The organism is Bhargavaea ullalensis (assembly GCF_042432615.1).
Classification (GTDB): Bacteria; Bacillota; Bacilli; order Bacillales_A; family Planococcaceae; genus Bhargavaea; species Bhargavaea ullalensis.
The window spans coordinates 1-183,249 of the sequence record NZ_JBHLWY010000018.1; the positions used below are offsets into that span (position 1 = coordinate 1).

Annotated in this window: 165 protein-coding genes, 1 pseudogene and 1 riboswitch; of the genes and pseudogenes, 71 read left to right on the top strand and 95 right to left on the bottom strand. The window is 57.2% G+C overall.

Annotation, left to right across the window (positions count from 1 at the left end):
• Positions 1 to 103: 103 nt before the first annotated feature.
• Positions 104 to 1,030: a DMT family transporter gene (locus ACFFIY_RS04415; protein ID WP_354195920.1), complete on the bottom strand. Its 927-nt coding sequence runs from the start codon at positions 1,028 to 1,030 to the stop codon at positions 104 to 106.
• A 245-nt stretch (positions 1,031 to 1,275) separates the two neighbouring features.
• Here ACFFIY_RS04415 and ACFFIY_RS04420 point away from each other — a divergent pair, with 245 nt between their 5' ends.
• Positions 1,276 to 2,979 (top strand): putative bifunctional diguanylate cyclase/phosphodiesterase, encoded by a 1,704-nt coding sequence (locus ACFFIY_RS04420; protein WP_354195918.1) that lies wholly within the window; start codon positions 1,276 to 1,278, stop codon positions 2,977 to 2,979.
• A gap of 48 nt (positions 2,980 to 3,027) precedes the next feature.
• Here ACFFIY_RS04420 and ACFFIY_RS04425 read toward each other — a convergent pair whose 3' ends face one another.
• The 3 genes from ACFFIY_RS04425 to ACFFIY_RS04435 form a co-directional block, all read right to left on the bottom strand.
• Positions 3,028 to 3,474, bottom strand: a complete 447-nt coding sequence (locus ACFFIY_RS04425) for a threonine/serine exporter family protein (RefSeq protein ID WP_354195916.1) — start codon at positions 3,472 to 3,474, stop codon at positions 3,028 to 3,030.
• Positions 3,474 to 4,235, bottom strand: a complete 762-nt coding sequence (locus tag ACFFIY_RS04430; RefSeq protein WP_354195914.1) for a threonine/serine exporter family protein — start codon at positions 4,233 to 4,235, stop codon at positions 3,474 to 3,476. The genes ACFFIY_RS04425 and ACFFIY_RS04430 overlap by 1 nt, the downstream gene beginning before the upstream one ends.
• Before the next feature lie 247 nt (positions 4,236 to 4,482).
• Positions 4,483 to 6,636, bottom strand: a complete 2,154-nt coding sequence (locus tag ACFFIY_RS04435) for a beta-propeller domain-containing protein (protein WP_354195912.1) — start codon at positions 6,634 to 6,636, stop codon at positions 4,483 to 4,485.
• A gap of 165 nt (positions 6,637 to 6,801) precedes the next feature.
• Between ACFFIY_RS04435 and ACFFIY_RS04440 the strand changes: the two genes are divergently transcribed.
• On the top strand, positions 6,802 to 8,115 hold the full coding sequence (locus tag ACFFIY_RS04440) for a short-chain fatty acid transporter (RefSeq protein ID WP_354195910.1): 1,314 nt from the start codon (positions 6,802 to 6,804) through the stop codon (positions 8,113 to 8,115).
• A 161-nt stretch (positions 8,116 to 8,276) separates the two neighbouring features.
• Here the strand turns inward: ACFFIY_RS04440 and ACFFIY_RS04445 are convergent, their stop codons facing one another.
• The 4 genes from ACFFIY_RS04445 to ACFFIY_RS04460 all read right to left on the bottom strand — a co-directional run bounded on the left by ACFFIY_RS04445 (position 8,277) and on the right by ACFFIY_RS04460 (position 13,883).
• Entirely contained in the window at positions 8,277 to 9,470 is a 1,194-nt protein-coding gene (locus tag ACFFIY_RS04445; protein ID WP_354195908.1) for an acyl-CoA dehydrogenase family protein, read from the bottom strand.
• Between the two features lie 31 nt (positions 9,471 to 9,501).
• Positions 9,502 to 10,668 carry a saccharopine dehydrogenase family protein gene (locus ACFFIY_RS04450; RefSeq protein WP_354195906.1) on the bottom strand — a complete coding sequence of 389 codons (1,167 nt, stop codon included), beginning with the start codon at positions 10,666 to 10,668 and terminating at the stop codon, positions 9,502 to 9,504.
• A 47-nt stretch (positions 10,669 to 10,715) separates the two neighbouring features.
• The gene (locus ACFFIY_RS04455; RefSeq protein ID WP_354195903.1) at positions 10,716 to 12,191 is read right to left on the bottom strand and encodes an aldehyde dehydrogenase family protein; all 1,476 of its coding nucleotides are present in this window, start codon (positions 12,189 to 12,191) and stop codon (positions 10,716 to 10,718) included.
• Between the two features lie 192 nt (positions 12,192 to 12,383).
• Entirely contained in the window at positions 12,384 to 13,883 is a 1,500-nt protein-coding gene (locus ACFFIY_RS04460) for a DHA2 family efflux MFS transporter permease subunit (RefSeq protein WP_354195944.1), read from the bottom strand.
• Between the two features lie 261 nt (positions 13,884 to 14,144).
• On the opposite strand from ACFFIY_RS04460, the gene ACFFIY_RS04465 reads away from it, so the two are divergent.
• Together ACFFIY_RS04465 and ACFFIY_RS04470 are read left to right on the top strand one after the other, a co-directional pair.
• Positions 14,145 to 15,044: a TetR/AcrR family transcriptional regulator gene (locus ACFFIY_RS04465; RefSeq protein WP_376837191.1), complete on the top strand. Its 900-nt coding sequence runs from the start codon at positions 14,145 to 14,147 to the stop codon at positions 15,042 to 15,044.
• Positions 15,045 to 15,203: 159 nt separating this feature from the next.
• Complete coding sequence (locus ACFFIY_RS04470; RefSeq protein ID WP_354195897.1) at positions 15,204 to 16,712, top strand: DASS family sodium-coupled anion symporter; 1,509 nt, start codon at positions 15,204 to 15,206, stop codon at positions 16,710 to 16,712.
• 225 nt (positions 16,713 to 16,937) lie between these two features.
• Here the strand turns inward: ACFFIY_RS04470 and ACFFIY_RS04475 are convergent, their stop codons facing one another.
• Positions 16,938 to 18,056 (bottom strand): YecA family protein, encoded by a 1,119-nt coding sequence (locus ACFFIY_RS04475; protein ID WP_354195895.1) that lies wholly within the window; start codon positions 18,054 to 18,056, stop codon positions 16,938 to 16,940.
• 136 nt (positions 18,057 to 18,192) lie between these two features.
• On the opposite strand from ACFFIY_RS04475, the gene ACFFIY_RS04480 reads away from it, so the two are divergent.
• The 3 genes from ACFFIY_RS04480 to ACFFIY_RS04490 all read left to right on the top strand — a co-directional run bounded on the left by ACFFIY_RS04480 (position 18,193) and on the right by ACFFIY_RS04490 (position 20,997).
• Positions 18,193 to 18,579 (top strand): hypothetical protein, encoded by a 387-nt coding sequence (locus ACFFIY_RS04480; RefSeq protein ID WP_354195893.1) that lies wholly within the window; start codon positions 18,193 to 18,195, stop codon positions 18,577 to 18,579.
• A 31-nt stretch (positions 18,580 to 18,610) separates the two neighbouring features.
• Entirely contained in the window at positions 18,611 to 19,510 is a 900-nt protein-coding gene (locus ACFFIY_RS04485; RefSeq protein ID WP_354195891.1) for an SDR family oxidoreductase, read from the top strand.
• Between the two features lie 356 nt (positions 19,511 to 19,866).
• Entirely contained in the window at positions 19,867 to 20,997 is a 1,131-nt protein-coding gene (locus ACFFIY_RS04490; RefSeq protein ID WP_376837198.1) for a M20 metallopeptidase family protein, read from the top strand.
• Between the two features lie 381 nt (positions 20,998 to 21,378).
• Here the strand turns inward: ACFFIY_RS04490 and ACFFIY_RS04495 are convergent, their stop codons facing one another.
• Positions 21,379 to 22,497 carry a mandelate racemase/muconate lactonizing enzyme family protein gene (locus ACFFIY_RS04495; RefSeq protein WP_354195887.1) on the bottom strand — a complete coding sequence of 373 codons (1,119 nt, stop codon included), beginning with the start codon at positions 22,495 to 22,497 and terminating at the stop codon, positions 21,379 to 21,381.
• A 186-nt stretch (positions 22,498 to 22,683) separates the two neighbouring features.
• Between ACFFIY_RS04495 and ACFFIY_RS04500 the strand changes: the two genes are divergently transcribed.
• The 4 genes from ACFFIY_RS04500 to ACFFIY_RS04515 all read left to right on the top strand — a co-directional run bounded on the left by ACFFIY_RS04500 (position 22,684) and on the right by ACFFIY_RS04515 (position 26,091).
• Positions 22,684 to 23,622 (top strand): collagen-like protein, encoded by a 939-nt coding sequence (locus tag ACFFIY_RS04500; RefSeq protein WP_354195885.1) that lies wholly within the window; start codon positions 22,684 to 22,686, stop codon positions 23,620 to 23,622.
• A gap of 116 nt (positions 23,623 to 23,738) precedes the next feature.
• Positions 23,739 to 24,953: a DUF819 family protein gene (locus ACFFIY_RS04505; protein ID WP_354195883.1), complete on the top strand. Its 1,215-nt coding sequence runs from the start codon at positions 23,739 to 23,741 to the stop codon at positions 24,951 to 24,953.
• A gap of 85 nt (positions 24,954 to 25,038) precedes the next feature.
• Positions 25,039 to 25,401, top strand: coding sequence for an SCP2 sterol-binding domain-containing protein (locus ACFFIY_RS04510; RefSeq protein WP_354195881.1), 363 nt, complete (start codon positions 25,039 to 25,041; stop codon positions 25,399 to 25,401).
• 30 nt (positions 25,402 to 25,431) lie between these two features.
• On the top strand, positions 25,432 to 26,091 hold the full coding sequence (locus ACFFIY_RS04515) for an HAD family hydrolase (protein WP_354195879.1): 660 nt from the start codon (positions 25,432 to 25,434) through the stop codon (positions 26,089 to 26,091).
• Between the two features lie 47 nt (positions 26,092 to 26,138).
• Here ACFFIY_RS04515 and ACFFIY_RS04520 read toward each other — a convergent pair whose 3' ends face one another.
• The gene (locus ACFFIY_RS04520) at positions 26,139 to 26,858 is read right to left on the bottom strand and encodes a hypothetical protein (protein ID WP_354195878.1); all 720 of its coding nucleotides are present in this window, start codon (positions 26,856 to 26,858) and stop codon (positions 26,139 to 26,141) included.
• A gap of 47 nt (positions 26,859 to 26,905) precedes the next feature.
• The gene (locus tag ACFFIY_RS04525; protein ID WP_354195876.1) at positions 26,906 to 27,382 is read right to left on the bottom strand and encodes a hypothetical protein; all 477 of its coding nucleotides are present in this window, start codon (positions 27,380 to 27,382) and stop codon (positions 26,906 to 26,908) included.
• 450 nt (positions 27,383 to 27,832) lie between these two features.
• On the opposite strand from ACFFIY_RS04525, the gene ACFFIY_RS04530 reads away from it, so the two are divergent.
• The 4 genes from ACFFIY_RS04530 to ACFFIY_RS04545 all read left to right on the top strand — a co-directional run bounded on the left by ACFFIY_RS04530 (position 27,833) and on the right by ACFFIY_RS04545 (position 34,808).
• On the top strand, positions 27,833 to 30,370 hold the full coding sequence (locus tag ACFFIY_RS04530; RefSeq protein WP_354195874.1) for a bifunctional 2',3'-cyclic-nucleotide 2'-phosphodiesterase/3'-nucleotidase: 2,538 nt from the start codon (positions 27,833 to 27,835) through the stop codon (positions 30,368 to 30,370).
• A gap of 288 nt (positions 30,371 to 30,658) precedes the next feature.
• The gene (locus ACFFIY_RS04535; RefSeq protein ID WP_354195872.1) at positions 30,659 to 32,116 is read left to right on the top strand and encodes an alanine/glycine:cation symporter family protein; all 1,458 of its coding nucleotides are present in this window, start codon (positions 30,659 to 30,661) and stop codon (positions 32,114 to 32,116) included.
• Positions 32,117 to 32,185: 69 nt separating this feature from the next.
• The gene (locus tag ACFFIY_RS04540; protein WP_354195870.1) at positions 32,186 to 32,602 is read left to right on the top strand and encodes a pyridoxamine 5'-phosphate oxidase family protein; all 417 of its coding nucleotides are present in this window, start codon (positions 32,186 to 32,188) and stop codon (positions 32,600 to 32,602) included.
• A 913-nt stretch (positions 32,603 to 33,515) separates the two neighbouring features.
• Positions 33,516 to 34,808 carry a GTPase family protein gene (locus ACFFIY_RS04545; RefSeq protein ID WP_354195868.1) on the top strand — a complete coding sequence of 431 codons (1,293 nt, stop codon included), beginning with the start codon at positions 33,516 to 33,518 and terminating at the stop codon, positions 34,806 to 34,808.
• Positions 34,809 to 34,868: 60 nt separating this feature from the next.
• Here ACFFIY_RS04545 and ACFFIY_RS04550 read toward each other — a convergent pair whose 3' ends face one another.
• Both ACFFIY_RS04550 and ACFFIY_RS04555 read right to left on the bottom strand, forming a co-directional pair.
• Positions 34,869 to 35,552: a hypothetical protein gene (locus tag ACFFIY_RS04550; protein ID WP_354195866.1), complete on the bottom strand. Its 684-nt coding sequence runs from the start codon at positions 35,550 to 35,552 to the stop codon at positions 34,869 to 34,871.
• A gap of 362 nt (positions 35,553 to 35,914) precedes the next feature.
• A complete protein-coding gene (locus tag ACFFIY_RS04555) occupies positions 35,915 to 36,433 on the bottom strand; it encodes a cupin domain-containing protein (RefSeq protein WP_354195942.1) in 519 nt (172 codons plus the stop codon).
• Between the two features lie 311 nt (positions 36,434 to 36,744).
• On the opposite strand from ACFFIY_RS04555, the gene ACFFIY_RS04560 reads away from it, so the two are divergent.
• The 5 genes from ACFFIY_RS04560 to ACFFIY_RS04580 all read left to right on the top strand — a co-directional run bounded on the left by ACFFIY_RS04560 (position 36,745) and on the right by ACFFIY_RS04580 (position 41,078).
• Positions 36,745 to 37,257: a sigma-70 family RNA polymerase sigma factor gene (locus ACFFIY_RS04560; RefSeq protein WP_354195864.1), complete on the top strand. Its 513-nt coding sequence runs from the start codon at positions 36,745 to 36,747 to the stop codon at positions 37,255 to 37,257.
• 66 nt (positions 37,258 to 37,323) lie between these two features.
• On the top strand, positions 37,324 to 37,650 hold the full coding sequence (locus ACFFIY_RS04565; RefSeq protein ID WP_354195863.1) for a YflT domain-containing protein: 327 nt from the start codon (positions 37,324 to 37,326) through the stop codon (positions 37,648 to 37,650).
• 71 nt (positions 37,651 to 37,721) lie between these two features.
• Complete coding sequence (locus ACFFIY_RS04570; protein ID WP_354195861.1) at positions 37,722 to 38,366, top strand: YfbR-like 5'-deoxynucleotidase; 645 nt, start codon at positions 37,722 to 37,724, stop codon at positions 38,364 to 38,366.
• Positions 38,367 to 38,564: 198 nt separating this feature from the next.
• Positions 38,565 to 39,947: an NADP-specific glutamate dehydrogenase gene (gene gdhA / locus ACFFIY_RS04575; protein ID WP_354195859.1), complete on the top strand. Its 1,383-nt coding sequence runs from the start codon at positions 38,565 to 38,567 to the stop codon at positions 39,945 to 39,947.
• A 162-nt stretch (positions 39,948 to 40,109) separates the two neighbouring features.
• The gene (locus ACFFIY_RS04580; RefSeq protein WP_354195857.1) at positions 40,110 to 41,078 is read left to right on the top strand and encodes a proline dehydrogenase family protein; all 969 of its coding nucleotides are present in this window, start codon (positions 40,110 to 40,112) and stop codon (positions 41,076 to 41,078) included.
• Between the two features lie 160 nt (positions 41,079 to 41,238).
• Here the strand turns inward: ACFFIY_RS04580 and ACFFIY_RS04585 are convergent, their stop codons facing one another.
• Positions 41,239 to 42,372, bottom strand: coding sequence for a M20 family metallopeptidase (locus ACFFIY_RS04585; protein WP_354195855.1), 1,134 nt, complete (start codon positions 42,370 to 42,372; stop codon positions 41,239 to 41,241).
• Between the two features lie 341 nt (positions 42,373 to 42,713).
• On the opposite strand from ACFFIY_RS04585, the gene sda reads away from it, so the two are divergent.
• The gene (sda, locus tag ACFFIY_RS04590) at positions 42,714 to 42,842 is read left to right on the top strand and encodes a sporulation histidine kinase inhibitor Sda (protein WP_354195940.1); all 129 of its coding nucleotides are present in this window, start codon (positions 42,714 to 42,716) and stop codon (positions 42,840 to 42,842) included.
• A gap of 75 nt (positions 42,843 to 42,917) precedes the next feature.
• Here sda and hutI read toward each other — a convergent pair whose 3' ends face one another.
• Positions 42,918 to 44,213: an imidazolonepropionase gene (hutI, locus tag ACFFIY_RS04595; RefSeq protein WP_354195853.1), complete on the bottom strand. Its 1,296-nt coding sequence runs from the start codon at positions 44,211 to 44,213 to the stop codon at positions 42,918 to 42,920.
• Positions 44,210 to 45,859, bottom strand: a complete 1,650-nt coding sequence (hutU, locus tag ACFFIY_RS04600; protein ID WP_354195938.1) for a urocanate hydratase — start codon at positions 45,857 to 45,859, stop codon at positions 44,210 to 44,212. The genes hutI and hutU overlap by 4 nt, the downstream gene beginning before the upstream one ends.
• A 221-nt stretch (positions 45,860 to 46,080) precedes the next feature.
• Between hutU and ACFFIY_RS04605 the strand changes: the two genes are divergently transcribed.
• The 3 genes from ACFFIY_RS04605 to ACFFIY_RS04615 all read left to right on the top strand — a co-directional run bounded on the left by ACFFIY_RS04605 (position 46,081) and on the right by ACFFIY_RS04615 (position 48,828).
• The gene (locus ACFFIY_RS04605; RefSeq protein WP_354195851.1) at positions 46,081 to 46,242 is read left to right on the top strand and encodes a hypothetical protein; all 162 of its coding nucleotides are present in this window, start codon (positions 46,081 to 46,083) and stop codon (positions 46,240 to 46,242) included.
• A 79-nt stretch (positions 46,243 to 46,321) separates the two neighbouring features.
• Positions 46,322 to 47,032 carry a hypothetical protein gene (locus tag ACFFIY_RS04610; protein ID WP_354195849.1) on the top strand — a complete coding sequence of 237 codons (711 nt, stop codon included), beginning with the start codon at positions 46,322 to 46,324 and terminating at the stop codon, positions 47,030 to 47,032.
• A gap of 101 nt (positions 47,033 to 47,133) precedes the next feature.
• Positions 47,134 to 48,828 carry a DUF2207 domain-containing protein gene (locus ACFFIY_RS04615; RefSeq protein ID WP_354195847.1) on the top strand — a complete coding sequence of 565 codons (1,695 nt, stop codon included), beginning with the start codon at positions 47,134 to 47,136 and terminating at the stop codon, positions 48,826 to 48,828.
• 342 nt (positions 48,829 to 49,170) lie between these two features.
• Here the strand turns inward: ACFFIY_RS04615 and ACFFIY_RS04620 are convergent, their stop codons facing one another.
• The 5 genes from ACFFIY_RS04620 to ACFFIY_RS04640 all read right to left on the bottom strand — a co-directional run bounded on the left by ACFFIY_RS04620 (position 49,171) and on the right by ACFFIY_RS04640 (position 53,959).
• A complete protein-coding gene (locus ACFFIY_RS04620) occupies positions 49,171 to 50,865 on the bottom strand; it encodes an acyl-CoA dehydrogenase family protein (protein WP_354195845.1) in 1,695 nt (564 codons plus the stop codon).
• A gap of 5 nt (positions 50,866 to 50,870) precedes the next feature.
• A complete protein-coding gene (locus tag ACFFIY_RS04625; RefSeq protein ID WP_354195843.1) occupies positions 50,871 to 52,379 on the bottom strand; it encodes a class I adenylate-forming enzyme family protein in 1,509 nt (502 codons plus the stop codon).
• A complete protein-coding gene (locus tag ACFFIY_RS04630) occupies positions 52,379 to 52,762 on the bottom strand; it encodes a MerR family transcriptional regulator (protein ID WP_354195841.1) in 384 nt (127 codons plus the stop codon). The genes ACFFIY_RS04625 and ACFFIY_RS04630 overlap by 1 nt, the downstream gene beginning before the upstream one ends.
• Before the next feature lie 157 nt (positions 52,763 to 52,919).
• On the bottom strand, positions 52,920 to 53,600 hold the full coding sequence (locus ACFFIY_RS04635; RefSeq protein WP_354195839.1) for an LrgB family protein: 681 nt from the start codon (positions 53,598 to 53,600) through the stop codon (positions 52,920 to 52,922).
• Positions 53,597 to 53,959 carry a CidA/LrgA family protein gene (locus ACFFIY_RS04640; RefSeq protein WP_354195837.1) on the bottom strand — a complete coding sequence of 121 codons (363 nt, stop codon included), beginning with the start codon at positions 53,957 to 53,959 and terminating at the stop codon, positions 53,597 to 53,599. The genes ACFFIY_RS04635 and ACFFIY_RS04640 overlap by 4 nt, the downstream gene beginning before the upstream one ends.
• A 477-nt stretch (positions 53,960 to 54,436) precedes the next feature.
• Between ACFFIY_RS04640 and ACFFIY_RS04645 the strand changes: the two genes are divergently transcribed.
• Positions 54,437 to 55,228: an SDR family oxidoreductase gene (locus ACFFIY_RS04645; RefSeq protein ID WP_354195834.1), complete on the top strand. Its 792-nt coding sequence runs from the start codon at positions 54,437 to 54,439 to the stop codon at positions 55,226 to 55,228.
• Between the two features lie 390 nt (positions 55,229 to 55,618).
• Entirely contained in the window at positions 55,619 to 57,031 is a 1,413-nt protein-coding gene (locus ACFFIY_RS04650) for a purine-cytosine permease family protein (protein ID WP_354195832.1), read from the top strand.
• Positions 57,032 to 57,141: 110 nt separating this feature from the next.
• Here ACFFIY_RS04650 and ACFFIY_RS04655 read toward each other — a convergent pair.
• The 3 genes and pseudogenes from ACFFIY_RS04655 to ACFFIY_RS04665 form a co-directional block, all read right to left on the bottom strand.
• A pseudogene (locus ACFFIY_RS04655) lies at positions 57,142 to 57,903 on the bottom strand (solute symporter family protein); the annotation flags it as partial.
• A 209-nt stretch (positions 57,904 to 58,112) separates the two neighbouring features.
• Positions 58,113 to 59,429 (bottom strand): branched-chain amino acid transport system II carrier protein, encoded by a 1,317-nt coding sequence (gene brnQ / locus ACFFIY_RS04660; protein WP_354195830.1) that lies wholly within the window; start codon positions 59,427 to 59,429, stop codon positions 58,113 to 58,115.
• A gap of 147 nt (positions 59,430 to 59,576) precedes the next feature.
• Complete coding sequence (locus tag ACFFIY_RS04665; protein ID WP_354195828.1) at positions 59,577 to 60,941, bottom strand: sigma-54 interaction domain-containing protein; 1,365 nt, start codon at positions 60,939 to 60,941, stop codon at positions 59,577 to 59,579.
• Positions 60,942 to 61,097: 156 nt separating this feature from the next.
• On the opposite strand from ACFFIY_RS04665, the gene ACFFIY_RS04670 reads away from it, so the two are divergent.
• The 4 genes from ACFFIY_RS04670 to ACFFIY_RS04685 all read left to right on the top strand — a co-directional run bounded on the left by ACFFIY_RS04670 (position 61,098) and on the right by ACFFIY_RS04685 (position 66,109).
• Complete coding sequence (locus ACFFIY_RS04670; RefSeq protein ID WP_354195826.1) at positions 61,098 to 61,406, top strand: DUF3243 domain-containing protein; 309 nt, start codon at positions 61,098 to 61,100, stop codon at positions 61,404 to 61,406.
• A gap of 152 nt (positions 61,407 to 61,558) precedes the next feature.
• Complete coding sequence (locus ACFFIY_RS04675) at positions 61,559 to 62,995, top strand: M20 family metallopeptidase (RefSeq protein ID WP_354195824.1); 1,437 nt, start codon at positions 61,559 to 61,561, stop codon at positions 62,993 to 62,995.
• Positions 62,996 to 63,052: 57 nt separating this feature from the next.
• A complete protein-coding gene (locus ACFFIY_RS04680) occupies positions 63,053 to 64,567 on the top strand; it encodes an AbgT family transporter (protein ID WP_354195822.1) in 1,515 nt (504 codons plus the stop codon).
• Between the two features lie 249 nt (positions 64,568 to 64,816).
• On the top strand, positions 64,817 to 66,109 hold the full coding sequence (locus ACFFIY_RS04685; RefSeq protein ID WP_354195820.1) for an amidohydrolase: 1,293 nt from the start codon (positions 64,817 to 64,819) through the stop codon (positions 66,107 to 66,109).
• A gap of 193 nt (positions 66,110 to 66,302) precedes the next feature.
• Here the strand turns inward: ACFFIY_RS04685 and pcp are convergent, their stop codons facing one another.
• Both pcp and ACFFIY_RS04695 read right to left on the bottom strand, forming a co-directional pair.
• Positions 66,303 to 66,908 carry a pyroglutamyl-peptidase I gene (gene pcp / locus ACFFIY_RS04690; protein WP_354195818.1) on the bottom strand — a complete coding sequence of 202 codons (606 nt, stop codon included), beginning with the start codon at positions 66,906 to 66,908 and terminating at the stop codon, positions 66,303 to 66,305.
• A gap of 15 nt (positions 66,909 to 66,923) precedes the next feature.
• Entirely contained in the window at positions 66,924 to 67,331 is a 408-nt protein-coding gene (locus tag ACFFIY_RS04695) for a PaaI family thioesterase (protein WP_354195816.1), read from the bottom strand.
• Between the two features lie 149 nt (positions 67,332 to 67,480).
• On the opposite strand from ACFFIY_RS04695, the gene ACFFIY_RS04700 reads away from it, so the two are divergent.
• Positions 67,481 to 68,335, top strand: a complete 855-nt coding sequence (locus tag ACFFIY_RS04700) for an MBL fold metallo-hydrolase (RefSeq protein WP_354195814.1) — start codon at positions 67,481 to 67,483, stop codon at positions 68,333 to 68,335.
• 198 nt (positions 68,336 to 68,533) lie between these two features.
• Positions 68,534 to 69,313, top strand: coding sequence for a 2-keto-4-pentenoate hydratase (locus ACFFIY_RS04705; protein ID WP_376837193.1), 780 nt, complete (start codon positions 68,534 to 68,536; stop codon positions 69,311 to 69,313).
• A gap of 44 nt (positions 69,314 to 69,357) precedes the next feature.
• Here ACFFIY_RS04705 and ACFFIY_RS04710 read toward each other — a convergent pair whose 3' ends face one another.
• Positions 69,358 to 69,978, bottom strand: coding sequence for a hypothetical protein (locus ACFFIY_RS04710; RefSeq protein ID WP_354195812.1), 621 nt, complete (start codon positions 69,976 to 69,978; stop codon positions 69,358 to 69,360).
• 89 nt (positions 69,979 to 70,067) lie between these two features.
• Positions 70,068 to 70,547 (bottom strand): hypothetical protein, encoded by a 480-nt coding sequence (locus tag ACFFIY_RS04715; RefSeq protein WP_354195810.1) that lies wholly within the window; start codon positions 70,545 to 70,547, stop codon positions 70,068 to 70,070.
• Positions 70,548 to 70,663: 116 nt separating this feature from the next.
• Here ACFFIY_RS04715 and hisC point away from each other — a divergent pair, with 116 nt between their 5' ends.
• Positions 70,664 to 71,722 carry a histidinol-phosphate transaminase gene (hisC, locus tag ACFFIY_RS04720; RefSeq protein ID WP_354195808.1) on the top strand — a complete coding sequence of 353 codons (1,059 nt, stop codon included), beginning with the start codon at positions 70,664 to 70,666 and terminating at the stop codon, positions 71,720 to 71,722.
• 39 nt (positions 71,723 to 71,761) lie between these two features.
• Here the strand turns inward: hisC and hisJ are convergent, their stop codons facing one another.
• On the bottom strand, positions 71,762 to 72,544 hold the full coding sequence (hisJ, locus tag ACFFIY_RS04725; protein ID WP_354195806.1) for a histidinol-phosphatase HisJ: 783 nt from the start codon (positions 72,542 to 72,544) through the stop codon (positions 71,762 to 71,764).
• A 104-nt stretch (positions 72,545 to 72,648) separates the two neighbouring features.
• On the opposite strand from hisJ, the gene ACFFIY_RS04730 reads away from it, so the two are divergent.
• The 8 genes from ACFFIY_RS04730 (at position 72,649) to hisIE (ending at position 78,795) form a co-directional block, all read left to right on the top strand.
• Entirely contained in the window at positions 72,649 to 73,473 is an 825-nt protein-coding gene (locus ACFFIY_RS04730) for an ATP phosphoribosyltransferase regulatory subunit (protein WP_354195804.1), read from the top strand.
• A gap of 18 nt (positions 73,474 to 73,491) precedes the next feature.
• The gene (hisG, locus tag ACFFIY_RS04735) at positions 73,492 to 74,094 is read left to right on the top strand and encodes an ATP phosphoribosyltransferase (RefSeq protein ID WP_354195802.1); all 603 of its coding nucleotides are present in this window, start codon (positions 73,492 to 73,494) and stop codon (positions 74,092 to 74,094) included.
• A gap of 1 nt (position 74,095) precedes the next feature.
• The gene (hisD, locus tag ACFFIY_RS04740) at positions 74,096 to 75,343 is read left to right on the top strand and encodes a histidinol dehydrogenase (RefSeq protein WP_354195800.1); all 1,248 of its coding nucleotides are present in this window, start codon (positions 74,096 to 74,098) and stop codon (positions 75,341 to 75,343) included.
• Positions 75,343 to 75,915, top strand: a complete 573-nt coding sequence (gene hisB / locus ACFFIY_RS04745) for an imidazoleglycerol-phosphate dehydratase HisB (protein WP_376837194.1) — start codon at positions 75,343 to 75,345, stop codon at positions 75,913 to 75,915. The genes hisD and hisB overlap by 1 nt, the downstream gene beginning before the upstream one ends.
• The gene (gene hisH, locus ACFFIY_RS04750) at positions 75,912 to 76,565 is read left to right on the top strand and encodes an imidazole glycerol phosphate synthase subunit HisH (RefSeq protein WP_354195798.1); all 654 of its coding nucleotides are present in this window, start codon (positions 75,912 to 75,914) and stop codon (positions 76,563 to 76,565) included. The genes hisB and hisH overlap by 4 nt, the downstream gene beginning before the upstream one ends.
• Positions 76,562 to 77,263: a HisA/HisF-related TIM barrel protein gene (locus tag ACFFIY_RS04755; protein WP_354195796.1), complete on the top strand. Its 702-nt coding sequence runs from the start codon at positions 76,562 to 76,564 to the stop codon at positions 77,261 to 77,263. Before hisH ends, ACFFIY_RS04755 begins: the two co-directional genes overlap by 4 nt.
• A gap of 130 nt (positions 77,264 to 77,393) precedes the next feature.
• A complete protein-coding gene (gene hisF, locus ACFFIY_RS04760; protein WP_354195794.1) occupies positions 77,394 to 78,182 on the top strand; it encodes an imidazole glycerol phosphate synthase subunit HisF in 789 nt (262 codons plus the stop codon).
• Positions 78,172 to 78,795, top strand: coding sequence for a bifunctional phosphoribosyl-AMP cyclohydrolase/phosphoribosyl-ATP diphosphatase HisIE (gene hisIE, locus ACFFIY_RS04765; RefSeq protein WP_354195792.1), 624 nt, complete (start codon positions 78,172 to 78,174; stop codon positions 78,793 to 78,795). The genes hisF and hisIE overlap by 11 nt, the downstream gene beginning before the upstream one ends.
• A gap of 191 nt (positions 78,796 to 78,986) precedes the next feature.
• Here the strand turns inward: hisIE and ACFFIY_RS04770 are convergent, their stop codons facing one another.
• Positions 78,987 to 80,483, bottom strand: coding sequence for a class I adenylate-forming enzyme family protein (locus ACFFIY_RS04770; RefSeq protein WP_354195790.1), 1,497 nt, complete (start codon positions 80,481 to 80,483; stop codon positions 78,987 to 78,989).
• Between the two features lie 231 nt (positions 80,484 to 80,714).
• Here ACFFIY_RS04770 and ACFFIY_RS04775 point away from each other — a divergent pair, with 231 nt between their 5' ends.
• Together ACFFIY_RS04775 and ACFFIY_RS04780 are read left to right on the top strand one after the other, a co-directional pair.
• Positions 80,715 to 82,778 (top strand): catalase, encoded by a 2,064-nt coding sequence (locus ACFFIY_RS04775; RefSeq protein WP_376837196.1) that lies wholly within the window; start codon positions 80,715 to 80,717, stop codon positions 82,776 to 82,778.
• A 123-nt stretch (positions 82,779 to 82,901) separates the two neighbouring features.
• The gene (locus ACFFIY_RS04780) at positions 82,902 to 83,804 is read left to right on the top strand and encodes a glycerophosphodiester phosphodiesterase family protein (RefSeq protein ID WP_354195786.1); all 903 of its coding nucleotides are present in this window, start codon (positions 82,902 to 82,904) and stop codon (positions 83,802 to 83,804) included.
• A gap of 73 nt (positions 83,805 to 83,877) precedes the next feature.
• Here ACFFIY_RS04780 and ACFFIY_RS04785 read toward each other — a convergent pair whose 3' ends face one another.
• From ACFFIY_RS04785 to ACFFIY_RS04800, 4 genes are all read right to left on the bottom strand, one after another.
• The gene (locus ACFFIY_RS04785) at positions 83,878 to 85,218 is read right to left on the bottom strand and encodes an ABC transporter substrate-binding protein (protein WP_354195932.1); all 1,341 of its coding nucleotides are present in this window, start codon (positions 85,216 to 85,218) and stop codon (positions 83,878 to 83,880) included.
• A 73-nt stretch (positions 85,219 to 85,291) separates the two neighbouring features.
• Positions 85,292 to 86,104 carry a carbohydrate ABC transporter permease gene (locus ACFFIY_RS04790; protein ID WP_354195930.1) on the bottom strand — a complete coding sequence of 271 codons (813 nt, stop codon included), beginning with the start codon at positions 86,102 to 86,104 and terminating at the stop codon, positions 85,292 to 85,294.
• A 2-nt stretch (positions 86,105 to 86,106) separates the two neighbouring features.
• On the bottom strand, positions 86,107 to 87,045 hold the full coding sequence (locus tag ACFFIY_RS04795; RefSeq protein ID WP_354195784.1) for a carbohydrate ABC transporter permease: 939 nt from the start codon (positions 87,043 to 87,045) through the stop codon (positions 86,107 to 86,109).
• Complete coding sequence (locus ACFFIY_RS04800) at positions 87,042 to 88,169, bottom strand: ABC transporter ATP-binding protein (RefSeq protein ID WP_354195782.1); 1,128 nt, start codon at positions 88,167 to 88,169, stop codon at positions 87,042 to 87,044. Before ACFFIY_RS04800 ends, ACFFIY_RS04795 begins: the two co-directional genes overlap by 4 nt.
• A gap of 177 nt (positions 88,170 to 88,346) precedes the next feature.
• Here ACFFIY_RS04800 and ACFFIY_RS04805 point away from each other — a divergent pair, with 177 nt between their 5' ends.
• From ACFFIY_RS04805 to efeO, 5 genes are all read left to right on the top strand, one after another.
• Positions 88,347 to 89,231 carry a glycerophosphodiester phosphodiesterase family protein gene (locus tag ACFFIY_RS04805; protein WP_354195780.1) on the top strand — a complete coding sequence of 295 codons (885 nt, stop codon included), beginning with the start codon at positions 88,347 to 88,349 and terminating at the stop codon, positions 89,229 to 89,231.
• Between the two features lie 281 nt (positions 89,232 to 89,512).
• Positions 89,513 to 91,255, top strand: a complete 1,743-nt coding sequence (gene ggt / locus ACFFIY_RS04810; protein WP_354195928.1) for a gamma-glutamyltransferase — start codon at positions 89,513 to 89,515, stop codon at positions 91,253 to 91,255.
• A gap of 177 nt (positions 91,256 to 91,432) precedes the next feature.
• Entirely contained in the window at positions 91,433 to 92,698 is a 1,266-nt protein-coding gene (gene efeB, locus ACFFIY_RS04815) for an iron uptake transporter deferrochelatase/peroxidase subunit (protein WP_354195778.1), read from the top strand.
• Positions 92,673 to 94,421, top strand: a complete 1,749-nt coding sequence (locus tag ACFFIY_RS04820) for an FTR1 family iron permease (protein WP_354195776.1) — start codon at positions 92,673 to 92,675, stop codon at positions 94,419 to 94,421. The genes efeB and ACFFIY_RS04820 overlap by 26 nt, the downstream gene beginning before the upstream one ends.
• 26 nt (positions 94,422 to 94,447) lie before the next feature.
• On the top strand, positions 94,448 to 95,305 hold the full coding sequence (gene efeO / locus ACFFIY_RS04825; protein WP_354195774.1) for an iron uptake system protein EfeO: 858 nt from the start codon (positions 94,448 to 94,450) through the stop codon (positions 95,303 to 95,305).
• A 25-nt stretch (positions 95,306 to 95,330) separates the two neighbouring features.
• On the opposite strand, the gene ACFFIY_RS04830 is transcribed toward efeO, so the two are convergent.
• Together ACFFIY_RS04830 and ACFFIY_RS04835 are read right to left on the bottom strand one after the other, a co-directional pair.
• Entirely contained in the window at positions 95,331 to 96,284 is a 954-nt protein-coding gene (locus ACFFIY_RS04830) for a patatin-like phospholipase family protein (protein WP_354195772.1), read from the bottom strand.
• 216 nt (positions 96,285 to 96,500) lie between these two features.
• A complete protein-coding gene (locus tag ACFFIY_RS04835; protein WP_354195770.1) occupies positions 96,501 to 96,794 on the bottom strand; it encodes a hypothetical protein in 294 nt (97 codons plus the stop codon).
• A 171-nt stretch (positions 96,795 to 96,965) separates the two neighbouring features.
• Between ACFFIY_RS04835 and ACFFIY_RS04840 the strand changes: the two genes are divergently transcribed.
• Positions 96,966 to 97,445, top strand: coding sequence for a GNAT family N-acetyltransferase (locus ACFFIY_RS04840; RefSeq protein ID WP_354195768.1), 480 nt, complete (start codon positions 96,966 to 96,968; stop codon positions 97,443 to 97,445).
• A 55-nt stretch (positions 97,446 to 97,500) separates the two neighbouring features.
• Here the strand turns inward: ACFFIY_RS04840 and ACFFIY_RS04845 are convergent, their stop codons facing one another.
• Entirely contained in the window at positions 97,501 to 97,884 is a 384-nt protein-coding gene (locus tag ACFFIY_RS04845; RefSeq protein WP_354195766.1) for a SpoIIAA family protein, read from the bottom strand.
• Positions 97,885 to 98,052: 168 nt separating this feature from the next.
• On the opposite strand from ACFFIY_RS04845, the gene ACFFIY_RS04850 reads away from it, so the two are divergent.
• A complete protein-coding gene (locus ACFFIY_RS04850) occupies positions 98,053 to 99,090 on the top strand; it encodes a PTS sugar transporter subunit IIC (RefSeq protein ID WP_354195926.1) in 1,038 nt (345 codons plus the stop codon).
• 146 nt (positions 99,091 to 99,236) lie between these two features.
• Here ACFFIY_RS04850 and ACFFIY_RS04855 read toward each other — a convergent pair whose 3' ends face one another.
• The 4 genes from ACFFIY_RS04855 to ACFFIY_RS04870 all read right to left on the bottom strand — a co-directional run bounded on the left by ACFFIY_RS04855 (position 99,237) and on the right by ACFFIY_RS04870 (position 102,533).
• Entirely contained in the window at positions 99,237 to 99,548 is a 312-nt protein-coding gene (locus ACFFIY_RS04855; RefSeq protein WP_354195764.1) for a hypothetical protein, read from the bottom strand.
• 249 nt (positions 99,549 to 99,797) lie between these two features.
• Positions 99,798 to 101,420 (bottom strand): gamma-glutamyltransferase family protein, encoded by a 1,623-nt coding sequence (locus ACFFIY_RS04860; RefSeq protein WP_354195762.1) that lies wholly within the window; start codon positions 101,418 to 101,420, stop codon positions 99,798 to 99,800.
• 26 nt (positions 101,421 to 101,446) lie between these two features.
• Entirely contained in the window at positions 101,447 to 101,983 is a 537-nt protein-coding gene (locus ACFFIY_RS04865) for a chromate transporter (protein ID WP_354195924.1), read from the bottom strand.
• Positions 101,984 to 101,987: 4 nt separating this feature from the next.
• Positions 101,988 to 102,533 carry a chromate transporter gene (locus tag ACFFIY_RS04870; protein ID WP_354195760.1) on the bottom strand — a complete coding sequence of 182 codons (546 nt, stop codon included), beginning with the start codon at positions 102,531 to 102,533 and terminating at the stop codon, positions 101,988 to 101,990.
• Between the two features lie 157 nt (positions 102,534 to 102,690).
• Between ACFFIY_RS04870 and ACFFIY_RS04875 the strand changes: the two genes are divergently transcribed.
• On the top strand, positions 102,691 to 103,704 hold the full coding sequence (locus ACFFIY_RS04875; protein WP_354195758.1) for a DUF1646 family protein: 1,014 nt from the start codon (positions 102,691 to 102,693) through the stop codon (positions 103,702 to 103,704).
• Between the two features lie 392 nt (positions 103,705 to 104,096).
• On the opposite strand, the gene ACFFIY_RS04880 is transcribed toward ACFFIY_RS04875, so the two are convergent.
• The 14 genes from ACFFIY_RS04880 to ACFFIY_RS04945 all read right to left on the bottom strand — a co-directional run bounded on the left by ACFFIY_RS04880 (position 104,097) and on the right by ACFFIY_RS04945 (position 118,020).
• Positions 104,097 to 104,798: a hypothetical protein gene (locus tag ACFFIY_RS04880; RefSeq protein WP_354195756.1), complete on the bottom strand. Its 702-nt coding sequence runs from the start codon at positions 104,796 to 104,798 to the stop codon at positions 104,097 to 104,099.
• A gap of 58 nt (positions 104,799 to 104,856) precedes the next feature.
• Complete coding sequence (locus tag ACFFIY_RS04885; RefSeq protein WP_354195754.1) at positions 104,857 to 105,627, bottom strand: hypothetical protein; 771 nt, start codon at positions 105,625 to 105,627, stop codon at positions 104,857 to 104,859.
• Between the two features lie 46 nt (positions 105,628 to 105,673).
• The gene (locus ACFFIY_RS04890; protein WP_354195752.1) at positions 105,674 to 106,096 is read right to left on the bottom strand and encodes a hypothetical protein; all 423 of its coding nucleotides are present in this window, start codon (positions 106,094 to 106,096) and stop codon (positions 105,674 to 105,676) included.
• Positions 106,097 to 106,291: 195 nt separating this feature from the next.
• Positions 106,292 to 107,497, bottom strand: coding sequence for an NRAMP family divalent metal transporter (locus tag ACFFIY_RS04895; RefSeq protein ID WP_354195750.1), 1,206 nt, complete (start codon positions 107,495 to 107,497; stop codon positions 106,292 to 106,294).
• Positions 107,498 to 107,695: 198 nt separating this feature from the next.
• A complete protein-coding gene (locus ACFFIY_RS04900) occupies positions 107,696 to 108,457 on the bottom strand; it encodes a LamB/YcsF family protein (RefSeq protein WP_354195748.1) in 762 nt (253 codons plus the stop codon).
• A complete protein-coding gene (locus ACFFIY_RS04905; RefSeq protein WP_354195746.1) occupies positions 108,457 to 109,470 on the bottom strand; it encodes a 5-oxoprolinase subunit C family protein in 1,014 nt (337 codons plus the stop codon). Before ACFFIY_RS04905 ends, ACFFIY_RS04900 begins: the two co-directional genes overlap by 1 nt.
• Positions 109,457 to 110,155 (bottom strand): 5-oxoprolinase subunit PxpB, encoded by a 699-nt coding sequence (gene pxpB / locus ACFFIY_RS04910; protein ID WP_354195744.1) that lies wholly within the window; start codon positions 110,153 to 110,155, stop codon positions 109,457 to 109,459. The genes ACFFIY_RS04905 and pxpB overlap by 14 nt, the downstream gene beginning before the upstream one ends.
• A gap of 299 nt (positions 110,156 to 110,454) precedes the next feature.
• Positions 110,455 to 111,678, bottom strand: a complete 1,224-nt coding sequence (locus tag ACFFIY_RS04915) for an NAD(P)/FAD-dependent oxidoreductase (protein WP_354195742.1) — start codon at positions 111,676 to 111,678, stop codon at positions 110,455 to 110,457.
• Positions 111,679 to 111,943: 265 nt separating this feature from the next.
• Entirely contained in the window at positions 111,944 to 114,592 is a 2,649-nt protein-coding gene (locus tag ACFFIY_RS04920) for an MMPL family transporter (RefSeq protein WP_354195740.1), read from the bottom strand.
• A gap of 3 nt (positions 114,593 to 114,595) precedes the next feature.
• Positions 114,596 to 115,042, bottom strand: coding sequence for a MarR family winged helix-turn-helix transcriptional regulator (locus ACFFIY_RS04925; protein WP_354195738.1), 447 nt, complete (start codon positions 115,040 to 115,042; stop codon positions 114,596 to 114,598).
• A gap of 136 nt (positions 115,043 to 115,178) precedes the next feature.
• Positions 115,179 to 115,691 carry a DUF3231 family protein gene (locus ACFFIY_RS04930; protein WP_354195736.1) on the bottom strand — a complete coding sequence of 171 codons (513 nt, stop codon included), beginning with the start codon at positions 115,689 to 115,691 and terminating at the stop codon, positions 115,179 to 115,181.
• 76 nt (positions 115,692 to 115,767) lie between these two features.
• Entirely contained in the window at positions 115,768 to 116,214 is a 447-nt protein-coding gene (locus tag ACFFIY_RS04935) for a DUF4385 domain-containing protein (RefSeq protein WP_354195734.1), read from the bottom strand.
• Positions 116,204 to 116,953, bottom strand: coding sequence for an ABC transporter ATP-binding protein (locus tag ACFFIY_RS04940; protein ID WP_354195732.1), 750 nt, complete (start codon positions 116,951 to 116,953; stop codon positions 116,204 to 116,206). Before ACFFIY_RS04940 ends, ACFFIY_RS04935 begins: the two co-directional genes overlap by 11 nt.
• Positions 116,950 to 118,020, bottom strand: a complete 1,071-nt coding sequence (locus ACFFIY_RS04945; RefSeq protein ID WP_354195730.1) for an ABC transporter permease — start codon at positions 118,018 to 118,020, stop codon at positions 116,950 to 116,952. Before ACFFIY_RS04945 ends, ACFFIY_RS04940 begins: the two co-directional genes overlap by 4 nt.
• A 144-nt stretch (positions 118,021 to 118,164) precedes the next feature.
• On the opposite strand from ACFFIY_RS04945, the gene ACFFIY_RS04950 reads away from it, so the two are divergent.
• The 5 genes from ACFFIY_RS04950 to ACFFIY_RS04970 all read left to right on the top strand — a co-directional run bounded on the left by ACFFIY_RS04950 (position 118,165) and on the right by ACFFIY_RS04970 (position 121,813).
• The gene (locus ACFFIY_RS04950) at positions 118,165 to 118,530 is read left to right on the top strand and encodes a PH domain-containing protein (protein WP_354195728.1); all 366 of its coding nucleotides are present in this window, start codon (positions 118,165 to 118,167) and stop codon (positions 118,528 to 118,530) included.
• A gap of 17 nt (positions 118,531 to 118,547) precedes the next feature.
• The gene (locus ACFFIY_RS04955; RefSeq protein ID WP_354195726.1) at positions 118,548 to 119,411 is read left to right on the top strand and encodes a putative RNA methyltransferase; all 864 of its coding nucleotides are present in this window, start codon (positions 118,548 to 118,550) and stop codon (positions 119,409 to 119,411) included.
• 142 nt (positions 119,412 to 119,553) lie between these two features.
• A complete protein-coding gene (locus tag ACFFIY_RS04960) occupies positions 119,554 to 120,345 on the top strand; it encodes an ABC transporter substrate-binding protein (protein ID WP_354195724.1) in 792 nt (263 codons plus the stop codon).
• Positions 120,346 to 120,438: 93 nt separating this feature from the next.
• Positions 120,439 to 121,104, top strand: coding sequence for an amino acid ABC transporter permease (locus ACFFIY_RS04965; RefSeq protein ID WP_354195722.1), 666 nt, complete (start codon positions 120,439 to 120,441; stop codon positions 121,102 to 121,104).
• Positions 121,091 to 121,813, top strand: a complete 723-nt coding sequence (locus tag ACFFIY_RS04970; protein ID WP_354195720.1) for an amino acid ABC transporter ATP-binding protein — start codon at positions 121,091 to 121,093, stop codon at positions 121,811 to 121,813. Before ACFFIY_RS04965 ends, ACFFIY_RS04970 begins: the two co-directional genes overlap by 14 nt.
• Positions 121,814 to 122,142: 329 nt before the next feature.
• On the opposite strand, the gene ACFFIY_RS04975 is transcribed toward ACFFIY_RS04970, so the two are convergent.
• From ACFFIY_RS04975 to ACFFIY_RS04985, 3 genes are all read right to left on the bottom strand, one after another.
• Positions 122,143 to 123,072 carry an NADP-dependent oxidoreductase gene (locus ACFFIY_RS04975; RefSeq protein WP_354195718.1) on the bottom strand — a complete coding sequence of 310 codons (930 nt, stop codon included), beginning with the start codon at positions 123,070 to 123,072 and terminating at the stop codon, positions 122,143 to 122,145.
• Between the two features lie 181 nt (positions 123,073 to 123,253).
• Positions 123,254 to 124,249: an ornithine cyclodeaminase family protein gene (locus tag ACFFIY_RS04980; protein ID WP_354195716.1), complete on the bottom strand. Its 996-nt coding sequence runs from the start codon at positions 124,247 to 124,249 to the stop codon at positions 123,254 to 123,256.
• A 24-nt stretch (positions 124,250 to 124,273) separates the two neighbouring features.
• Positions 124,274 to 125,602, bottom strand: coding sequence for an MFS transporter (locus tag ACFFIY_RS04985; RefSeq protein ID WP_354195712.1), 1,329 nt, complete (start codon positions 125,600 to 125,602; stop codon positions 124,274 to 124,276).
• Positions 125,603 to 125,711: 109 nt separating this feature from the next.
• On the opposite strand from ACFFIY_RS04985, the gene ACFFIY_RS04990 reads away from it, so the two are divergent.
• Positions 125,712 to 126,248, top strand: coding sequence for a helix-turn-helix domain-containing protein (locus tag ACFFIY_RS04990; protein ID WP_354195710.1), 537 nt, complete (start codon positions 125,712 to 125,714; stop codon positions 126,246 to 126,248).
• A gap of 89 nt (positions 126,249 to 126,337) precedes the next feature.
• On the opposite strand, the gene ACFFIY_RS04995 is transcribed toward ACFFIY_RS04990, so the two are convergent.
• The 5 genes from ACFFIY_RS04995 to hemG form a co-directional block, all read right to left on the bottom strand.
• Complete coding sequence (locus tag ACFFIY_RS04995; protein ID WP_354195708.1) at positions 126,338 to 127,663, bottom strand: acetamidase/formamidase family protein; 1,326 nt, start codon at positions 127,661 to 127,663, stop codon at positions 126,338 to 126,340.
• A 186-nt stretch (positions 127,664 to 127,849) separates the two neighbouring features.
• A complete protein-coding gene (locus tag ACFFIY_RS05000; protein WP_354195706.1) occupies positions 127,850 to 129,490 on the bottom strand; it encodes a plasmid pRiA4b ORF-3 family protein in 1,641 nt (546 codons plus the stop codon).
• Between the two features lie 78 nt (positions 129,491 to 129,568).
• Positions 129,569 to 131,155: a DUF7309 domain-containing protein gene (locus tag ACFFIY_RS05005; RefSeq protein WP_354195704.1), complete on the bottom strand. Its 1,587-nt coding sequence runs from the start codon at positions 131,153 to 131,155 to the stop codon at positions 129,569 to 129,571.
• 221 nt (positions 131,156 to 131,376) lie between these two features.
• Complete coding sequence (locus ACFFIY_RS05010) at positions 131,377 to 132,330, bottom strand: carbohydrate kinase family protein (RefSeq protein ID WP_354195702.1); 954 nt, start codon at positions 132,328 to 132,330, stop codon at positions 131,377 to 131,379.
• Between the two features lie 12 nt (positions 132,331 to 132,342).
• Complete coding sequence (gene hemG / locus ACFFIY_RS05015) at positions 132,343 to 133,740, bottom strand: protoporphyrinogen oxidase (RefSeq protein WP_354195700.1); 1,398 nt, start codon at positions 133,738 to 133,740, stop codon at positions 132,343 to 132,345.
• Between the two features lie 281 nt (positions 133,741 to 134,021).
• A riboswitch (purine riboswitch) is annotated at positions 134,022 to 134,122 on the top strand.
• Between the two features lie 72 nt (positions 134,123 to 134,194).
• Here hemG and ACFFIY_RS05020 point away from each other — a divergent pair.
• Positions 134,195 to 135,271 carry an NCS2 family permease gene (locus ACFFIY_RS05020; RefSeq protein WP_354195698.1) on the top strand — a complete coding sequence of 359 codons (1,077 nt, stop codon included), beginning with the start codon at positions 134,195 to 134,197 and terminating at the stop codon, positions 135,269 to 135,271.
• 38 nt (positions 135,272 to 135,309) lie between these two features.
• Positions 135,310 to 135,858: a phosphoribosyltransferase family protein gene (locus ACFFIY_RS05025; RefSeq protein ID WP_354195696.1), complete on the top strand. Its 549-nt coding sequence runs from the start codon at positions 135,310 to 135,312 to the stop codon at positions 135,856 to 135,858.
• A 57-nt stretch (positions 135,859 to 135,915) separates the two neighbouring features.
• Here the strand turns inward: ACFFIY_RS05025 and ACFFIY_RS05030 are convergent, their stop codons facing one another.
• The 13 genes from ACFFIY_RS05030 to ACFFIY_RS05090 form a co-directional block, all read right to left on the bottom strand.
• Positions 135,916 to 136,812, bottom strand: coding sequence for a DNA-3-methyladenine glycosylase family protein (locus tag ACFFIY_RS05030; protein ID WP_354195694.1), 897 nt, complete (start codon positions 136,810 to 136,812; stop codon positions 135,916 to 135,918).
• 223 nt (positions 136,813 to 137,035) lie between these two features.
• Positions 137,036 to 138,214, bottom strand: coding sequence for an N-acetylglucosamine-6-phosphate deacetylase (gene nagA / locus ACFFIY_RS05035; protein WP_354195692.1), 1,179 nt, complete (start codon positions 138,212 to 138,214; stop codon positions 137,036 to 137,038).
• A 27-nt stretch (positions 138,215 to 138,241) separates the two neighbouring features.
• Positions 138,242 to 139,081, bottom strand: a complete 840-nt coding sequence (locus ACFFIY_RS05040; protein ID WP_354195690.1) for a MurR/RpiR family transcriptional regulator — start codon at positions 139,079 to 139,081, stop codon at positions 138,242 to 138,244.
• A 47-nt stretch (positions 139,082 to 139,128) separates the two neighbouring features.
• On the bottom strand, positions 139,129 to 140,079 hold the full coding sequence (locus ACFFIY_RS05045) for an ROK family protein (RefSeq protein WP_354195688.1): 951 nt from the start codon (positions 140,077 to 140,079) through the stop codon (positions 139,129 to 139,131).
• A gap of 89 nt (positions 140,080 to 140,168) precedes the next feature.
• On the bottom strand, positions 140,169 to 141,860 hold the full coding sequence (locus tag ACFFIY_RS05050; RefSeq protein ID WP_354195686.1) for an FAD-binding protein: 1,692 nt from the start codon (positions 141,858 to 141,860) through the stop codon (positions 140,169 to 140,171).
• A gap of 18 nt (positions 141,861 to 141,878) precedes the next feature.
• Positions 141,879 to 143,372 carry a sodium:solute symporter family protein gene (locus tag ACFFIY_RS05055; protein ID WP_354195684.1) on the bottom strand — a complete coding sequence of 498 codons (1,494 nt, stop codon included), beginning with the start codon at positions 143,370 to 143,372 and terminating at the stop codon, positions 141,879 to 141,881.
• Positions 143,373 to 143,587: 215 nt separating this feature from the next.
• Positions 143,588 to 144,454, bottom strand: a complete 867-nt coding sequence (locus ACFFIY_RS05060; RefSeq protein ID WP_354195683.1) for an N-acetylneuraminate lyase — start codon at positions 144,452 to 144,454, stop codon at positions 143,588 to 143,590.
• A gap of 39 nt (positions 144,455 to 144,493) precedes the next feature.
• Positions 144,494 to 145,174, bottom strand: a complete 681-nt coding sequence (locus tag ACFFIY_RS05065) for an N-acetylmannosamine-6-phosphate 2-epimerase (protein WP_354195681.1) — start codon at positions 145,172 to 145,174, stop codon at positions 144,494 to 144,496.
• A 248-nt stretch (positions 145,175 to 145,422) separates the two neighbouring features.
• The gene (locus tag ACFFIY_RS05070) at positions 145,423 to 146,502 is read right to left on the bottom strand and encodes a YkvI family membrane protein (protein WP_354195679.1); all 1,080 of its coding nucleotides are present in this window, start codon (positions 146,500 to 146,502) and stop codon (positions 145,423 to 145,425) included.
• Between the two features lie 85 nt (positions 146,503 to 146,587).
• On the bottom strand, positions 146,588 to 147,721 hold the full coding sequence (gene menC, locus ACFFIY_RS05075; RefSeq protein WP_354195677.1) for an o-succinylbenzoate synthase: 1,134 nt from the start codon (positions 147,719 to 147,721) through the stop codon (positions 146,588 to 146,590).
• Between the two features lie 40 nt (positions 147,722 to 147,761).
• Positions 147,762 to 148,586, bottom strand: coding sequence for a GNAT family N-acetyltransferase (locus tag ACFFIY_RS05080; RefSeq protein WP_354195675.1), 825 nt, complete (start codon positions 148,584 to 148,586; stop codon positions 147,762 to 147,764).
• 36 nt (positions 148,587 to 148,622) lie between these two features.
• A complete protein-coding gene (locus ACFFIY_RS05085; protein ID WP_354195673.1) occupies positions 148,623 to 149,465 on the bottom strand; it encodes a MurR/RpiR family transcriptional regulator in 843 nt (280 codons plus the stop codon).
• A 382-nt stretch (positions 149,466 to 149,847) separates the two neighbouring features.
• Entirely contained in the window at positions 149,848 to 150,903 is a 1,056-nt protein-coding gene (locus ACFFIY_RS05090; RefSeq protein WP_354195669.1) for an NAD(P)/FAD-dependent oxidoreductase, read from the bottom strand.
• Between the two features lie 140 nt (positions 150,904 to 151,043).
• On the opposite strand from ACFFIY_RS05090, the gene ACFFIY_RS05095 reads away from it, so the two are divergent.
• The 4 genes from ACFFIY_RS05095 to ACFFIY_RS05110 all read left to right on the top strand — a co-directional run bounded on the left by ACFFIY_RS05095 (position 151,044) and on the right by ACFFIY_RS05110 (position 154,868).
• Positions 151,044 to 151,841, top strand: a complete 798-nt coding sequence (locus ACFFIY_RS05095) for an ABC transporter ATP-binding protein (protein ID WP_354195667.1) — start codon at positions 151,044 to 151,046, stop codon at positions 151,839 to 151,841.
• Positions 151,838 to 152,776 (top strand): iron-hydroxamate ABC transporter substrate-binding protein, encoded by a 939-nt coding sequence (locus ACFFIY_RS05100; protein ID WP_354195665.1) that lies wholly within the window; start codon positions 151,838 to 151,840, stop codon positions 152,774 to 152,776. Before ACFFIY_RS05095 ends, ACFFIY_RS05100 begins: the two co-directional genes overlap by 4 nt.
• Before the next feature lie 96 nt (positions 152,777 to 152,872).
• Positions 152,873 to 153,871 (top strand): FecCD family ABC transporter permease, encoded by a 999-nt coding sequence (locus ACFFIY_RS05105; protein ID WP_354195663.1) that lies wholly within the window; start codon positions 152,873 to 152,875, stop codon positions 153,869 to 153,871.
• Positions 153,864 to 154,868, top strand: a complete 1,005-nt coding sequence (locus ACFFIY_RS05110; protein WP_354195661.1) for a FecCD family ABC transporter permease — start codon at positions 153,864 to 153,866, stop codon at positions 154,866 to 154,868. The genes ACFFIY_RS05105 and ACFFIY_RS05110 overlap by 8 nt, the downstream gene beginning before the upstream one ends.
• A 165-nt stretch (positions 154,869 to 155,033) precedes the next feature.
• Here ACFFIY_RS05110 and ACFFIY_RS05115 read toward each other — a convergent pair whose 3' ends face one another.
• From ACFFIY_RS05115 to rbsK, 5 genes are all read right to left on the bottom strand, one after another.
• A complete protein-coding gene (locus ACFFIY_RS05115; protein ID WP_354195659.1) occupies positions 155,034 to 155,300 on the bottom strand; it encodes a YciI family protein in 267 nt (88 codons plus the stop codon).
• A gap of 67 nt (positions 155,301 to 155,367) precedes the next feature.
• Complete coding sequence (locus ACFFIY_RS05120; RefSeq protein WP_354195657.1) at positions 155,368 to 156,561, bottom strand: NAD(P)-dependent malic enzyme; 1,194 nt, start codon at positions 156,559 to 156,561, stop codon at positions 155,368 to 155,370.
• A 265-nt stretch (positions 156,562 to 156,826) separates the two neighbouring features.
• Positions 156,827 to 157,741 carry a nucleoside hydrolase gene (locus tag ACFFIY_RS05125; RefSeq protein WP_354195655.1) on the bottom strand — a complete coding sequence of 305 codons (915 nt, stop codon included), beginning with the start codon at positions 157,739 to 157,741 and terminating at the stop codon, positions 156,827 to 156,829.
• 31 nt (positions 157,742 to 157,772) lie between these two features.
• Entirely contained in the window at positions 157,773 to 158,297 is a 525-nt protein-coding gene (locus ACFFIY_RS05130; RefSeq protein ID WP_354195653.1) for a dihydrofolate reductase family protein, read from the bottom strand.
• Positions 158,297 to 159,205 carry a ribokinase gene (gene rbsK / locus ACFFIY_RS05135; protein WP_354195651.1) on the bottom strand — a complete coding sequence of 303 codons (909 nt, stop codon included), beginning with the start codon at positions 159,203 to 159,205 and terminating at the stop codon, positions 158,297 to 158,299. Before rbsK ends, ACFFIY_RS05130 begins: the two co-directional genes overlap by 1 nt.
• Before the next feature lie 165 nt (positions 159,206 to 159,370).
• On the opposite strand from rbsK, the gene ACFFIY_RS05140 reads away from it, so the two are divergent.
• Positions 159,371 to 159,847: an immunity protein YezG family protein gene (locus ACFFIY_RS05140; protein ID WP_354195649.1), complete on the top strand. Its 477-nt coding sequence runs from the start codon at positions 159,371 to 159,373 to the stop codon at positions 159,845 to 159,847.
• Between the two features lie 64 nt (positions 159,848 to 159,911).
• On the opposite strand, the gene ACFFIY_RS05145 is transcribed toward ACFFIY_RS05140, so the two are convergent.
• Positions 159,912 to 160,607 carry an endonuclease V gene (locus ACFFIY_RS05145; RefSeq protein WP_354195647.1) on the bottom strand — a complete coding sequence of 232 codons (696 nt, stop codon included), beginning with the start codon at positions 160,605 to 160,607 and terminating at the stop codon, positions 159,912 to 159,914.
• Between the two features lie 349 nt (positions 160,608 to 160,956).
• Between ACFFIY_RS05145 and ACFFIY_RS05150 the strand changes: the two genes are divergently transcribed.
• Positions 160,957 to 162,999 carry a prolyl oligopeptidase family serine peptidase gene (locus tag ACFFIY_RS05150; RefSeq protein WP_354195645.1) on the top strand — a complete coding sequence of 681 codons (2,043 nt, stop codon included), beginning with the start codon at positions 160,957 to 160,959 and terminating at the stop codon, positions 162,997 to 162,999.
• Positions 163,000 to 163,047: 48 nt separating this feature from the next.
• Here the strand turns inward: ACFFIY_RS05150 and opp4C are convergent, their stop codons facing one another.
• The 5 genes from opp4C to ACFFIY_RS05175 all read right to left on the bottom strand — a co-directional run bounded on the left by opp4C (position 163,048) and on the right by ACFFIY_RS05175 (position 168,746).
• Positions 163,048 to 163,965, bottom strand: a complete 918-nt coding sequence (gene opp4C, locus ACFFIY_RS05155; RefSeq protein WP_354195643.1) for an oligopeptide ABC transporter permease — start codon at positions 163,963 to 163,965, stop codon at positions 163,048 to 163,050.
• Between the two features lie 21 nt (positions 163,966 to 163,986).
• On the bottom strand, positions 163,987 to 164,937 hold the full coding sequence (locus ACFFIY_RS05160; RefSeq protein ID WP_354195641.1) for an ABC transporter permease: 951 nt from the start codon (positions 164,935 to 164,937) through the stop codon (positions 163,987 to 163,989).
• A gap of 116 nt (positions 164,938 to 165,053) precedes the next feature.
• Complete coding sequence (locus ACFFIY_RS05165) at positions 165,054 to 166,673, bottom strand: peptide-binding protein (RefSeq protein WP_354195639.1); 1,620 nt, start codon at positions 166,671 to 166,673, stop codon at positions 165,054 to 165,056.
• A 46-nt stretch (positions 166,674 to 166,719) separates the two neighbouring features.
• On the bottom strand, positions 166,720 to 167,766 hold the full coding sequence (locus ACFFIY_RS05170; RefSeq protein WP_354195637.1) for an ABC transporter ATP-binding protein: 1,047 nt from the start codon (positions 167,764 to 167,766) through the stop codon (positions 166,720 to 166,722).
• The gene (locus ACFFIY_RS05175; protein ID WP_354195635.1) at positions 167,763 to 168,746 is read right to left on the bottom strand and encodes an ABC transporter ATP-binding protein; all 984 of its coding nucleotides are present in this window, start codon (positions 168,744 to 168,746) and stop codon (positions 167,763 to 167,765) included. The genes ACFFIY_RS05170 and ACFFIY_RS05175 overlap by 4 nt, the downstream gene beginning before the upstream one ends.
• A 238-nt stretch (positions 168,747 to 168,984) precedes the next feature.
• Between ACFFIY_RS05175 and ACFFIY_RS05180 the strand changes: the two genes are divergently transcribed.
• Complete coding sequence (locus ACFFIY_RS05180; protein WP_354195633.1) at positions 168,985 to 170,100, top strand: M24 family metallopeptidase; 1,116 nt, start codon at positions 168,985 to 168,987, stop codon at positions 170,098 to 170,100.
• A 135-nt stretch (positions 170,101 to 170,235) separates the two neighbouring features.
• On the top strand, positions 170,236 to 171,528 hold the full coding sequence (rpoN, locus tag ACFFIY_RS05185) for an RNA polymerase factor sigma-54 (protein WP_354195631.1): 1,293 nt from the start codon (positions 170,236 to 170,238) through the stop codon (positions 171,526 to 171,528).
• 68 nt (positions 171,529 to 171,596) lie between these two features.
• On the opposite strand, the gene ACFFIY_RS05190 is transcribed toward rpoN, so the two are convergent.
• From ACFFIY_RS05190 to ACFFIY_RS05220, 7 genes are all read right to left on the bottom strand, one after another.
• Positions 171,597 to 171,875: a hypothetical protein gene (locus tag ACFFIY_RS05190; protein ID WP_354195629.1), complete on the bottom strand. Its 279-nt coding sequence runs from the start codon at positions 171,873 to 171,875 to the stop codon at positions 171,597 to 171,599.
• Positions 171,876 to 171,973: 98 nt separating this feature from the next.
• On the bottom strand, positions 171,974 to 173,467 hold the full coding sequence (locus ACFFIY_RS05195; protein ID WP_354195627.1) for an aldehyde dehydrogenase family protein: 1,494 nt from the start codon (positions 173,465 to 173,467) through the stop codon (positions 171,974 to 171,976).
• Between the two features lie 18 nt (positions 173,468 to 173,485).
• The gene (dapA, locus tag ACFFIY_RS05200; RefSeq protein ID WP_354195625.1) at positions 173,486 to 174,379 is read right to left on the bottom strand and encodes a 4-hydroxy-tetrahydrodipicolinate synthase; all 894 of its coding nucleotides are present in this window, start codon (positions 174,377 to 174,379) and stop codon (positions 173,486 to 173,488) included.
• A 34-nt stretch (positions 174,380 to 174,413) separates the two neighbouring features.
• A complete protein-coding gene (gene nhaC, locus ACFFIY_RS05205; protein WP_354195624.1) occupies positions 174,414 to 175,844 on the bottom strand; it encodes a Na+/H+ antiporter NhaC in 1,431 nt (476 codons plus the stop codon).
• Between the two features lie 75 nt (positions 175,845 to 175,919).
• Positions 175,920 to 176,828, bottom strand: coding sequence for a proline racemase family protein (locus ACFFIY_RS05210; RefSeq protein ID WP_354195623.1), 909 nt, complete (start codon positions 176,826 to 176,828; stop codon positions 175,920 to 175,922).
• Positions 176,829 to 177,884 (bottom strand): proline racemase family protein, encoded by a 1,056-nt coding sequence (locus ACFFIY_RS05215; RefSeq protein WP_354195622.1) that lies wholly within the window; start codon positions 177,882 to 177,884, stop codon positions 176,829 to 176,831.
• Positions 177,885 to 179,066, bottom strand: coding sequence for an NAD(P)/FAD-dependent oxidoreductase (locus ACFFIY_RS05220; RefSeq protein ID WP_354195621.1), 1,182 nt, complete (start codon positions 179,064 to 179,066; stop codon positions 177,885 to 177,887).
• 162 nt (positions 179,067 to 179,228) lie between these two features.
• Here ACFFIY_RS05220 and ACFFIY_RS05225 point away from each other — a divergent pair, with 162 nt between their 5' ends.
• From ACFFIY_RS05225 to ACFFIY_RS05240, 4 genes are all read left to right on the top strand, one after another.
• Positions 179,229 to 180,836, top strand: a complete 1,608-nt coding sequence (locus ACFFIY_RS05225; RefSeq protein ID WP_354195619.1) for a sigma-54 interaction domain-containing protein — start codon at positions 179,229 to 179,231, stop codon at positions 180,834 to 180,836.
• Between the two features lie 66 nt (positions 180,837 to 180,902).
• Positions 180,903 to 181,175: a (2Fe-2S)-binding protein gene (locus ACFFIY_RS05230; RefSeq protein WP_354195617.1), complete on the top strand. Its 273-nt coding sequence runs from the start codon at positions 180,903 to 180,905 to the stop codon at positions 181,173 to 181,175.
• The gene (locus tag ACFFIY_RS05235) at positions 181,168 to 181,506 is read left to right on the top strand and encodes a (2Fe-2S)-binding protein (protein ID WP_354195615.1); all 339 of its coding nucleotides are present in this window, start codon (positions 181,168 to 181,170) and stop codon (positions 181,504 to 181,506) included. Before ACFFIY_RS05230 ends, ACFFIY_RS05235 begins: the two co-directional genes overlap by 8 nt.
• Complete coding sequence (locus tag ACFFIY_RS05240; protein ID WP_354195613.1) at positions 181,499 to 182,761, top strand: NAD(P)/FAD-dependent oxidoreductase; 1,263 nt, start codon at positions 181,499 to 181,501, stop codon at positions 182,759 to 182,761. The genes ACFFIY_RS05235 and ACFFIY_RS05240 overlap by 8 nt, the downstream gene beginning before the upstream one ends.
• The last annotated feature ends 488 nt before the right edge of the window (positions 182,762 to 183,249 follow it).

A 183,249-nucleotide genomic window follows, 5' to 3' on the forward strand; every position in this document is an offset into this window, starting at 1 on the left:
TTTCAAGCACGCAAAAACCCCGAAACCGGACTTTTTTTAAAGTGTCCGTATTTCGGGGTTCAGTTCATTGATTCCCAGGCCGGCTTTGTTTGATTTATTTCGGTCAAGCCACTTTCGGCGGTTCCGCCTCCACTTTTGACGCCTTGCTGCCGGCGACCGACAGCCAGATGACGCCGACGAGCATGATGAGCGCGCCGCCGAGCTGCCACTTCGCGAGGATCTGGCCGAACCAGAACATCGAGACGATCATCGCAGTGAGCGGTTCGAAGCTGGACAGGACGCTCGTTTCCACCGGCGAGATGAACTTCGTGCTGCCGAGCAGCAGGATGAACCCCGCCGTCGCGAATACGATGATGAGCATCATCATGATGAGCACCGTCGGATCCAGCAGCTTCGGGAATGTCCTGACCACGGCGAGCGGCTGAGCGACGAGCAGGACTGTCCCGCCGATGACCATTGCCCAGGCGACCGTCTGGATGACGCCGAACTCATGCATGAGGCGCGCCGGAAACAGCGTATAAAACGCGAAAGTGAAGCCGAGCGTCACACCCCAGGCAAGGGCCGCATTGCTCACCTGGAGTGATGCAAGGGAACCATTCGTCAGCAGCAGCACGAGTCCGCCGAGCGTAACGAGGATGCCGAGCATCTGATAGACCGGGGGCCATTTGCGCTGGCTATAGGTGACAAAGGCGATGACGAAGATCGGCGCGAGAAACTGAAGGAGTGTCGCAATGACCGCGTTGCTCGCCTCGATCGTCTTAAGAAACGTGAACTGCACGCCGAGCATGCCGACAACCCCGAAAATGACGAGTTGCCGCGCCCACGCTTTCTGGCGCCAGACGAGCGTGACCCGTTTCCCCTGCCGGTTCAGCATGAACAGCAATGCCGCTCCCGCGATGAGCAGTCGGATTACGATGAACGGCGCCACCTCGATGGGCTTTTCCGCGAGCAGCCATTCCATCATCGGCCCCGTCGCCCCCCAGAGCATCGCCCCCGAGACGATCATCCCGATTCCTTTCATGCGGTTCATCCGACCGCCTCCTCTCCTTGGCCTTTTTTCAAAGTCTCTGTCCCTTCGTCGGCAGCGGACAAAATCTTTCTTTATTCTACACAAAGCGGCCGCAATCCGCTGACTGAATTCGGCAAAAGAGCAGACTTTCTGGCGGATTCTGGCCGAATGGGGTACTTTGACCCTTACGGCCGTCTTCCCCTTTGCCGTATACTAGAATTTATATGACGATCCATCGATCCAACTTGTACGGGAGGTTTGTGAGATTGGACAATAACAGACGGCTTGAAACGGAAGTGGCCGCCGACCGGGACCAAAGTGCATTCGGCAGCCTTCTGGACGGCCTTGACAAGAAATTCATGATTTATAAAATCGATTCTGAAGGATTGATCCTTGATACAAACACACGATTTCTGGACAAAAGCGGCTGGACTCCGAAACGGGTGCTCGGCAAGCCGTTCAAGATCATGTTTCCGGACACGAAGGACGGCAAAGCCGATCTGATGAAAGTGTGGCGGCGCCTGCGCTCCCTCCGCCCATGGCAGGGAGACGTTCTGCAGGTCACCAAAACAGGAGAGCCGTACTGGGTTTCGCTCACCGCCATCCCCGTCATGTCGGGGACTCAGCATCTGTATACCCTCATGATCGAGGCGGACCGGACAGAAGAGCGGAAACTGCGGGAAAAGCTTGAGTCGATCGCCTACACCGACCCGGACACCGGTCTCATGAACCGCCATAAACTGACGGAGGAAGCTGAGCAGCTCATCCAAACCGACCGGCACTTCACGTTCGTTTACCTGGCGATCGAGAACTTCCACTCGCTGTTCGACCCGGGCGACAAGGAAGCGGAAAACCGGATCCTCAGCGAATTTGTCCACAGCATGAAAGTGTATTTCCGCAACAGCCGGTTCGCCCGGATCGGGATGAATGAGTTTGCCGTCCTGACACCCCTCGGCAGCTGGTTCGCGGAAGGCTTTCTGCAGTTTCTCGACGAACATCCGATCCAGTCCGACATGACCGGAATCCCCGTCCGGGTGAGCGGCGGCATCGCGAAATTCCCGGATGACCAGCAATCGTTCAAGCATTTGCTGAGCGCCTCCTCGATCGCCCGCCACCGTGCGATGCGGGACGGCGGCGGCCTGATCACCTCGCTGTCCAAGCCTGAGCAGCGGGCCGTCGCTCGCCGGCTCCGGATTGAACAGAAACTGCCCGGCGCTCTGGAAGAAGGCGCCATCCAGGCATTCTACCAGCCTCAGGTGGACATGACGACCGGGCGGATCATCGCAGCGGAGGCGCTCGTTCGCTGGGAGGACCGCGATCTCGGCAATGTGCGCCCGGCTGAGCTCATCCCGGTCGCGGAAGATGCCGGGCTGATTTCCGCGCTCGGTGCCCATGTCATCGAAGCGGCCGCCCGGCAGGCCGCGAACTGGAAACAGGAAGGCATCGGCGTCCCGGTCAGCTGCAACACGTCGGTCCGGGAATTCCGCGCCGGCGACATGGTCACGAAAATCAGGGACATCCTCACACGCACCGCGTGCCCGCCTTCCCTTCTGGAACTGGAAATCACGGAGAAGTTCGCATTCGAAGCGGAAGCGGAAGGCGAGCTTATGCACCAGCTGAAGCTTTTGCACGATGACGGCATCACATTTGCGCTTGATGACTTCGGCACCGGCTATGCTTCGTTCCGCTACATGCAGACCGTGCCTATCCAGAAGATCAAGATCGGCGAAGAGTTCATCGCCTCTTTCTCGACGAACGAGAAAGTCGGCCGCATCGTGGACGGACTTGTCCGGTTCGGCCACTCGCTCGGCCTGTTCGTCGTGGCGGAAGGCGTGGAAGATGAAGCCGTCTACCAGGCACTCTCGATCAGCGGATGCGATGCGGTCCAAGGCTACCATACCGGCCGGCCGATGCCCGCAGATCAATTCACCCGGCTGTTGCGAGAACAGGCTTTAAGTGAAAAGAATTGAAAAACGCCGTTGCAGGAGTTGATTTGCCTGCAGCGGCGTTTTCTCGTTTTAAGCGGTCCGGCGTTTGTTCTTGAACACGAGCTGGATGATGACTTCGGCGAATACGAGCCCCATGGCGATCGAACCGGAAATCATGAACGCCTCCATCGCATGGACGGTCGCCACGTCATAGTGCGTTTCCATGACATTGCGCATTGCATTATACGCCGTGCCGCCCGGAACGAGCGGAATGATGCCCGCGACGCTGAAGATGATCATCGGCGTCCGGTACCGCTTCGCGAACAGATGGGCAACGACCGCGACCGCAAAGGCGCCGATGAACGAAGCCTTGACCGCGTCGCCGCCGAGGAACAGGTCCCGGGCGGCGAGAAAGGCGAGCCAGCCGACAAGCCCGACAAACCCGCAGTGGAGCAGCCGGTTCCGAGGCGAGTTGAAAATGATTCCGAACATGGCGGATGCGATGAAGCTGCAGATTCCGTTGATGACCCAGATCATCACGCCACCCCCCGGAAACTCAGGACGAGCGCAATGCCCGCCCCGATGGCGAATGCCGTCAGAAAGGCTTCCGCCCCTTTTGCCGTGCCGGCCATGAAGTGGCCCGCCATCAGGTCCCGGACGGCATTCGTGATGAGCAGCCCCGGCACAAGCGGCATGACCGCCGCGATGATGATGAGGTCAAGCTGTCCGCCCAGCCCCGTCCGGACCGCCGCAAGCGAAAGGAGTCCGACAACCGCGGACGCCGTGAACTCGGAGAAAAACTTCACCCGTGTTTTTTCATGGAACGTCTCCGAAACGAAAAAGCCGAGCCCTCCGGCAACGAAGGCAGCGGGAATGTCGAGCCAGTGGCCGCCGAACAGAATAAGGAAACTTCCGCTCGCCACAGCCGCGGCCAGGAGCTGAAGCCAGAACGGAAACATGAAGTCCCCCCGCTCGATGCGCTTCAGTTCCTGATAAGCGGCTTCAAGCGTCATTTCCCCTGCCGACAGTCCTCTCGACACCGCGTTCACCCGGGCGATCTTCTCGAGGTCGGTCGCCCGCTTCCGGATGCTTGCCAGCTTTACATGCCGGTTGCCGCCAGGCGAGAAAATGATGCCGGTCGACGTCGTGAATGAGTCGGCGCCGGCAAGCCCCTGGCAGGCCGCCATCCGGGCCATCGTGTCGTCCACTCGGTATGTTTCCGCCCCGGCCTCCATCATGAGACGCCCGGCCAGCAGGCAGCAGTCGACCGCCAGCTCTTCAGTTGAATCAATAATCATGAACCCATCGCCGTCCGTCCCGTCTGCTTTTTTCTCATCGTATCCGAAAGCCCGCCAAAACTCAACGCCGCGGCAAAGGTTCAGGCGATTCGAAACTTACCAGGCTCCATTTCCGGCGGCCGGACCAACCTGCAAACGCTGCGCGATCACTCGGAAGTCCTATGACGCCACTCACCCGCCATATGCGCTCACTCGCCCGCTCTATGATTCCACTCGCCGCCTCCATGATTCCACTCGCTGCGCCCCTTTATTTCCCCGCCGTCGTCCCGAGCTCCCGGAAGTCGTCAAGCGAGTATGATTTCACCTCTTTTGGCGTCACGGCGAACACAGCGTCGCCGCTCCAGACGATGCGCTGGATGACCGAATCGTAGTCTTCATACCCCATTCTGTTCTGCGACTTCTCCGTCAGGTCGCCTTTTTTCACGATGCCGCCTTCCGGTGTGATCTCGTAGATGAGCGCGCCGCCGCCTTCATAGGAAAGCTCGCCGGTCTTCCCTTTCTCTTCGTAGATCATGACCGGGAATCCGTACAGATTGCGTGCTTTGTGCTCAAACAACACTTTGTGGTCATACTCGATGTCCGAGTGGGTGCCCGCTCCGCCGATGATCTCACTCGCCTGTTCTTTTGGATTCGTCATGTCGGTGACGTCAAACAGTGAGATCTTCATACCGGCGGTGCGGACGACCGGCTCTTTCCCGTTCCCGCCGCCGGTGACGATCGTGTGCTGGCCGAACCCGATGAGGTGATTCTCCCCGAGCGGATGAAGATAGTTGCTGAAGCCCGGAATCTTGAGTTCGCCGAGCACTTTCGGTGCGGCCGGGTTGCTCAGGTCCAGCGCAAACAGCGGGTCTGTTTCCCGGAAGGTGACAACATATCCCCGGTCGCCCATGAAGCGGGCGGAATAAATCCGCTCCCCGCGCGCCAGGCCGCTGACCGATCCCGTTTCCTTCATCCCGGCGTCGAACACATGGATGGCCGATTCGGAAGGTTGCCGGTCATCCCACATGTTTCCGTCCGTCACGGCGACCCGGAAATGCCCTTTGTACTCATCCATCGAGAATTGGTTGAGCGGCATGCCCGGCACTTCTCCGGATGCCAGGAACCGGATGTCCGTGCCGTCCAGCCCGAACTTGAAAATACCGGTCGTGGATGATTCAGGCCCTGTGCCGTCCCTCGCCATGAGAACCGGTCCAAAGGTGGAAGACGTGATATACAGATTCTCCTTTGACATATAAAGACCGCTGCCGCTGCCGAGATATGCCTTCGTTTCAACCTTCCCCGTCTTGCCGCCTTTCAGGTCGACCGCCGTGATGACGCTGTACGAGTCGCCGTCCGTGCCCGGCAGGATCGTGATGTCTTTCGTGTCCATCGGGGCCACTTTCTCTTTCTTGCCGTCCATTCCGTATGTGAACGGGCGCACATCCCGCTCCTCCTGCGCCCACCACGTCTGCTGGACGTTCGTGACGATATACAGAATGCCACCGCTTAGGCGGGAGCTGAGATACCAGCCTTCCGAACCGGCTTCGCGCAGCAACACCGGTTTGGCCGGGTTGGTCACATCATACAATTTAACCGTCACCGCCGACTCTCCGGCCGGCATGATCCGGTCCTCCGACTTCGCACTGTCTCCCGACGGCCGGACCGGGACATCGAAATACCGGTTCCCGATCACGGCAAGCTTCCCGCCGTGCAGGTAAAGCTCCATCGGCATGAAGTCCTGCCCGCCCGGTATCTCGGCAACCCGCACCGGTTTCGCCGGATTCCGGATGTCCACAATCCGGACGCTTTCCCCGCCTGTCGTTGCGTACAAGTGTTCACCGTCCGTCTTGACGATATCCCCTTCGTCGACACCTTCCACCTGAGCGTTCGTCTCCGAGTGACCGCCGTCCGTCCCGCCGCCGGCCGAATCCGCCGCTTTGTCCTCCGAAGAAGCCATTTCAGCTTGCTCCCGGAAAAACCCCTGCCTTTCCCGGCTTGCGGTGACCCGGCGGAAGTGGGCTTCCAGCTCCTCAAGCGAGGCGACCGGCTTGATGCCGTCCTGCACGTTGAACTTGACCTCCTTGACGGCGGGTTTGGCTCCGAACAAGCCGGCGAACGCCGAGCGCTTCACATGGAGTTCATACGCTCCGGGTTCAAGACCGGCAACGGAAAGCCGGTTGCCCTCGACCGCCAAATCCGCCTCCACCGGCTTTCCGCTCTCCGTGATCGTCAAATCCCCGTTTTTTCCTGCCTGCCGGTCCAGCCGCTCGCTGAACACGGCACTCCACGAATCCCCGCTCAGCGCGACCGGAGAAGCACTCACGCCTACAACGTTCTCAAGCCGGACGGCAATCGCCAGTACGGCCACAACAACAAGGGCCGATACCCCGGCAATCCATGCAATTTTTCTTCGTTTCTCCATCCCAGGACCCCTCCCTTTTCCATTAGTCCGTTCTCCGGCCAAAAGAGTTTCATTCATGAGAAGCTGATCTTATGAATAAATCTGAAAAAGGGATGGCGCCCGTCCCGTTGTTCCGATACATTGGTGAAGGGGATGTTTTTAATAAATAAAGGGGGTAACTAAAAAATGAAAACGCTGACCAGATTCTCCAACGCACTCATGGAACGGTTTCTGCCCGATCCGTATATTTTTGTCGCCATCCTGACGCTCGTCGTGTACTTGCTCGGGCTCGGCCTCACCGACTCGGGGCCGCTCGACATGGTCGTCCACTGGGGAGACGGCTTCTGGGGATTGCTGTCCTTCACGATGCAGATGGTGATCGTGCTCGTCGCGGGCCATGTGCTCGCGAACAGCCCGGTGTTCAAGCGGCTCCTGAGCTCGCTTGCCGGTATCGCCAAGTCACCCGGCTCCGCCATCATCCTCGTGACGGTCGTCTCGATCATTGCGAGCTGGATCAACTGGGGCTTCGGCCTCGTCATCGGCGCACTTTTTGCGAAAGAGATCGCCAAGAAAGTAACGAACGTCGACTACCGGCTGCTCGTGGCAAGCGCCTATGCAGGGTTCGTCGTCTGGCACGGCGGGCTCGGCGGCTCGATCCCGCTGTCCATTGCGACGGCAGACCATCCGTTTGAATCGATCATGGGCATCGTGCCGACCTCCCAGACGATCTTCTCCGGCTATAACCTGTTCATCATCGCGGTGCTGTTCATCACGATCCCGCTCCTGAACCGCTGGATGATGCCGAAGCCGGAAGACACGGTGACCGTCGATCCCGCGAAGCTCGAAGACCCGATCGACGTCGAAACTCCGGAAGAAAAGACGCCGGCCTCGCGCATGGAAGACAGCGTCCTCCTGTCGATGCTCATCGGCGCGCTCGGTGTCATCTACCTCGTCAACCACTTTGTGCGCAACGGGTTTGACCTGAACCTGAACGTCGTCAACCTGATCTTCCTCATTCTCGGCATCATCTTCCACGGAACGCCGCGCCGGTTCCTTGCAGCCGTCGCCAATGCGGTGAAAACCGCCGGAGGCATCATCATCCAGTTTCCGTTTTATGCGGGAATCATGGGGATGATGACAGCTTCCGGACTCGCCGCCGTCATTTCGGACGCATTTGTGTCGATCTCGAATGAGCATACGTTCCACCTGTTCACGTTCTACGCGGCGGGCATCGTCAACTTCTTCGTGCCGAGCGGCGGCGGCCAGTGGGCCGTCCAGGCACCGATCATGCTCGACGCCGCCCAGTCGATGGGCGCCGATTACGCCAAGACCGCGATGAGCATCGCGTGGGGCGACGCCTGGACGAACATGATCCAGCCGTTCTGGGCACTGCCTGCCCTCGCGATCGCCGGGCTGAAGGCGAAGGACATCATGGGGTACTGCGTGTTCGTCCTCATCCTGAGCGGCATCGTCATCTCGATCGGGCTTTATTTCTTCTGATCAAAAGCGGATTTCCGGGAAGCGTTATCTTTTTCCGGCGGAACGTTATCTTTATTTGACGGAGCGTTATCTTTATCTGATGAAGCGTTATCTTTTTCCGAAACAGTCGCAGCATCACCATAAAGAAAAAAACGGGGCCTCCAGCCGGAGAGCCCCGTTTCTCATGCTTCCGGTTCCCATGCCGGCAGCATCTTGTTCAGTTTCTTGTCTTCACGGTAGCCGAGCACATATTCCGCCTGCATGACCGTGTGGATCTCGCGGGTGCCTTCGTAGATGACCGGTGCCTTCGAGTTCCGCAGGAAGCGGGCGACCGGATAGTCATCGGAATAGCCGTAGGCGCCGTGGATCTGGAAGGCATCATCCGCGGCTTTGTTTGCAAAATCACACGCCTGCCATTTGGCGAGGGATGTCTCGCGGGTGTTGCGGACTCCCTTGTTTTTCAATTCACCGGCACGGTAAACGAGCAGTCGGCTCATCTGGTACCCCGCCTCCATGTTGGCGATCATCTGCTGCACAAGCTGGTGCTTGCCGATCGGCTTGCCGAATGTTTCCCGCTCGTGGCAGTATTTCACGCTCGCTTCGAGGCACGCCTGGATGAGTCCGACGGCGCCGGCCGCCACCGTGAACCGGCCGTTGTCGAGAGAGGCCATCGCGATCTTGAACCCTTCCCCTTCTTCTCCGAGCCGATTTTCCGCCGGTACGCGCACGTCTTCAAAGAACAGCTCTCCGGTATTGCCCGCGCGGATGCCGTACTTCCCTTTGATCGCCTTGGAAGAAAAGCCGGGCATCGTGCGTTCGACGATGAATGCGGTGATGCCGTGGTGTTTCTTCGTTTTGTCCGTGTAGGCAAACACGAGGAAATGATCGGCCACATCACAAAGCGAGATCCACGTTTTCTGGCCGTTCAGCACATAGTGGTCCCCGTCGCGCACGGCCGTCGTCGACATCGCCGCGACGTCGGATCCGGCACCCGGCTCGGTGAGACCGAATGCGCCGATCTTTTCCCCCTTCGCCTGCGGCACGAGGTACTTCTGCTTTTGCTCTTCATTGCCCCACTGGAGCAACGACATCGAGTTGAGTCCGATATGGACGGACACGGCCGTCCGGAATGCAGTGTCGCCCCGCTCCAGTTCCTCGCACAGGATTGCCAGCGAATTGTAGTCCATCCCGCTGCCTCCGTACTTTTCAGGGATGCAGACGCCCATGAAGCCCATGTCCGCCAGACGCTTCCACAGGTTTGGATCGAATCCGCCTTCTGCGTCCCATTTTGCAATATGAGGGATGATCTCGTCATCCGTGAACTGCCGGGCGGTTTTGCGCAGCAGTTCCTGTTCTTCAGAAAATCCGAAGTCCAACTTCAGTTCCCCCTTTCACAATGACCGCTGCTCACACCGTCGCGGCTTCCTCGGAAGAAATCTCGGCGATGTTCACGCCGCGTTTTTTCATTTCCGCAATATACGGCCCGCCCGGCACGATAAGTTCCGGCGGATACACGCCGCGCTTCGTGATCGTCCCGTCCCCGATCATCTGGGCAACGACGGAGATCGTGTTGGCCGTTGCGCGTGCCATCGCCGTCACGTTCGTCTGCGGATCCTTCTCGGTGATCAAGTCGTACTCATAGCAGGCATCATGGCCGTCCTTCTTGCCTCGGACGATGACGCGGAGCAGGACGGCGTCTTTTTTGTCGCCGAGCCGCAGCTGAGGCGAAAGATGCTCTCTCATGACGTCGCGGACTTTCACGGTCTGGCCGCCGACCGTCACTTCCGCATCGCGACCGAGCAGGCCGAGATCGACGAGCAGGCCGAACTTTTCCGCATGACCTTTGTAGCGGATCGTCTTGTATTCCAATGTATCCAGCTCCGGGAATGACTTCGACAAGGTCGACGTGCCGCCCGATGTGTGGAATGCTTCCATTTCGCCGTATCCGTCGAACGTGATCGATTCCAGCTCGCTCAGCGACGGCACTTCCTGCCACTTGCCGTCCCGGATCACGTGGGACGGGTCCGTATAGTGGTCGAACACGCCTTCCAGGGAAAATACGATGTTGTAGTTGAGCGGCGGCTCCGGATCGACCGGGATTCCCCCGACATAAAGCTTCACGGACTCGGCCTTATCGAGCTTGCCGGCGCCGTAGCCCGTCAGGATGTTGATCATGCCCGGTGCCACGCCCAGGTCCGGAATGAGCGTGACGCCTTTCTTTTGGGCTTCTTCCGACAACTCCAGAACCGCATCCGTCGCCCCGCCGATGTGGCCGCCGAGATCGACCGAATGGACGCCGGCTTCAATCGCGGTGCGGGCAACTTTCTCGTTGAACGTGTAAAAGAGCGCGTTGATGACGACATCGCCAAGCGACATCACTTCCTTGAGCTGGACATCATCCGAGGCATCGAGCCGGAGGATCTCCAGCTTGTCCGACATGAGCTTCTCGGCGAATTCTTCCGCCTGCCGGACATTCAGGTCCGCAAGCCAGACCTTCTCGACTTTCTCGCTTTTCACCAGGTCGCGCGCCGCTTCTTTCCCCATCAGTCCTGCTCCGAGTACAACTACTTTCATCTGTATCTCCCCTTTCAGATTCGGTTCGTTCGGGTTGGTTCGTTATATTACTCCGTATCGATCTGCGCACGCTGCAGCTTGCCGCTGTAGTCGACGTAGATGCTCTTCCACTCGGTGAACACATCGAGCGCCGCCACGCCCGAATCCCGGTGGCCGTTGCCCGTTCCTTTCGTGCCGCCAAACGGCAGATGGATCTCCGCGCCGGTCGTGCCCGCGTTCACGTAGACGATCCCGGTGTCGAGATCGCGCTGCGCACGGAACACCTTGTTCACATCCTGCGTGAATATCGAGCTTGACAGGCCGTATACAACGCTGTTGTTCACTTCGATCGCCTCATCCAGGCTGCCGACTTCAATGAGGGAAATGACCGGCCCGAAAATTTCTTCCTGGGCGATGCGGCTGTCCCACTTTACGTCCGTGAAGAGCGTCGGCTCGTAGTAACAGCCGTCCGAGTACCCGGCTCCGTCAAGGATGTTGCCCCCTGCCAGCAGCCGTGCGCCTTCTTCCTTGCCGATCTTGACGTAGCCGTCGATCTTCTCAAGCGCCTTTTTGTTGACGACCGGTCCGACTTTCACCGATTCATCAAGCCCATCGCCGATCGTCAGACCCTTCATCGCTTCAAGCAGACGCTGCTCAAGTTCCGATTTCACATCTTTATGCACAATCACCCGGCTGCATGCCGTACAGCGTTGCCCCGCGGTCCCGAATGCACTCCAGAGAATGCCTTCGACCGCCAGATTGAGGTCTGCGTCATCCATGACGATGACCGCGTTTTTCCCGCCCATCTCAAGCGACACTTTCTTCAGATGGCGTCCGCCGAGCTCGGCCACATGGCGACCCGTTTCCGTTGATCCGGTGAATGAAATCACCCGGACATCCGGATGCTCGATCATCGCCGTCCCGACATCCGAACCGCTGCCGAACACGATGTTCGCCACGCCGGCGGGCAGGCCCGCCTCCTCGAAGATCTTCGCCATTTCATACGCCATCATCGGCGTCTCGGTCGCCGGCTTCCAGATGAACGTGTTGCCCGCGACAATCGCCGGGAACGACTTCCAAGTGGCGATTGCGACCGGGAAGTTCCACGGCGTGATGAGCCCGACAACCCCGATCGGCGCACGGACGCTCATCGCGAACTTGTCCTGAAGCTCGCTCGGCACCGTCTCGCCGAACAGCCGCCGGCCCTCGCCCGCCATGTAGTACGCCATGTCGATTCCTTCCTGGACCTCGCCTCGTGCTTCTTCGATCACCTTGCCCATCTCTTTTGTCAGTACTTGCGACAGATGCTCCTTGCGCTCTTTCATCAGACGCCCGATTTCATATAAATAGTCCGCACGCTTTGGAGCGGGGACGAGTGCCCACTGTTTCTGTGCTTTTTTCGCCGATTCGACTGCCCGGTCGACGTCTTCCCTGCCCGACAGCCGGACTTCGCACAGCGTTTCTCCGTTTGCCGGGTTGAGGACGGCCGTGTATTCTCCGCCGCTCTCCTGCCAAGCTCCATTGATATAGTTATCGAGTTTCATATCGCATTTCCCCTTTCTGTTGAAACCGCTTTCAATTTGACTATTTCGACAAGCTTAAGTGAAGTCCTTCAAAAAATTTAAGAACTTTCTGTGAAGGGTCTTCCGGCCGGCCGGTCTCCGCTTCGCCGCGTGCCTGCTTCATTTCTGCCAAACAAAAAAGCCCGCAAGCGGTTGGGCTTGCGGACTTTGGGATTATTCGGTTGCGGTTTTGCCGTTGCGGGCGGAAGCGGCGGTGTCTTTGCGTCCGACTTCCTGTGTCTGGCTTGTCGGCGGCATGACCCGCTTGACGAAGAAGGTCATGACGAGCGCAATCACGACGATGATCGTGCAGACGAAATAGGAGAAGTTGATCCCGTGGAGCAGCGCATGCTGGCCGATATCCGCCTTCATCGCGGCGATGTCGGCAGGCGACATGTCCGGAGAGGCATTTTTCATGGCATCTCCGGCAAGCGAGGCGGCCTCGGATTCAGTCCGCTTGTTCATGATGGTGATCAGGAAAGCGGATCCGATGGCGCCCGACACTTGCTGGAGCGTGTTGTTCATCGCAGTGCCGTGCGGGTTCTGCAGCTGCGGCAGCTGGTTCAGGCCGTTCGTCATGATCGGCATGTTGACCATTGACATCCCGAGCATCCGGACCGTATAGACGGCCATGATGTAAGAGTAGGTCGAGTCGATCTCAAGACGGCTGAGCAGGAAAGTCGTGACCGTTGTGATGAACAGGCCGCTGATGGCCAGCACTCTTGGTCCGTATTTGTCGAACAGCTTGCCGGTGACCGGTGACATGATCCCCATGACGATGGCACCCGGGAGCATGAGAAGTCCCGAGTGGAACGGAGAGATGCCTCGGACATTCTGGACGTAAAGCGGCGTCAGGAGCATTCCCGAGAACATCGAGATTGAAACGACGACCATGATTGCAGATGAGAGTGCAAACATCGGGTACTTGTAGATTCTGAAGTTGAGCAGCGGTGCCTGCATGCTGAGCTGGCGGAAGATGAAAGCTGCCAGGGCGAGGCCGCCGACCAGGATGGTGATGTACACATGCGGGCTCCCCCAGCCTTTGTCGCCCGCCATGCTGAAGCCGTAAAGCAGGCCGCCGAACCCGATGCTCGACAAGACGAGCGAGAACAAGTCAAGACGAACCTCACGGGTTTCCATGATATTGCGCAGTTTAAGCGCTGCTGCAATAATGACGATGATGGCGAATGGAAGCACCATCCAGAACAGCACGCGCCATGTATAGTGTTCGACGATGTAACCGGAGAGCGTCGGGCCGAGTGCCGGTGCGGTGATCATGACAAGGCCGAAGAACCCCATCGCCGTGCCGCGCTTTTCAATCGGGAAGAGCGTCAGCATGATGTTCATGAGGAGCGGCATCATCATTGCCGAACCGGATGCCTGAATCATCCGCGCTGCGACGAGAACTCCGAATGTAGGTGCAAGGGCAGCGGTGAGCGTACCGATTGTGAATAGCGTCATCGCCGTCAGGAACAGGTTCCGGTTGGTGAATCGCTGGATGAAGAAGGCGCTCGCCGGGATCAGGATTCCGTTCACGAGCATATAGCCGGTCGTCAGCCACTGAACCTGCGCCGGGTTCACCTTGAATTCTGTCATGATGACCGGAAGCGCCACGTTCAGGAGCGTGTTGTTCAGAAAAGCGACAAAAGCCCCGAAGAACAGAATGGCAACCATTCCGTATGGGATTTTATTGGATTTTACCTGGTCATTCAATTTCACGTTCCTCCGTTTCCAAGATTGATCCGATTGTTAGGGTTCCGAATCAAACAATGAAATTTATTTTATACCGGTAGTCCAATCAATGCAACAAAAAAAGAATGAATTCGGCATAAAAATTGAGAAAGTCTATAATAACCGTTAAAATGGGCTTATACTATCGGTATAAAAACGGTTTCAAAACGGGACTTTTCCATTACCGATTGAAAGGTGATTGTATTGAACGAACGGAAACAGCATGTTCTCGCTGCCGCCAGGCGGCTTTTTCTGGAGAATGGTTTTCTGCACACGTCGATCCAGAATATTTTGGATGAAGCCGGCATATCAAAAGGAACCTTTTATAATTATTTTTCTTCAAAGAACGAATGCCTGATTGAAATCATCCGGCAGTCGTGGGAGGAATCCGCCATTTTGCGCAATGAGATTGCTGCTGGCAGGCCGGACGGACCGGAAGTCATGGGCGAACAGATCCTGATCCGGCTGCGGCTCAACCGGGAGCAGAATCTCCTCCCCCTTTTTGACGCCATCCTGAGCTCCGGTGACGAGGAACTGCGCGAATTCATGAAAAAGATCCACCTGTCAGAGCTGGCCTGGTCGGAAAGCCGGATTGTCGAAGTGTACGGAGAATGGACACGGCCTTTTGCCGCGGACGCGGCCGTTCTTCAGTTCGGCATGCTCAGCCAGTTTCTGCGTTTCAGCGCCATTCTCAACATAAAGGAAGATTTTCCCGTCATCATCAGCTTTATCCTGCGGCGGCTCGAAGTTCTCTTGAGAGACATGGCCGACCACAATGAATGGTTGATTCCGCCGGGCCGCTTCGCCGCGCCAGGTGCTTCCCCGCCTCCCCCTCCCGTCTCAGAGACGGCGGAACGGCTCTGCCGGCTGGCGGGTTCCTTGAATGGTGAGAAACGGAAAACCGGTGAGGAATATGCCGAGTTCCTTTCCGGCGAACTCCGCTCCGGCCTGCCCCGCCTCATGATTATCCGGACCATCGCAGGGCCGTTCCGGAAGCTTTTTGAAGGGACGCCTCTTGAATCTGAAGCACGCAGCATCATGCGTGACGTTTGGCAGACCGTGCGGCAAAAAACCGAACAACCCAAGGAAGACGCCGCGGAATAAAATCGCCGGACGCTTCCCTTCATTTCCCGCACCCGGTTTCAGGCAAACCGGGTGCGGGTTTTTACAATCAGCGATTTGCCTCCGACCGGTTAATCCGGCTGGGCGGCCGGGTAACCTTATGACAGAGCGTCTTTATTTTCCGTCAAAGAGGTGACTTTCATGGAAGAAAAACTGACCAGGGGACCGGCTGAGGCCGGACCGGAAAAGAAACAGCCGAACCGGAAACCGTATTATCTGGCACTGTCCTTTTTGGCATTGATCATTGTTCTCATGCTCCCGTCCCCGGAAGGCCTGCCGGTGATGGGACACAGGGCGCTGGCCATTCTCGCCTTCGCCGTCATTGTATGGATGACCGAGGCGGTCACTTATCCGGTGAGCGCCGCGATGATCATCGGGCTGATCACATTGCTTCTCGGGCTCGCCCCTGATATGGACAATCCCGGAGAAATGCTCGGGACGAAGGGGGCACTGAAACTTGCGCTCGGCGGTTTCTCAAACAGCGCCGTGGCACTTGTGGCAGGAGCCCTGTTCATCGCAGCCGCCATGCAGGCAACCAACCTACACAAGCGGCTGGCACTTTGGATCTTGTCCAAGGTCGGCACGAAAACGAGCGCAATCGTCATCGGCGCCATCATCGTTTCGATCATCCTGGCGTTTTTCGTCCCGAGCGCGACAGCACGTGCCGGTGCGGTCGTCCCGATTCTCCTAGGAATGGTCGCGGCATTCGGCCTCCCGAACAACAGCCGGCTCGCTGCCCTGCTCGTTATTACAGCCGTTCAGGCCGTATCAATCTGGAACATCGGTCTGAAAACGGGTGCCGCCCAGAACATGGTAGCCATCGGATTCATCGAGGAGGAGCTCGGCCAGACAGTCGCCTGGAGTTCTTGGTTCCTTTATGCCGCCCCTTTCTCAATCATCATGTCGGTCGTGCTTTACTTCGTCATGATCCGGCTCATCAAACCGGAAACCGACAACATCGAAGGCGGCCGCGAAGTGATCAACCGCCAACTACACGAACTCGGTCGGCTGAAACCGGTCGAAATCCGGCTGATCGTCCTTTCTGTGGTACTGCTCCTGTTGTGGGCAACGGAAGAAAAGCTGCACCCGTTCGACACGACGACCGTCACGCTCGTAGCGGTCGCCATCATGCTAACGCCGAAAATCGGCATCTTTGATTCTTGGAAAACCGCCGAGAAAATGATTCCTTGGGGCACGATCATCGTGTTCGCCGTCGGCATTGCGCTCGGCACGATCCTGCTGAATACAGGCGGTGCCCAGTGGCTATCCAATGAAGCATTCGGCGCGATCGGCCTGGATTCGATGCCGCTGCTCGCGACGATTGCCATCGTTTCTCTTTTCAACATCATCATCCACCTCGGATTTGCCAGCGCGACGAGCCTGTCATCGGCGCTCATCCCGATCTTCATCGCGCTCACCTCGACGCTGGCGCTCGGCGAACAAAGCGTCGGCTTCGTACTCGTCCAGCAATTCGTCATATCATTCGGTTTCCTGCTTCCGGTAAGTGCCCCGCAAAACATGCTCGCTTACGGAACCGGCGCCTTCACGGTGAAGGACTTCCTAAAATCGGGCGTTCCCCTCACTCTGATCGGCTACGTCCTAATCCTTCTATTCAGCGCCACCTACTGGAAATGGATTGGGTTACTCTAAAGCGGAGGGCGACGTTTAGGGGCGTCAGGCCATAAGGCGGGACGCAGAGCGGATCCCGATCCGCGGCGCGTCATGACTTATGACCCCGACCCCCTTCCGCCCGCAGCTGGATACCATAAAAGCGTAGGGCGCCCTCTTCCAGCGGCCCCACAGGCAAAAGACAATCCGCAATACAAAACGACCCCGCCGGCATCATCCGGACAGGGTCGTTCTTTGTGTAAAGTTTTATTGAGCCAAGCGACCGGAAAGGGCGGCGGCGTATTTCTGCGCGGTGCCGGACGATACGCCGAAGCGTTCTGCGGCTTCCTTGGCGGTGAACGCCTCGCCCTTCAGAAGATTCGCTTCCTGTGCGGCCAAATAAGCGCCGGCGACGAATCCGCCCGGCTTGCGGACAATCGGGTTTTCTTCAATGAAGTAGCGGACGAGCAGGTCGCTGATCTTTGTGAATGTTTCAAGCGGCTCTTTGTCCGCCCGGAGGCTTTCGGACAAAATCGACACAGCGTTCGCCTGTCCGGCGGTGAGTCCGTCGGTCGGCATGGTTCCTTCTCCCGCTTTTCTGTCGGCCGCTTCGGTTGCGGCGGTTTCCAGGACCGCCTCATCCGCAGCCTCCGGTACCGCATCTTGCTCTTCATGGGCAGCCGGTTCGCTGTCGGGCTTTTGCGGGCTGAACAGGAGCCGGAAGACGTCCAGCAGGCGGCGTGCCAGGAAGGCGGCATCCGGTGCCGCGCCCTCCGCCTCCGCCATTTTGCGGATCCGGCCGGTGACCCAGGCGGACTCCGGCGGGATCGAGTAGAGCGTGGTGACCGGCTGGACGCCGTCTTCCCGCTCGCGCGGATCCTGCAGGACGATGCCGAAGAAGACCGTTCCCGCCGGTGCGTCCTTGCCGGAGTCGGCGCGCATCGAACGCGCCGTCCCGCCGAACACATCGGTCATGAGGAAGTGTCCGGATTCCTTGCCATCAAGTGCGGCCATGAGAACGAACGGTTCGCGCCAGGCCTTGAGGACCGTTTTCACTTCTTCGCGGTCTGTTTTGGCAAGCGCCGCATCCAGATGGCTTTCCCACATTTTTCGGTTGACGACGAACAGGAAATGCTCGAAGCCGGCCCCTTCGATGACTTCTGTTTCCATGAGGCCGCCAAGATGTGTCATCCAGGTCTTGATGTGGAGGGAGAGTTCGGTCCGGTCCAGCCGGGACGGCGCATTCTGGATATAAGCCGCCATGATGCGTTTCAGTTCCGAGTCGGCGAGTGCCTGGGCTCCGCCCTCCGTCCTGCCGTGGCATTTTTTATATTTTTTCCCGCTTCCGCACGGGCACGGGTCGTTGCGTCCGATCACTGCCATCATTCCTTTACTTTAAAAGCTGCCCATCTATTTTAACACTGCCGGTCAAGTCGGGGTACCTCGTTTGTCCCGTCTGTTTATTCCACGCCTCTTCCGGGGTATATGAAGGGGAGAATTATGAAAGGAAGGGATCCGGCGGATGGAGCACACTCGAATCGCCTACCGAGATCTATTTGATGCCGCGCAGTTTGAAAAACCTTCCTGGTATGACCGGGAATCCGGCCTTGTGATCCAGCATGAGGCACATCACGACGATGACCGTTATATCGAGCTTCCCCGGTTTGACGAGGTGTCGGAGCAGCAGATGAGGGTGGAGTTCGCCCATACGCTGCAAGACCAGCCTGAACTGCAGGACCGGATCGGCGAGATTTTCGCCTACAACCGGCCCATCGATGAATTCGAAGAGCTTCTGCAGAAGGAGGGCCTCTTGCACGACTGGAAAAATTACCGTGAACTCGCCCGGCAGCGGCAGCTCAACGAATGGTGCAGCCGGCACGGCATCCGCTATGACATGGACGGCATTTGAACCATCGCGATCAAGACAGGAGGTTTTATTCATGACAAAACAAAACGGACAGGAAGAGACCAACTACGAAAAAATTGACGAAGAAGTCGTACCCCAGGAACAGGAAACCCAGCCCGGCGTGGAATCCGAGATGAAGCCTGAGCCGATTTATGATGATCCGGAATACAAGGGCTCCGGCAAACTGAAGGGCAAGAAGGCGCTCGTCACCGGAGGGGATTCCGGTATCGGGCGCGCGGTGGCCGTCGCGTTTGCCAAGGAAGGTGCAGATGTTGCCATCGCCTATCTGGCCGATGAGGAAGACGGCGACGCCGAGCAGACCGTGCGCGACATTGAAAAGTACGGCGGCAAGGCGATGAAGGTCAAGACCGACCTGCGCGACGAGGAAAACTGCCGCAACTTGCTGAAACAAGTTGCCGACGAGCTCGGCGGACTGAACATCCTCGTCAACAATGCAGGCGTCCAGTTCCCGAAAAAAGACATCGAGGCGATTACGTCCGCCCAGCTGAAAAACACCTTCGAATCGAACTTCTTCAGCATGTTCTACCTGACACGGGAATCGATGGCTTACCTGAAAGACGGCGACTGCATCATCAACACATCGTCCGTCACGGCCTACAACGGGTCGCCCGGCCTGCTCGACTATTCGGCCACGAAAGGCGCCATCACGGCGTTCACCCGCTCATTTGCCCAGAACATCGCCTCAAAAGGCATCCGCGTGAATGCTGTCGCACCGGGTCCGATCTGGACACCGCTCATCCCGGCGACGTTCGACGCAAAGAAAGTCGAACAGCACGGCAGCGACACGACCCTGAAGCGCCGCGGCCAGCCGGCCGAACTTGCCCCGTCCTACGTGTTGCTCGCCTCAAAGGACGGCAGCTACATGACGGGCCAGACAATCCATGTCGACGGCGGCGACTTCCTCACCAGCTGAATCAATGACGGCAAAACCGGCATCCGCAAAAGCGGGTGCCGATTTTTTGTTTGAGGCTTCGCCTGATCGTGTCCATAGTATTGTGGAAACTCCAACAGTCGAAGAGTGGAATTTACACAGGGGCCGGACATTATCCTGCGCCTCACTGTAAGAGTCCGATTCTGCCTGCTATGAGTCCGATTCGCGGTGCTAAGAGTCCAATTCTGTGCGTTAAGAGTCCAATTCCCGCCGCTAAGAGTCCGATTCCCCTTCGCCGCTTTCGTTTCTGTGTAAATGTTATACTTATTTTCGGAAAGGGGAGAATCGTTTTGGACAAACAAGTGATCTACAAACAGATCGGCGGCTCCATCGATGAGATGATCCACATCCGCCGCCATCTGCATATGCATCCGGAACTTAGCTTTGAAGAGGAAGAAACACCCGCATTCATTGCGGATTATCTGGAGAATCTCGGGATCGAAGTGCGCCGGAATGTGGGCGGCCGCGGAGTCGTCGGAACCATCCGCGGAGGCAAGCCGGGCAAGACGATCGCGTTCCGCGCGGATTTCGACGCGCTGCCGATCCAGGATGCGAAAGACGTTCCCTACAAGTCGACCGTCCCCGGCGTGATGCATGCATGCGGCCATGATGGCCACACGGCTTCTCTTCTTTTATTCGCCAAGGCGATGAATGAAGTGAAGGACGAGCTGGAAGGGAACATCGTCCTCATCCACCAGCACGCCGAGGAGATGAATCCGGGCGGCGCGATTGCGATGATCGAGGACGGCTGCCTGGACGGTGTCGACATGGTGTTCGGTGCGCATCTGCAGTCGCAAATGCCATTTGGCAAAATCTACAGCCGGGACGGATATTTGCAGGCCGCGGAAAGCACGATCAGCATCCGGGTGAACGGTTCGGGATCGCACGGCGCCGAACCGCATACCGGACGCGACCCGATCCTTGCGGCAAGCCAGATCATGGTCGCCCTCCAGTCGATCGTCAGCCGGAACGCGCCCCCGCTTGAGCAGCTCGTCATCTCAATCGGCAGCTTCCACTCCGGCCAGGCCGCAAATGTCATACCGGAAACTGCGGAGATGGAAGGCACGATGCGGGTTTACGACGAAGAACTTCGGGACATGGCGTCGGAGCGCATCCGCGAAGTCGCCGAATACACCGCAAAAGCGCTCGGCTGCACGGCCGACGCGGACGTTGTCAAAGGCTACGATGCGGTGAAAAACCACACCGAAGGCATCGAAATCCTGGAAACTGCAGTCGCCGACGCCTACGGGCCAAACGTCTACCAAGAGATCGACCCGGTCATGCCGGCCGAGGACTTCTCCTACTACTTGCAACATAGGCCGGGCGCCTATTTCTTCGTCGGAGCCATGGCCCCCGGTGCAGACAAGGCCTACCCGCACCATCACGAGCGGTTCGATTTTCACGAACCCGCACTCGCCATGGCTGCCACCACTTTCGCTGCCATCTTCTTTGAGGCACAGGGGAAATAAAAGAAGTTGAAGCTGTCCAGACACGGGCAGCTTCACTTTTTGTGTGAGGCGGGAGCGTGGCCGGATGGACGGGGCCTCGTAGGGATCCGAGACCGCGGATTCCTATTCCTTACTCCGAATTTGTGTCACTTGCTCCGAATTTGTGGCCCTTACTCCGATTTTCCGTCCCTTACTCCGATTTTCCCGCCCTTACTCCGATTTTCCAGCCCTTACTCCGATTTTCCAGCCCTTACTCCGATTTTCCAGCCCTTACTCCGATTTTCCAGCCCTTACTCCGATTTTCCGCTCCTTACTCCGATTTTCTGCTTCTGCTCCCATTTCCCGCAATTCAAACAGCCGTGCCGGTCGCTGCGTTCGACCGGCACGGCTTGATTGATTGTCTTAGTTGGATGAAACGGTGTCTTTTTTCACTGTGAGCTTCTCCAGCCGGGCTTCGTCAACGTCGATGCCAAGGCCCGGTTTGTCCGTCAATAGCACTTCCGGAAGTTGGTATTCAAGATTTCCAATTTCTTCGCTGAAGAGAAGAGGCCCGGACAGTTCGGAGCTTTTAATGTTCGACCGGCTCATGACGACATGATAGCCTGCGGCGGACGCGACCGATGATTCGACCATCGAACCGACCTGGCACTGGAGCCCCGCCGCCTCTGCCGCCTTGGCGACATGGATTGCCGGGAAGATTCCGCCCGTTTTCATGAGCTTGATGTTCAGCACATCCGCCGCTTCAAGCCGTACAATTTCATGCAGTTCTTCCATGCCGTGGAGTGTTTCGTCCGCCATGACCGGCACGGCCACTTTTCTGCGGACATCGGCGAGACCGCGGATGTCCCCCATCCGGATCGGCTGCTCGATCCAGTTCAGGTTCTCCCCTTCAAGCTCGCGGATGGCCGCTGCCGCGATGCCCGGCGTTTTCCAGCCCTGGTTCACATCAACGCGGATCGGGAACTCCGGACCGACCGCCTTGCGGACCGCTTTGATCCGGGCGACGTCTTCCATCGGCTCCCCTTTTCCGACTTTCAGCTTGAGCGATGAGTAACCGTCTTTCACGGCCTTGACCGCTTTTTCCGCCATGATTTCAGGTGACTCGATGCTGAGGACGCGCGGATATTCAAGTTTCTCATGAGCCCGGCCGCCGAGAAGATTGTAAACCGGCTGCCCCGTCGCCTTGCCCATCAGGTCATAGCAGGCAATGTCGATGGCTGCTTTGGCGGCGGGGTTCCCCCAGATCGCCTCGTCCATCTTCCCGTGGATTTTTTCGATGTTGAAGGGATTTTCGCCGAGCACGGCCGGAATCAGGATCTCCTTCAGCACTTCAAACGCCGAGAGGAAATACTCTCCGGTCACGTGCTCGTCGGGAACGGCTTCCCCGTAACCGGTGAGCCCCGTGTCGGTTTCAAGCTTCACGATGACCGCCGGCATATCTGGATAGGTTGCATATGAGATGATGAACGGCTCCCTGAGCGGGAAACGGACTGCATGGATGGTTGCACGGATGATATTCATTTTGCCCCTTCTTTCCGAAACGTTTTCTTAATTCAGTCTATCCGGTAGCTGTTATTAAATCAATGCAATAAACACAAGGTAAAATAAATGATTTAATTCTCGAATTGAGTTCTACATCCTGGCACGAGGCCTCCGCCCTCTCCTCTGCGAAACCGAAACATAGACTGACCATTAGGGGGTGTAAATTTGAACAGAAAAAATTGTGGTTGCTCAGGATATGGAAAGAAAGATCCGGAATGCAACTGTAAAAAATGTTGCCGCGGACCCCGTGGACCAAGGGGGATTCAGGGACCGCCAGGCCCTCCAGGAGAACCCGGGGATGATGGCGCACAGGGACCGCGGGGACCGCGGGGATACACCGGGACCCAGGGACCGAAGGGCGACAAAGGCGACACCGGTGACCAGGGGCCTCCGGGACCCAAAGGCGACAAAGGCGACAAGGGCGACACCGGTGATCAGGGGCCTCCGGGACTCAAAGGCGACAAGGGCGACAAAGGCGACACCGGTGACCAGGGGCCTCCGGGACCCAAAGGCGACAAAGGCGACAAAGGCGACACCGGTGATCAGGGGCCTCCGGGACTCAAAGGCGACAAAGGCGACAAGGGCGACACCGGTGATCAGGGGCCTCCGGGACTCAAAGGCGACAAAGGCGACAAGGGCGACACCGGTGATCAGGGGCCTCCGGGACCTTCCGGCGGGATTGCCGAATATGCGTATATCTATAATGTTGGTGCCCAAAGAATTCCTCAGGAAGAAAAAGTTAGTTTCAGCAACAATGGACCAATGTCTTCAGGGTTCACCCACACATCCGGGAGCACAGACATCATTGTTAAAAGCGGCGGCATCTACGAGATTATCTACACGGTTACCGGCGGGAATCCGCAACAGTGGACCCTTTTTGTAAATGACTCGGCCGTCCCTGAGTCCAGGTACGGCATCCAGTCCGGCAATGCCGAAACAGTGGGGTTGCTGATCCTTGCTTTGCAAAACAACGATGTGGTGACACTGCGCAACAACACTTCAGAGTCAAACCAAGTCGATCTGGTCGTTCAGTCCGGCGGTAAGCTGAATGTCGTGAATGCTTCCATCACATTCAAAAAACTTGCCTCTCTTCCAGCTGTCTGATCTAAAAAGGGCTGTCGTCCATGCGGTAGCCCTTTTTGAATTAATTGGCCCCATTCCCCCTTATACCGCCCAAGAGGTCCAAAACTCTTATATACTATTCAAAAAGGAGGGTTCCCATGGATTCCACACTCATCAAACCGGAGGATACGTGGCTGCTCTGGGCGTTTCTCGCCGGGTGGGCCGCCGTCAGCATTTGGCTCGAACAGAAATACGCATGGGCGTCGAAAGTTTCTGGCGCCATCATCGCGTTGGTCGGGGCGCTCATCCTCTCCAACCTGAAAATCATCCCGGTGGAGGCGCCCGCCTACGATGTGGTCTGGGGCTATGTCATCCCCCTTGCCATCCCGCTTCTCCTCTATCAGGCAAACTTAAAAAGAGTCTGGAATGAAAGCGGCCGTCTGCTTATGCTCTTCCTCATTTCTTCCATCGGGACGGTTGTCGGAGTGTTTGCGGCGTTCTTTGCCCTTCACCGCTTCATCCCGGAACTGGACCGGATCGGGGCGATGATGACCGGTTCATACATAGGCGGCGGGGTCAACTTCGCCGCGCTGTCCGCCAAATTCGAGACGAGCGAAGGCATGATCTCGTCGACAATCGTCGCAGACAACCTCATGATGGCGATTTACTTTTTCGTCCTCATCGCCATTCCCGGCATCGGGTTTTTCAGAAAAAAATTCCCGACCCCACATATCGATGAAGTCGAATCGTCCGCAGACAAAGACGCCGAGACGCTCGCCGCTTCTTATTGGCAGCGAAAAGATATTTCACTCAAGGACATCGCGCTATCCGTCGGGAGCGCATTCCTGATCGTCGCGGTCTCCTTTAAAATCGCGGAACTGTTCGGCTCCGTCATTCCGGACGAAGGCGCCGGCTGGCTGCTGCTCGGCGGTCTGCTCGGGGACAAGTACCTCATGCTGACAACAATAACGGTCACGGTCGTGACGCTCCTGCCGAAGTTCTTCGACAGCCTGCACGGCGCGCAGGAGATCGGGACGTATCTAATTTATATTTTCTTCGTCGTGATCGGCGTGCCGGCATCGCTCCCGCTTCTGATCCAAAATGCGCCCCTGCTGCTCATCTTCGTCTTCATCATCGTGCTGCTCAACATGATCGTCACGTTCACGGCCGGCAAGGCGATGAAGTTCAGCCTCGAAGAAATCATCGTTGCGAGCAACGCCAACATCGGCGGACCAACGACGGCAGCCGCGATGGCAATCGCCAAAGGCTGGAAAAATCTGATTGTCCCGGTCATGCTCGTCGGGACGATGGGCTATATTATCGGCAACTACATCGGCACGATTGTCGGCAACATTTTCGCGGGTCTCGGCTGACTCGCTTGCCGAGTATTGCCAAAACCCCCAGTTCCCCATAGAATGAATAATGATTCATTTTTATTTGACTTTAGGGGGTTGCACTATGGGGAATCCGCTTGACGGACTTACGCTCGAAGAAATCTGGTCGCTCATCAAAAAGAAACTGGATGCCCATCCGGAGCCGTACAAGGATCAGGACATCCGTTACGAGTTTGTCGTGGACGGCAAGAACGAGCGCGGCCGTTGGCAGCTTCATCTAGACCACGGTCAGGCAGAAATCGTACAAGGAAGCCCGGAAGAGGCGGCCTGCACGCTCGAACTCGGCGGCAAGCACTTCCGGAAACTGCTCACCGGTGACTTGAACAGCATGGCCGCCTTCATGACCGGCAAGCTGAAAGTGAAGGGCAACGTCGGCTTTGCGCTGAAACTTGAACAACTCCTCAAAGAATACGACTTCTCGGGCTGACTGACGGATCTGGAAAGGAGCGTGACCGACATGCGCGTGGCCATTTTTGACTTTGACGGCACTCTATACAAGGGTGAAACATTCGGCTTCATGATGAAACACCTGAAGCACCATCCCGCATATGGCCGGCTTTACGGCAAGTTCTTCCGCCGAATCCTGCCCGTCTACACCGGATACAAGCTGAAACTCGTCCCCTCCCCGGTCATGCGCGAGAAATCCATGCAGCATTACCTGTCGCCGTTCAACGGCTTTCCCGCAGAAGAGCTCGATGATTATTTCCGCGGCATGGCAGCCGACATGCGCAGCGGATTCAATCCGGAGATCGAGCGTCGTGTCCGTGAACACGCGGATGCAGGCGACCGCGTCATGCTTGTTTCCGGCGCCTTCACCCCGCTATTGAAGGAAATCGTGAAGGACCTGCCCGTGGACGACGTGATCGGCACCGAGATTCCGTACAAGGACGGCCGGTTCGGCAATGAGCCGATCCGCCACATCCGGGCCGAACGGAAAAACGAACGGATCCTGGAAACACTGGGCGTTGCAGAGGTCGACTGGTCCGAAAGCTCGGCTTACGGCGATACCCTGTCCGATCTTTCCGTGCTGGAACTCACCGGCCATCCGGTTGCCGTCCGGCCGGAGGAGGCGCTCCGGCAGACCGCGTCCGGGCGCGGCTGGGAAATTATCGAATGAACGGCAACGAGGCACCCTGCAGGATGCAGGAGTGCCTCGTTTTTTTGTTATGTCAAATGAAATTCGGAGAACCGGAACTTGCAATAAAAGATGACCAATTGCTCCGGCAGGACAAACATCATCGCATAAAACAGCCCGAAGCCAATCACAAGGAAGCCGAGACTGCCAAGATCCGTCCATCCATTTTGTCTGATCACGTATTGAAGGATGAAAAAGATCCCCAATCCTGCTGCGGTTGCGGCAGGAACATAGCTTTTGTACTCGAACGTCTCCCGCCACATATCTTGACGGCCTCCTTCGCGGTAATCCCCCCGCCGGATTTTCAGGATCAGTCTCAATAAAACCAGGAAAAACACAAGCAAACCCGTCAACAGGCTGGTCAACGTGAAGGCCACCATCGAATGATCAGGAACGCCTGCCCCTTCAGCAGCAACGAAAAGCGCACAAAGATAAAACGTGATGCCGAACAGGTTCTGAGAAACCAGAATGCTGACAAGGTATTGCACTTTCTCGCTTTTCCTGTACACGGCAGGAATTGAATAGAGCAGCGAGAGGGAAATCAAAATGGAAGTGAACCAGAAATGAAGCGTCAAAATCTGCTCCTTCCAAGGATGATTGGACGTATATCCCAATATGAAATATTCTCCAGCAAACATACCTGCCTGAAGAAATGCTGCCATCACCATGTTTCCGGCGAGATTCTGCGGACTTTGCCTGCCGGATTCAAGCGGTTTTCTAAAGACGTAAACATCTTTCTCTTGTAGCAAAAGCTATTGCCTCCTTCCCGTACACCGAGCCGAATCTGTCAACGCGCTCAGTTAATCTCCTTTAATCGATTCAGACTGCCGGATTCATTAAAGTTGAAGCTGTTAAAGCGATACTTGCAGTAAAGGATAAACAGTTGTTCCGGCAGTACAAACATCATCGCAAAGAAAACACCGATGCCGATCACAATTAAAATCATGTCTTCCAAGCTTGCCCAACCCGACATTCTGATCATGTATTGCAAAACAAAGAATAGACCAAGTCCGGCAACTGTGGCTATTGGTGCAAAAGATCTATACTCCAAAGCTTTCCTCTGTCTGTCCGCCTTTGTGCCTTCCCTATAGTCACCTCTAGCAAGCTTTTTCCAAAAGCGAATGGCCGTCAACGCAAAAATAAGCGAACCCGCAAAAAGCACCACCCATGTGGCAGTCAAAGTGGAAGAAGCCGTGGCATTTGAACGTTCATTTCCCATGATGAAGAGCGCACTGATCGGAAGGATGGCGCCTGCTGTGTTCTGACTGATCAAGATTAAATACTGAAGGCGCTCTGCTTTCTTATAAACGGGCGGCAAGGAAAACACCAATGCCGATACAGAAAGGAAAACCGTAATCCAAAAATGCGTTATCAGAATCTGCTCTTTATGGGATGGATCGTTCGATCCGCCGCCACGTAATATTCTAATGCAAACAGGCCTGCATGGAAAAATGCAAAAAGGAAAAGGATCCCCCCAATGCTTTTGGACTCTGCCGCCCCGATTCAAACGGTTTCCTTAAAACAATGACATCTTTTTCTTGAAGCAAAAAAGGTCCCCTCCTTCATTGAATCACCCAAATCTTTGTCCATCAACGATCCTTCCTGAGCGAATTAATTCTAATATAGTTGAGCGCCTTCCACAAAACTGAAACCTGCTATAGAACCGTTGAAAGCAGCATGATAAACTATTATTGATAGGAATATTTTGACGGGAGGAAATACATTGAAACATAAGAAAAAAGTTGTTCCGGCCGCCGGTTCGCTTCTCCTTTCCGCGGGCATGCTCCTCGGAACGGTTGCCCCTGCATCCGCTGCCGCTCCTCAGCAAGACAGCACGATCAAACTGCGCATTCTCGAGACTTCAGACACCCACTCGAATGTGTTCAGCTATGATTATTACAAGGGGACGGTCAACGAAAAAATCGGTCTGTTGAAAGTGGCTTCTGCCGTTGAAAAGGCGCGCGGCGAAGTGAAGAACTCCGTCCTCGTTGACGGAGGCGACACGATTCAGGGAACCCCGCTCGGCACCTATTTCGCAACGGTCGATCCGGTTGACGAAGACGGCGTGCACCCGGTGATCCGGGCATTCAACGCCATGAAGTATGACGCTGTCACGCTCGGCAATCACGAGTTTAACTACGGCCTCGACTTCCAGGCGAAGACGTACGGCAAGGCGGACTTCCCGTACTTGAGCGCGAACGTTTACAAGGACGACGGGGACGACAATCCTGACAATGATGAGCTCATGTTCAGGCCATACGACATCCAGGACAAAGTCGTGACCGATGAATCCGGCAAAGAACAGACGATCAAAATCGGCTATATCGGCTTTGTGCCGCCGCAGATCACGATGTGGGACAAGGGCCACCTCGATGGCAAAGTCGTCACAAAAGGCATCATTGAATCCGCCGAAAAATATGTTCCTGAGATGAAGGAAAAAGGCGCGGACATCGTCATCGCACTCACCCATTCCGGCTTTGACGCCGATGCAGGGTCCGATAACCCGCTTGAAGAAAACGCGGTACTGCCGCTCAGCCTGGTGGACGGCATTGATGCCATCGCCTTCGGTCACGGGCATGATGTATTCCCGGCCGAGGAGGGTGCTGCACTGGCCTCCAAGTTCATGGACGGCGACAAGCCGGTCGTTTCCATTGATGCAGAGAAGGGAACGATCAACGGTGTGCCTGCCGTGGAAGCAGGATACGGCGGTGCGTTTCTCGGCGTAATTGACCTGACCATCAAACCGGACACCGACGGCTGGAAAGTGGCCGACGGACAGTCCAAAGTCCAGCCGGTCACCGACTTTGAGGAAGACGCTGAACTCAAGAAAGCTTTGCAGGCTGAACATGAAAAAGTTGTGGAATACACAAACCGGAAGCTCGGCACGACGACTGCGCCGATCCACAGCTACTTCTCACTCGTCCAGGACGATCCGTCCATCCAAATCGTGACGGAAGCCCAGAAAGCCTATGCGAAAAAGTTCATCGAGCTCAACAAGCCCGAGTACAAAAACACACCGATCCTCTCTGTCGGTGCTCCGTTCAAAGCGGGCGGCCGCAACGGCGTGACCGAATACACCGATATCCCGGCAGGCGATCTGACGATCCGGAGTGCAGGCGACCTTTATCTCCACGACAATACGCTGAAGGCGATCCTCCTTACCGGCAGCCAGCTGCGTGATTACATCGACCGTTCTGCCGCGAACTTCAATACAATCGATCCGTCATCTGACAAAGAGCAGCCGCTGCTCAATCCGGACTTCCGTTCCTACAACTTTGATGTCGTGGACGGCGTCACCTATCAGATCGATGTAACGAAACCCGCAAAATATGACACCGGCGGAAAAACCACCAATCCGGATTCATCACGCGTAGTGGACCTGAAGTTTGAAGGCAAGCCGGTCGCGGATGATCAGGAATTCGTCGTGGTCATGAACAACTATCGTCAGAGCGGCGGCGGATACTTCCCGCATATCGACGGTGCCCCGCTCATCGTTGATTCTGCAGACGAGAATCGCCAGGCACTGATGGACTATATCAAAGACCAAGGCGAGATCAATCCTTCCGCCGACAGCAACTGGTCAATCGCACCGCTCGAAGGCAATCCGAACGTGACGTTCATCTCCAGCCCGGTTGCGGAAAAGTTCGCGAAAGAATCGGGCAACATCACTTACACGGGCGAGAAAGACAAAGACGGATTCGGCATTTTCAAGATCGACCTGAGCGGCAAGAAAATCCCCGCTCCAGAACCGGTCAAGTCGTTCACCGATGTCAGCACCAAGCATTGGGCGAAAGAATACATCGACCATCTATCTTCGATGAAAGTCATCACCGGCTATCCGGACGGCACGTTCAAGCCCGAAAAACAGATCACACGCGGACAGTTCATGTCGATGACGGTCCGCTCGCTCGGCCTGAGTGACGGCACGAAACCGTTCAACGAGGAACTCGCCATTGCCATCGAAAAAGGCATCACCGTCAAGACACCGGAAACCTTCGGCTCTGCCGTTCCGATCAGCCGCGAACAGATGGCGGCCATGATCGTCCGGGCTTATAACGTCAAGACCGGCAAGGAACACGAAGCCACGAAAACGCCGGATTATCCGGACTTCGACAAAGTTGCGCCTTGGTTCAAAGAAGAAGTGAGCATCGCCTATGAACTCGGTTTTATGACCGGCGAACCAAGCAGCCACTTCAATCCGAAAGGGCAGGCCAAGCGCGCCCACGCCGCCAAAGTCATTTCGCTTTATATGACGAAGTAAAGAAACAGTTTCCGCCGGGGGCTTTTCAATTCTCCGCCATCCCGGCAGTCCCCCCATATGTACCACTCTTGCACCCCTCGCCCAGGCGACCGGGGTGCTTTTTGGGGCGCGAACCCATGACTTAATACCTATTTGTTTTGATAATTCAATTAACGTTACCTTTCTTGTCGAAAGAACGCTATTATATTGTCTAATCCCGAAAACAATTATGCGGGAGAATCATTCGCCATAGAATGCAGGCACCCAAGACAAAGCGGATAACTGAAGGAGACAAAGGGGGAAGGCAGAATGGAGCAGATTTTGGAAAAGATCGTCGGGTGGCTCTGGGGGTTGCCGCTCATCTTTACGGTATTGTTCGTGGCACTTTATTTTACGGTCGGCAGTAAGGTGTTCCAGATCACACACTTGCCACATATCTTTAAGGCTACATTCGGCAAAGTATTTTCCAAGAAGGACCGCAAGGAATCAGAATCGGAGAAAGGCATTCTCACACCGTTCCAGGCTGTAGCAACTGCCATCGGCGGCAGCGTCGGCGTCGGAAACATCGGCGGCGTGGCGACGGCGATCGCGGTCGGCGGACCGGGAGCGGTTTTCTGGATGTGGCTCACTGCCCTGTTTTCAATGATGACCAAAATGGTTGAAGTCACGCTTGCCGTGCATTACCGGAACTCTGACGAAAAAGGGGACCCGTACGGCGGTCCGACGTACTACATGCAAAAAGGACTCGGCGAGGAGCACAACATCAAATGGTGGAAAATCCCCGCCATCCTGTTCGGCTTCGGCATTTTCGCAACCTTCTTCATCACGCTTCAAAACTATACGGTCGCCGAGGCGATTGATTCGACATTCGGTTTCGGACTTATCCCGTCCGCCCTCATTTATGTGATTGGCATTTACATCATCATTCTCGGCGGGATCAAGCGGATCGGCGAAACCGCTTCGAAGATTATTCCATTCATGTGCGCGTTTTACCTGCTGGCGGGGCTGTTCATCATTTTCTCAAACGCCTCTGAAATCATTCCGGTTTTCAAGATGATTTTTAACAGTGCCTTCACCGGCATGGCCGCTGTCGGCGGATTTACGGGAGCTGCGATTGCACAAGTCATCCAGATGGGCGTTGCCCGCGCGGTCTACAGCAACGAGGCCGGATGGGGAACTTCCCCGATGATCCATTCCACCGCGAAAACCAGCCACCCGGTCAAACAAGGGCTGTGGGGCGCTGCCGAGGTATTCATCGACACAATCATCATCTGTTCGATTACGGCACTGACCATCATTGTGACCGGCGTCTGGTCAACCGGGCTCGACGGCGCCACCCTGACGCTCGCGGCATTCGAGGAAGGCGTGGGGTCTGCCGGCCGCTACATCATCACGGTGTCTGTCTTCCTGTTCGGGCTCACCACCACAACCGGCTGGTATACGTATTATGAAGTTCTTCTGCGCCACATCTTCTCGACCGACCGCAGCATCCAGGCAAAAAACCGGATTTTGTTCCTGTTCAAATGGATCTATCCGCTTCCCGGCCTGCTGCTCGTCATCTATGCGGTGTTTTATCAGCTGCCGGGCAAATATGTCTGGTATTTCGCGGACATCACGACGGCCATCCCGACGTTCATCAACCTGGTCGTGCTCCTGTTCCTGAGCAAGAAGTTCTTTGCCCTGCTGCGGGATTACAAAGCCCGCTACCTGAACATCGGAACCGTCGACCCGGACTTCAAGGTGTTCTACGAAGACCGGGACAAGTGACCGCCCCGTTTAATCATGCTCTCCGGAGGGAAGATTACTGGAGAATGGAATCAGACAGGAGGCGCTAGCATGTCCGCAAAAGAAACAGCGAAGAAGATCCTCGATGAAAGCATGATCGGAACGATGGCGACGGTCCAGGACGGCAAGCCGTTCAGCCGCTACATGACATTCTTCAACGACGGCTTCACGATGTATACGGCCACCTCGAAGAAGACCGACAAAGTCGACGAACTCGAAGCCAACCCGCATACTCATATTTTGATCGGGTATGACGGAGAAGGATTTGGAGATGAATTCCTGGAGATATCCGGATCCGCTTCAGTGACGGACGACAAGGGACTCATCGACAAAGTATGGAACGATGCGATGAAGGGCTGGTTCGACGGTCCAAACGACCCGGACCTCGTCATCCTGAAGATCGAACCCGACTCAATGCGCGTCATGAATAAAAAAGGCCAGCCGCCGCAGGACGTGAACTTCTCCTGACGGCCCAGCCGCCCCGGTGCTTCCGCGCCGGGGCGGTTTTTTCGGGTTGCCCGTTCATCTTGCTTCCCGCAAAACGGCAGCGTGCATTGAAGACCCACGGATGCGATGAACACTTCTACGTCCAGGGTCAACACGCTGGGAAATCGCCCTTCCAGCGACTGTTTCGCACTTAGCGCGAGGAGTTCGCACTTACAGGGATCGGTTCGCACTTAGCGCGGGGAGTTCGCACTTACAGGGATCGGTTCGCACTTAGAGTGAGGAAATCGCACTTACAGTAACCATTTCGCACTTAGAGCAGGAAGTTCGCACTTACAGCGACCGGTTCGCACTTAGAGCAGGGATTTCGCACTTACAGCAACCATTTCGCACTTAGCGCGGGGAGTTCGCACTTACAGGGATCGGTTCGCACTTAGAGTGAGGAAATCGCACTTACAGTAACCATTTCGCACTTAGAGCAGGGAGTTCGCACTTACAGTAACCATTTCGCACTTAGAGCAGGGTTTTCGCACTTACAGCAACCGGTTCGCACTTAGCGCGGGGAGTTCGCACTTACAGCAACCGGTTCGCACTTAGAGTGAGGAAATCGCACTTACAGTAACCATTTCGCACTTAGAGCAGGGTTTTCGCACTTACAGTAACCATTTCGCACTTAGAGCAGGAAGTTCGCACTTACAGCGACCGGTTCGCACTTAGAGCAGGGTTTTCGCACTTACAGCAACCATTTCGCACTTAGCGCGGGGAGTTCGCACTTACAGCAACCGTCGCACTTAGCACAACAGCGTCCGCCACACAGGTTTTAATTCAAAAAACAACCGTTCCCGTGTCAGTTCTGCGTCGCGGCATGTCTTGTTGGCGCGTTTGCCGGGTATAGGGACATAATGGAGTAAATGAATGGACGGGAGGATGGGCGGAAATGAATCCGAAATTTGAAGAAATGCAGAAGCGCCTCACCCACATCGGGAATCTGAACAATTACATAGAGGATCTGCTGCAGAAGGTCCCGGGAAATCTGGTGTCGGACAAGCAACGCAAGAAGCTGATCGAGGCCATCACGGATGATGAGGACCTCGGCGATCTGCTGGAAGGGTTGAAAAATCCGCGTCCGCCGCGGTTTGTCCTCGTCGGACGGACCGGCGTCGGAAAAAGCAGCCTCGTCAACGCGATGAGCGGCAAGTATCTTGCGGAAGTGAGCGACGTGGAGATCGGGACGAAGGAAGCCCGAAAATTCACATATGAAGCCGACGGACAGGTGTATTTCGAAGTGATCGACACACGCGGGATCGGCGAGTCGGAAACATTCAACACGAAAGCGGAAGATGAACTCACCGAAGTCGTCCGGGAATTCCGGCCGGATGCCCTGCTGTTTTTGCAGAAAGCGACAGAGCGCGGCCATATCGACAAAGACGTCATCGCGACGAAAAAACTGATGGACAAGACAGGCGGAGATCTGCCGCTCGTCGCGATCCTCACCCATATCGATGAGCTGAATCCGTCGAGAATCAAAGAACCGGATGGCTATCCGGTTGAAAAATTGAACCTGATCAGCGAGAAAAAGGCACAGCTCGCACGGATCTTCGATGAGCACGGGCTGGAAGCGACGGCCATCCTGCCGGTGTCTTCCTATATTGAATGGGAGCGTCCAGAAGAAGACGGCGGCGGACCGAGGATCGCGTTTGACGGCCGGCGCGGAATCGAGGAACTGCTGGATTTTTTGGAAGAGAATCTGGACGTGCGGGCGGCGATCCACCTTGGGCTCACCGTCCGCCTGAACCGGGTCGCCATGCGGATCTCTGAGCGGTTCATCAAGATCTTCTCTGCACTCAGCGCGACGGTCGCCCTCAGTCCGATCATTGCAACGGACATCGCCGTCCTCCTGACCCTGCAATCGATCCTTCTGATGATCATCGCCTATCTGTCTGGAAGGGAACTGGAATTCCGAACGGCCCGGGAGCTGCTCGTGTCGCTCGGCGGCATCGGGGCAACCGGCTTCACGCTCCGAATGATCGCCCAGCAGGGAAGCAAATTCGCCAATCTCCTCTTCCCCGGCGCCGGTTCTGCGATCAGCGCCGGAATTGCGAGCGGCGGTACTTACGCGATCGGCAAAGCCGCCGTCGCCTACTACTTGCGCGGTGTTCCGGAAGACCAGCTTCGGCAGGTCGTGGAAGATGCCCGGCGCGAATATGACGAACAGCAGGAAAATGAATGAATCCAAGAAGACCCCCCGTCTGCACAGAGCGGACGGGGGGTCATTTTATTTCAGTGCCGGTCAGTGCCTCTTTCCGTTGCTCCCCTTGCCGATTTGCTTGAGCGGGTAAAGCAGCAGGTCTCCGGCAAGTTCCGCGGCCCGCGCCCACAGATCCCCTTTGCCGGCGGCGAGACGCTTCACCGTCGCTTCGGCCTGGTTCTGCTGTTCCTGAAGTTTCAGCAGAGTGTCGAACCCGCTCCGGACGAGCCCTTTCAGCCGGTCCTGCATTGCGTCGGCCACTTCCGGGAAGAAGCCGCTGAAATGATCTTCACCGATCCACTTCTGGGCGTTCGCCGCCTTGTCGACTTCCCGCTTGAAATACGCCGATTGTGCCTCCATCAAATAATACAGGTCGAGCGCCTCCTGGATCTTTTGGAGCTTTCCCCAGCCGATGCCCTTGGCCCGGTAGAGCCGGACCGCGTGCCGCACATCTTCCTTGCGCGCATGGTATGCCGGCTTGTCCCTGTAGAGCTGAATGAAATCCGGGTCGGGGAGCGACGGGTACCATTTCCGGAAACGCTCCTCGAATTCTGCGAGCACCGTCTTCATCTCACGCCGGGCCTCCTTCTCGAACTGGCCCTTCGGATAATAATAATCGAGCAATTCCTCACGGCGCTTCCGGCGGGCCAGCCATCCCCCGGCCTCCGGCCAGTCCGGATACGGTCCGGCAGCCAGTCCCGTTGCCCGGTTTTCCCGTTCGTCCATGTCGCTCCCCCCTTTCTTTCTTCAATTATACGGGATTGGCTCCCCTCTTTCACGCCCGCAACGCCAACTTGCGCCACTCGGGTTGAAACTTGCGCCACTCGCGCTCAAACTTGCGCCACTCGGAGCCCAACTTGCGCCACTCAGGTCCAAACTTGCGCCACTCGCGCCACTTTTGATAGAGTTCCCGGACACAAACCGTGGTGCTTGCGCAGCGTGGGGATTCATCGGGCAATGGAGTGAGTGCGTTGGCGGAGTGAGTGGATTCATGAAGCTTCCGGTTCGAGCCGGAGTCATCTTCCCCCTCCTGTCACCACAATCAAAGCCCGCAACGGCCGTTGGATCCGGCGCTGCGGGCTTCTTTGTCATTTGATCCACTTATGGAACATCGGGCTTTGTTCGTCGTCGCCGAACACCGGATCCTGTTCAGGGACCGGCACGTTGGAGATCGTGTTTTTCGCCGCCGCCTTTTCAGCGGGGTCGCGCTCTTTCAGGTCCGGCTCCATGCCGTCCGGATAAGCGCCGACCACTTGAAAATCGTCCGATGACTCCAGTTTCTTGTGGGCCGTGCCCGCCGGCAGCAGCACCACGTCCCCCGGCTTCAATTCAAGCCGCTCGCCCGCATCTCCGCCGAGGAGGATCTCGGCCGTCCCTCTCACGACGCCGAGCACTTCGTGTGTGTTCGTGTGGTAATGATGATAGTCAAAAACGTCCCCTTCCCAACTGTTCGTCCAGCCGTGGCCGGAGAAGGAGCCGCGGATCGAGTCCGGCCCCGGCCCCGGATCCCCGTCATACGCATTCTGATAGAAAATGACCGGCAAGTCCGGATTGTTCGGCACCCGCCCGTCGTCCTTCAGGAAAAACGATCGCACCTGCACGTCCATGTTTGCCTTCATCCCTTTCCAGCGGAATTTTTCATTCACTTTATCCTCTACCCGCCTCACAAAGAGATAACCGCCGGAACCGCATGCACGTCTGCCGGTCCGCGTCTTTTCTTGCAAATCGATGGCTTTCGTCACTTTCGCCTCGGAACGGACCGGTTCCGCACATCCATTCGGCCGGAACACAGTATGCGAACCGATGATTTGAAGGGTCAGTGCGCCGAAACGGCCGTTCGCCCCTCCCACCGCCGCGGGTTACGATCAAGTCACCCGGGAATTCAAAGGAACCGTGCACGGCCGGAAAGGCCCTCACTATGAAAACGGAAGAAACGCTTCTACAATACGAACCGATGATTTCGTCGATGCTGCGTCTGCTTCATATCCGCCGCGACCACGAGAATTTCCGACAGGCGGCACGACTTGCGCTGTGGACGGCACTTGGAAAATATGATCCGTCCCGCGGCCACTTTGCGCCGTTCGCCCATCGGACCATCCGCGGGGCGATGCTGGACGAATTAAAAAAAGAATCGCGCTACGGTGAGTCGTTCACGGCGGTCGAAGGAGAAACGCTCGAGCGCCTGGCGGGATGGGCCGATGCGCCGGGCGCAGAGCACGGCGACCCGCGGATGGATGCGCTCCGCCTGGCCGTTTCCGGGCTGGATGAAGCTGAACGCCTTTTCCTGCACCGGCTGTTTGAACTGCGGCTGTCCCAGGCAGAAATTGCCCGCCTCGAGGGGATTTCCGTGTCGGGCGTCAAAAAAAGGCGCGAACGGCTACTCCGGAAACTCCGAAACCGGATGACGGGGTGTGAAGACCACTGGGCTTGAAACGGCGTTTATCCCTCTGACGGCCGGGTAAAGATAAGCATGAACTCAAACAGGAGGGATTCTTGAATGGTTAAAATTCTATCAGTCGAAAACGGTGTGCAGGCACGTGATGAAATCGAGAAGCTTGTGAATCAGGGCTATGACAAAGATGACATTTATCTGTTTGCGCACTACGAAGAGCGCGAAGATGACCTTGCGAAGGCGCTGGACGTCGAAACGCCGGGCATCGGCGAAACCGGCTTCTTCCAGACGATGAAAAACTTCGTCGCCAAGCGCGGCGATGAGCTTCGTTCCGAATTCGAAGGCGTCGGCCTTTCCACACAGGAAGCCGACCAATACGAAAAAGTATTGGATGAAGGCAAACTCGTTCTGGTCGCACAGGACAATGCGTAATGTTAAAGCGCCGCCCGCAGCTGGCGGCGCTTTTTACTATTCAAAAACAAACAATGGAAAGGGGACTGCCAATGGGCATCCACACTTTTTTCGCCAGCATGAACGACTTGGAACGGATCATCCGTGCACCGGGTAAATTCAAATTTGAAGAACATAATGTCGCAGCCCACTCTTGGAAAGTTTCCCAGTATGCGATGTTTTTCGCCACACTCGAGGAAATGAACGGGGCCTCCATCAACTGGAAATCACTTTATGAAAAGACGATCAACCATGACTTCGCGGAAGTATTCATCGGAGACATCAAAACACCGGTCAAGCACTCTTCCCCCGAGCTCAAACAGATGCTTGCGACCGTCGAGGAAAAGATGATGGAGAAGTTCATCCACCGCGAAATCCCCGGGGAATTCCAGGACATCTTTTTCCACCGGATGAAGGAAGGAAAAGACGGCACACTGGAAGGCCGACTGTTGGAGCTCGCCGACAAGCTTGACCAGTTTTACGAAGCCTACGCCGAGCTCAAACGCGGCAACACCGAGCCGGATTTTGTGCAGATGTATGAAATTGCGCTGAAAAAGATCCTTGCCATGCCGCTCAGGACAAGTGTCGACTACTTCCGCGATGTAATCGTCCAGGACGTCATCAAGGAAAAGACCGCAGTCGACGTGAAAAGCCTGACGCTCCGGATTCTTGAAAACCCTGAAAACCCTGCCGGCTGAGCGGCCTTTGTGGCGAAAGATTGACTGTATGTGTATCTCCTTTTCAACTATTCGAATATTCTATATTGTGCCTCCTTGCGAATTGATGTATAATTATGAAATCCGATTCGTATTCTGCGATAACGAGATCACAATGGAAACAGGAAGGATCCCCTGGTGGTTCCTTTTTTATTTCCTAAAGGGAAAGGAAGATGCACCATGCAAATCACACGAGACGCCATGGAAGACACCCGCCGGACGGCCAATGACTATGTCCACCACGTTTACGAGCTTGTGAAGCGCCGGAATCCCGGACAGAAAGAATTCCTTCAGGCCGTCCGTGAAATCTTCGACTCCCTCCGCCCCGTCTTCGCACAGCATCCGGAATATATCCGTGATGGCATTCTGGAACGGATCGTCGAGCCTGAACGGGTCATTTCCTTCCGGGTGACGTGGGAAGACGATAGCGGGAAAGTGCACGTGAACCGCGGCTACCGGGTGCAGTACAACAGCACGCTCGGGCCTTACAAAGGCGGGATCCGTTTCCATCCATCAGTCAACGACAGCATCATCAAATTCCTCGGCTTCGAACAGATCTTTAAAAATGCCCTCACCGGCCTGCCGATCGGCGGAGGAAAAGGCGGAGCCGACTTTGACCCGAAAGGAAAATCCGACCGGGAAATCATGCGCTTCTGCCAGAGCTTCATCAATGAACTCTGGAAGCACATCGGTCCGGATACCGACGTCCCCGCCGGCGACATCGGTGTCGGCAAGCGGGAAATCGGCTATATGTTCGGACAGTATAAGCGGCTACGAAACGCCTATGAGGCGGGTGTCTTCACCGGCAAGGATCCGGCAAACGGCGGCAGCCTCGGCCGCAAGGAGGCGACCGGCTACGGACTCGTCTATTTCACGGCGGAAATGCTGGCGAACAACGGCCACAGCCTTGAAGGCAAGCAGACCATCGTGTCCGGATCCGGGAATGTGTCGATCTACGCGATGGAAAAAGCGATCGAGTTTGGGGCGGACGTCATCGCGTGCAGCGATTCCAACGGTTTCATCCACGACCCATCAGGCATCAACCTCGACACTGTGAAGCAGCTGAAGGAGGTCGAGCGCCGGCGGATCAAGGACTATCTTGATTTCCATCCGGAAGCCACTTACATGGAAGGTTGCGAAGGAATCTGGACGCTTCCGTGCGATCTGGCCCTTCCGTGCGCAACTCAGAACGAACTGAGCGAAGAGGCAGCCGCACGGCTCATCGAGAACGGCGTGATTGCCGTCGCGGAAGGCGCCAACATGCCGTGCGACCAGGAAGCGATCGACCGGTTCATCGAAAACGGCATCCTGTTCGGTCCGGCCAAAGCCGCCAATGCCGGCGGCGTCGCCGTTTCCGCAATGGAGATGTCCCAAAACAGCATGCGCTATTCCTGGACTGAAGAGGAAGTTGACGAGAAGCTACACCTTGTGATGCAGGAAATCCACCGAAACTGTGTGGAAACCGCCGAACAGTACGGCTTTGCCGGCAACCTGATGGCCGGCGCCAACATCGCCGGCTTCCGGAAAGTCGCGGACGGAATGGTGTCCCACGGGTTGAATTGAATGGATGACTTCTCCAAAACGCCGGCCGTCATCAAGGGGCCGGCGTTCTTCGACGACCCCAAAAAGCACCAATAGTCAGCCGATTTCAGAAACTCTCCTATGCCTGAATGGTGTGATATACTTTACACATAAAATCAAATCCACCAGCAAGGAGATCTTGAAATGCTCAAAGAACTTTTCATCGGTCTTTCCCAGAATCAGTTGCTGAACACGGCCGCAAAGAAATATGGCCTAAAGCTCGGCGCGCAAACCGTCGTCGCCGGGACGAACCTTCCTGAGACGATCCAGACGATTCGTGAACTCAACGCACACGGTATCTCTGCAACCGTCGATAATCTCGGCGAATTCGTTTATGAACGCGATGAAGCCGTCATGGCGAAGGAACAGATTCTTGACGTGATCCGCGCCATCCACGAAAACGGCGTCGACGCACACATTTCGCTGAAGCCATCCCAGCTCGGCCTCGACATCGACCGGGAATTCTGCTTTGAAAACCTGGAGGAAATTGTTGCCGCTGCCGCAGAGCATGACATCTTCATCAACATCGACATGGAAGACCATGCACGCCTCCAGCCTTCATTCGACCTGCTGGATGAGCTGCACAAAAACTATGATAATGTCGGCACTGTCATCCAGGCGTACTTCTACCGCGCCGAAGAAGACGTCCGCAAATACAAAGACTTCCGTCTCCGCCTCGTCAAAGGCGCCTACAAGGAACCTGCCGAGTATGCGTACACCGACAAAGCGGACATCGACCGCAACTACATCGAGCTGATCGAATACCACCTTCTCAACGGGAAGTTTACATCGATCGCAACGCATGACGACAAAATCATCGACCATGTGAAGAAGTTCGTCGTGGAGCACGACGTTCCGCGCGACAAGTTCGAATTCCAGATGCTGTACGGCTTCCGCAAAGACCTGCAGCTCAAGCTCGCATCCGAAGGCTACAACTTCACGACTTACGTGCCGTTCGGCAATGACTGGTTCGGCTACTTCATGCGCCGTCTCGCCGAGCGCCCGCAGAACCTGAACCTGGTCGCGAAGCAAGTGTTCACGCCGAAGACGAATGCCGTCATCGGACTTGCCGCCTGTGCATTCCTGCTCGGCCGCCTGACGAAACGTAAATAATTCTGTTCAAAAACCGCCGCCCGGTGTTTCCGGTGCGACGGTTTTTTTGTGGTTTTGAGCGAATGTTAAGCAAAGCGGCCTGAATGTTAAGAAATACGCGCTGAATGTTAAGCATACACCCGCGAATGTTAAGAAAGGCGAAACACAGCCTCCCTCCGCCTCACTCCGACAGCTTGGCGATCGTTTCGGCAAGCAGACGGCAGCGCGGGACGAATGTGGCGACTTCCATATATTCGTCATCGCGGTGGGCGTTGCCGCCGACCGGGCCGAGTCCGTCGATGGTCGGGACACCGGCCGCGGATGTATAGGAAGCATCTCCGCCTCCGCCCGTTTTTGTGTCGGTCACATCGATGCCGATGTCCTTGCCGATGCCTTTGATGAGTTCAACGAGCCGTGCCGTTCCCTCGGTGCGTTCCATCGGCGGGCGGTCGATAGAGCCTTCGACGGTGATCGTCGTGCCTTCCACGTCCGGCACGGCACAGATTTCCCGGATTTTGCGGTCAAGCAGATCTGCCTGTGAAAGTTTGGTCGTCCGGATGTCCACCCAGGCGACCGCTTCCGGCGTGACGACATTCGTGGCGTCCCCGCCTTCAATGATGCCGACGTTGACCGTGATGCCTTCTTCAGGATCTGTCAGCGCGTGGAGCTTGATGATTTTATGGGCAAGCTCTTCGACCGCGCTTCTCCCCTTTTCCGGTTCGATGCCGGAATGTGCCGCGACGCCGTGCACCCGGATGGCGTAGTCGCCTCCGCCCTTGCGTCCGCTGACGAGAGAGCCGTCTTTTCGGGCCGGCTCCATGATCAGTGCGGCTTTTTTCCCTTCGGTGTGCGCTTCGATGAGCGGACGTGCGGTGATCGAGCCGATTTCCTCGTCGCTCGTCAGCAGGATTTCAATATTCTCGATTCCCGGCCGGCCGGAATCCGAAAGGGCCTTCACCGCGAATAACAGAGAGACGAGGCTCGCCTTCATGTCCACCACGCCGGGGCCGTGCGCAACGCCGTCGACGATAGAAAAAGGACGTACCGCCGCCGTACCATCGCGGAACACGGTGTCCATATGGGCAACAATCAGGATTTCCGGCTCTTTTGCATCCGGATGACGGATGACGAGGTGATTCCCCTGGATCTCCTCTTCGATCGTCTGCACATCAAAACCGAGTGCTATGTACTCTTCCTTCAGAATCTCCCCAATCTGGTCGATCCCCTGTTTGTTGCGGGATCCGGAGTCGATGTTGACAAGCTGCTCCAGCAGCCCGAGCATCTCTTCCTCTCTTGCCTGCAGAAATTCGTTCATCCCATTCCCTCCCGTTTTCTTGAGTTGGTTCCCTGTTCATTTTAACACTCGGCGTTGCTTCCACGGCGTGCAACCCTCATTTTATGTGGACAAACGGGCCGGGACCACTTGCCGGTCAGGAAAATCTTTCGACAAAATTCGACTTATCCAGACTCTGTGGATAACTTCACCCACACTGTCCACACCGTTAATCAATAGCATCGGAGCGGTTTACACAAACCATCCACAGGTTATCCACTGATTTTTGTGGATAACGGAACGATTGTTCCCTTCCACATTGTCTGATAAAGTAGAACTTGCAAGAAGGCAAGAATCCTTTCGCGGAGGTGAGAGCTGTGAACATGCTGACGGACGATCAACTGTTTGAAACTTATATCACCGCTATCGCTCATGGAATGAATCAATGCTTTATCAACCTGCTGGAAAAAGAGATGATGCGGCGCTCCCTCACCGGAGAGGCAGCATTTTAACCGGAAGCGCCTCCCTGGCGCTCTTTTTTATTTTTCTTGATTAAAGCGGACCGGCATAACAGCCGGCCCGCTTCTTCACGCCCGCACGAATTGGGTCCGGATTTCCCCTTCTTTGCTGACGACGGTTTCGCCTTTCTTCCATACCTTATCCACATGATTGGCGCCGAACAGGTATTGCAGTTCCTGGTAGTTCCGGACATCCCACATGACAAGGTCGGCCTGTTTGCCCTCCTCGATTGAGCCGACCCGCCTTTCCATGCCGATCGCACAGGCGGCGTTCAGTGTAGCGGCGACGAGCGCCTCTGCCGGCGTCATCCGCATCGAAATGCAGGCGAGGTTCATAACAAGCGTCATCGAAGTCGTCGGCGACGAACCCGGATTGCAGTCGGTCGAAATCGCGACCGGCACGCCCGCGTCGACCATGTCCCGGCCCCTCGCCGCTTCTTCGCGGAGGAACAGCGCAGTCGCGGGAAGCAGGCAGGCGATCGTTCCCGCCTCCGCCATTTTGCGAATTCCTTCATCCGATGCCTTCAGCAGGTGTTCCGCGGAAATTGCCCCGACTTCGACCGCAAGTTCCGCACCGCCATACGGCTCGATTTCATCTGCATGGATTTTGGGAATGAGGCCGTGAGCCTTGCCCGCTTCAAGAATCTTCCTTGTCTGATCGGGCGTATAGACGCCGACCTCGCAGAAGACGTCATTGAACTGCGCCAACTTTTCCTCCGCCACTTTCGGCAGCATTTCCCGGATAAGCAGGTCAACGAATTCGTCTTCTCGCCCCTTCCAGTCCAGCGGCACGGCATGCGCGCCCATGAATGTCGGGACGAGGTCGACCGGGTGCCGCTCGTTCAGTTCCCTCATGACGCGGAGCTGCTTGAGCTCGGTTTCAAGGTCCATCCCGTAGCCGCTTTTGCCTTCCACAGTCGTCACGCCGTGCGAAAGGAAGGAATCCAACCGCTTCCACGACTGTTCGAACAGTTCCTCTTCGGTCGCTTCGCGCGTCATGCGGGCCGTGGCATGAATCCCGCCGCCCGCATTCATGATTTCCATGTAAGTCGCGCCCTCCAGGCGCATTTCAAACTCCTTTTCCCGGCTGCCGCCGTAAACGACGTGCGTGTGCGGATCGATGAGCCCCGGCGTCACAAGCCGGCCGGACGCATCCACGATCTCTGCGTCTCCCGCCCGGCTGCCGTACCGCTCCTCCAGTTCAGCGGTTGTCCCGACTGCCCGGATTTCTCCGTCTTCGATCCAGACGCTTCCATCTTCAATGATGCCAAGATCGGACATGCCTTCCTTGATCCTCGGCGCCGTCCCGCCCGCGATGGTCGCGAGCTGGGCGGCGTGCTTGATCCAGACCGGCCGTTTGTTCATGACTTTTCTTCCCCTTTCAGCATCGGGATCCGGACGCCTTTTTCGTTTGCCGTCCGGATGGCGAGTTCGTATCCAGCGTCGGCGTGGCGGGCGATGCCCATGCCCGGGTCGGATGTGAGCACGCGTTCCAGGCGGGCCTCTGCCTCTTTCGTTCCGTCCGCCACGATGACCATGCCGGCATGCTGGGAATAGCCCATCCCGACGCCGCCCCCGTGATGGACCGACACCCAGGTCGCACCGCCGACCGCATTGACGAGCGCATTGAGGATCGGCCAGTCGGACACGACATCCGAACCGTCTTTCATTGATTCCGTCTCGCGGTTCGGGGAAGCGACCGAACCGGAGTCCAGATGGTCGCGTCCGATGACGACCGGCGCTTTCAGTTCACCGGATGCCACCATGTCGTTGATGATCTTGCCGAACCGCGCCCGCTCCCCGTATCCGAGCCAGCAAATCCTGGACGGCAGCCCCTGAAACGCAATCTTGTCCTGCGCCATCCGGATCCAGTTGCACAAATGTTCGTTGTCGCTGAATTCGCTCAGGATCACTTCATCCGTTTTCCGGATGTCCTCCGGATCTCCCGAAAGCGCAACCCAGCGGAATGGCCCTTTCCCTTCGCAGAACTGCGGCCGGATATAGGCGGGGACAAATCCCGGGAAGTCGAACGCTCGCACGACGCCCTCATCTTTTGCCACCTGGCGGATGTTGTTCCCGTAGTCGAATGTCACGGCGCCCTTGTCCATCATGGCGATCATCGCCCTCACATGGTCCGCCATCGATTCCCTGGCGCGGCGGATCACTTCTTCCGGTTCTTCTTCCCGCAGGAGCACCGCTTCCCCGAGGCCCATACCGGCAGGGACGTAACCGTTCAGCGGGTCATGCGCCGACGTCTGGTCGGTCAAGACGTCAGGTATGAACCCGCGCTCGAGCAGCTCCGGCAGGATTTCAGCCGCATTGCCGATCAGCCCGACCGACAGCGGCCTGCCGTCCCGCTTCGCTTCTTCCGCCCATTGAACGGCCTCGTCCACCGAGTCCGTCTTCAAGTCGAGGTAACGCGTGTCAATCCGCCGGTCAATCCGGCTTTCGTCCACTTCGATGCCGATGCAGACGCCTCCGGCCATCGTGACCGCGAGCGGCTGGGCGCCCCCCATGCCGCCGAGGCCCGCCGTCAGCGTGATCGTGCCTTTGAGCGAACCGCCGAAATGCTGCTTCGCGAGTTCCGCGAACGTTTCATACGTCCCCTGCACGATGCCCTGCGATCCGATGTAGATCCAGCTGCCCGCCGTCATCTGCCCGTACATCATGAGCCCCCGCTTATCGAGCTCATGGAACGTGTCCCAGTTGGCATACGCCGGCACGATATTCGAATTCGCAATGAGCACGCGCGGCGCATCCCCGTGTGTCTTGAACACCGCCACCGGCTTCCCGGACTGGATGAGCAGCGTTTCATCGTTCTCCAGCTTTTTCAGCGATTCGACGATGGCATCGAATGCCTCCCAGTTGCGCGCCGCCTTGCCGATCCCACCGTAGACGACGAGACGGTCGGGATGCTCCGCCACGTCAGGATGCAGGTTGTTCATGAGCATCCGGAGCGCCGCCTCCTGCAGCCACCCCTTCGTATGCAGTTCCGTGCCCGTATGGGCCATGACCTTTTCGGCCGCCGGCGACTTTGTTGTATCCGCTTTCAATTTGCCATCCCCCTCCCTTTCTTCCATTGTACATTGAATTCTGACAGGCTTCAGCCGTTTGCGGGAAATGATCAGTGGGCTGATGATTTAGCGGGATGAAATCAAAACCGCTTCCATGCATCCCAGCCGGCCACCTTGTATAATGAAGTCACCACGGTTTCACTAAAGGGAGGATTGGCATGGACGACAAAAAGCCGGAAATGATCTGCGACCTGGAGACCGGAGTCTGCAAGCCGGCGGCCGGTGCGGAGACGGTCCAATCGGGTTTGATTGACCTGACGGCCGGAGCGGCGCATGGTCAGAAAAATGAACAGAAGAATGAGGAGAACGGAGAGGCGTGACAGGCGCTTCTCCGTTTTTTGTGGCTGGAACATGCAGTGCCCGGCTTCCGTTCCATTCACCGATACGGGAGGTGGATGAATGGGCAGTTGGATATGTTTGGTTCTGGTTTTATTCACCGTGGCGCTTTTTTGGCAGGTGGCCCGTTCGGACAGGCCGGCCGGGGTTCCGGTCGCCGTTTTGTTGAGCGGCGCGGCGGTCTTGGTGTGGGCGAAATTCGGGGTCGGTGATTCGATTGTGTCCTGGCTGCTTCACCTGCCGGCCGCTGTACTTCTGCTGACGGGGGCAGTTGCGATGATCATTCAGTTGTTCCGAAAGAAAGCTGCCTTCCCCGTTGGAGCGCTGTCCCTGACGATCGTGCTGCTGGCCATTCTCCTTCCCGGCGCCACCGAGGCCGGAAAGTTTGTGAGCCAGGAGTCGAATTTCAATGTGGTCGCCGCCGCGGCATTCGATGGACTGGATACCGGCAGAATCTCGGTCGGTGATGAATTCGACATTTCCTCAAACGGGACCTATGATCTCGAACGGCTGGAAAGGGCATTTGCGCCCGCCACCCTCCGGAAAATGAAGGAACTGCACAAGCGGGCCGGTATTTACCGGGTCATCCTCGCCGACGGGGATGTCATTTATTTCAGCCGCGGGGCCGTGTTCCAGTCCATCAGCGGCATCGCGATTGTCCGAAACGGCAAGGACCCTGCCGCCGATGCCGAACTCCATGCCCGGTATTTTGACGGGGTGATCCGCTATGAGCCCATCGGCGATGGGGCCTATGAATTTTTTGACGGTCTTTGAAAAGCGGACCCGCGGCCAAGTGTTGAAACTTTTCTGAAGGGTATGCCGTAATAAGGATATCCGGGGAACGTCGCTGTCCCCTTTGATCGGAGGTGCTGCAGATGAAGCGACTGATGCCTGTTTTAATCGCCGTCTTGACGGTTTGCGCCGTGCTTTTGCTGCCGGGCCGGGTACTGGCGGTCGACTATGACATCGAAGAAAGCACGATCGATGCGCAGGCTGATGAAAATGGCCGGGTGTTTGTCACCGAACACCATACTTACTCATTCAGCGGCAAATTCAACGGTATCACCCGGCTGCTCGTTCCGAAGACCGGCACGGATATCATTGACTTCAGCGCAAACGAAGGAGGCCGGGAACTGAGGACCGAAAAGGACGGGGATCTGTACAAGGTGCACCGCAACGGAAAGAGTGAAACCGTCACCGTGGAAATGCGGTATACGATTATGGATGCGATCGTCATGCACGAAGACGGAGCCGAGTTTCACTGGCCGTTCTTTGACGACCGCAACGAGTCCGACTACGACAAGATGACGATCACGATTCGCCCGCCCGCTGCTTCTTCCGGCACAGAGGCGCTCGGCTATGACGCTCTGAGCAAAACGGAAAGAGTGGAGCCGGACGGCGCGGTCGCTTTTGGTCCCGTCCGAGTGCCGTCCGGCAGCAACGGTGACATCCGGGTTGTTTTTGACTCGAAACTGTTCCCGGCACTGACCTCATCCGGCGGTACAATCCGCGACAAACTCGCCGCCGAACGGAAACGGATCGCCGACGAAGCGGCCGCGGCGCAAAAACGGCACGAGCAGGCGGTGACCGCAGGGAATGTTGCGCTTCCGGCGGCGGGGGCCGTCCTTCTGTTCATCCTGGTGAAAGAATGGATGATCGCGAGAAGGAAGAAGGATGAAGCACGCCGGGAGACGGACGCCGGGCGGCTCACCGTCCCTGACGGACCGCTCAGCATGCCGGCTGTCCTCCAGTTCGTGGAGCCGGCCGGTGCGGCAAGCCCTGAATGGCTATCCGCCGCCCTTCTTGATCTGATCCGAAAAGGGCTGGTCACGCAGGTGTCCGATGAAATGTTCGAGCGGACAGACAACGTGCCCGCTCACCGCCACGAACAGATCCTCCTCAACCTCCTGTTCGGGGAACTTGCCGATGCAGAGGGCCGGTTCGATCTCGGTGAACTCCCCGAAATGACCAAGTCCGAAAAAATGGCCGACCGGTATGAAGAGGGGCTGGCCAAGTGGTTCGGTGCCGTAAATGATGAATCGAAGGAAACAGGCTTCCGGGAAAAAAGAACCGGCGCGGCAACGCTTCTGTCCGCCATCGGCATCTTCCTGATCGGCCTGTCCGTCTACTTCGGGATTGCCGGAGCCTTTGTCCATTTGGCCGTCGCGATCGTATTGACCATCGCCTTGTTTGCAACGGCGCTCTTCCTGAAGCCGCTGACGCGGGAAGGCCACCGTATCCGCACGGGCTGGAAGGCATTCTCGGAGCAGTTTGATCAGCTCGATCCCGGTGATTGGCAGGCGCTTCCAAAAGACGACCGGCTCCGCGGCTATATTTATGCGGTCGGATCTAAAAACAAGCATCTCGGCAGCCAGTTTGAACAGTTCGGAGCGGCCAGGCGGCAGAGGTTCGCCGGGCCGGGCCTCTACGCCGACCCGTTCATCATGAGCCACTCCTTCTCACTTGCCAGCGCCAATGCCTCCACCTATTCCTCCAGCACTGCTGCCGGAAGTGTCGGCGGCGGAGGAGGCGGGACCGGAGGCGGTGGCGGCGGATCCGGCGCCTTTTGATCGCTTGAAGCGTTATCTTCATCCGGCAAAGTGTTATCTTTCTTTCCATCTTCATTTCTCAGACGATGAAAAACGATAGTGTTCAGACCTCTGTGTAAACTCCACTCAGAAGGAGAAGAAATCCGCGAGACACCTGCGGGAACAGCGTTAGTCGAAGACCCCGCGATGCCGCTCAACGCTTCGCTTTTGAGCGCAGACGCCAATCTGCGTATTGGCGTCGGCTGAGGCAACGCCCGCCGTAAGCGAGCGGATTTGTTCGACTGATGGAGTTTACTCAATACGATGGACACGATCTGAAAACCCCCTGCGCACTTTGCGCAGGGGGTTTTCATTGACCGACCATCAGCCCATCAGTTCCTCAAATTTCACGACCGTCTCCATCGGGCCGCCGAATTCCCGGGTGCCCCAAGCATCCTCAACGAACACGGCGGCAAGCGTCCGGAACCGCCCCTCTTTCTTGTCCGCCCATTCCAGCGCGACGACGCCCTCGTAAAGCAAAGCCATGCGCTTGGCGAGCGCTTTCGCTTCGTAGGTTTGCATCGCATCGTCCATCCCGGCAAACGCGCGCAGATCCCGGATGAGCGAATTCAGCACCCGGCACGCGGTCTCCTTGTCCCCACCCGATTTAAGCGCGACAATCCGGTTTTCCATCTCCTCGATGAACAGCTCATGCGCATCATACTTTTTCACGAGCCGCTGCAGCTCGAGACCGAGAATATTGGCCGTCCCTTCCCACACCGTGAGCACCTGCGCATCGCGGAGCAGCCTCGGCGTGACGAAATCCTCGATATACCCGTTCCCCCCGTGCATCTCGATCGCCTCATGCGAAAACCGGATCGCCTCTTCGGCAGTTTCTTTTTTAAGAAGGGCGATAAACAAGCGGTGCAACACTTCCTCCCGCTCCGACGCCCCGCCGGCCGCCACTTTCTCATAGAGGGCTGCCAGATCGAATACCGCCAGCAGCTCCGCATTCAGCTTCGCCGACATTTTCCCTAACGTGTCCCGCACCATCGGATAATCGGTGAGCCTGCGTCCGAATGCATCCCGGCGCGACGCATAGCCGTGCGCTTCGTTCAAGGCGCGCCTCATGATGCCGAGTGAAGCGATTGCATTGCAGATCCTTGACAGGTTCAGCGCTTCCATCATGTAATAAAACCCTTTCTTTGCATCGCCGACGAGGAACGCCTCTGCTCCGTCAAATTCCACCTCGCCCGACGGCACGGCGCGGACACCCAGCTTGTCCTTGAGCCGGCGGATTCGAAGACCGTTCAGGCTGCCGTCATCCTTCCGCCAAGGTACGGCAAACAGGGACAGGCCCCGGGGCCCGGGTGCGGCCCCTTCCATCCGGGCGAGCACCATGGCCACGCCCGCCATTCCCGCATTCGAGGCAAAGTATTTTTCCCCGTAAAGCCGGTAGCGTCCGCCGTCTTCCTCGGCTCGCACCCGGTTGGCCCCGACATCCGATCCTCCCTGCCGCTCGGTCAGGAAAGTGGCCCCTTCATACAGTTCCGTCTCTCCGGTTGAAAGGACATGCGGAAGGAAACGGGCCTTCAGTTCGTCATCCGCGTAGCGGTCGAGCAGATAGGCAGTCGCAAGCGTCAGCGCCACCGGGCAATGGAAGCCTGGTTCCGACTGGGCCAGCAAATAACCTTGCGCAAAGCTGTACGTGTAATTGCCTTTTCGGCCGAGTTCCGGGATTTCCTTGTGGACGTAGCCGACGATTCCGGTTCCATACGTTTCTTTCACCGTCCTGCGGTAGCCCTCATTCACCCAAACTTCGGAAATTTCATCGCCGTAGCGGTCGTAGGAAACGAGCTTCGGCTGCCCGTCCCGGTCGGTGTGCCGGGCACGTTCATCCATCTCGTTCATCACGCGGTCGCCAAAGTGCTCGAGTTCCCGGTTTGCATAGGCGAAGAATTCCGGATCGAGCCGTGTTTGGAGAATTGCTTTCATCGTTGAATCGCCGCGCCAGGCGTTCGGCCTGTCCGACGGCGCTTTTCCGGCGAGCACCTGCGGCTTCCGGTCCGTTTCCCTCATCAGGCTCATACGGTTTCCACCCTCTCCTTCAGCACTTGCTTGAGTATTTTCCCGGAGGCATTCCGGGGCAGTTCCTCCAGCTGTTCATAGAGCCGGGGGATTTTATATTTCGCCAGGAGCCCGCCGAGATGGGCTTTCAGTTCCTCGACAGCGACAGGCGAATCCGATGCATAGACGGCCTTTACGGTCTCTCCCCATTCCGGATGCGGCACGCCGATGACCGCCGTTTCCCTCATGCCCGGATAAGACAGGATCGCCTCTTCGATCTCCTTTGGATAAATATTCACGCCGCCAGAGATGATCAAGTCTTTCTTCCGGTCGACCACCCAGATGTAGCCGTCCTCGTCGAACTTCGCCAGGTCCCCCGTCTTCAGCCATCCGTCTTCCAGGAACGTTGCGGCGGTCGCTTCCTCATTGTTGTGGTAACCGATCATCGTCCCTTCCCCGCGCAGCACAATTTCCCCGACTTCCCCGGGAGCCGCATCCCGCCCTTCATCGTCCACGATCCGCACTTCTGCATAAAGTGCAGCCCGTCTGCCGATGCTTCCGGCCTTATCGGCGTGCTCCGGCCCGAACATGAGCGTCCCGCTCGGACCCGCTTCGGTCAGTCCGTACACGCAGACGAGATTGTCCGTCCGGAACGTCTGCTGGACTTTCCGGACTTCCGGTGCCGAAAGCGGTGCGGAACCGTAGACCCACCACTTCATCGAAGACAGATCAGCCTCTCCGATGCCCGGGTGCCCCGCCGTCAGCAGATAAGCGACCGGCGCGCCGAAGAAATGGGTGGTACGCTCTTCTTCGACTGTCGAAAGCAGCAGATCCGGTGTGAATGTCGGCGTCAGCACAAGTGCCGCACCGACCGTGACTCCGGCCATGAGGAACAAATGAAGCGGGGCTGAATGACTGAGCGGCATCATGATGAGCAACCGGCTATCCGGCTTCATTTCAAACTCGGTGCACATCATGCGTGAGACCGTCAGGATGTTGCGGCAGCTGAACAGAACCCCCTTCGGCTTTCCGGTCGTGCCGGACGTGTAAAGGATCGTCGACTCCGCTTCTTCCGGCAAGCTGCACCGGACCGGATCGTCCCCGGCTGCCCGGAGCACTTCCGAATATCCCTCCCATCCGGCTTCCGGTGCACCGGTCTTGATCTTGACGTCGGGTCCGGTGACGCCGCGGACTGCTTCAAACACGAGTTCATGTGCGATAATCCCGGACGCCCCCGCATCCCTCAGGATATATTCCAATTCCGCCCCCGCCAGTTTGACATTCAGCGGCACGACAACCGCCCCGATTCGCTGAACCGCAAAGTAAGCGGTTACAAATTCCGGCACATTCGGCATGAACAACGCAATCTTGTCTCCACCGCCGAGCCCGCGCGATTTCAGAGCATTGGCGAGTTGGTCCGTTTCCCGGTCCAGCTCTTTCCATGTGATCCTGCGCCCCATCCCGATGACCGCTTCCCGCTCCGGATACTTCCTTCCGTTGAATGCCAGCATTTCAGAACTGTTCATCAACCGTTTCCCCCTTCAGTTTGATTCAGCTTTTTGGCGAATTTCGCCCGCAGTGCCGTCAGTTCTTCCCGCATGTCTTCCAGTTCCCGGATCCGCTCGTCGATTTCCTCCAGCTTCTCGTCCCCGTAGCGGATCGTCCGTTCAAGCTGCACACGGCCGCTCCGGTCCTTGTCGAACAGCAAAATCATTTCCTTAATCTCCTCGAGCGAAAATCCGTACCGCTTGCCCCGCTCGATCAGTTTCATCCGAGCAATGTCCGCCGGCGGGTATTGCCGGCTGCCGCCCTCCGTCCGTACCGGGCTGAGCAGGCCCAGTTCCTCGTAGTAGCGCAGCGTCCTCGCCGTCACCCCGAATTCACTCGTCATTTCCCCGATCCGCTTCACCTCGGCCTCCTCCCTTTTCTCTTCTACTTTCATTGTATACTTGACGTTCACGTAAACTTCAAGTTTTATTTCAGAAAATTTAAATCTTATTGCTGCCTTCCATTAGATGCACGAAGCCCCCCGGCACCTGAATGCCGGAGGGCTCCCTTCTCTTTATTCAGCTGAAAAAGACCGTGCATACAATCGTCAGCAAAATGGCCGTGAGGATGTAGGCAACGGTGGAGATGGAGCCTTCTTTGTCGTTTTCCTCAAACAGGCGGGCGGTGCCGAAGCCATGCGAAGCAATGCCGACGGAAAGTCCGCGGGCGACCGGGTGGGTGATGTTGAGGCGGTTGAGGAGCGGCACACCGAGCGTGGAGCCGCCGATTCCGGCGATCATCACGAATACCACCGTGAGCGAAGGAATGCCGCCGACCATGTCTGACAGTTCGATTGCAATCGGCGTTGTGGCATTTTTAGGAATGACAGAACGAACGATGTCCGGATCTGCGCCGAGCGCACGCGTCAGCCAGTAGCCGCTGAACAGGCCGAACAGCGCCCCTCCGAGAACGCCGGACAGGATCGGCACAAAATACTTCTTCACCATCGGCAAATTGAAATACAGCGGATAAGCCAGGGAAACGACGGCCGGGCCGAGCAGCCAGTTCCACACATTTGCTCCCTTCATATAGGCATCGTACGGAATCCCCGTGATGAGCAGGAATGCGCAGATGATCACGGCCGCCACAATCAGCGGCTGGAAATAAATCTTTTTGTAGCGGCCGTACAAGTAAACGCCGAGTGCGTATGCCGCTGCCGTGAAAAGGAAGCCGAACAGCCAGAGCAGCAATCCGTTCACCGGGCATCCCTCCTGTCCGTGTAGCGTTGGAGCAGCCAGCCGGTGAGCCCGATTGTTGCGAGCGTGCTCAGAAGAACCGCCGGCACCGAGACGACATTCCACGTGACGAACAGGCCGAGATACAAAATGATCGCCACGGTCGTCGGGATGAAGAACAGAGTGAAGTTGCGGATCAGCAGCTGGGCCCCTTCCACGTGCCGGTTGACCGGCAAGTTCTTAAATAAAATGATGAAGGCAAGCAGCAGGAGCAGGCCGACGATGCTGCCGGGGATCGGCAGGCCGAGCCATTCCTTCACCTTCATCCCCAAAAAGTAAAACAAGAAAATCAAAGCGAGCTGAAGCAGTTTCTTCATATGCATCGGTCATCTCCCGGTGTTGCGTTTGAATCACTTCTTTTCATCTTACGCCACCTGCCTGTACAGTCAAGACACCGCTGACGAAAAGGCCGTTCCGGGATGGCGTCCGGTTCTCTGTGTGAACTTTATTTAGAAGGAGAAGAACTCTGCGGAACGGGCGGACGGATTTCTTCGACTGATGGAGTTCTTCGATCCATGTTGCTGTCCGGGCTGAGTGGAATCATGGATGCCGTGAGTGAGCGCGTTGCCGGGGTGAGTGGAATCATAGATGCCGTGAGTGAGCGCGTTGCCGGGGTGAGTGGAATCATAGGGCGATCTGTCCGGTTCTCTGTGTATGTTTCACTCAGAAGGAAAAGGAATCAGCGGCACAGGCCGCGCAGAGCGCAGTTCGAGGAGATGGATGGACATAACCCGTTCCGGTGCATGGACGACCTCCCTTCCGGTACAATCAGGTCAACACCGAACTGGGAGGAATGCAAAATGGATCTGAAACTGAACAACAAGCGCGTCCTTGTCATGGCGTCAAGCAAGGGACTCGGCAAGGCGATTGCCACTGAGTTTGCCCGGGAAGGGGCCGACGTCTTCCTGACGAGCCGCAGCGAAAAGTCGCTTTCGGCAGCAGCGGATGAAATCAGGCACGAAACCGGAAACGACCGCATCCGCTTCTCCCCGTGCGACATGTCGTCCGCCGACGAACTGAGGGACCTTTTTTCGGAAGTCCGCCAGACGATGGGCGATCCCGACATTCTGATCAACAACACCGGCGGGCCGAAAGCCGGCGGGTTTGACGGGGTGACGGACGGGGACTGGATGCACGCGTTCGAACAAAATCTTCTCAGCTACGCGCGGACCGTCCGGGAAGTGTTGCCGGCGATGAAGAAAAACGGCTGGGGCCGCATCGTCAACATTTCCTCCTCATCGACGAAGGAAGTGATCGACAACCTCATCCTGTCGAACACGATGCGGGCCGGCATGGTCGGGCTGTCCAAATCACTCGCCCGCGAATTTGCCGGCGACCACATCCTGGTGAACACCGTCGGCCCCGGGCGCATCGAAACCGACCGGATCCTGGAACTGGACTCCGTCACGGCAGACCGGCTCGGAGTCGGGATCAACGAGATCACCAAAGAGCAGCAGTCCCGGATTCCGATGGGCCGATACGGCCGCCCGGATGAATTCGCCCGCGCCGTCGTCTTTCTCGCATCCGGCGCCAACACCTACCTCACCGGCCAGTCGCTCGTCATCGACGGCGGGATGCTCAAAGCCCTTTGATCCGGATTTACGGACGGCTTCCCTCATTGCGGAAGCCGTTTTAATTTTGCCCCGATTCCGAAGCCATGAAATTATTATCTGCCCGGATACAATACGAAAACCGCCGCTCCCTCCTCTCTCCCTCTTATGCAAAAATAACAATCGGGCAACCCAACGGAACGGCGGCGATACGAGCTTGTCCGGCAGGATTCATGGACTCAGGCACAAGAAAAGTGCGCAGTCCACCCAAATCCTAACACTGTACCGAAATTGCCTGTCAGCCCGGCGTTTCCAGTTCCTCCCTTTGCCGATCGTCTGATGGTTTGTTAAACTATAAAAGTTGCGGATTGTGAAGTGACTCACAAAGATAAAAAGGAGCGTGGACGATCACCTTTAAAAGGAGATGATACCATGACATCTGTATCTGCCAAAGAACGGAATCGGCCAGTACAGGAAAAAGCTGCAGAAACAGACGAGTATTCATTGGACCGCGTCCCGCGTTCCGAACGGAAAATGGGATGGCTGAGCATTACGAACATCACTTTTGGAATCGCCACTGCAATTTTCTACTTTCAGATGGGTAGCGTGATGGCTCTTAAATTCGGTGCCATCAACGCCTTGATCTCCTCTGCATACGCCATCGTCGTCGCCGGCATCCTTGGCTCATTCATCGCCTACTTCTCCGCGAAGTCGGGCATGAATGTCAACCTGATGTCCCGCGGCGGCGGATTCGGCTACATCGGCGCCTCTCTCACGTCCTTCATCTATGCCACCAACTTCATCATGTATTGTGCATTTGAAGGACTCATTCTCGTGGCTGCCGTCCACACGTTTTTTCCCTCCATCCCCGAATGGGCGTTCATCGTCATATTCGGCTCTCTCGTGATTCCACTGAACTGGTTCGGCATCTCGCAGCTGGATAAGCTGCAGAAATGGTCTCTGCCGATTTTCTTCCTGTTCCTGGTTGCCGCCATCGCCTTTTCCTTCTTTACTCCGTCCCTTAACAGCGGACATTTCTGGGCTTACATGCCAAGCGGCACGGAAGTCGGCGGCACGGCACTCCTCATGTGCATCGGCATGCACCACGGCATGATGGGGCTGACCGCCCTGCTCGCTTCGGATTACACCCGCTTCATGAAGCCGAAAGATACAAAGATCGGGGCGATTGCCGTCGGCTTCATCCCGCAATTTTTCTGTTTCGGGGTGATGGGCGTTCTCGGCATCTGGTTCGGCGTGCGCCTGGACGAAGCCAATCCGGGTGTTTACATCGTGACCCTGCTCGGCATTGGAGGTGCGCTGTTCACGATGCTGACCCAGCTGCGCATCAACGTCACGAACATCTACAGTGCCTCGCTTTCGCTGTCCAGCTTTTTTGAGAACATCTTCCGGTTCACTCCGGGCCGGAGGTTCTGGGTCGTCGTTGCCGGCGTTTCTGCCATCGTGCTCATGCTCGGCGGGATCGTCGACCACCTCGACAAGGCGATGACCTTCCAGGGCGTTTTCCTTCTCGCCTGGGCAGCCGTGCTCGTCACCGATGCGCTCGTCGTCAAACGGGTGCTCAAGATCGGGCCCCGTTTCTATGAAGCGCGGCAACAATATCTGTATAAGTGGAACCCGGTCGGGACCATTTCGCTCATCATTGCAAGCCTTCTCGGCACGATTGCGGCACTCGGCTACATGGGCGTATTCCTTGAGAGCACGGCAGCGTTCTTTGCGGCGCTGCTCGCAGCCATCCTGACCATCGTCACAGCCATTGCAACGAAAGGACGATACTACTTGAAAAAAGAACCGAAGGACATTCCGGCAGATGATTACATTGCCTGACCCGGACCCTGTTCTGCGCCGGCCCTGCCACGCTCAGGCCGGCGGACACTCACACCGCACAGGAAAACCGCTCCCCGGGAAACCGATAAGGGAGCGGTTTTTGATTTGGTTTATTCTCCGCGATAGCCGGTGTTCGCACGGACGGCCACTTCCGCAAAGCGGCGGGCATCCTTTTCCTTCGACAACACGGTTCCGAGCCAGCCGCCGAGGAATCCGAGCGGAACCGAAACGAGTGCCGGGTTCGTGAGAGGGAACAGCGGCTCTCCGACGAAGATGGCCGCACCCGCCTCGGGAGACAGGACGTTCGGGCTCACGGCCACGAGCACGAGCGCGGAGATGAGACCGAAGAGCATCGCCGTCAGGGCACCGGACGTATTGAACCGTTTCCAGTAGATCGTGTACAGGATAACAGGCAAGTTCGCGCTCGCCGCCACACAAAATGCGAGTGATACGAGGAACGCGACGTTCATCGTCTGGGCGAACAGGGCAAGCGCGATCGAGAAGACCGACACCCAGAGGGATGCCTGGCGGGCAGCCTTCATCTGCTGCTTTTCGGTCGCCTGTCCTTTTTTGATGATCTGTCCGTAAATGTCGTGCGCAAAAGCAGAAGCACCCGTTAAAACAAGTCCGGCCACGACGGCCAGGATCGTCGCGAACGCAACCGCCGACACGAACGACATGAGGAAGTCGCCGCCGAGCGCCTCGGCAAGCAGAGGCGCAGCCATGTTTCCGGCCGGGTTCGCCGCCATGATCGCGTCATGTCCGACAAATGCCGCAGCGCCGAATCCGAGGAAGATGGTCAGGATGTAGAAAATCCCGACGATCCAGGTGGCCGTCACGACCGAGCTGCGCGCCGTCTTGGCGTCCTTCAGATTCACTTTTGCCGCCACTTCTGCCGGCACTTCCTTTTCAGATCCGACCCAGATGATCTTCCCGTCCTCCACCAGGAGCGCTTCCGCAAACAAACGTTCAGGATCTGCAGTGAAAATATGTCCGTTCGTATAAAGTGTTGTTTTCTGTGCTGTCATGATGTTCTCACCTTTCTATCGTTGAAGAGTCGGCAAAACTGAATTTCATTTCCTCAAGCTTTCTTTAACTCATCCAGGCCTGCCACCCGGCTTCCGGGCAGGTACCGATGGACGGCATAGCCGGCAGCCGCCCCCACGATTGCCGGGACGAGCCAGGCAAAGCCATCATCGCCAAACGGCAGGACAGCGAGAATCGGATCGATGACCGGCAGGCCGACGCCAAACCCCTTCAGGGTCTCCATGAAACTGACGGCGACGGTCAGGATGATCGCTCCCTGATAGACGCCCCCGTTCGGGATGAACCGATCCAACACTCCGAGCAGGACGAGGACGATGGCGACCGGATAAAGGAGGGTGAAGATCCACATCGTATAGTCGACGATCCGCCCGACTCCGAGCGTGGCGACCGAAGCGGAGACCACGCAGATCAAAAGCACCCATGTCCGGTAGCTCAGCCGATCTTTGGCCAGCTTTGCCAGAAAGTCCGCGATGACGGCGATTACGCCGATCGTTGAGGTCAGGCAGGCAAGCGCAATGGCAATCGCAAGCGCCACCGCACCGCCGCCTCCGAGCAGCCGGTCGACAATCGCCTTGACGAGTGCCGTGTCGGAAAGGCCCGCTTCGATCGTTCCGCCGGCCCCCGCACTGATGACGAGCAGTCCGCCGTATATGATGAGCAGTCCCGCTCCTGCAATCAGAACTCCGCTGACCGCCATTTTTCGTGCTTTTCTTCCTGTATAGCCGTATCCGGCAATGGCGGCGATGAAAATCGGCGCGCAGAGGATGCCGGTAACCACGTCACCGGTCTGATAAGCGCTCAGAAAGGCCATGGAAAACGGATTGTCCACATGAGCCCCCGCCGGAGAGCCGATCGGCGACAGGAATCCCTTTCCGACGATGATGAGCAAGATGACCACGAGCACGGGCGTCAAGTATTTGCCGATCCGGTCGATTACGTTGGACTTGTCCATTGCAAAGAAAAACGTGACGGCAAAAAACAGAAGGATCGTGACAACCGGCGGCAAGGAGGGCAAAAGCACGCCGGTCCCCAGCTCATGGGTGGTCGCCGCCATCCGGGGAATGGTCACAAACACCCCGATCCCGACCATCAGCAGCAGATTGAACACGACATGGAACCACGGAGCAATCGGCCGTGTCAGGTTCTCAAACTTTCCGCCGGCATTCAAAACGGCCAGAACCGCAAGCAGCGGCAGGACAATGCCGGTGACCGAAAAGCCGACCATGGCCGGTACCCAGCCGGTCCCGCTGGCGAGCCCGATTGTCGGCGGGAAAATCAGATTGCCGGCTCCAAAATACAACGCAAATAAAGCAAATCCTAAGATGAGACTGTGCTGAATCGATTTCCCCACTCTTTTCACTTCTTTCTGTAAACATTTGGTGTAATCGCTTTCATTTCGATGTCTGATGTCCTTCATCAATCGTTTCTAACTTTCACTATAGTCTCTGAAAACACAGAAAAGGAAGAGGGGAAATTTTTCACCTCTTCCGTCAAAATATTATTCCCGGAGACCATATTTATCGAGCTTGTACTTGAGCGACTGTTTGGAAATGCCCAGGCGGCGTGCAGTTTCTGCCAGCACACGCTCCGCTTTGTTGTATTCCGTTTCAATGAGCAGCCGTTCGTAGCCGTCAATGGCATCTCGGAGGTTCCCCTGTTCGAGCACCGGTTCTTTTTCTTCTGCCCGGCTGATTCCCTTCAAAATCCGCGGAGGCAGGTCGGCCAGGGTGATTTCCGGGCCGTCGGTATGGTTGAACGCCGCCTCGATGGCATTGCGGAGCTCCCGTACATTCCCCGGCCAGTCATAGCGGACAAAAGCATCGGCCGAAGATTCATCCAGCCCGTGTATCTCCATATCCATGCGCCGATTATAGTATTGTACGAAATGCTGCACATAAGCCGGGATGTCTTCCCTTCTTTGCCGGAGCGGAGGGAGATCAATCTGCATGACCGCCAGCCGGTAATAAAGGTCATCCAGAAGCCGGCCGGATTCGAGAAGGGCTTCCGGGTCTTCGTCAATCGCGGCAATCAGGCGGAAGTCGAGCGGTATATCGGCTTGTCCGCCGATTCTGCGGACGCGTTTCTCTTCAATCGCCTTGAGCAGTCTCGGCTGGAGTTCACTCGCCAGGGCATTGACCTCATCCAGGAAAAGCGTGCCGCCCTGTGCCTGCTCAAACAGTCCGGGAACCGGATCGGTACCGGCAGCCGAGTCTTCTTCTTTTCCGAACAGCAGCAGTTCCATGGTGTCCGGGGTGATGGAGCCGCAGTCCACCGACCGGAACGGCCCGGCAAACCGGGTGCTTTGATTGTGGATGGCCTGCGCGGTGACTTCTTTTCCGGTTCCTGTCAGTCCGCACAACAGGACGGTCGTCTCTCCCCTGGCCACCCGCCGAACTTGTTCTTTCACAATCCTCATCTCAGGACTTTCTCCGATCATACCGTCGATCGTGTAAACCGTCCCGTTTTTCCTGTAGATCCGGTGGCCCGCAAAACCTTGGAGCGCTCCGATCTGTTCTTTTCCGAAGAAATGAGTGGAAAATTCAATTGCGCCGACCACCCGCCCGTCTTCAATGATCGGATAGGTGGAGCTGATTGAAGTGTATTCGCTGCCCGTTTTCGTCACGAGACGCTGTTCAACGTCAGGAAGCGCTTCACCGGACTTCAGAACCCGGTAGATGGTACTCTCCTCTTTTGAAAGGTTTGTATAGAAACCGGTCACTTCGCGGCCAAGAAAATCTTCGGGGCGGTGGCCGAGTTTCACAAGAATATTCAGATCCGCCAGGTCATAATAAAGTGTCCGTCCCAGGTGATCCACAACAAGCACGTTGTCATATTCGCCGAACCGGACATTGTGAAGTTCCATAACAATTCCTCCGTGTTTGCACAACCACATTTTTTATTTTAATCGACCCGGCATGACTTTTCATCCCGGGGACGTTTCCTTTCTGAAAAATCGGTTTGTAAGTGCTTCCCATTGGGCATATAACCAGTAGCTTAAACCGAAGGGAGTGTTCGATGAATGGATAACTTCAAGGACAAGATTGAAGGTCAGATGGATCAGTATGACTCCGAAGAAAAGGATCAGATTCTCGAGAACTTCAACCGTTTCAAGCAAGTTCTCGGCGATAAAGTCGAGAAGGGCGAGAAGCTGGGGCTCAGCGAGGAACAGCTTGCCAAAGGCGCTGAACTGGTGGCCAATCACCTGGCCAAACACGAAGAACCCCGCAACCGTGAGCAGTACCTCCTTCAGCAGCTTTGGGAAGTCGGCGACAAGGATGAACAGCATCACCTCGCCCACATGCTCGTCAAACTCGTCCAGAAAGACTGAACGCCGGCCGTTGGACCGGGGAGCCATGCGCTCCCCGGTATCTTTGTGTTCTTTTCTTCCTGCCGCTGCCATTGACGAACGGTGTCACAATCTGTATGCTTGTTTAGAAAATTTTCATTTAATGCTATTTTGCAGAGGGGGAATCAGGGGAAATGACCGAGCTGAAGCCATTCATCGATCAGTATCTGTCCGATCACAAAAGTCGTTTTGAACAAGTAAGCGAATACATTTTCAATCACCCGGAAACCCGGTTCGAGGAGTATGAGTCATCCAAGTTCCTTGCGGACGAGTGCGAAAAGGCCGGCTTCTCGGTTGAGCGCGGCGTCGGCGGCATTGAAACCGCATTCATCGGGACGTACGGCGAAGGGGCGCCGGTTGTCGGTTTCCTCGGCGAATTCGATGCACTTTCAGGCCTCAGCCAGGAGCCGAATCTTGCAGAACCCAAACCGTGGGACCGCCATGTCGGACACGGCTGCGGGCACAACCTGCTCGGCACCGGCGCTTTCGCGGCAGCATGCGCGGCGAAAGCCTTTCTTGAAGAGAACCACCTGCCAGGCACCGTGAAGTTCTTCGGATGCCCGGGCGAAGAAGGCGGCTCCGGCAAAACATTCATGGTGCGTGATGGCGTCTTTGACGGCGTCGACCTTGCCCTTTCCTGGCACCCGTCTCCGGGCAACGCCATCATGTCGCTTTCATCGCTTGCAAACTACCAGGTCTTCTTCCGTTTCAAGGGAATCCCGTCGCACGCAGCGAACTCGCCCCACCTCGGCCGAAGCGCCCTAGATGCGGTCGAACTCATGAATGTCGGCGTCCAGTACCTCCGTGAGCATATTATCGACGCCGCCCGCATCCATTATGCCATCACGAACACCGGCGGCATCTCGCCGAACGTCGTCCAGGCCGAAGCGGAAGTGCTTTACCTCATCCGTGCGCCGAAAATCGCCCAAGTCGACGAAATCTACAAGCGGGTCATCAAAATCGCGGAAGGCGCGGCTCTCATGACGGAGACCGAGCTTGAGATCGACTTCAACAAAGCCTGCTCGAACTACGTTCCAAACCGCGCCGCCGAACGGATCCTCCATGCAAGTCTGCAGGAAGTCGGCCCCGGCGAGCCGACCGAGGAAGAAAAAGAGTTCGCCAAAGCCATCTACGAGTCGCTCACCGAAAGCGAACAGCAAGATGCCTTCAACGGCATGCGAGGATTCGGCTACTTCGGTGACGGCAGTGAATACGAAGGCAAGTATATCGCCGACACGGTCGGCCCGTATGTCGAAACAGACGAAGTGCTCGCCGGATCCACCGACGTGGGAGATGTCAGCTGGGTCGTTCCCACCGCACAGCTCACAACCTCCACTTCCGCCATCGGCACACCGCTCCACACATGGCAAATGACCAGTCAGGGACTATCGACGAATGCCCACAAAGCGATGCTCCGCGCAGCTGCTTCGATGGGGCTCACCGGCATGAAAGTGTTTCAAAATCCCGAACTGCTGGAACCGGCCAAGAAAGAATTTGCCGAGTTCCAGGAAAAGCATCCGTACACGAATCCGATCCCTGCCCATGTGAAGCCGTCGAAATTGAACGTCTGACGGCGCTCGCGGTTCCGGATACCAAACCCACACACACGAACGAATTGAGGGGAATAGATGGAAACAGCTAAAAAGGGGTTCTTCAACAAGTTTCTGAACGGCGTTGAAAAGGTCGGCAACAAATTGCCTGATCCGTTCATCCTGTTTGTCTACATGGCGCTCGGCGTCATTGTTCTGTCCTGGATCTTCAGCCTGTTCAATGCCCAGGTCACCCACCCGGGAACCGGCGAGACGCTCGACATCAAAAACCTGGCGTCCGGCGAGGGGCTGCGGTACATCGTCACTTCGATGATCGAAAACTTCACCGGATTCGCCCCGCTCGGCATCGTGCTTGCCATGATGCTCGGGATCGGGCTCACCGAGAAAGTCGGCATGCTCGACTACGCAATCCGCAAGACGATCATGAAATCGCCGCCATGGCTGCTCACTTATTCCGTCGCTTTCGTCGGGGTCATGGGCAACCTTGCATCCGATGCAGCCATGCTGCTCATCCCGCCGCTCGCGGCAATGGTGTTCTATAAAGTCGGACGCCACCCGCTTGCCGGGCTGGCGGTCGGCTACGCGTCGTCCGGCGCCGGCTTCACCGCCAACCTGCTCATCGTCGGCACCGACGCCCTGCTCGCGGGGATCTCAACGGAAGCCGCGAAAATCATCGACGACACGATGCTCGTGACACCTGCGGACAACTGGTACTTCAATATTGTGTCCGTGTTCGTCATCACTTTCCTGGCCGGCTTCATCACGTCGAAATTCATCGAGCCGCGCCTCGGCAAATATTCGGGTGAAGCGGTGGAAGTGGACGTGGAGGAAGATCCCCCGAATGCCGGAAAGGGCTTCCGCAATGCGATGATCGCCGCGCTCGTCTTCCTCCTCCTCGTCTTTCTGTCGGTCGGCTTCCAGTGGAGCCCGCTCCGCAGCGAGGAAGGAAAAGTCATCCCATCCCCGTTCCTCACAGGAATCGTGCCAATCCTGCTGTTCCTGTTCCTCACTGTGGGGATCACGTACGGGGTGACCGTCGGCAAGATCAAAAGCGGAAAAGACATCGCCGGATATATGGCAGAAGCGATGAAAGACATGAGCGGCTATATCGTCCTCATCTTCGCGATTTCCCAGTTCATCGCCTATTTCAACTGGTCAAACATCGGGATCTGGGTCGCCGTCAACGGAGCCGAATTCCTGGAAAGCGTCAATTTCACGGGAATCGGACTCATCATCGGCTACATCATCTTCACGGCCCTGATGAACTTCCTGATCACATCGGGATCCGCGAAGTGGGCGCTCGAGGCGCCGATCTTCGTGCCGATGTTCATGCAGCTCGGCTACCACCCGGCATTCACGCAAGCCGCCTACCGGATTGCCGACTCCTCCACGAACATCGTGACGCCGCTCATGCCCTACATGGTCGTCGTGCTCACATTCATGCAGAAATACGATAAAAAGGCCGGCATCGGGACGCTTATCTCCCTCATGCTCCCTTACTCGATGGCTTTCCTGATCGCCTGGATCATCCTGATCCTCATCTTCTTCTATGCGGGGATTCCGTTCGGGCCGGGCATCACGCCTTACATTTGACAACACGGGGCTGTCCAAAAAGTCGATTAGTCGATTACCCAACCAAACATGCAAAAAGCAAGGACTCTGGTTGCTTTCCGCGGGCCAACCGCCAAGCCTCCTCCGGCTTAAAGCCGTGCGGGGTCTTGGCCGGTCGGCTTTCCCGCAGGAGTCGCCCGCCGTCCTTGCTTTTTGCTTTCCCACGGTGAAATTTACCGCTTATCCGAATGCCTTTTATTCTACATTGCCAACAAGAAAGGAAGGATCGTCATGTTGAATGAACAACTGAAAGCCGAATTGATCGATCGCCGGCGCGACCTGCACCGCCATCCGGAACAGGGATTTCTTGAAATGAGGACGGCCTCGATCGTCGCGTCGGAACTTATCCGGCTCGGCTTTGAAATCCGGACCGGTACAGACGTCATGAAACCGGATGCCGTCATGGGCAAGCCGTCCGACGAAGAAACGGCCGCCCATTTCGAGTGGGCGAAAGCGAACGGCGCCGATCCGCGGACCGTGGACCGATTCAAGGAAGGCTATACCGGCATCGTCGCGGACTTGAAAACCGGCCGTCCCGGTTCCCTCACCGTGTTCCGCGTGGACATGGACGCCCTGCCGATCACCGAGTCCGATTCCGATGACCACGTCCCCCGCCGGGAAAACTTCCGGTCGCTGAATGAAGGCTCGATGCATGCGTGCGGCCATGATGCCCACACGACAATCGGCCTGGGGCTCGCCCGCCTCCTGTCGGAAAACGCCGGGCTGCTTTCCGGCACAGTCCGCCTCATTTTCCAGCCGGCCGAAGAAGGAACCCGCGGTGCGCGGTCGATGGCGGAAGCCGGAGTCGTGGACGGTGCCGATTTCTTCATCGCCACCCATGTCGGCACCGGCGTGCCCCACGGAACTTTCCTCGCCGCCTCAAACGGCTTTCTGGCAACCTCGAAAATCGACGTGACGTTCCGCGGCATCGCTTCCCATGCAGGCGCCAAGCCGGAAGAGGGCTGCAATGCCCTGCTTGCCGCGGCGACCGCGGCGGTTCATCTGCATGCCATCCCGCGGCATTCCGGCGGTTCCTCCCGCGTGAACGTCGGCGAGCTGCATGCCGGCAGCGGCCGAAACGTCATCGCCGACCGGGCGGAAATGAAGATCGAAACACGCGGCCAGAACGCAGATGTGAATGCCTTCATGAAAGCACAGGCCGAACGCATCATCCGCGGCGCCGCAGACATGTACGGGGTAGATGTTGAATTCAGGACGGTCGGCGAGGCGGTTGACTGCCAATGTTCGGAAGGCCTTGCCCGCACATTGGCTGAAGTCGCTGCGGATTCGGCATTTGTCGAGACGGTCGTCCTTGAGGACAACGCATCTGCCGGCTCCGAAGATGCCACCTACTTCATGGAACGCGTGATCCAAAACGGCGGGGAGGCCACTTACTGCATCGCCGGCACCGACCTCGCCGCAGGACATCACAACGAACGGTTCGACATCAATGAAGAAACGATGTTCGCTGCAGTCGATGTCCTGTTCCGGGCGGCGCTTCGGCTAAACGGAGACGCCGGCTGAGGGCATGTCCCCTTGCGCGAGCTGAATCGTTCGACTCGGGAGCTGAATCGTTCGACTCGGAGAGAGAATCGTTCGACTCGGGAGCTGAATCGTTCGACTCGGAGAGAGAATCGTTCGACTCGGGCACACAATCATTCGATTCACAAAAAAGGATGTGCGGAAGGCCTGTTGACGGCCTTCACGCACATCCTTTTTATCTCGAAATGACTTCCAGACACAATTTCACGCCGCGCGCAAGATCCTCATGGCTCCAGCTCGGAATGCGGCCGTGCCGGATTCCGAGTTCATGGGAAGCCGGAATGTGGATGAATCCCGATCGCATGCCCGGACGTTCGGTCGCCGCATAATGAAGTCCGCCGAACATGACATTATTGCAGAGATAGGTACCTGCCGTGTTCGACACTTCTGCGGGCAGGCCTGCCTCGGTCAGCGCATTGACCATATCACGGACCGGCAGTGTGGAAAAGTACGCATCCGGCGCATCTTCGTTGATCGGCCTATCAACCGGATGATTGCCGTCATTGTCCGGGGCGCCGTCCTGGACGTTGATCGCCACCCGCTCCGGCGTCATTTTGTAACGCCCCGCTGCCAGACCGAGCGAAACGGTCACAGCCGGATCGACTTCCCGGATGAGGCCCATCAGCCGTGCCTCCGCCCGGTTGAAGTCGACCGGCAAAATACGGCTGGTGACTTTATAATCCCCGATTTCCGCACCGTCCAGCTCCTCCGCAATCCGCATTGTCGGATTCACCGGATAGTCCAGAAATGGTTCGAACCCCGTCAGCAAAATCGTCTTCATCCAAAATCTTCCCCCTCAGTCGAATTTCATTACTTTGAATGTACCCGTTGAATAACCGATCAACTCATCCGCCTCATTGTACAGGCGCCCTTCCAGCAAGACCGTGCTTTTCGTCCGGTTGATCACTTCGGCGCGCGCAGTCATCGCCCCACCGACGAGCGGGCGCAAGAACTGAGTTTGCATCTGGATGGTCATCGTGTCATCATAGCCGATCGACCGAATATGCAGGCCCATGACCGTATCGAGCACGCTCATGAACACTCCCCCGTGCACGGTGCTCCGGACATTGTCCAGTTCCGGCTTGTACGGCAGGCGCAGCTCGACGTCCCCTTCCTCCAGCTTGGTGATCTCCAGTCCCAGGAACCGGAAATACTCGCTGTCTTCAAAATCCGCGCGGACGCGGTCAAGTTCGGACGCAACCATGATGCAGGACTCCTTCTTGTTGGGTTATCACGAACTAGTATAACAAAAACTGGCTGAATTCGCAGAAAGCCCGTAAATTTATCTGTTACTTATGAATGATCAGTCATTCATGTGATAGAGTAGAGGAAACAATCTGTGAGGTGGATCTGATGTTATTCAAAGGAACCGGCGTTCTCGGCGAACAGGCCGGCGTGCAATACTGCCAGGCCCTGAATAAAGGGCTCGGAGTCACCTTGTCCTGTTATGCCTTCGAGACGGACGGCGTCCTGATCGACACCGGCGCCCATTCCCTGCGTCGGTTCTTCCGGCCGTTCATCGATCACGCCCAACCTGATTTTGCCGCAATCACCCACTATCATGAAGACCACACCGGAAATGCGGCTTATTGTGCGGACAGGGGGATTCCGATTTACATGAGTCCGCTATACGCGGAGGATTGCTCAAGAAGAGCCGGATACCCCTTTTACAGGCAGATGTTCTGGGGCAGGCGTCCGGCCTTCCAATCGGAAGAAATGCCCGAAACCTTCTCTTCGCGGCACTTTAACTGGCGGTCAATCGAGACGCCCGGACACGCAGCGGACCATGTGTCTTTGCTGAATGAATCTACGGGACAACTGTTCTCGGGAGACTTGTTTGTCAGTGTGAAGCAGAAAGTTGCCCTGCGGGAGGAAAACATCCCGGAGACAATCCGCTCGCTTGAGAAAATCCTTAGTTACGACTTCGGGGAAATGTTCTGCTGCCATGCAGGGTACGTTGAAAACGGCCGTAAAAAGCTGGAGGACAAACTCGAATTCCTTTCCAATTTACGGGATGAGGTCCTCCGATTGCACGGAGAAGGACGGCCGGTGAAGGAAATCCAGTGCACCCTTTACCCGAAGACCTACCCGATCACCCGCTTCTCGCGCGGCGAATGGGATTCCGAGCATCTTATCACCTCGATACTCGCTGAGCCGGATGGCCACAAAAAGAGGCCCCTTCCTGGCCGGGAAGGGGCTGCACGATAGAACGTTCCGACTCCATGTCGATGAAACCGGCATCCCCGGCGGGTCATAATCGTCCGGGGAGCGGCTTCGATCTTTAGAATACAACATATCGGCGAACAACCTTTGCCGATTTACGGAACGGTTCGGATTCTTTTTCTGACAGGAAGTAACTAAGAGTTTACGGGACAGCAAATATCCAACGGAAGGATGATTGAGGCAATGCCAATGATGACAGAAATCGTGGACAAGCTGCTCACTGCCCATCAAACAAAGAAACCCATCGAGTTTATCCGCCATGAATACACCCTCAGCGAAGAAGAGGCCTACGCCGTTCAGGAACAGCTAATCGAAAAAAAATGTGAAATTGGAAAGGATAGGATCGCCGGTTACAAGATCAGCATGACCAGCTCCGAAACGCAGGCAATTGCCAAAACCGATGAGCCAGCCTACGGTACGCTTCTTCAGTCCAATGCCGTCAAAAGCGGTGAGCGGGTTGTACTCTCCGCTCTGTTCGCCCCGCTGATCGAACCGGAAATCATCTTCATTTTGACCGATGATCTTTCACCGGGGGCATGTGCGGAAGAGATTCTCGGCAAAAGCAAAATCGCCGCAGGAATCGAAATTCCAGATGCCCGGTATAAAGACTGGTTTCCAAACTTCTCTCTTGCCGACCTCATCTGCGACAACACGGCAACCGGATTGGTTGTCAGGTCAGATTTCGTCGACCCTCCAAAAACTGCGGAAAAATTCGCCGATATCAGGCTGGTGCTTTACAAAGACGGACAGCAAATCGATGAAGGCTGCTCGTCTGCCGTGCTTGGAAACCCGTTGAACTCAGTTGTCTGGCTGTCCAAGAAACTTGCCGAGCACGGCCGTCGACTGAAAAAAGGCATGATCATCTCATCGGGAACTTTCCTTGCGCCGATCCCGGCAGCTGCCGGAGCATACAGGGCTCAGTACCCGGGTGTAGGAGAAGTTGCGGTCACTATTTCTGAATAGCCGAAAAGACCGTCGTAATTTTGACGGTCTTTCTTTTTCCTGTGTTATTTGAGGTCAATTTTAACGGAGTGCTCATGGTATTCGTCGTTGTCATAATTTCCGGCAGGGTCTTCATAACTTGAATTCCAGTTTAACTTGATCCAAGAAATTTCACTGGCTGCGCCGCGTTCCAGATAAAAATACACACCCCCGTCCTTGATGACTCCTTCATGGATTTCGCCGCCCAGACTGTCTGAGAACAACATGTCTGCATCCACCTGCTCCCCCGTCGATGTGACGAGCGTGGCCTGATCCGGATAGGTGGAATAAACCTTATCCGCTGATGTGTTTTCAATAATGAATTTCACGCCCACCGCAGACTTGATCACTTCATTTCCTTCATCATCCATGCCGGGCATCTCATCGCTGACGGCCACTTTTTCGATCTTAAACTTGAGGTCGTTCCACGTCTCCTCGTGCTTCGCCTCTTCATAGTAAGTCCAGGGGTCTTCCTGTTCTTCGGGATCCGCTTCCCCACTTTCAACTTCCGAAGCAGCCTGGTTCTCTCCGGTCTTTGGCTCCACTTTCTCTTCATCGCTCTGTTTCATTTTATGATCGCTGCCGCAGGCGGCCAATCCCGCCGCCAGCAACAGGACCACCAATGCCATGCTCCATTTTTTCATCATTTATTGCTCCCTCCGTGATGGGTGTTTTGATTACTTCTCCATTGTAAGTCCCCACGGCAAAAAACCTTTCCCGATTTCGGGAAAGGTTTTTAAAAAGAGTATGTTTCTTTTTTAAGATTAACCTGCTCCAGCAGCCCCTCATCCGTCGAGATGATTTTCAGCAGGTCCTGATGCTTCACATAAACGGTCTTGTAAGCGGGTTTTTCCCCGTCCATGAACAGGAGCACGCGGTTGCCGGGATTGTCGCTGGCCACGCGGACTTCATAGTCGTCCGGATTGAAGTAGTCTTTGACATGCGCCAGTTCTTCGTAGGCATCCGTGCTTTCCGCAGGTTCTGCGTTTTCCGCTTCCCCTTCGTGGATGGTGTCCTCATCGGTGCTTTCGGCGGCCGGGTCATCCTTGTTTTCCTCTTCACCCGTGACGACGCCTTTGTCGGTCTGATCCCCGATCGCATCGCCCGTCTGTTCGTTGTCCGGATCCACAGGGGCCTGTTCCGGATTTTCCTGCTTGTCGCCGCAGGCACCGAGCAGCAGTGCCGTCGCTGCCATGATCATCAGTTGTTTTTTCATTTCGGCTCTCCCCCTTTCACAAACACTACTATACCCGTTCCTTTCGTTGACAACACCTGTTTGATCCGATAACTTTAGTGTATTAAATCGTTGAAGTGAAAGGATGCGATCATCTCATGAACAGACTTTGGAGTGAAATGACGCGGCGGACGGAGCCGTACATTCCGGGCGAACAGCTCAACCGGCCGGAGATCATCAAGCTGAACACGAACGAGAACCCGTATCCGCCGAGTCCTCGGACGGGCGAAGCCATTCAGCGGGAAATCGGCCGTCTGCAACTGTACCCGTCTCCCACCGCAGACGGACTTTGCCAAGCGATTGCCGAAAGGGAAAACCTGCCGGCCGACCATGTTTTCGTCGCAAACGGCTCCGACGAAGTGCTCGCATTTTCGTTCATGGCGTTCTTTGATCCTGGCCAGACCATCCGCTTTCCGGACATTTCCTACAGTTTCTACCCCGTCTATTCGAAGCTGTTCAACATTCCGTACGAAGAAGTCCCGCTCCGGGAGAGCTTCACGCTGAATCTCGACGGTTTCGCCCAGGCGGAAGGCGGCATCATTTTGCCGAATCCGAACGCGCCGACCGGCATCTACGAATCGCTGGACGGAATCCGGGAGATCCTTGAAGCCAATCCGGACCGGCCGGTCATCATCGACGAAGCGTACATCGACTTCGCCGGGCCGTCCGCGGCCGTCCTCATCGGGGAATACGACAACCTGCTCGTCACCCGGACCACTTCAAAATCCCGCTCGCTCGCCGGGCTTCGCGTGGGCTATGCGCTCGGACATCCCGGACTGATCGAAGCCCTCGTGCGGATCAAGGATTCCTTCAACTCCTACACGCTCGACCGGCTTGCCCAGGCCGGTGCGGAAGCGGCGTTCCGTGACGAAACCTACTTCAGGGAAACGACAAAACGCATCGTCCAAACACGGAATCGCGCAGTGGAACAGCTCGGGGCACTCGGGTTCCGCGTCCTTCCCTCTTCCGCAAACTTCCTGTTTTGCACCCACCCCGAGGCGGATGCCGAAAAGCTGTGCGAAAAGCTGAAAGGCCGCGGCATTCTCGTCCGCCACTTCAGCAAGCCCCGCATCCAGGACTATCTGCGGATCACGGTCGGCACGGACGAACAGATGGACCGGCTGTCCAAAGTGCTTTCCGAAATCCTTTGCAAATGAAATGAGTGGACCTCCGCACGAAGCGGAAGGTCCACTTTTTCATTCCTTCTCAAATCCCCTGCCGACGTCTTCCGGCGAGTGGGCGTCCGAGCCGGTCTGCAGGGTCAGGCCGAGCTTCCGGGCTTCCCCGATCATCCATTCCTCCGGATACGTCTTGCCGTAATCGGGTTTTCGGAGGCCCGCATGGTTGAAGTCGAGGCGAAGGCCGCTTGCCGACGCGGTTTTCAAGATGTTCATCCAGTCAACCGGATCCTCCTTTGGCGCAATCCGCTCGCGGAATTTATGGATCAGGTTGATGTGGCCGAGAACCGGCGGATTCAGCTCGCCGAACGGTCTTCCCGCCGCTTTCAGGATGGCATCGCCGTATGCGCGGTAGATCGTCTCCAGTCCTGCTTCTTCCGCTTTCCTCTCCAGTTCATCCGCGCTGTAGTCCACGCAGAACCAGCCGCCGGGAAGCCGGACGAAATGCACGCTCAAGATCGAGTTGCGGGCGGCTTCCGGATGTTGTTGCAGGAATTCAAGGGTCTCTTTCTCGAATCCTTCTATATAGTCGACTTCAAACCCGCACCGGACATCGACCCGGCCGGCATACTGTTCGCGCAGTCGGGCGCATTCGGCCACATACGGTCCGACGTCTTCCGGCCGCATCGCGCTGTCCTGACCGGGCACGGGATCAGAAAACCCGGCCGGTAGGGGTGCGTGTTCGGTGAAGACCAGCACATCGATTCCCTTTCGCTCCGCAGCCTTTACGTAGTCCTCCATCGGCGCATCGGTGCCGTGCGGGCAAAACGGCGAGTGCACGTGACCGTCAATCGTGTTCATGTTCTTCAGCCCCCTCCTGTTGCAATTGTTAAATGGCTATGTTAATATTTCATCCATCTACTACTTTATCATGATAAAGCATTGAAGTGAAGAGGTGCATTTCATTGACGTCATTCATCTATAACCCGGCACTGATCCGGCAGAAACAAATGGAGATTGAATTTCTTTCATTTTTCCACGGCCACGGCTTTGACATCATCGACCTGCCCGTTGTCGAGTCGTTTGACTGGCACGGCATGACGGAAGATGACCTCCGCCTCATGCCGCAGCGGGAAACATGGATTCAAGACGGCACTGTCCACGCACTGCGCCACGACTGGACGAACTCGATCGTGCGCTATCTGAATAAATACAAGATCGACGCGGAACGCGCGGTATATTCCGGCCCGGTGTTCCACTCGGGCAACGAGACCAAGCAGCTCGGGATGGAAGTGTTCTCCGACCGGACCCCGGAGCAGCAGGAATCGCTCGGACTTCTGATCGGCTTCATGGATGACCGGTTCGGCGGTCTTCCGAAAACGGCGGTCATCAGCCATTACGCCCTCCTGCCGACCATTCTCGGAGAGCGCATTTTGGAACCGGCCATCCGGCGGGCACTTTCCCAGCGGAGCGAGTCCGCGCTGAAGCAGCTGCTCGGCGACCACCCGCTCCCCGCCCTGCTCGGCGACCGGCCGGAAGCGCAGGTCCATAAGCTGCGATCGGAATTTCCGGAAATCGGACCTGTGCTCGAGGAACTGACGGGCTGGGAAGAGACCCTGCGCCAGTCGGGCATCGAAGCGGTTTACCCGGACATTACCGCGCTGCCTTCCCAGTCTTACTACGACGGCGTCTTCATCCGTCTCTACGGGGAAGGGCGCACGGCGCCGGTCGCATCCGGCGGCCAGTACACCGCCCGCAAAAAAGCGTTCGGCATGGGCATATTTTACTGAAAGAACAGGAGGAGTCCGATGATCACGATTGCACTGTCAAAGGGACGGCTCCTGAAGAGCTTCCTTGATTATCTTGAACAGAACGGCCACCCGCGATGGCACGGGGCACTGAAGGCGGCGCAGCGCGAACTGCTCGTCGAGGCGGAAGGGATCCGGTTTCTTCTCGTGAAAGGTGATGACGTTCCGACATACGTCGAAGAAGGAATCGCCGAGCTCGGCATCACGGGCAGCGACATTCTCGCCGAGTACGGTGCCGATGTGAATGAGCTGCTCGAGCTGCCGTTCGGCCACTGCCACTTCGCGCTTGCTTCAAAGGAAGAGCTGCCGGACTACCGGACGATTGCCACGAAGTACGTGAACTACTCCAGATCGGTGTTTGACCGCTCGGAAAAGCCGGTGAAGATCATCAAGCTGAACGGTTCGGTGGAACTGGCAGCGGTGATCGGCATGGCGGACGCGATCGTCGACATCGTCCAGTCGGGTGATACGCTCCGGATGAACGGGCTGGAGGAGCGTGTCCGACTGGATCCCATCAACGCCCGGCTCATCGCGAACAAGCATGCGTTCTTCACGAAATCCGCGGAGATCCGCGCATTCATCAATGAATTGAGGGTGGGCTGATATGCTGAGTGCCAGTGAATTTAAACGCATCTACAAGCCGGCGGGTACCGACAACTGGGACCGGGCGGCAACTGTGATCGACATCATCCAGGACGTGCGGAAAAACGGCGATGAAGCACTCGACCGCTATACAAAGCAGTTTGACGGCTCCGGGGCCGCCGTGCGGGAAGTGTCCCGCGCAGAACAGAAAGCGGCATTTGACGATCTGCCGGCCGACCTGCGCAACGCACTTTTCTCGGCAAAAGCGAACATCGAATCCTACCAGCAGAAGATCAAGTGGCGGCCGGCGGAGCCTGACGGGTTTTATCCCGTGTTCCACCCGGTCCGCCGCGCGGGCATCTACGTGCCGGGCGGCAAGGCGAACTATCCGTCGACCGTGCTCATGACGGCCATCCCGGCAAAAGTCGCCGGCGTCGGATCAATCACCGTCGTCACCCCGCCGCCGGGCAGCCCGGTGACACTCGCCGCCTGTTATTTGTGCGGCGTCGACCGGGTGTTCACCGTGGGCGGCGTCCAGGCGATTGCAGCACTCGCCTACGGGACGGAAACCATTCCGGCGGTCGACAAGATTGTGGGGCCCGGCAATGCCTATGTGGCCCTCGCGAAAAAGCTTGTGTACGGCGATGTCGGGATTGATTCCGTCGCGGGGCCGAGCGAACTGGCAATCGTCGTCGACAAAAATTCCGACGCGGAGTGGGCCGCGCTCGATCTGCTCGCACAGGCGGAGCACGACGAAAGAGCCCGGACATATCTGATTTCGCTGGATGAGGACAAGCTGGCCGAAGTGGAACAGCTCGCCGGCCGGTACGCCGAGGAAGCGCCGAGAAGTGCGATCATCATGGAAAGCCTCCGGAACAATCACTGGGCGATCTTGGCGGAAGACCGGCAGGAAGCGGCGGATCTGCTGAACTGGATTGCGCCGGAACATGCGGCCGTCCAGACGGCGGATGCCGAATCGTATGCAGAAATCGTCACGAATGCCGGTGCGCTGTTTGTCGGCGGGTACTCTCCTGAAGCAATCGGCGACTATTCGGCGGGGCCGAGCCACGTGCTGCCGACCGGCGGGAATGCCCGGTTCCAATCGGGTCTGTCTGTGAACGACTTCCTCACGGCAAACGCGGTGATCCGCGTTGAACCGAATGATTACCGCCGATTCGCAGAGGCCGGCATTCCGATCGCAAAAGCGGAAGAACTGTATGCGCATGCCGCTTCGATGCAGGCGCGTCTGGACAAAGGACGGGATGACTGATGGCGAAATATGAACGCAAGACAAAGGAAACCGAAATCCGGATGGAGCTCAGGAAAGGAACCGGCGAGTCGTCGATTTCAACCGGGGCCGGGTTCCTCGATCACATGCTGACGCTGCTGTCGTTCCATGCGGGGCTCGAGCTGGACGTTGAAGTGAAGGGCGACACATGGGTCGACGATCACCATACGACCGAAGACACCGGCATCGTGCTCGGCATGCTGCTGAAAGAAGTGCTCGGAGACAAAGGCGACATCCGCCGCTACGGGACGGCCTATGTGCCGATGGACGAGACGCTCACCCGCACCGTCGTGGACGTGAGCGGCCGGCCGTATCTTTCATTCAACGCGGAAATCTGCCGGGAGAAAGTCGGGACGTTTGATACGGAACTGGCAGAGGAGTTTTTCCGGGCGGTCGTCATGAACGCGGGGCTCACCGTCCATATGGACCTGATCCGCGGCGGCAATGCCCACCATGAGATTGAATCGCTGTTCAAGTCGTTCGCACGGGCTTTGAGGGAAGCGATGCAGCCCGGCGACGGACGTCTCGCTTCGACGAAGGGGCTCCTCGCATGAGCGCGGCGGAGAACGGCATCGGATCCGGAGAACTGACGGAAGGTCGCCGGATCGCCATCGTCGACTATGGGCTCGGCAACGTGGCCAATGTCCGGCGGGCGCTTGAGTTTCTCGGCCACCGGGTGGAACTGACGAAAAGTCCTGAGCAACTGCGGGCCGCGGATGTCCTCATCCTCCCCGGCGTCGGCCACTTCGGCGATGCGATGCGGCGTCTGGAAGCGGACGGCCTCATCCCCGTCCTGGAGGAAATGAAAAACGAAAAACCGCTCGTCGGCATCTGCCTCGGCATGCAGCTCCTGTTCGAACGCAGCGAGGAAGGCGATGCGGACGGACTCGGGTTCATCCCGGGCGAGGTGACGCGGATCAGGACTTCCCTACCCGTCCCCCACCTCGGGTGGAACCGGCTGATCAGTGTGGACTCCGCACTGGACGGGACAGACATGTATTTCATTCATTCCTATAAAGCGGTGCCGGGGCCCGATACAGTCGCGACTGCAGAGTACGGCGGCGAAGAAGTGACGGCGATCGTGCAGCGCGGCAACTTGGTCGGCATCCAGTTCCATCCTGAGAAAAGCGGTGATGCGGGACTGCTCATTTTGCAGCGTGCCGTGACGGAAGGATTTCTGACGGAAAAGGAGGCGGACCAATGATTGATATCTGGCCGGCGATCGACATTATTGACTCACAGAACGTGCGCCTGACGGAAGGCGATTACGGGACGAAAACGGCGATGGGCCGCACGCCCCTTGAGGCGGTGGCATTTTACAGCCGGCAGCCCCAAGTGACCCGGATCCACCTTGTCGACCTGATCGGAGCAAAGGAAAAGCGGCCTGCCGAAATGGATCTGTTCCAGCAGCTGATTGATGCTGCCGGCCGCCCCGTCGAAATCGGCGGCGGCATCCGCAGCGAGGAAACGATCCGCCGGTACCTGGACATGGGCGCCGGTTACCTCATCATCGGGACCAAGGGCCTGACCGAGCCGGAGTGGCTCATTGAGATGAGCCGGAACTATCCCGGGAAGCTCATGCTCGGACTTGATGCGCGGGGAGATAAAGTGGCACTGAACGGCTGGCTGGAAACCGCGGAGACGACCGTGTTTGAAATGCTGGACCGGCTGGACGGCGCTGAGCTCGCCGGCGTGATTTACACCGATATTGCGCGCGATGGCCGGATGGAAGGACCAAACGTCGCCATGACAGGGAAGCTCGCAGCGGCTTCAAAGTGGCCCGTCACCGCATCCGGCGGCGTCCGGAGCGGAGAAGATCTGCGGGCACTGGAAGCGGAAGGCGTTTCGGCGGCCATCGTCGGTAAGGCAGCGAACACGGAGGCGTTCTGGGAGAGCCTTTGAGGCCGAGTGGAATCATAGGCGGCGCGAGTGAGCGCGAAGAAGGACCGAGTGGAATCATAGGCATCGCGAGTGAGCGCGTAGAGATGCCGAGTGGATTCATTCCCCAATCCAATCAATTGAGGTGACCATGATGATCAAAAAACGCATCATCCCCTGCCTGGACGTGAAGGACGGCCGGGTCGTGAAAGGAATCAACTTCAAGGGGCTCCGCGACATCGGCGATCCGGTGGAACTGGCCGCCCGCTACAACGCGGAAGGAGCGGATGAGCTCGTGTTCCTCGACGTGTCGGCGACCGACGAGGGGCACGGCCTCATGCTGGACGTGATCCGGCAGACCGCGGAGACGCTGTTCATCCCGCTTGCGGTCGGCGGCGGAATCCGTACCGCTGATGACATCGGGCGCCTGCTCGGGGCGGGTGCCGACAAAGTGAGCATCAACTCCGCGGCGCTCAGCCGGCCGGACCTCATCCGCGAGGCGGCGGAGCGGTTCGGCAGCCAGTGCGTGTGCCTTTCGGTCGATGCCGGCTGGGACGAAGAGGCCGGCGACTGGTTCTGCTTCACCCACGGCGGCAAGAAAAAGACCGATGTCCGGGTGCTCGACTGGGTCCGGGAAGGCGAAAAGCTCGGCGCGGGTGAAGTGCTGCTCACGAGCATGGCGGCGGACGGCACGAAAGACGGGTTCGACCTGCCCCTGCTGAGGGCCGTGGAAGCGGCGGTCTCCATTCCGGTGATCGCATCAGGCGGCGCCGGCAATGCGGAAGACTTCGTGGAACTCTTCAAGAAAACCGGCGTGTCGGCGGGGCTCGCCGCCTCGATCTTCCATAACCGGGAGACGTCCGTCGGTGAAGTGAAATCCCTTCTGAAAGAAGCCGGGATTCCCGTCCGTGAACCGGCCGGAGGTGTGCCGCATGAAGCCTGACTTTTCAAAAGGCCTGCTCCCCGCCGTCCTTCAGCACTGGACCGACCGTACTGTCCTCATGCTCGGCTATATGAATGAAGAGGCGTACGAGCGCACGGTCTCGGAGGGCGTCGTCTGGTTTTATTCCCGCAGCAAGGAGCGGCTCTGGAAAAAAGGAGAGTCAAGCGGCAACGTCCAGCGCGTGAAGGACATGGCCCTCGACTGTGATCAGGACACGCTGCTCATCCAGGTGGATCCGGCGGGCCCTACCTGCCACACCGGAGCGAACAGCTGCTTCGGCGACGAGTCCGTCTCCCCGCTCCAGTCGCTCGAAGGCATGATCCGCGACCGCGCCGCCGACCGGGCCAGCGGTTCCTACACGAACTACCTGCTCGGTGAAGGCATCGATAAGATCGCGAAGAAATTCGGCGAAGAAAGCTTTGAAGTCGTGATCGCCGCGATGAAGCGCGACCGGGAAGAACTGAAAAACGAGACCGCCGATCTGCTTTACCACTTGTTCGTCCTGCTGCACGAGCAGGGCGTCGGCATCGGGGAAATCGAGCGGATCCTCGACGAGCGCCACGCCAAGAAAAACAATTTCAAGGGCGAGCGGAAAGATATCCGGGAATGGTGAACAGCAGGCGGTCCGGTAATTACTGAAAGGCCCTGTGAAACAGCAAAAAGCAAGGACGGCGGTTGACTCCTGCGGGAAAGCCGACCGGCCGAGACCCCGCACGGCTGTAAGCCGGAGGAGGCTTGGCGGTTGGCCCGCGGAAAGCAACCAAAGTCCTTGCTTTTTGCATTTTTCTGTTCCCTATTTTGGGATCATGACTGATGAACCGGCCGCAGCGTGTGCTTGAGCACTTTTCCGGATGCGTTGCGAGGCAGTTCATCGAGGAATTCCACTTCCGCCGGGATTTTGAACTTGGCCAGATGTTCGACGCAATAGTCGAGGATTGCTTGCTCCGTCAGGCTCTTTCCTTCCTTCACGACCACGAACGCCTTCGGGACTTCCCCGTACACCGGGTGCGGGACGCCGACGATTGCGGCTTCGAGAATTTCGGGAATCTGGAACAGCACTTCTTCGACTTCAAGCGGATAGACGTTTTCGCCGCCGCGGATGATCATGTCTTTTTTCCGGTCCACGATATAAAGCAGGCCGTCTTCGTCGGTCCTGCCGAGATCGCCCGAATACATCCAGCCGTCTCGGATCGTGCGTGCGGTTTCCTCCTCGTTCTTCAAATATCCCTTCATCACCTGCGGTCCCCGGACGACGATTTCGCCGACCTGTCCCGGCGGTATCTCGCGTCCTTCTTCGTCGACGACCCGCACGTCCGTCCGCGGCAGCGCCTCTCCGACGGAACCGATTTTATCGAGCGCATAGTGGTCCTTCAAAGTGGTTGCGGCCGGCGTGTTTTCCGTCTGGCCGTACAGGTTCTGCACTTTCACTTCCGGGAAGGTTTCCTTCAGCTTCTTCACGAGCTCATACGGCATCGGCGCGGCGCCGTAGCAGAACAGCCGGAGCTTTGGCACGTTCAGCTCTTTGATGTCCGGACGATTGAGCAGGATCGCGAACATCGCCGGCACCCCAAAGAACATCGTGGCATCCGTCTTTTCCAGCGTCTCCAGTGTCTTGTCCGGCGAAAATGCCTGTTCGATCACGAGCGATCCGCCCTTCAGCGTGACCGGGTTCATGAACACATGACTCGCCGCACAGTGGAACAGCGGCGTCGTGATCTGCATCCGGTCTTCTCCTGTAATGTCCATCGCTTCCGCCCAGATTTCCGCCGTCGCGAGAATATTCCCGTGCGACAGCATGACTCCCTTCGGCTTGCCCGTCGTGCCGGACGTATACATGATCACGGCCGTGTCATCTTCGGCAAGTTTTGCCGGCCTGCACGCGAGATCTCCATCTCCCAGAATGGCGTCAAATTCTCCCGCGCCTCCGATTTCCAGCACTTCTTTGAACGGATGTCCGGTCTTGTCCGCCGTCTCCCGCAGTCCGGCGTCCGTGATGAGCGCCTTCGCTTCCGAATGGCCGAATATGTACCCGATCTCACTCGCCGTCAGCTTCGTATTCACCGGTGCACAAATGAACCCGCCGAGCTGAATCCCGAAATACGCGGCAACGAACGCATCCGAATTGCCGGCGTACAGCGCAATCACATCTCCGGGCGCATAGCCCTGCTTCTGCAGATAAGCGGCGATCCGCTCGGCCTTCTCCTTGAATTCCCCGAATGTCCACTTTCTGTCCTCAAAAACTGTATAGACTTTATCCGGCTGCGACTTTCCATATTCAACGACAATCTCAGGCATAAACATGGCGAAAGCTCCTCCTCTTAAATTAATGTTGCTCCTTTTCTACTAGTTAAATATTCTCATTCAATATTCCTTCTTTTCAGAAATAACTTTTCCCGTCATTGCGCTTTTTAAATGGACGGCCGGCAATCCGTACAGTCTTGGTGAGGCCGGCAACCGGGCGGATGCACAATTTTGCTGGCTTGGCATATGTATATAAAGGTTTAGCAAAATCGGGAATGGATGGTGACTGAAGTGAGCAATGGCTCATCATCAAACCGCGTTAACTCTTCCGGCGGCAACAAAAAGCAGCAGCAGCTCGATCAATACCGGATTTCCAATATCGGAAAGCCGATGACGACCAATCAGGGGCGGAAGATCTCCAATGACTCGGAAACGCTGAAAGCCGGCGTCCGTGGGCCTTCCCTGCATGAGGATTACCATTTCCTTGAGAAAATGACCCACTTCAACCGCGAGGAAATCCCTGAACGGGTCGTGCATGCCCGCGGTTACAGCGCCTACGGGGATTTCGAATGCTATGAGTCGCTGAAGGACGTCACCAAAGCTTGCTTCCTTCAGGAGGCGGGGATGAAGACGCCGGTCACCGTGCGGTTTTCCACAGTCCAGGGGCCAAAAGGATCGATGGATACGGCACGCGATCTGCGCTGCTGGGGGACGAAGTTCTATACCGAAGAAGGCAACTACGACCTCACGATGATCGACATGCCGGTGCTGATCAACCAGGATCCGATGAAGTTTCCGGATGTGATGCATGCCTATCAGCAAAAGCAAGACGACGGCATCCCGACCGCAACCGGCGCACATGACCGGTTCTGGGACTATGTGGCGAACAACCCGGAGTCCATCCACATGGTGATGTGGATCATGTCCGACCGCGGAATTCTAAAAAATTACCGGGTCATGGAAGCCTGGTCGATCAACACCTACCTGTTCATCAATGAAGAAGGCATCGCGACATTCGTCCGGTTCGTCTGGAAGCCGGTGCTCGGCGTTCATTCCCTCCTTCAGGATGAAGCACAGAAAATCGGCGGCATCGATCCGGATTACCACCGGCGTGACCTGCGGGAAGCGATCGACCTCGGCGCATTCCCGGAGTACGAGCTCGGTGTCCAGCTGATCCCGATGGAGGATGAGTTCAAGTATGACTTCGATGTGCTGGATCCGGCCAAGTTCTGGCCAGAAGAAGTTGTCCCCGTCCGGCTTGTCGGCAAGCTGACGCTCAACCGCAACATCGACAACTACTTCACGGAATCCGAACAAGTCGCGTTCAACCCGGCGAACGTCGTCCCGGGCATCGGGTTCTCCAATGACCCCGTCCTCCAGGGACGTCTGCTCGCCTACCGGGACACACAGCACCACCGTCTCGGCAGCGCCAACTACGATGAACTGCCGATCAACCGTTCGCTCTGTCCGTTCCACAACAACCAGCGCCGCGGTTACATGAGAATGCGGATCGACGTGGATCAGGTGAACTACCACCACAACTCGCTTGCGGGCAATACGCCGCATACCACCCCTCCCGAAGAAGGCGGGTACGTCCATTACCCGCAAAAAGTCGAAGGCCATGTGATCAGGGGACGCAGCCCTTCCTTCAACGACATTTATTCGCAGCCGCGGATTTTTTGGAACAGCCTTACGCCGGTCGAGAAGCAGCATACGATCGAGGCTTTCAGTTACCAACTTGGACGCGTGAAAAGCGAATCTGTCCGACAGCAGAACGCCGATCTTCTTGTGAACATCGACAGGGGCCTGGCCCGCACCGTTGCCAAAAACATCGGCGTGGAGCCGCCGTCGGGCATGCATGTCGATGTGTCGACGAGCTATCCTTCCCAGAGCCAGTTCAATACGCCGAAATATGCTGCCACACAAAAAGTGGGCATCCTGATCGGCAACGGCTTCAACGGACAGGAAGTCGCAGACGTGGTGAACACGCTGAAAATGAACGGTGCGTTCATTCAGGTCATCGGCGAAACACTCAGCCCGGTAACGGCGGCAGACGGCTCTCGGCTGAAAGTCGATCAGACATTCCTCACCAGCAGCCCTTATCTGGTCGATGCGCTGTATGTGGTCGGCGGGACCTTTAATAATCCGGAAAAAGCCCAATTTGACCTCTCCGAGTACATCCAGGTCGCCTATCGGCACTACAAGCCGATCGGCATCGGCATGGACGGCGGAGGATTCCTGCAGTCAGGTGAGAAAAACAACCTGGAGGGTGTGGTGTTCGCTGAAGGCAACCCGGACTTCGCGGAAGAATTCTTGGGAGCCGTGGCGCAGCACCGATTCTGGAACAGGAAATAAAACAAAGGGTGCAGGCCGGCTCAACCGGACTGCATCCTTTTTGAAGGGCCTGAGGCCGGCATGACGCCACACAGCCAAAAACGGGTATAGTACCCCTGATTAGATAGATAGGGGGCAACCTGGATGAAACGATTGATCCGACTGATGGCCGCATGCGGCTTTTTAATCATCGGAACGGCAGCGTGCTCGGGAAAGGAAGCCGGACCGGCCGAACTTCCCGATGACCGCTTCCTCGCCATTGCACACCGCGGCGCATCCGAATACCGGCCGGAAAATTCCCTGCCCGCTTTCCGGCTTGCGGAGGAAATGGACGCCGATTACATCGAGCTTGACATCCAGATGACCAAAGATGGCCAGCTTGTCGTCATCCACGACGATGATCTCGGCCGGCTGGCGGATGAGCCGGAAAAGGTGGAAGACCTGACGCTGGATGAAATGGAGGAAATCCCGTACGGCGAATATTTCAATGAGAAACACCCGGCGAGCGCCGATCCGGCCTATGAAAAAGTCACCTTTTCCGCCCTGGATGATGTACTGTCGGAGATCGGAACGTCGATCAATTACTACATCGAACTGAAAACGCCGGATGAATCCGGCGATATGGAACAGGCCATCCTCGATGAACTCATGGCCCACGACATCATCGGCAAAGACTCCGTCAAGACCGACAAGGAGGGTCTGCCGCGCGTCATCTTCCAGTCATTCAGCGAAGACGGCCTCATCCGGCTCCATGAAATGAGGCCGGACCTTCCGCTGTTCCGGCTCTTCACCTTCGCCGACGGGGACGACGCCGAACTGACTCCGGGGCAGGCCGAGCGGATTTCCCGCTACGCCTCCGGCATCAACATCCCGGAAGAGGCCGCCAACAAGGACTTCATCGAAGCGATGCACGTCCACGGCCTGAAGGTCCACGTCTATACCGTAAACAAGGAAAAGGACGTGCAAAAACTCATCGACATGGGGGCGGACGGAGTCTTCACGAACCGCCCGGACCTGGCGGTGCAATATGCCGTGGAGGCCGACTGACCGGGCACATGTACAAATAAATCTTCATCTCCGCAAATCAAAAGCCGGCCCTCCGAGGAGAGCCGGCTTTTGATCATTGTTTCGTCTTGTTCGCAATCTCGATTGCCCGGTTCGTGCCTTCCGCGGCTTCGTCGAGCACTTTCTGAGGATCGCCGCCCTGGTACAGGTTCTCAAGTGCGGTGACGATCTGCTGTCTGGATTCAGGGAAGACGGAGATGAGTGCACCCTGTGTGGCAACGGACGGCTTCGTGTCCTGGAGCTGCTCCACCGTCACCTGGAACTGCGGGTACTCCTCCCACTTCTCCTTGACGATGTCCTCCTCATAGGCATCCGGATTGATCGCAAAGTAGCCGGTATCCAGGTGCCACTGCGCCTGGACTTCAGGAGTCGCCAGGTACTTCATGAATTCCCATGCCGCTTTTTGCTCTTCATCGGCAATTCCCTTGGACATCCAGAGAGAAGCACCGCCGATGACAACACCGTTCCGCTCCACTTCGTCTGCATGCGGAATATAGGCAACGCCGACGTCAAACGGGGAATTGTTGATCGCATTGGCGACACCCGCGGATGAGTCCATGTACATGGCGACTTTCTCGGAGGAGAAGGCAGCCCGGATGTCGTCCCAGTTTGTTCCGAAGTTGCCGAACGTTCCGGCCTGGTTCATTTCGTTGAGGAAGTTGAAGACATTGAGCCCTTCCGCCCCGTTGAACACGGCTTCGGTCGCATCGCCGGACCGGCCGTTTTCTTCATTCACATAAAGTCCGCCCTGCGTAGCGACGAGTTCTTCAAAGAACCAGCCGTACGTGAGCATCGAGAAGCCGTACATGCTGTCCGTCTTGAGCTTGGCCGCCGCATCGATGACATCCCCGAACGTCTCCGGCGCCTTCTCAGGATCCAGCCCGGCTTCCTTGAAAGCGTCTTTGTTGTAGATCATGACCGGCGTCGAGGAGTTGAACGGCATCGAATACAGCTCACCGTCGACCCGGTAGTAATTCAGGATGTTTTCCTCCAGCTGATCAAGGTCATAACCGTCATCATCGATGAATTTCTGCATCGGCTCGATATAGCCGCTGTCGATCATATATTTCGTCCCGATTTCAAACACCTGCATGATGGCCGGGGCGTCTTTCGTGCCGCCGATGCTGCGCAGCTTCGTCAGCAGTTCTTCATAGCTTCCCTGGAACTCGGCCTTCACATTGTAATCATCCTGGGAATCATTGAACCCGGCCACGATGTTATCAAGCGATTCCTGACCGGACCCGGACATCGCGTGCCAGAACTCGATCTCCACTTTCCCGTCTTTGTTGACCGTCGCTTCCGATTTCTTTTCGCCGTCATCGGTTCCGGATCCGGCTTTGTCGGGCGCCGCATCCGGGTCACTGTTCGAACAGGCCGCCAAGACAAGTGCCAGCATTGCCACAATCAAAAAACCGATCCGCCATTTTTTCTTCAATCTGTATTCCTCCCCTTTTCTCAAATTGAGCGCCCTATTTCAGAGCCCCCTGTGTCAGGCCTTTCTGCAGCTGCTTTTGTCCGAGGAACAACAGCAGCAGCGTCGGAATGATGACGACGATGACGCCGGCCATCACCACCCCCCAATCGGTTGCAACTTCCTGCGACTGCAGCTGCTTGAGTCCGATCTGCACCGTCCTGACGGAATCGTTCGTCGTAACGAGGAGCGGCCACAAATACATGTTCCATGTTGTGAGGAATCCGTAGGCGCCGAGCGTCACCAGGCTCGTCTTCGAAACGGGCAGCACGACTTTCAAAAAGAAGCGGAACGGTCCGAGGCCCGCAACCTGTGCCGCTTCATGCAGCTCTTTCGGGATGGTCAAGAAATGCTGCCGGAGCAAGAACGTTCCGAATGCCAGGGCAAAGAACGGCAGCGTCAGGCCCTGGTAGGTATTCAGCCAGTTCAGGTTCTGGATGATGAAGAAGTTCGGGATCATCGTCGCTTCCCACGGGATCATCATCGTGGAGATGAACAGGAAAAACACGAAATTGCTGCCGCGGAACGGAATGAACACAAACGCATAGGCCGCCAGTGAACAGACGACGAGCTGGCCGAGCATGACGCCCGCCGAGACGATGAAGCTGTTCAGCAGGTAATTCAGGAGCGGCAGCCGGTCGAACACCCGGATGTAGTTGTCCAGGTGGAATGACTCCGGGAAGAACTTCCCCTGCAGGATTTCGGGACCGGTCATGAAGCTGATCATGAATGCGTAGACGATCGGGAAGAACAGCACGACCGCCGATGCCGTCAGCAGGGTGTAAAACGTGATTTTCTTCGGCAGGCTCATCGTCATTGGTAATGCACCCGCCTTTCTCCGAGCCGGAACTGGAGGATTGTCGCCACCAGGATGCAGAGGAACAGGAACACTGCCTGCGCACTCGCGGTACCGAACTGGTAGTTGACGAAGGCCTCCCGGTAAATCGAATACACGATGAGGTTCGTCGACTGGGCCGGGCCGCCCTTCGTGAGGATATCAATCTGGCCGAACGTCTGGAACGCATTGATCAGCGAAATCGTGATGATGAAAAACAGGGTCGGCGACAGCATCGGAATCGTGATCCGGCGCAGCCTGTAAAAATAACCCGCCCCGTCAATCCTGGCGCTTTCATACAGATGTTCGTCGATGTTCTGCAGGCCGCCGAGCAGGATCAGAAAGCTGAAACCGGTGTTCATCCAGATCGTTGAAATCGCCACAGAAATGAGTGCCCACTGCGGATCGAGAAGCCACTGGATCTGCGGGAAGTCAAAAATCGCGAGGAACCGGTTGAACATCCCGATGCTCGGGTGGAACATGAACAGCCAGACGACCGAAGACGCGGCGACCGACACGCCCATCGTCGAGGAGTAGATCGTCCTGAAAAAGCCGATGCCCCTCAGCTTTTCATTCGCCAGGAGGGCGAGGAACAGGGAAATCAGGATTCCTGCCGGCACGGTGTAGAGGACAAACAAGAGCGTCGCCTTCGCGCTGTTGAGGAATGCCGAGGACTCGAGCAAATACTTGTAGTTGTCCAGCCCGACGAAGACAGCCGCTTCCCCTGCCTGGTTCGTGAGGAAGAAGCTGAGGTAAATCGTGCGGAACATGGGATAGAAAATGAACACAGAAAATAAAATGATGGACGGCAGCAAATACAGGATCGCGGTCCGGGCACGGCGCGAACGTTCCCAGACGCCGGGCTTGTGCTCGGATGCGAACAAGCCATCCGAAGTGCGGCCATGCACGGTGCTCATGGGGTCGCCTCCTCTGGAACGAAGCGCTGGCGGTCGGCCGGCTTCTTGATGAGCGCCCCGCTTTCTCCGTCAAACAGGCAGATGGATTCTTCGTCGATGGCGATCGGAATCCGGTCACCCGGCCGGATTTGCCATTGGCCGTTCCACTTGGCGGTCCATTCTTCGGTGCCGGCAAGGAAGGAAAAGACGGTTTCGTGTCCGAGCACCTCGACGTTCGTCACTTCCGCGCGGAAAACGGGATGGCCCTCCGCTTCCTCGGCCGGCATGAGGAATTCCGGCCGTATGCCGAGTGTGACACGGCCTTTCTGAAGGCCCGACAGTGTTCCTTCGGGCAGGCGGATCGGTTCTCCGCCCGGCAAGATGAGCGACGACTTTTCCGGTGCCACATCCGCCGGTGCCAGATTCATCGGCGGTGAACCGATGAATGTCGCCACGAACGGATTTGCGGGATGGTTGTAGATTTCAATCGGGCTCCCGATCTGCTGGATCTTCCCTTCATGGAGGATCATGATGCGGTCCCCCATCGTCATCGCTTCAACCTGGTCGTGGGTCACATAGATCATCGTGATGCCGAGCCGGCGCTGGATCCGCCGGATTTCAGAGCGCATATGGCCCCGCAGCTTCGCATCCAGGTTCGACAAGGGCTCGTCCATCAGGCAGATCGGCGCCTCGCTCACGATTGCCCGGGCGAGTGCGACGCGCTGACGCTGGCCGCCCGACAGTTCGCGGGGCTTCCTCTTCAGGTAATCGGTCAGGCCGAGCATTTCTGCCGTTTCCAGCGCACGTTTTTTGCGCTCCTCTTTCGGAATCTTCTTTACGTCAAGACCGAACGTGATATTGTCTTCGACGCTCAGATGCGGATAAAGCGCATAGTTCTGGAACACCATCGACAGGTCGCGGCGGCTCGGCGGAAGCCGGTTCGCCACTTGATCCCCGATCCTGAGCGTCCCTCCCGTAATCTCCTCGAGCCCGGCAATCATCCGGAGCATCGTGCTTTTCCCGCAGCCCGACGGACCGACAAGGACAAAAAATTCCCCCGGTTCGATCGTCACGTCGATGTTGGAAATGACGTCTTTCTGACGGTCGTATGATTTGGACACACCGACCAATTCCACTTTCTTCAAATCAAGCACTCCTTCCCCCGTCCAGGCTTCACTTTCTGCTTTGTATCCCTATTTTAAAATAGTCTGATATTAATATCGTACCGAACACCGGGTGGAAACACAACCGCTTACGAAGCAATTATTGGATTTTTGAAATCCGTGCAGTAGAATGCTAATAGATGAAGGGAGGCTGACCGGTTGATCCGTAATATGTTTGGATGGCTCGCCATCCTTTCGATTTTTTCGGGATGTTCGGCGGATGCGGGCGATCCGGTACTGTTGCCCGATGACCGGTTTCTCACCATTGCCCATCGAGGAGCTTCCGCCTACCGTCCGGAGCACTCCATCCCCGCCTACTTGCTGGCCGACGAAATGGGTGCCGATTATATAGAACTTGATCTGCAGATGACACGGGACGGACAGCTGGCCGTCATCCACGACAACCGCCTCGACCGGCTTGCGGGCATGCCGGAGCGCGTCCGCGACCTGACGCTGGATGAGATGAGGCGCATCCCCTACGGAAATCATTTCAATGAAGAAAATCCGGGCATTGCCGATCCCGACTTTGCCGGCGTCACCTTTTCCGGCCTGTCCGATGTGTTGTCTCGTTTCGGCAACACGGCGAATTATTACATCGAATTGAAGGACCCCGGTAAATGGGGCGAGATGGAAGAAGCAGTCTTGCGGGACCTCACCGCCTACGGAATCATCGGAGAGAGAGACGTTGAATCTGATCCGGAGGGCCTGCCGCGCGTCATCCTCCAGTCATTCAGCGAACAAAGCCTGATCCGGCTGCATGAACTTCGGCCCGACATCCCGCTCATCCGGCTGTATTCATTCAAGGGAGAAGCGCATCTTTCCTCATCCACCGTCCGCAAACTCGCCGGCTATGCTTCCGGCGTCGGCATCCCGGCCGCCTCCGCCCATTCGGATTTCATCGAAAAGATGCACGATGCGGGCCTTGCTGTCCACATTTTCACAGTCAATGACGAAGACGAAATCCAAAAATTCATCGACATGGGGGCCGACGGCATTTTCACCGACCGGCCGGATGCCGCTGTCCGTCTGTCGCAGCGACATTGAGCATATGTATCCGGCGCTAATATCAGAATATCTCCTTTTTGTTGAGAGAGTGTGAAGGAGATGTTAGTGATTGTTAAGACAGTGCCCTTGTCCTATGTTTCAATTGGGCCGAACTGCCTCTACATGTGCAGACCTCCCGTGACCGGAGATTCAATTTTCTGAACACCGAGCAAGACCGCTTGCATATGTTGCAGGCGGTTTCTTATGTTTAGGAGGAACTCTATTACACGAAGGAGGAATGGACGTTGATCAAAAAGAAATGGGCTGCGGCAGCGCTCAGCATGTCCCTCGTCCTCGGGTCTGCCCCGCTTGCGGCCGACGCCAAAAAGTTTGACAGGATCGACTATGACAGCTTTCCGGAGGTTGCCGAGGCGAACGGCGGCATGGTTGCGACTGCTCATCCGCTCGCCACGCAGATCGGGGCGGATATCCTGAAACAGGGCGGCAATGCCATCGATGCCTCTGTCGCGATCCAGTTTGCGCTGAATGTCACCGAGCCGATGATGTCCGGCATCGGAGGCGGCGGATTCATGATGGTGCATGACGGGGAGACCGGGGAGACGACCATTGTGAACAGCCGGGAGCGAGCGCCGGGCGGAGCGGCGCCGGACATGTTCCTCGATGAGAACGGGAAGCCGGTGCCGTTTGACGAGCGGGTCATGCACGGAACATCCGTCGGTGTCCCGGGCACGTTGAAGGGGCTTGAAGAGGCGCTTGACACTTGGGGGAGCCGGCCGTTGGAAAAACTGATCGGGCCCGCCATCCAGCTGGCAGATAAAGGCTTTGCCATCGACCCGGTTTTGGCGGCAGCGATTTCGGACAATGAAGAAAAACTGAAGCGCTCGTACGGCCGACATATTTTCTTTGACCGGAACGGAAAGCCGCTGAAGGAAGGCGACCTGCTCGTCCAGAAAGACCTGGCCAAGACGATGAAGCTGATCCGGGCAAAAGGTCCGGACGTGTTCTATGAAGGTCCGGTCGCAGACGCGATCGCAAAGACTGTCCAGGCAGCGGGCGGTTCGATGACAGCGGATGACCTTGACCGCTATGACGTGACGATCGATGAGCCGATCTGGGGCAAGTACAAAGGCTATGACATCGCCAGCATGCCGCCCCCAAGTTCCGGCGGCGTATTTCTCCTTCAGATGCTTGGCATCCTGGACGGGTTCGACTTGTCCCAATATGACGTAAAGTCGTGGGAGAAGTACCACCTGCTCGCTGAAACGATGCACCTCGCCTACGCAGACCGGGCTGCCTATGCGGGCGATCCGGAATTCGTCGATGTACCGGTCAGCGGCCTGCTTGACCCGCGCTACATTGATGAGCGGCGTGAATTGATTTCCCTGGACAGGGTGAATCCGAATCCGGCCGCAGGCGACCCGTGGAAGTATGAAACAGACGGTGATCCGGTTGCCGCGGTCGCCCAGCCGGAAAACACCCAATACGGAGAAACGACCCACTTTACAGTCGCCGACAAGTACGGCAATGTCGTTTCTTATACGACCACAATCGAGCAGCTCTTCGGCTCTGGAATCGTCGTACCTGGCTACGGCATTGTGCTGAACAACGAACTCACCGACTTTGACGCCGTTCCGGGCGGTGCGAATGAAGTGCAGCCTTACAAGCGTCCGCTCAGCTCCATGACGCCGACAATCGTTTACGAAGACGGCAAGCCGGTGCTTACCGTCGGATCGCCGGGCGGCCCGACGATCATCACGTCGGTCCTCCAGACGATTCTTTATGCGATCGAGTATGACATGGACTTGAAAGACGCCGTTGAAGAGCCTCGCATCTACACGAACAGCCTCACATCGTATCGATACGAAGACGGCGTTCCAGCGGATGTCCTTTCGCATCTGAACGCGATGGGCCACCGGTTCGGCCCTGCCCCGACGACGATCGGTAACGTCCAGAGCATCCGGATTGATCATGACACCGGCATGTTCCTCGGCGTGGCGGACTCCAGCAGAAGCGGATCGGCCGTCGGAGTGGAACTGAAAGGGAAAAAACGCGGAACTAAATGAGTTGCGAACATAAGGCCAAGCCGCCCGGTCAGGGGCAGCTTGGCTTTTTCATTGTCTTCTTCACATTCAGCGATTTCCGGTTACCATAAAAATCAATTTGACACCTAACTGAAAATGATTATCATTGATAATGACCTGTTTTATTGAATCCATGTCTTGATATGCGGAGTGAGAAGCATGAAAAGCAAAACAAATGATCTATGGAAAAAAGAAATCTCCCGCCGGGATATGCTGAAGATATCAGGCGTGGGCATTCTCGGTGCCACGGCGGCTCTTTCCGGTGTTGGGAGCGCCGCCCGTGCGATCGGGTTCGACTTTTTTGACGATGACGATACAGCTGACAACAAAATCGATTTTTATGGAAAGCATCAGCCCGGAATTGCGACCCCTCCCCCTTCACATGTATATTTCGCCTCGCTTTCAGTGTTGATTCATTCTGAAAGTGAACTTCGTGACCTGTTCAAGGATTGGACGCCGATTGCCGACCGTCTCATGAACGGCGAGATGCTTGAGGGACCCGTCGGCAATGCCAGACCGCCGGCTGATACCGGTGAATCGTCCGGATTGGACGCTTCTAATTTGACCTTGACGTTCGGCGCCGGCCCCTCTCTTTTTGAAAAGCTTGGAATCAAACACAAAAAACCCGATGAACTTGCCGATCTCCCGCATTTCCCGGGGGATCAGATCGATCCCGCTTACTCCGGCGGGGACTTATGCATTCAGGCCTGTGCGGATGATCCTCAAGTTGCCTTCCATGCCGTCCGCAATCTTGTTCGTGCAGCTTCCGGCAAAGTTCGTCTGAAGTGGACCCAAGCCGGATTCCTGCCCGCCCGCAAAAGCGGAAAACCCGGCGAGACGCCACGGAATCTGTTTGCCTTCAAAGATGGATCGGTGAACACGGACCCGTCAAACGACAAGGAAATGAACAAAGTCGTCTGGGTTCGGCCCGGTGACTCGGCAGGATGGTTGACGAACGGGACATTCCTGGCAGTCCGGCGCATCCAGATGCACCTGGAGACCTGGGATAGGACCGCACTGAAAGATCAGGAAAAAACATTTGGCCGCCACCGGGACAGCGGAGCACCGCTCGGCAAGAAAAAAGAGTTTGACTCCGTTGATCTGGAGGAGAAAGACATCAGCGGCAATCCTGTCATCCCGGCAGACTCACATATGGCACTGGCCCGTCAGGCAAAAGAGTCGATTTTCCGGCGCGGCTATTCCTATTCGGACGGCCTCGTTGCCGAAACAGGCGCCTACGATGCCGGATTGCTTTTCATCTCGTTCCAGAAGCATCCGAAGCAATTCATCGCCATCCAGAATGCTCTGGGGCGTGCCGACAAGCTGAACGAATACATCACCCATCGAGGAAGCGCACTGTTCGCCTGCTTCCCGGGAATCCGGAAAGGGGGCTACATCGGTGAAAGCTTATTTGCATCCATTTAAATTATTGCTTCCTGCCCTTGCGCTTCTGCTGTTCATGGCACCGCTCGTCCACGCAGCGCCAAACGTCGGACCGCTTTATATTTCCATCACCGATGCCATCCTGAGCACAAAGAAAGGCGAGCCTGCGAAAGCGGCGGAAGCGCTCGAAAAGTTCGCACACGACTGGTCTGCCCTCGGCCTTGAATCGGGAAAAGAGACTGATCATATTGAGCAGGCGCTCGACCGCGCGCTCAATTCAAAAAACGATGAGGACCGGCTGGCTTCACTGAGTGAATTGTCCAAGTCTCTCACCGCCTACGAACAGGCGGGAAAGCCCGATGAAGAGGAAAGCGAACGCCAGGCATTCTTTGAAGCCGTCTCCCCTGCCGTCAAAGAGATTGGACAGGCAATCGATCAAAACGACCCGGCGGCCGTCCGGCAGGCATATGACCGGTTCTCCTCGAAATGGACGCGCAATGAGCGGACGGTCCGCGAATATGACGTGGCGGCCTACGGCCAGATCGAGACCCGGATGGCCTTCATCCGTGTCGCCCTTGCCGAAGATGAGCCGGATCTGAACACACTGCAGTCGGAATATGCTGGCCTCGAGCAGTCCATCCGGAATTTCAGCGATGGGACGGCGGCTGCTCCCGCCCGTGCAAATGTCGCATCCATCGACACGCTGCTGGCTCTTCTTGAAAAAAGCGAACAGCAGATCAAGGAAGGGAATCCGTCAGGCGCAAGTGATGCACTGAAAGAATTCATCGTCGTCTGGCCTTCTGTCGAAGGAGAAATCCGGACGAAAAACGCCGGACTCTACTCAAAGATCGAAACAGACATCCCCCGCCTCGCCGGTGCATTGACCCGGCCTTCCGCAGACACGGACGCCGTCCTGCATGACGTGGATCAATTGCATCAGCAGATCGGCTACTTGCAAGAGAAAACGAATTACACGGCATGGGATGCTGCCACCATCCTGCTCAGGGAGGGCCTGGAAGCTCTGCTCATCATCTCGGCGCTCATCGCCTTTCTGAAAAAAGCCGGACAAACCAGGTTCAACAAATATATTTATGCCGGGGCGGGTGCTGGCATCCTCGCAAGTATCGGGGCGGCAGTCCTCATGTCAACACTTCTTTATTCGTCAACGATTGGAACGAGCCGCGAGTTGATGGAAGGATGGGTAGGGCTGATTGCGGCCGCCATGATGCTCGGCGTTGGTGTCTGGCTGCACGGCAAGTCATCGGCAGATGCTTGGAACCGCTATATCTCCAAGCAGATGGATCATGCTCTTTCAAGCCAGAGCATATGGGTGATGGCCTCCATCAGTTTTCTCACCGTTTTCCGGGAAGGTGCCGAGACGATGGTCTTTTACGCAGGACTCGCTCCGAACATGCCGGCGTCACGGTTCTTGTTCGGGATCGGCATTGCACTTGCCATCCTTGTTGCCGTCGCCGTTCTGTTCATGAAGGCGAGCCATAAGCTGCCGATGCATCTGTTCTTCGGCGCTGCAAGCCTTTTGATTTATCTGCTCGCCTTTAAGATTGTCGGCGCGAGCATCCATACCCTTCAGTTGACGAATGTACTTCCGAGCCATTTCATCGCCGGCATGCCGGCAAGCAGCCTGATCGGCCTGTACCCGTCCATTGAACCGGTCGCCGCGCAAGTCTTGCTGATCGGCCTGATTGCAGCCGCCTCCCTGTACAAGAAGCGCACAACTGCACGGACCGCCGCGTCCGAAGCTTAAAATTTTTTCTTAAAAGGAGCCCTCTCATGAAAAAGCAAGTGCTGTACACATCTGTTCTGCTCACCGGACTTCTGCTGTCAGCCTGCGGGCAAGACGACAGCGTCTCTGTCGCGGCCGAACCTGCACCCGCAGACGCCCCCGCGGTTGATCTGAGCGCGGAAGTCGAACAATACAAGGAGTTCGCCGTCGATCAGCTGGATCAGTTCGTCATCGAAACCGAAAAATTCGTCAATGCCGTCAAGGAAGGTGACATTGAGAAAGCCAAAGCCATTTATCCGGAAGCCCGCATGTTTTTCGAGCGGTCCGAACCGATTGCCGAAAGCTTCGGAGATCTGGACCCGCAGATCGACGCACGGCTTGCTGACGTCCAGGACGCCGGAGAAGGCGAAGAGGAATGGACCGGCTATCACCGCATTGAATATGGCCTCTGGGAAGAAAACAAAACAGCCGGCTACGAAGAGTTCGCCGATCAACTGATCGCGGACGCCAAGGAACTGCGGGCACGCGTGGAGACCGTAGAGGTAACGCCCGACCTCATGACTGCAGGCGCCGTCGACCTGCTCAACGAAGTGTCCACTTCGAAAATCACAGGCGAGGAAGAGATCTATTCCCACACCGATCTCTACGACTTCAAGGCAAACATTGAAGGAGCGGAAGAAATTTTCCGCATTTTCGAGTCGAAGATCAAAGAGCGGGACGAATCACTCGCCCAGAACATTGAAGACAAATTCGACAAAGTGAACACCCTTCTCGCCAAGTATGAAACAGCGGACGGCGGCTATGTGTCCTATGAAGAACTGACGCCGGAAGACACCCAGGAACTCGCATCCGCCGTTAACCAGCTCGGCGAACCGCTTTCCCAGATGGGCATCGTAATAGAATAAGCAAAATCGCGAAGGGCCGCCCCGATTACGGGACGGCCTTTTTGTAGGTGGATGCGGAATTTATCTTCTGCACCGGCCGCCATATCGGAGGTGCCGTGAAACGCCATGTCTCAAGGAACAGCCGGGTCCGGTCGCGTCCCCGCTGCATGAGCAACTCCATCTGTTCGTCCCCCATGTCAAAGTCGGTCGCCTTGACGTCGTCCATCGGGATGAAGACGATATCCTTGGCATGGTCTTTCTGGATATAGCGTTCGTCATGTGCGTTCTTCATCGTCGAAAACAGCGCTTCGAACAGGTCGAGCGCGTTGTGGATCTTGCGCGGGGTCTTGTCTTCTTCGCTGCGGCTCAGCTTCAGGCCGATCACCGGCCGCTCCCGCTTGCCGTTCGGATCGTCGAAAATCCAGAGCGGAAAGTTGCTCAGCACGCCGCCGTCAACGATAATCGCGTCCCCCTCTTTCGTGAACAGACGGACCGGCTCGAAGAAATACGGAATGCCGCAGCTCATCCGGAGAGCCCGGCCGACCGGGAACGTATCAGGCGGGATGCCGTACTTCTTCAGGTCATCCGGCAACACGATCATCTGCCCGTTCGTCAAATCCGACGCAACCAACTTGAGCCGGCCAGGCGCGAGGTCGCCGAACGTGTACACATCCTTTTCCAACAGCTTTTCCGTGAACCAGTCCTCCAGCGCATCTCCTTTATAAAGCCCCATCCGCCAATACAGATTCACCCACTTCATGAAAGGCAGCGGAATGAATGCATGGCGCCGGTCGAGCAGCTCGCCGAAATCCTGCTCGGACAGCATTTCCCCGATTTCATCCGCGGTATAGCCCGCCGCGATGAAGGCAGCCAATATCGACCCCGCGCTCGTCCCCGCCACCCGGGCAAACTCCATCCCCTGCCGCTCCAGCTCCTCAAACGCCCCGACCAGCGCCAGCCCCTTGAGCCCGCCCCCCGAAAACACCCCGTCAATCCGCACGGCCCCGCCCCTTTCAAAAAGGATTCCTTCCTATACAGTAGGCGACCCGCAGGAAATTTAGAACTTGGGGCAGAACATTGACAGTTTTCGGAGGGGCGTTGACTGTATCCGCAAGAACGTTGATGGTGTCCGTCGAAACGTTGATTGTATTCGTGAAAACGTTGATGGTATCGGCCGGAACGTTGATTGTATCCGCGTAAACGTTGACTGTATTCGCTAGAACGTTGATGGTTTCAATCTTTTCTTCAAAAACAGACCGATATCAAACAAAGCGAGTCCCCAGACGGCTATCGCCAAGTAAAACGACACTTCATCACCTGCCAGGTTCAGCTCATCCGCGATGATCCCGGTCTGCCACAAACAAATGGCCGCCGTGACAGAGGCCAAGGCGACAACGCTCCACAGCGTCAGTCCGTTCACCGCACGGACCCCTGACAGAATCAGAACCCCCAGCACAATCAAAGCCGCGAGCAGAACGATATAAACCGGTCTCAGAAAAATGAATTCCAATCAAACTCCCTCCTTTACTGCCTTCATCTAAAAGAACGCCAACCGGCGAGGAAAGTTCTTCCTCCAAACACACCGGTCCTCCGAACTCTCCCGTAACTATTGTCTTTCCCGGCCATCCGCGCTACATTGAAATCATTACAGCCCACTACCTACAGAATGGAGAATCAAACGATGAACATCCGGGAAATCAACGAACAAGACAACCGGGCGCTGGAACAGATCATCAAACACTCGCTGGAATCTGTCGGACTGGATATCCCCGGCACGGCGTATTTTGATCCCCAGCTCGGCAGCCTGTCGCACTTCTACGAGGAACAGCCGAACGCCCGGTATTGGACGCTCACCAATGATGAAGGAGAAGTGCTCGGCGGCGTCGGGATCGCTCCCTTCTCCCCGAAGCATCCGGGCGTCGGCGAACTGCAGAAACTTTACATCAAGCCGGAAGCCCAGGGCCAAGGCCTGTCCAAACATCTGATGGAAACTGCGCTCGGCTTTGCGAGGCAGCACTACTCGGCCTGCTACCTGGAAACGATGGAAAAGCTCCAAGTGGCGAACCGGCTGTACGAACGGCTCGGCTTCCGCAGGCTCGAACACCCGCTTGAAGGATCCGAACACGGTACGATGGACCGGTGGTATTTGATGGAGTTTTGATTCAACCAAAAGGACGGCACAGATTGTCTGTGCCGTCCTCTTCTATTCCCAAAAATCACGATTCCCCCAGCCACGCCCACGCTTCCTCATATTCACCCGGCCGGAAATACCGCGCGCGCTCGCGGGCGATTTCGTCCATGCCGAAACCGGCGGCGAAGTCGAGCCAGTTCTGCTCGCTCATGAGAGCAACTTTGTCGAACGCCATCCAGTGCGCCATCTCGACCTGCACATCGCGGAGAGCTTCGGGAATCGAGGCGAAGTCGATCGTTCCGATTTCGGCGAACAGGTTGAATGTGCCCCCTTCCTCGTATTTCTGCTGCAGGACTTCCTCCATTTTCAACACGTCTTCTTTCGTCAGGCGCCCGTCGAACTCGAATGCAACTGTCTGGGCATTTTGGCTTGGCTTGAATGTCAGCATGACACCGCTCCCTTTCCGCATAAGATCTGATAATTCCTTTCTTCCCCTCCGGCCATCAAGCTAACCAAAAACATCTGTACGGCCATCCGAAGAAAACGTTTACATTGAATATTTTGAAAATACCCATTGACCCGACATTTCTGTGCTTCTATAATGAAGAACATCATCCCGGATAGGAGCCTGGCCACCATGAAAGATTTCTTCTCGAAACTGCTGAACGGCATGAGCATCGGGATTGTCGTCGCCTTGATTCCCAATGCATTGCTCGGGGAAATTCTGAAACTGCTCATCCCCCATTTCCCTTCTCTTCAGAACCTGCTCGACATCACCGTCTACGTCATGAGCCTGCTGCCGGTCATCATCGGCGTCATGGTCGGCGTGTCATTTAAACTGTCCCCGATCCAGACCGCCAGCATCGGCATTGCCGCGATGATCGGAAGCGGCGCCATCATAAAAACCGCGGACGGCCTGTTCACACTAAACGGAATCGGCACGACGCTGAATATCGGCATCACCTCGGCGCTCGCCGTGATCTTCGTGAAGATTCTCGGTGACAAGATGCGCGAATACGCCATCCTGGTCATTCCGACTGCGACCATTCTCGTCCCCGGCATGATCGGCTATGCCATCCTGCCGCTCGTCCGCGGGGGTTCGGGACTCGTCGGCAATGGTGTTGCATTCCTCATGCAACTGCAACCCGTTTTTATGGGTGCCGCCATCGCAGTCGTCTTCTGCGTCCTGATTCTTTCGCCGTTTTCGACGGTCGGCGTCGCCACAGTCATTATGCTTTCGGGCATCGGAGCGGGTGCAGCGAACCTTGGAATCGTTGCGGCCGGCGTCGGACTCGCCATCGCAAGCTACAAGGCGAATTCGCTCGGCACCGCACTCGCACACGTCCTCGGCTCGCCGAAAATCCAGATGCGCAACTTCCTGATGAAACCGAAAATCGCCTTCCCCATGATGATCACCGCAGCCGTGCTCGGCGGCCTCGCCGGCGTCCTGAACATCCAGGGCACCCCGTACAGCGCAGGTTTCGGCTTATCCGGACTCGTCGGCCCGCTCAACTATATTAAACTCGCCGACGGCGGATGGTCCATCGAAAACATTGCCATCATGCTCGGCACATTCCTTATCCTGCCGATCGCCCTCAACATCGGCCTCATCTACGTCTTCTCCCGCCGGCTCAAACTGCTCAAGGCCGACGACTACAAACTGAACTTCGATTAAGAAAAGAAGCATCCGCGCCCGTCTGACGGGCCGGATGCTTCTTTGTCTGGATGGCGGAAAGTGAGTGAGACGCTTTTCCCCTTGAGTGTGTCGCATTTGAGCGTGAGTGAGACGCAATCGGGTGCGAGTGAGTCGCATAACCCCATTTAAAGATTAAACCCCTGCTCTCTCAGCCGCTTGATTCCGAGCTCTTTCCCCGCCTGGTTGAGGAATTCCTGCCAGTTTTCAAAACAGGAATGCGCGCGGATGAAAGGATCCATCTCCTTTTTCTTCACTTTCTTCGGCGTGGCCGCTCTCTGAAATGTCTCCGGTGCCTGGCGTGCGAATTCCACATACGACGCAAAACTCGTGTGCGTCCGGATCCACTCATCTTGAAAGATATCCTCCAGCGGCACATCATCCACAATCCCGCCTCTCGCCCCCTGAACTGTCCTGGCGATCCGCTCATTGAGGTTCACCTCATCACCTCCCTTGAAGTGGACGTTCTCCACTATATGAGAAAAAGCCTTCTTTTAGTGGAAGAAGAAAAGAAGCATCCGGGCCCGTCGGACGGGCCGGATGCTTCTTTGTCGGGATGGCGGAAAGTGGGAGACGCTTTTCCCCTTGAGTGTGTCGCAATCGAGCACGAGTGAGACGCTTTTACTCCCGAGTGTGTCACTATCCCCTGCGAGTGTGTCGCTTTCACTTCCTGCCGGATCAATCCGCTCTTACCAAACCGCAATTGCGCCGTCCGTGCGAGATTCCGTGCCGGACTGGAGGACGCCGGTTTCGGGGTCGCGCCAGATGACTTGGCCGCGGCCGAAGCTTCCCGAATCCGTCATGATGCGGATGTCGTGGCCTTTTCGCTGAAGAGCCTGGGCAAGATGATTCGGAAAGTCCGGTTCAACATGGACAGTTTTACCGCCTGTCCACTGCCAGCGCGGCTGGTCGAGCGCTGCCTGCGGATTCAGGTCAAAATCGACAGTGTTTGAGACGACCTGGAAGTGGCCCTGCGGCTGCATGAATCCGCCCATGACACCGAACGGGCCGACCGCTTCCCCGTCTTTCGTGACAAAGCCCGGGATGATCGTATGGAAGCACAGCTTACCCGGCTTCAGGTAGTTCGGATGCTCCGGATCAAGCGAGAAGTCGGCGCCGCGGTTTTGGAGCGCGATGCCCGTTCCCGGCACGACGACGCCGGAACCGAAGCCCATGTAGTTTGATTGAATGAAGGAAACCATATTCCCTTCATTGTCTGCAGTGGCCAAATATACGGTGCCTGCTTTCACGGGATCGTACGGCTCCGGAAGCATCGCATGCTCGCCGATGTGCCGCGCACGTTCTTCCGCATACTCTTTCGAAAGCAGTTCTTTCACCGTGACCGGCATTTCGCTTTCTTCCGTGATGTACGCCTTGCCATCCGTGAAGGCAAGTTTCATGGCCTCGATCTGGCGGTGCAGCGTTTCAACGTCACCGTAAACCGGCTTGACACCGTCGGCCTGATGGATGTTCATCGCCATGAGGGCGACCATTCCCTGGCCGTTCGGCGGGATTTCCCATACATCGTAGCCGCGATAATTCGTCGATACCGGATCCACCCATTTCACTTCATACCCGGCCAGATCTTCCTCGGTCAGGAAGCCGCCGTGTTCCTGGACGGTCGCCGCGATTTTACTGGCGAGCGGCCCTTCATAAAACGCCCGCCCGTCGGTTTCTGCGATTTGGCGCAGAGTATCTGCATGGCCCGGCGCGCTCCACATTTCACCGATTTCCGGCGGCCGTCCGTCCGGTGCGAATGTTTCAAACCACGCGGCGAACATCTTTTCTTCCTCCGGGCTGTTGTCGGACATCGCCTTGAACTTATCGTAGGCGATTCTCCAGTATTTACCTAATATTGGTGTGAGCGGGAAGCCGTCCTCTGCAAGCCGGATCGCCGGCTCGAGTGTTTCGCGCAGGCTCAGCTTTCCGAATTTCCGGGACACTTCAGCCCAGGAAGCCGGCGTGCCCGGCACGGTGACCGGAACCGCCCCGTAGACCGGCATATTGTCATGACCGAGAGCTTTCACTTTCCCTGCGGTGATCGACTTAGGCGACGGGCCCGATGCATTCAGTCCGTGCAGTTTCCCCTTCGTCCAGATGAGCGCGAACGAGTCGCCCCCGATGCCGTTCCCCGTCGGCTCGACGACCGTCAATGCCGCAGCGGTCGCGATGGCTGCGTCGATCGCATTCCCCCCGTTTCGCATGATTTCCACGCCGACCTGCGCTGCGAGCGGTTGGCTGGTGGCGACAATGCCGTTTTTGGCGAACACTGTGTGCCGCCTGGATGTGAATGGATGATACAAGTAATCCATGATTAATTCCCCCTATGTTTGATCGGTCAGCCGCCGAGGAAGATCGCCCCGTACAGGAGCGCCCCGATGACGACGTATGTAGGACTCACTTTTCGTACTTCAAGCAGGATATAACCGGCGACAATCAGGATGACCGTGTGGATCCATCCCGCCGCCGTGAACGAATCAAAAAAGAAATCGTACGTCATGACGCCGAGCAGCACTGCAATCGTCGGCCGGACGACTTTCGTCAGCCGCTTCACCTGCGGGGATTCCTTGTATTTCATGAGGATTCCGAGCAGTGCAAGCATCATGATGAGCGACGGGGCGACCGATGCAAATGTGGCGATGATAGCACCCGGTATGCCGGCGACGTCATAGCCGATATATGCAGACATCTTCGTCGCGATCGGCCCGGGCAGCCCGTTGCCGAGTGCGACGATCTCACTGAACTCGCCGTTCGTCATCCAGCCGTGCCGGTCGACCACTTCGTGCTGGAGAAGCGGGATCGTCGCGGGACCACCGCCATATCCCAGGAGGTTCGCAGTCAGGTGGGAGACGAACAACTGCCAATATAAAGTCAGCACATCACTTCGCCCCCTTCCATTTGTTCCAAGGAAGGAACGCCGACCCGATGAGCACCGCAATGACGATCGCCGGATGGATTCCGAGCAATTCGATGAGAATGACGCTCGCCGCCGCCAGGCCAATCGTCAGCTTCCAGCCGAGACCGAGGCCGGATTTTTTCAGGAAGTCGAGCGCCATGACGCCGATCATGACCCCTGCGATCGGAATGACGCCTTTCGCCATCCCCTGCACAAATGGCTTGTCCTTGAACGCATTGAGCAGCGTCAGAAGGAGAATCATGAGCACCGCCGTCGGCAGCACAGTCGCGAGCAGGCACATGAGCATCCCCGACCAGCCGTTCACCCGCCAGCCGATATATCCGGACAGCTTCGTGTTGATCGGCCCAGGCAGCGCATTCGACAGCGCCAGCACGTCCGAAAATTCGTCGTCGTCCATCCACTTGTACCGGTTCACCACCTCCCGCTGCATAAGCGGAATGGCGGACAACCCACCGCCGTACCCGAGCATCCCCGCCCGGAAAAACGCGATGAACAAATCTTTATTCATACCATCAACTCTTTCATAGCAGTCATCTATTTAGTATAACGAACATTTCGATTTGCTGGAATAGGCGGGCATAAATTTGTCTGCTTTCGTGGCGAATGCATGTCCGCCGTGCGGCGCGCGTATGATAGCAGGAGTCTACTGAAAAGGAGCGCGCCCGATGACCACCGGACTGCTGATCATCCTATTCCTCGTCCTGATCCTGCCTTTTGCAATCAAAGCCGTGGAACGGCGGCTCGAATGGTTCCTTCTCGTCATGGGGGCGGCGGCCGCGCTGGTGAGCGGTGTTTGGGGGCGGGAGCTGCTCGGCCGCGCGCTGTCCGACCCGCTGCTCATCACCGCGGCCGTGCTGATCGCGGGGCTGCTGTTCCGCATGTTCACGCGCCAGATCGACGGAAGCGTCCGGTGGCTTCAGCGGATCATGCCCGAGCGGCTGTTGTATGCCCTCATCGTCATGGTGCTCGGGCTCGTCTCCAGCATGATCACGGCCATCATCGCCGCGCTCGTCCTGGTCACCGTCGTCGCGGCCCTCCGGCTTGGACGCCGGTCCGAAATCCGGCTCGTCATTCTTGCCTGCTATTCAATCGGCCTTGGGGCCGCCCTGACCCCGATCGGCGAGCCCCTGTCGACGATCACCGTGAAAAAACTCAGCGCGGACTTTTCGTTTTTATTTCACCTGATCGGACTGGATGTGCTGACGGCGATTTTGCTGTTCGGGATGCTCGCCGCGGTCTGGGTGGATCCGCCATTGGAGCGGGTGGCGGTGTCCGGCGGCGAAAAGGCGCGCGAGACGGTGTTCTCCGTGCTCGGCCGTGCGTTCAACGTGTATGTGTTCGTCATGGCCCTCACCCTGCTCGGCGCCGGATTCGAACCCCTCATCCGGGAACACCTCACCGACGTCGCACCGGGCACTCTCTACTGGATCAACATGCTCTCCGCCGTCCTCGACAACGCCACACTCGCCGCCGCGGAAATCAGCCCGCTCATGCAATACGACGCGATCCGCGCGATTCTCCTCGGTCTGCTGATCAGCGGCGGCATGCTCATCCCGGGGAACATTCCGAACATCATCGCCGCGGGGAAACTGCGGATCACGAGCGTGGAATGGGCGAAGTTCGGCGTGCCGGTCGGACTGGTGGCGCTGGTGGTGTATTACTTTATCGGGATTCGGTGAGTGAGTGAGTGGGATAATATGGCGGGCGAGTGAGCGCGTTGAGGCGGCGAGTGGAACCATACTGGCCTCGAGTGAGCGCATAGAGGTGGCGAGTGGAATCATACCTCCCCAAGTGAGCGCATACGTGGTGTGGGTGAAGTTCGGCGTGTCGGTTGGGCCGGGGAGCTTGTGGTGTAGTGCTTTATGGGGATCGGGTGAATGAGTGGATTCATATCGCTGGCGAGTGAGCGCGTTGGGGCGGCGAGTGGAATCATACTGGCCTCGAGTGAGCGCATAAGTGGTGTGAGTGAATTCATATGGCTAAAAACGCCTCCCGTTAGCCGGGAGGCGTTTGTGTTGGTTATTCTCTGATCAGTTGCATTCATTTGACCATTTTCTTGAAATTCAAACCATCATTGCGCTGCGCCCGTTTCGGCTTCGTCGGGCTCTGCAGCGGTCGGATCCTCAGAGGTTTCCGGTTCAGCCGGTGTTTCTGCTGCCGGCGTCCCGGGAGGTGACTGCGTTGCAGGCGTTTCCGCAGGGGGCGCAGATTGGGCCGGTGTGGCCGGCTTTTCGGCAGGTTTCAGATCTGCAGGCTTCTGATCGGCAGGGGACTCCTGCTTCACCGGCTCCGTGACGGCTGCCGGCACCTGTTCCTTGCCTTTATTCTTTTCGGCATTTTTCTTGGCTTTTTCGGCCGCTTTGTCGATTTCCTGAATCGCCTTGTCCACGGCTTTTTGAACATCTGCAAGGTAGGAGTCCTTGCCCCAATCGGCGTTCCCTTGGCCGATGCCCGCCATGAGGGACGCCGCGTAATCGTTGAGCGCCTTGACGCGGCGTTGCTTCTCGGCGGCCGTGAAGGCATCCAGTTCATTGGCTGCCGATCCGATCGATTCATTGAGCTTCAGCCGGAGCTCCCCCATCAGCCGCTCTTTCTCCGCTGTAATGGCCCCGTCGATCTCATTCACGGACTGCGACCGCTTCCCGTTGAACCAATTCTCGAGCATCGTCCCCGCGTCCTGCCCCGCGAGCGCCGTCCCCACGCCGCTCCCGAACATGACGCACAAGCAGAACCCGATCACGAGCACGAGGCGTTTATGAAGTTTCGTGTACATATAGTCCCTCCATTAAAAGAGAGGACCTCTTTGAGGAGGTCCTGGGATTTGACTAGGATTAAATGCCGTCTACAAGGTCTTGCATCTTTTTCTTAGCATCTGCTTCCAGTCCGGCGGCGGCATTTTGGATTGCTGTTTTCTGGGCGGTCACAAGGCGGTCTTTCTCAGTAGTGACCAAAGTCCGAAGCTCGTTTACTTTATTGTCGATTGCGGTATTCAACTCCGCTTCTGTTGCATCTTTGTTTTTGGCGATTTCATCAATCAAACCTTGCTTGGTGTTTCGAATTGTTTCTGCCAATTCTTCCGCTTTCGAATTTGTCGTCGTCTCTAAAAGTGTAGTTAAGTCGGCAATCGCCTTTTTGCCCTTTTCACTCGTATACCCGTTTAAATCGTTAAATGCTTGTCTTTTCGCTTCGTCACCTGCAGCTTTAATTGCCAACTTAGTAAGTTGTTCAATCCCGTCAAATTGGCCCTCCACTTTTCCAAATAACTTGCCATACTCGATTTTCAATGAATCAATGTGTTCGTCCGCGTTGGCTTCAATGTTAGCATTCGCAGCATTTCCAGTGGCAGTACCCTGTGCAAGAATATCGCTTCCCGCTCCATCCTTGAGTGTGCTGTATTCATCCCAGGCATCTTCTGCCGCTTTCTTTCCATGAGCAGCCACACCCGACGCAAGCTCGGTTGAAGCAGTGTTAAATTGTTTGTCGTACCATTGACGAAGTTTCCCTCCAGCATCCGACGCTCCAAACACCACGCCTCCTGCGCTGGATACGAGTGCGACTGTGATGGCGCCTGCTACGAGTTTGCCTTTGACTGTTTTCATCATTTGATCATTTCCCCTATCTTTTCGTGTAATGGTTTTTGTGGATGTCTTAGTGTTCGTTCAGGACTTCTTCCAGAATGCGGGTGACATCCGCTTCAATTTCCGCTTCCAGTTGTTTCGAGTCGGTGGTGCTTTCCTTCAGTTCGGCTTCAAGCCGGGAGGCCGTTTGTTCAAGCTGGCTCTGGATCTCAGCCGTGCGGGCGTTGAGTTCCCGTTCGGCGCGTTGTTCTTCCGTCTCGGTCAACGAAACGACTTGTTCTTCTGCCCATTCTCCGGCTTCCAGGACTTTTGCCCCGATGCCGGCCAGCAGCCTGGCCATTTCTTCCCCCGCCGCTCCGGCGAGTTTTTCACTCTCCTTTTGGAAGGCACCTTCGTACCAGCCGGAAAGGGAGCTTGCGGGCATGCTTGCCGCATGCACGACTCCTGCGCCGACGACCAGGGCGATTGCCGTTGCAGCCAGTCTCTTTTTCATAGCCTGTCCCCCTTCCGGCCCCTATTTGCCCTGCCCTAATATGTATATGCGGCTCTATCACCCTCTATGACTAAATATCTATCAAAAATCTTAATTTAACCAAAACTGATAGTTCTCTTCTTATGTAAATAGACCTAAAATAAAAATTAAAAGCGGACCTCCCGAAGGAAGTCCGCTTGACGGTTTTGATTTTCTTTATTTGAACAGCTGAGGAATTCCGTTCATGAGCGAATAAACGCCCATGATGGCCATTGCCACGACGGTGATCGCCCCGATGACGGTCAGCCACATCGGATGCCGGTAGTCGCCGACGATTTTTGATTTGTAAGCCGCAACGAGCATGACACCGAGCGCGAGCGGCAGGATGAGGCCGTTGAGCGAGCCGACGAGTACGAGGATTTTGACCGGCTGTCCGACAATGACGAAGACGAGCGTCGAGACGAGAATGAAGCCGATGATGAACTTCTTGTGATGGCGGTCGATCCACTCGCTGAATGTCCGGATGAATGAAACCGACGTGTAGGCACAGCCGACGACCGAGGTGACGGCCGCGGACCACATGACGACGCCGAAGATCTTGTAGCCGACATTCCCTGCAGCCAACTGGAACACGGACGCCGGCGGGTTGTCGGGGTTGAGCTTGAGGCCCTGCGAGACGACGCCGAGAACGGCGAGGAACAGGAGGATCCGCATGAGTGAGGCGATGCCGATTGCAGAAACGGCGCCGCGTGACACTTCAGGCAGTGCCTCTTTTCCTTTGATGCCCGCATCGATCAGCCGGTGCCCGCCGGCGAATGTGATGTAGCCGCCGACCGTTCCGCCGACGAGTGTGACGATGGCGAGCACGTCGAGTTCAAGCGGTGCCACTGTCCGGATCACGGCTTCGCCATAAGGCGGTGATGCCGTGAACATGACGTAGAGCGTCAGGGCGATCATGATGAATCCAAGGATCTGGGTGAACCGGTCCATCACCCGGCCCGCTTCTTTGACGATGAAGATGCCGACCGCAAGCAGGCAGCTGATGACGGCGCCGACTTTCGGATCGATGCCGAACAAGACATTCGTCCCGAGTCCGGCGCCGCCGATGTTCCCAATATTGAAGGCCAGTCCGCCCATCACGACGAGGAGGGCAAGAAAGTATCCGAGCCCCGGCAGCACGTCATTGGCAATGTCCTGTGCACGTTTCCCCGACACCGCGATGATCCGCCAGATGTTCAGCTGCGCCGCGATGTCAATCAGGATGGAGATGAGGATGACGAATGCAAAGCTCGCCATCAATTGCTCGGTAAAAACGGTCGTCTGCGTCAGGAACCCCGGCCCGATCGCAGATGTCGCCATGAGAAACGCCGCCCCAAGCAGGATGCTGCGATTCTGTTTCTTTTGATCCAATGTGCTGTTCATGGATTTCCCCCTGTGAATGTTCGTGTATACGTGGAAGTGAGAGGCGAGTGAGACGCTACGCCCTCCGAGTGAGACGCTATCGGCCGTGAGTGAGTCGCAGTCTGACGCGAGTGAGTCGCAGTCTGACGCGAGTGAGTCGCTTTCTCCTCAGAGTGAGACGCTTTCAATAATTCACCTTAAGACCAACCGCTCCCCCCGTCATTTGAAGGCGCTGATTTCGATTCCTTCCCCGGGCAGCGCTGCCGAGATCCGCCGGGCAAAGTCGAGTGCGGCGGTGCCGTCGCCGTGGATGCAGATCGTGTCGGCTTTTAATTCCACATCGGTGTTGTCGGTCGCGCGGACCTTGCCTTCTTTCACCATCCGGATGACCTGCGCGATGGCTTCCTCCGGGTCGGTGATCAGGGCGTTCGGCTGCCGGCGGTCGGTGAGCGATCCGTCCGGGCCGTATGTCCGGTCGGAGAACACTTCGCTTGCGGTCCGGAGTCCCGCCTTCTCGCCCGCTTTAACAAGTTCGCTGCCCGACAGGCCAAATAAAACGAGTTCCGGGTTCACCCTGTACACCGCCTCGGCGATTGCCTCCGACAGACCGGCATCTTTCGCGGCCATATTATAAAGCGCGCCGTGCGGCTTCACGTGCTGCATCGATCCTCCCTCGGACCGGACGAATGCATCGAGCGCGCCGATCTGATACACGACCAGGTCATAGGCTTCCTCCGCCGACAGCGCCATCGCCCGGCGCCCGAAACCGGCGAGGTCCGGCGTGCCGGGGTGCGCTCCGATGCCGACGCCCTTTTCCAGCGCCATCCGGACGGTCTTCCGCATCGTCGACGGATCGCCCGCATGGAAACCGCACGCGATGTTCGCGCTCGTCACGAACTCCAGGATCTCCGAGTCATTGCCCATCCGGTAAGCCCCGAACGACTCCCCCATGTCGCAGTTCAAATCCACTTTAAATGCCATCATGATGTAACCCCTTTCATTTTCAACTCAACCGCCGCCCGCAGTTCCGCCAGTTCCCTTGCCTGCCGGACGAGCGCCGCCTGGGCCTCCGCCACGCTCACTTCCTGAAAACGCAGCCGCGCCCCGGGCGGAAGCTGGGCGATCGCCGGCAGGTCAACCGTCGCCGCCTGTCCGATCTTCGGATATCCGCCGGTCGTCTGCCGGTCCGCCATCAATAAGATCGGACTGCCGCCGGACGGCACCTGCACTGAGCCCGGCACGACCGCTTCCGACAGCAGCTCCCGCGGCTCGGACAACTGCAGCGACGGACCCTTCAGCCGGTAGCCCATCCGGTCCGACTCCGAGGAAACGGTGAACACTTCTCCGAAAAACCGCTCCCGGCTCGCTTCGTCAAACCAGTCCCACTGCGGCCCGCGCATCATCCGCACAACCGCTTCCCTTTTTAAAGAAGTGCAGCATTCCTCCGCAACCGACCAGTCTGTTGCCGAAAACGGATTGCCCGCCCCTTCTGCCAATAGCCTCACCGTGATTGAGGCGGCCGCTCCGGAAGGCGTTCCCGCCGGCAACCGGTCCCCTTTCTGCAGCAGGCGTCCCCTGTAACCGCCGATCCCCGCTTTCATATAGGTCGACCGGCTGCCCATCACTTTGGGAACGTCAATGCCGCCGGCGACGGCGATGTACACCCGGCATCCGGACACCGGCCGCCCGAACCGGAGCACAGACCCTTTTCTCACTGCGACCGGCCGGCACATCGGCACCCGCATACCGCCGATTTCAGCCGAGAGGTCCGCTCCGGCCATCGCGATCAGCCGGTCTTCTTCAAACAAAAGCGCCGGCCCCGAGATTGCGGCTTCGATCGCCGCGCAATCGGGGGCGTTCCCGGCGAGCATGTTTGCAATCCGGAGGGACACCGTGTCCATCGCTCCGCCCGCGACGACGCCGTACTGCTGGAAGCCCGGGCGGCCGAGGTCCTGGACGGATGTCTGGAGGCCGGGCTGTTCAACTTTGATCATGGCGTGCATCCTCCTTCCGGTCGAATTCTTCCTGTGTGATCGGCCGGAATGTCACCCGGTCACCCGGTCGCAGCAGGCTCGGGATTTCTTCTCCGGGGAGAAACAGGTCGACCGGCGTGCGGCCGATAAGTTGCCAGCCGCCGGGCGTTCCGATCGGATACACGCCCGTCTGGCTCCCGGCGATTCCGACGGTCCGCGCCGGGATCTCGAGCCGCGGCGACGGCCGACGCGGTGCGGCGATCCGCTCATCAAGCCCGCCGAGAAACGGGAATCCGGGAGCGAAACCAATCATTTTCACGTCGTAGGATCCGGCCGAATGGATCTTGATGACTTCCTCTTCGGTGAGGCCGTTGTGCTCCGCCACAAACGGGAGGTCCGGACCGAACTCCCCACCGTAGCAGACCGGAATTTCCACCGTTCGCCCGGTTTCCGGAGAAGCGGGCTGCACGTCTTTCAGGATGTCACAGAGCCGTTCCTTCATCTCCTCAAGAGTCACGCCTCCCGACGCATCGTAGCAGACCGTCACATTCACGTACGCCTGGATGACGTCCGTCACTTCCGGCAGCGCCGCCCGACCGACCGCTTCCGCAATCGCCCGGACAGCCGCCGTCGTTTCCTCACCGGCCTGCTCCCCAGCCGTCACCGCCACTGCGCTGTCCCCGAGCGCATGCATCCCGTACTTCATCACAACCCCTCTCTTTCTATGACAAACGTATAAGTAGAATTCTCTCACAATTCAAGCCGCCGTGTCGAATCCGGTCGGAATCGGTCTGCGCAGAGAGGGAATCGGTTTACTCGGAAGGGGAATCGGTCTCTTACGGGAGGGAATTGAACTCTTACGTGCGGGAATCGGACTCTTAAACGAGAGAATCGGACTCTTACAAGCAGGAATCGGTCTCTTGCGCAAAAGGACGACTTAACCCGCCCTTTCCTCGATTCACATCGCCTCCCGACTCCTCATCTCCTCGCGATCACTCCGCACCCTCACATCCTCCAGAACCGTGCACGCCCCGCCGGGTCCACAATCTCGCTCAAAAGGCTTTTCTTCCCCTTCATCAATCCGGCGATCACCTCCGCGCCCATCATGCTGTAGACGGTGCCGTTGCCGCCGAGGCCCAGCAGGTAGTACACGTTCTCCTCTTCCGGGTGCCTGCCGATCACAGGAAGGTTATCGTCGGATTCGCCGAAGACGGCGGCCCAGGCGTGCGAGACCTCCACGTGAAGACTTGGAAACAGGCCGCACAGGGCGGATCTGAGCCGGTCCCCTTTCTCTTCGGTCCGCGCCCGGTCATGCGGCAGCGAGGCGGTTTCCTGGTCGAGCCCGCCGATGATGATCCGGTTGTCGACCGTTGTCCGCGCGTACAGATAAGGGCGTTTCGTTTCCCAGATCATCATGCGGTCCGTCCAAGAACCCAGATCCACCACCGGTTCGGTCGCAATGGCGAATGTCCGGTTCAGGTCCTTGACCGAATGATCGGCGAGGAAAGTGCGGCCATAGCCGGTCGCCATGACGACCCGCTCCGCCAAAATCGGACCGCGGCCGGTAGACACTTCAATCAGTCCGTCGTCGCGCACGAGCCCGCTCACCTTCGTTTCCTCAAACACATCCGCTCCGCGGCTCTCGGCGAGGCGGGCCGCTCCCCGGCAATAGGCGAGCGGATTCACCTCCGCGTCTCCGTGCGTCACGATGGCGCATGGCTTTTGGAAGGGGAAACGGCGCCCGATTTCCGCGCTGTCCCAGTAATCCGCGCGGAAGCCGTACTTCCGGAGTGCTTCATATTCGCGCCGAACTTTTTCCCGGTCGCCTTCATCGGTTGCATAATACAAACTCGCCCGGCTTATGTATGAGGAATCCGCATCCATCTTTTCCGCCAGCCTTCCGAGTCCGTCCATCGCTTCGGTGCAGCCGCGGTAAAACCGGATCGCGTTGTCCCAGCCGATTTCTTCGGCCAGTTCATGAAGCATGATGTCATTTGAGTATTGGAGCAGCCCGGTGTTCGCCGACGTGCTGCCGGCACCGATCTGCCCCGCATCGATCAAGGCAACATCAAGCCCTTCCCCGCTCAGCACCGCGGCGGTGATTGCACCGGACATACCGCCTCCGATGACGGCCGCCCCGTACACGCGCCCGCCCGGTTCCTTTTTTTTAAACGGACGGGCACCCTCCACCGTCCCTGGCCAAAACAGTCTTCCTTCATGCAGCTCCATATCCGATCCCTCCCTGAATATTCTTCTCTTCCCCTTTTCGTCTTGCGAACCACCCCTGCAAATCAAAAATCGCAGAACGTGATCTTTATCGCGGGAAGCGTTGTCTTTATCCCGCAGAACGTTATCTTTATCGTCCGGAGCGTTATTTTTAACTTGTTGCGGAACAGGATCTTTACCGCCGAGAGCATCTTCCTTTTCCCGGACACAAAAAAAAGCCGGGCCGTCCCGATTCGGACAGCCCGGCTGCAGCTATTCTTTTCTTGAATCAGCCCCTGAACGGCCACCAGACGCCGCGTCCGAACGATACGGTGATCGCCGGGATGAGGAGCGGCAGGATGATGAGGCCGTAGAGCAGGAGGCCGGTGATGACAATCGTCGCAATCTGCACGAGGCTGAGCACGCCGGACGGCATCATGGCGCCGAATGTGCCGGCGAGGATGATGGCGGCCGTGATGATGACGGTGCCCATCTTCGCCATTGACTTCACCAGTGCGTCCCTCGTGTTCAGGCGGTTGATGCTTTCTTCGCGGAAGCGGTCGAGCAGGAAGATCGAGTAGTCGACGCCGAGCGCGATGAGCATGATGAAGCCGAAGAACGGAACCGCCCAGCTGATGCCGTCGTAGCCGAGGCCGTTCACGAAGATGAGCTCTGTGACGGACACCGACGTGTAGTAGGTCAGCAGGAGCGAGCCGATCATGTAAAGCGGCATGATCGCCGAGCGGAACAGGATGAACAGCACGACGAACAGGCCGACGAGCATGATCGTGACGGTCCGGGTGAAGTCTGACGACGAGATGTCGCTCAGATCGGAGTTCATGACCGAGATGCCGTCAAAGTAGACGTCCGCCTTCTCAAACGGCGTGCCGATCACCGACTTCTTCACGGAGTCCTTGATCTCATCCACGGTGCCGATCGCTTCGCGCGAATACGGGTCCTCATCCAAAATGACTTCCATGAGGATGCCGGATTCGTTGTCGATCGTGTAGCGGTCGAGCACCTGTGCGAACTCTTCATTGTCCAGCGTCCCTTTCGGAATGAACACACCGGTCTCGCGGACTTGCTGCGAGTCGCCCATGTCGTGCATCATGGCCGCCAGATCGTCCAGGCCGCCCGAGATTTCCCCGAGGCCGCCCTGCGCCGAGCCGATGCCTTCGGACAACTGGCCGAGACCGCCGGCAAGCTGTCCCATCGTTCCGCCTGCCGACTGCAGTTCACCGGCGGCTCCGTTCAGTGCGGACTGGATTTTCCCGAGTTCGCCGCCGAGCGCGTCAAGTGCACCGGCTGCCTGCGCGGCGGGCATGCCCTGCTTGAGCCCTCCGCTGATCTGGCCGAGCTGCGCATTGATCTGGCCGATGCCGGATGCTGCCTGGCCGAGGCCCGAATCGGCATCCGTGCCGCCCGACGGAATCTGTGAGGCCATGTCATCGAGTCCGGATTTCGCCTGGCCGAGCCCGTCCCGGACCTGGGCGATCCCGTCGATGGCCCCATCCAGACCGTCTGCCATGAGGCCGATCTGGCGGTCCACATACAGGTCCTCAATCGGTTCTCCCGTCGGCCGGGTGATCGTCCGGACGTCTTTCACACCCTTCACTTTCTCGAGATCTTCACTGATCCGTTCCAGATACGGAACAGCGTCCTCATCGGTGATCTTGCCGTCTTTCTTGAGGATGACGCCGACCGGAAGGGAATCCCCTTCGCCGAACGCGTCGGAAATCCGGTTCAGCCCCATCACCGACTCCCGGCTGCTGTCGACTTCATCGATCGTATTGAACGAAAGGTCATTGTCATACGTCAGCAAGATCGGCACGGTGATGATCGCCACGACCGCCATCGACAAGAGCGGCCTCATGACCGACAGCCCGCTCATGCGGATCCAGAACTTGCTGTCTTTGTGCGATGCGCTGCCTTTCGCAGGCCAGAACAGTTTGTCCTTGAGCAGCATCATGAACAGTGGCACAACCGTCGTCAGGATGAGCAGCAGCGTCGCAATACCGACCGCCACCGCGACGGCCGACTTGAAGATCGGGAACTGGGCGAAGCCGATCGCCGCAAAGCCGATGAACACGGCGATTGCGGAAATGAACAGCGTCCGTCCCGCCGTCTTGTACGTATTGACGATCGCCTCTTCCACTTCATGCCCTTCCAGCAGCTCCTCTTTGTACCGGCTGAGCAGGAGGATGCAATAATCCGTCCCGAGCCCGAACAAAATCGCCACGAGGAAAATTTGCGTGTAATTGGATACCGGGAATCCGAACCAGTCGACGAAAAACGCAACGAGCGACTGGCTGAGCAAATAGGTCATCCCGACCGCAATCAGCGGGATGAGCGGAGTGATCGGCGACCGGAACACGATGAGCAGCAGCCCGAAGATGAGCCCGACCGTAATGAGCTCGGTCTTCTTCAAGCCTTCTTGTGCGCTCAGGTTCACGTCGTTGTTGATGATCGCCTCGCCGGTCATGTACACTTTCCGGTCTTTTGGCACCATGTCCGCCTTGACCTTCTCGGCGAGTTCGACAACCTCCTCATCAGAGCCGTCGACTGTAATCGGCAGAAGCACCGTCTTGCCGTCTTCTGAGACGAGCTGCTTCTCAAGTTCTTCGTTTTCAAACGGGTCGAGCACATCCGTCACCGGCTTGCCGAGCGCTTTGATGTCGGCCGCCGTTTTGGAGATCTCTTCCTTCGTTGCGTCATCCGCTTTTTCATCAAGAGGATAAACGAGCGAAATCGTCTCGTCCGCCGCACCGGCTTTTTCGAGCAGGTCGGCCGCCTTCTGGGAATCCGCATCGCCCGGTAGCTGGAACGATCCTGCCTCTTCCGCCTGTTCCGCCAGGTTTGGCGAAAGGACGAACAGAACCGCTGTCAGCACGGACAGCACGATGAAGATCGGCCAGCGGAATTTAATGATATTCTTCAATGCTTACAACTCCTTGAATCTCAAGATATCCTTCAGTTTTCGGAACGTGTGGATAAAGGCATCCAGTTCTTCCTCCGTTATTTCATCGGCGAACAAGCCTTCCACACTTTCATAGATGGCCGCATCGGATCTCCGGAGAAGCTCAATGCCCGCATCGGTGACGGCGATCAGTTTCGCCCGCTGATCCCCAGGGTCTTTCACCGAACTGACGAGCCCCTTCTCCTCCAGCTTTTTCAAACGGGAAGACACTGCACTTTTATGTACGCCCTGTACAGTTGCCAATTGTCCATTCGACATCGGCCCGGATGCTGACAAAATCTTCAACGCCTGGATCTGCTCGGGTGAATATTCCTGCCAAATCTCCACATCCACAGAACGAAGAACGTGCTCGGCACCGAAGATCATCACTTCCTCAAACAGGCCGATGGCTTCTTTTAGCTTTTCCAACAACTTAGTCCACCCCCTCAACTATTAAACTAGTTTAGGGGGTGGACTATTAGTTGTCAACGTTTTGGACCGGGAGGGGAAGCCTTTGCTGCATTAACCCAAAAATCGGCACCCCGCATGAGTGCGGAGCGCCGATTGTTCAATTTTCCTGCTTGTTATGATGGTGAAGCGGAGGAGTGATCAGCCATCCTTTTTCTTTTGCCAGACGCATCAAGCGACCGCCTGCAGTTGCACGGTCATGATGGAACTTCATGAAGTGCATGGCGACGTCTTCCCGAGTGCATTGGCCCAAAACCTGGCTGCAGGAGACAAGGCCCTGGCCGGCATTGACGCCAAGCACCGCAGCAATTTCCGGATCCATAAAGCGGGCACCCGCCGGAATTTCCTCTGCTGATGCTTTTCCGCGCGAAGGAAGCGACGGAGGGAGGGTGATCCCATTTTCCTTGAGTATTTTCTCGACTGTCGTGTTTTCCGATTTCATCATCTTGATCTGGTCTTCAATAATGGCGATCAGCTCTTTGTCGCCTGCATGGTTGGCAAAAGCCTCGTACATACTGATCAGGCCATTGTTTGCCGCCACATATCCCCAGATCCCGACAACCTCACCGTAATGCAGCGGCTCATTTTTCGGGTTTCCATTCATAACGCCCATCTTTGTTTCCTCCATTCCTGACTTCTTGGTCAGAAACAGTATGCGGAGACATTGCGGGCTTTATACCAAAAATCTGTCAGCCATATTTCTTCTGGTGCTCGCGCTTCCTTTGCAGGTAGTCGTCGTCCTTTCGGATCCTGTCCCAGTACTCCTTGAAAACCGTCGCCGATTCCGATTTTTCCGGGTCTTCGATTCGTTCGTATTCGCTGCCGTCTTCCCGGTATTTCCGTCCGCCTTGATGATTGGCATATCGGCGGGCGCGCGTGTACCCCATCTGGATGAATTTTCGTGCCATATCCATGCCGACGAAATCATCCGCCTGCCGGTAATTCTCAAACTGACCGTAAATCGTTTCCGCTGATTCCCGCGCAATGTCGGGCGTCCGGAACCGCCAGTTCGGCAAAATCTCGCTTTTATACGGCTCCACGAGCAGGACGCCCTGCTCGCCCCGTCCGACCCGGTACAAATCGGGACGCTCACGGAAATCGATCGAATCAAAGTCAAGCCCATAGTCAAACGCCATTCCGGTCTCCTTCCGGCTCCAGAAAATCCGTCCGCTCGTCCGGCAAGCGCTCTGCCTTCCGTTTTTCCTGGAGCCGGAGTTCTCCGTCGACCATTTTATACACTTTATCCACGTAATCGGTCAGCCGTGTGTCATGTGTGACGACGATCGTGGCGGCATCTTTCTTCACCGCGGCACTTTTCAGCAAACCCATCACTTCAAACGCCCGGTCGGAATCAAGCGACGCGGTTGGCTCATCGGCCAACAGGAGCGACGGGTTGCTGTACAGCGACTTTGCAATGGCGACCCGCTGTCTTTCGCCGCCGGACAAATCGCCCGGATATTTTTTCACGAGTTCCTCAATCCCGAGTTCCTCCAGCAGGCCGTCCCGTTCGTCCGGTGACATATTGCCTTTCTTGACTTTATCCAGCAGACGCAGCTGTTCGGAAACCGTCAGGAACGGAACAAGGTTCGACGCCTGGAGGATGAACCCGACATGCTCAAGACGCACGCGTGACCGCTTTTTTTCATTCAGATCCGTAATGCGTTCTCCCGCGATCCGGACGTCCCCGGCGGTCGGCGTCTGCAGTCCCCCAGCGATTGTCAGCAATGTGGACTTTCCGGAGCCCGACGGTCCGATGATCGCGATCACTTCCCCCCGCGCGACTTCAAGCGTTGTTTCCTTCAAGGCTTGCACTTCCGTCCGGCCGGAGCCGAACGTCTTTGTCACTTCATTCAACTGCAATACATGCTCCGTCATCCCGAAATCGCCTCCAGCGGATCAATTTTCACAATCGTCCAGACCGACACGAGCGCCCCGAGCACGGCGACCGCCACGAGCACCGCTCCGTAGATCGCCATCATGCCGTAATCAAATGTCACCGGAACGGCATTCGGCAAAAACTGCCCGGTGCCGACCGTGAGGACAAAGCCGATCAGGACGCCGATCACGGCCAGGATGAACGTCTGGGCGATGACGGACCAGGCGAGATAACCGCTTGAAATGCCCTGCGCCTTCATGACGCCGAACATGCCGATTTTCTGCACGGTGAGCACATACAGGAAAATCGCGACAACCGCAGCCGAAATGACGAACAGGAAGTAGATCATGAGCGTCAGCGTCAGGCTCTGCTCCGTGTAGCCGGGCAGGTTTTCGATGAATGTTTCGGAGTCGATCCGTTCCAGCTCATCCGGAACCGTTTCACCGGAACCGCCTTTCACGACGATCGCATTGACGGCTTCCTCTCCCTCCCCCATCTGATCGGCGGCCGGGCCGAACCGGACTTTCTGAAAGTCCCCCAAATCCATGTAAAGCACCGGAGCGGCATTGAATCTTGCTGAGTCTGTAAAGCCGGTGATGGTCAATTTTTCGTCTGTGGAAGAGAGGGACAGTTCGTCCCCGACAGAAAACCCTTCATCTTTCAGGTAATCGGAAGCCACCACTTCAAACTCGTCCTGGAACGGCTTTCCTTCCGTCACCTTCGGCATGATGAACTCATCCGGCCGGATTCCAAACAAGGCCACTCCGTTCTTTGCCTCGCCGTTGTCTGCGATCAAATTCAACTCCGCAAGAACGGCCGTTTTATCCCCTTTCACCTCATCCGCCTTTTCGGCCGTCATCATGGACTGGATCAGGCTCTTGTCCGATTCCTCGGTCAGATAAATACTGTCTGCATCCCACTTGTCCACCGCTTCCCGGTTGAGCCCTGCAAGGCCGCTCGCCAAACCCGAAAGGAAAAACACGAGAAATGACACGAGCATCAACACTGCCGTTATGAGGGCGAACCTCAACTTGTTCTGCTTGATCTCCCGCCACGCGAGAAACATGGCCCCACTCTCCTCTTCAATGAACCTCTTTTCTTCATACCCCAATCGAGTCCCGGTTGAATCCGGGATGTTGCAGAAATGTTTCAAGACAGAACTTGCCTGATATGAAATAATGAAACCAACCAAACGAGAGGGGAGATTGACATGGCAGATCTTCAAGGAATGCTTGCCTGGACGTTTTCGCAGGAAGTGCCCGTACCGGATGACATCAGGGAATTGCTCATCGAGGGCGAGGAAGCGCAAGTTGCCTACAAAACCGTCCGGGATGTGGCCGTCGTGACAAACAAGCGGTTCATCATCGCGGACAAGCAAGGCATCACCGGCAAAAAAGTCGAAGTCTACACCATCCCGTTCAATTCAATCAACATGTATTCCACGGAAAATGCCGGCCGCCTCGACCTCAATTCGGAGATTGAACTGTGGACGCGGGCCGGACAGATGAAGATCAATTTCGGCCGCGGCGTGGACGTCCGCAAACTGGACAAGATCATCGCCAATGCCATCCTCTGATCAAAAGGAGTGTTCCGATGAACAAGCAAACCCGCGGGGCCCTGCGCCTCTCGGAAATCGCAGACTCACTCCGCTGTCCCATCTGCGGGAGTCCGGTTTCGGTCGACGGCCGGCCGGCACTCATCTGCACCGAACATCATTCATTCGACATCGCCAAACAGGGGTATGTCAATATGCTGTCCCGCTCTCCGGCTGCCGTCTATTCAAAAGAACTGTTTGAGGCCCGGCGGCGGATCATCACCGGATCCGGCATGTACGCCCCCCTCCACCGGGTCCTCGCCGAAGAGTTGCCGGCCCCATCCGGAGAAGGGGATTGCGTGATCGCCGATCTGGGATCCGGCGAGGGTTCCCACCTGGACCAGGTGCTCCGTCTGGCCGGGACCGGTCTGAAAGGCGTCGGATTGGACATTGCAAAGGAAGGTGTCCGGCTGGCGGCCCGGGACTATGAAGACATAGCCTGGGTGGTCGGGGATCTTGCCGCGTCCCCGTTTGCAGGCGGAAAGACCGATGTGATCCTCAACATCCTCTCGCCCTCCAATTATTCCGAGTTCAAGCGGATGCTCAGGCCGGGAGGCAAACTCATCAAAGTGATCCCCGCAACCGGCTATCTGAAGGAAATCCGCGAAGCGGTCCACGGAGATGATGAGCGGTCCGAGTATTCAAACGAGCAGACAGTTTCTTTGTTCGGCCGTAACTTTCACTGCGTGAAAAAGATCCCGATCCGCCATGAAGCGAAGTTGGAGAGGGCAATGCTGAATGACCTCATTCAAATGACTCCGCTCGGCTGGACAAATGACCGGAACAAGGTGGAACTCTTTCTCGGCCGTGAACTGCCGGCCATCACCGTCGAACTTGATATATTGATCGGCACGGCGAAATAAAACTGAACAAGGGCATCCGGATTCCAAAACAAAGGAAACCGGATGCTTTTTTAATTTCTCAAAAAATAGCTTTACTTCATCAAAAGAGCGGATTATAATAAATTAACTCGAATAAATATACATAAAATCGGAGGGTTTATACATGATCAAAAAATCAAAGCTGTTGGTTTTTGCGTCTCTCGCTTCATTGGCCTTGCTGCTCGCCGCCTGCGGATCAGGCGGAGGTGCAGAAGGCGGTTCTCCGTCTTCGGGCGATTCAAAAGTACTGAAAATGGGCACCTCCGCAGACTTTCCCCCGTTTGAATCCCGCAATGAGAAAGGGGAAGAAATCGGGTTTGACATCGACCTTGCCAAGCATGTCGCCGAGGAACTCGGCTACAAGCTGGAGATCAGTGATATGAAGTTTGACGGACTGATCGGCGCCCTTCAGACCGGCCGTGTGGACATGGTGCTCTCCGGCATGAGTGCGACAGATGAACGGAAAAAGAGTGTGGACTTTTCAACTGAATACAACCGATCCGGCGAGTTTTTCGTCACTGAAAAGGATTCGGACATCCAATCCATCGAGGACCTGAACGGGAAAACGGTCGGTGTCCAGCTCGGCACCATTCAGGAAGACGGTGCCAAGCGGCTGAAAGAAAACGAAGGCCTGGACTTTGAAGTGAAATCGCTCGACAACTCCGTCATGCTCATCCAGGAACTGAAAACCGGCCGGATCGATGCTGCCTACATGGACAAGTCCGTAGCCGTGGGGCATGTGAAAGAACAGGATCTCGGCGGTTTTGACGATCCGACCACAAGCTCCCCCGGCATGGCGATCGCTTTCCCGAAAGGCGGCGATCTCGTGGAGGACGTGAACAAAGTACTCGCCGAAATGGAAAAAGACGGGACACTACAGGAATTGAAGGACAAATGGCTTTCCGACCAGGAGTAACCGATTCGGAAGGGGGTTGCCCGTCATCCGGCAACCCCTTTTGCGTTGATCAAGTTCCGTTGACCGGAACGAAGGAAATGAGTGAAGCCACCCATGAATCTTGATTTTTCTCAAATGACTCCTTATATCCCCTACATGCTTCAAGGCATTTGGGTGACACTGAAATTCGTGTTTGTCGCGCTTCTTGTCGGTGCGCTCCTCGGCACGCTGCTCGCCCTGTTCAAAATCAGCGGACCCGCACCACTGCGAATATTCGCCGTCACGTATACGTCGATCTTCAGGGGAACGCCGCTGATCCTGCAGCTCATGCTGATTTACTTTGCCGTTCCGCAGCTGACCGGATATGACATCACGCCATTTCTGTCGGCGATCACGGCGTTTGGCCTGAACTCGGCCGCCTATATTTCAGAGATTATCCGGGCCGGCATCCAGGCGGTCGACAAAGGACAGGTGGAGGCCGCCCAGGCACTCGGCATTCCGTACCGCTCCATGATGAAAGACATCATTCTCCCGCAGGCATTCAAAAACATCCTGCCCGCCCTTATGAATGAAGTGATCACCCTGACAAAAGAATCGGCCCTCGTCTCAACGATCGGCTACCTGGACCTCATGCGCAGGGCGCAGGTGGTCGGTGCCAGCATGTACCGCCAGTTTGAACCGCTCCTGTTCGTCGGATTGATCTACTGGATCCTCGTCATGATCCTCACGCTCATCGGACGCCAGATTGAAAGGAGGATGAACGCCAGTGATACACGTTGAAGGACTCAGAAAATCTTTTGGTGAACTTGAGGTGCTGAAGGGAATTGCAACGGATGTGGCGTCCGGCGAAGTGGTCGCCGTCATCGGCCCTTCCGGTTCCGGCAAATCGACTTTTCTCCGCTGCCTCAATCTGCTGGAAACGCCGACCGGCGGAACCGTTCAAATCAACGGCACCGAGCTGACGTCCCCAAAGGCCGATGTCCGCGCCGCCAGGCAGGAAATCGGCATGGTGTTCCAGCACTTTCACTTGTTCCCCCACCTCACCGTGCTCGGTAACCTGACGTACGCTCCGGTGAAAGTGAAAAGACTGTCCAAAGCGGCTGCCGAAGAAAAGGCGCTCGGATTGCTGAGTCGCGTCGGCCTCAGCGACAAGGCCGGCGCTTATCCGTCAAGTCTGTCCGGCGGCCAGAAACAGCGTGTCGCAATTGCACGGGCACTTGCCATGGAGCCGAGGCTGATGCTGTTTGATGAGCCGACATCGGCGCTTGATCCCGAGATGGTCAAGGAAGTGCTCGACGTCATGAAAGATCTTGCCAAAAGCGGCATGACGATGATTGTCGTCACCCATGAAATGGGATTCGCACGGGAGGTCGCCGACCGGGTGCTTTTCCTGGATCAGGGTGCACTGATTGAAGAAGGTCCGCCGGAAACGTTTTTCTCTCATCCGAAAACCGGAAGGGCCAAGGATTTTCTGCAGAAAGTATTATGAACGAAAAGGGCTGTCCAAGAGGTGCTGAACGGCCCCGTAAGACAGCAAAAAGCAAGGACGCCGGGAAACTCCTGCAGGATAGCCGGTTGTCCGAGACTCCAGAAGAGCGCAATGCGCCTGCTTAGCCCCGACAGGCATAAGACAGGGCGCAAAACGGAGCCTGCTCCGCGGCGCGCAATGGCTTATGACCCGAGGGGCTGGCGCATGGAGCTTGCCCCGCACGGCTATAAGCCGGAGGAGGCTCGGCGACTGGCCTGCGGAAAGCGACCAGAGTCCTTGCTTTTTGCTTTTTCTGCTGTGGAACTGGCTTTTCGGACAGCCCTTTTCCATCACGGTTCCATGGTCAACACAAGTTTCCCTCGCGCATGCCGGGTCTGTGTTTTCCTGAGTGCCTCCAAGCCCTCTGCGAACGGGTAGATCTGTTCAATCTCCAAATGCAGACGGCCTTCGGCAATGTCGTCCATCATGTCCGACAGTCGGCTGCGGACATCTGCCTGATACGGAAACGGGACCACTCTGACCCCGCCGGCGGACGGAACCTGATCACCCGACACCGGAACGATCCGTCCTCCGTCCCTCACGACCGGCAGACAGTCGTTTGCGGTCCCCGGCTGGATCGCCAGCGCCGCATCCGCTCCGCCTGCACTCCATCCGATGATCTGCCGTTGCCATCCGGGATCCCGGTAATCCACCGTGAAGTCCGCTCCCAGCGATTTCATGTAGGCATGATTTTTTGCAGAAGCGGAACCGGCCACCCGGCAGCCTTCCTTCTTGGCGAGCTGGATGGCCAACGTCCCGATTGCGCCTGATGCACCTGCGATGAACAGTGCCAGACCTGCTCTCAGTTGCAGGGGGCCGAGCGCTTTGAGCACGGTATTGCCGGCGACCGGAACTGCCGCCGCCTCTTCAAACGACATCCGTTCCGGGATCCTCAAAATGAGCGAGTCCTCCGAAACCACCGCATACTCCGCCCACGTTCCGCCTTTTGGCTGCATCATGCTCACAAAGGCGATCCGCTCTCCGGCACGGAAGGCACTCACCCCGTCGCCCGCCCGTTCAACGACGCCCGCCGCTTCAATCCCGATCGGGTACGGATAGTGCATGTCCCGAGGAAGGAAGTAGCCATCGTGGATCCCGACGCCGACCGCCTTCACCCGGACGAGCAATTCATGCTCCCCCGGTTCCGGAATCGGCATTTCCGCAAACCGGAGATCGTCCGGCCGGTCGCTTTCCTTTACGAACGCTTTCATGTTTCTCATGTAAAGCTCTCCTTTATTGAATGCATGTGCAGTGAATGATCGGGCTGCGAGTGAGTCGCGTTCCGATCCCGGATGCGGCAAATTGCTTTCTGTGTCCGTCTTTTTCCCCTGCGGGCGGATCGCTCTCCGGATGTCCAAAAAAGGGAATGCCGCGTGACCGCATACATCCCCTTCTCTTCCATCATACGTCTGCTCTCATGCCCCGATGTTCTTTTTCCGCCTTCCGGTACACACCTTTTGCGACGGCGAGGTCATAGTAGGCGGCACCGACACACTTGAAGAACGTGATTTCCTCTTTGCGTTCCCGGCCCGGAACTTTCCCGGTCACCAGATGGACGAGTTCTCCGTGAAGGTCGTCGAACGACCAGCCGGTTTCGCGGTCCGCGTGGATGAGCTCGCCGGCCTCCTCCATGACGCCGTGCCGGTCGTCTGCCACGATCTTCGAACAGCGGGAGATAAACTCAACATCCACTTCGCGCATATGCGGAAGATAGGAGCCGACCCCGTTCACATGAGTGCCCGGTTGGACGGCCGCCCCGTCAAACACCGGTGTTTCCGAGCGGGTGGCGCAGTTGATGATATCGGCCCGCTTCACTGCTTCATCGACATCCCGGATGATCTCCATCTTCACTTCTTCTCCAATCCGGCCTTCATTCCGCAGCCGCTCGCCGAACGCCTGCGCCTTCGATTCGGTCGGATTGACGAGGAGGATTTCCCGGATCTCCCGCACGGCCAGCACGCCGAGCACCTGCTCATACGCCATGCCCCCGGTGCCGATCACGCAAAGGACGGACGCATCTTTTCCCGCCAGCCGGTCCGTCGCGAGTCCGCTCATCGCGCCTGTCCGCAGACGCGTCAGATAAGAGGCGTTCAGCATGGCCAGGTGCCGCCCGTCGGTCGCGTCGGTCACGAGCACAACGCCCTGTGTTGTCGGGAGGCCATTCGACTGCGGATTTTCCGGGAAGATCGTGACGGTTTTATTCGTCGCAATCCCGTCCGCGAGATCGGCGCACGGCATGTAAAGGACCGAGGCGCTCCGGTCCGGAAACTCGATTACCGTCCGGACCGGGTTTTCCACCTTTCCCGCTGCAAGCGAATCAAGCACCCCCGCCACGTCGCGGATGGCATCGTCCATGCCGTACAGGTCCATAATCTGTTCCTCATTCATCGTAATCAATCCAAAAACCACCTTTTTCTGAGTTTACACGAACTCCTTCTGACGGACCGGTGCTGGGGTGTTTTCTTCCATTGCCGGCTCGTCCAGGTGCTGATCGCGGCGGTCGCGCACCGCCCAGATGGCGATCAGCGACACGACGGCCGTGAAGATGATGTAAAGCGCGACCGGTACATAGGAATTATTGAACTTCAGCAGCAGCGAGGCCGCGATGAGCGGAGCGGTTCCGCCGGCAAGCGCCGCACCGATCTGATAGCCGAGCGAAATGCCCGTGTAGCGGACTTCCGCCGAGAAGATCTCCGAGAACATCGTCCCGAGGACCGCCGTAATCGGCGCCCAGATGATGCCGAGCCCGATGATCGTCGCGACGAACATCATGAGATTGGACCCCTGGTGGAGCATCCAGAAATACGGGAACGCATACAGCGCCATCGCGATCGCCCCGTACACATACAGCGGCTTGCGGCCGACTTTGTCCGACAGCCGGCCCATGATCGGGATCAGGATCGTCGTGATGATCGTGGCAATCATGACCGCCATGAGCACTTCATTGCTTGAATGGCCGACGTTCGTCGTAGCGTATGAAACGACGAACGTTCCGAAAATGTAGAATGGCGCCGTCTCGACGACTTTTGCCCCGACAGCGATGAGCACTTCGCGCCAGTGATACTTGAACGTGTCGACGACCGGCACTTTCGGGATGGTGCCTTTTGCCTGCACTTCCTTGAACGAAGGCGTTTCTTCGATCCCTTTTCGGATCCAGAGGCCGAACAGGACGAGCAGCGCACTCAGCAGGAACGGCACGCGCCAGCCCCAGCTCATGAAAGCGGCTTCAGGAAGGAGCGTCATGATGGACAGTGCGAGCGTTCCGAGCACCATTCCGATGGTGACCCCCATCTGGGGAACGGAACCGAAGAAACCGCGCTTTTCAGGCGGTGCGTATTCCACGGCGAGCAGCATTGCACCGCCCCATTCTCCGCCGATCCCGAGTCCCTGGATGAGCCGTAGGGTGATGAGCAGGATCGGCGCCCAGATGCCGATTGCGTAATAAGTCGGCAGGAGCCCCATGCCGAATGTGGCGATCCCCATCAAACTGAGCGTCAGGACAAGCGTCTTCTTCCGGCCGATCCGGTCGCCGATATGGCTGAAGATCACTCCGCCGAGCGGCCGGATGAAGAACGACAGCGCAAACGACGCATAAGCCAGGATGAGCCCGATCGACGGGTCATCCGCCACAAAGAACATCGTATTGAACACAAGTGCCGCGACGGTTCCGTACAGGAAATAGTCGAACCACTCGATCGAACTGCCGACGAGGCTGGCGATGAGCACGCGCCTCATATCTTTCTTTTCCATTTGGATTTCCCCCAATCCCCAACATGAATTGAAGTGACACTTCAATTATGCTATCATCTTAATACTAGGATCAATATTCTGTCAACTGAATTCAAAGGAAGAATGTAAAATGACGCAAAAACTTGGAGAACAGATCAAGGCCATCCGGAAACAACGGAAGATGACGCTGAAAGAAGTGGCCGGAGCCACCGGCTTCTCCATCAGCTTCCTTTCCCAGCTGGAGCGCGGCGTCTCTTCCGCCACGCTCGAATCACTAAAGAAGATCGCCGTCGCCCTGCGCGTCAGTCCCGGTCACTTTTTCGATGAAGAGCAGACCCCGGGGGAAAACGGCTCTTTTATGTATGAGCGGATCGAATCGTACGGGATTTATTATCAAAACCTGGCGCGCGGACGTGCTGCCCCCGACTTCATGCCGATGCGAGTCAAGCTGAAGCCGGGTGAAAACGGCGGTCAGCCGATCACCCATGCGGGCCAGGAGTTCGTGTATGTACTGGAAGGATGTCTCACTTTGGAAGCGGAAGGCGGGCTGCATGAGCTGAAGCCGGGCGAGTCCCTGTTCTACGATGCCGGAACGCCTCATTACTGGTACAACCGGGGAGAATCCGATGTGACGTTCCTCTGCGTGAGCTCGGACACGGGGACTTGAAAACGGGGCGGATCGCTTGTGCATCCGCCCCGCTCTTATGTTCACAGAATGACCCGAGCCGGAAGCCCATTGCTTTAGCGGTGGGCTTGTCAGTCTTTCCGGTACTGCTTTGCCGCAGGCTCATCCAGCCCGGCCTTCTTCAAATACTCCACCGGTGCCAGGAAGGTGACCGTGACCACGCCCGGATGGCGGCCGATTTCAATCGCCCCGGTGATCGTGGCGCGGTTCATGATCTCCTCGACCGTCACGCCGAATGCGTCCGCCGCACGCTGCATGCCGTTGCCGGTCGCGTCGTTCAGCGTCGGGCCGGTGCCGACAAATGAGACCGGCAGCGACTCTTCCAGCCGCGGGACCTTCCAGCGGGCAGCGACTTTCTCCGCGACAATCCGTTCCGCAGCGGTGATCGGCTTCGCGGTGTAAGGCAGGTCCTCGGCGTTCGGGAACAGCACCGGCCCGGCCAGGCCCGCTTTTTTCAGGACATGGACCCGGAGATGGACGATTCCCGCAACATCCGTTGTGTGCCCGGCTATCTCGCCGTCCCCCTGCATGGCATGCATGTCTCCGAGATAAACGCCGCCGCCCGGCACTTTCACCGGGCAGACGAGCACCGCCCCGGCGCGCACCCGGTTGATGTCCATATGGCCGTCTGTCCGGTGTGTTTCCAGTTCCTCGTCCGTGCAGGCGTATTCGTGCGGCGCCCCGACGAGGAATGAACCGAAATCGCCCGCATTGTGGGAATCCGGCGTCGGTCTGGACGGCGTCGTCCCAAGCTGCCCGAGGAACGGCCTCGTTCTTGCAATGACGCCGACCAGATCATGCGGAGCGAATGTGACGACCGGGTTCTGGACCGAGTTTTCCGGCGTATTCATATACTCGCGGCCGCTCCTTGCCACTTCCTCTGCAGATTCCTTTGTCAGGGTCACACCAACTTCTCCGCCTTCGTCAAAGACCATCGTATAACCGTTGGTGAACTCGAACGGCGTCACATTTTCCCTGCACTCGGCGCACCGGATCGCTTCCTGGCCGATCCCTTCAATGACCGTCTGCGGATAAAGCGTCCCGCAGCCCGGGCATTTCACGGCGACGAACGGATCTCCGAGGAACCGGCCCTCGACCGGCCGATCGTTTCCGGACGCGGTTGCGCGGGAGGTCACTTCGATCGATTTGATCTCGATGACGAGGGCATCTCCGACTTCCGCCCCCTCCACCCATACCGGCTTCGTCACTTCATGTCCGCCTTTTATGCACGGAGTGATCATGGGCCCCCAGCAGCCCGGCGCGGTATGCGCGACAATATGGCCCCCGTCTTTCAGCGGACCGAGCATCGGCTTTTCGGGATCGAGCACCCCGTCGATGAACTCATTGACCAAGAGCAGTTCCTTCGCTTCGCTGACTTTCCTAGCTTCCTGGACCAATCTCCTTCTCCCCTTTCAAATTGTCAGACTACTCCTTCCATCATATCATGTTCCTCCTCCTTTCTCTTAAAAACTCACTTTACACAACGGTTTTTCTCTCCTTTTCTCAGAACCACGGTGATCCCGGTTGACACGAATAACGAAAGCGGAGCGGGTGCCAGTGCACGCCGCTCCGCTTTTTCAAATTCATGGTCTCATCATCCTGAGCATTTCCCGCTTCAGTTGTTCCATCTTCTCCAGCCGGTCCGCCACGACCACTTTCAAGGGCAGCTGATCGGTGAGCGCCTTCAGATAAGAAGCAACCGGCTCTGTCAGGAGAATCTCCCGCGGAAGGACGCCCATCTTGCTGATGGTTTTGGCAAACGCAGGCTGTGCAAGCATTTCCATCTGCGGGGAAGGAATCATGTCATACCCCAGCGCGATTCCCATGCCCGTATCCCCCAAAAGAGAAACAAGCGGGAAAAACGGCCGTTCATCGGGCTTGTCCTGAATGGCCCCCGGCATTCGGAACAGATCGTATTCAACGCTTTGGATTCCGGTCGGCAGTTTCTTCAGGCGCTGCAGGTCGACATCATTGAGCACCAGCGGGATTTCAGGCTGTTCCGGCATTCCGGGAACGTCGATGTACTCCGGCGCCATCTCCCCGTCGTCCGTCTCCATGAAGGCCAGCATCTGTCCGCCTTCCCCGAATTCCGGAACCAGATTGCCGGCTTCCTGGATCTGAACCACCGCGTCGACGGCCAAGAGGATGTTGGCAAGCAGGCCCGCTTCGTCCGGCTCCGGCTTCCAGGGCACATACCCCGGCTCGAAATTGCGGAAGACGGGCCATTGTTTTTTTCCGCGGAACGAGAAGCCGTGGTCTTTGATGAGCTTGTAGTCCCCTTGCTCAAGGTCTCCCCTGTCTTCGAAATACACCGCCACGCCGGTCATGCCGTACATTGTTTCATCATCGGTCAGTTCACCGTTGAACATCTTGCACAAATACGCATAGCCTTCCCAGCCGTAGTAAACGACGACGCCAAACTCCTGTCCGCCGGAACCGAGCACCGACACGAAGACCGGCTCCTCAAGCATCGGATCTTCCACCGCAAACAACTGGTTGCTGTGAAGATGCTCCCACGGCTTGTCCGCCAACGTCTCCTTCGTCCGGGTCAGAAGATCGGTCCATACCCCGCGCACGTATTCCGGCTCCCAGTCCCCGCCAAGCCGGTCCGCCGGATCTTCCGGAAGCGCCGCCAGCCGGTCAATGTCTGCTTTGGACAGTTCCTCTTCTCCGAGAAAGCGGTCAAGTAAAAGGTCGAAATCCGGATCGTCCGTCTCATCTTCTTCTGCACCGAGCCGTTCATTCACCTCTGAGACGAGAATTCCCGGCGGGGGGCTGCCGCTCCCGTCATAAAGCGGCGGAAAGCTGTCCTCATCCGCCGCAATCCCTTCGGCATGTAGGCAGCGCGGGTACAGCTTGCCTTCCTCGGCTTTTTTGATCGCCTTCAGTTCAATCCGGTGCTCCCAGCCGGCTCCGAAATCGTATACGTACAGCGCCTCGTCGCCGGGCTGTTTCAGCCAGCGGACAAGTCCTTCCTTTGCCTCGTCATTTTCCGGGACCGGCAGATCTTCGTATCCTTTTGGCGGGACCGGTCCGATTTGAGCGGAGGAATTCCGGCCGCCCGTCTTTTTCACAAAAAATCCGTGCAGGTGCGAGTTTTCCCACTCATACGCCGCCTGCAACAGATTGTGTAGCCCTTCAAAAGTCGTTTTCTCCGGCTCGATTTCCAGCACTCTGACCACCGGCGGCTCAACGTCCAGCTTCACTTCCAGTTCATAGATCATTCCGTCGCCCCCAAATCTTCTCTCGTGTTGGTTTCATTGTACCGGCCGGGCGGATCCGGCACAACCGGAGGGGCCGGATCAGGGACGCGCAGGGTGCGGCAGACTTTCTTTGTAAGCTTCTTTGGCAGCCTGCACGGCCGGCAGGTCTTCGGTGATCGTCAACCGGATACCGAGTTCCTTCGCCAGCGGACGGATACGACGTGCGGTCGCTTCATTCACGCGCACTTCCGCAGGAATTTCCATCTTGCCGCAGATGAGAAGTTCGTTGAACAGCGGCTGGGCGAGCACATCGGGTGCCGGCCGGGAAAGCAGATTCGCTGCAATCACTTCACCCGTCTGTGCGTCCGCCGCGAACACGGCCAGCGGATGATACATCCGGGGCCAGCTTTTTTCCCGGACCGGAGACGGCCAGTAACTGACGTCAAACTCTACGATCCGGCCGCTCTTCGGCAACTCCTTCACATGCCGGAGTTCGTAATCGTGGACTCTCAGCCCCGGTTCACGGGCCGGCGGTACCGCCGGTTCCGACATCAGCTCCCCTTCCATCTGCCCCGCCTGTACTGCACGGAAGATGATCATGCCTTCGTCTTCCCCGAGACGCGGGAAACTGAACCGGGCGGCCTCCGGCTTGATCAGTGCGAGCAGTGCTTTCAGGGCCTGCTGGAGCCAGTCGAGTTCAATCGGCATCGGCGGATTTTCCACGTAGCCCGGTTCGACGGAACGCAGAACCGGCCAGCCGCCTTCCTTGAATGTGAAGCCGAGGCCCCGCAACATCTGCCGTTCGGGCGCAAACACCTCTTTCCGGTTTTTGAAGTCGGCATAGACACCCGTCATTCCGTACAGTTCTTCTTCTTTCGTCAGGGTGCCGGCCTGCTTTCTTCTCAGGAACCGGTATCCGTCCCAGCCGTTGTAGACGACAAGCCCGAAGTCATCGCCCTCGGAACCGAGCACCTGCACGAACAGCGGCTCCCGCTTTCCTTCAAGCTCTATTCCAAAAATCTGGTTATCGTCGAGAAGCTCCCACGGCCGTTTGTCGTACACTTCCTTCATCAGCCTGATCGCCCTGGATGTCTCCCGCCGGATCCATTTCCTCAGCCTGGTGAATTCCCGTTCAAACACGGCTTCTTCTTCGCTGTCCATCGGCCGGTCTTCCCGGTAGGAACCGGCCCAGAAGCCCGGCCCTTCAAGTTCCGGTATGCCGATGAACTTAATGAGCGACTGATTGATGTCGAGCGATAACTCATCAGGGGCCCGCACGCCGGTCTCGACGAATGCGGGCGGCACAGTCAGCACTTCCGGCAGCTCCCCCTCCGCGCTGCAGCAACTCGGATACACACGATTCAGTTCGAAATCCCAGACTCCCGCCACTTCAATCCTGTGTTCCCAGCCCGTCCCGGTCTTCACCCGGTAAACCGCCGCGTCCCCTTCCCCCCAGAGCCAATCCCGGACCTTCCACCGGGCGGCATCTTCCGGACGGATGACCAGACTTTCCGTTTCCCCGTCGTCCTTCAAGATGCCGAATTCGTACGGATGCCCGCTTTCCCACTCAAATGCCAACTGAAGCACTTCATGCAGCTCCTCAAACGTCCTCTCCCGCTCCAGCCGGATCACCCGGCTTGTTTGCGGCCAATACTCCAGCACCTCCACCTTCAGCTCGACGATCATCCTTTCTCCCCCTGTCCGTCATTTTCCCCATTATATCGACAGGCGCCCGAATAGGACAATCGACCTAAAGAACGAAGGCTGGAAACCCTGTTTCTTTCGGACTAAATGAGGAGAAAGTGATGCCAAAATTGAAAAATGACATCCCGGCGAACGGACTTATCGGCATTGCCTCCCTAATTATGGATAACAAAAAGCCGATCCCCCGCAGGAGACCGACCCATTTATTTCACAAGCTTCTCAATCTCTTCCCTTGCCGGCAAAGCCGGGATGCCGCCCCGCTTCGTTACGGCGAGCGCGCCTGCTGCGTTGGCGAACCGGAGCAGTCCGGTGAGTTGTCCGGGTCCAAAAACACTTTCGGCCGAGCCCGACTCTGCAACCTGATGAAGGAACGCACCCCAAAACGCATCCCCCGCACCGGTCGTGTCCACGGCCTTCACTTGGAAACCGGGCACTTCCGCCAGCCTCCCGTCCGAATAAAACGCACTGCCCCGGGCGCCCCTCGTGAGGACGATCACCGGGACCCCGTATTCTTCCTTCAGCCTGGCGCAGGCCGCTTCCTCATCTTCTTCATCCATGAGCCACGCCAGTTCCTCTTCCGCCACTTTCAGGTATGTGACGGAAGGGAGGATGCCCCTGATGTCGCGCAGCAGCTTTTCCCCGTCTTCAATCAGGCTTTCCCGGAGGTTCGGGTCAAATGAAACAACCTTTCCCGCTTTTGAAGCCCGCCGCAGGGCAGAAAGCGTCGCACCGCACGCCGGCTCCTTCGTCATCGACACGGAGCCGGCATGCACGATGTCTGCCGACGCGATCATCGCATCAGAAATATCCGGTTCTTCAAGCAGGGCGTCCGCGCCGGGCTTGCGGTAAAAACTGAACGACCGGTCCCCGTCTCCTGCAAGATGAACGAAGGCGAGCGTCGTATTGGCCTCCTCCGTCACCCGGATGCCCGACGCATCCACTCCGGCTTTTTGCAGCGTCCGGATAAGCGAATGGCCGAATGCATCCGCCCCCACTTTTGCGGCCAGCGCGGCATTCCCGCCGAGCTTCGCGATCATCGCCGCCACATTCGCCGGCGCGCCGCCCGCATTTTGCTCAAACAACGGGTCCCCTTTGTCCGAAATCCCGTAAGGCGTAAAGTCGATCAGCACTTCTCCGACCGAAAGAACGTTGCCCATCTCCTGCCTCCTTTACCTGTCTTGCATCAGCCGGTCAAATATGTGTTTTGCCTGTTTGCGGCCGTCCTCGATGCAAAGCCCGATACCGACTCCGTGGAAAGAGGCACCCGCAGCCCGTACGGCCGGCCAGTTCTCCGAGAGCATTTCTTCCAGCTCTTCGACGGCCGACCTATGTCCCAGGCCGTATTTCGGCATCAGGCCGAACCACGGCGTCACTTCGACGGCGGCCGGCTCCGCATGGATGCGGAGACTTTCTTCAAGATCCGCCCGGGCGAGCGAGACGAGCGCTTCCCGGTCCATTTCCTTGATCTTCCCGAACGCCGGGTTCGAATTTTTGTAGAACAGCCGTACGAGCAGACGGCCCTCCGGCGAAGTGTGTGCCCATTTGCGGCTCGTCCATGTGCAGGCATCACAGACCACGCCGCTGTTTCCGGTTGTGATGAAGCCCGTCCCGTCCGCCGGCAGATCGGAGTCCGGCAGGTCATAGCCGAGATACATCGTCAGGATCGACGCGTTCTGGAACTTGCCGAACAAGTCATCCGGCGCCTTCTCCCCGAGCAGCGCCCGGATCGCGCCGTCCGGGATCGCCAGAATGACGGCGTCCGCGCGCAGCGTGCCCCGGCCGGCGACGTCGAGTTCATATCCGCCGCCGGTTTTGCGGAGCCGTTGCGCAGCGGTCCCCTTCATCACTTCCACATCCGGCATCGCCTCTTCAAGCGCGTCCACGAGCACCGAAAGCCCCCCGTCGAATGAGAGAAACTTCTTGTTCGCCTGAGATTCGAATTTCGCCCGGTTGGCACCGAGTCCTTTGATGATACTCCCGTATTCGTTTTTATATTCGAGCAGGTAAGGAAGCGTCGAGCCGAGCGTCAGCGAATCGATCGAACCGGAGTAAACGCCCGACAGCACCGGAGCAATCTGGCGCTCGACGAGTTCATCGCCGAGGAACGCCCGGAGGAACGCACCGACCGGGCTGTCCAGGGTGAAGTCATGTGAAGCAGGCTCAAAATCCTTCAGGGCGGCCCGCTTTCCTTCTTCTGAAACGAGTGTCGTGTTCATGAGCGATTCCTCGCTCATCGGGATGCCGAACACGGCGTCCGCCGGGATGGCATGCAGTTCGCCGTCCCAGTAAAGATAGGAGATGCCGGTCGCGTTGTGGACGACCCGTTCCCCAAGGCCGAGCTCCCCGATGAGCGTCCGGATCCCCTCGTGGCGGGCGACGATCGAGTCTGCCCCCGTTTCCATGATGAATCCGTCTTCGTGAAGGGTGCGCAGCTTGCCTCCAAGCCGATCTTCCGACTCGATCAGCGTCACGCCTATTTGTTCTCCCGATTCCTCCGCGAGGCACTGCAGCCGGTGTGCCGCCGACAGTCCCGTGATGCCTCCGCCGATCACCAAAATCTTTTTCATACAAATCCGCTCCTTTGACCGCTTGCTTCTGATGCCAGTGTACACCGTTTTTCGCCCGGTGCGCGAGAAAGAACCTGAACGTTTGGCAAACGTTTGGGCCTCGATCCACAATGTCTTTCCAGCAGCGCCGATTCACGCTGCCTGATGAGGAACCTTCCGCCGCCCGATGTTTAAACGTATGTTTTTAATCGAAATATAAATTCCGTTCGCCTCTTCCCCTAACCAAAGCCCTTACTACCCATTTATTTCATTGCACCGTTCGGTTTTTGCGTGATAAACTGAACACATCATCAATAACTTCCCATATAGGCCCGATAATCCGGTTCGGGTGTTTCTACGGCGAAGCCTTAACTTTGCCACTATGGGTGCATGCATGCGGCTGCGAGGCCGCTGTTTCTGATGCGCCCTCCCCGCCGGAGCGGTGCTTTTTTCTTTTGGGTAAAAGGAGTGCATAATGGATATTTGGAAAGACCTGCTTGCCGCCCTCAGCGGTGTGCTGAATGCCCTGCCCCAGGGACTGCTCGCCATGACGTTCGGCTTCGCTTCGATTCCGACCGCGCTCGCCTTCATCGTCGGCGCGGCCGGCAATGCGGCGACGAGCAACGTGGCGGTCATTTCGTACCAGGCGGAGACGATTACGCTCGCCGGGACGATGGGCCGCAATATGCGCGAACGCCTGTCGATGATCTTTTTCGGTGCCGCCATACTCGCCGTCATCGGGCTGTTCGGCGTCCTGGAAGGAATCATCGACTGGATCGGCCCGGTCGTCACAAGCGGCATGATGGCCGGCGTCGGCATCATGCTGTCGAAGGTCGCCTGGAACATGGCACGCGCCGACCGGCTCATCGGCATCGTATCGATGGCGAGTGCATTCATCACCTACATCGCGACTTCCGATCTCGTGTATACCATCACCGTTTCGGTCATTCTCTCCAGCATCGCCTATGCGTTCGCCAAAAAAGGCGGCACGAAATCACAGCCGGTTCCTTCGCTCAAAGAAGGCTTCATCCGGCAAAAACTCATCATCAATCCGTCCGTGGTGCGTGGCGCCCTCGCCCTCGTCTGCCTGAACATCGGTGCGAACATTGCCTTCGGGAAGATCAACGGGGAAATCGCAGGCGCCCATGTGAACGTCGACACCATCACCGTCATCTCCTCGCTTGCCGACATGGCTTCTTCCTTCTTTGGCGGCGCGCCGGTTGAGATCGTCATCTCGGCGACGGCGAGCGCCCCTCACGCGGTGCTGTCCGGCATCCTCATGATGGTGCTCATGGCGATCATCCTCGTCACCGGCCTGCTTCCGAAAATCGGAAAGTTCGTCCCGAGTGCATCGATCGCCGGCTTCCTGTTCGTGCTCGGCGCATTTGTCACGCTGCCCGGAAATGCCATCGCTTCTCTGACGGGAGAAGGAGCCGGATCAGGAGTGACCGGCGCGGTCACGATGATGGTCACCGCGCTCACCGATCCGTTCTTCGGCATGCTGGCGGGCGTCATCACCGATTTCCTGCTTGGCCTGTTCGGTGCAGCCTGATCCCATCGCTGCCTGATAGATAGAAAGGAATGAGTCCAATGAGAGAAACGTATCTGCTCAAAATCGGGAATGTCATCCGCGAACTTCCCCTTATCCAAGTGTCCGATAACCTGAAAATTGCCAGTTTCGTCATTCTCGGCGACACGGAAATCGTGACAGACGCCGCGTCGATCATCGCCGGCAAACTGCCCGAAGCCGACTTCCTCGTCACGGCGGAGGCGAAAGGCATCCCATTCGTCCATGAAGTAGCGAAAAACCTCGGCATGCCGCGTTATATCGTGGCACGCAAAAGCGTCAAAGCCTATATGGAACGGCCGCTGGAGAAGACGGTCCGCTCCATCACCACACAGGCGGAACAGACCCTCATCCTCGATGGACCCGACGCGGAAGCCCTCAAAGGAAAACGGGTTGTCCTGATCGATGATGTCGTCAGCACCGGAGAATCCCTCCGGGCACTCGAAGAACTCGTCAACGATGCGGGTGCAGAAGTCGTCGGCCGTGCCGCCATCCTCGCAGAAGGCGAAGCCGGCGACCGAAATGACCTCATCTTTCTTGGAAAGCTCCCCCTGTTCCCGATTGATCGTTGAGTTGAAGTAATGCGAAAGCGGCTCCGGCAAAAACTTGCCGGAACCGCTTTTTTCTTTTCAATGAAGCAGCCGCCAAAGGTAAAACGTCGCATACGCCCGCCAGCCTGTCCACGGCTCCGCGAATGTCTCGACTTCCGGAAGTGTCGGCTTCCGGTCCATCCCGGCGGCGAGCTTCAGCGCATTGTGCAGCCCGACGTCCGCCGCCGGATAGGCATCCGGCGACCGGAGGCAGCGCATCAGCAAATAGTTCGCCGTCCATGGACCGATTCCCCGGATGTCGGTCAGCTCTTTTTGGATCAGCTTGTCGTCCCTCAATTCGAGAAGCCCTTCTTTCGTCAGCTCCCCGTCCGCAATCAACCGGGCGGTGCCGATGATGTATTCGCTCTTGCGACCGGTGATTTTTAGTTCCCTCAGGACTCCGGGCTCGAGACCCGCGACTTTCGATGCTTCCGGAAAAATCCAGTACGTGCGTCCGCCGGCTTCCACGGCAGTCCCGAATGTCTCGACAAACCGCTTTTTCAGCACATATGCAAATGCGACGGTGATCTGCTGGCCGAGGATCGCCCAGACGAACGTCTCAAACAGATCCGGAATTCCGACAACCCGGAGGCCCCGGTGTTCTCGGACCGCTTCGCGCAGGATCGGATCCCCCTCCCCCAGTTCATAAAACGGCCGGAGATCGCGGTCAAGATCCAGCCAGTCGCGGACGTATCCGGCCACCTTATCCATTCCCGTCTGTCCGGCGGGCCGATAACCGTCCAGAAACCGGACCGCCACCCCGTCAGGATGATCGCTCATGCCGAAAATGACCGGCTCCCCCTCAACTTCCAACGCACGCGTGACCACCCCGTCTTCAACCCGGAACATGCACTCGTCGGCGGAGCGCATGAGGTAAGCCAGGCATTCCGGGAAACTGAAGTCGCCGGGTGCCGGAATCACTAATTGTTCTGCCATGCTCCATCACCTCAATTACCATATTACCGCATACTGTACCAGCTCCATAAGCCCTCCGAATGTGGATATTGCTGAAAATTGGAACGAGGCTCTTGTTGGAAATCTTCTTGAAGACGCACATCTATCTTTCCTGACAATGATGAATGGCTTACTTGAGCTAAAAAAAGAACAGCCCAGAAATACTGAACTGTCCATTGGTAAATCCTTTTTGAAGCTGGACCGCTTAATCTGTCGCTTTTTCAAGCCCCTCGTACGCGACTTCCCCGCGGCAGATCGTCCACTTCACGTTCAGGTCGTCGTCGACGATCGTGATGTCGGCGTCTTTGCCGGGACGGATGCTGCCTTTTCGGTGGAACAGGCCGAGCTGGCGGGCGGGATTGGCGGAGGCCATGTTGATGATGTCGCGCATCGTGATGCCATTCAAGCCGAGCAGGCGGCGGGCGCCTTCGTTCATTTTCAGGATGCTGCCGGCGAGCGTTCCGTCGGCGAGGACGGCCCGGTCATCCGTGACGTGGACAGGCTGGCCGCCGAGTTCGTATTCGCCGGGTGAGAGTCCTTTTGCCCGCATCGAGTCGGTGATGAGCAGGAGACGATCGGGGCCGATGTTGTCGGCGATAAGCTGCAGCATTTCCGCCGACACATGGATGCCGTCGGCGATCAGTTCCGCCTTCAGTTCGCCAAGCAGGAAGGCCCCGCCGACAACACCGACGTCCCGGTGATGGATGCCGGACATGGCGTTGCACAGATGGGTGACCTGGGAAACGCCTTGGCCGGCGGCTTTTTTCAAGCCGGCAAATCCTGTTCCGGTATGGCCCGCGGACGGGACGACGCCGCCGTCAGTGAGTTCCCGGATGAATTCGCCGGACGGGTCATGCTCCGGCGCCATCGTCACGGTCTTGATCCGGCCGCCGGACAGGTCTTGCCATTTGCAGAACAGTTCCGTGTCCGGTTCGATGATGTATTCTGCCGGCTGGGCGCCCGCCTTCGACTTTTCGACAAACGGGCCTTCCAGGTGGATGCCCACGATCTCTGCGCGTCCGGGGCGGTTCGGATAAGCCGCCACGTTTTCCAGCGCCCGCTCGATCTGTTCGTGCGCTTGTGTGATCGTGGTGGCAAGGAACGCGGTCGTCCCTTCCCCCGGAAGAAAACCGGTCATCTTGTCCAGCGCTTCCTCGGTGGCGTCCATGACGTCCGCACCGTCCGCTCCGTGAATATGGCCGTCGATGAACCCCGGCAGTGCGTTCATCGAGCCGCCGTCAATTTCTTCAATTTCTTCCGGAAGACCGGCCGGCCGGCTGCGGTAGACTCCTGCAATTTTTCCGTCTTGGATGAGGAGCGATCCGCCCGGAATCTCCCCGTCCTCCGCCCAGATGGTCACGTTGCTGATGATCAAGCTGCTCATGTCGTTCATCCTTTCCGCAAATTCCCGTCAATACAGTTTGTCCGAGATGTTCTCCGACACTTCCCTCTTCACGTGTTCCGCCGATTCGTAGTTTTTCATCGTGACGCCGGTGCAGATCAGGTCGATCAAGTACAGCTGCGTCACTTTTGAGACGAGGGAGCCGCTGTTGAGCGGGCTTTCCTTCGCAGATGTCAGAAGGATATAATCGGCGTATTTCGTGAGGGGCGACTTCACATAGTTGGTGATGACGATGATCGTCGCTTCCCGTTCCTTGGCGATGCGGACGGTGTCGACGATGTCTTTCGTCCCGCCCGACAAGCTGATCGCCACGACGACCGACTTTGAATCCAGCGACGTCGCCCGCATCACCTGGAAGTGGGAGTCGGTCACGACCTGCGTATTCTTGCCGATCCTCATGAGCCGGTGTTGCATGTCGAGCCCCGCGATCCCTGAAGAACCGATCCCAAAAATGACAACGTCATCCGAGGCATGGATCGCCCCGATGCTGCCTTCGAGGGCCACCGGATCAATCACTTCATAGGTGTCCTCCAGTGCACGGACCATGTTGTTCCGGATGCGCTCAACATAGGTCTCCTCCTGCTCCTCCTCCGATTCCGCCGCCACTTCACGCGCCAATAAAAACTTGAAATCCTGGAATCCCTTGTAGCCGAGCTTTCGCAGGAACCGGAGGACGGTCGCCTCCGCCACGCCACTCGCATCCGAAAACTCGGTCAGCGAGTGGTAAATCACCTGTTTTGGGTTGTCCAATATATACTGATAGATCTTGTTCTCCGATTTCGTGAAGCTGTGCTTGTGCTGCTCCATGACGATGGACGGCCGGATGCCCGTGGCCGGACTGGTTTTCATTGCAAGCTTCCTCCCCTGTTCGCGAATCGTTCCAGAAACCGTTGCCGTCATGACTCTCCGCCGCTTTCCCGGCCTGCCCAAAAGTGCGCGGCGGCCCCGAGCAGATTGGCTTTATTGCCCTGCTCTGCCGCGCGAACTTCAAGCGACCTTCGATGATTCGGCATGATTTTCCCGTCGAGCGACTCCCGGATCGCCCCGGTGAGCAGATCTCCCTGTTCCGAAATGCCGCCACCGATGATGATCGCTTCTGGATTGAAAATATGGACGAGCGACTGGAGACCCGTCGTCAGGTCGTCGACCCAGCGATTAAACAAGGCCGTCGCCTGTCCGTCGCCGGATCTGACTTGGCCGAAAAATTCACGGAGGCCGGTGTCCGGACCGAATGTTTCCGCAGCGAGACGGGAGAGCGCAGTGCTCGACGCATATTGTTCATAGCAGCCGCGGTTGCCGCACGTGCACGGCTTTCCGCCCGGATACAGGCACAGATGCCCGATTTCACCGGCAGAAAAGCGGGCACCGGTGTAAAGCTTTCCGTCAAGGAACAGCGCACCGCCGATTCCCGTGCCGATTGTGAGGCAGACGAAATCGCGGAGTCCCCGCGCTGCGCCTTTCCAGTGTTCGCCGAGCGCCATACAGTTCACGTCGTTTTCCACCGCCACGGGAAGCCCGGTGTGCCGGCGCACGGTTCCTGTTATGTCCATACCCGTGTAGCCCGGAATATTATCTGTCGCAAACACGACCTCCCCTTTGTGATTGTCGATCTGGCCGGCGGAACTGATCGCCATCCCCTCAATCGGAAACCGCTCCTTCAGTTCATCACCGAGTCCGCACACCTTCCTGATCACTGCGGCTCCGCCTTTTTCCGCCTCGGTCGGCACCGACGCATGAAAAAGCAGCTCGCCTTTTTCGTTCAGGACCCCGTATTTGATCGATGTGCCGCCAATGTCCACAACTCCGATCATCATCTCGCTCACCTCGTTCTCTTCATTATAATCCATCTTTAAAAACAAACGGCCCGGAAAGCCGATGAGGACTTTCCGGGCCGTCCGGCAAACAGGTCTTGCCGGTGGAATCTTCTATGCCTGCATCACTGTGCTCGGAATTCCGCCACCGGCTGGCCGTCTTCGTCCAGCGAAACGAACAACCGCCGGCCGAATGCCGGATTTTCTTCAGGGAAGTCCTCCCGGTAATGGGCACCCCGGCTTTCCCGCCGCTCCGACATTGCAAGCAGAAGAACATCGGACAGCTTCAGGAAATTGCGGGCCCGGACAGCAAGCTTCCTGAGTTCCGGGCGGGAAAACAGAACGCCGGTATCAACGGTTTTTCCGAGCAGCCGGATTTCCTCCCTCGCCGCAGCAAGCCGTTCTTCGCTTCGGACAACGTTGGCGTTGTACCAGAGAACCTCCCGGATGCGCTCAACGGCGTGCCGGGCATGTTCCGCAGCGGTCTCCGCCTGTTCGTCCGTGAACAAGACGGCAGAGCCGAACATGTCGGACAGCCGGGTTTCCGCCGCCTCTTCATCCGTCCGGCCCGGATCCGCTTGCCGGACATAGCGGCCGCAGTCGTCCGCCGCCCGTTTGCCGAACACCATGCAGGCGCCGGTCGAGTTGCCCCCGAGCCGGTTGGCGCCTTCGATGTTGCAGCTGAGCTCGCCGATCACATACAGGCCGTCGACACCCGTCCGGCCTTTGGTGTCGATGAACACGCCGCCGTTGCTGGCATGGGCGAACGGGGCAATCCGGATTTCATCCTTTGCCAGATCGATGCCCCGCTCCTTGAGCCAGTCCAGATAAACGGTGTAAAACTCTTCTTCATTTTCATAGATCGCCGGATCGTACTGCAGGCGGAACCCGTCCTCGTTGCCCGTTTCAATGATCCGTCTCATCATCGCGATGTCGAAGTGTTTTGACGGCAGCGAATGGGTGAATGGCCCGTGGGTGCTCCGGATGTCGAGGCATTCCCGCTTCGTTAAGTCCATCGGCAGTTCGGGATCGAGCAGGCTCTTTCCGTCCGGTCCGATGATGTCTTGACAATAAGTGAGCGTATGCTCCCCGAACAGTGTCTTGTATTTCGGACTCGTGATGCCCGGGATGAACTGGATGAATTCCATGTTCACAAGCTCGGCGCCCGCTTCCAGCGCCAGAATATGGCCGGATCCGTCGACGTCGTTCGGATTGAGGTTGTGCTTATAGATCGAGCCGAATCCGCCGGTCGCAAGGATGGCCGCCTTGCAGCGGACCAGTACAAGCTCGTTGTCCGGATCAAGCAGGACCACTCCGGCGACCCGCCCTGAGTCTTCCAGCACGGTGAGGACGATCGTCCGCTCCATCACCCGGAGATTGTCGAATTCCGAGAAGATTCCCCGGACATTGCCGCGGATTTTATCCCAGTCGCTGAGAAGGTAGATATCACGTGCGTTCGGAGCGAAGCAGGCTTTCCGCTCTCCGTGGAGCTTCTTCGCATCCACGCCGATTTCCGGATATTCCTTCACCCGGTCCGGAATTTCCCGGACGTACATTTCGGCGAGGTCCCGGCGGTGCATGCCCCGGCTCAATTGTTCAATGTCACCGAGGAACACCTGCTCATCCGCGCGGTCTTTCGTCACTTGGGTGCCGAGCGACGCCTTGAGCGGAAAGAAGCTCGATCCGGACGCGACTTTCGTCTTCGTGACAAGCAGGACCTTGTGCCCTTCTTCCGCCAGTTCCTTGGCAGACTTGATGCCGGCCAGCCCGCTGCCCGCGATGAGGACGTCGGTTTCGATTATCCGCTGGATGTTCATTTCATTCACCTTCTAAATTTACGCTTTGACTTTATCGTAGTAAGTCAGTTCTTCCTCTTGCGCCTTGCTTTTTTGCTTGAAAAGAAGACTGAAGCCATACCCGAAGATCAGCGAAGCGAACAGGTTGATGATGGAATAGGCCCAAAGCGAAATATCCGTGAAGTAGGAAATGTAGATCGCCAGCACCGTGGTGGCAGCAAATCCGAGCAGGGCGCCTTTCGCATTGGCTCTTTTCGTCATGACGCCAAGCGTGAAAGTCCCCCCGATGATCCCGAGTGCCAAGCCCATCAGCCCGTTGAACCATTCATAGGCGGAGCTGACGTCCGAGTAGGCGAGCACGATGGCAAATGCGATCGAGAACACGCCGACAAGCGCAGAAACGACACGAGCAATTTTTGTGCTTTTTTCGTCGCTCATCCCCGGCTTGATGACACTTTGGATGTCAAGCGTCCAGCTGGTTGCCACACTGTTGAGACCCGTCGATAAAGTCGACTGGCCCGCTGCAAACAATCCGGCAATCAACAGCCCGGAAATCCCGACAGGCAGTTCACTGACGATGTAGTTGGCGAAAATCAGGTCGCCCTTGCCCTCCGGCATCGCACCGCCCTGCTGTGAATAGAACGTAAAGAGCGAAGTCCCGATGAAGAAGAACAGAGTGGCCGTGCCAAGAGACAGCAATCCGTTCATGAACGTCATTTTGTTCATTTCCTTCGGATCATCCGTTGTCAGGTAACGCTGGACCATGTCCTGGCTTGAAATATAAGAGAACGCCGTCGACAGCCCGGCTCCGACGATCAGAAGCAGGATGCTGTTATTGACGAAGTTCGGGTCAAACACCGGCATGTCCGTGAAGAACTTCCCGTTGTCGGTACCGGTGCGCACCACTTCTCCGATGCCCCCGTCGATGGAGAACAGCAGGAAGATCAGGGCAAAGATGCCGCCGCCGATCAGCACAACCCCCTGGATGAAGTCCGTCCACAGCACAGATTTGATGCCGCCAAAAGCGGAGTAAATCGTAGCGATCACACCCATGAAGAGAATGATCAGCACGGTATTGATGCCCGTGACCGCGCTGAGTGCGATGGCCGGCAGGTACATGATGATCGACATGCGGCCGATCTGGTACACGATAAAGAGAATGCTGCCGATCATCCGCATTTTCACATCGAACCGGCGCTCCAAATACTCATAAGCCGTGTCCAGATTCAGCTTCCGGTAGACCGGAAGGAAGAAGTAGATCGCGACCGGTACGGCAATGAACAGGCCGAGCTGGGCGAACCAAAGCTCCCACGATCCGAGATACGAGTTCCCGGCGAGCGACAGAAATGAAATCGGGCTGAGCAGTGTTGCAAACAAACTGACGGACGTGACCCACCACGGGATCGAGCCGTCCCCCTTGAAAAATTCCTTCCCGCGCATTTCCTTTTTCGCAACGGCGATGCCGACATACAGGATAAACAGCAGGTAGGCGAACAAGATGACGTAGTCGATGACTGCAAACTTACCGTCCAATGTGATTCCCCCCTTTGGAGTTAATTTAATGGAACGAGGCCTTCCCCGAGACTGCAGGGCAGCATGTGTTCTTGAATGGATGGTGCGCTAGGTCTGATTTTGCGGAACGTTATCTTTATCCGATGGAACGTTATCTTTATCTGGCGGAACGTTATCTTTATCCGACGAAGCGTTATCTTTATCGGGTTAAACGTTATCTTTATCCCGCCGGAGCGTCAAAGATACGTCTTGGCGATTTCCTGTGCTTTTTTCACACGGTCTGCGTCGAGGTTTTTCATCGGTTTCTTGCAGAGACCGGCGTCGACGCCGCGGGATTTCAGGATTTCCTTGATCGTCTGGTACAAGCCGTTGGCGAGGATGTCGGCGATCAGGTCGTTCGTCACTTTCTGGATTTCACGAGCTTCCTTGATCCGTCCTTCCTGCGCAAGTTCGAAGATCTGCTTCGCACGGCGGCCATTCACGTTGAATGTGCTGCCGATTGCGCCGTCCACATCGAGCACGGCTGCGGAGAGGAGCATTTCGTCAAAGCCGGAGAAGATGAGCTTGTCCGGGAACGCATGGCGGATCCGCTCAAGCAGGAAGAAGTCCGGTGCAGTGAATTTCACGCCGATGATCTTTTCATTTTCAAACAGCTCGGCGAACTGGCCGAGGCTCATCGAAACGCCCGTAAGTGCAGGAATCGAATAGATGATCATCTTGTTGTCGACTTGTTCGAGGATCGTGTTGTAGTAATCGCGGACCTCGTCGAAATCAAAACGGTAATAGAACGGTGTGACTGCGGAAACGGCGTCGTAGCCGAGCTCTGTGGCAAAACGGCCGAGCTCGATCGCTTCGTCGATGTCGAGTGCGCCGATCTGGGCGATCAGCTTCACGTCGTTTTTCGCTTCATCTTTGACGATCTCAAAGACTTTTTTCTTCTGGTCAGCCGACATGAGGAAGTTTTCGCCGGAGCTGCCGTTCACATAAAGTCCGTCGACTTGCTGGACGTCGATATTGTGGCGGACGATCTCCCGGAGACCCGCTTCGTTGACCTTGCCTTTTTCATCAAATGAACAGATGAGCGCTGTGTAAATGCCGTTCATGATTACACCTTCCATTCCAGTAATAGTTTTTGACCGAATTCAGTTCTGAGCGCCGATCGCATCGGCGAATTTCTTCGTGATGAGCTGGGGACGAGTGATCGCGCTGCCGACGACCACGGCGTGGGCACCGATGGACAGGGCCTGCGCCGCTTTTTCCGGCGTGTCCAGATTGCCTTCTGCGATGACGGGCACAGAAACCCTCTCCACGACTTCACGGAGCACATCAAGCGGAACCGCGCCCTCCGAGTAAGGCGTATAGCCGGCGAGCGTCGTGGCGACGATGTCCACACCCGCTTCTGCAGCCATCACCGCCTCGTCTGCGGTCGACGTATCCGCCATAAACAGCTGACCCGGAAACGCCGCTTTCACTTCCCGGAAAAACTCAGAGAATTCCTTCCCTCCCGGACGGACGCGGTCGGTCGCGTCAAACGCGATGATGTCGGCGCCTTCTTCATGCAGCGCGCGCACTTCTTCGAGCGTCGGCGTGATGAACACCGGGCTGTCCGGGTAATCCTTTTTAATGATGGCGATGATCGGCAGGTCGACTTCTTGCTTGATCGCCCGGATGTCATTCACCGTGTTGGCACGGATTCCGGCGGCACCGCCCATTTTCGCGGCAAGCGCCATTTTGCCCATGATGTAGGAATCATGAAGCGGCTCATCCTCGAGCGCCTGGCACGAGACGACAAGCGAGCGGCGGATCTTATCCAAAACGTCCATGTTTCGACTCCATCTCCTGACTGGCTAAAATATCGCGGCGTGGCCGTAGTATGCCACGCGCGATAGAAATGTTGTGAACAAAGAGAAAACGATTTCACGTTCAAAATATAACACGTTGATAATTCAGTGTCAAAATCAGAACGAAAATTGACACCCGCCAATCATACCCTTGTCCCAGACGCAAAAAGAGACCGGCTCCAAAAGGAACCGGTCTTCCGAAATAATTTGAATTCATCCCCATCCGCCTGTCAGCCTTTTGTCAGAACCGTTCCGGCTGCACTCCGCCCGAGAACCGAGCGGAGCCAGTGGACGAGCACTGCGCCGATGAGGGCGAATCCGAGATAGCCCGTGATCGGATAAAGCGTGCCGACCAGGCTGACGAAGCCGATGAAGCTCAGGCCGAACCCGGCGATGCCGACGCCGACGACAGCTCCCTTGAAGCGGGCTGTCCCCGGTTCCGTCACCCGTGCGGTGAACGAATAAAGCATGCCGACCGCGGTGTTGTAGATCATGCCAAGCAGGACGAACGCCATCACGTAAGACAGCACCGGGGAAATCTGCGATGCAAGTGCAAGCGTCGGCATTTGCGCACCGGCCGTGATGTCGATCTTCGCCAGCATTGCCACATTCAGCAGAAGGATGAGCAAACCGAGGATCGTCCCCCCGATCGCCCCGCCCATCGCGGCGACTTTCGGATTTTTCTCCGTCCCCCCCATGACGAAGAGCATCGACGCACTGCAGGCGATATTAAACGAAACATACAGTGCGCCGCTCAAGAGCCAGTTCGGCGCCGCGGAGTCCTGCTGTGCCGCCAGCCGAGGAATTTCCGCAAGCGACAGATCCGCCGTCAGGACTGAGTAGCCTGCAAGGATCACGACGAGCAGGATGAGGAACGGCGTGATGGCACTGATCAGCGAAATGACTTTCTCGACATTGAGCAGAACCGTCAGCACCGCGGCGACCACGAGGAACGCACTGCCGGCTGCCGCCGGAATGCCGAATTGCTCCTCAAACAGGGAACCCGCCCCCGCGAACATGACGACCGCCACCCCGAACAGGAAAAACGTGATGACCAGGTCGACGAACACGCCGAGCGGCCTTCCGCAAATCTTGTAAATGGCCGATTTATGGGAAACCGACTTCATCCGGCTTCCGAGCCCGGCCAGATTCGCGCCGACGAATGCAAACAGCACCGTTGCTACGATCGAACCCGCAATGCCCCAGTAGCCGAAGCTTGTAAAGAACTGCAGGATTTCCTGTCCGGAGGCAAAGCCTGCGCCGATGACCAGCCCGGCGAATGCTGCTCCGATTTTGATGCTGTCTTTCATAAGGCTTTCCCTCCGCTCCAGTGTTTAAATTTTCCGTCAATGGTTGGCTAAAGGAAGCGGTGCCCGAAAGCACCGTTTCCGCCGGTCATGCCTGCTCTGCACCCGAGGTTTCCGGGGTGAACACTTCTTCACTGACCGTATATTTGTCGATCTTCTTCAAATCCGGTTCATAGCCGATGCCATAGCCGGACGGGACGGTGATTTCCCCGTCGACCGCAACGACTTCCGGTTCGATGATGTCTTCTTCCCAGTAGCGGGACGAGCCGGCCGTGTCGCCCGGCAGGACGAAATTCGGCAGTGTCGTGAGCGCCACATTGTGCGCCCGCCCGATGCCCGACTCCAGCATGCCGCCGCACCAAAGCGGAATCCCTTTTTCCATGCAGTAGTCGTGAATTTTCCGCGACTCGGTGAGCCCGCCGACGCGGCCGATCTTCACGTTGATGACTCGGCAGCTGCCGAGTTCCACCGCTTTTTTGACGTCTTCCAGCGAATGGATGCTTTCGTCTAGGCACACAGGCGTCTCGATCGCTTCCTGAAGCTTGGCATGGTCGATGATATCATCGTGTGCGAGCGGCTGCTCAATCATCGTCAGGTTGAACTCATCGAGCTCCTTCAGCAACGGGACATCGTCCAATGTATACGCCGAGTTGGCATCCGCCATGAGCGGCACTTCCGGGAAAGCTTCGCGGACCGCCCGGACAATCTCTACATCCGCGCCCGGTTTGATCTTCATCTTGATGCGCTTGTACCCTTCTTCGATGAAGCCGCGGACCGTCTCGACCATCGCTTCCGCACTGTCTTGCACGCCGATCGAAATACCGACGTCGATCTTGTCTTTCGTGCCGCCGAGCGCTTCGGCGAGCGTCATTTTCTCCCGCTTGGCGTACAGGTCCCAGACCGCCCCTTCGATCGCCGACTTCGCCATATTGTTGCGGCGGATGCCGGCGAAGATCTCGCTCACTTCATCGGGGTGGCTGATGTCTTTTCCGAGCAGCAGCGGGCTCAGCACGTCACGGATCATATGGGCGTTCGTCTCGACCGTCTCCTCTGCATACCACGGATGCGAGAATGCGACCGACTCCCCCCATCCCGAGTTGCCTTCTTCATCCCGCACTTCCACAAGCAGGAACGGTTTATCCTGCATCGTGCCGAAGCTTGTGGTGAACGGATTTTTCATCCGCATTTCCATATGACGCATCCGGATTTCCTGAATTTTCATTAATGATCTCTCCTTTAGAATAACCGACAAGAAACAATACTTAGCCGAGCGGCACTTCATCCTTGACCCTCAGCACATACTCATTCACTTTCTCGTCCCTTCGTTCCACATCTTCCAGCACATATCCGTTCTCAAACGCCCGAAGGAACAACTCGCGCGTTTTCAACCGCCAGTCGAGGGCAAGCGGCGCATCGCTTTTCTTCAGCTCCTGGAACCGGGCCGGCACGGGAACCGAGAAGGCGCGGCTTTCAGGCAAGACGAGCCGGTCCGCCTCCAGCACCGGAAGCCCCGCCCCCGTCAGATTAATCTCAAACGGACGTGCCGGTTCTGCGGGTTCCGCCCGGAGGCCGTCCGTGACGCGCTGTCCGCGGACCCACCAGTCGACTTCAAACCGGTCCGTCGGCAGCCCGGCGTTGAGTTCGTCGGTCATTTCGCCGTAGCAGTTCTCGATGTAGGTCCCGACGACGCCGCCGAGCTTGCGGATGTTGAGGTAGGCATTGCGGCTTTCAAGCGGATCGAACGTCCACCGCACGAGGTCGTAGCCGAGGTTACGCGCAATGGACGCCTGCACCCGCTTCATATCCGCGCCGAGTCCCGAATGCCGATATTCCGGCAAAATGCCGAGCATATGGGAGCAAAGATAAGCGCGATTCCCGTCAAATCCGGCAAAGCTGTACTGGAAACCGACGGCCCGGTCCCTGTCGAATGCACCGAGGAGGATGCCGCCGTTTTTGACGGCGGTATAAAGCTGATGGACCGGCGTCGCGTCCATGCCCCAGACCGCCTTTTCCAGCACCGCCACCTGGGCCATTTCTTCTTTTGTTGCAAACGGCCGGATCACCGGCTTTCGCTGCGCTTCTTCCATCTGTCCCTCCCCTTTCCGAAACCATTTTCTATGTAATTATGCTTCAAAGCCCTCCAGGAAATAAAACCCGCTGTCGAGTTCACGGACGAGTTCCTGCCGTTTCCGCACTTCGGCCGGATTTTTCACGGCGATGCTTGCAACGAGCGCATTCATGAACGAAAACAGCGGTGCTGCCTTGTCGATCGTCGTCAGACCCGGCGACTGGATGGCAAACACGAGATCGCAGTGTGCCGATACCGGGGCCATCGGCGAATCGGAAATCCCGATGACGAATGCGCCTTTTTTCTTCGCAAGCTCTGTGATCAGCAAAGTTTCCCGCAAATACCGGTGGAAGCTGATGACGACGACGACCGAATGTTCATTGAGCCGGCAAACTTCCTGGACGAGGTCCTCCGCCTGCGGCCTCATGACGCTCACGTCGTCCCGCACGATTCCGAGCATGAGCTTCAGCCAGTTCGCGGCCGGGTAGGAAGCCCTGAGCCCGAGGACCGACACATTTTTCGCCGTCGCCAGCTCACGGACTGCAATTTCCATATCATGCGGATCGATCTGGCGGGCTGTTTCCGAAATCGACTTCAGATCCTGTTCCATCACTTTTTCATACAGCCTGCTTTCTTCTCCGATCGCAAGCTTTTCTTCCTGGTACTGGGAAAAACTCGATTCCGGCAGATAAAGCTCTTCCCGGATCGCCTTCTGCATCGCGGGATAGCCGGTGTACCCCATATTGTAACTGAACCGGATCACCGTCGATTCACTTGTGCCGGTGCGATCCCCCAGTTCCTGCCCCGAGCACACCGCCACTTCATGCGGCCGGCGCATTACATACTCCGCCACTTTCCGCTGTCCCCGCGGAAGCCTGAGCATCTCCCGCTGGATCATCCCCTTCAAGACCATCCGTTCCACCCCGTTCAATTTTATAAAACCATCACTGAATTATGTAAGACGGGCTTTACCGTCCGGCGCGAAATTTCCGTTTGACGGAAATCCTGCAAAGAGCCGGCATGTGTGAAGGAAATCCTTCAAGCAGTTAATACGATATCACCTGAAACACGGTAATGCAATATATTTCTGAATATTTTATTTAAACAAATTGATGAATTCAGCACTGTCAACGGTTTGCAAACGGATTCATGGAACACGGACGCATTGGCACGGGCAGGGTCGGTTGGAAACCGCGCATCTATATAGGAAGAGACTTCCGGATGGCGGATTGAAGAACATGAAAAAAACCGGGGCGAAGGATGCCCCGGCTGTTCTTTGTTCATTCCACCCCGGCGATGTGCCGGATGATCTGGCGGTTGCGTTCTTTGAAGCGTTCGTTGTGCGAGGAAACCATGCCACGCTCATGTGAGTCGGGGTCGATGTATGTCTTTGCCCGGTTGACAGCATTGACTGCATCCTGGAAAGCGCCGACGAGCAGATTCACTTTGCCGGTGTACTTCAGACAGTCGCCGGCGGCAAAGATGCCCGGCTCCGTCGTGTCCGCTGATGCCGTGCCGATGAAGAAGTGGCCGTCTTCCCGCACCGGTTCGGACGCCTCTTCAAACACGAGTTCCGAGTCCATTTCAAACCCGTGGCTTACAAGCACCGAATCGACGGCAAGCCGGAATTCCTCGCCGGTTGCGGAATCCCGCAGTTCCACGCATTCGATCCTCTCCTTGGACCCGTCTGAGATGAGCCGGTGGATCGCAGCGTTCAACACGACCCTGGCGCCGCCTTCACGCACTTTCTCCACTTGAGCTTCGTGGGCACAGAAATTCTCGCGCCGGTGGACAAGGATGACTTCCTTCGCGATCCCGAGAAATTCGGCTGCCCAGTCGACCGCCGCATCGCCTCCTCCGGAAATGAGGACGGTCTGGCCGCGGAACTGCGCGATGGACGGAACGGTATAAAACAAGTTGTCCATCTCCGCCGCGGCTGCGCCCGACAGCTTCAGTTTCTGCGGCGTGACGATGCCGCCGCCGTTTGCCATGATGATCGAACGCGAAGGATAAGTCACGCCGTCCGACGCCTCGATGAGAAACAGACCGTCCCCGTCGCGCCGGATACGGGTCACTTTCCTGCCGGTGAGCAGCTCGGGGCCGAACGTCTCCGCCTGCGCGATGAGCTGCTCTGCAAATACCCCGCCCTGAACCGGCGGCTGGCCGCCTGCATCCCAGATCATCTTTTCCTTGAACAGACACACTTTGCCGCCCAGTTCTTCCCTCGCCTCGATCAGCCGGACATCCATTCCGCGAAGCCCGCTGTAAAAGGCACTGTACAGCCCGGCCGGCCCGCCGCCGATGATCGTCACATCTTTCACGGTCGCCTTGTGCATTCCGATTCCTCCTTCGCTTCAGAAAACGTTTGACATGCGTCTTGTTTCGCTCTATCATTTGAAATTGAAAATCATTCTCACTGAGAACCAATATCAATTACTATACCACGGTTCGCATTCGAAGGAAAGGAGCAACCTGTATGCAACTGCTCGCAGAAGATGTCCGGGTCGGGTACGATTCCGCCGTCATCGTCGACGGCATGAATATTTCATTCCCCGCCGGCAAGATCACGACAATCATCGGATCAAACGGCTGCGGAAAGTCCACGCTGCTGAAGGCGCTCACCCGGATCATCCCCCACCAGGGCGGTTCCGTGACACTCGACGGCCTGGACATCCGCTCCATGGAGACGAAGGCGCTTGCCCGCAAGATGGCCATCCTTCCCCAGACGCCGGAAAGTGCGGGCGGACTGCTCGTTGAAGAACTCGTTGCCTACGGCCGTTTCCCCCACCAGAAAGGCTTCGGCCGGCTTTCCAAAGAAGACCGGCGGATGATCGACTGGGCGCTTGAAGTCACGCGCACCGCCGAATTCCGGGACCGGCCCGTCGATGCCCTTTCCGGCGGCCAGCGCCAGCGCGTCTGGATCGCCATGGCGCTCGCTCAGGACACCGGCATCATTTTCCTGGATGAGCCGACGACTTATCTGGATATGGCGCATCAGCTGGAGATTCTGGAGTTGCTGCAGGAGCTGAACCGCAAGGAAGAACGCACGATCGTCATGGTCCTTCATGACCTGAACCAGGCCGCCAGGTTTTCCGATCACCTGATCGCCCTGTCGCAGGGGCGTCTCGTCAAGGCGGGCACCCCGGAGGACGTGCTCGTTCCGGACGTCCTCAAAGAAGTGTTCAACATCGACGCCGTCATCGCCCGGGACCCCCGGACCCACGCACCGCTCTGCATCACCTATGACCTGATCAAAGGAGACCAACCCACATGAAGAAAACACTGCTGCTCGCCATCGCCCTGATCACCGCCATCGCGCTTGCCGCCTGCGGTTCCAAATCCGGCAACACGTCCGGTGACAAAGAACAAGCAGGCAAAGCGGGCCAATCCGCCGAAACCATTACCTATGAATCCGAAACCGGTCCGGTGGAAGTACCGGCAGATCCGCAACGTGTTGTCGTATTGGCCTCTTATGCCGGCGATCTGATCAAGCTCGGCGTCCCGATTGTCGGCGTCGACTCCTGGTCCGCCGACAACCCGAATTTCCAGGACGCGCTGAAGGATGCGGAAGTCGTCACAAATGATGACGTGGAGAAAATCCTGGAACTGGAGCCGGATCTCATCATCGGCCTCAACAATATTGAGAATGCAGACAAGCTGGAGAAAATCGCCCCGACCGTCCTGTTCACGTACGGAAAGAATGACTACCTCCAGCAGCACATCGAAATCGGGAAAGTCGTGAATAAAGAGAAGGAAGCAACTGAATGGGTGGACGGCTTTAAACAGCGCGCCGACGCGGCCGGCAAGAAGATCAAAGAAAAGATCGGCGAAGATGCCACCGTCACCGTTGTCGAGAACTTTGAAAAGCAGTTTTACCTGTTCGGAGACAATTGGGGGCGCGGCACGGAAATCCTTTACCAGGCAATGGGCCTGAAAATGCCGGAAAAAGTGAAGGAAGTTGCGCTTGAACCCGGCTACTTCGCCATCTCCCAGGAAGTGCTCGGCGACTATACGGGCGACTATGTCATCATGAGCCTCGCGGAAGACCAGGACACGTCATTCATGGACGCCGGCTGGTTCAAGGACATCGACGCGGTGAAAAACGGGCGCCTGATCAAAGCCAACGCCAAGAAAGCTTACTTCAACGATGCCTTGACGCTGGACGATCAACTGAAATTCTTTGAAGAGCAATTTCTCGGCGAAAAATAAACCCTCAGCCGGGAATGACAAGTCGGGCGGTCCGGCCGGTATGAACACCGGAGCGGGACCGCCCGTTTTGATTTCAATAGAAAGCGATGGTCTGCCATGTCCCAAAGAAGACTTCTTCCAATTCCGATACAGCTGATCCTCGGCGCCCTGTTGCTGGCGGCCGCATTTGTGCTGGCACTCACACTCGGGGCAGCCGACACCGGCATCCGCGACGTCTGGCTCGCGGTCACTTCAGGCGGCGGCGAGCATGCATCGGTGCTGCGCGAACTCCGCATCCCTCGCGTGACGGCCGCCGTGTTTACCGGCGCGGCGCTGGCCGTCGCGGGTGCCGTCATGCAGGGGGTCACGCGAAATCCGCTCGCCGATCCCGGCCTGCTCGGTCTCACTTCAGGCGCCAACGCGGCACTCGCCCTGTCTCTTGCGCTCATTCCCGGCATCACCCGGGTTGGCATCCTCGCCGCCTGCTTCATCGGCGCGGCTGCCGGCATGGCGATCGTCTTTTCGATTGGTGCTTCGTCCCGGGGCGGCATGTCCGCAATGCGCCTCGTTGTCGCAGGCGCCGCCGTCACGGCATTTCTCCAGGCGGTTGCAGACGGCACCGGCATCGTGTTTCAGATTTCCAAAGACGTTTCGATGTGGACGGCCGGGGGGCTCATGGGGACGACCCCCGATTCACTCATCGTCGTCCCGTTCATCGTCGCCGGCCTCGTCGGAGCGGTGCTCGTGAGCCGCCAACTGACGATTTTAAGCCTCCAGGAAGACGTCGCCGTCGGACTCGGCCAGCGTGTGTTTTTGATCAAAACGATCATGATGGCCATCACCGCACTGCTTGCGGGGGCGGCTGTCGCACTGGTCGGCAACCTCGCGTTCGTCGGGTTGATCATTCCGCATCTCGTTCGCGCGGTGGCCGGCGCCGACTACCGGGCAATCATCCCGATAAGCGCGATCATCGGCGCTGTGTTCATGGTGCTGGCCGATCTTGCCGGCCGTCTTGTCAATGCGCCGTTTGAGACGCCGGTCGTCGCCATCACGGCGCTGATCGGACTGCCGTTCTTCCTCATCATCGTCCGCAAAGGGGGGCTCGGGCATGCGTAACCGCACTCAAAAGCACCCGGTCAGGTGGACGGTCATCCTGTCAGGACTGTTTATCATCGCCGTCGTCACTGCGCTGTCAACAGGCGCCGCAGGCTTGACGGTCGACCGGATTCTGCCGGTGCTGTTCGGCCAGGGATCGCCGAAGGAAACATTCGTTCTGTTCGACCTGCGGATGCCGCGCGTCGCCGTGCTGGCACTTGCCGGGGTGGCGCTCTCGGTGTCGGGCTCCCTGCTTCAGACCGTCACCCGCAATGACCTGGCGGATCCCGGCATCATCGGGATCCATTCCGGCGCCGGGATTGCGATCACGGTGTTTTACTTGTTTGCTGGCGGCAACCTGCCTAACTACGCGTTTCTCCTGCCCGCCGTCGGATTTGCAGGAGCGATCGCCACGGCAGCGCTCATCTGGCTGTTTTCGATGGAAAAAGGGAGAGGCATCATGCCGGTCCGCCTCCTGCTGGTCGGGATCGGCTTCGCCTCGGCGCTTTCGGGTGCGATGATGATCCTGATCTCCGGCGCGGAGCGTCAGGACGTGCTCTTCATCGCCGAATGGCTCGCCGGAAGCGTCTGGGGGGCCGATTGGCCGTTCGTCCTCGCCCTGCTGCCGTGGGTCGTGGTGCTTGTGCCGCTCGTTTACTTCCGCTCAAATACGCTGAACGTCCTCGCTCTCGCCGAACCATCGGCGATCGGCCTCGGCGTCCGGCTCGCGCGCACCCGGTTTTTATTGCTGGCTGCAGCTGTCGCGCTTGCAGCGGCCGCCGTCTCGATCACCGGCTACATCGCGTTCATCGGCCTCATGGCGCCGCACATCGCCCGCGCACTCGCCGGACCGCGCCATGAACGGTTCCTGCCGGTCGCGATGCTCATCGGCGCCGTCCTGCTCATCGCCGCCGACACGATCGGCCACGCACTCCCCGCCGGATTCACCGTCCCGGCCGGCATCATCGTCGCCCTCATCGGCGCCCCGTACTTCCTGTATTTGATGCGCCGGGGATAAAGATAACGCTTTTGTCGATAAAGATAACGCTTTGCTTGATAAAGATAACGCTTCGGCAGATAAAGATAACGCTTCACGGAATAAAGATAACGCTTCGGCGAAGCCCCTGCATTTCACCTTCCAATACGCAAAAAAGCAGCCGCAATGGCTGCTTTTTCATTTCCCTTATTCCGCAAACGCCGCTTCCCACTCTTTGATCTCGTAGGAGCGGGCGCCGTGGACGATATACGGATCGTGCTGGACATACTCTTCGACGTCTTCCTGCGATTCGGCCTGGTAAATGACGAGGCCGCCGGAGCCGTCGGTGAATCGGCCCTTCGCCTTCACTTTCCCTTCCGCCATCCGGGCGTCCAGATAAGCCAGGTGGTCCGGCCGGTAAATCGCACTTAGTTCTTCATCCTTCATCGGCAGATAAACCGCGTAATAATTCATATTCTTTTCCTCCATCTCTCATCGATTCATTAATAACCATTCGAGAAAGAGAGGAAATCTCCTGCATTCAGACAACGCAAACCGCTACACGCCGGGCGACGCCGCTCCGGATGGCCGCTTCGGCGACTGCCTGCGCCACCGCTTCGGGCACGCGGGGGTCGAACGGATCCGGAATGACGAACTCCTCACTGAGCTGATCGGATCCGACGAGAGCCGCAATCGCCTCCGCCGCGGCCCGCTTCATCTCTTCATTCACATCTTTCGCACGGACGGAAAGCGCGCCCTTGAAGATGCCCGGGAACGCGAGGATGTTGTTCACCTGGTTCGGGTAATCCGACCGGCCGGTGCCGATGATCCGCGCTCCCGCTGCAATCGCCTCGTCCGGCATGATTTCCGGCGTCGGATTTGCCATCGCGAAGATTATAGGATCGGGTGCCATCGAGCGAACCATTTCTTCTGTGAGGGCACCTGCGGCCGACACCCCGATGAACACATCCGCGCCTTGGATCACGTCGCCGAGCGCACCGTCAAGCCGCTCCGGATTCGTCATTCCCGCGATTTCTTCCTTCATCGGGTTCATGCGCTCCGCACGCCCCTCATAAATCGCACCTGCCGTATCGCACATGACAATGTCCTCCACGCCGAACGTGCCAAGCAGCTTCGCAATCGCCACGCCTGCTGCACCTGCGCCGTTCATGACAACCTTCAGTTCGCCGAGCGGTCGGCCGGTCAATTTCGCCGCATTGATCAGCCCCGCCGCCACGACGATCGCCGTACCGTGCTGGTCGTCGTGGAACACCGGAATATCGAGCGCCGCCTTCAGCCGGTTTTCGATCTCAAAACAAGCAGGTGCCGCGATGTCTTCGAGATTGATCGCGCCGAACACGGGAGCCATCAGCGTGACGGCCTTGACGAACTCATCCGGATCTTCCGTATCGAGCGCAACCGGGAACGAATCAATCCCGCCGAACCGGCGGATGAGCGCCGCCTTTCCTTCCATGACGGGAATCGATGCGGACGCGCCGATGTTTCCGAGCCCGAGCACTGCCGTCCCGTTGCTGATGACGCCGACCGTGTGCCCCTTCATCGTATAATCATAAATCTTGGCCGGTTCCTCGCTGATCTCCATGCAAGGGGCCGCCACGCCGGGCGAATACAGCAGGCTCAAATCCCGTTTCGTCTCGATCGGCGCCTTCAGCGTCATTTCCAATTTCCCTTCCAGCTCCCTGTGCAGCTCCAGCGCTTCCCGATAGACATCCACCGGCATCCACTCCTTTAGGTCTTGAATAGACCGAATATTTTTGAAATAAAATTCATTGTACGTTAGCTTGCCCCGATTATCAACCCGATTCCGCAGGTTTCCGATAAAATGCGGAAAAAGGCGGCCGGCAAGCGCTTTTTTCCGGACGAATGAACTGAAAAAGAAGGGATTAACTGGATTTAAGTTTCAAAAAAGGACCTCTGGAAAAAGAAAGCCGGATTTGGAGCCATAGAAAAGGTTCCAAGTCCGGCTGTTGTCACCAAGATCAGAGTCTGATCGTTTCCACAAGGTATTCGATGAACCGTTCGCTGTCCGCTTCCAGGCAGACATCGATATTCGGCTCTTTGCCCGTCCAGTTGGAAAAGTCGGCCACGGTCTGCCCGTCGCAAAGGTCCGAGTTGGTCTCGACGTCCACATGCAGCCGCTCCGTCCAGGCGAACGACGGGTCGATTGCCACGCCGACGGCAAACGGATCATGCATCGCACAGGCGTGAAGACCGGTGATTTCCTCATACCGTTTCATGTAGCCGCCGGTCGAGTCCTTGACGAACTGACCTTCCGGATTGCCCTGCATCCGCTCGATCTCCGATCCGGTGAGCAACGTTTGCTCCGTGACGTCCAGACCCACGAGTTTCACCGGAAGACCGGAATGCAAAACGATTTTGGCCGCCTCCGGATCGATGTACATGTTGTACTCGGCCGTCGGCGTGATGTTGCCGGGCACCCGGACCGCTCCGCCCATGATGATGACTTCCTTCAGCCAGTCCTTCAGGCGGGGTTCTTTTCGGATCGCGAGCGCCATGTTCGTCAGCGGCGCCGTCAAGACGAGCGTCAGCTCTCCCCCGTGCTTCTCCGCCTGTTCAATGATGAAATCCGGACCGAATCCGGGTGACGCTTCGCCGATTTCCATCCGCTTGAGCGCACCGCCGATTCCGTCGTCTCCGTGCACGCTCACTTCAAAATGGGGTTCGCGGAGCAGCGGCCGGTCCGCGCCGCGCACGACCGGGATATCCTCCCGCCCGATCAGCTTCAGCACTTTCAGCGTGTTCACCGTCGCATTGTCCAGCGATGTATTTCCGTTCACCGTCGTGATCCCGACGACTTCCGCACGCTTTGCCGCGAGGATGATTCCGATCGCGTCGTCGATTCCCGTGTCTACGTCCAACAGCAGTTTTTTCATGCTGCCTTCCACCCTTTCTCCAATCAGCAGTTTACTTTTTCCTGTACCGCAGTTCGGCAAACTGTCCGAACCGCCGGACTTCCTTCAGATCAAACCGGCGCTCCCGCACACCGGCAGAGAAAAGCGGCAGCCCCCCGCCCAGGACGGCCGGCGTGATCTGGATCACCAGTTCATCGACCAGGCCGGCATCCAGCAGCGGCGCCAACGCCTGACCGCCGCCCACCATCCAGATCCGGCCGCCTTCTTGCTCTTTCAGGGCTCGGACAAATTCTTCGATGTCTTCATTGACGAAAGTGACCTGCCCATCGAAGCCTTTCTTCTCCCTCGAAAACACGTAGCATGCTTTCCCGGCATAAGGGAACTCGTCCGGGAACATTCCGAGAATCTCATCGTAGGTTTTCCGTCCCATTAAGACAGTGCCGATCGTTTCATAGAATTCCTCATATCCCGATTCATCCTCGCCTTCCGTGCCGATCAGCCAATCCAGCGAGCCGTCCATCCGTGCAAGATAGCCATCCAGACTGATCGCCCCGTAAAAAACAAGTTCCCGGTTCATCAGCCGTCCACCCCGACATCCTCGAGGGTCGGCATGCCCGCCTGCGCGCCGAACTTCGTGACAGCAAGAGACGAAGCAGCGACGGCAAACTCGAGCGACCGGCGCAACGGCCATTCTTGGGCAATTCCGCTCGCGAGGGCTCCGTTAAAGCAGTCTCCCGCGCCCGTCGTGTCGACTGCCTTCACTTTTGGCGGGGCGATTGTGGCCATCCGGCCGTCTTCAAGGAACGTGCAGCCCCGCTCCCCGAGTGTCACAATGAGTGCATGGCCGTGCCGGTCCTCCCATTCTTTCATGAGGACCTCCAGCTCAAGATCCGAAGAAAACCTGCGACCCGCGAGCAATTCAAACTCTGTTTCATTCGGCGTCAAATAATCCACGTCCGCCAGCAGGCTGTCCGGAAGCACCTGTGCCGGAGCCGGATTCAAAATCGTCCTGACCCCGGCTTTCTTTGCTTCAGCCAGCACATGCGTTACCGTTTCAACCGGAATCTCCATCTGCAAAATCACGACATCCGCTTCCCGGATCGCCGCCATCGCTTTATCGTCCAGGCTATCCGGCGTCACCGTTCCGTTCGCCCCCGGCACAACCGTAATGCAATTGTCGCCGCCGACGCTGAAAATATTCGCAATGCCCGTCGGCACATCCGTGCGTCGAACGGATCCGGTCTCGATGCCGTCTTCCTCCAGCCCCGCAATCAGCACATCCCCGAACGCGTCCGCCCCGACCGCACCGACCATGTCAACCCGGCAGCCGAGACGCGCAGCCGCCACTGCCTGGTTCGCACCCTTTCCGCCCGGCAAATAGTCAATCGACTCTCCGAGAATCGTCTCGCCGATCTTCGGCAGCCGCGCCGTCCGCGTGATCAGATCCATATTGAGGCTTCCCACCACCGCCACTCTCCGGTCCATTCCATCACCTGCTTCGTTTCATGATAAACCAAGCGTACCGCCGACCGGGTGCCCGCGCAACCTATTGCAAAGGCGATTATGTAAATTGTCGTGGGTTGGGATAGAATTAAAGAATAAGTGCCAGCCAAAAACGGAAAAGAGGAAAGCGCCTTGAACACCGAACCATTGGAACATCTCACCCAAAAGATTGTCGAATCCCTCATCAAGCTGATTCCTGAGGAGTGGGATCAGATCATGTTTTATGCCGAGTATGAAGACGGGGCGTCCGACCACTTCTTCTATTATTTTAAAAAAGACAGTGCCGAATTCATCCCGAGTATCGAAATGGCTTACATCCTCGATCTGGACCACGACGAGTGGTACAAGAGCGACCGTCAAATCGACGTTCTGATTGAAGAACTGGGCGATGAATTCATCCGGCAAGAAAGGCAGCCATTCACAAGCCTGACTCTTTCCATCTCGGAAGAAGGGCAACTCAAGTTGGACTACGGCCATGAACAGCTGAATGACCGGCCATTGCCCAAAACAGAAGAGAAATTCGCCGAGACGTTTGTTTATCCGGAAAGCAAAAAAAGACAGAAAGCGGGCCTTCCGCCGCAGCCCGAAGGATGGCTCAGCAAAATCCGAAACCTCTTCGGCTGAAGTCAGATCAATAAACAAAGCCCATGATTCTCCGGGAATCATGGGCTTTCTACTTTGCATCACCTTACCGGCGGCGCATGTTCCTCGTCTGGATATCCGCTTCCCTGACCGGGACCGGTATCCGGCTGTCCGGTCCTGTCAGTTGAAGGGCGATGTCCGTTGCGGAAGACAAGTCGATTTGATTGCCCGGCGAAACGAACACCGGCTTCACGCCCGCCGACGTGCGGACCGCCCGGCCGATCGGCTCGCCTCCGACGATGATGTCCGTAAAACTCCCCTTTTCCGGCGCGGGCTGAAGGTATTCCGTCTCACCCACTTTAAAGTAAGTTTTCGCGATGCCAATTGTCGGCTTCCCGAGAAAAAACGACGCGTGGGTCGCAATCCCCATCCGGCGCGGATGCAGGATCCCGTTGCCGTCAAACATGAAAAGATCCGGCACGTTCTGAAGTTTTTGTGCGGCATCCAGGATGAGCGGCAACTCCCTGAATGTCAGGAAGCCCGGCATGTAAGGAACGGTGATCGGGCCTTGGCTTTCCGCCCGCTCGATAATTTCCATGGAAGGCAGTTTGAACAGCGCAATATGGCAAAACCCGGTTTCCATTCCCTCTTGTTCCCCATACGCAATATCCACACCCGCCACAGTCGACAGCCCGGAAAACGTCAACGGGCGATTCGTCCGGACCTGCTGTCTTAGCATTTCCTGAATACCGACGAACTCATCCGGCCTGGGATGAACCGGATGCACAAGGTGAATCTCCATGCCCCCAACTCCTGTTCTGCGTGTGGTTATTGGTCTATCCTCTTACAAAGTTTACCCAAAAGCAAAAAGCAGCCGGCGTCGACTGCCCTTACCTGTGAATGAATTGGACTCTTAGCAATGTGAATCGGACTCTTAGCCACGCGAATCGGACTCTAAGCGCCTCGAATCGGACTCTTAAGGTGTTTGTGTCCTGTTCTCCGTGTGAATTCCACTCAGAAGGAGAAGAAATGGTGAGCCCAGTCAGGAGGCGCCTAAATTTCCCCGCAGCCAAGGATTTTCATCCCGGTAAAACGAAAATGGTATGCAACTTGCATATTAAGTTGAGTGAAACCATTTGAGGAGGATGACCATGAACCCATCTGCAACCAAAACCGACATTGCCGACAACTTCTATGGCACCACTGTCCGCGATCCGTACCGCTGGCTTGAAGATCCGGAAAGCCCTGAAACGAAACAATGGGCCGACCGGCAAAACAGCGCCACGCGAAAGTACTTCGACGCCCTGTCCGCCCGCTCCGTTTTCAAGGAGCGCCTCACCGAAAAGCGCAATCATCCTTTGCGCGGGCTGCCTGAAAAAGAGGGCGGCTATTATTACTTCCATATGAACAGCGGCCTGCAAAACCAGCCGGTGTTCTGCCGGGTGGAGCAACTGGATGATTCCGAGCCGGAAATCGTCATCGACCCGAACGACCTGAACCCCGACGGCACGACGGCGATCACCGCCACATCGTTCAGCCATGACGGAAAGCTGCTCGCCTATGCGCTTTCCGAAAACGGTTCGGACTGGTGCACCATAAAAATCCGCGACCTGGAAACCGGAAAAGACCTCCCGGATGAGATCCGCTGGTGCAAATTCACCGACATCACCTGGACGGGCGATGACAGCGGGTTTTATTACAGCCGCTATCCGCAGCCGGGAACTGTGGCTCCGGAGGACGAAGGCAATTACAACAAACTCTATCTCCACCTGCTCGGCCAACACCAGCAAGACGACGAGCTGATCCATGAGCGCCCGGACGACAAAGAACTGAGCTTCGGCACCACGCTCACCGACGACCGCCGCTGGCTGATCCTCGCTTCCTGGAAAGGGACCGAGAACAAAAGCCGGCTCTACTACCGCCCGGCGGATGGGAACGGTGAATTCAAGCCGCTCGCCGCAGAAGGCGACGCCTACTACTCCTATATCGGCAACAAAGACCGCCTCTTCTACCTGTACACGAACAGCGAAGCGCCGAACGGAAAAATCATCGCCGTCGACCTGGACTCGCCGGACCGCTCCAACTGGCAAGACATTCTTCCCGAACGCGAAGAAGTCCTTTATTACCCGAAACTCGCCGATGACCGGCTGGCCGTCGCCTACATGAAAGACGCCCGCCACCACCTGGAGATCCACACACTGGAAGGCAAACAAGATGCAGTGCCCCCGCTCCCTGAAATGATCACGATCCAAGGGCTTTCATTCGATAAGAAAAGCCGCGACCTGTTCATCTCGTATACATCGTTCCTGACACCGCTGACCGTCGTCCGCTGGAAGCTGGACGAACAAAAAACGGACCGTGTGTTCATTGCAGAGGGAGGACTGAATCCGGACGGATATGAAACGGTCCAGGTGTTTTATCCGTCAAAAGACGGCACAAAGGTTCCGATGTTCCTCACACGAAAAAAAGTAGTGGCAGCAGACGGGACGAACCCCGTCCTCCTATACGGATACGGCGGGTTCAACATCAGCATGACCCCGTCCTATTCGCCGGCCAACGCCCTCTTTATCGAAGACGGCGGCATCTATGCCGTCGCCAACCTGAGGGGCGGCGGAGAATACGGAGAGGCCTGGCATCAGGCGGGGACGTTCGGCAGCAAGCAGCGGGTCTTTGAAGACTTCATCTCTGCGGGCGAATGGCTCGTCGAGAACAACTGGACGCAGCCCGAAAAGCTTGCCATCATGGGCGGCAGCAACGGCGGCCTGCTCGTCTCCGCCTGCCTCAACCAGCGCCCGGATCTGTACGGCGCGGTCATCTGCCAGGTGCCGGTGACGGACATGCTGCGTTATCAGCTGTTCACCGTCGGACGGTTCTGGACATCTGAGTTCGGCTCGGTGGATGACGGCGAGGAAGCATTCAAAACGCTTTATGCTTACTCCCCGCTCCACAACGTGCGGGAGCGCGAACATCCGGCCACACTCATCACAACCGCGGACACCGACGACCGGGTCGTTCCGGCCCATGCGATGAAGTACGCCGCCACCCTACAGGAGGCACAGCGCGGAGACAAGCCGGTCCTGCTCCGCATCGAGAAAGACGCGGGACACGGGCTCGGCAAACCGACATCGAAGCTGATTGAAGAACACACGGATATCTACTCGTTCCTTTATGAACAACTCGGTATCCTGAATTGACGAAAAACCGCTCCCCGCGCTGAAAGCGGGAAGCGGTTTTTCTAATGGTCAGTCTTCGATTTTCGGATCAAACGCATCGCGCAGACCGTCACCGACAAAGTTGAAGGCGAGCACGGTGGTGAGGATCATGAGCCCCGGGAACAAAGGGTACCACCAGGCACCGAGCATGATCTGCGGATTCTGTGCACTTTGGAGCATATTGCCCCAGCTCGGTGTCGGCGGCTGGATTCCGAGGCCGAGATAGCTGAGGGCGGCTTCTCCGAGAATGACCCCGCCGACGCCGAGCGTCGCCGATACGATGATCGGGCCGAGTGCATTCGGCAGAATGTGGGAGAAGATGATGCGGCCGTTCCGGATGCCGAGAGTTCGCGCAGCCAGAACAAATTCGGACTTACGGAGAGACAGGAATTCTCCTCGCACAAGACGGGCCGTTCCTGTCCAGCCGAAGATGGCAAAGATGCCGATGAGCGTCATGATGCTCGGTTCAAAAATCGTCACGAGTGTGATGAGCAGAAACAGTGACGGGAACGAGATTACCGCATCCACAAACCTCATCAGCACGGCGTCCAACTTGCCTCCATAATAGCCGGCGACCGCACCGACGACCGTGCCGATGAAAATGGATCCGGCCACTGAAGCAAAGCCGACGAGCAGCGAGATCCTGGCACCGAACAGCAATCGGCTCAGCGTATCACGTCCCAAATTGTCGGCCCCGAGCGGATAGTCTTTACCGGGCGGTGCCAGCTTATCGAGCAATACTTGCTGGCTTGGATCTTTCGGTGCAAGCCAAGGGGCGAAAATCGCCGCCCCGATGATCAGAAACAATAAGACTGCCCCGATCACTGCCAACTTGTTTTTCATGTATTTGCGGAGCATCAGTTTCCAGATCGGCTCATGGGGTGCGACCGCCGGTTCTTCCGGAAGGGCCGGCCGGCCGGTCAGTCTCGGTTCTTCTGTCAAGGTCACGTCAAGCCCTCCTTTCATAGGTCAATATTCGATCCTCGGATCAAAGACGGCGTACAGGATATCCGCCAGCAGATTGCCGATCACAACGAGCGCCGCGGCAATGACGACCACGGCCATGATGACCGGGTAATCCCTTTGGAATGCGGCGTCCATGAACAGCAGGCCGATGCCCGGCCAGGCAAACACACTTTCAATGATGACCGAGCCGCCGATGAATGACGGCAGCATAAGCCCGAAAATTGTGATGATCGGAATGAGCGCATTTCGGAGGCCATGTCTGAAGATGACCGTCCGTTCGCGGAAACCATTCGCCTTTGCCGTACGGATATAGTCCTGGCGCAAAACGTCCAGCATGCTGGAGCGGGAATACCGGGTCAGCCCCGCCATGTCTGCCGTCGCCAGCACGAATGCCGGCAGGATCAAATGGTGGAGGCGGTCCCAGATGCTGAACGGTTCGCCGATGTTGGCCACTCCTCCGATCGGGAACCAGCCGAGATGCACCGACAGCACCATGATGAGCATCAGGCCGATCCAGAAACTTGGAGTAGCAATCCCGAGAAACGAAATGAAGGTGATGGCGTAGTCAGTTTTTGAATTCCGCCTTGTCGCGGAATAAACCCCAAGCGGAATCGAAATCAGGAACGCGATAATCGTTGAAACCAGCATCAACAATAACGTATTCGGAAGCCTTGCAAGAATCAGGTCCTTTACCGGAACCCCTTGCCGGATGAGCGACTCCCCGAAGTTGCCCTGAACCATGTTTCCGAGCCACCTGCCGTATTGGACGACGACATTATCGTTCAGGCCATAGGACTCCTTGTACGCCGTCAGATTTTCCTGTTTGATCATCGGATCCATCATCAATGCCGTCGGATCTCCGGGAGCCATTCGCATCATGGCGAAAGAAATGATGGTAATGATAAAGAGCAGCGGAATCGCCATAAGCGATCTCCTGATGATATAAGCTGACATTTGCCGTTCCGCTCCTTTCCTTACAGGATTGCAACGGCCTTCCCCTGTCACCTCATTTTCAGCGGGAGGAGAAGGCCGGCCATCCCATGTTCGATCTCATCCGTCTTACGGACCGGTCAATCGATGTACCATTCGTGGAGCTTGTAATAAGTGTTGGCGGAACTGTATTCAGGTCCGTGGAGATTCGGGGATTTCGCCAAATATCCTTCCACGTAATAAATAAACGTGTTCGGCTGATCTTCCGCGACGATGGCGTCCGCCTCGGCGATCACCCGCTTGCGCTCTTCCAGATCGGAAATTTGTGTGTTTTGGGACAGCAGTTCATCGACCTTCGGATTGGAATAGCCATTATAGTTCAGCCCATTCTCGATCTCGGAGGAGTGCCAGAACCAGGTCGGGTCCGGGTCGCTTCCGATGGACCAGCCGGCGACCATAGCATCGAAGTTCCAGTTTGGCGGGCTTGTCTGCTCGACATACGCACTCCACTCGAGAAGCTCAATCGTGGTTTTGATGCCAATTTCGCTCCATTGCTGCTGAGCCACTTCTGCAATCTGCTGGCGGATTTCATTCGCAGAAGTCGTTTTCAAGACGAATTCGAACTTCTTGCCGTCTTTCTGGAGAATCCCGTCCGGTCCCGGCTCCCAGCCTGCCTCTTTCAGCATCTGTTTTGCCTTCTCCGGATCGTAGTCAAACGCCGGCATATCGGGGTTGAATGCCCAGTTGGCGGGACTGCCAGGGCCGTGCGCGACGGTTCCCGCCCCGCCGAGGATTGCCTGGATGATCGCTTCTTTATCGATGGCGTGGGTCAGCGCCTGGCGAACCTCTTTGTCCTGGAACAGTTCGTTCCTCAAGTTGTATCCGATGTACTCAAACGCATTGGACGGACCGGAAGACAACTCGATCTTCCCTTTTTGTGCAAGGTCTTCGGCCATTTCCGTATATTCGGGTGAAATGCCTGCAAGATTGATCTCGCCTACTTGAAGCTGAGCCATTGCTGTATTTGTATCCGGGACAATTTTATACGTGATCGAATCCAACTTCGGAGCGCCAAGGAAGTAATCGTCGTTGCGATCCAGAAGAATATACTCCCCTTCACGCCATTCCTTGAACTTGAACGGCCCCGTGCCGACCGGTTCTTTCGTGTTGAACTTATGCTTTCCAAGATCGGCAATCGGGACATCGCCGAGAATGTGCTCAGGCAGCACTTCAAACTGGGCGGTGATCGTGATGAACGGTGCATACGGCTCGGACAGCACGAATTCCACTGTGTAATCGTCGACTTTATTGATCTCTTCGATAATTTCAAATGGGAGTCCGCGCGGGCCGACGTAATCCTCGCTCAGCGGAATATTGTACGAGAAGACCACGTCATCGGCCGTGAACGGCTCGCCGTCATGCCACTTGACATTTTCGCGGAGATGGAATGTCCAGCGGAGGCCGTCATCAGAGAACTCCCAGCTTTCGGCCAGATCGCCCTCCGGATTGAAGTCGTGATCCACTGTGACAAGGCCGCTGAAAATAAATCCTTCAATCGTAGAACTGGATGTATCCGTGGAGTAATACGGGTTGAACAGGGTCGGTGCGGCCGTCGTCGCCAGCACAAGCCCGCCGCCTTTTCCGCCGTCCGGTTTTGTTGCGGCTTCCGCATCAGATATCTCATCCGCCGGCGTGCATGCAGAGACAACCAATAAGACAGCAAGCAGCATGGACAGCCACGCAAACTTTTTCTTTGCCAAGTTTAATTCCCCCTTTGAATGTTTGAAGCGTTTTCACGTTCCTCGGTTAAAACGGCGGTTCCCCGTACAGATGGCACGCAACTTGCCGACCCGGTGCAGCTTCCCGGAATTCCGGCACAATCGTTTCACACATCGGCATTTTGTATGGACATCTCGTATGGAAGATGCAGCCCGGCGGCGGTGAGGACGGGCTGGGCAGATCTCCCTTCAGGACAATTCGCTCGCGCTCCTCTGTTCCGTCTTTCTTGATGACGGGGATGGCAGAAAGCAGAGCCTGGGTGTACGGATGAAGCGGTTCTTCGTAAAGCGCCTCTTTGTCCGACAGTTCAACCAGCTTGCCAAGATACATGACGCCGACCCGGTCTGAAATATGCCGGACGACACTCAAATCATGCGAAATGAAAATGTAAGTGAGCCCGAGCTTCTCTTGAAGGTCCTCCAACAGGTTGATGATCTGTGCCTGAACGGACACATCCAGCGCCGATACCGCCTCATCCGCAATCACCAGTTCCGGATTCAGTACGAGCGCGCGGGCAATGCCGATCCGCTGACGCTGGCCGCCTGAAAACTCATGCGGATAGTTATTGATGACCGAACGATGTAGGCCGACCAGATCGAGCAGTTTCTCGATCCTTTCGATGCGCTCCTGTCTGCTTTCATAAAGGCCGTGCGCCTTCATTGGTTCGGCCAGTGCACTTCCAAGAGACTTCCTCGGGTTGAGGGAGGCATTCGGATCCTGGAATACCATCTGGATTTCCCGGCGGATGAGCGGGCGGAGCTGCTTCTCCGGCAGACCGGCAATATCTTTCCCGTTGTAGAGGATTTCCCCGCCTGTCGGTTCGTAAAGCCGGATGATCGATCGGCCCATTGTTGACTTTCCGCATCCCGACTCGCCCACAATCCCGATCGTTTCGCCTTTTTTCACGGCGAAGCTGACACCATCCACTGCCTTCACATGGCCCGTCACCCGCTGAAGCACACCTGTTTTGATTGGAAAATGCATTTTAAGATTTTTGACTTCAAGCAACGTTTCATGCTGACTTTCGGCGGCTTCTGCTTGTCCCGGTGAATGAATCGCTCCGATTCCGGTCATTGTGCCGCCTCCTCTTCATAAAGCACGCAGCGGACCGACCGACCATCCGGCAGCACCCGCATTTCCGGCACGCTTTCCGTACATTTGGACGTCGCCCGGCTGCACCGGGGGGCGAACCGGCATCCCGGCATTTCAGTGCCCGGTGCGGGAACATTTCCCGGGATGGCTTCAAGCCGCCGGATATCCCCGTCAATGGTCGGAACCGATCCGATCAGGCCTTCCGTATATGGATGAAGCGGATCGTTGAACAGCCGGTTGCTGTCGGCCATTTCCACAATCTGACCGGCATACATGACAATCACCCGTTCCGCCAGTTCGGAAACGACGCCGAGATCATGCGTGATCAGCAAAATTGAGGTGGAAAACTTCCGGCTGAGATCCTTCATCAGCTCCAGCACCTGCGCCTGAATCGTCACATCGAGCGCCGTGGTCGGCTCATCTGCGATCAGCAGCTTCGGGTTGCAGGACATTGCCATGGCGATCATGACCCGCTGACGCATCCCGCCGGACAACCGGTGAGGATAATCTTTCAACGTCTTTTCAGGATCAGCGAACCCGACGATTTCCAGCATTTCTGCCGACTTTTTCATGGCTTCTTTTTTACTCAGTTTCAAATGATGCATGACCACGCCCGACAGCTGATCCCCAATCGTCAGAACCGGATTGAGCGAGGTCATTGGTTCCTGGAAAATCATCGCCACTTCCCTGCCGCGCACTTCATACATCTTCTTTTCAGGCAATCCGACCAAATCGATTCCGTTCAATAAAATTTCGCCGCCTACGATTTTTCCGGCAGGCGCCGGAACCAGTCCCATGATGGACAGTGAGGTCATGCTCTTCCCGCAGCCGGACTCGCCGACGAGCGCAACCGTCTCTCCTTTGCCGATCGAAAACTCTACGCCGTCGACTGCCCGGACAGTCTTTTTATTTTTGTTGAAATAGGTCTTGAGGCTTTTCACTTCCAGAACATTTGTCGACATCTGATCCCCCCTTATCGAATATTTTTTCTATTCTGTTATCCATCTTGCAATCTTCATGCCAACTCGTAGTGTTTGGTTCTTCATGAATAGATGCAGTTTGAAGCGTCCACCTTTTTATACATGTCAATCAATTTGTCCACCTTTTTATACACACGTCATCTGCCACCATCCGGTTATCCGGCACGATTCTTGCAACAGCGTTATACTGTTGTTGGCGTATTTAAAAGGAGGAACCATCATGACATCCATTTATTCAGAAAGACGCGATCAGCTGAAAGAGCTGCTTCAGTCAGAGGGACTGCAGGGCGCGCTGATCACGTCGCCGGCGAATGTGTTTTATTTCACCGGATTTAACTCCGATCCCCACGAGCGGTTCATGGGGCTGCTGCTCCGCACGGACGGAAGCCCGGAGATCTTGTTCGTGCCGGCGCTGGATCTGTCGGCTGCGGAAGAGGCGTCCGATGTGCAGCACCTTGTTGCAATTTCGGATGATGAGCTGCCGTTTGAGAAGATCAAGGAAGCGGCGGGTTCCCTTTCCGGCAAGCTTGGGATTGAAGGGTCGGTCTTCTCGTACGAGCGGTATCAGCTTCTGTCGAAGGCTTATCCGCAGCTTGAGGTGCAGGATGTCGGTGCGCTCGCGGCACGGCTTCGCCTGAAGAAATCACCGGAAGAGCTGGACAAGCTCCGCACCGCGATCCGACTTATCGAAGAAGTGATGGAAGGCGCTGCCCGGAAGATCAGGGTCGGCATGACGGAAAGCGAACTGACCGCGGAGCTTGAGTTCCTCATGCGGAAAGTCGGCGCGGACGGCCCGTCGTTTTCGACGATGGTGCTGGCGGGCGAGAAGGCCGCCCTGCCGCACGGCAATCCGGGCGAGCGAAAGTTCCGGTCGGGGGATGTCATCCTGATCGACATGGGCGTCGTGAAAGACGGGTATTGCTCTGACATCACCCGGACGTTTGTCGTCGGCGAAGCGAGTGAGGAAACGCGGAAGATCTATGACATTGTCCTGAAGTCGACGCTGGCCGGCATTGAGGCTTCCCGGGAAGGCGCCGTGTTTGCGGACATCGACCGGGCTTCCCGCGATGTAATCTCGGAGGCCGGGTACGGTGAGTACTTCAACAACCGGGTCGGCCACGGGGTCGGCATCGAAGTCCATGAAGCACCGTCCGTCCACGGCCGAAACGAGGAACAGGCCGTGCCGGGGCAAGTGTTCACGATTGAGCCCGGCATCTACATCCCGGGCAAAATCGGCGTGCGGATCGAGGACATGGTCTTTATCGGCGAAGACGGAAAAGCGGAAGTGCTCACTTCCTTCCCAAGGGAGCTTCGCATCGTCGGATCCGACAACTGAATACGAAAATCCCGGCGTCCAAAAGGGCTCCGGGATTTTATTATTCCAATAAAGTGTCGAAATAGGCTGAAAGCGGTGATATAATAATAGGCAATCCACAGTAAGCGCTTCCAACGGAATTGAGGAGGAACGACAATGAACCTTGCAATGACCCAGCGCCAGGAACTCAAGCTGGTCATGACGATGGAACTGCGTCAGGCGATTGAAATTTTACAATACACCACATACGAACTCGAGCAATTTTTGATCGAGCAGCAGATGGACAATCCGCTCATCGAACTGCAGGAGCCCGCAGGAACATTCGACGAGCGGCCGTTCGGGGTCCGGCCGGCCGGAGGATCCCGGAACGGGATGCTGCCGGAATGCTGGAAAGGAACCGAGCCGCTTTTCCGCGATGAGTTGTGCGCGCTTGCCCGGATGACCTTCAAGGATGAAGCAGACCTGGCGCTTGTGCAGATGCTGATCTTGAACCTCGATGATGACGGTTATCTCCGGCTGCCGGATGATAAAGCCCTCTGCACTGACACGATCGACCATGGCATCCGCCTCCTTCAGCAGATCGGCCCGGCCGGCATCGGCGCCCGCTCTCTCCAAGAGTGCCTGCTTCTTCAATTGGAGCAGATCGGCGACAACGGCCCGGCTGCATCCATCATCCGCGACCATTTCGGCTTGCTTGCCCGAAACCGGTGGAGCGAGATGGCCGCACTGCTTGAGGTTCCGCTGAAGACCGTGAAAGAGGCGCAGGAGCTGATCCGTTCGCTTCAGCCGAAACCGTGCGGGTTCATCTCCGACTTCAAGCCGGACTATGTGACGCCGGATGTGATTGTCGAAGAAACGGCCGAAGGGCTCACGTTCCGTCTGAACGACCGGCATCTCCCGGAGCTCCGGATGAACCCCGACTACCTTTCGCTCCTGTCGTCGGAAAATGAGGCGACGGACTATTTGACGGATCAGTACCGTAAGTTCCGCTGGCTCCAGAACAGCCTCGACCAGCGACGGAGCACGATCATCAAGATTGTCGGCGTTCTCCTGGAAAAACAGCACCGCTTCTTTACGGGCGGCCCATGCTCGCTGCAGCCGCTGACCATGAAAGAAGTCGCGGACGAGATCGACATGCACGAATCGACCGTCAGCCGTGCGGTATCCGGCAAAACGATCCGGACGCCCGCAGGCACATTCGATCTGCGCAGCCTGTTCGGTTCCAAGCTGTCGACTGCGGACGGTGATGCCGTTTCCCAGAACAAGGTGAAAAGCCTGCTCCGTCAGCTTGTGGACGGGGAAAACAAATCCAAGCCACTTTCCGACCAAAAACTGGCGGATTATCTGAAACAGGACAAAGGCATCACCATCTCCCGCAGGACGATCAGCAAATACCGGGAAGAGCTGAATATCCCGTCATCCAGCATCCGCAAACAACTTTCCGTTTAAACAAACCATATGAAAAACCCGCAGGAAGCGAATCGATCGCGTTTCCTGCGGGTTTTTCTGTTGCGTCTTCACGCCTGTTCTTCCGAGAAGTGGCCCATCCAGTAGCGGTTGAGCAGGATGGCCATGCCGACGAGAATCGCGACGAGGAACGGGAACGGATGGCCGGCCGCCATCGTCGCCGCTCCGAGCAACGCCAGCGCCAGACCGAGCGAAACCGTGATCCGCATGCATCTGCCGAGCTTCCTGCCGGCGACTTTCCCGGTCAGCTTCTCAAGTCCATAGGAAACCAGGAGAACCAGGATTGCGACCCCTGCGGCAATCCCCAAAAATTCGATGACTGACATCATTTGCCCATCCCCTTCTGGTCAATTAACGAGTCATGGTTCTATTATACGCTAATTCCGACACACATTTCAGACTTTTCTGCCCTGTTCAGTGAAAATCCTTAATCTTCCTTGATGTTCACGAACACGCTTTTCACTTCCGTGTAGTTGGCGAGCCCGTACTCCCCGCCCATTTCACGGCCGATGCCCGACTGCTTGTAGCCGCCGAACGGCATCGTTTCCCACTCAAGGCCGAAGTCGTTCACCCAGACGGTGCCGGCCTGCAGCTTGCCTGCAATCCGGTGGCCTTTCTTGATGTTGGTCGTCCAGACGCTTGCGGCAAGCCCGTAGTCGCTGTCGTTCGCGCGGCGGACGACTTCTTCTTCCGTATCAAACGGGAACACCGCCATGACCGGCCCGAAAATCTCTTCACGTGCGATCGTCATGTCGTCTTTGACATCGGCAAAGATCGTCGGCTGGACAAAGTAGCCCTTGTCCGCCGCCTTGCCGCCGCCCGCCACGAGCCGGGCACCTTCCTCCTTGCCTTTCTCGATGTAACCGAGCACTGTCTCCATCTGCTTGGCCGACACGAGCGGCCCCATGTCCGTCTCCGGATCGAGTCCCGGTCCGACTTTCAGCGCATCCGCTCTCTTGGCAAGTTCCTCGACGACCCGGTCATACAGGCTGCGGTGGACATACACACGCGTGCAGGCACTGCAGTTCTGGCCGTGATTGTACATCGTGCCGTTGAACGTGCCCTCGATCGCTTCCTCAAGGTCTGCATCTTCCAGGACGATCGCCGGGGACTTTCCGCCGAGCTCGAGCGTGATGCCTTTGAGCTGATCCGCCGCCTTCTTCATCACTTCCTTGCCGACCGCGGTCGAACCCGTAAAGGCCACTTTGTCGACGTCCGGATGCGTGATGATCGCCTCGCCGGCCACCCGGCCCGCCCCCGGAACAACGTTGACGACACCGTCCGGGAAGCCCGCTTCCTTGAACAGCCGCGCAGCGTAAAGAAGAGACAGCGGCGTTTCGCTTGCCGGCTTGATGACGACCGTGCAGCCGACCGCAAGCGCGGAGCCGAGCTTCCACGCTGCCATCGCGAGCGGGAAATTCCACGGGATGACCTGGCCGACAACGCCGACCGGCTCATGCACCGTATACGTCACATAATCCGGCGAAACCTGCGTCGTCTTGCCGAACAACTTCGTCGCCCAACCCGCATAATAGCGGAAATGCTGGACCGTCCCGTCCACATCGTCCGCAAGCGCGGTCTCGTACGGCTTGCCGTTGTCGAGCGCCTCAAGCTGCGCCAGCTCTTCTCGGTTCTGTTCAAGCAGATCGGCGAACTTGTAGATGAGATGCGACCGCTCGGCGGATTCCATCTTCGTCCACTCGCCTTCGTCGAACGCCTTGCGCGCGGCGGCGACTGCCGCGTCCACGTCTTCCGCCTGGGCTTCGCTCACTTTTGCAATGACTTCCTCTGTCGCGGGATCCAGGACGTCGAATGTCTTCCCGCTTTTCGCTTCCGTGTATTCACCGTTGATGTACAGGCCTTTCGTTCCCGCGAGGAACTCACGGACTTTCGGCTTCAGGTCGTATTTCACTGCTTCCATCTTTTGTTCTCCCCCTTTTTATTGGCTGACGGTTTCAAGGCTGTCCATCAGTTCTTTCAGCCTGGCGTCTTCTTCGGCCGAAAGCGGCAAACGCGGTTTGCGGCACGGGCCTCCCGCCCAGCCTTTGAGCTCCATCGCGCGCTTGGAAATCTGGACATACTTGCCGGAGCCTTCCAGGAACTCACAGAGCGGGAGAAGCCGGTCGTACAGCTCCCATGCCTTGTCGAGGTCTCCTTCCTGGACCGAGTTATACAGGTCTGTCACCAGGCGCGGAGCGATGTTGCCGGAAACCGAAATCCAGCCGGTCGCCCCGACAAGGAGGGATTCGATGGCGAGATCTTCGGAACCGCAGAACACTTTGAGGTCGCCTTTCCCCTGACGTGCGATATCGCGGGCTTTTCGGATGTCGCCGCTTGATTCTTTGATGTGCGTGATGTTGTCGACATCGCGGCCGACCTTCAGGATGGTTTCCGTGCTGATGTCCACGCCGGATGTGAACGGGTTGTTGTAGATCATGACCGGGATCGAGACCGATTCCGCGACTGCCTTGAAGTGCTCGTAGATTTCGTCTTCTTTCGGGTGTGCATAGTACGAGTTGATGAGGAGCGCCGCATCGGCTCCGGCTTTTTCCGCCTGCTGTGTGTATTCAATCGCATCTTTCGTCGTCTCGGCGGCCGTTCCGATGATGAGCGGCACGCGTCCCGCAACTTGCTTCACGCCCGTTTCGGCAAGCTTGAAGCGTTCTTCTTTCGTGAGGCTGACGAATTCGCCCGTGCTGCCGTTGATGCAGAGGCCCGCCACACCTTCCTCGATGAACTTCTCGATGTTTTGCGCGAATCCTTCGTAGTTCACCGTTTCGTCTTCGTTCATAGGAGTGACCAATACCGGGAATGCACCTTCAAGTTTTTTCATGTTCATTTCCTCCATTCAGTTGGTTGGATTTTATTTAAGAGACCGAAAGCTTTTTGCCCGAGCGGGTCCGTTTGACCGGTTCCGCCTCCGGATCTGTGTACCAGATGAACATATTGCGGTAGCCGTAAATCAGGCAGATGATGAGCGCCAGGAAGTTGAACCAGAGAAACGGCAGGTAACTCAATGTGGATACGCCGAGCGTCATCGCCATGAACACGCCGCCGTCCGACCAGGGAACCATCGGCGTCGTCACCGTTCCGCCGGCTTCGGTGTTGCGCGACAGGACCCGCCGGTCGATGTGCAGCCGGTCGTAGCTTTCCGCCGTGATCTTGCTTCCGGTGATGACCGACACATAAGCGGCCCCGCCGAAAAAGTTGCCGAAAAATGCGGAGAGGATCGTCGTCAGCGTCAGGTTGCCGCTGTTGTTCGCCCAGCGGAGCAAGTAGTTACCGACCGCTTTCAGGACGCCGATCTTTTCCATCAGGCCGCCGACACCGAGCGCGAAGATGATCAGCACGATCACGTCGAGCATGAACACGATGCCGCCCCGGTTGAGCAGATTGTCGATGAACGGCACGCCGGATTGGATGGTGTTGCCGGCGTACAGGATGTTCACCGCATTAAGCGCGCTCACGCCCTGGAACAGGAACGCCCAGAGAGAGCCGAGCAGCGCGCCGAACAGGATGACGGGAATCGCCGGCTTTTTCAGCGCAAGCAGCAAGATGACGACCGCCGCCGGAATGACCATGTACCAGCCGATATTGAAGTATTCCTTGAGTGCCGCCATCGTTTCTGTGGCGGAGCTCATGTCTCCGCTCCCCCGGTAGAAGAATCCGACACCGAGGAACAGGAGCGCTGAGATGATCCACGCCGGCGTGCTCGCAGTCAGCATCGATTTGATGTGGTCGATCAGGTCCACTTTGGACAAGGACGCCGTCATGACGGTCGTGTCCGAGAGCGGCGACAGCTTATCGCCGACGTAGCAGCCCGAGATGACCGCACCCGCGACGAGCGGCAGCGGGAAGCCGAAGCTCGCGCCGATGCCCATCATCGCGATCCCGGCTGTACCGGCGGAACCGAACGACGTGCCGGTCGCAATCGACGTGACCGTACAGATGAGGAACGCCGCGAACAGGAAGATCGCCGGATTGATGACCGTCAGCCCGTAGTAGATGATCGACGGAACGACCCCTCCCGCGATCCACGTCCCGATCAGTGCACCGACCGAGATGAGGATCAGGATGGACTCCAGCCCGTCATAGATTCCCCTCAGCAGGCCGTCCTGCATTTCCTTGTAGTTGTAACCGATCTTCAGACCGACGAGCATGATGAGCGCCCATGTTGTGAGCAGCGCCAGCTGGATCGAAATCTCGAATTTGACGATGAACATGAACATGATCACTGTGAATCCGATGAGCACAAACAGCATTTCGCCGAGTGTCGGCAATCGCTTTTCGCTTTCCATCTCATTCCTCCTTTTATTGGCCGTGTCTCCCCCATCTCCTTGCGACTTAGTTCTTATGAAGTGTTGATTTTTGAATCAAGCGATGACGAAGCCTTGTTCGAGCGGGTCTTCACGGTCGAACACGAAGTCGTGGGTGCCGGTGACAAACGGCTCGGCGGTCACCTTGCCGGCGAGACTTGCTTCGTCCGTAAGTTCCGCGGTGAGTGAGCTGCCGAAGATGCTTTCATTTTCCAACTTCCGGGCGTCCGTCCGCTTCGCCTGTTCGGCGAGGAGGGCGAGTGTTGTGTCGAAGCCCGGCGAGCGCAAAATGTAGCCGTCCGGCTCAAAAGTCACCGTCCGCACCCGGCCGTCGCCGAGCTTTTCTGCGACAATGACACCGCTGAATGAAACCCCTTCATCCGTCAGTTCGCGTGACTTGGAAGCTCCCCAGTCCGACAGGGCCGCGAGATGCTCCAGCTCGATTGCCGGAATGTCCGCCGGCAGCGGGTAGATCAAATAATTCCGTTCCCCGTCGATGCAGACGGACGGCCGCTCCGGCTCGCCCGACACTTCTGCCGAGCGGCTCACCGCCGTCACGGACATCACTTCGTCTCCCGACATATCCGCTTTCACGCGGTGGATCCCCATCACGGTATCGACCGTGTACTCATCATTTTCCGTCCGGGCCAGATTGCCGGTTTCCAGCAGGGCGGCAAGTGCCGCCATGACCCCTTCATACTTGAATGCGCTTACCCGGTCATGGACGAAAAACAGCAATCCTGCATTCGCTTCCAACGATTCGGTGATGATGCAGCCGTGCATCCCCCTGTGGCCGCGCGGTTCATTGAGCAGCAGGTTCTTTTCCGTCCGGTACGCTTCGGCCAATGCAGCCGCCTTTGTTTTCAGGTCTTTTCCGGCGGGACGGATCGGCGACCGGGTGACGATGCGGTATGCCTCACCCGCCGTATGGGCGTCAATCGAGCTGTATAGTTTAGAAAACTCCATTCAGACTCCCTCCTTTGCAGCTGCCGGAGCCGCTTCTTCATGATCCATCGGCGGGATGAGCAGATAACCTTCCCGCAGCGGATCGCGTTCATTGTAAAAGAACCGGTGCATCCCCATGATCCATGCGGAGCCGGACACTTCCGTCAGGACCGCCTCCCTGCCGCCGGCGTCCGTCGTGCCGAGCACTCGGGCGCGGAACAGAGTGCCGACGATGCTTTCGTGGACGAACGGCTCATCCTGCCCGATCTTCCCCTGCGCGTAAAGTGTCGCCAGCTTGGCGGAAGTGCCCGTGCCGCACGGCGACCGGTCGATGCCGCCCGGCGGGACGACGACCGTGTTCTTCACATCCCCCTCCGGATGAACGGGATCCGTGTAAAATTCGATGTGCGTCAGGCCGCTGATAAACGGATACTGCGGATGCACGATTTCCTCCCGCTCATTGATCGCATTGCGGATCGTGATCGCTTTGTTGATGATTTCGGAAGCGTGTTCTTCCGTCAGCGTCAGTCCGAGCTTGCGGGCGTCGATGATTCCGTAGAAATTGCCGCCGTATGCGATATCCGCCTCGACCCGCCCGATTCCGTCGATGTCGATTTCAATTGACTTCAGCAGGAAGGCGGGGACGTTTTCGAACGTCACTTCTTTCGCCTTGCCGTCCTCGACGCGCACCCGCACGTCGACGAGTCCCGCCGGCGTGTCGACTTTAATATCTGTGAACGGCTCCTTCACTTCGATCAGGCCGGCTTCGACAAGCGCCGTGCAGAACCCGATCGTGTCATGGCCGCACATCGGCAAATAGCCGCCCGTTTCAATGTAGATAACCCCGACATCTGCGTCCGGATGGCACGGATCCGTCATGAGTGCACCGGACATGACGCCGTGCCCCCTCGGTTCATTCATGAGGAACTTCCGGATCCAGTCGAACCGGTTCTGCATGTCGAGCATCTTCTCGGACATCGTGTTCCCGCTGAGCGGCGGCAGACCGCTGATGACGGTCCGCGTCGGATTCCCGCCCGTGTGCGTGTCGATCGTCTGGAACACCCGCTGGCACTTCATTTAAACCCCCACCTTTTCTTTGAACCGGCTCAATCGGACAGGCTCCGTCGGGATGCATGTCTCTTTGCCGTTCAGCATTTCTTCCACCACTTTTCCGGTCACCGCCGCGAGGCTGATGCCGTCCCCTTCATGGCCCGCCGCGATGTAGAAGCCCGGGATCCCCTCGACTTCCGAGATGATCGGCAGATGGTCCTCCGTCCACGGACGCAGGCCCGCATAAGTGCGGATCACCGTCATATCAGCAATCTTCGGGTAGAAGCGCACCGCACGCTTCGCGATATAGCGGGTCACTTCATGATTCACTTTCGTGTTGAAACCGGCGAACTGGCGGCTGCTGCCGATGAGGAAGTTCTGGCTTTCCGTCGGCTCGAACACGAGCGCAACCCCGTATTTCTCGGTCATCTCGTCGACGACCCGCTCCCCGCCGAACTTGGAGATCAAATAGCCGAACTCCATGACTTTCCGGAGGCCGACCATCTCCTGGCGCGACGCAACGATGAGTTGCCCTTTCCTCGGGTGGATCGGCACGTCGACACCAAGCATCGAGCCGATCCGCGGCGCCCAGACGCCTCCGGCATTGACGACTTTATTGGCCGTGAATGTGTCGCCGCTTGTCTCGATCGTGAATGTCCCGTCCGGATTTCTCCGGAGGTTCGTCACTTCGGTGTTCGTATGAATGCGCGCGCCCTGCTTCTTGGCGGAATGAAACATCGAAAACGTCAGCATGTACGGATTGACCGTCGAATCGGTCTTGCATTCCAGTCCGCCGTACAGATCATCCGCAAAAAACTTGGATTCATTGCGCAGGTCTTCCCGGTCGAGCATTTTAAAGTCGAGCCCCGCCGCCAGCTGGCGGTCGACCCACTGCTGGGCCGCTTCCATTTCCGCGTCGTTCTCGCAGACGAGAATGCTGCCGGGATTGCGGTATTCAAACGGCACCTCGAGTTCACTGCTCAGCTCATGGACAAGCTGCTGGCTCACGAGCGACATCTGGCTGTCAAAGCCTGGGTCTTTGTCGATGGCGAGAATATTGCCGTCGCACCGGGAAGACGTGCCGCTCGCAAGCGACCCTTTCTCAAGAACGGTAATATCGAGTCCTGACTTCGACCCGTAGTATGCAATGGCGGCGCCCATGATTCCGCCGCCGATCACGACAACATCACGATTGATCTGGGATGACATAACGTTCCCCCTTCCTGGATTCCTTGCCTGCCCTATAAACTATGCAAGTGTCATGCCAACCCGGAAAGTTCTTTTAATTCAAATATTCTATTGATTCTATCGCCGTCTCCTGTAAAATATGTTGGACAGTGACTAATAACTTTGACAGGAGGAGACGTCCAGATGTTTAAACAGCCGCTTGAAATCGACCCGTTCATGAGTCCTGCCGTTCCGGAGGATGAAAATCACGCGATCCCTGTCCTTTCCGTCCGGGCCGGCCGGCCGCTTGAAGAAGCCATCGCCCTGCTCGGTGATTATCCGTATCTGCTCGTTGAGGATGAAGACGGACATAAAATCGGACACCTCAGCTACGAGACCGTCGCCCTCACTATGTTGGAAGCATTCAAGCGCAAGTGCGCCTATTTGGACACGATCCTCGAAACGATCAATGAATCGTGCACCGTCATCGATGAAGAGGCCCGCGTCGTTCATTGGACGCGGGGTGCGGAAGACATCTTTTCCGTGAAGGATGAAGACATACTCGGCAGGCCGATCACGGATTTCTTCCGCTCCGATCAGCTGGAAATCCTGAAATCGCTCCAGGACGGCTCCTCCGTCCTGCATCAGCAACACCATGCGCGGGAAGACCTCGTCGTGCTCATCAACTCGAACCCTGTTCTTCTCGACGGGGAAATTGTCGGGGCAGTCGTCGCGGAAACCGACATCACCAGCCAGATCCGTCTCAACAACGAACTGCACAGCACGTCCGAAAAGCTGTTCAGGCTGGAGGAACAGATCCGGAAAACGTCTGCCTCGGCCGACCCGTTCTCTTATATAAAAGGGAACAGCCAAGAACTCAAGCGGACGATCGATCTGACGACGAAGGCCGCCCGCACGATGGCCAGCATCCTGATCAACGGGGAAAGCGGCACCGGGAAAGAGCTGTTCGCCAAAGCCGTCCATCATCTGAGGGAAAATGACGACGCCCCGTTCATCGCGATCAACTGCGGCGCCATATCGGGGAGTCTGTTCGAAAGCGAAATCTTCGGCTATGAAAAAGGAGCCTTCTCCGGCGCCGATGCAAAAGGCAAAAAAGGAAAAGTCGAGCTTGCAAGGGGCGGGACGTTATTTCTCGATGAAATCGGCGAGATGCCGCTCGAGATGCAAGTGAAGTTCCTCCGTCTTCTCCAGGAAAAACGGTTTTTCCGTGTCGGGGGAACGAAGGAAATCGAAGTGGATTTCCGTGTGGTCGCGGCGACGAACCGCAACCTGAAAGAGCTTGTCGATGAAGGGAAATTCCGCGAAGACCTGTACTACCGGCTCAACGTCGTGAACATCAAAATCCCGCCGCTCCGCGACCGGATCGAAGACATCCTGGAACTCTCGCATTACTTCCTCTATGAGTTTTCGGTCAAGTACAACCGCCCGATCCACGGCGTTTCCCAGGAAGTGATGCAGTCCCTGCTCAAACATGACTGGCCCGGCAACATCCGCGAACTGCGCAACGTGATCGAGCGGCTTGTCATCTTCTCGGACAACGGCGAGATCAAAACCGATGATCTGCCAGCCGAAATCGAACGGATCACCGAACCGGCTGTCCGGGAAAAGACGCATCTCTCCGTCAAAAACGGCAGCGGAACCCTCGCCGAGCAGCTTCAGGAGTATGAACGCGCCGTCCTCGTGCGCGAACTGGAAAACGCGGGCGGCAACAAACAGCTGTGCGCCGCGAACCTCGGCATCACCCGGGCCACACTTTACAACCGGATGAACAAACTCGGCATCAGCCTGTGATGGTTGGCATGAAACTTGCAATGATTCAGGGAGAGCAAAAAGTCTGGAACCAGGGGGGATCTTGAAATGGCCGACAAGGACATGATTATATGCAGATGCGAAGAAGTGACGTACGGTGAACTGGTGGAGACCGCCGAAGAATACGGATGCAATGCACGCGAATTGAAGCTACGCACCCGAGCGGGAATGGGTTACTGCGGCGGCCGGACATGCAGGAATATGGTGGACGCCGTCGCCTGCACCGTAACCGAACGGGATTCCACGCAAGTCACGCTGAAGTATCAGCCGCCGGTGCGGCCGGTTCATTTTGGTGACCTGGGGGCGATCGGCCATGACTGAACGGATTCTGGATCATCCGGTTCTCGGCAAGCTGGACGCTTCGCCGAAAGTGAGCTTCCTCTTCAACGGGAAAGAATATGAAGGCATCGAAAATGAACCGATCGCGGCGGCGCTTCTGGCCAACGGCGTGCGGACGCTTCGCCGGCACGAGGAAAGCGGCAGCCCGCGCGGCATTTATTGCAACATCGGGCACTGCTTCGAATGCCGGGTGACGGTGGACGGCGTGCAGGGGATGAGGGCGTGCCTCACCCCGGTCAAAGACGGCATGGTCGTCACGGGCGGCGGACAGCTGGACGCACCGGTGCGGGATTGGAGGAAAAACAATGGCTGACCTGATCATCATCGGAAGCGGACCCGCGGGACTTTCTGCCGGCATCACCGCGGCGGAATGCGGGCTGTCCGTTCTTATCCTCGACGAATACCTGAAGCCCGGCGGCCGGCTGCTCGGCCAGCTCTATGAAGAACCCGGCGGAAAATGGTGGAACGGCATCGAAGAAACGAGGAAACTCGAAGAACGGGCGGCTGCTCTCGGCCTTGACATCCGGCTCGGCACCGCCGTTTCAAACATCGAAAAAGAAGACGGGCTCTGGCATGTGTACACGGACCGCGAGACATTCACGGCGCCGTCCCTCCTGCTCGCGACGGGTGCGGCCGAATCGCCGGTCGCCATACCGGGCTGGACACTGCCAGGCGTCATGAGCGTCGGCGCCGCGCAGGTCATGACGAACGTCCACCGGGTGAAACCGGGCAGCCGCGGCGTCATCATCGGCGTGAACGTCTTGTCTTCGGCGATCGCCATGGAGCTGAACATGGCCGGCATCGACGTCGCCGCCATCGCCCTGCCGAAGATGAACAAAGTGAACAAAGACGGCGCAAATCCTGCGGGCGTCATGGATTCATTGCTTCATGTGTCCCACATGGCCCCGTCCAAATTCGTCCAGTTCGGCAGCAAGCTTATGCAGAACGACTTCATGAAGAAACTCGGCATCACGTTCTACCCGAAAGGCGGCGTGAAAATGTGGGGCATCCCGGTCATGCTCCGCAAAGCCGTCATCGAAATCTGCGGCAAAGAGCAGGTCGAGGGTGTCATCCTGGCCACGGTCACGACGGATGGCCGGGTGGTCCCGGGAAGCGAGCAGCGCATCGACGCCGACTTCGTCTGCATTGCCGGCGGCCTGTACCCGCTCGCCGAACTGATCGGCCTCACCGGCTGCCCGTTCCACCATATCGACGAACTCGGCGGATACGTTCCGCTGCACAATGAACAAATGGAAACCCCGGTCGACGGCCTCTACGTCGCCGGCAACATCACCGGCATCGAAGGCGCCAAAGTCGCCATGAGCCAAGGCGTGGCCGCCGCCCTCTCGATCGCCCGCAACTCCGGCCGGCAGGGGCTCGACGACATCCTCCGGGAAGCCGTCGACTACGTCAGTGAGACGCGGCGGAAAGCCCACATCCAGTTCCACCCCGAAGTGGCGGAAGGCCGCCGGAAGATGCAACAATACTGGGAAGAATATGAGGCAGCGCAAGAGCGGATTGCGCCGGAAGAGCCGGCTGCGGAAAAGGAAGTGCTGCAGGGCGTTTGATGGAGTGGATGGGTGGTTGAGTTGATGGAGCCTTGCTTCCTTTGGGAGCAGGGCTTTTTTGATGGGGATTGGGGCGAGAGGGGGTGGGTGAGTGAGCGCGTTGGGCGGCTGAGTGAGCGCATAGGCGGGACGAGTGAGCGCGTTGGGCGACCGAGTGGAATCGTAGAGCGGCTGAGTGGAATCATCGGCTTTCCTCCCCCTCTCTCAGGGTGAGGGGGGCGTAGTAACCCGTCGTGAGGAATCGCTGGCACCCGCCGCCTCCTCTTTATGGGGATTCGGGGGGACGAGCGAGCGCATAGGGGCTCCGAGTGAGCGCATTGGGCAGCCGAGTGGAATCGTAGAGCGGCTGAGTGGAATCATAGAGCGGCTGAGTGGAATCATAGAGCGGCTGAGTGGAATCACAGCCCCCGCTGCCCCTCCTGTTATTGCTAGTCTCCGATGGCCAAATGCTGACGGCATTGCCTGTCCGGAGATTGACGGATATACTG

What these genes read in the sequence shown, in the direction of transcription:
- ACFFIY_RS04485 (WP_354195891.1), top strand. Translation starts at nt 18,611, where the DNA reads ATGACAAAACAAAACGGACAGGAAGAGACCAACTACGAAAAAATTGAC.
- ACFFIY_RS05115 (WP_354195659.1), bottom strand. Translation starts at nt 155,300, where the DNA reads ATGAATTATTACGCGGTTTATCTGCCGATGAAGGATGAAGAACTAAGT.
- ACFFIY_RS04885 (WP_354195754.1), bottom strand. Translation starts at nt 105,627, where the DNA reads ATGATGAAAACAGTCAAAGGCAAACTCGTAGCAGGCGCCATCACAGTC.
- ACFFIY_RS04780 (WP_354195786.1), top strand. Translation starts at nt 82,902, where the DNA reads ATGAAACGATTGATCCGACTGATGGCCGCATGCGGCTTTTTAATCATC.
- menC (WP_354195677.1), bottom strand. Translation starts at nt 147,721, where the DNA reads ATGAAAATTCAGGAAATCCGGATGCGTCATATGGAAATGCGGATGAAA.
- ACFFIY_RS05025 (WP_354195696.1), top strand. Translation starts at nt 135,310, where the DNA reads ATGAGAGAAACGTATCTGCTCAAAATCGGGAATGTCATCCGCGAACTT.
- ACFFIY_RS04840 (WP_354195768.1), top strand. Translation starts at nt 96,966, where the DNA reads ATGAACATCCGGGAAATCAACGAACAAGACAACCGGGCGCTGGAACAG.
- ACFFIY_RS04945 (WP_354195730.1), bottom strand. Translation starts at nt 118,020, where the DNA reads ATGTTTCTCGCGTGGCGGGAGATCAAGCAGAACAAGTTGAGGTTCGCC.
- ACFFIY_RS04570 (WP_354195861.1), top strand. Translation starts at nt 37,722, where the DNA reads ATGGGCATCCACACTTTTTTCGCCAGCATGAACGACTTGGAACGGATC.
- ACFFIY_RS05130 (WP_354195653.1), bottom strand. Translation starts at nt 158,297, where the DNA reads ATGAACCGGGAACTTGTTTTTTACGGGGCGATCAGTCTGGATGGCTAT.
- hutU (WP_354195938.1), bottom strand. Translation starts at nt 45,859, where the DNA reads ATGGCCCATACGGGCACGGAACTGCATACGAAGGGGTGGCTGCAGGAG.
- ACFFIY_RS05195 (WP_354195627.1), bottom strand. Translation starts at nt 173,467, where the DNA reads ATGGAAGCAGTGAAATACGACCTGAAGCCGAAAGTCCGTGAGTTCCTC.
- ACFFIY_RS04620 (WP_354195845.1), bottom strand. Translation starts at nt 50,865, where the DNA reads ATGAGGGAAACGGACCGGAAGCCGCAGGTGCTCGCCGGAAAAGCGCCG.
- ACFFIY_RS04490 (WP_376837198.1), top strand. Translation starts at nt 19,867, where the DNA reads ATGATCCACATCCGCCGCCATCTGCATATGCATCCGGAACTTAGCTTT.
- ACFFIY_RS04415 (WP_354195920.1), bottom strand. Translation starts at nt 1,030, where the DNA reads ATGAACCGCATGAAAGGAATCGGGATGATCGTCTCGGGGGCGATGCTC.
- ACFFIY_RS05030 (WP_354195694.1), bottom strand. Translation starts at nt 136,812, where the DNA reads ATGGCAGAACAATTAGTGATTCCGGCACCCGGCGACTTCAGTTTCCCG.
- ACFFIY_RS04785 (WP_354195932.1), bottom strand. Translation starts at nt 85,218, where the DNA reads ATGCTGGCACTTGTCTTGGCGGCCTGTTCGAACAGTGACCCGGATGCG.
- ACFFIY_RS05080 (WP_354195675.1), bottom strand. Translation starts at nt 148,586, where the DNA reads ATGGAAGAAGCGCAGCGAAAGCCGGTGATCCGGCCGTTTGCAACAAAA.
- ggt (WP_354195928.1), top strand. Translation starts at nt 89,513, where the DNA reads ATGTCCCTCGTCCTCGGGTCTGCCCCGCTTGCGGCCGACGCCAAAAAG.
- efeB (WP_354195778.1), top strand. Translation starts at nt 91,433, where the DNA reads ATGAAAAGCAAAACAAATGATCTATGGAAAAAAGAAATCTCCCGCCGG.
- ACFFIY_RS04845 (WP_354195766.1), bottom strand. Translation starts at nt 97,884, where the DNA reads ATGCGGAAAGGGAGCGGTGTCATGCTGACATTCAAGCCAAGCCAAAAT.
- ACFFIY_RS05230 (WP_354195617.1), top strand. Translation starts at nt 180,903, where the DNA reads ATGGCCGACAAGGACATGATTATATGCAGATGCGAAGAAGTGACGTAC.
- ACFFIY_RS04460 (WP_354195944.1), bottom strand. Translation starts at nt 13,883, where the DNA reads ATGGTTGCCATTCTGTTCTTCGGGGCTTTTGTCGCTTTTCTGAACAAC.
- ACFFIY_RS04935 (WP_354195734.1), bottom strand. Translation starts at nt 116,214, where the DNA reads ATGGCGTTTGACTATGGGCTTGACTTTGATTCGATCGATTTCCGTGAG.
- ACFFIY_RS04960 (WP_354195724.1), top strand. Translation starts at nt 119,554, where the DNA reads ATGATCAAAAAATCAAAGCTGTTGGTTTTTGCGTCTCTCGCTTCATTG.
- ACFFIY_RS05050 (WP_354195686.1), bottom strand. Translation starts at nt 141,860, where the DNA reads ATGAACATCCAGCGGATAATCGAAACCGACGTCCTCATCGCGGGCAGC.
- hutI (WP_354195853.1), bottom strand. Translation starts at nt 44,213, where the DNA reads ATGAACAAACGGCCGGTCTGGATCAAGCACGCCGCCCAGCTCGCGACC.
- ACFFIY_RS05180 (WP_354195633.1), top strand. Translation starts at nt 168,985, where the DNA reads ATGACATCCATTTATTCAGAAAGACGCGATCAGCTGAAAGAGCTGCTT.
- ACFFIY_RS04770 (WP_354195790.1), bottom strand. Translation starts at nt 80,483, where the DNA reads ATGTTTATGCCTGAGATTGTCGTTGAATATGGAAAGTCGCAGCCGGAT.
- ACFFIY_RS04615 (WP_354195847.1), top strand. Translation starts at nt 47,134, where the DNA reads ATGAAGCGACTGATGCCTGTTTTAATCGCCGTCTTGACGGTTTGCGCC.
- ACFFIY_RS04985 (WP_354195712.1), bottom strand. Translation starts at nt 125,602, where the DNA reads ATGGAAAAGAAAGATATGAGGCGCGTGCTCATCGCCAGCCTCGTCGGC.
- ACFFIY_RS04515 (WP_354195879.1), top strand. Translation starts at nt 25,432, where the DNA reads ATGCGCGTGGCCATTTTTGACTTTGACGGCACTCTATACAAGGGTGAA.
- rpoN (WP_354195631.1), top strand. Translation starts at nt 170,236, where the DNA reads ATGAACCTTGCAATGACCCAGCGCCAGGAACTCAAGCTGGTCATGACG.
- nhaC (WP_354195624.1), bottom strand. Translation starts at nt 175,844, where the DNA reads ATGGAAAGCGAAAAGCGATTGCCGACACTCGGCGAAATGCTGTTTGTG.
- ACFFIY_RS04470 (WP_354195897.1), top strand. Translation starts at nt 15,204, where the DNA reads ATGGAAGAAAAACTGACCAGGGGACCGGCTGAGGCCGGACCGGAAAAG.
- ACFFIY_RS05125 (WP_354195655.1), bottom strand. Translation starts at nt 157,741, where the DNA reads ATGAAAAAACTGCTGTTGGACGTAGACACGGGAATCGACGACGCGATC.
- ACFFIY_RS04610 (WP_354195849.1), top strand. Translation starts at nt 46,322, where the DNA reads ATGGGCAGTTGGATATGTTTGGTTCTGGTTTTATTCACCGTGGCGCTT.
- ACFFIY_RS04700 (WP_354195814.1), top strand. Translation starts at nt 67,481, where the DNA reads ATGTTATTCAAAGGAACCGGCGTTCTCGGCGAACAGGCCGGCGTGCAA.
- ACFFIY_RS04715 (WP_354195810.1), bottom strand. Translation starts at nt 70,547, where the DNA reads ATGAAAAAACAACTGATGATCATGGCAGCGACGGCACTGCTGCTCGGT.
- ACFFIY_RS05225 (WP_354195619.1), top strand. Translation starts at nt 179,229, where the DNA reads ATGTTTAAACAGCCGCTTGAAATCGACCCGTTCATGAGTCCTGCCGTT.
- ACFFIY_RS04605 (WP_354195851.1), top strand. Translation starts at nt 46,081, where the DNA reads ATGGACGACAAAAAGCCGGAAATGATCTGCGACCTGGAGACCGGAGTC.
- ACFFIY_RS04870 (WP_354195760.1), bottom strand. Translation starts at nt 102,533, where the DNA reads ATGAATAAAGATTTGTTCATCGCGTTTTTCCGGGCGGGGATGCTCGGG.
- ACFFIY_RS05150 (WP_354195645.1), top strand. Translation starts at nt 160,957, where the DNA reads ATGAACCCATCTGCAACCAAAACCGACATTGCCGACAACTTCTATGGC.
- hisF (WP_354195794.1), top strand. Translation starts at nt 77,394, where the DNA reads ATGATCAAAAAACGCATCATCCCCTGCCTGGACGTGAAGGACGGCCGG.
- ACFFIY_RS04475 (WP_354195895.1), bottom strand. Translation starts at nt 18,056, where the DNA reads ATGATGGCAGTGATCGGACGCAACGACCCGTGCCCGTGCGGAAGCGGG.
- ACFFIY_RS04540 (WP_354195870.1), top strand. Translation starts at nt 32,186, where the DNA reads ATGTCCGCAAAAGAAACAGCGAAGAAGATCCTCGATGAAAGCATGATC.
- ACFFIY_RS05110 (WP_354195661.1), top strand. Translation starts at nt 153,864, where the DNA reads ATGCGTAACCGCACTCAAAAGCACCCGGTCAGGTGGACGGTCATCCTG.
- ACFFIY_RS04435 (WP_354195912.1), bottom strand. Translation starts at nt 6,636, where the DNA reads ATGGAGAAACGAAGAAAAATTGCATGGATTGCCGGGGTATCGGCCCTT.
- ACFFIY_RS05170 (WP_354195637.1), bottom strand. Translation starts at nt 167,766, where the DNA reads ATGACCGGAATCGGAGCGATTCATTCACCGGGACAAGCAGAAGCCGCC.
- ACFFIY_RS04710 (WP_354195812.1), bottom strand. Translation starts at nt 69,978, where the DNA reads ATGATGAAAAAATGGAGCATGGCATTGGTGGTCCTGTTGCTGGCGGCG.
- ACFFIY_RS05070 (WP_354195679.1), bottom strand. Translation starts at nt 146,502, where the DNA reads ATGAAAGACAGCATCAAAATCGGAGCAGCATTCGCCGGGCTGGTCATC.
- hisB (WP_376837194.1), top strand. Translation starts at nt 75,343, where the DNA reads ATGGCGAAATATGAACGCAAGACAAAGGAAACCGAAATCCGGATGGAG.
- ACFFIY_RS05105 (WP_354195663.1), top strand. Translation starts at nt 152,873, where the DNA reads ATGTCCCAAAGAAGACTTCTTCCAATTCCGATACAGCTGATCCTCGGC.
- ACFFIY_RS04425 (WP_354195916.1), bottom strand. Translation starts at nt 3,474, where the DNA reads ATGATCTGGGTCATCAACGGAATCTGCAGCTTCATCGCATCCGCCATG.
- efeO (WP_354195774.1), top strand. Translation starts at nt 94,448, where the DNA reads ATGAAAAAGCAAGTGCTGTACACATCTGTTCTGCTCACCGGACTTCTG.
- ACFFIY_RS04915 (WP_354195742.1), bottom strand. Translation starts at nt 111,678, where the DNA reads ATGGAGCTGCATGAAGGAAGACTGTTTTGGCCAGGGACGGTGGAGGGT.
- ACFFIY_RS04685 (WP_354195820.1), top strand. Translation starts at nt 64,817, where the DNA reads ATGTTGAATGAACAACTGAAAGCCGAATTGATCGATCGCCGGCGCGAC.
- ACFFIY_RS05010 (WP_354195702.1), bottom strand. Translation starts at nt 132,330, where the DNA reads ATGGGCAACGTTCTTTCGGTCGGAGAAGTGCTGATCGACTTTACGCCT.
- ACFFIY_RS04505 (WP_354195883.1), top strand. Translation starts at nt 23,739, where the DNA reads ATGGATTCCACACTCATCAAACCGGAGGATACGTGGCTGCTCTGGGCG.
- ACFFIY_RS04990 (WP_354195710.1), top strand. Translation starts at nt 125,712, where the DNA reads ATGACGCAAAAACTTGGAGAACAGATCAAGGCCATCCGGAAACAACGG.
- ACFFIY_RS04955 (WP_354195726.1), top strand. Translation starts at nt 118,548, where the DNA reads ATGAACAAGCAAACCCGCGGGGCCCTGCGCCTCTCGGAAATCGCAGAC.
- ACFFIY_RS04880 (WP_354195756.1), bottom strand. Translation starts at nt 104,798, where the DNA reads ATGTACACGAAACTTCATAAACGCCTCGTGCTCGTGATCGGGTTCTGC.
- ACFFIY_RS04930 (WP_354195736.1), bottom strand. Translation starts at nt 115,691, where the DNA reads ATGGGCGTTATGAATGGAAACCCGAAAAATGAGCCGCTGCATTACGGT.
- ACFFIY_RS05235 (WP_354195615.1), top strand. Translation starts at nt 181,168, where the DNA reads ATGACTGAACGGATTCTGGATCATCCGGTTCTCGGCAAGCTGGACGCT.
- ACFFIY_RS05100 (WP_354195665.1), top strand. Translation starts at nt 151,838, where the DNA reads ATGAAGAAAACACTGCTGCTCGCCATCGCCCTGATCACCGCCATCGCG.
- hisG (WP_354195802.1), top strand. Translation starts at nt 73,492, where the DNA reads ATGATCACGATTGCACTGTCAAAGGGACGGCTCCTGAAGAGCTTCCTT.
- ACFFIY_RS04795 (WP_354195784.1), bottom strand. Translation starts at nt 87,045, where the DNA reads ATGAGCACCGTGCATGGCCGCACTTCGGATGGCTTGTTCGCATCCGAG.
- ACFFIY_RS04640 (WP_354195837.1), bottom strand. Translation starts at nt 53,959, where the DNA reads ATGCATATGAAGAAACTGCTTCAGCTCGCTTTGATTTTCTTGTTTTAC.
- ACFFIY_RS04440 (WP_354195910.1), top strand. Translation starts at nt 6,802, where the DNA reads ATGAAAACGCTGACCAGATTCTCCAACGCACTCATGGAACGGTTTCTG.
- ACFFIY_RS05240 (WP_354195613.1), top strand. Translation starts at nt 181,499, where the DNA reads ATGGCTGACCTGATCATCATCGGAAGCGGACCCGCGGGACTTTCTGCC.
- ACFFIY_RS04680 (WP_354195822.1), top strand. Translation starts at nt 63,053, where the DNA reads ATGGAAACAGCTAAAAAGGGGTTCTTCAACAAGTTTCTGAACGGCGTT.
- ACFFIY_RS04510 (WP_354195881.1), top strand. Translation starts at nt 25,039, where the DNA reads ATGGGGAATCCGCTTGACGGACTTACGCTCGAAGAAATCTGGTCGCTC.
- rbsK (WP_354195651.1), bottom strand. Translation starts at nt 159,205, where the DNA reads ATGGACCGGAGAGTGGCGGTGGTGGGAAGCCTCAATATGGATCTGATC.
- pxpB (WP_354195744.1), bottom strand. Translation starts at nt 110,155, where the DNA reads ATGAAGTACGGGATGCATGCGCTCGGGGACAGCGCAGTGGCGGTGACG.
- ACFFIY_RS04755 (WP_354195796.1), top strand. Translation starts at nt 76,562, where the DNA reads ATGATTGATATCTGGCCGGCGATCGACATTATTGACTCACAGAACGTG.
- ACFFIY_RS05175 (WP_354195635.1), bottom strand. Translation starts at nt 168,746, where the DNA reads ATGTCGACAAATGTTCTGGAAGTGAAAAGCCTCAAGACCTATTTCAAC.
- ACFFIY_RS05190 (WP_354195629.1), bottom strand. Translation starts at nt 171,875, where the DNA reads ATGATGTCAGTCATCGAATTTTTGGGGATTGCCGCAGGGGTCGCAATC.
- ACFFIY_RS04585 (WP_354195855.1), bottom strand. Translation starts at nt 42,372, where the DNA reads ATGAACGAATTTCTGCAGGCAAGAGAGGAAGAGATGCTCGGGCTGCTG.
- ACFFIY_RS04670 (WP_354195826.1), top strand. Translation starts at nt 61,098, where the DNA reads ATGGATAACTTCAAGGACAAGATTGAAGGTCAGATGGATCAGTATGAC.
- ACFFIY_RS05095 (WP_354195667.1), top strand. Translation starts at nt 151,044, where the DNA reads ATGCAACTGCTCGCAGAAGATGTCCGGGTCGGGTACGATTCCGCCGTC.
- ACFFIY_RS05210 (WP_354195623.1), bottom strand. Translation starts at nt 176,828, where the DNA reads ATGGAGTTTTCTAAACTATACAGCTCGATTGACGCCCATACGGCGGGT.
- ACFFIY_RS05060 (WP_354195683.1), bottom strand. Translation starts at nt 144,454, where the DNA reads ATGAACGGCATTTACACAGCGCTCATCTGTTCATTTGATGAAAAAGGC.
- ACFFIY_RS05065 (WP_354195681.1), bottom strand. Translation starts at nt 145,174, where the DNA reads ATGGACGTTTTGGATAAGATCCGCCGCTCGCTTGTCGTCTCGTGCCAG.
- ACFFIY_RS05090 (WP_354195669.1), bottom strand. Translation starts at nt 150,903, where the DNA reads ATGCACAAGGCGACCGTGAAAGATGTGACGATCATCGGCGGCGGGCCG.
- ACFFIY_RS04940 (WP_354195732.1), bottom strand. Translation starts at nt 116,953, where the DNA reads ATGACGGAGCATGTATTGCAGTTGAATGAAGTGACAAAGACGTTCGGC.
- ACFFIY_RS05220 (WP_354195621.1), bottom strand. Translation starts at nt 179,066, where the DNA reads ATGTCATCCCAGATCAATCGTGATGTTGTCGTGATCGGCGGCGGAATC.
- ACFFIY_RS04665 (WP_354195828.1), bottom strand. Translation starts at nt 60,941, where the DNA reads ATGGAACTTCACAATGTCCGGTTCGGCGAATATGACAACGTGCTTGTT.
- pcp (WP_354195818.1), bottom strand. Translation starts at nt 66,908, where the DNA reads ATGAAGACGATTTTGCTGACGGGGTTCGAACCATTTCTGGACTATCCG.
- ACFFIY_RS05045 (WP_354195688.1), bottom strand. Translation starts at nt 140,079, where the DNA reads ATGGATTATAATGAAGAGAACGAGGTGAGCGAGATGATGATCGGAGTT.
- ACFFIY_RS04695 (WP_354195816.1), bottom strand. Translation starts at nt 67,331, where the DNA reads ATGGTTGCGTCCGAACTTGACCGCGTCCGCGCGGATTTTGAAGACAGC.
- ACFFIY_RS04625 (WP_354195843.1), bottom strand. Translation starts at nt 52,379, where the DNA reads ATGAACAGTTCTGAAATGCTGGCATTCAACGGAAGGAAGTATCCGGAG.
- ACFFIY_RS05215 (WP_354195622.1), bottom strand. Translation starts at nt 177,884, where the DNA reads ATGAAGTGCCAGCGGGTGTTCCAGACGATCGACACGCACACGGGCGGG.
- ACFFIY_RS04900 (WP_354195748.1), bottom strand. Translation starts at nt 108,457, where the DNA reads ATGGCATTTAAAGTGGATTTGAACTGCGACATGGGGGAGTCGTTCGGG.
- ACFFIY_RS04905 (WP_354195746.1), bottom strand. Translation starts at nt 109,470, where the DNA reads ATGATCAAAGTTGAACAGCCCGGCCTCCAGACATCCGTCCAGGACCTC.
- ACFFIY_RS04850 (WP_354195926.1), top strand. Translation starts at nt 98,053, where the DNA reads ATGAAAGATTTCTTCTCGAAACTGCTGAACGGCATGAGCATCGGGATT.
- ACFFIY_RS04455 (WP_354195903.1), bottom strand. Translation starts at nt 12,191, where the DNA reads ATGAAACTCGATAACTATATCAATGGAGCTTGGCAGGAGAGCGGCGGA.
- ACFFIY_RS04580 (WP_354195857.1), top strand. Translation starts at nt 40,110, where the DNA reads ATGCTCAAAGAACTTTTCATCGGTCTTTCCCAGAATCAGTTGCTGAAC.
- nagA (WP_354195692.1), bottom strand. Translation starts at nt 138,214, where the DNA reads ATGAGCAGCTTGATCATCAGCAACGTGACCATCTGGGCGGAGGACGGG.
- ACFFIY_RS04450 (WP_354195906.1), bottom strand. Translation starts at nt 10,668, where the DNA reads ATGAAAGTAGTTGTACTCGGAGCAGGACTGATGGGGAAAGAAGCGGCG.
- hisJ (WP_354195806.1), bottom strand. Translation starts at nt 72,544, where the DNA reads ATGAACACGATTGACGGTCACGTGCACTCGCCGTTTTGCCCGCACGGC.
- ACFFIY_RS04645 (WP_354195834.1), top strand. Translation starts at nt 54,437, where the DNA reads ATGGATCTGAAACTGAACAACAAGCGCGTCCTTGTCATGGCGTCAAGC.
- hisH (WP_354195798.1), top strand. Translation starts at nt 75,912, where the DNA reads ATGAGCGCGGCGGAGAACGGCATCGGATCCGGAGAACTGACGGAAGGT.
- ACFFIY_RS04965 (WP_354195722.1), top strand. Translation starts at nt 120,439, where the DNA reads ATGAATCTTGATTTTTCTCAAATGACTCCTTATATCCCCTACATGCTT.
- ACFFIY_RS04975 (WP_354195718.1), bottom strand. Translation starts at nt 123,072, where the DNA reads ATGAGAAACATGAAAGCGTTCGTAAAGGAAAGCGACCGGCCGGACGAT.
- ACFFIY_RS04650 (WP_354195832.1), top strand. Translation starts at nt 55,619, where the DNA reads ATGACATCTGTATCTGCCAAAGAACGGAATCGGCCAGTACAGGAAAAA.
- ACFFIY_RS04495 (WP_354195887.1), bottom strand. Translation starts at nt 22,497, where the DNA reads ATGAATATCATCCGTGCAACCATCCATGCAGTCCGTTTCCCGCTCAGG.
- ACFFIY_RS04895 (WP_354195750.1), bottom strand. Translation starts at nt 107,497, where the DNA reads ATGAACAGCACATTGGATCAAAAGAAACAGAATCGCAGCATCCTGCTT.
- hemG (WP_354195700.1), bottom strand. Translation starts at nt 133,740, where the DNA reads ATGAAAAAGATTTTGGTGATCGGCGGAGGCATCACGGGACTGTCGGCG.
- ACFFIY_RS05000 (WP_354195706.1), bottom strand. Translation starts at nt 129,490, where the DNA reads ATGATCTATGAACTGGAAGTGAAGCTGGACGTTGAGCCGCCGGTGGTC.
- hisIE (WP_354195792.1), top strand. Translation starts at nt 78,172, where the DNA reads ATGAAGCCTGACTTTTCAAAAGGCCTGCTCCCCGCCGTCCTTCAGCAC.
- ACFFIY_RS04675 (WP_354195824.1), top strand. Translation starts at nt 61,559, where the DNA reads ATGACCGAGCTGAAGCCATTCATCGATCAGTATCTGTCCGATCACAAA.
- ACFFIY_RS04430 (WP_354195914.1), bottom strand. Translation starts at nt 4,235, where the DNA reads ATGATTATTGATTCAACTGAAGAGCTGGCGGTCGACTGCTGCCTGCTG.
- ACFFIY_RS04790 (WP_354195930.1), bottom strand. Translation starts at nt 86,104, where the DNA reads ATGAGCCTGCCGAAGAAAATCACGTTTTACACCCTGCTGACGGCATCG.
- ACFFIY_RS04860 (WP_354195762.1), bottom strand. Translation starts at nt 101,420, where the DNA reads ATGGATTACTTGTATCATCCATTCACATCCAGGCGGCACACAGTGTTC.
- ACFFIY_RS04565 (WP_354195863.1), top strand. Translation starts at nt 37,324, where the DNA reads ATGGTTAAAATTCTATCAGTCGAAAACGGTGTGCAGGCACGTGATGAA.
- ACFFIY_RS04480 (WP_354195893.1), top strand. Translation starts at nt 18,193, where the DNA reads ATGGAGCACACTCGAATCGCCTACCGAGATCTATTTGATGCCGCGCAG.
- ACFFIY_RS04560 (WP_354195864.1), top strand. Translation starts at nt 36,745, where the DNA reads ATGAAAACGGAAGAAACGCTTCTACAATACGAACCGATGATTTCGTCG.
- ACFFIY_RS04950 (WP_354195728.1), top strand. Translation starts at nt 118,165, where the DNA reads ATGGCAGATCTTCAAGGAATGCTTGCCTGGACGTTTTCGCAGGAAGTG.
- ACFFIY_RS04875 (WP_354195758.1), top strand. Translation starts at nt 102,691, where the DNA reads ATGACCACCGGACTGCTGATCATCCTATTCCTCGTCCTGATCCTGCCT.
- dapA (WP_354195625.1), bottom strand. Translation starts at nt 174,379, where the DNA reads ATGAAAAAACTTGAAGGTGCATTCCCGGTATTGGTCACTCCTATGAAC.
- ACFFIY_RS04705 (WP_376837193.1), top strand. Translation starts at nt 68,534, where the DNA reads ATGCCAATGATGACAGAAATCGTGGACAAGCTGCTCACTGCCCATCAA.
- hisC (WP_354195808.1), top strand. Translation starts at nt 70,664, where the DNA reads ATGAACAGACTTTGGAGTGAAATGACGCGGCGGACGGAGCCGTACATT.
- ACFFIY_RS04550 (WP_354195866.1), bottom strand. Translation starts at nt 35,552, where the DNA reads ATGGACGAACGGGAAAACCGGGCAACGGGACTGGCTGCCGGACCGTAT.
- ACFFIY_RS05085 (WP_354195673.1), bottom strand. Translation starts at nt 149,465, where the DNA reads ATGATCCAGCGGGAGATGCTCAGGCTTCCGCGGGGACAGCGGAAAGTG.
- sda (WP_354195940.1), top strand. Translation starts at nt 42,714, where the DNA reads ATGCTGACGGACGATCAACTGTTTGAAACTTATATCACCGCTATCGCT.
- ACFFIY_RS05145 (WP_354195647.1), bottom strand. Translation starts at nt 160,607, where the DNA reads ATGGAGATTCACCTTGTGCATCCGGTTCATCCCAGGCCGGATGAGTTC.
- ACFFIY_RS05040 (WP_354195690.1), bottom strand. Translation starts at nt 139,081, where the DNA reads ATGAAAACCAGTCCGGCCACGGGCATCCGGCCGTCCATCGTCATGGAG.
- ACFFIY_RS04545 (WP_354195868.1), top strand. Translation starts at nt 33,516, where the DNA reads ATGAATCCGAAATTTGAAGAAATGCAGAAGCGCCTCACCCACATCGGG.
- hisD (WP_354195800.1), top strand. Translation starts at nt 74,096, where the DNA reads ATGCTGAGTGCCAGTGAATTTAAACGCATCTACAAGCCGGCGGGTACC.
- ACFFIY_RS04555 (WP_354195942.1), bottom strand. Translation starts at nt 36,433, where the DNA reads ATGGACGTGCAGGTGCGATCGTTTTTCCTGAAGGACGACGGGCGGGTG.
- ACFFIY_RS05160 (WP_354195641.1), bottom strand. Translation starts at nt 164,937, where the DNA reads ATGTCAGCTTATATCATCAGGAGATCGCTTATGGCGATTCCGCTGCTC.
- ACFFIY_RS05005 (WP_354195704.1), bottom strand. Translation starts at nt 131,155, where the DNA reads ATGATCGTCGAGCTGAAGGTGGAGGTGCTGGAGTATTGGCCGCAAACA.
- ACFFIY_RS04535 (WP_354195872.1), top strand. Translation starts at nt 30,659, where the DNA reads ATGGAGCAGATTTTGGAAAAGATCGTCGGGTGGCTCTGGGGGTTGCCG.
- gdhA (WP_354195859.1), top strand. Translation starts at nt 38,565, where the DNA reads ATGCAAATCACACGAGACGCCATGGAAGACACCCGCCGGACGGCCAAT.
- ACFFIY_RS05020 (WP_354195698.1), top strand. Translation starts at nt 134,195, where the DNA reads ATGGATATTTGGAAAGACCTGCTTGCCGCCCTCAGCGGTGTGCTGAAT.
- ACFFIY_RS04890 (WP_354195752.1), bottom strand. Translation starts at nt 106,096, where the DNA reads ATGAAAAAGAGACTGGCTGCAACGGCAATCGCCCTGGTCGTCGGCGCA.